Here is a 227,564-nt window from a genome sequence, read left to right as displayed (position 1 = left end):
GCTCGACGACGTGCCGCCCGGCGACTACGAGCTGATCGCGCTGCCGCTGAAGTTCGCGACGCTCGACGCGAGCCCCGTGCGTGCGGTGCTGCGCGCGCTGCCCGGCCGGTCCTCCTGATTCATCCAACCATCGACCCGCGAACCACTCGTCCGCGAACTACTGACCCGACATCATGATCATCAAGACCCGTGAAGACGCGCTCGCCCTCGACCGCGACGACCCGCTCGCCGCGCTGCGCGACCAGTTCGCGCTGCCCGACGGCGTGATCTATCTCGACGGCAACTCGCTCGGCGCGCAGCCGCGCGCATCGGCCTCCCGCGCGCAACAGGTGATCGGCGCCGAATGGGGCGAAGGCCTGATCCGCAGCTGGAACACCGCCGGCTGGTTCGCGCTGCCGCGCCGCCTCGGCGACAAGCTCGCGACGCTGATCGGCGGCGCGCCCGGCGAAACCGTCGTGACCGACACCATCTCGATCAACCTGTTCAAGCTGCTGTCGGCGATGCTGCGCCACCAGGCCGAACGCGCGCCGGAGCGCCGCGTGATCGTGTCGGAGCGCTCGAACTTCCCGACCGACCTGTACATCGCGCAAGGGCTGATCGAACAGCTCGGCGGCGACTACGAGCTGCGCCTGATCGACGATCCGGCGGACCTGCCCGACGCGCTCGGCGCGGACACGGCCGTCGCGATGATCACGCACGTGAACTACCGCACCGGCTACATGCACGACATGCCGGCCGTCACGCAGCTCGTGCACGATTCGGGCGCGCTGATGCTGTGGGATCTCGCGCATTCGGCCGGCGCGGTGCCGGTCGACCTGAACGGCGCGCACGCGGACGGCGCGGTCGGCTGCACGTACAAGTACCTGAACGGCGGCCCCGGTTCGCCGGCCTTCGTGTGGGTGCCGCAGCGCCATCTCGCGCATTTCTCGCAGCCGCTGTCGGGCTGGTGGGGCCACCGCGCACCGTTCGCGATGCAGCCGGGCTTCGCGCCCGATCCGGGCATCGCGCGCTTCCTGTGCGGCACGCAGCCGATCGTGTCGATGTCGATGGTCGAATGCGGGCTCGACGTGTTCCTGCAGACCGACATGCACGCGATCCGCCGCAAGTCGCTCGCGCTGACCGACGCGTTCATCGCGCTCGTCGAAACGCGCTGCGCGGGCCTGTCGCTGAAGCTCGTCACGCCGCGCGCGCATCACCAGCGCGGCTCGCAGGCGAGCTTCGAGCATCCGCACGGCTACGAGGTGATGCAGGCGCTGATCGCGCGCGGCGTGATCGGCGACTACCGCGAGCCTTACGTGCTGCGCTTCGGCTTCACGCCGCTCTATACGCGCTTCGTCGACGTGTGGGATGCCGTCGAGACGCTGCGCGACATCCTCGCCACCGACGCGTGGAAGGCGCCCGAGTTCGCCGAGCGCGGCGCGGTGACCTGACCGCTTCCAGCCCGGCGCGCGCCGCCGCGACGTGCGGATTGCGCGCCGCGCCCCGTCATTCCAATCTGGAGAAAGTCGTGAATTCTGGTCATATTCAGCCACCCGGCGACGATGCGCCGGCGGGCTGCCCGTTCTCGGGCGCACGCGCGGCCCAACCGGCTCATGAAGCGCCGCACGTGCCCGGCGAAGCCACTGCTCAAGCCGGCTGGCACGATGCGCAGCTCGATTTCTCGAAGTCGATGAGCTACGGCGACTACCTGTCGCTGAACGCGATCCTCGACGCGCAGCATCCGCTGTCGCCCGATCACAACGAGATGCTGTTCATCATCCAGCATCAGACGAGCGAGCTGTGGATGAAGCTCGCGCTGTTCGAGCTGCGCGGCGCGCTCGACGCGGTGCGCGGCGACGCGCTGCCGCCCGCGTTCAAGATGCTCGCGCGCGTGTCGCGGATCCTCGAGCAGCTCGTGCAGGCGTGGAACGTGCTGTCGACGATGACGCCGTCCGAGTATTCGGCGATGCGGCCGTATCTCGGCCAGTCGTCGGGCTTCCAGTCGTACCAGTACCGGCAGCTCGAATTCCTGCTCGGCAACAAGAACGTGCAGATGCTGCAGCCGCATGCGCACCGGCCCGACATCCTCGAACAGGTGCGCGCGACGCTCGAGGCGCCGTCGTTCTACGACGAGGTCGTGCGCCTGCTCGCGCGGCGCGGTTTCCCGATCGCGCCGGAACGGCTCGAGCGCGACTGGACGCAGCCGATGCGTCACGACGAAACGGTCGAGGCCGCATGGCTCGAGGTCTATCGTCACCCGCAGCAGCACTGGGAGCTCTACGAGATGGCCGAGGAACTCGTCGATCTCGAGGATGCGTTCCGCCAGTGGCGCTTCCGTCACGTGACGACCGTCGAGCGCATCATCGGCTTCAAGCAGGGCACCGGCGGCACGAGCGGCGCGCCGTATCTGCGCAAGATGCTCGACGTCGTGCTGTTCCCCGAGCTCTGGCACGTGCGCACCACGCTGTAACGCACGCCTCGCGCCCGCGCGTCACGACGACGTGCGGGCCGGCGCCTCCCCTTCGCGCGGCAACGCGCGTTCGTGCGCGAGCCGCGGAATGTGCCGGCGCGGCCGGGATCGCCGGCATATCGCCGTATCGTTGCGGCGCCGCACCATCCGCTGCGCATGCTCACCGCGTTCCGACAGCGCCTCGGCATCCTGTCGGGGCCGGTCGGCAAGCTCGCTGCTCGACGACCTCGTCACATCGATGCGCGACGGACGCTGACGCCTTCCGCCCCCGCCTCCGCCCCGCCCACGCCCCGCCGCAGCGCACCATCGAAATGCCGCGTCCGCGCCTTGACTTTCGTTCGCCCGAATACGATCATTCGCTCACACAAAGAGCAAATGATCGTATTCGACAGGAAAGACTGGCACGAACAGGAGACACCGGATGAGCGAATCGCCCTCCGCCCACGCGCCCGTGCTGCTGCACATCGGCGCAGGCTCGTTCCACCGCGCGCACCAGGCGTGGTATCTGCATCGCGTGAACGCGGCCGTGCCGGCCGACGAACGCTGGTCGCTGACCGTCGGCAACATCCGCGACGACATGCGCGCGACGATGGACGCGCTCGCCGCGCAGCACGGCGCCTACACGCTCGAAACCGTCACGCCGCAGGGCGAGCGCGCGTACGAGACGGTCCGCGCGATCTCGCGCGTGCTGCCGTGGTCGATCGATCTCGCCGCGCTGATCGACGCCGGCGCCGACCCGGCATGCCGGATCGTGTCATTCACAGTCACCGAAGGCGGCTACTACCTCGACGAACACAACCGGCTCGACCTCGCGAACGCCGATCTCGCGGCCGACCTGCAAGGCGCGCGCACGACGCTGTACGGCGCGCTCGCGGCGCTGCTCGCCGAACGCGCGAAACGCGGCGCGGGCCCGCTCACGCTGCAGAGCTGCGACAACCTGCGCAACAACGGCGCGCGCTTTCGCGCGGGCATGCGCGAATTCCTCGAACGCCGCGGCGAGGCCGATCTGCTCGCATGGTTCGATGCGCACGTCGCGACGCCGAGCGCGATGGTCGACCGCATCACGCCGCGTCCGACCGCCGACGTGCGCGAACGGGTGCGCGCGGCAACCGGCGTCGACGACGCGTGTCCGGTGATGGGCGAGTCGTTCATCCAGTGGGTGATCGAGGACCGCTTCGCGGCGGGCCGGCCGCGCTGGGAGCTGGCCGGCGCGGAACTGGTCGACGACGTGCATCCGTACGAGGAAGCGAAGATCCGCATCCTCAACGCGACGCACAGTTGCATCGCGTGGGCCGGCACGCTCGCGGGCCACACGTACATCCACGAAGGCACGCACGACGCGGCGATCCGCCGCTTCGCGCACGACTACGTGACGCAGGACGTGATCCCGTGTCTCAGCCCGAGCCCGCTCGACCTCGAACGCTACCGCGACGTCGTGCTCGAACGGTTCGGCAATCCGTACGTGCTGGACACGAACCAGCGCGTCGCGGCCGACGGCTTCTCGAAGATTCCCGGCTTCATCGCGCCGACGCTCGCCGAATCGCTCGCACGCGGCGCGGCGCCGGTCGCCACCGCGGTGCTGCCGGCGCTGTTCCTGCGCTTTCTCGAACGCTGGGCGCGCGGCTTGCTGCCGTATGCGTACCAGGACGGCGTGATGGACGACGGCGCCGCGCGGGCGATCGTCGAGGCCGACGACCCGGTCGTCGCGTTGTGCGCGAGTCGCGCGCTGTGGGGCTCGCTCGCCGGCAACGCGGCGTTGTTCGACGCGCTGCGCGCCGGGCTCGCACGCGTCGACGCATGGCTCGCGCAGCGCTGACGCACGGCGGCCCGCGGCCTCGCAGCCGGCCGCCCGCGAGCGGCCGCGCATCCGGGCGAACCTGCGTTGGCAGGCGTGCGCGCGTGCGGCTAAAGTAGCGGCTCCTCACTGACGGAACGGATCGCTCATGTATCTCGGCATCGACCTCGGCACCTCGGAAGTGAAGGTGCTGCTGCTTGCTCCGGACGGCACCGTGGTCGGCACCGCCGGCACGCCGTTCAGCGTGTCGCGGCCGCACCCGCGCTGGGCGGAACAGCATCCGGACGACTGGTGGCAAGGCACGCTCGCCGCACTCGCGGCGCTGCGCGAACGGCATCCGCAGGCCTTCGCGCAGGTGCGCGGGATCGGCCTGTCGGGCCAGATGCACGGCGCGGTGCTGCTCGGCCGCGACGACCGCGTGCTGCGCCCCGCGATCCTGTGGAACGACATGCGCAGCGCCGACGAATGCGCGCTGCTCACCGAACGCGCGCCCGATCTCCATGCGCTGGCCGGCAACCTCGCGATGCCCGGCTTCACCGCGCCGAAACTGCTGTGGGTCGCGAAGCACGAGCCCGACGTGTTCGCCGCAACGGCCTGCGTGCTGATGCCGAAGGACTACCTGCGCTTCCGGCTCACCGGCGCGAAGGTGTCCGATCCGTCCGACGCGGCCGGCACGTTGTGGCTCGACGTCGCGCGCCGCGACTGGTCCGACGCGCTGCTCGCCGCGTGCGACATGACGCGCGCCCAGATGCCGCGCATCGTCGAAGGCAATGCGCCGTCCGGCACGCTGCGCGCCGACGTCGCGCGCGAACTCGGGCTGTCGGAGGCCGTCGTGGTGGCGGGCGGCGGCGGCGACAACGCGACGAGCGCGCTCGGCATCGGCGCGATCCACGCGGGCGACGGCTTCGTGTCGCTCGGCACGTCGGGCGTGCTGAGCGTGGTCGGCGACCGCTTCATGCCGAATCCGGCATCGGCCGTGCATGCGTTCTGCCACGCGATTCCCGATCGCTGGCAACTGATGAGCGTCGTGCTGTCGGCCGCGAGCTGCCTGCGCTGGGTCTGCAAGCTGACGGGCACCGACGAGCCGGCGCTGCTCGCCGAAATCGCGGCGCTCGACGCGGACGCACTCGCGACGGCGCCGCTGTTCCTGCCCTACCTGTCCGGCGAACGCACGCCGCACAACGATCCGTATGCGCAGGGCGTGTTCTTCGGGATGACGCATGCGACCGAGCGCGCGCATCTCGGCTACGCGGTGCTCGAAGGCGTGACGCTCGGCCTCGCGGACGGCCTCGACGCGCTGCACGCGGCCGGCGTCGAAACCGACCGGCTGTCGCTGATCGGCGGCGGCGCGCGCAGCGCGTTCTGGGCGCAGCTGATCGCCGACGCGCTGGACGTGCGCACCTGCCAGCACGGCGGCGGCGAAACAGGTGCGGCACTGGGCGCCGCGCGGCTGGGCTGGCTCGCCGTCGGCGGCGATCCGCAAGTCGTGCTGACCAAGCCGCCGGTGCGCGCCGAATACGTGCCCGACGCCGCGCGTCATGCGCTGCTGCGCGAGCGCCTCGACGCGTTCCGCGCGCTGTATCGCCACGTGCGCCCGCTTTACGAACCATCGCGCGCGCGGCTCGCGTAGGCGGCGACGCAGGGGGCCGTCGGCCGCGCGCCGCGCATGCGTTACAGTGGATGCCGTTGCGCCGCCCGACGGCCGGTCCGCGGGCGGCCCCCCAGATCCGAACCGAATCGCTATCGTGTCCAAGTCCTCAGAAAAACTCGATCTCGCCACGCGTGCCGCGTGGCTCTACTACGTCGCGGGCGACACGCAGAACGAAATCGCCGAGAAGCTGCAGGTGTCGCGCCCGGTCGCGCAGCGCCTCGTCGCGTTCGCGGTCGAGAAGAACCTGATCCGCGTGCGCGTCGATCACCAGCTCGCCGACTGCCTCGAGCTCGGCGCGCAGCTGTCGAAACGCTACGGGCTCACGATGTGCGAAGTCGTGCCCGTCGATGCCGATGCGGCCGAAGCGATCGACCGCAAGCTCGCGGTCGCCGGCGCGCAGGTGATGGAGCGCTACCTGAACGAGACGCGCCCGATGGTGATCGCCGTCAGCAGCGGCCGGACGCTGAAGGCGGCGGTCGCGCAGATCGCGCAGATCGAGCGGCCGCAGCACCGGCTCGTGTCGATGGTCGGCGCGATCGCCGCCGACGGCTCGTCGAACCGCTACGACGTCGCGCAGTACATCTCCGAGAAGACCGGCGGCAAGCATTTCCTGCTGCCCGCGCCGCTGTTCGCCGACAGCGACGCCGAGCGCGCGCAATGGTGCAATCACCGGCTGTACCGGATCGTCGACGCGCTGTCGGCGCAGGCCGACGTCGCGTTCGTCGGGATCGGCAACATCGGCCCGCACTGCCCGCTCTATGAAGACGGCTTCATCACCGAACAGGAACGCGACGAGATGACCGCGCTCGGCGCGGTGGCCGAACTGCTCGGCGTGCCGATCGATGCGCAGGGCCGGCTCGTCGACGTGTCGACGAGCGCGCGCGTGACGAGCGTCGCGCTCGACGCGCCGCCGAAGCGCCCGACGATCGCGTTCGCGGGCGGCCCGAAGAAGCGCGACGCGGTGATCGCCGCGCTGCGCGGCGGCTGGCTGTCGGGGCTCGTCACTGACGAAACCTGCGCACGCGCGGCGCTCGACGCGAAGGCGGCCTGACGCCGCCGCACGCTCACGCGGCCGCGCGCGGCGCCGGAAACGCATGCCGGCGCGCGCGCCATGCGCCGAGCCACGCAGCCGCCAGCAGCGCGACCAGCACCCACGGAATCGCGCCCGCGCCCGTCGCGCCGAGCAGCATCCCGCCCGCGATGCCGCCGCCCGCGATCGCGAGGTTCCACACCGTCACGAGCATCGACTGCGCGACGTCGGCCGCATCGCCCGCCGCGTTCGCGGTGGCCGTCTGGAACAGCGTCGGCGCGCCGCCGAACGCGAGCCCCCACAGCGCGACACCCGCATAAACGATTGTCATCCCGGACCCGGCACCGAGCATCGCCGCCGCAAGCGCGAACAACGCGATGCTCGCGAGCGTCAGCCGCCGCTGCGCGGCGCCGATCCATGCGCCCGTCAGCGCGATGCCGACCAGCGACGCGATACCGAACACGAACAGCACCGCATCGACCTGCGCGCCCATCCGCACGCCGGCAAGGAACGGCGCAACGTACGTGTACAGCATGTTGTGCGCGAGCACATAGGCGAACATCACGACCAGCACCGGCCGCACGCCGGGCAGTGCGATCACGCCGAGCACCGGCTCGCGGGCGCCGGCGGGCTGCCCCGGATAGTCGGGCACGCGCAGCCGGATCCAGCCGATCAGCGCGAGCGCCGCGACCGTGATGCCCGCGAACGCGATGCGCCAGCCGAACATCGCGCCGAGCGTGGTGCCGGCCGGGATGCCGATCGACATCGCGACCGGCGCGCCGAGCATCGCGACCGCGATCGCCCGGCCGCGCAGCGATGCGTCGACCATCCGGCTCGCATAGCCGGCCAACAGCGCCCACAACAGCCCGGCCGACATGCCCGCGACGAAGCGCGCGGCGAGCGTGAGCGCGTAATACGGCGACGCGGCCGTCAACGCATTCGACACGACGAACCCGGCAAGCGCCGCGAGCAGCAGCCGGCGCCTGCGCATCGCGCGCGTCGCGGCGACGAGCGGGATCGCCGCGACGATCGAGCCGAGCGCGTAGACGGTCACGAGCTGGCCGATCAACGCCTCGGTCACGCGCAGGTCCATGCTCATCAACGGGAGCAAGCCGGCCGGCAACGCTTCGGTGAGGATCGTGATGAACCCGGCGGTGGCGAGCGCCAGCAGGTTCGCGACCGGCAGGCGTTCGCGCACCGGTGCGGACAGACCGGACGCAGGGTCGGCGACGCGGTCGGAAGCGTGGTCGGAGACGCGGTCGGGAACGGATACGCACTCGCTCATGCCGCGCTCCGGTCGTCGACGCCATACACCGCATCGCGCACGTCGGTGACGATCTGCCCGTGCATCCCTTCGTACAACGTATTGGTCAGCGCGACGACCGTCAGCCCGGCCGCGCGGTCGACGAACCACGCATGCCCGTACGCACCGCCCCAGCGCCACGTGCCGACCGACTCCGGCGACTGCGCGGCCGCCGGATCGCGCAGCACCGAAAAGCCGAGCCCGAAACCGAATCCCGGCGCGTCCGGCAGGTCGTGCGCGCCCGGCTGCACGCGCGACATCTCGTCGATCCAGCGGCGCGCGAGCCAGCCGTCGCGGCCGGTGCGCAACGCATCGAGCAACGTCATGCAGTCGCGCGCGGTGCCCACCATTCCCGCGCCGCCCGACGGCCACGCGGCCGCGTCGAACGCGCGCGCCGGCGCGAAGCGGATGCCGACCGTGCCGTCGTACACCGGCGCGAGATCGTCGTCGGCCATCCGGCGCGGCGCGCCCGGCGTGCTGACGTACGGCGTCGCGAAGCGCGCGGAGTCATTCGAGAAGAACGCGGTGTCGGTCATCCCGAGCGGCGTCGTGACGAGCGCGGCCACGGCTTCGGCGAGCGGCCGGCCGTCGACCGCCTCGATCAGCGCGCCGACCACGTCGGTCGCGAGCGAGTAGTCCCACGACGTGCCGGGCGCGAACCGCAGCGGCACGCCGGCGATGCGCCGCACGTTCTCCGCGAGCGACAGGTCCGCGCGGTCCATCCCGTCGGACACGCCGGCACGCGCATACGGGCCGTCGGCGTCGGCTTCGAGGAAGCGGTAGCCGAGCCCGGCCGTATGCGACAGCAGATGACGCAACGTGATGTCGGCCGGCGTGCCGTCGGGCAGCGTCGGCCGGAACGCGGGCAACCAGCGCGCGACCGGCTCGTCGAGCCCGATGCGCCCCGCCGCGACCAGCCGCATCGCGGCGGCCGTCACGATCGGCTTCGACACCGATGCGAGCCGGAACAGCGTGTCGTCCCGCATCGGCGTGCCGGCCTCGCGATCGGCCAGACCGGCCGCGCGCGCATAGCGAAGTTGGCCGTCGCGGGCGACCAGCACGACCGCGCCGACCACGCGCGCATCGGCCAGCGCGCGATCGAGCGCGGCGTCGAGGCGCTCGGGCAGCGCGGCGTCGGCGTCCGGTTCGGCGCGGTGGGCGGTGACAGGCAGGGATGACATGGCGTGACCTCGAACAGTGAAGGAACGCCCATCGTAGGGAGCCGGCGCGAGAAGAAAAACCGGGTTAGAGTTCCGGACACTCCGGACATCGGTGTCCGCAATCGAGAACCAGCATGGAAAATCTTGGCGGCTTCGTCGTGTTCGTCCAGGTCGCGGAAACGCGCAGTTTCGTCGCGGCCGGCCGCGCGCTCGGGCTGTCGGCGTCGGCGATCGGCAAGCGCATCGCGCGGCTCGAGGCGCGGCTGAACGTGCGCCTCTTTCACCGCAGCACGCGCAGCATCACGCTCACCGCGGAAGGCACGCGCTTCCTGGAGCGGTGCCGGCGCGTGATCGCCGAGATCGACGCGGCCGAGCAGGAACTGACGCACAGCGCCGAAGCGCCGCGCGGGCGCCTGCGCGTGAGCCTGCCGACGATCGGCACGCTGCTGCTGCCGCTGCTCGCCGATTTCATGGCCGCGTATCCGGAGATCGAACTCGATATCGATTTCAGCGACCGCCTCGTCGACGTCGTCGAAGAAGGCTTCGACGCGGTGCTGCGCACCGGCCAGCCGACGGATTCGCGGCTGTCGTCGCGGCTGCTGCGCCATTTCCGCCAGCACCTCGTCGCGTCGCCCGGCTACCTCGCGCGGCACGGCACGCCGCGCACGCCGGCCGATCTCGCGCAGCACCGCTGCCTGCACTACCGCTTTCCGAGCAGCGGCAAGCTCGAGACCTGGCCGCTGCGCGTGGCGCACGCGAGTACGCCGCCCGAGGTGCCGGTCGCGATGGTCAGCAACAGCGCAGAAGCGCGCCTGTGCTTCACGCTGCGCGGGCTCGGCATCGCGTGCCTGCCCGAGTTCTTCGTGCGCGACGCGCTCGACGACGGCACGCTGCGCGCGGTGCTCGACGAACACGTCGCGAGCTGCACGCCGATCTACGTCCTGTGGCCGTCAGGCCGCCATCCGACGCCGAAACTGCGTGCCTTCGTCGATTACATGGCCGAGCACCTGCGGCTCTGACCGGCGCGCGTCCTCACGCCGCCTTCGCGTGCGCGCTCAAGCGCCGGAACGCCTGGCCTTGCTCGTCGAACAGGTGGCAGTGCTCGGCCTGCGCATGCACGTGCAGCGCCTCGCCGGTGCGGTACGTATCGAGCGGCGGAATCCGCGCGATCAGCCCGTCCGGCGCGACGGCCGACTCCGCATACAGGTACGCGGCATCGCCGAGCGATTCGACGGCCATCGTCCGCGCGGCCACGCCGGTCTCCGCCTGCCCCACCATCAGATGCTCGGGCCGCACGCCGACGGTCACCGCCGCGCCGCGCAACAGCCCGGCCGCCTCGACCGCGACGCGCTGCGTCTCGCCGCTGCCGAAGCGCACCAGCACGCCGGCCGCGTCGACCGACTCGACGGTGCCTTTCAGGAAGTTCATCTTCGGCGAGCCGATGAAGCCCGCGACGAACTGGTTGGCCGGCGCGTGGTACAGCGCGTTCGGCGTGCCGACCTGCTGCACCGCGCCGCCCGACAGCACGACGATCTTGTCGGCGAGCGTCATCGCCTCGACCTGGTCGTGCGTCACGTAGATCATCGTGGTCTTCAGCTCGTCGTGCAGCCGCGCGAATTCCAGCCGCATCTTCACGCGCAGCGCCGCGTCGAGGTTCGACAACGGCTCGTCGAACAGGAACACCTTCGGCTTGCGCGTGATCGCGCGGCCGATCGCGACGCGCTGCCGCTGGCCGCCCGACAGCTGCTTCGGCTTGCGATCGAGCAGGTGGTCGATGTGCAGGATCTTCGCGGCCTGCTTCACCGCCTGGTCGATCTCGGGCTTCTTCGCGCCGGCGAGCTTCAGGCCGAACGCCATGTTGTCGTACAGCGTCATGTGCGGGTACAGCGCATACGACTGGAACACCATCGCGATGCCGCGCTTGGCGCTCGGCACGTCGTTGACCTTCGCGCCGTCGATCAGCAGTTCGCCGCTCGAGATGTCCTCGAGCCCGGCGATCATCCGCATCAGCGTGGATTTGCCGCAGCCGCTCGGCCCGACGAACACGACGAATTCGCCGTCGGCGATGTCGAGGTTCACGTTGCGCAGCACTTCGGTGTCGTCGTAGCGCTTCGCGATGTTGCGCAGGAGCACGCTTGCCATGGTCTGTCTCCGTTCGTTCGTGATGCGCCGCGTTGAAAGCGGCGCGCATTCGTTCCTGGTTGCTAGCCCGGCAGCACCGCGCCGGTCGCCTGCCAGCGCGCGACGTAGCCGGGCAGCTCGTGCATGTCGTCGAATACGTGACGCGCGCCGATCCCGCGCAACGCGTCGATCTGCGCGGCCGACGCATGCCCGCCGCCGACGAAGCCGAGCACGGTCATGCCGGCCGCGGCGGCCGCGGTGATGCCGGTCACGCTGTCCTCGACGACGAGGCATTGCGCGGGCACCGCGCCGAGCGCACGCGCGGCCGCGAGATACACGTCGGGCGCCGGCTTCGGCCTCGCCACGGCGTCCGCGCAGAACAGCCGGTCGCCGAAGAAGCGCGCGAGGCCGGTGCGCGCGAGCGCCGCCTCGACGTACGCGCGGTAGCTGTTGCTCGCGCACGCGGTCGTCAGGTTGAGCGCCGCGAGGGCCTTGTCGATGCCGTCGACCATCGGCGCGTTGACGGCCGCCGCCTCGGCCGCACGGCGGATCGCGTCGACGTCGCCGGCCGACAGCGTGCGGCCGACGGCCTCGCCCGCGCCGGCCAGCACGCGCTCGATGCGCAGCCCGAGCAGCGGCATCACCGCCGGCCGCGCGTCGACACCCGGCCAGCGCGCATCGAGCTCGCGCACGATCACGTCGGCGGCGACGGCCTCGCTGTCGATCAGCACGCCGTCGCAGTCGCAGATCAGCACGTTCATCCCGTGACCGAACGCGCGTTCGCCGGTAGCAGCTTCGCCGGTAGCGCTCATTTGACCGCCCCGAACGTGAGCCCGCGCACGAGCTGCTTCTGCGACAGCCAGCCGACGATCAGGATCGGCGCGACCGCGAGCAGGGAAGCCGCGGACAGCTTCGCCCAGAACAGCCCCTCGGGGCTCGAGTACGACGCGATGAACACGGTGAGCGGCGCGGCGTTCGAGCTCGACAGGTTGATGCTCCAGAACGCCTCGTTCCACGACAGGATCACGAGCAGCAGCGCGGTGGACGCGAGCCCCGGCAGCGCCATCGGCATCAGCAGGTAGACGATCTCCTGCCACGTCGACGCGCCGTCGATGCGCCCCGCTTCGAGGATGTCCTTCGGGATCTCGTTGAAGTACGTGAAGGTCATCCACACCGCGATCGGCAGGTTGATCAGCGTGTACACGATCACGAGGCCCGACACGGTATCGAGCAGCCCCGCGTTCTTCCACAGCAGGTAGATCGGCACGAGCACGCCGACCGACGGCATCATCTTGGTCGACAGCATCCACAGCAGCACCTTCTGCGTGCGGTGGTTCGGGAAGAACGCCATCGCGTAGGCCGCGGGCACCGCGAGCAGCAGCGAGATCAGCGTGACGCCCGCCGAAATCAGCACCGAGTTCCACGCGAACGCGAAGTAGTTGCTGCGCGCGAACACCTCGCGGAAGCTGTCGAGCGTCGGCATGAAGAACAGCGTCGACGCGTACGCCTGCTGCTCGGTCTTGAACGCGGTGATCGCCATCCAGAAGATCGGGAAGAACAGCAGCAGCGCGAGCAGCCACGCGAGCGCGCCGGGCAGCGCGCGCCGCACGAGGTCGAATGCAGCCGGCGCACGCCGGCCTTCCAAAGTCAGGTCGCTCATTTCTCGTACTCCCCCTTCAGGTTGCGCGCGAGCATCCGCACCAGGAAGAACGACACGACGTTCGCGACCACGACGGCGATGATCCCGCCCGCGGATGCGAGGCCGACGTCGAACTGCTGCAGGCCGAGCGCGTAGATCAGGTACGACAGGTTGGTCGTCGCATTGCCCGGGCCGCCGCCCGTCGTCGTATAGATCTCCGCGAAGATCGACAGCAGGAAGATCGTCTCCATCATCACGACCACCGCGATCGCGCGCTTCAGGTGCGGCAGTGTGATGTAGAAGAACATCGCGATCGGGCCCGCGCCGTCGATGCGCGCGGCTTCCTTCTGCTCCTGGTCGAGCGACTGGATCGCGGTGAACAGGATCAGGAACGCGAACGGCAGCCACTGCCACGCGACGATGATGATCACGGCGGTGAGCGGGTAATCGGCGAACCAGTCGATCGGCGTCATCCCGAGCGCGCGCATCGCGTTCGCGACGAGCCCGTACACCGGATGCAGGATCATGTTCTTCCAGATCAGCGCGGCGACCGTCGGCATCACGAAGAACGGCGCGATCGCGAGCAGGCGGGCCACGCCTTGCCCGTAGAACTTGCGGTCGAACAGCACGGCCATCAGCACGCCGCCGACCACGGTGATCGCGAGCACCGCGCCGATCAGCACGAGCGTGTGCCAGATCGCGGGCAGGAACGACGGATCGGTCGCGAGGAAGCGGTAGTTGTCGATCCCGGCGAAGCCCTTCACGTCCGGGTTCAGCAGGTTGTAGCGCGAGAACGAATACCAGATCGTCATCGCGAGCGGGATCGACATCCACAGCAGCAGCACCGCGACGGACGGCGACACGAGCCAGCTGGCGCCGCCGCGCGCGCGGCGCGGCGCGCCCGGCGGCGACGATGCGTCGCCGACCGGCGACGCATGGCTCAGGGGAAGACGCAAATGACGCATGATCGGAGTCCCTCCGGTTGAGACGCGGGCACGAACGGCCGGCCCGCCTTTCTGCATCGGCGACGCGCACCGTGCGCGGCAGCGCGCACGGTGCCAGCCGCGTTACTTCTTGTAGCCGGCCTGCCGGACCGCACGGTCGGCCGCCGCCTGCCCGGCGGCGAGCGCCTGGTCGACCGTCATCTGGCCGGCCACCGCACCCGCGATCGCCTGCCCGACCACCGTGCCGAACGACTGGAATTCAGGAATCCCGACGTACTGCACGCCCGTGTACGGCACCTTCTTCAGCGACGGATCGTTCGGGTCGGCCGTCTCGATCGCCTTCAGCACGAAGTCCGAGAACGGCGCGGCGGCCTTGTACTCGGCGCGCTGGTAGGTCGACGTGCGGGTGCCCGGCGGCACCGACGCCCAGCCTTCGTCCTTGCCGACCATCTCGATGTACTGCTTCGACGTCGCCCACGCGATGAACTTGCGCGCGGCGTCCTGCTGCTTCGACGTCTTCGGCACGGCCAGCGCCCACGCCCACAGCCAGTGCGAGCCCTTCGGCGTGGCGGCGACCGGCGCGGCGGCGAAGCCGATCCGGTCGGCGACCTGCGACTGCTGTTTGTTATAGAGCATCCCGGCCGCGACCGTCGCGTCGATCCACATCGCGCACTTGCCCGACGCGGTCAGGGTCAGGTTTTCGTTGAAGCCGTTCGAGCTCGCCCCCGGCGGGCCGTCTTTCTTCAGCAGGTTCACGTAGAAGCCGATCGCCTTCTTCCATTCCGGCGACGTGAGCTGCGCGTTCCAGTTCTCGTCGAACCAGCGCCCGCCGAACGTGTTCACGACCGTCGACACGTACGCCATGTTCTCGCCCCACCCGGCCTTGCCGCGCAAGCAGATCCCGTAGGTGCCCTTCGCCTTGTCGGTGAGCTTGTCCGCGAACTCGGCGATCTGGTCGTAGGTCGGCTGGTCGGGCATCTTGAGCCCCTTCGCCGCGAACAGGTCCTTGCGGTAGAACGTCATCGAGCTCTCGACGTAGAACGGCAGCGCATACAGCTGGCCGTTGTACGACAGGCTGTCGCGCGCGGTCTTCACGATGTCGTTCAGGTCGTAGTCGGCGGGCAGCCCCGTGATCGGCGCGAGCCAGCCGCGCTTGCCCCACTGCGGCGTCTCGTAGGTGCCGATCGCCATCACGTCGAACTGGCCGCTGCCGGTCGTGATGTCGGTGGTCGCGCGCTGGCGCAGCACGTTCTCCTCGAGGATCACCCAGTTCAGCTTGATGTCAGGGTTCGCCTTCTCGAACGCCGGCGACAGCTTCTTCAACTCGATCATGTCCGGGTTGTTCAGCGTCGCGATCGTCAGCGTGCCGGCGGACGCCGCGCACGCGGCCGTCGCGAGCGCGGCCCCGGCGAAGCAGCGTACGGCGGCATCGAGCATCTTTCGTTGCATGGCATGTCTCCTGTGATTGTTCGAACTGTCGTCGGTGTTGCGTATTGCGTATTGCGTATTGCGTATGTCGCGTTGCTGCACTTCCTTCGCGGCCCGTCACGCCGGCCGCTGCATCCCGCACGCGCGCGCATAGTGCGCGATCACGTCGCGTATCCGGTGGCGCACCCATGCGCGCGGCTCCTTCGCGAGGCCGCCCGCGCGGCACGCCGCGTACACGTCCGGCAGCCACTGCGCGACGAGCGTTTCGGGCACCGGCTGCCGCGCGAGGTTGTCGAACAACTGCTCGACCGCCGCCGCGACGGCCGGCTGCAGCCAGTAGTAGCGGATCCGGTCGCTGTAGCTGAACTGGCGCGCGAGCCGCTGCTCGGTCTCGTCGCCGCGGTAGTATGGCGCCCAGTGCTCGGGCTGCGCGCGCATCGCGGCGTCGACCACGTCGCGCAGCTGCGAGCGCTGCGCGCCGTCGCCGATCAGCGCGTCCTCGATGAAGGTGAGCGCGAACAGCGCCTCGCGCAGCGCGAAGGTCAGCGCGGGGCCGACCTTCAGCACCGCGAAGTGGTCGCGCACGAGCGCGGCGAGCGCGCCTTCGGTCTGATAGTCGGTCGAATGCGCTTCGAACACGAGGCGCGGCGTGCGCAGGATGCTTGCACCGAGCGATGCGGCCTTCGCGCTGTCGTAGTCGAGCACGTGGCGATCGTCGAAATCGACGCCCGGTTGCGCGACGATCGCGACCACGCGCGTCCATGCGTCGTCGAGCCCGGCCGCCGCGAATGCGCTGCGATGCGCGTCGAGCGTCGCGGCGATACTGTCGATGCGCGTGACCGCGATCCGCGCGATCGCATCGCCGGCTGCGTCGCCGGCCACTTCGCCGCCCGGCGTCGGCACCTCGGTGCCGATCACGTAGACGGGCGCGACGCCGGCGCGCGCCGCCGCGTCTTCGGCCGCGCGGCACAGCCCGGCCGCGCGCGCGGCGATCGTCCGGTCGTCGAGCCGCGCCGGATCGTCCGCGCACGCCATGCTCGCATCGAGGTGGATCTTCTCGAACCCGGCTTCGACATACGCGGCGACCATCGCCGCCGCTTCGCGCATCGCGTCGGCCGCGCGGCGGTGCCGCCACGGGTTCGGTCCCAGATGGTCGCCGCCGAGCACCAGCGCCGACGGCGCGAGCCCGCAGCGCTGCGCGATCGCATCGACGTCGCGCCGGAAATCGGCGGGCGTCATGCCCGTATAGCCGCCGAGATGGTTCACCTGGTTGCAGGTCGCCTCGATCAGGAGCGGCGAGCCGTCCGCGCGCGCGGCCTCGCACGCGGCCTCCAGCACGAGCCGGTGCGCGCTGCAGACCGAATAGATGCCGCGCTGCGCCTGCGCGCGGTTCGCGTCGAAGATCATTCGCAGCACGGCGCCGGCGTGCGCGCTGCGCGGGCGTTCGGCAGTGGAAGTCAGGCCGGGCATGCGACACCTCGTTCGGTCAGGAAGCGGTCGATCTCGGCCGCGCTGCTGTTGCCCTCCATCGGGCCGCGCCGCGTGACCGCGATCGCGCCGGCCGCGTTCGCGCGGCGCAGTGCGACGTCGATCGGCAGGCCGGTGACGAGACTCGCGACCAGCGTGCCGCCGAAGCAGTCGCCGGCGCCGGTCGGATCGCGTTCGTCGACGGGATAAGCCGGCGCGTCGACGCGGCTCGCACGGTCGAACGCGACGCTGCCGGCCGCGCCGCGCTTGAGCACGACGCGTTCGAGCAGCGGATGCGTCGCGAGCAGCCCGGCGATCGCGCGCTCGGCCGGCTGCGGCCCGCAGAAGAACGGCAGGTCGGCCTCGCTCGGCAGGAACAGGTGACACGCGGCGAGCAGCGTGTCGAGCGCCGCGCGCATCGGGCGGAAGCTCAGCATCTCGGGCCGCACGTTCGGGTCGAACGACACCTTCGCGCCGGCGCGCGCCGCCTCGATCACGCCGCGCTGGACCGCCGCGATCGCCGATTCGCTCGTCAGCGACGAGCCCATCACGTGGAAGTAGCGGCAGCCGTCGAACATCGATGTATCGACGTCGGATGCGTCGACGCACGCGGCAGCGCTGGTCGACAGGCTGAACACGAAGCTGCGCGAACCGTCGTCGCGATACGCGACGAACGCGGTGCCGGTCGGACGTGCGACGCGGCGGATGCGCGCGACGTCGACGCCATCGCGCTCGAGCCGCGCGACGATCGCGTCGCCGAACGCGTCGCGGCCGACGCAGCCCGCATACGCGACGCGCACGCCGAGCCGCGCGGCCTGGTCGGCGAAGATCGCCGGCGCGCCGCTCGGGAACGGGCCCGCGAACAGGCCCGGCACGTCGAAGCCCTGGCCGCGCTCGGCGGCGACGAATTCGGCCAGCAGTTCGCCGGCAACCACGATCTCCGCCATCATGCGTGTCCTCGTGCGGCGGCGGCCGCGCGCGGCACGAACGCCAGGGGTAAGCGTGCGAGCGGCGCCACTTCAGCTCATCCAGTTGCCGCCGTCGACGTTCAGCGTCTGGGCGGTGATGTAGTCGGCGTCGGCCGACGCGAGGAACAGCGCGGCGCCCGTGAGGTCGCCCGGCACGCCCATCCGGCCGAGCGGCACGGCAACGCCGACGAGCCGCTTCTTCTCGCCGAGCGGCCGGTTCTCGTAGCGCGCGAACAGCGCATCGACCTGCTCCCACATCGGCGTGTCGACCACGCCCGGCGCGATGCCGTTCACGTTGATCCGGTGCGGTGCGAGCGCGAGCGCGGCCGACTGCGTATAGCTGATCACCGCGGCCTTGGTCGCGCAGTAGTGCGAAACGAGTGCCTCGCCGCGACGCCCCGCCTGCGACGACATATTGACGATCTTGCCGCCGCGGCCTTGCTCGACCATCCGCTGCGCGACCGCCTGCATCAGGAAGAACAGCCCTTTCACGTTGACCGCGAACAGCCGGTCGAACACGTCCCAGGATTCGTCGAGGAGCGGGCGCATGTCGAACAGCGCCGCGTTGTTGAACAGGATGTCGACGCCGCCGAAGCGCTCGACCGCGGTCGCGACGATGCGCGCGATGTCGTCGCGGCGCGTGACGTCCGCGGTGACGGCCACCGCCCGGCCGGGATTGTCCTCGATCAGCCGCGCAAGCGAGCCGCTCGGCGGCTTCACGTCGACCAGCACGCAGCGCGCGCCCTCGTCCAGATAGCGTTGCGCGACCGCTTCGCCGATGCCGCTTGCCGCGCCCGTCAGGATCGCGACCTTGTCTGCCAGTCTCACTGGTTGTCTCCGGTTCGTTCTGCTGCACGAAGGCCGCGAGGTGAGCGAACGCTCGCCGGCCGATCAATTGCTCTGTTGTTGATCGAATGATCGGATACGCGATTCATGCTGTCAAGGCGACACGGCGGCTTTCGATGATGCGCTGCGGCACGGCCGCGCCGTGCGCCGGCCGGCGACCCGCGCCCGGCAAGGCGCGGCGGGCTGGGTGCGGCGCGGCTGAAACGGCGCTGAAGGGGACGGAGCGCGTGCATCGGCAGGAATTCGGGCTGCACGGCATGGAGATACGTTATATCATCGCGATACTTCGTTTCATTGCCTGCTTCACGCCATGGCCACCTCATCGCCCATCGACGCCCGGCTGTCCCGGGCCGACGCATTCGCCGCCGAGCACGGGCTCGCGTGGACGCCGCTGCGCCGCCAGGTCTACGAACGCGTGCTGGCCGCGCAGCGCCCGATCGGCGCGTACGACCTGCTCGCCGAGCTCGAGCCGCAACGCGGCCGCGTGCCGCCCACGACCGTCTATCGCGCGCTGGATTTCCTCGTCGAGCACGGCTTCATCCACCGGATCGAATCGAAGAACGCGTTCTTCGCGTGCTGCGAGATCGGCGTGCCGCACGAAGGCCAGTTCCTGATCTGCGACTCGTGCGGCGAGACCGTCGAGATCCCGGGCAGCGACCTCGCGAAACAGTTGTCCGCGAGCGAGCCCGCGCACGGGTTCGAAGTCCACCATCAGGTCGTCGAGCTGAACGGCCTGTGCGGGCACTGCAAGGGCAAGCCCGCGCAACGCTGACACCGCACCGCGCGGCGCACCCGCCGCCCCTTCCAACGAGGAGTTTCATGTCCATTGCCCTGAAGCGCGCGCCGCGGCGCGCCCTGCCGCTTGCCCGCCTGCTGGCCGCCGCTGCTGCCGCGCTGTCGATCGCGGCGCCCGCGTTCGCGCAGGCCGCGACCGTCAACGTGGTCGCCGCCGAGAATTTCTATGGCGACGTCGCGTCGCAGATCGGCGGCCGCCATGTCGCGGTAACCAGCATCCTCAGCAGTCCCGACCAGGATCCGCACCTGTTCGAAGCGAGCCCGAAGACCGCGCGCGCGCTGCAGCACGCGCAGGTCGTGATCTACAACGGGGCGAACTACGACCCGTGGATGGCCAAGCTGCTGTCCGCATCGAAGCAGGCGAAGCGCGCGACGATCGTCGTCGCGGATCTCGTCGGCAAGAAGGCCGGCGACAACCCGCACCTGTGGTACGACCCGGCGACCATGCCGGCCGCGGCGCGCGCGATCGCGGCCGAGCTCGGCCGGGCCGACCCGGCGAACAAGGCCGACTACGACGCGAACCTGCAGAAGTTCGTCGCGTCGCTGAAGCCGATCGACGACAAGGTCGCCGCGCTGCGCGCGCAGTACAAGGGCGTGCCGGTGACGGCCACCGAGCCGGTGTTCGGCTACATGTCGGATGCGATCGGCCTCGACATGCGCAACCAGCGCTTCCAGCTCGCGACGATGAACGACACCGAAGCCAGCGCGCAGGACGTCGCCGCGTTCGAGAACGACCTGCGCAAGAAGCAGGTGCGCGTGCTGATCTACAACAGCCAGGCCGAAGCGCCGATGACCAAGCGCCTGCTGAAGGTCGCGCGCGACGGCGGCGTGCCGAGCGTCAGCGTCACCGAGACGCAGCCGGCCGGCAAGACCTTCCAGCAATGGATGGCCGGCCAGCTCGACGCGCTCGCGGGCGCGCTTTCCGCCAGCAAGAAATGATTCACGCTACGACATGACCGCCACTCCCCACGCACTCGCACTCGATCGCGTCACGCTCGAACTGGGCGGACGCACGATCCTGCGCGACGTGAGCTTCTCGATCGAACCCGGCGAATTCGTCGGCGTGCTCGGGCCGAACGGCGCGGGCAAGACGACGCTGATGCGCGCGGTGCTCGGCCTCGTGCCCGTCACGGGCGGCACGCTGTCGGTCGGCGGCGTGCCGGTCGTGCGCGGCAACGCGTCGATCGGCTACATGCCGCAGATCAGAAGCGGCCTCGCGAATCGCCGGATGCGCGGCTACGACTTCGTCGCGATGGCAGCCGACGGCCACCGCTGGGGGCTGCCGCACACGAACGCCGCGACGCGGCGCGACGTCGACCGCGTGCTCGACCTCGTCGGCGGCCCGACGCTTGCGCGCCGGCCGCTGTCGGAACTGTCGGGCGGCGAGCGGCAGCGCCTGCTGCTCGCGCAGTGCCTGCTCGGCAGCCCGAAGCTGCTGCTGCTCGACGAGCCGCTGATCAGCCTCGACCCGAACCACCAGCGCGGCGTCGTCGAACTCGTGCGCAACGTCCAGCGCGAGCTCGGCATCACCGTGCTGTTTTCCGCGCACGAACTGAATCCGCTACTGAACGCGCTCGACCGCGTGCTGTATCTCGGCAACGGCGTCGCGGCGCTCGGCACCGTCGACGAGGTGATCACGAAACCCGTGCTGTCGCGCCTGTACGGCTCGCCGATCGACGTGATGCGCGTGAACGGCAGGATCTTCGTGATGTCGGGCGACGTCGAAATCGAGAAGCACGATCACGAACACGAGGACGACGACGGCCACTCGCACGGCGGCGGTCACGATCACGGTCACCACCACCACGGACACGCTCATCCCGGGCATTCGCACGATGTTTGAATACGACTTCATGATCAACGCGTTCGCCGCGTCGGGGATCGTCGCGGTGCTCGCGGGCATCGTCGGCTACTTCCTGGTGCTGCGCGGACAAACCTTCGCCGGCCACGCGCTGTCGCACGTCGGCTTCACCGGCGCGACCGGCGCGGTGCTGCTCGGCATCTCGCCGATCTGGGGGATGGTCGGCTTCACGCTCGCGGCCGGGATCGGGATGGGCGCGCTCGGCGAACGGCTCGCGGGCCGCGACGTCGCGATCGGCGTAATCCTGTCGGGCGCGCTCGGCTTCGGGCTGCTGTTCCTGCATTTCTACACGTCGTTCGCGACGCAGGTCACCGCGCTGCTGTTCGGCAACGTGCTCGCGGTCAGCCACGATACGCTCGCGGTGCTGGCCGGCATCGGCGCGGTGAGCCTCGTCGCGCTCGCGCTGATCGCGCGGCCGCTGCTGTTCGCGTCGCTGCAGCCCGAGCTGGCCGAAGCCAAGGGCGTGTCGCTGCGCACGGTGTCGATGCTGTTCCTCGCGGTGTGCGCGCTCGCGGTGGCCGCGGCGACGCAGATCGTCGGCGTGCTGCTCGTGTTCACGCTGCTGGTCGGGCCGGCCGCGGCCGCGCAGAACGTGTCGACGCGGCTGTCGACCGGCGTGCTGCTCGCCGCGCTGTTCGCGCTGTTCGAAGCGTGGGCCGGGATCGCGCTTGCGTATCACACCGACTGGCCGACGAGTTTCTGGATCACCGCGCTGTCCGCGCTCGTGTATGGGGCGAGCCTGTTGCGGCGACGCACATGACGTTCAGCGGGCGCTCGACAGGGCGCCGCGCATGTCGCACGCACTCCAAAGGCGTGCATGGAATCAGCGGGGGATGCGTGACCATCGAATCGACGATCGATTACGCGGGACTGAGAAACTTGCTGATCGCGCAGAAGCCGGTTCCGATCCCCGGCTCCTCCGTGCGTGCGTACGGCACGATTACAGTCAAATGAAGCGAGTCGCGTACCGAGCCGCGGTGACCGCGTGGGTACTCGTGGCATCCGTGTCGCTTGCACGGCTGTGCCTCACTCACGAGTCATTCGCACTGCCGATACCCGAGCGCGCGTGGGCTTGGCTCGTCACGCATGTTCCCGGGTTCTGGGATGGCGAGGCGGGCGATGATCTCGTCATCGTCGTGCATTTGCTGATAGCGCTTGCGGTCGTGATACCGGTGACCTGGCTCGCCTTGCGCACGCTGCGAAAGTGGAAGCGCCGCGCCACTCGCTGATGGCGGATGGCGCGGCCGGTTTATCGCACTAACGTGCCAGCACCCGTGCATGATGCGCGACGTGATCGGCGATGAACGTCGAGATGAAGTAATAACCGTGGTCGTAGCCCGCATGGCGGCGCAGCGTCAGCGGCTGGCCGGCCTTCTCGCACGCGGCTTCGAACACGTCGGGGTTCAGCTGGTTCGCGAGGAACTGGTCGGCGAGGCCCTGGTCGACGAGGATGCCATCCGCGAACTTCGGCGCATCCGCACGCGCGACGAGCTCGCTTGCGTCGTGCTGTTTCCACGCTTCGCGATCGTCGCCCAGATAACCCGAGAACGCCTTCTCGCCCCACGGGCAGCGCGTCGGCGCGGCGATCGGCGCGAACGCCGACACCGACCGGTACAGGTCGGGGTGACGCAGCGCGAGCGTCAGCGCGCCGTGCCCGCCCATCGAGTGGCCGAAGATCCCGAGCCGCGCGCCGTCGATCGGCAGCTCGGCCGCGACGAGTTCGCGCAGCTCGCCCGTCACGTAGGACTCCATCCGGTAATGCGTCGACCACGGCGCTTGCGTCGCGTCGACATAGAAACCCGCGCCGACGCCGAAATCCCACGCCTCCGACTCGCCCGCCACACCCGCGCCGCGCGGGCTCGTGTCGGGCATCACGAGCGCGAGGCCGTACTGCGCCGCGTACTGCTGCGCGCCGCCCTTGATCGCGAACGTCTCCTCGGTGCAGGTGAGCCCCGCGAGATAGAACAGCGCCGGCACGCGGCCGTGCGCCGCCTGCGGCGGCAGGTACACCGAGAACTTCATCGGCAGGCCGATCGCCTTCGAATCGTGGCGATAAAAGCGTTGCTCGCCACCGTGGCAAGCATGCGAAGAAACGAGTTCGAGCATGGGGTTCCCTTCCGTTCAATACAGCACGATCGGGCGAATCGATTCGCCCTTCTTCATCGGGTCGACGCCGTCGTCGAGCATCTCGCGCGGCAGCGCGTGCGTGATCAGGTCGCGCCGTGCCGCGCGACACGGCGAAGCCGTATCGCGCCCGGCATGATCGCCGATCCCGCTGCCCGTCGCGCGCGGGAAACGGCCGTCGGCTTGCCGCGAGGCGTCACCGCTGTCGCAACAGGACAATCCAGGACAAGTGCCCGAGTTTAAACGCCGCTCGTGAACCACGCATCCGTTCGCGCATACAGATCGATGAAACGCGCATGACGGGCGGCCAGCGCGCGATCGTCGCGCGGCGCGGCGACGGGCGACGCAGCCGGCGCCAGCGTGCGCAGCGCGTCGTCGCGCCAGTGTCCGATCGCGACGCCGGCGAGCAGCGCGGCACCGCGCGTCGCGGCGTTCGGGCAATCGACCGCGTCCAGCGACGCGCCGAGCGCATCCGCGAGCAACTGGCGCCAGCGCGGATCGACCGAGCCGCCGCCGGCGAGGCGCAGCGCCGTCACCGGATCGGCCGGGTTCGCAGCGCGGATCGCATCGAGCCCCGCGCGCAGCCCGAACGCGACGCCTTCGAATGCGGCGCGCATCATCGCGCCGCGCGTGTCGCCGAGCCCGAGCCCGAGCCAGCCGCCGCGCGCGTCGGGATTCATCCACGGCGAGCGCTCGCCCGTCAGGTACGGCAGAAAGCACAGCCGCTCGGACGCCGACTGCGCGAACGCGTCGTCGTACGCATCCGCCCAGCCCGGATAGCCGAGCCAGCCGCGCACGGCTTCGAGCGCGAGCCCGACGTTCTGCATCGCGGCCATCGTGTAATAACCATCGCCGGCTGCCGCGCGATAGCGGTGCAGCCCACGCCGCGCGGGCGGCAGCGCATCCGCGAGCACGACGATCTGGCCGCCGCTGCCGGTGGTCAGCAGCGCGTCGCCGGCCGCGACGAGCCCGCTGCCGAGCGCCGCGCACGCGGTATCGGCCGCCCCCGTCGCCAGCGGCACGCCGGCCGGCAGCCCGAGTGCCGCCGCGGCCTTCGCATCGAGCACGCCGCAGCGCGCGCCCGACGCCCGCACCGGCGCGAACCGGTCGAGCGGCAGGCCCAGCGACTCGATCAGCGTCGTATCCCATGCGCCGTCCGGTGTCGCGAGCGCGGTCGCGCACGCATCGCTCGGATCGGCCGCGACCTCGCCGCCCAGCGCGACGCGCAGCCAGTCCTTCGGCTGCACGGCCCAGCGTGCGGCCCGCAGCGCCTGCGGTTCGTGTGCGGCCAGCCAGCGCAACAGCGGGCCCGCCATGCCGGGCGCGACGGGATTCGGTGCGACGGGCAAACCGGCGGCGGGCCAATCCGCCGCGTCCGCTTCGCGCACCGCGCGCGTATCGGGCCACAACAGCGCGGGCCGCACCGGCTGCCCGGCCGCGTCGATCAGCACGACGCCATGCATCTGGCCGGAGAAGCCGATCGCGGCGACCTGCGCGCGCTCGCCGGCCGGCAGCCGCGCGGCGGCCCGCACGAGCGCCTGCCACCAGACATCGGGCGCGATTTCGGCCCAGCCGGGCTGCGGCGACGACAACGCATAGGGTTCGCTCGCCACCGCGCGCTCGACGCCATCGGCATCGAGCGTGACGAGTTTGACGGAGCCGGTGCCGAGGTCGATTCCGAGCAGGCGCATGACGGGATGGCGTAGTCGAGTGAACGGATATCGATGATAGCGGGATCGCGCCATGCGCCCCGATTTTTGCGACGCTTTCGGCCGCGCGGCGACGCGAAAACACGGCCGTGCACGACCGGCTTCGCCGGGCTGCACGTTGCCCGCCAAAACAGCCGCTCGCGGGTTAACCCGGCGCGATTTTTCGCCGGTCGTTTTTGCCACTATGCCGCGCTCGCGATACACACCATAAAGCGGCCGATATTTGACACGGGGGTCCGCGCTATTTTGTAGGGCTATAAAACCGGGAAACCTCACTCCAGCGGCAGTTTCCCGATGATCGACACCCTGTTTCATGCCGACCAGGCATATCGAACCAGCAAAGAACGGAATAGAACCCAGCGCTCTTGTTGCGATGTGGCATTCCGCATAACTTCGTACCACCCCGAAAACAAGATCATGGAGTGAGACAGATGCAATCGAACACGGTCCATCCGTGCGATGAGGTGCTGCCGACCGGCAAGCTTGTAACGCTTGGTCTCCAGCACGTCCTCGTCATGTACGCCGGCGCCGTCGCCGTGCCGCTTATCGTCGGCGGCGCGCTGAAGCTGCCGAAAGACCAGATCGCGTTCCTGATCAGCGCCGATCTGTTTTCGTGCGGCATCGCCACGCTGATCCAGACGCTCGGCCTGTGGATCTTCGGGATCCGCCTGCCCGTCATCATGGGCTGCACGTTCGCGGCCGTCGGCCCGATGATCGCGATCGGCACCAACCCCGGCCTCGGCATTCTCGACATCTTCGGCTCGACCATCGCGGCCGGCATCATCGGCATCGTGCTCGCGCCGATGATCGGCAAGCTGTTGCGGTTCTTCCCGCCGGTCGTGGTCGGCACCGTGATCGCGGTGATCGGGCTGTCGCTGATGGAAGTCGGGATCAACTGGGCAGCCGGCGGCGTCGGCAACCCCGAATACGGCAGCCCCGTCTACCTCGGCCTGTCGCTGCTCGTGCTCACGCTGATCCTGCTGATCAACAAGTACGGCCGCGGCTTCCTCGCGAACATCTCGGTGCTGCTCGGCATCGTCGCCGGCTTCGTGATCGCGTTCGCGATCGGCCGCGTGAATACCGACGGCGTCGCGCACGCACCGTGGGTCGGCTTCGTGATGCCGTTCCACTTCGGCCTGCCGCACTTCGACCCGCTGTCGATCGCGACGATGGTCACGGTGATGTTCGTCACGTTCATCGAATCGACCGGCATGTTCCTCGCGGTCGGCGACATGGTCGATCGTCCGGTCAACCAGGACCGCCTCGTGCGCGGCCTGCGCGTCGACGGCCTCGGCACGCTGATCGGCGGCATCTTCAACTCGTTCCCGCATACGTCGTTCTCGCAGAACGTCGGCCTGATCGGCGTGACGGGCGTGAAGAGCCGCTTCGTCTGCGCGACGGGCGGCGTGATCCTGGTGCTGCTCGGCCTGTTCCCGAAGATGGCGCAGGTCGTCGCGTCGGTGCCGCCGTTCGTGCTCGGCGGCGCGGGCATCGTGATGTTCGGGATGGTGGCCGCGAACGGCATCAAGGTGCTGTCGAAGGTCGACTTCGTGAACAACTCGCACAACCTGTTCATCGTCGCCGTGAGCGTCGGCATGGGCCTCGTGCCGGTCGTGTCGCCGCACTTCTTCTCGAAGCTGCCGCCCGCGCTCGCCCCGATCCTGCATAGCGGCATCCTGCTCGCGTCGGCCACCGCCGTGATCCTGAACGTCGTGTTCAACGGCGTGAAGGGCGAGAAAGACGCGCGTTGCGAGATCCGCCGCGCAGGGCATGACTTCGACGGACGCCCGGCCGACGTGCATCACTGATCGGTCCGACCCGGACGCGCCGAAGGACGGCGCGATACGGTAAAGGAAAAACGCCACGGCTTGCCGTGGCGTTTTGCTTTGCGGCGAGTGATTGAGCGACGATAGCGGAGGTGCCGGTGATGACGATCCGCGGTCGCGGCCAACCGAACCGGCCGCACAAAAAAACGCCACGGACCTTCGTCCGTGGCGTTGTCTCATCCCGGGGACCGCGACTTCGGCGAACCGGGCGCGGTCGCCCGCCCCTGCCCGCCATCGTGCTTACCCGTTCGTCGCTGCCGCCGACGCAGCGGCCGGAGCAGCCGCCTTGTCGTAGTCGACCGTCTCGTCCGGTGCGCGCGGCGTCTCGCCCGCGTGCTGGATCCAGCCGCCGCCCAGTGCGCGGTACAGCGTGACGAGGTTCGTCCAGCGTGCCAGGCGCGCGCTGATCAGCGACTGCTGTGCCGAGTACAGGTCGGTTTGCGCGGTCAGCACCGACAGGTAGCTGTCGACACCGTTCTTGTAGCGCAGGTCCGACAGGTCGAAGCGACGCTGCTGCGCGTGCTCGTTGCGCTCGAGCGCGGCGATCTGCTGGTCGTACGTGCCGCGTGCGGCCAGCCCGTCCGACACTTCGCGGAACGCCGACTGGATCGCCTTCTCGTAGTTGGCGATCTCGATGCGCTTCTGCACGTTCGCGAGGTTCAGGTTCGCGATGTTCTGCCCGCCTTCGAAGATCGGCATCGTGATCTGCGGCGCGAACGACCACGCCGCGGTGCCGGCCTTGAACAGGCCGCCGAGCGTCGGGCTGCCGGTGCCGAACGCGCCCGTCAGCGAGATGCGCGGGAAGAACGCCGCACGCGCCGCGCCGATGTTCGCGTTCGCGGCCAGCAGCGTCTGCTCGGCCTGCATCACGTCCGGACGACGCGTCAGCAGGTCGGACGGCAGACCGGCCGGCACGTCCGTCAGCAGGTTCTGCGCGTCGAGCGGCATGCCCGCCGGCAGATCGTCCGGCAGCGGCTCGCCGATCAGCAGCACCAGCGCGTTCAGCGCCTGCGCACGCGCACGCGCCTGCGCCTGCTGGTTCGCGAGCGCCGTCTCGACGACCGTCTGCGCCTGACGCAGCTCGAGCTCGGAGCCCGTGCCGTTGTCGAACTGCAGCTTGGTCAGGTCGTAGGATGCCTGGGCCGACTTCAGCGTGTTTTCCGTGACCTGCAGCAGGTCGTCGGTCGACAGCAGCGTCAGGTACTGATCCGCCACCTGCGACACCAGCGAGATCTCGGCAGCCTGCCGTGCGTACGACGTCGACAGGTACTGCGCGAGCGCCTGGTCCTTCAGGCTCTGCACGCGACCGAACAGGTCGAGTTCCCACGACGCGGAAACGCCGACGTTGTAGGCCCGCGAGATATACGGCGCACCCGTCTGCGACAGGCCCTGCGGCACGCGCTGGATGCTGCCCGTGCCCGTGCCGTCGAGCGTCGGGAACAGGCCCGCGCGCGTGATCTGGTACTGCGCGCGCGCCGCCTCGATGTTCAGCACCGACACGCGCAGGTCGCGGTTGTTCTTCAGCGCGATCTCGATCAGCCGCTGCAGGCGCGGATCGACGAAGAATTCGCGCCAGCCGATGGCGGTCGCCGCCTGGCCGTTCGCGCTGCGCGCGCCGGCAGCGCCCGGCTGCGTCGCATAGACGCCGCCGGCCGGGTACGCCTGCGCGACGGGCGCGTCGGGCCGCGTGTAGTGCGGCGCCATCGTGCAGCCCGTGGCCAGCAGCGCGACCGCGATTGCAGTCAAAGCGTGTTTTTGCATCATCACTGTCCCTTGTTGCCTTCGTCGCCGTTGCCCGGCTTCTCTTCGTGGTGCGAGTGCTCCTGAGCCAGACGCAGCGCCTGGTCGACGTCTTCCTTCTCGCCGCTGAAGATCGCACGGATCTTCACGAAGAACATCGGGATCATGAAGATCGCGAGGAACGTCGCCGTGATCATCCCGCCGATCACGCCGGTACCGATCGCGTGCTGGCTCGCCGAACCCGCGCCGTTGCTGATCGCGAGCGGCATCACGCCGAGAATGAACGCGAGCGACGTCATCAGGATCGGACGCAGCCGCAGGCGCGCCGCTTCCAGCGCAGCCTCGATCGGCCCCATCTTCTCCGTCATCTGCAGTTCGCGCGCGAATTCGACGATCAGGATCGCGTTCTTCGCGGACAAGCCCACCGTGGTCAGCAGGCCGACCTGGAAGAACACGTCGTTCTCGAGGCCGCGCATCGTCGCCGCGAGCAGTGCGCCGACCACGCCGAGCGGCACCACCATGATCACCGAGAACGGGATCGACCAGCTTTCATACAGTGCCGCGAGACACAGGAACACGACGAGGATCGAGATCGCGTACAGGATCGGCGCCTGCGAGCCGGACTGGATTTCCTGGAACGACAGGCCGGTCCACGAATAGCCGATACCGACCGGCAGCTTCTTCGCGAGCCCTTCCATCGCGGTCATCGCCTGACCGGTCGACTTGCCCGGTGCGGCCTGACCCTGGATTTCCATCGCCGACACGCCGTTGTAACGCTCGAGCTTCGGCGAACCGTACGTCCAGTGACCGGTCGCAAACGCGCTGAACGGCACCATCCCGCCCGACCCGTTGCGCACGTACCAGATGTTCATGTCCTCCGGCGTCATCCGGAACGGCGCATCCGACTGCACGTACACCTTCTTGATCCGGCCGTCGGTGTCGAGGAAGTTGTTCACGTACTTCGACGCCCACGCGATCGAGAACGTCTGGTCGATCGCATCCGCCGTCACGCCGAGCGCATTCGCCTTCTCGCGATCGATGTCGACCTTGTACTGCGGCGTGTCGTTCAGCCCGTTCGGACGCACGCCCTGCAGCGTCGGATCCTTCGAGGCCATCCCGAGCAGCTGGTTACGTGCGGCCATCAGCGCGTCGTGGCCGAGACCGGCGTTGTCCGTCAGCTCGAAGTCGAAGCCGGCGGCGGTGCCGAGTTCCGGAATCGACGGCGGGTTGAACGGGATCACGATCGCGTCCTTGTAGCCCGAATAGCGCCCGAACATCCGGCCGATCAGCGCCTGGACCTTCTGGTTCGCGTGCTGGCGCTGCGAGTAGTCCTTCAGGCGCACGAACACGAGACCCGAGTTCTGGCCGCGGCCGGCGAAGCTGAAGCCGTTGACCGTGAACGCCGATTCGACGATTTCCTTCTCGTCCTTCAGCAGGTAGTCGGAAATGTTCGCGAGCGTCTTCGCGGTCGTTTCCTGCGTCGAGCCCGACGGCGTCTGCACGATCACGAACATCAGGCCCTGGTCTTCATCGGGCAGGAACGACTTCGGCAGGCGCACGAACAGCAGGCCGACCGCGACGATCACGACCAGATAGATGATCAGCCAGCGACCCGAGCGCTTGATCACGTGGTGCACGCCGACGTGGTACTTGTCGCGGCTGTTGTTGAACGTGCGGTTGAACCAGCCGAAGAAGCCCTTCTTCTCTTCGTGATGGCCCTGCGGGATCGGCTTGAGGATCGTCGCGCACAGGGCCGGCGTCAGAATCAACGCGACCAGCACCGACAGCACCATCGCCGACACGATCGTCAGCGAGAACTGACGATAGATCGCGCCGACCGACCCGCCGGAGAACGCGACCGGCACGAACACCGCCGACAGCACGAGCGCGACGCCGACGAGTGCGCCGGTGATCTGGCCCATCGCCTTGCGGGTCGCCTCCTTCGGCGACAGCCCCTCTTCCGCCATCACGCGCTCGACGTTCTCGACCACCACGATCGCATCGTCCACCAGCAGGCCGATCGCGAGCACGAGGCCGAACATCGACAGCGTGTTGATCGAGAAGCCCACCAGCGACATGATCGCGAACGTGCCGAGCAGCACGACCGGCACCGCGATCGTCGGGATGATCGTCGCCCGCAGGTTCTGCAGGAACAGATACATCACGAGGAACACGAGCACGATACCTTCGAGCAGCGTCTTGACCACTTCCTCGATCGACAGCTTCACGAACGGCGTCGTGTCGTACGGATACTTCACGACGAGGCCGTGCGGGAAGAACGGTGCGAGCTCGTCGATCTTCGCGCGCACGGCCTTCGCGGTCGCGAGCGCGTTCGCGTTGGTCGCGAGCTGGATACCGAGTGCCGCGGTCGGCTGACCGTTGTACTTCGTGTCGAAGTTGTAGTTTTCGCCGCCGAGGCCGATCTGCGCGACGTCCTTCAGGCGCACCTGCGAGCCGTCCTGGTTGACCTTCAGCAGGATGTTGCCGAACTGCTCGGGCGTCTGCAGCAGCGTCGATTCGGTGATCGTCGCCTGCAGCACGGTGCCCGGCTTGGCCGGCGTGCCGCCGATCTGGCCGCCCGCGATCTGCACGTTCTGCGCGGTGATCGCGCTCGTCACGTCGACCGGCGTGAGGCCGTAGTTCGTCAGGCGGGTCGGGTCGAGCCAGATCCGCATCGCGTACTGCGAGCCGAACAGCGTGACGGTACCGACGCCGTTCAACCGGCTGATCGGATCCTTCACGTGCGACGCCACGAAGTTCGCGAGGTCGTACTTGTTCATGCTGCCGTCTTCGGAGTTGAAGGCGAGCACCAGCAGGAAGCTGCTGCTCGACTTCGTGACCGACAGACCGAGCTGCTGCACGACCTGCGGCAGAACCGGCGTCGCGAGCGACAGCTTGTTCTGCACCTGGACCTGTGCGATGTCGGCGTTGGTGCCCGGCGCGAACGTCAGCGTGATCGTGGCGTTGCCCGAGTCGTCACTCGTCGACGACATGTACAGGAAGTTGTCGAGACCGCTCATCTGCTGCTCGATCACCTGCGTCACCGTGTCTTCCACCGTCTTCGCGGAAGCGCCCGGGTAGTTCGCGGTGATCTGGATCGATGGCGGCGCGATCGTCGGATACTGAGCGATCGGCAGCGTGAAGATCGCCGCAACCCCGGCCAGCATCAGGATGATGGCGATCACCCACGCGAAGATCGGGCGATCGATAAAAAACTTTGCCATGAAACAGGCTCCCTGTTATTGCGCGCTCGAAGCAGCGGCGGCGCTCGCCGGCGCTGCGCCCGATGCGGCGGCGCCGGACGCGGCGGCGGCGCCGGAACCGGCGGCAGCCGGAGCGGCGGTGGCAGCGGCGACACCCGATGCGGCACCGGCCGCCGGTGCGAGTTGTGCCTCCACCGACTTCACGGTCGCGCCCGGACGCACCTTCTCGCCCCCCTGCACGATCACGTGGTCGCCCGCCTGCAGACCGCCTTCGACGATCCAGTCCTGGCCGCGCATGCCCGCCGTCTTCAGCGGACGCGGCTCGACCTTGTTGCTCGCGTTCACCACCATCGCGATCGCCTGGCCCTTCTGGTCATGCGTGACGCCGATCTGCGGCACCAGGAACGCGTTCTCGTTCACGCCTTCCTCGATCCGTGCGCGCACGAACATCCCCGGCAGCAGCACGCGGCCCGGGTTCGGGAAGACCGCGCGGATCGTCACCGAGCCGGTGGCCTGGTCGACCGTCACGTCGGAGAACTGAAGCTTGCCGGCTTCGGAGTACGTCTTGCCGTCTTCCAGGATCAGCGACACCTTCGCCGCGCCCGGGCCGCTCGTCTTCAGGCGGCCGCTCTGCACGTCCTGGCGCAGCTTCAGCCCGTCGAGGCTCGACTGCGTCAGGTCGACATAGACCGGATCGAGCTGCTGCACCGTCGACATCAGCGTCGCCTGGCTCGCCTGCACGTACGCGCCCGGCGTCACCTGCGAAATGCCGACGCGGCCGGTGATCGGCGAGACCACATCCGTGTAGCCGAGATTGATCTGCGCGGTGTCGACCGCCGCCTTGCCGGCCGCGACGTCCGCCGCGGCCTGCCCTTGGGTGGCCACCGCGTTGTCGTAGTCCTGCTTGCTGACCGCGTTCGCGGCCACCAGCACCTTGTAGCGCGCGACCAGCGCGTTCTGCGTGACGAGGTTCGCCTGCGCCTTCGCGAGCGTCGCCTTCGCGCTGTTCAATGCAGCGAGGTACGGCGCCGGATCGATCTTGTACAGACGCTGGCCGGCCTTGACGTCGGTGCCTTCGGTGAATTCACGGCGCAGCACGATGCCGTCGACCCGCGCGCGGACCTGCGCGACGAGGAATGCGCTGGTACGGCCCGGCAGTTCGCTGTAGACCGGCACGGCTTGCGGCTGGACGGTGACGACGCCGACTTCCGGCGTTTGCGGCGGCGGTGCCGATTCTTTTTTTCCGCATGCAGCCAGGAAAACCGCGGCTGCCGCGACAGTGATCAAGCGGTATGGAACCCGTTCGACGCGCATGGAGCGACCTCTGTGTGTAACCAATGGAATGAGTGCGGCGCACGGACGGAGCGCCACACGGATGCGCCTCGCGGCGCAGATCGAACACCTGAATTACTGGACTACTGGATACAGCAAGTCGGCACGAGACCTCCATGCCGACGAGATGCCGCGAACTGCGGACTGGTACTTTGGCGGGAATCAGCAGAGTGGGATATTAACTGATTGCCACTTTGGTCATTCGATCGTAGGGTGGTATTGTATATACATTCACGAATGTATGTAAAAAGCCCGCTCGTCCGTCGCCAACCGCCAAGTCTTACGAATTATTACCAGTCGCAAGCATAGCCCGTCCGCACAGCCGCGACGAGGGTTACGGACCCTATATTCACCTACGATCGATCCATTCAGGCCTGCACATGGTCAGACGCACCAAGGAGGAGGCGCTCGAGACGCGCAACCGCATTCTCGACGCCGCCGAACACGTGTTCTTCGAGAAGGGCGTGTCGCACACGTCGCTCGCGGACATCGCCCATCACGCCGGCGTGACGCGCGGCGCGATCTACTGGCATTTCGCGAACAAGAGCGAGCTGTTCGACGCGATGTTCGACCGCGTGTTCCTGCCGATCGACGAACTCAAGCGGATGCCGCTCGACGCGCCCGGCGGCAATCCGCTGGAGAAGATCCGCAAGATCCTGATCTGGTGCCTGCTCGGCGTGCAGCGCGACTCGCAGTTGCGGCGCGTGTTCAGCATCCTGTTCATGAAGTGCGAGTACGTCGCGGACATGGAACCGCTGCTGCAGCGCAACCGCGCGGGGATGAGCGAGGCGCTGCACGCGATCGATGCCGATCTCGCGGGCGCCGTGCGGCTCAAGCTGCTGCCCGAGCGGCTCGACACGTGGCGCGCGACGCTGATGCTGCACACGCTCGTCAGCGGTTTCGTGCGCGACATGCTGATGCTGCCCGACGAGATCGACGCCGAGCAGCATGCGGAACAGCTCGTCGACGGCTGCTTCGACATGATGCGTTACAGCCCGGCGATGCTGAAGACGGGCGACTGACCGGCTCAGGCCGCCTTCGCGCGTTGCGTGCGGGCCCGCCGGTTCGACGCGGCCACCGAATCGCGCGTCGGCATCGCCGCGCCGCCGAGTCCCGCGATCCATGCGTCGGTCGACATCACGGCCGCGAAATTCGACTGGAACACCACCGTGTACGCGCGGTGAATCTCTTCGGCGCTCGCCGCGCCCGCTTCGTTCGCGTACGGCAACGCGCCGGTCGCGTCCGCCAGGTATTCGACGGCGAGCCCCGCGTGGGCCGCGTGATAGACCGTCGACGCATTGCAGTTGTGCGTCATGTAGCCGGCGACCGCGAGCGTATCGATGCCGTGCGCGTCGAGCCACGCGGCGAGATCGGTGCCGGCGAACGAACTGGCCTGCGCCTTCACGATGAGGTGCGCATACGGCCGGTCGGCGACGACCGGATGCAGCGCGACACCGTCGGTGCCCGGTGCGAAGATCGGCGCGCCCGCCGGCGCGACGTGCTGGACGACGATCACCGGCACGCCGGCCGCGTGCGCGGCGTCGATCGCGCGGCCGATGTTCGCCAGCGACGCGTCGACGGGCGGATATTCGATCGGCAGGTTGCCCGTCACGTATTCGTTCTGGACATCGATCACGATCAGGGCACGGCGGGAAGCGGAAGACGATACGGCGTTCGACATGGCAGGCTCCGGGTTCGGCCGCGCCGCCCCGCTCCGGAACGGGGCGGACAGCAGCGCGATGCGATGCATTGTCGGATTGCATCGCGCCGGCGGACAGTGGCCCGATAGCCATTCTTCGATAGAATCGGGCCATCGCCCCGCCGGAGCCCGTCATGCGCGCCGCTGCGTCGTTCGTTGCCCCCGCCCCGACCGTCGTCGCCGTGATCGCGTACGACGGCATCAGCCCGTTCCACCTGTCGGTGCCGTCCGTCGTGTTCGGCAAGGAGCGCGATGCGGCCGCGATGCCCGCGTTCGAGTGCCGCGTGTGCTCGGCCGAGCGCGGCCCGCTGTCGACGACGGGCGGCTTCACGATCATCGCGCCGTACGGGCTCGACGCGCTCGACGACGCGGACATCGTCATCGTGCCGGCATGGCGCGATCCCGACGAAGCGCCGCCGGACGCGCTGGTCGACGCGGTACGCGCGGCCGCCGCGCGCGGCGCGCAGGTGGTCGGCCTGTGCCTCGGCGCGTACGTGCTCGCCGCGGCCGGGCTGCTCGACGGGCGCCCGGCCACGACGCACTGGGCGTGGGCCGACGACTTCGCGCAGCGCTTTCCGCGCGTGAAGCTCGACCCCGACGTGCTGTACGTCGACGACGGCAACCTGATGACGTCGGCCGGCACGGCCGCGGGGCTCGACTGCTGCCTGCACGTCGTGCGGCGGCGCTTCGGCTCGGACGCCGCGAACCAGATCGCGCGGCGTCTCGTGATCCCGCCGCACCGCCAGGGCGGCCAGGCGCAATACGTGCCGCAGCCGGTCGCCGCGCATCCGCGCGACGCGCGCCTCGCGGGCCTGCTCGACTGGGTGCGCGCGCATCTCGACGTCGCGCACAGTGTGGATTCGCTCGCCGAACGCGTGCTGATGAGCCGGCGCACCTTCACGCGCCACTTCCGCCAGGCGACGGGCACGACCGTCATCGCGTGGCTGCAGGCCGAGCGGCTCACGCGCGCGCAGCATCTGCTGGAAACCACCGGACAATCGATCGACGCGATCGCGCAAGCGGCCGGCTACGGCTCGAGCGTGTCGCTGCGCCAGCATTTCGCGGGCGCGCTCGGCACGTCGCCGTCGGCATATCGGAAGGAATTTCGGGGCGCCGGGCCCGACGCCCGACGCTAGCGGCGGCCGCGCCGCCGACGAACGGCCGGCGACCGGCCGGACAATGAGGCAGCGCGGCGGCGCGCGCAGGCGCTCAGGTGCCGTTGATCCAGCGCGCCGCGTACAGCAGCAGCGCCACGAACACGACGATCGCGGCCCACGCCCAGACGGGCAGCGGACCCGATTCGCGATGATGCACGGCGCTCGCGGCGCGGCCGCCGAGCGCGCCGCCGAGGTGCGGCGGCAGCGGACGCTTCGCCGCGGCCATCAGCGACGCCGGCCGCAGGAACACATGCTGGCGACGCTGCGGGCTCGAGCGCGCGCGGTTCGGCACGAGACCGTGCTTCGCCTGCACGACCGCGCAGAATTCGCGGAAGAAATCGTCCGTCCACTCGTGCAGCGCGTTCTCGATCTGCCGCGCCGGCAGTTCGGCGAGCGGCCCGCTCGCCGTCGCCCACACCACGTATTCGATGCACGTCGCGGCCGTGTCGTCATCGTCCGGCCGCAGCACGAGCTCGACCTGCCCGCGCAGCGCGCCGAGGCCGTCGGCCCGCGCCTTGAAGTTGAGCACGCGGCGCGGCTGCCCTTCCGCGTCGCCCTGCTCGCTCGCCGAATGCGCACGCACGTCGTAGCGCGCGCGCAGCGGGCCGAGCGGCACCGTGATGGTCAGCGCGAACTCGCCGCGCGCGAGCTTCACGAACGATTCGCAATGATCGAAGCTCGCCCGCAGCAGCGCGAGATCCTCGAGCGCCGCCCGCACGACGGCCGGCGCGAGCGGTACGCGTAACGTGTCGTTCAGTTCCATGATGCCTCCCCGATGAACACGCGCCGCATCAGGACGTCTCGACGAGACTGTCGACCCGTGCGACGTCGAAGGCGACGTAGTGCGCAAGCGCGGACGCGGTCGCCCCCGGTTCCTCGTAACTCCATGCGGCGCTCTCGATCACGCCGTCTTCGGTCTGCAGGTCGAAATACACGGCCCGGCCCCTCAGCGGACAGTCCGTCGTGACGCTCGACTTCACGAGCCGGTGCATGTTCACGTCGCCGCGCGGCAGGTAATGGATATCCGGCAGGCCCGTTTCGCGCACGGTCAGCGCGCCGTGCGAATCGGCATACGTGATGCCGCGATGGATCACGCGCACGCGATGGCGGTTCGGCACGATTTCGAGGCGAGGGTCGGCGGCATCGGACATCGTTTCTCCTCCGGGCGGCGGTCCCGGCGCGCAAGCCGCGGGCCGGAAACGAAAAAGCCACGGCACAAGTGCCGTGGCCTTCATTATGGGCGAAACTGGGCCCGATTGTGCGGTCCGGCCGGGCCTGCGCGCGACGCGCTACTGCGCACTCCACTGGAACGCGACCTTCGCGCCGCCCTTCGCGCCGACCGTGACCGCGCGCGATTCGTCGCTGCCCTGGTACGACGCGTGCACGGTGTAGCGCCCCGGTGGCAGCTTCACGAGCATGTAGGGCCCGCGCGCGTCCGTCGCCAGCAGCTCGGTGCCCTTGCCGTCGACGATCCGCACATGGACGTCGGCCAGGTATTCGCCGCCCTTGCCGGTGAACCGCAGCGCCAGCGGCCACGCCGCCTCGTTGCTCTCGAATGCCGTCGATTGATCCTTGCCGATGCCGCCCGACACGTAGCTGACATCGCCCTGCTGGCTCGCCGCGGGCAAGCCGTCCGATTGCGCGTACGCGCCGGGCGCGGCGGCGGCGAAGCCGGCGGCCAGCGCCGCCGCGACGGCAAATCGGGACACGTTGCGTAGATATTGCATGGCTCCCTCCTTTCGGGTCGGAACACAGCACCACGGGCCGAACGCCGGCGACGCCCGTCGGGGCCGGCCAGGCCGGCCCGCAACGGCCGCCGGTCAGCTCAGGTCGACCGGCACGAAGATCTGTGCATTATCCCGCTGGATCAGGAGAGCAAGACTGTTGCCTGCTCCCTTGACCGCGTCGCGCAACTGCTCGGGGCTCGTGACCGGGCGGCCGTTGACCGCGAGGATCACGTCGCCGGGCTGGATGCCCGCGCTGGCTGCCGGGCCGCCGGCCTGCTGCACGATCAGCCCGTGCGACAGGTTGGCGGCACTGCGCTCCTGCGGCGTGAGCGGGCGCACCGCGACGCCGAGGCGCCCCTGCTCGACGGGACCGCCGTCGTTCGATGCCAGCTTCGCGTCGGTCATCGCGCCGAGCGTCACGCTGATCGACTTCGTCGACTTGTCGCGCCACACCTGCAGGTCGGCCTTCGACCCCGGCTTCAGGTTCGCGATCTGCGCGGGCAGCGACGTGGAGTCGGCCACCGGCGAGCCGTTGACCGCGAGGATCACGTCGCCCGGCTGCAGGCCGGCCTTCGCGGCCGGGCCATTCGGGTCGACCGAGCTGACGAGCGCGCCGTCCGGCTTCTGCAGCCCGAACGAGCTCGCGAGCGTCTGGTTGAGCCCCTGCACGGCGACGCCGAGGCGGCCGCGGCTCACGTGGCCGGTCTTCACGAGCTCGTCCTTGACCTTGATCGCCTCGTTGATCGGGATCGCGAACGACAGGCCCTGGAAGCCGCCCGTCTGCGAGTAGATCATCGAGTTGATGCCGATCACCTCGCCCTGCAGGTTGAACAGCGGGCCGCCCGAGTTGCCGGGGTTCACCGGCACGTCGGTCTGGATGAACGGCGTGTAGTTCTCGTCGGGCAGCGCGCGCGATTTCGCGCTGATGATGCCGGACGTGACCGTGTTGTCGAAGCCGTACGGCGAACCGATCGCGACGACCCACTGGCCGACCTTGCTCTGTGCCGGGTCGCCGATCTTCACGGTCGGCAGGCCGCTCGCGTCGATCTTCAGCACCGCCACGTCGGACTGCTTGTCGGCGCCGACGACCTTCGCCTTGTACTCGCGCTTGTCGGTCAGCTTGACCGTGACGACATTCGCGCCGTCGATCACATGCGCATTGGTGAGGATGTACCCGTCCGAGCTGACGATGAATCCCGACCCGAGGCTCGCGCTCGGCTGGTCGTCCGGCTGCGTGTCGCCGCCCATGCCCGGCACCTGGCCGTAGAAGTGCTTGAAGAACTGGTAGAACGGATCGCTCGGATCCATCGGCAGCTGCGGCTGCGGCACGCGCCGCGACACCTGCTTCACGACGTGCTTCGCGCTGATGTTCACGACCGCCGGGCCGTAGGTTTCGACCAGCCCGGAGAAATCGGGAATGCCGGTCTTCGCCGCGGCCTCGGCCGGCATCAGCGCGGCGGCCTGCGCGGGCGTGATGATCTGCGGATCGGCGCGGCGGGTGCCCGCGACATAACCGGCGGACAGGGCGGCCGCCACGGCGACCGCGACGGCGCCGCGCGCAAGGAATCGGGTGTTCATCGTAGGACCTCCTCGTTGTTAGGACGCAGCGTAACGACGCTGACTTAAAGGAGGCTTAATCGACCTTAAGCGGGGCTTAGGCCGCCGCTACCGCGCTGTGTGCCGTTCGTCATACGGATTCGGACGCCTGCGGCGCCGGCTGCGGCAGCGCGGAATCGCGGAACACGACGCTCACGAGCAGGCCGCCCGCGGCCGCGTCGCCGAGCGTCACGGTCGCGCCCTGCTGAGCCGCCACGCGCTTGACGATCGCGAGCCCCAGCCCGCTGCCCGACACGTCGGCCCGCGCCCGCGCGGAGCTGTCGCGGTAGAAGCGGTCGAACACGCGCTCGCGCTCTTCGGCCGGGATGCCGGGGCCGCTGTCGCCGATCTGCACGCACGCGCGGCCTGCCGCGTCGCGCGTCAGCGACACGTCGATGCGGCCGCCGTCCGGCGTGTACTTCACCGCGTTGTCGAGCAGGTTGCCGAACATCACGCGCAGCGCGCCGACGTCCGCGACGACGGTCGCCGCGCGCGTCTCCTCGAAGCCGAGATCGATGCTGTGCCGTTGCGCGAGCGGTGCATGCGCGGCCACGCATTCGACCAGCAGCGCCTGCAGGTCGACCGGCTCGCGCATCGTCGCGCCGTCCGGTTCGGCGCGCGCGAGCGCGAGCAATTGCTCGGCGAGGCGCGTCGCGCGCGTGACGCCGTCCTGCAGATCGGCGAGCGCCTCGCGGCGCGACGTGTCGTCCTTCGCGCGCGCGACGAGCTGCGCCTGGATCTGCACGGCCGCGAGCGGCGTGCGCAGTTCGTGCGCGGCGTCGGCGACGAAGGCCTTCTGCGTGTCGAGCGCGGCCGCGAGCCGCGCGAGCAGCCCGTTCAGCGCGCGCACGAGCGGCTGCACCTCGAGCGGCAGGCGCGCATCGGGCAACGGATCGAGCGCTTCCGGCCGGCGCGCCTCGACCGCGCGCGTGAGGCGCTCGAGCGGCGCGAGCCCTTGCCCGACGATCATCCAGACCGCCGCGCCGAGAAACGGCAGCAGCACGATCAGCGGCCACAGCGTGCGCAGCGCGACGTTCGCCGCGAGCCGGTTGCGCACCGACAGCGGCTGCGCGAGCTGCACGACGTTGTCGCCGACGATCGCGCCGTACACGCGCCATTCGCCGCGATCGGTGCGCTCGGTCGAGAAGCCGAGTTCCGCGCGCGGTGCGATCGGCGCGCGCGGATGCGAGAAGTACATCAGCACGCCGTTGCGGTTCCAGATCTGGATCACGATGCCTTCGTCGCCGTTGGTGCGCGAACCGAACACCTGCGAAAACGGCTCGGACGGCAACGCCGCGGCGATTTCCTGCAGCTGGTAGTCGAACAGCTCGTTCGCTTCGGCGAGCGCCTGCCGGTAGATCAGCCAGCCCGCGGCGCCCACGCCCGCGACGACGATCGCGAGCAGCCAGATCAGTAGTTGATGACGAATCGACCGCACGCGTCAGCTTTCCTTGACGACCATGTAGCCGAGCCCGCGCACGTTGCGGATCAGGTCCGAGCCGAGCTTCTTGCGCAGTGCGTGGATGTAGACCTCGACCGTGTTGCTGCCGATCTCCTCGCCCCAGCCGTACATCTTTTCCTCGAGCTGGCTTTTCGACAGCACCGCGCCGGGCCGCGCGAGCAGCGCCTCGAGCAGCGCGAACTCGCGCGCGGACAGCGCGACGGGCGCGCCGTCGAGCGTCACCTGGTGCGACGCGGGATCGAGCGTCAGCGCGCCGTGGCGGATCAGCGACTCGCTGCGCCCCGCCTGGCGGCGGATCAGCGCGCGCATCCGCGCGCCCAGTTCGTCGAGGTCGAACGGCTTGACGAGGTAGTCGTCGGCGCCCGCGTCGAGCCCCTTCACGCGATCGGCCACCGCATCGCGCGCGGTGACGATCAGCACCGGCAGCGACTGCCCGCGCGCACGCAGCGTGCGCAGCACGTCGATGCCGTCGCGCTTCGGCAGGCCGAGGTCGAGCAGCAGCAGGTCGTACGTCTCGCCGCCGAGCGCCGTGAGCGCGGCGTCGCCGTCCTGCACCCAGTCGACCGCGAAGCCGTCGGCGCGCAACGCCTTGCGTACGCCCTCGGCGATCATTCGATCGTCTTCAACAAGCAGAATCCGCATCGGAACCGGAACCCATCTGACGAGTAAGACATGGCGACCATTGTAGCGCCGCGAATCGCGTGCGCCGCCTGCAATGCAACAGAAAGGCGGATTGCAAGGGGCGTGTGCGCACTTGTCTCTACAATGTGCGCTCCGGCGCCGCGCGCGCCCTGCCCGAGCCCGATGCTTTTCCCGTATTCGCCCATGCCGATTTCCGATTTTTCCGCCCGGTTCGCCCCCCGCGCCCGCCCCTTCCTGCGTGCGGCCGCCGTCGTCGCCACCTGCACGGCCCTTGCGTTCGCACCGTCCGCCCAGGCCCGCAAGAAGTCCCACAAGGAAGCGCGCAAGACCGCCGTGGTGTCGCCCGCCGCGCGGGCGGCCGGCCTGCCGGCGTCCGTGCTCGTCGCACTGCAGCGCGCGAAGGTGCCGGCCTCGGCGATGAGCGTCGTCGTCGAGCGCGTCGGCGATCCCGAGCCGCTGATCGCGTGGAACGCGAGCCGGCCGATGATGCCGGCGTCGACGATGAAGCTCGTCACGACCTTCTCGGGGCTGTCGATCCTCGGCCCCGACTTCCGCTGGCGCACCACCGCGTATGCGGACGGCCCGGTCGATCCGGACGGCACGCTGCAGGGCAACCTCTACATCAAGGGCACCGGCGATCCGAAGCTCGTACCGGAGGAACTGATCGACCTCGTCGACAAGTTGCGCAAGGCCGGCATCAAGCGCGTGGCCGGCGGCCTCGTGCTCGACAAGAGCTATTTCGCCGCGTCGACACGCGACCTGCCGTCGTTCGACGACGACGTGAGCGCGCCGTACAACGTCGGCCCCGATCCGCTGCTGTATGCGTTCAAGGCCGTGTCGTTCACGGTGACGCCGGGCGACGACGGCAAGATTGCCGTCGACGTGCTGCCGCCGCTCGCGAACCTGTCGATCGACAACCAGCTGGTCGAAGGCACCGGGTCGTGCGGCGCGGCGGCCGCGGCCGCGCGTCCGACGTTGTCGGCCGGCGGCGGCGGGATCATGACCGCCTCGTTCGCCGGCGACTATCCGCTGCGCTGCGGCGCGCATACCACGAACCTCGCGATCCTCGATCACACGACGTTCTTCGCACGCGGCTTTCTCGCGCTGTGGCAGCAGGACGGCGGCACGATCGTGGGCCCCGTCAGCGAAGGCAAGGTGCCGACCACCGCACGGCCGCTCGCGGTCCATCACAGCCCCGTGCTCGGCAGCATCGTCTACGACATCAACAAGTTCAGCAACAACGTGATGGCGCGCAACCTGTTCCTGACGATCGGCGCGGTCGCCGGCAAGCCGCCCGCGACGCCCGAGCAGTCGAGCCGCGCGATTCGCGCGTTCCTGCAGAAGAGCGGGATCGCGATGCCCGACCTCGACCTCGAGAACGGCTCGGGCCTGTCGCGCGAAGAACACGTGAGCGCGCAGTCGCTCGCCGCGCTGCTGCAGGCCGCGAACGCGAGCCCCGTCGCGCAGGCGTTCATCGATTCGCTGCCGATCGCCGGCATCGACGGCACGATGAAGAACCGTCTCACCAACGCCGGCGTGCTCGGCAACGCGCACATCAAGACCGGCACGCTGCGCGACGTGCGCGCGATCGCGGGCTATGTCGCGGGCGCCGACGGGCAGAGCTACATCGTCGTCAGCTTCATCAACGACGATCGCGCCGAAGGCGCGCGTGCCGCGCACGACACGCTGCTCGAATGGATCTACGCGGGCGCGCACTGACGACGCACGCGCCGCGAAGCGGCGCGCGCATGCCGCGCTGCCGGCTTGCGTCGATCGCGGGCGGCGCCACATGTCGGGGCGCCCCGCACCCCGGGCGTTCTCGCCGCGCGGTTTGAAACGGTCCCGGCCGCCGGCGCGCCGCGCAGCGCCCGCCAGCCGTGTCCATGAAACGGGGCCGCACCGCGCGGCCCCGTTCCGCATGGCTTCCGTAGAAACCCTGTCCTCAAGAAAACGCCGGGCCGCCCCCAGGTTTTCCGCCCCGCAGGACGCCCCCTCGGCGGCCTGACGCGAAGCGACCGGTTTGGGCCGCTCAGAGGGAACCCTCTACGCTGCCCCCTCGCCTAGCGCGTGCCGATTGCGTAGGCTGTTGGCCTGACCGATATCTACAACGGGCCATACGCCCGGCCTCACGGCTTGCAGGGGAAAGGAGGAGACACGTCCATGCGATTCGACGTCGAATTGCTTCTGCTCGCGCTGGCGCCCGTCTTCCTGCTCTGCATCGCGTGGGAGGCCTGGCACCTCGCCCGCACGCGCGCGCAGGATCATCTCTATGCGTGGCGCGACACGCTGTGCAATGCGGCGCTCGCGCTGATGCACCAGGCCGCCGACAAGCTCGCGTGGCTGTTCGTGATCCCCGTTTATGCGTACTGCTACGCACATTTCCGGCTGTTCACGTGGCACGACGGCTGGCTGTCGTTCGCCGTGCTGTTCGTCGGCCAGGATCTCCTCTACTACGGGTTCCATCGCGCGAGCCATCGCGTGCGCTGGCTGTGGGCCGCGCACGTCGTGCACCACTCGTCCGAGCGGATGAATTTCTCGACCGCGTTCCGGCAGAGCCTGATGTATCCCGTCGCGGGCATGTGGGCGTTCTGGCTGCCGCTCGCGTTCCTCGGCTTTCCGCCGCAGCAGATCGTCGGCGTCGTGCTGATCAACCTCGCGTTCCAGTTCTTCGTGCACACGCAGGCGATCGGCAAGCTCGGCTGGCTCGAATACGTGCTCAACACGCCGTCGATCCATCGCGCGCACCATGCACGCAACCCGCGCTACATCGACCGCAATTACGCAGGTGTGCTCGTGATCTGGGATCGCCTGTTCGGCAGCTACGTCGAGGAGTCGCCCGACGATCCGCCGCAATTCGGAATCGTCGAGCCGCTCGGCTCGAACAACCCGCTCGTCGCGACGTTTCACGAGTGGGTGTCGATGGCGGCCGACGCGTTGCGCGTCCATGGATGGCGCAACAAGCTGCGCGCGATTTTCGGCCCGCCCGAATGGGCGAGCGCTTATCATGCGCAGATCGCCGAGGCCGCAAACCACGATCCGCGCACCACGCCGCTCGCGGCCGTGCGCGACCAATAAACCGCTTCAGCCAACGGCCGCCGCGCAGCCAGTACCGGAGGAGACGCGCGGCAGATGAGAAATACATCGGGCCATATCTACGAGGAGATCGAACGATGCAGTCACAACGACAATTCCCGTCGCGCAACCGTCAACGCCTGCTGCGCACCGCGCAGGTCGCGATCGCGGGCGCCGCGCTCGCCCTGCTCGCCGCATGCGGCGGCGGCGACGACAACAACAGCAGCAGCGCGTCGAACACGCCGCCGTCCGGCGTGAAGATGCAGATCGTGTCGTTCGGCGACAGCCTGTCGGACGCCGGCACCTACTCGCAGATCAAGCTCGGCTTCGGCGGCGGCCGCTTCACGACCAACCCCGGCCAGGTGTGGACCCAGGACGTCGCGCAGTACTACGGCGACACGCTGCAGCCCGCGAACCAGGGCGGCTTCGGCATTCCGCTGCAGGCGACGGGCGGCCTCGGCTATGCACAGGGCGGCTCGCGCGTGACGCTGCAGCCGGGCATCGGCCACGCGGACGCGAGCGTGCCGAACGCCGACTACGCGCAGGCGACCACGACGCCGATCGCCGATCAGGTCAAGCAGTACCTGACGCAGCACGGCAGCTTCAACGCCGGCCAGATCGTGCTGGTCAACGGCGGCGCGAACGACATCTTCTACCAGGCGCAGGTCGCGCAGGCGCAAGGCAACACGCCGGCCGCGCAACTCGCGGCAGCGCAGGCGATCGGCCTGGCCGCGCAGCAGCTCGGCGGGATCGTCCAGCAGATCGTCGCGGCGGGCGCGGCGCACGTGTACGTGTCGAACGTGCCGGACATCGGCGGCACACCGCTCGCGCTGCAGGGCGGCGCGCAGACGCAGGCCGCATTCACGCAACTGTCGGGGCTGTTCAACCAGACGCTCGCCGGCACGCTGGCTGCGCTGAAGGTCGACACGACGAAGGTCGCGTTGCTCGACACGTTCACGTGGCAAGACGGCATCGCGGCCAACTACCAGGCGAACGGCTTCAGCGTGTCGAACACCGATACCGCGTGCAACCTGAAGGCGATGGTCGCGGCCGCGACGCAGTACGGCGTCGCGAACGCGACCGCATTCGGCTCGTCGCTGTTCTGCTCGCCGCAGACCTACACGGTCCCGAACGCGGACCAGACCTACATGTTCGCCGACACGGTCCACCCGACGACGCGCCTGCACGCGCTGTTCGCACAGTTCGTGGAGAAGCAGATCGCGGCTTCGGGCGTCGGCAAATAAGCCGCCCGCCACGCGCGCAAACAAGAACGCCCGACCGGTTCGCCGGTCGGGCGTTATTTCATTCCGGAGCGGACGGCGTCGGAAAGCCGCGTCAGTCGCGCGCTTCGAACGCCGCGGCCGCACGACCGAGACGATCGTTGACCGCGATCCACTCGACGGTCTCGGGCAGCTTCTCGACGAGGATGCGCGCGACCTGCGCACGATCGAGCGCGCGCAGCATCCCGTACAGATCGCGCGCATATGCCTGCGGATCTTCCGGCGCCGCGACGAAATGCACGCCGTCGGCCTGCGCCCAGCGTCCCGCGCGCGACGCGCGCGCGACGAGTGCGACGCGTTCGCCGTCGGTCTGCGCGGCCGCGAGCAGCGGCTCGAGCGCGTCGAACGGCAGCAGCGCGAGCGGCGTGCGCGGCGCGTAATGCGCCTTCAGCGTGCCGGACGCACGCGGCGCGGTCGCATCGCTGCCGTCGGGCAGGCGCGGCGCGCGGCCGAGCACGTCGGCGATCTGCTGCGGCGTCACGTGGCCCGGGCGCAGCAGCGCCGGAAAGCCGCGCGACAGGTCGAGGATCGTCGATTCGATGCCGACTTCCGACGGACCGCCGTCGAGCACGTGCACGGTGTCGCCGAATTCTTCGCGCACATGCTGAGCGGTGGTCGGGCTCACGTGGCCGAAGCGGTTCGCGGACGGTGCGGCGACGCCGCCGTGGCCGCCGCGCCGCGCGCTGAACGCGGCCAGCAGCGCCTGCGCGACCGGATGCGACGGACAGCGCAGGCCGACCGAATCCTGGCCGCCGCTCACGGCATCCGGAATGCGCGCATGACGCTTCAGGATCAGCGTCAGCGGGCCCGGCCAGAATGCATCGATCAGCGCCTGCGCATCGGCCGGCAGGTCGTCGGCCCAGTAGCCCGGGTCGCCGCCGGGCGGCAGATGCACGATCACCGGATGGTTCGCCGGCCGCCCTTTCGCCGCATAGATGCGCGCGACGGCCTCGGGATTCGCCGCGTCGCCGCCGAGCCCGTACACGGTTTCGGTCGGGAATGCGACGAGTTGCCCCGCGTCGAGCAGCGCGGCAGCCGCGTCGATCTGCGCGGGCGTCACGGTGTTCGGGAGATCGATGGACATCGGCCGGTGCCTCAGTCGAGCGGCACGCGCAGCAGCTGCGCGCACGCGGTGGCCGCGGCAACCGCGTCGTCGCGCGTCTCCGCCGTGAAGTTCACGTGACCCATCTTGCGGCCGACGCGCGCTTCTTCCTTGCCGTACAGGTGCAGGTGCGCGGCCGGCATCGCGGCGACCGTGTCCCACGGCGGCGTGACGGCCTCGGCCGCACCGTTCGGGAACCACACGTCGCCGAGGATGTTCAGCATCGCCGCCGGCGAGTGCTGGCGCGGGTTGCCGAGCGGCATGCGCGTCATCGCGCGTACCTGCTGCTCGAACTGGCTCGTTGCGCACGCATCGACCGTGTAGTGGCCGGAGTTGTGCGGGCGCGGCGCCATTTCGTTCGCGACGAACGAGCCGTCTTCCAGCACGAAGAATTCAACGCACAGCACGCCGACGTAGCCGAGCGTATCGGCGATCCGCACGGCTGCCTGCTGCGCCTCCTCGACGCGCGCGGCATCGGCGGCCGGCGCCGGCACGACCGTCAGCGCGAGGATGCCGTTGTGATGCACGTTCTGCGCGAGCGGGAACGCGGCCGAGCGGCCGTCCGCGCCGCGCGCGATCAGCGCGGACACTTCGTATTTCAGCGGCAGGCGCTTCTCGAGCACGCACGGCACGCCGCCGAGCGACGCATGCGCGTCGCGCGCTTCCCGCGCGGTGCTCACGCGCACCTGGCCCTTGCCGTCGTAGCCGAGGCGCGCCGTCTTCAGGATGCCCGGCAGCACCGCGTCGAGCGCGGCATCGTCGAGCGCGGCGAGCGCCGCCGCCGATTCGATCACGACGTGCGGCGCGACCGGCACGCCCGACGCCTCGATGAAACGCTTCTCCGCGATCCGGTCCTGTGCGACCGCGACGCAGCGGCCGGCCGGCGCGACGAACGTCGTGCGCGCGAGGAAATCGAGGCTCGCGGCCGGCACGTTTTCGAATTCCGTCGACACGGCATCGCACAGTTCGGCCAGTTCGGCGAGCGCGGCTTCGTCGTCGTAGGCCGCGCGCAGGTGACGGTCGGCGACCGCGCCGGCGGGGCTCGTCGGATCGGGATCGAGCACGGCGACGCGATAGCCCATCGACTGGGCGGCAAAGCAGAACATGCGGCCGAGCTGGCCGCCGCCGACCATGCCCAGCCACGCGCCGGGCAGGATCGGGGAAACGGAATCAGGAGTTGCGGTCATGTCAGTGGTCGGTCGCGGCGGGCAACGCCCGCCGCAGTGGGGAGGATCAGGCGGCCGCTGGCATGGTAGTGCGGCCGCCGGTGCGCCGTCACGCGAGCGGCGGCAGCACCATCGCGTGCGCGGCTTCGTTCTGGCGCACGCGGAACGCGGCGAGCCGGTTCGCGTAGTCGACCGAGTTGCCGGACAGGATCGACACCGCGAACAGCGCGGCATTCGCGGCGCCGGCCTCGCCGATCGCGAACGTCGCGACCGGCACGCCCTTCGGCATCTGCACGATCGAGTGCAGCGAATCGACGCCCTTCAGGTACTTGCTCGCGACCGGTACGCCGAGCACCGGCACCGTGGTTTTCGCGGCCAGCATGCCGGGCAGGTGCGCGGCACCGCCGGCGCCCGCGATGATCGCGCGCAGCCCGCGCTCGCGCGCCTTTTCCGCGTAGTCGAACATCTCGTCGGGCATCCGGTGCGCGGACACGACCTTCGCTTCGTACGGCACGCCGAATTCCTGCAGGATCGCGACCGCGTTCTTCATCACGTCCCAGTCGGAACTCGAACCCATCAGCACGCCGACGAGCGGCGCGCTGTGCGTGTGGGCAGTCTGGACTTCACTCATTTCGTGCGTTCCTTCGTTCAGGCGAGCGGCTGGCCGGTGATGCGCTCGAGCGCTTCCTGGTACTTCGCGGCCGTCTTCTCGACGACGTCGGCCGGCAGTGCCGGCGCCGGCGCGGTCTTGCCCCACGGCTGCGCCTCGAGCCAGTCGCGCACGAACTGCTTGTCGAACGACGGCGGGTTGGTGCCGACCTGGTACTGGTCGGCCGGCCAGAAGCGCGACGAATCGGCCGTCAGCACTTCGTCCATCAGGTACAGCTTGCCGTGGTTGTCGAGGCCGAATTCGAACTTCGTGTCGGCGATGATGATGCCGCGCGTCGCCGCGTAGTCGGCTGCTTCCTTGTACAGGCGGATCGAGATGTCGCGGATCGTCGCGGCCAGCTCGGTGCCGATGCGGCGCTCGGTTTCCTCGAACGTGATGTTCTCGTCGTGCTCGCCGAGCTCGGCCTTCGCGGCCGGCGTGAAGATCGGCTCGGGCAGCTTCTGCGCGTTCTGCAGGCCTTCCGGCAGCTTGACGCCGCACACGGCGCCCGACGCCTGGTATTCCTTCCAGCCGCTGCCGGCCAGGTAGCCGCGCACGACCGCCTCGATCATGATCGGCTCGAGGCGCTTGACGACCGCGGCGCGGCCCTTGACCTGCTCGACCTCGTCGGCCGCAACGACCGCTTCCGGCGCGTCGCCCGTCAGGTGGTTCGGCACGATGTGCGCGAGCTTGTCGAACCAGAAGTTCGCCATCTGGTTCAGCACGCGGCCCTTGTTCGGAATCGGCTCGCCCATGATCACGTCGAATGCCGACAGGCGGTCGGTCGTGACGATCAGGAGCTTGTCGTTGCCGACCGCGTAGTTGTCGCGGACCTTGCCGCGACCGAGGAGCGGCAGCGAGCGGAGCGTGGATTCGTAAAGGGTAGACATCGTCTTTTCGCAGATAAGGAGCCAAACAAAAAGGGAAACGCCGTTCCCCGCGGCAGGCGGGAACGGCGGTCTTGCAATGCGTCGGCGAACCGCCGGGAGATCACGCCCGTCGGTTGCCGGCCGGCCCTTGTTCGGCCGGACGGAACGGCTGCCGGAGCCGGATCCGATCCGGCCCCAAGGCAGTCAGCCCCGGCCCGGCGCGAAACCGGGCGGGGCAATCGTACTACAGTCTCAGCGCACGACCTGCGCGAGCGCGCCGGACTTGTACTGTTCGGCGATCTTGTCGAGCGACACCGGCTTGATCTTCCCGGCCTGGCCTTCGCAGCCGAACGCGAGGTAGCGGTCGACGCAGACCTGCTTCGCCGCTTCGCGCGCGGGCTTCAGGTAGTCGCGCGGATCGAACTTGCCCGGGTTCTCGAACAGGTAGCGGCGGATCGCGCCGGTGATCGCGAGACGCAGGTCGGTGTCGATGTTGATCTTGCGCACGCCGTGCTTGATGCCTTCCTGGATTTCCTCGACCGGCACGCCGTAGGTTTCCTTCATGTCGCCGCCGAATTCGCGGATCTCGGCCAGCAGTTCCTGCGGCACCGACGACGAACCGTGCATCACGAGGTGCGTGTTCGGGATGCGTGCGTGGATTTCCTTGATGCGCTGGATCGACAGGATGTCGCCCGTCGGCTTCTTCGAGAACTTGTACGCGCCGTGCGAGGTACCGATCGCGATCGCGAGCGCGTCGCACTGCGTGAGCTTCACGAAGTCGGCGGCCTGCTCCGGATCGGTCAGCAGCTGCTCGCGGGTCATCGTGCCTTCCGCGCCGTGGCCGTCTTCCTTGTCGCCCTTCATCGTCTCGAGCGAGCCGAGCACGCCGAGTTCGGCTTCGACCGTCACGCCGATCGAGTGCGCCATCTCGACGACCTTGCGCGACACGTCGACGTTGTATTCGTACGAGGCGACCGTCTTGCCGTCGGCTTCGAGCGAACCGTCCATCATCACGCTGGTGAAACCGCTGCGGATCGCGGCCGTGCAGACCGCCGGCGACTGGCCGTGATCCTGGTGCATCACGACCGGGATGTGCGGATACGACTCGACCGCCGCTTCGATCAGGTGGCGCAGGAACGGCTCGCCCGCGTACTTACGCGCACCGGCCGATGCCTGCATGATCACGGGCGCGCCGACCTGGTCCGCTGCCGCCATGATCGCCTGGACCTGCTCCAGGTTGTTCACGTTGAAGGCCGGCAGGCCGTAACCGTGCTCTGCCGCGTGGTCCAGCAATTGACGCATTGATACGAGAGGCATTGTGGAACTCCTTGGAATGAAAACCGGTGCGCCCTGACGCCGGCGCGGCGCTCTCACCCCGTCGGAACCGGGGCGGCACGGCGCGGCTGAGCGTCGAATAGCCGCATTTTATCGCGAAGCGCCTCCGATTCCGACCGCCCGGTGGCGCGTACTCGCATTTTGTTACCTTCGCACGGCACAATGCGGCCAAAAAACAGAAAAAAAGCCGCGCGGGGCATCGAACCCCGCGCGGCTTTCGTCGAATAAACGGTGCCCGATCAGTTCGGGCGGCCGTCGGACCGGTCGACGGACCGGCCCGGTGCACGCCGGCGCTCAATAATGTTCGCCGACCCGCACGATCTTCAGCGTGTTGGTGCCGCCCGCCTGCCCCATCGGCTCGCCGACGGTCAGCACGACCATGTCGCCGTGCTGCACGTAGCCCTGCTTGACGACGATCTCGAGCGCCGCCTGCAGCGCCGAGTCGCGGTCGCTGTTGAAGTCGACGTGCAGCGGCGTCACGTTGCGGTACAGCGCCATCGTGCGCTCGCTGCCGACGCGCGGCGTCAGCGCGAAGATCGGCACGTGCGTGTAGTGACGCGACATCCACAGCGCGGTCGCGCCCGATTCGGTCAGCGCGACGATCGCCTTCGCACCCAGGTGATAGGCGGTAAACAACGCGCCCATCGCGATCGACTGGTCGATCCGCGTGAACGTGCGGTCGAGGAAATCCTTGTCGAGTTCGACGTGCTCCGACTTTTCCGCCTCGACGCACACGGCCGCCATCGTCTCGATCGTGACGACCGGGTACTTGCCGGCGGCCGTCTCGGCGGACAGCATCACCGCGTCGGTGCCGTCGAGCACCGCGTTCGCGACGTCCGACACTTCCGCGCGGGTCGGCACGGGCGCGTGGATCATCGATTCCATCATCTGCGTCGCGGTGATCACGAGCTTGTTCGACTCGCGCGCCATCCGGATCATGCGCTTCTGCAGCGCCGGCACGGCCGCGTTGCCGACTTCCACCGCGAGGTCGCCGCGCGCGACCATGATGCCGTCGGACGCGTCGAGGATGCTCTGCAGCGCCGGAATCGCCTCCGCGCGCTCGATCTTCGCGATCATCTTCGGCTTGATGCCGTACGGCGCGCCCGCGATGTTCGCGAGCTGGCGCGCCATTTCCATGTCGGTCGCGTTCTTCGGGAACGACACCGCGACGAGATCCGCGCCGAGCGACATCGCCGTGCGGATGTCTTCCATGTCCTTCGCGGTCAGCGCGGGCGCCGACAGGCCGCCGCCCTGGCGGTTGATCCCCTTGTTGTTCGACAGCTCGCCGCCCACCTTGACGATCGTGTGAATCTCGTCGCCGAGCACGCGCTCGACGGTCAGCACGATCAGGCCGTCGTTCAGCAGCAGCAGGTCGCCCGGCTTCAGGTCGCGCGGCAGTTCCTTGTAGTCGAGGCCGACCCGCTCGTCGTTGCCGAGCTCGCAGCCCGCGTCGAGGATGAAGGCCTGGCCCGGCACGAGCGTCGTCTTGCCGTTCTCGAACTTGCCGACGCGGATCTTCGGGCCCTGGAGGTCGGCCATGATCGCGATCTCGCGGCCGACCCTGCGGGCGGCCTCGCGCACCATCTCGGCGCGCTGGCGGTGATCGTCGGCCGTGCCGTGCGAAAAATTGAGCCGCACGACGTCGAGGCCCGCCTGCATCATCTGCAGCAGAATCTCCGGCGAACTGGAAGCCGGGCCGATCGTGGCGACTATCTTGGTGGCGCGCTGCATGAAACTCCTCATCTGGATCAAGGTGGATGCGCTGGGTGAAACGCTGCGAGAGCCGGAATCGGCGAGCCCAGCGGCGGCCGTTCCGGGGGGCGTGCCGGTGCTTGCGCCCGGCATCGCTTTGTTCTGAATCTCGTGGTGCTGCATGGCCGCGTCGCCGGCGGCCGCCGGTGCGCGCGGGGTGGAGTTCGCCCGCGCGGGCGCGCGTTTGCGCTTGCCCGCGCCGGCCGGCTGCTCCGCTTTCGCGGAGCGCGCGGCCTTCGTCACCCCTGCGCGCGCCACCACGCTCAGGCCGCCCGCGTTTCGAGCACTTCCACCGCCGGCAGCTTCTTCCCCTCGAGGAACTCGAGGAAGGCGCCGCCGCCCGTCGAGATGTAGCTGACCTGGTCGTGGATGCCGTACTTCGCGATGGCCGCGAGCGTGTCGCCGCCGCCCGCGATCGAGAACGCGGACGATTTGGCGATCGCTTCGGCGAGCGTCTTGGTGCCGTTGCCGAACTGGTCGAACTCGAACACGCCGACCGGGCCGTTCCACACGATCGTGCCGGCCTTCTCGAGCTGGCTCGCGAGCGCGCGGGCCGTATCCGGGCCGATGTCGAGGATCATGTCGTCCGCTTCGATGTCGGCGACCTGCTTCACCGTGGCTGCTGCCGTCGGCGAGAATTCCTTGGCGGTGACGACGTCGCTCGGGATCGGCACCGACGCGCCGCGCTCGCGCGCCTCGTCGATGATCGCCTTCGCCTCGGCGACGAGATCGGCTTCCGCGAGCGACTTGCCGATCGACAGGCCGGCCGCGAGCATGAACGTGTTCGCGATGCCGCCGCCGACGATCAGCTGGTCGACCTTGCCGGCCAGCGACTTGAGAATGGTCAGCTTGGTCGACACCTTGGAACCGGCGACGATCGCGACCAGCGGACGCGCCGGATTGCCGAGCGCCTTGCCGAGCGCGTCGAGTTCGGCGGCCAGCAGCGGGCCCGCGCACGCGACGGGCGCGTACTTCGCGATCCCGTGGGTGGTCGCTTCCGCGCGGTGCGCGGTGCCGAACGCGTCGTTCACGTACACGTCGCAGAGCTTCGCCATCTTCTGGGCGAGCTCGTCCGAATTCTTCTTCTCGCCCTTGTTCACGCGGCAGTTCTCGAGCAGCACGACCTGGCCCGGCGCGACGTTCACGCCGTTCTCGACCCAGTTCGAGACGAGCGGCACGTCGCGGCCGAGCAGTTCGGCGAGACGCTTCGCGACCGGCGCGAGCGAGTCTTCCGGCTTGAATTCGCCTTCGGTCGGACGACCGAGGTGCGACGTGACCATCACGGCCGCGCCGGCGTCGAGCGCGGCCTGGATGGCCGGCACGGACGCGCGCACGCGCGTGTCTTCGGTGATGTTGCCGTGATCGTCCTGCGGGACGTTCAGGTCGGCGCGGATGAACACCCGCTTGCCGGCGAGCTGGCCGGCGGCGATCAGGTCGGTAAGACGCTTGACTTGGCTCATGTTGAACAGATTGAAGTAGTGGATGGGGAAAGGGGGTTCACGCTGGACGTGCGCGGGCTGCCGCGAAAAGGCGCCGGATGCGGCCGTGGCTGGCGGTTCGCATGACGCGCACGGGTAAAAAATCTCGAACGGGCATTCTAGCCGATCCATCCGGCAGACTGACCCGTGCGGCGGCGAATTCCGCCTATTTGGGATCGCGCGTGGCCATCGACACATTGCCGCAATGCAGCAATGCGCGTGCGCCCGTGGCCGGCCCCCGGCCGGCCGGCATGGCGATTCGTCAGAAGATCAGGCGCAGTACGGTGAAGACGAGCATCCCGACGATGATCGTACCGAGCATGCTGCGCCGCCACAAGAACCAGCCGAGGCCGGCGAGCGCCGCGTAGAACGGATGGTTGGACAGCGCGAACGACAGCCCGGCCGGCGTTTCGAGCACGTCGGGCAGCACGACCGCGACGAGCGCGGCGGCCGGCGCATAGCGCAGCGCGCGCTGGGCGCGCTCGGGCAGCACGGTGCGTTCGCCGCCGAGCAGGAACAGCGCGCGCGTGACGGCCGTGACGACCGTCATCCCGACGATCACGATCCAGATCTCGGTCGCGCTCATTCGATCTCCTTCTCGTGCACGGTTTCGGTACGGATGCGCCGCCAGTCGGCCCGTTCGACGAAGAAATCGGCCATGCTGCCCGCCGCGAGCGCGGCCAGCACCGCGATCGGCAGCGCGAGCCGGTACGGCAGGTCGAACGCGACGAGCGACACGATGCCGGCGACCGCGACGGCCGCGAGCGTCGAGCGGTTCGCGACCGCCGACACCATGATCGGGATCAGCGCGAGCGTGCCGGCCAGCTCCAGCCCCCAGCTCGCGGGAACGAAGCTCGCGAGCAGGATGCCGGCGAGCGACGACGCCTGCCACGACGCCCAGCTCGCGAGCGCCATTCCCCAGAAATACGCCTCCTTGCCCGGCACGTGGCCGTTCGCGAAGCCCTGTTTCTGGAACAGCAGGTAGATCACGTCGCCGTTGAAATAGCCGATCGCGAGGCGCCGCCACAGCGGCAGGTAGGAAAAATGGGGAGCAAGCCCGGCGCTGAAGATCACGAAGCGCAGGTTGACCATCGTGGCCGTGAGCAGGATCGTCCAGATCGGCAGCTTCGCGACGAGGAGCGGCAGCACCGCGAGCTGCGACGAGCCCGCGTAGACGAAGATCGACATCGCGCTCGCCTGCCCGAGCGTCATCACCGACTTGCTCATCGCGACGCCGGTGACGAGCCCCCAGGACAGGATCGCCATCAGGGTCGGGGAATAGTCGCGCGCGCCCTGGATCAGCGCGAAGCGGTCGGTGGCGGACAATCGAGCGAGCATGGGAAGGCGGGCCGCAGCGGGCGGTTCGTCCGGGCTCCGGCGTCTCCCGCCGGCACGGCCCGTCGTCATTGGAATCGGTGCCGGACGATTATAGCCCCGGCCCTCGGCCGACCGACCGGCTCGACGCCAAATGACGCTAAAATATGCGTCTTTCCGGCTCAACGCTGCACACAACCCGCAGCACCTCACCGCTTCCAGGAGAATCCTATGTCAATGGCCGACCGCGACGGCAAGATCTGGATGGACGGCAAGCTGATCGACTGGCGCGACGCCAAGATCCACGTCCTGACCCATACGCTGCACTACGGCATGGGCGTCTTCGAGGGCGTGCGTGCGTACAAGACGGCCGACGGCAGCACCGCGATCTTCCGTCTGCGCGAGCACACCAAACGTCTGCTGAATTCGGCGAAGATTTTCCAGATGGACGTGCCGTTCGACCGGGAAACGCTCGAAGCCGCGCAGCTCGAAGTCGTGCGCGAGAACAAGCTCGAGTCGTGCTACCTGCGCCCGATCATCTGGGTCGGCTCGGAAAAGCTCGGCGTGTCCGCGAAGGGCAACACGATCCACGTCGCGATCGCCGCATGGCCGTGGGGCGCGTACCTCGGCGAGGAAGGCCTCGCGAAGGGCATCCGCGTGAAGACGTCGTCGTTCACGCGCCACCACGTGAACGTGTCGATGGTGCGCGCGAAGGCGTCGGGCTGGTACGTGAACTCGATCCTCGCGAACCAGGAAGCGACCGCCGACGGCTACGACGAAGCGCTCCTGCTCGACGTCGACGGCTACGTGTCGGAAGGCTCCGGCGAGAACTTCTTCCTGGTGAACAACGGCAAGCTTTACACGCCCGACCTGTCGTCGTGCCTCGACGGCATCACGCGCGACACGGTCATCACGCTCGCGAAGGACGCCGGCATCGAGGTGATCGAGAAGCGCATCACGCGCGACGAGGTCTACACGGCCGACGAGGCGTTCTTCACGGGCACGGCCGCCGAAGTCACGCCGATCCGCGAACTCGACAACCGCACGATCGGCAGCGGCGCGCGCGGCCCGGTCACGGAAAAGCTCCAGTCGGCGTTTTTCGATATCGTGTCGGGCAAGAACGCGAAGTACGCGCACTGGCTGACGAAGGTCTGAGTGCGCTGCGCCACCGACCGCCCCACAAAAGAGTGATAAGAGAAAGTCTCATGAGCGAAATCAAGGAAATGCCGCTGGTCGAGCTGACGGCCAAGGATCTCCCCGCCTACTGCCCGAACCCGGCCATGGCGCGCTGGAGCGCGCACCCGCGCGTGTTCATCGACGTCTCGCACGGCGAGGCGCGCTGCCCGTACTGCGGCACGCGCTACAAGCTGCGCGACGGCGAGGTGGTCAAGGGCCACTGAGCCCCGGCCGGCCGGGCCCGCGGGCCCGCCGCACGCAAGGCGGCGCAGCCGGAATCCCGGCGCGCCGCCCTTTTCCTGTTCTGACAACCCGAACGCGGTGCCTGTGCGCCGTGCTTCATTACGACATCGGAAGTCGACCTGATGCGTCGAGCGCTGGTTATCGCACCGAACTGGATCGGTGACGCATTGATGGCGCAGCCGCTTTTTGCGCTGCTGAAGAAGCTCCATCCCCGCATCGCGATCGATGCCGTCGCGCCCACCTGGGTCGCGCCCGTGCTCGAGCGGATGCCCGAGATCCACGATGTCTACGCGACCGACCTCGCGCACGGCAAGCTGCAGCTGCTGCGCCGCTGGCAGCTCGCGAGCGACCTGCGCGACGTCGGCTACGACGCGGCGTACGTGCTGCCGAATTCGCTGAAGTCCGCGGTGATCCCGTGGCTCGCGAACATCCCGCTGCGGATCGGCTACACGGGCGAGCACCGCTACGGCCTGCTGAACGTGCGGCACGCGAACCCGGACAAGTCGGCCGAGCGAGCGCCGATGACGACCCACTACGCGGCGCTCGCGTATGCACCGGGCGCGAAGCTGCCCGAGTCGATGAAGACGCTGCCCGCGCCGCGCCTCGACGCCGACCTGAACGAGACGGCGCGCGTGTCCGCGCGTTTCAATCTCGATACGCGCAAGCCGCTCGTCGTGTTCTGCCCCGGCGCGGAATACGGCCCGGCCAAGCGCTGGCCGCCCGAGCATTTCGCGACGCTCGCGACGATCGTCCACCAGTCGTTCCCGTACACGCAGATCGTCGCGCTCGGCTCGCAGAAGGATGCCGCCGCCGCGCAGGCGATCGCCGACCACGCGCCGAACGTGCGCAACCTGTGCGGGCAGACGTCGCTGTCCGAGGCATGCGCGCTGATCGCGCGCGCGAACGCGGTCGTGACCAACGATTCGGGGCTGATGCACGTCGCGGCCGCCTTGCGCCGGCCGCTCGTCGCGCTGTACGGATCGACCGATCCGCGCCACACTCCTCCGCTGTCTGACCTGGCGAAGGTACAATGGCTGCATCTCGAATGCAGTCCCTGCTTCGAACGCGAGTGCCCGCTCGGCCATCTGAAGTGCCTGCGCGAACTCGGTCCCGAGCAGGTATTCGGCGATTTGCGCGGCATGCTCGTCGGGCAGCGCTGACCCTGGCCGGCAGCGTCGCACGACGCGCCGGGCAATCCGATTCACCGGTGTACGGCGGCTCCATCCGGGCCGCCGTGCTGAATACGGCGCGCGACGCGCGCGAGAGATAACCCCGATGCCACGTTTTGCCCGCCTTTTCGAAGCCGCTGCCGATACGCTGAACGCCTACTACCAGGCCGTCGCCGATGCCAATCTCGACGCGCTGCTGGGGTTGTGGATCGACGAGGACTTCGCCAGCTGCGTCTGGGCCGACGGCGAGCATCTGCACGGCCTCGACCAGATCCGCAGCGGGCTGGCCAACCGGCTCGCGACGCGCCCCGTGACGATCGAACCGCTCGACATCCGCGTATACGACAGCCTCGGCACCGTCGTCTACACGATCGCCGAAGCGCATCAGCAGGCCGACCTGACGGCCGAACCCGACATGGTTTTCGCCACGTACGTGATGATTCACGAACGCGGCGAGTGGCGCATCGCGCATATTCACGCGAGCCCGATTCCCGAACAAGCGGCCGGACAATTCGCCGCGAAGATCCGTCACGGGCAGGGTCCGCTGCACTGACGAAGAACGAAGCAACGCATTAGCGGGGCGATCATGAGTACGGCTTCTCCGCCCACCTCGCCGCTGACCGGGGCCCCGGCCCCCGACGACGATTCACTGCGCTATCGCGCACCGCGCTGGCTGCCGAACAGCCATGCCCAAACCATCGTGCCCGCGCTGTTCGCACGGCGTCCGGCGGTCGCGTACCGACGCGAGCGATGGGAAACCCCCGACCACGACTTCATCGATCTCGACTGGGTCGCGCATCTCGACAGTGCCGCGCCGCCGCCCGACGCGCCGCTGTTCGTGCTGTTCCACGGCCTCGAAGGCAGTTCCGGCTCGCACTACGCGCTGGCAATGATGGCCGCCGCGCGCGCGAAGGGCTGGCACGCGGTCGTCCCGCACTTTCGCAGCTGCAGCGGCGAACTCAACCGGCAGCCGCGCTTCTACCATCTCGCCGACAGCGCCGAGGTCGACTGGATCCTGCGCCGGCTCGCCGCGCGGCATCGCGGGCCGATCGTCGCGGCCGGCGTGTCGCTCGGCGGCAACGTGCTGCTGCGCTGGCTGGGCGAGCACCGCAGCGACACGTCGATCGTGCACGCGGCCGCCGCGATCTCGACGCCGATCGACGTGCACGCGGGCGGCCGCGCGCTGTCGCAGGGCTTCGCGATGGTCTATACGCGCAGCTTCCTGAAGACGCTGAAACGCAAGGCGCTCGCGAAGCTCGACCAGTATCCGGGGCTGTTCGACCGCGACGCGATGCTGCGGGCCGTGACGATGCGCGACTTCGACGAAGTCGTGACCGCACCGCTGCACGGCTTCGCCGACGCCGACGATTACTGGACCCAGGCCACGACGCGCCCGCTGCTGCCCGCGATCGACGTGCCCACCTTGATCCTCAACGCCCGCAACGATCCGTTCCTGCCCGAATCCGCGCTGCCGAGCGCCGCCGACGTGTCGCCGGCCGTCGAGCTCGACCAGCCGGCGGACGGCGGCCATGCGGGATTCATGACCGGGCCGTTCCCCGGCCGCCTCGACTGGCTGTCGGCGCGGGTGTTCGGCTATTGCTCGAAATTCGTCGACCATGGATGACATCGTCAGGCAGGCCCTCGCCAAGTGGCCGAACGTGCCGCACTGCACCGGCTGGCTGCTGCTCGACCGGCGCGGTGAATGGCGGCTGCGCGACGACGCCGCGCAGGCCGCCGGCGAGCTCGGCTCGCCGGTCCGGCATGCGGCGCTGAACGCGTTCATCGGACGCAACTACGAATGCGATGCGCACGGCCAGTGGTTCTTCCAGAACGGGCCGCAACGCGTGTACGTCGAGCTCGCCTATACGCCGTGGGTCGTGCGCCTGGCCGAGCGCGACGGGCAGCTCACGCTGGCCGACCAGACCGGCGCGCCGTTCGAGCCGGACGCCGTATGGCTCGACGATGCGGGCGGCGTGCTGTTGCGCGCGCCCGGCACGCCACCGCGCATCGCGGCGTTGCACGACCACGACCTCGGCCTGTTCGCCGATCACGCGGACTTCGACGCGACGCCGCCCGTGCTGCGCTGGCGCGACGGGCGCACGCTGCCGCTCGGCAGTCTCGCCCGCGCCGACGTGCCGGCGACGTTCGGCTTCGTCGCGAGTCCCGCGCAGCGGGCGCACAGTCCATCGGACGCGTCGGACGATAGTGCCGGCAGCGCCGCAGGCTGACGCGCGCCCACGGCCCTGCCCGCCTGACGGCCGTCATCCGCGGCCGTTCTTCTCGTCCTCGCGCTCTTCCTTGTAGCGCGCCTCGAATTCCAGCAGCCGCGCGCCGATGATCGACTGGTCGTAGAACGACACGTCCTTCGCGTCGCGCGCCTCCTTCAGCTGGCGAATCGCCGACGGCCACGCGCCGTCGAGCGCCAGCTTCTCCGCGAGCGCGCGGCGCCGCGCGAGCACGTCGCCACGGCCGTCGCTCGCCTTCGCGAGGTAATCCCACCAGTCCGGCTGCTCGGGGTCCGCCCGCGTCTGGGTGCGCGCGAGCGCCTGCGCGTCGGCGAAGCGGCGCGCGGCGATCAGCGCCTGCAGGTGCGCGACGATCGCCGCATGCGACGCCGGCCAGCGCCGCTGCGCGAGCGCCGCGAGCCGCACCGCGTCGTCGGTCCGTCCCGCGCGGCGGGCGATGTCGGCCGCAAGCACGTCGAGGCTCGGCGAACTCGTCGCCGGATCGTCCGCGCGCCGCTCGCGCGCGTCGAACGCGGCGCGCGCCGACGCGAGCGCCTTGTCGGCCGCATCGTACTGGCCGAGCAGCGTGTTCGCGAGCGCGATCCCGTACGCGTTCGCCGCTACGTTCGGTGCCGTCCGATCGTCGAGCTCGAGCTGCATCCGGCGCGCCTCGGCCGCGATGTCGTTCGGCGCGCGGTTCTGCAGAATGCGCAAGCGCGCGCGCACGAAGCCATATTCGGCCGACTGGTGCGGCTGCCGATACGGCGCGCGGCGTGCGCGATCCTCCATGTCGGCGATCCGCTCGCCCGTCAGCGGGTGCGTGCGCGCATAGGCCGGCACGCCCGCGTCGCCCATCGACGTGCGCTCGAGCCGTTCGAAGAAGCCCGGCATCCCGTACGGGTCGTAGCCGGCACCGGCGAGCAGCTGGAACCCGACGCGGTCGGCTTCGCGCTCGGCCGACCGCGAGAAGCGCAGCTGGTTGTCGACCGCATAGGCCTGCCCGCCCATCGCGATCGCGCTGCCGAGATCGCCGCTGCGCGCGAGCACGCCTGCCAGCACGCCGAGCAGCATCGTCGCGAGCGCGGTGTAGCCGGTCTTCTCGTTCGCGCCGATCATCCGCGCGATGTGCCGCTGCAGCACGTGGCCCATCTCGTGGCCGACCACCGATGCGAGTTCGGATTCCGTCTGCGTCGTGACGACCAGCCCGCTGTTGATGCCGATGAAGCCGCCCGGCATCGAGAACGCATTGATCTGCGGATCGCGCACCGGGAACAGTTCGAAGTCCGGCATGTAGCCGCCGATGTAGCGCGCCGCCGCAGCCGCCGCGAGCCGCTTCGCGATCGCGTTCAGGTAATCGCGTGCGAGCCAGTCGTCGAGATAGTCCGGATCGCGCCGCACCTCGCGCATCACGCGCTCGCCGAGACGGCGTTCGGCCTGCGGCGTGAGCGAACCGCCGGAGCCGTCGCCGAGGTCGGGCAGCTCCAGCGTGCGCAACGGTGCGCGCAGGCTCGCGCCGGGCGCGGACGCGCCGTCGGTGCCGGCAAACCGGCTTTCCGCGCCGCCGTAGGTGCCGAACACGCCGGTCGCGACGCCCGACGGCACCGTGGAGATCGACGGCGAAGCGCCCGTCGCCGGCTCGAGCGGCAGCGCGGAGGTGCGCTGTGCATGGCCGCTCGGCGGCAGCACGAGCGCCGCCGACAGCAGCACGGCAAGCAACTGTTTGACACGCATGGCAGGATGAAAGCGACGCCGCACCGCGCGCCGGGCGCGCATTGCGGCGTGTGGTCTGAATATTCGGGTCATTGTACCGGCGACATCGCAACTGTCCCGTGCGGCAAGTGCGCCATCTGCGCGCCCGGTGCCGCGAAGGCCACTGCTATGATAGGCGCCCGTTGAAACGTTGGATCGGATCGGGGTGCGGATACGGGATTCGGCACCCCGGCCGGTCACGAAGCAGGATCGGGTGACGTGCTCGCGCACGCACGCCGTTCCAATGGAGCAAGACATGTCAGGACTGACCCATTTCGACGCTGCCGGCCACGCACACATGGTCGACGTCGGCGGCAAGCAGGAAACGCAACGCATCGCGATCGCGCGCGGCACGATCCGGATGCTGCCGGCGACCTTCGCGCTGATCCGCGACGGCAAGGCGAAGAAAGGCGACGTGCTCGGCGTTGCGCGGATCGCCGCGATCCAGGGCGCGAAGCGCACCGCCGACCTCATTCCGCTGTGTCACCCGCTCGCGCTGACGCGCGTGGCCGTCGACTTCGAACTCGACGATGCGCTGCCGGGCGTGCACTGCGTCGCGCAGGTCGAGACGTTCGGGCGGACCGGCGTCGAGATGGAAGCGCTGACGGCCGTGCAGGTCGGGTTGCTCACCGTGTACGACATGTGCAAGGCGGTGGATCGCGGGATGGTGATCACCGAGGTGAGCGTGCGCGAGAAGCGCGGCGGGAAGTCGGGGGACTGGAAGGCGGAGGATGTCGCGGGCTGAGCGGCCCGGGCCTGGTCGATCCGGCCTGAACCACCCACGCCCGACCATTGCCCGACCGGATGGCGTGCACGCCCTGCCCCGTGAGGCCGACGCGCCGACCGCATTTGAAATGTCGTTGAAAGGCAAATTCGAGATAGCTGGCGTTTATCTCATACAATTGGCGGATTCCGCACGGGAGAGCGTGCGACCCAGCACAAAAAAAGCGAGCACGGGTGATGAATTCGCAAGCATTGAGAAACTCACGGCTGGCCGGGCCGATCCAGGACGAACGACTCGTCCAGCTAGAGACGCCGCTCGGCCCTGACGTCCTGCTGCCCCATCGCGTCAAGGGACGCTCCCGGCTCGGGCGTCATTTCGAGTTCACCGTCGACGCCGTGTCGGTGTCCGACGACATCGAGCTCAAGAAGCTGATCGCGCAGCCCGTCACGCTGCGAATCCAGCAGCCCGACAAGTCGTACGCGCCACACCACGGATACGTGCACGCTGCCCGCCGGCTCGGGTCGGACAGCGGCCTCACGCACTACCAGATCGTCTTCGCGTCATTCCTGCACTTCCTGAAGTTCCGCCGCGACCAGCGCATCTGGCAGGACAAACCCGCCGACGAGATCATCGCCGACGTCCTGAACCAGCACCCGCAAGCCAGGGGCTGCTTCGACTTCAGGCTCTACCAGCCGCTGCCGTCCCGCTCGTTCTGCATGCAATACGAGGACGACTGGAACTTCGTGCACCGCCTGCTGGAATCGGAAGGCCTGTACGGTTTCTGGGAGCAGGCGCAAGACGGCAAGTCGCACACGCTCGTCGTCGTCGACCGGATCGACGCGCTGCCCGCGCTGTCGCCGCCGACCGTGCGCTTTCATCACGCCGGCGCACGCGACGAGGCCGACACGCTCGTCCAGTTCTCCGGCACGTGCACGCTGCGCAGCGTCGAGCGTACGACGCGCACGTTCGACTACAAGCAGCCGCCCACCGCGTCGAATCCGAAGGCGACTCATCTGCCGACGATCGCGAACCAGGGCGACCTGCCGCAGCAGCTCGAAGTCTACGAATACACCGGCGCCTACACGTACCCCGAACAGTCTCGCGGCGACCATCTGTCGAAGCTCTGGATGGAACAGCAGGAGTCGCTTGCGAAGCGTTTTCACGGCATCGGCGGCGTCCGGCGCATGGATGCGGGACGCACGTTCGAGCTCGCCGATCACCCCGAACACGACAAGGACGACGCGGGCCAGCGCCGCTTCGCGGTGATCGAGACGGCCTGGCTGATCGCCAACAACCTGCCCGTCGCCGACCGACAGACCGGGTTCCCGCACAGCCTGCAGGCCGACATCGGCGCGCTCGTGCGGGCCGACGTCGCGGACCTGTCGTACGTCCGGCATCCGGACGGCAGCGAGGGCATTTTCCAGGTCAGCATCGAAGCGCAGCGCACGACGGTGCCGTTCCGCAGCCCGTTCGAGCACGCGAAACCGCCGATGCACCTGCAATCCGCGATCGTCGTCGCACCGCAGGGCGAAGAAGTCCACACCGACGCGCTCAACCGGGTCAAGGTTCGATTCCATTGGGACCGCCTGAACGACGGCGACGAGAAGGCGTCGTGCTGGCTGCGTGCCACGGCATCGGATTCCGGAAACGGCTATGGCGCCGTTCATCCGCATCGCAGCGGCGAGGAAGTGCTGGTCGACTTCCTCGGCGGCGACTGCGATCGTCCGATCATCGTCGGCAAGGTCTACAACGGTGCGACGAGCCCGCAATGGCACAGCAACGGCATCCTGTCCGGTTACCGGTCGAAGGAATATGCGGGTGCCGGCTACAACCAGCTGGTGCTCGACGACGCGACGTCGCAGAACCGCGTACACCTGTACAGCAGCCAGGCCAACACGCACCTGCACCTGGGCTACCTGATCGACCACACGGGCAACGATCGCGGCGGCTATCTCGGCAGCGGCTTCGACCTGCGCTCGGATGCATACGGCGCGGTGCGCGCGAGCCGCGGGCTGTACGTCACGACGCACCCGAAGCAGCCGGCAAGCCAGCCGCTCGACGTGAAGGAAACGCAACAGCAGCTCGTCCGCGCGGAAGGCCTGATGGAAACGATGTCGGAGGTCAGCGCGCAGCATCAGGGGGAGTCGCTCGACCCCGGCCACACGGCGCTGAAGCAGTTCAGCGATGCGACGCAGAACAGCGTGAGCGGCAGCACCGCGGGCGGCAGGACCGCCGGCGGCGGCACCGGCACGGCCAACGCGTTCAAGGAGCCCGTGATGCTGTTCGGCAGCCCGGCCGGCATCGCGCTGTCGACGCAGCAGTCCGTGCAGTTCGCCGCGGACCGGCACGTCAACCTCATCAGCGGACAAAGCATGCACGTCGCGGCCGGCAAGTCGCTGATCGCGAGCGTCCTCGACCGGATCAGCCTGTTCGCGCAGAACGCAGGCATGAAGCTGTTCGCCGGCAAGGGCAAGGTGGAAATCCAGGCGCAGGCGGACAACATCGAACTGACCGCGCAGAAGGCGCTGAAACTGGTGGCGGCCACGCAGTCGATCGAAGGCGCGGCAGCGAAAGAAATCCTGCTGACTTCCGGCGGCGCCTACATCCGCATCGCGGACGGCAACATCGAGGTGCACGCGCCCGGCAAGATCGACATCAAGGGTGCGCAGCACCTGTTCAACGGCCCCACGCACCTGTCGCAAACCATGCCGACGCTGCCGAACTCGAGCGGCAACTACGACCAGGCGTTCATCGCGCACTGGGCCGGCACCGACATTCCGGTCGCGAATACGCGATACCAGATGTTCTCGAACGGCACGCTGATCTCGGAAGGCGTCACCAACGCGGCAGGCGAGACCGGGCTCACGCAGAGCCACGTGCCGCACGACGTCGTCGTCAAGTTCTTGGGGAAATCGAATGGCTGACGTGCAACAGAAGGACAACGTGCTGGGTACCGGCGCGGGGATGCTGACGCCGACGGGGTACAAGGATCGGCCGAAGGTGGCGATCAATATCTGCGACAAGCATGTGACGCCGGCACCGAAATGGATCGTCGGCACATGTCCGTTCTACTATCGGCCACTTCACGGGGCCTATATGGAGACGGTCGAGAAGGTCAGCATGTCGAGCATCTGGTCGACCATCAAGGGTTTCGCGCTGTCGTGGGATCCGTGGACCGACTCGAACGTGGCGCACCGACTCCTGCACCGGCGCGAGGAACTGATCAAGATAGACAGCACGAATTCCGACTGGTCTCGTCACGGCAACTTCATGATGCGTCACGTCGGATGCGGACATAAGCCGCCGGATTACTACATCAGCTACGGCTACTACTATTGCTCCGACTATGGCAAGAATCTTTACCCTCGACTCAGCCCCCAGGGAAAAGCGTGGTTGAACAAAGCGCGAAAACTGCTTCAGGTCAACATGGAAGACGGCCTGAATCAAAACATGGTGGGCAACACGATCCAGATGGCCAGCCCGACGCCAGGAAACGGTAGCGTCGATATGACGTGGCCACAGTTCGAGTTGGAAATGGACACCGAAAAGTTCAAGGAATTCGCATTCAAGACGCACCCGATGGCCTACCTCGACGGCGGCTTGGCGGATCTGCCGATCATGGATCTCGTCAGGATCGGAATGCGCCCGAACATTCAGGAATGGGGCGACGGAAGAACGTGGGGACAGGCGCGCGACTCGGCCATCCCCGTTCTGAGGAACAAGGCCGAGGAATGGGACGTCGATGATCCGGTCGGCAAGGCACTCGGAAGACTGCTGGTGAAGTGACATGCGAAAAAGCAAACGATGGCTTTTGATCGCGGGATGCGTTCTTGTTCTGCCGATCGCTATTTACGGATATACGGAAATGACTTCAGGGTGGGAAACGGTATCGACCGAATTCATGCGCAACGACAAGCCGTACGGCGCAGGCGCATTTCGCGTACAGCGCAACGACTTCATGTCGTTGAAGGTTGCAAGACCGGAACTCACGTTCAAGCCGGAAAGCGAGCAGAAGAACCCGGACGTCGCGGAGTTCGCCGAACCGTGGATGGACGATTCAAACGAGCGGCTGAACCGGTCCACCGTCAGTTTCCTGCGCGGCACGCTGGGCGGCAGCGTCGTGCGCCACTTCCAGCAACCGGGCCAGACCGCGTCATGGTGGTACTCGCCCGACTGGCGGGTCCTGTACGTCAGTACCGGCTGGATGGACTACAAGGCACCTCGCCCCGACGACGGCGCGGTCCTTCAGACTACGAGGCTTTGGAAATCGAGCGACGGCGGCCAGCACTGGTCCCAACTCCAATGGCCTGCGGATCACAACATCGGCCGATTGCTGTTCATCGATGCCCAGCGTGGTTACGCGATCGGCTGGGGACCGCGCGTCTGGCGAACGACAGACGGCGGCCAATCGTGGCAGGAAATCAAGGCGCCTCCGGGCGCAATCATCCCAGGCAAGCCGCGCAGATCATTCGATGGAGTCGCCCTCGGCCCGGGCGGTACATTGCGCGTCGCCTATCTGGCCAACGAGCCCGGTTATCCGCAACCGACCAGCATCGTCAGCAGGCTCGACTGGGATCAGCCGGACTTCGCCCATGAAGCCGAGCTACCGGGCCACGTCGTCGGCCTCGAAGCACCGCCGGCACCGTATCGAGACTACCCGCTGTATGTGCTGTCACGCGCGGCCAATGCATCCGGCGAGAACCGCGGCACAGGAGTCATTTCGACCTGGACCAGCGAGCACCCTGATCGCATCCGGCAGTTGCACACGTTCGAGGACCGCTTGACGCTCAACGGGCTGAGTGTCGGGCGCAACGGCGTTCTGCTTGTTCACGCAACCGATCCAAACACCGCAAACGGCGGCGGCTCGCCCATCGACCTGACCATCAGCAGCACCGATGGCGGCAAGACCTGGCAGCAAACCACCGACAAGGCCTCGCAGGGCGGTTACTTCGACCCGGAAACGAATACGCTCTATTCGGTGTTCGCCTACACGCTGCGGAAACGACAATTCTGATCGCCGCCTGGCACGCGTGCCGCGGGCCGCGTCCGCAGAATCGGACAACGCCCGCGGCACAACCGGCCTCATGCCCTCTCCGTCGACTTCAATGCGCAATCGATCCCGGCTGAAGCGGCTGGCCGCCATCACGATCGGCAGCATCGTACTGATTCTGCTGTACGAAAACACCGGCCCCCGATGGCAAACCGTTTCGTCGCAGATCACATGGCCCGACCCGCCGACAGGCATCGGTGATTTCTACATCACCGGCAACGAAATCATGTCGCTCACGGTCGCCGATCCCGTGGTGGCGCTGAAGCCTGCCGACGAGTGGAAGAATCCGACGGTTGCCGAGCCCACCGAAGCATGGATGAACAACGCGGGAGAAACCCTCAATCGGCGGACCGCGAATTTCTTCCGCGGCACGCTCGATCGCGGACTGCAGCGCAGCTTGCAAGCGCCCGGCCAACACATCGCGTGGTGGCATTCGCGAGACGGTCATGTCCACTTGATCAGTGCCGGCTGGATGAGCTACACATCGCCGCGTCGCGCGGACGACCTCAACCCGCAGCAAACCCGTGTCTGGAAATCGCTCGATGGCGGCCGCCGCTGGTCGCAGCTCGAATGGCCCGAGCACGAAGATATCGATCAGCTCCTCTTCATCGACGCGCAGCGCGGCTACGCGATCGGCCGGGGCCCGGCCGTCCGGCGAACATCCGACGGCGGCGACTCCTGGCAGCGGATTGCACTACCGCCGAATGCAGTCGTCCCCGGTCTGCCCCCGCGCAACTTCGAAGCGGTGAACCTCGGCCCCGACGGCACCCTGCGAGTGGCTTACCATGTCGATCGGTCGGCGACGGCCCCCGCTCGCAGCGTCGTATATCGGCTCGCGCCGGATCAGCAGACGTTCGTTCCCGACGCCGTCCTGCCGAACCAGACCGTCACCCGACTCGCGTCAACACCGGCCACGACCGGCGGTTACACGCTTTACGCGCTGTCCCTCCTCGACAACGGGAGCGGTGACGATACCGCGCCGGACGGCGCACACCGGACCGGCGTGCTTTCGACGTGGGCGGCCACGCACCCCGAGCGCGTCCGGCAAGTGACGACGTTTGACAGCAAGCTCATCGTGAGCGACCTCGACGTGGGCCGCGACGGCCTGTTGCTCGTCTATGCGACCGATCCCGGGCAGGCAACCGACGATCCACCGGTCCCCCTGATGGTCAGCAGCATTGACGCAGGCAGGACCTGGAAACAGAAGGTCGACGAGATCGTCCATAACAGCCGGTACTTCGATCAGGATACGAACACGCTCTATTCGCTGCTCGATGAAAGACTGGAGAAGCTGTCGTTCCCTGTCCGAAATGCCACGGCCTCACAGGACTGAATCCCCTCGCTACGCCCGGAGACTCCATTCGATGAACAACTCGATACATCGCGCCGCACTCGCGCTGTGCGTTGTCGTATCGCCCGTCGCCTTCGCCGCCAGCCCCTGCCCCGCCGCCGACACAGCCGCGCGCGCCGCCGTCGACGCGCAACACCGCGTGCAGCAAGTGCGCAATCCGCAAGGCGACGGCGGTGGCACCGTCGACGTGTCGCCGCCCTTGCGCGATGCGCTTCGCGCGTACAAGCAGGCGCTCGTCGGCGCGATCGACGCGCGGCTCGCGTGCAGCGGTGAACTCGTTGAACCGGCGGCGCTGAAACGCGCGCTCGCGGCAACGCTCGGCGTACCCGCCCAACCCGCCCAGCCGAAAACCGGCGAATCGGCGTTCGGCCGCAACGCGGACGTCGACGTCGCGCGCGACGGCACGTCCCGTCCGCTGCTCTTCGTGCGCGCCGGCTTCGACATCGCGTGCGGCGACGATAACCTGCTCACTGCGTACGCGTGGGAAAACGGCGGCTGGCGGCGCGTGCTGCGCTGGCAAGCCGACGACTACAAGGACATCGGCGGCGCCTGCGGCGGCGGTTTCTGGTTCGGTGCGTTGCCCGGCGACCAGGTGGCGATCGTCCATGGCACGCCGTGGTGCTCGTCGCGCTGGAGCCGGTTCGGCGCGGACGTGGTCGCGCCAGCCAACGGCACGGCCGCGCAACGCACGCTGTTCCATACGGATCACGGCTACGTGCTCGACGACGACGCGCTCCGCTTCAAGGTGCGCCCCGACGGCTTCGAAATGCGCACGACGGTCGGCTCGCGCGACAGCGACGTGATGACGCGGCCGGGCATCTTCCGCTACCGCGTCGACGGCGACACCGTGCAGCGCGTGCAGCCCGTCGCGCTCAACGGACGCGATTTCGTCGACGAATGGCTGAACGTGGACGATGCGCTCGCGCGCGAGTGGAGCGAACCGGCGGCCGCTGCGGTGGCGCTGAAGGCCCGGCAAGCGTTCAATGCCGAAAGCAAGGCGCCCGATGTCGGGTTCGCGTACGGTCCGGTACGCGGCTGCTCGGACGGCAAGGATCGCTTCCAGGTCGAACTGGACCTGACCGGCAAGGATGGAAACACGGTGGCGCGGCGCTACGCGCTGATCCGCCAGGAGCGCAACGGGTTCACGATGCTCGGGCTACGCAACGCGGCCGCCCCGGCTTGCCATGGCGTAAACCTGATGCCGCGGCACTGAACCGCAGCGGCATGGCGGCACCGGAGAGGAAACGACGGCACGCGGCTGGCGCGACACGGCATGACCAGCCGCGTCGCCCGCCCATCACTCGCCGCGACGCGGCTCGAACACGAACGGTTGCGTGAGCAGGAACGGATTCGCGGTGGCGCCGGTCTGCGCGCAGCTCGCATGCGTCATCGCGTCGACGGCCGCGCGGTCTGCCGCGGCATTGCGGCTGCTCGTGGTCACGGTGACGTTCTGGGCTTCGCCCGAGGTCGTCATCAGCGCGCGCACGAGCACGGTGACGGGACGCGTGAGCGGCTTCGCGCCATCCGGGTAGACGGCGCGCGGAATGCGGCAGGTCAGCTTGCTTTCCTGCGACGACGACAGCATCGCGCAGCCGGAAAGCAGCACGGCGACGGCAGGCAGGATCAGGATGGTCGAGCGAAGAGCCATGGTCGAATATCGTTCTTGAGTACTGTTGCGGACGAATGCCGCGCCGGCTGACATCGTCCGGCCGCATCGCATGCATCGCCCCGCGCCGCGGCCATCGGACCGGCGCCCCGTTGCGGCCGCACGACCGATGGTTGCCCGGTCGCGATCCTGCTGCGCGGGTTCCCGGAAATCCGGGGGCAGCGTTCGTGCCGGCAGCCCGCTCCGGGCGGCCATGCATGCGAACGCTTTCACGCATTGTGCACGCGCCGCCTCGCGCGTGGCGGCGATTTGACAATGGTTGACGCGAATCGCGCCATATCCGGCGGGCATCCATTCTTCGCGGGAAGCAATCGCCGCACCGTCCCGGGCCGCCATCGCTCCCCTGCTCCACCGCAATCCGACCGACGCCGGGATTCCCCGCCCGGCGCCGCGCGGCGTCACTCCGAATCGTCGTCCGAGTCGTCGTCGTCCGCGTCGGCCGGGACTTCTCCGTACTTCGCGACCACCGCCGCCTTGAACGCCTTCAGCGCCGGCTGCTGGTCGCACAGCTTGTACAGCAACCCAAGCTGCTGCGGCCAATCCTTCAACTCCTTCGCGAACACATGCAGGCGCGCAACCGTATCGAGCGCGTCGGCGTCGCGGCCGGCCAGCGCCTGCAGCGCCGCATAGCGGCGCAGCACCGTCTCGCCGGGCAGCAGCGCGATCGCGCGCTCGTGCGCGACGAGCTTGAGCGGCAGGTTGTCCGGCGAAATCGTCAGCAGCGTGGCCGCGCCGTAATCGCCCCACGCGCCGAACAGCCGCGACGGCGCGTCGCGGTACTGCGCGGCCGGTTCGCTGCCGTAGTACAGCACTTCCGCGCGCTGGTAGTCGCGCAGCACGGGCACTGCCGCCAGCACGCCGCCGACCGACAGCACCGCGAACAGCCCGAACGCCGCGCGGCCCGGCAGGATACGCAGCGGCTTCACGTCGAGCAGGCCGATCACGAACATCGCCGGCAGCAGGAAGAACATGTATTGCTGCGGATATTCGACGAGCGCATGCATCAGCAGGATGCCGATCAGCGCGAGGCCGAACACGCGCGTGCTCGACTGCGGCGCGCGCACCGCGCGCACGAACCATGTGACGAGCGCGACGACGAGCACGCCGAGGCCGACGAGGCCGGACTTCGCGAGCAGGTCGATGAAGATGTCGTGCGAGTTGTTCGCGATCTCGACACCGCCGAGCGTACGCACGAGCGCGAACTGATGCGACGGGAATTCGCCCCAGCCGACGCCGAGCAACGGATGCTCGCGGAACATCGCAAGCCCGTACTTCCACAGCGCGAGGCGCGGCGCGATCTGCCCCGCGTCGCGCATCCGGTCGGCCGCCGACTCGGCGAGCCCCAGGTGGAAGTGCACGTTGGCCCAGCGCACCGCGACGTTCACCGCGACGAAGATCACCGCGAGCGCGACCGGCATCAGCCATGCGCGGCGAATGCCCGGCGCGCGGCGCGACTCGAGCCATGCCATCCAGAAACCCGCGACGACCAGCACCGCGACCTGCAGCCACGGGCCGCGCGACACCGTCAGCGCGAGCCCGACCGACAGCACGACCGACAGCGCGAACCACGCCCACGCCGCGAGCCGGCGCGTCTGCGCCAGATACAGCGCGCCCGCGAGCGCGAACGCGATGTAGGTCGCCAGGTGGTTCGCCTGCGCCATGTTGCCATACGGACGGCGATCGACCGCGATGTTGTACACGACGACGAACGGCGACACCGCGGACTCGAGATGGAACAACTGCACGATCTGGCTCGCGACCGCGAACACCCCGCCGACGAGCAGCGCGCCGGCCATCATTCGCGCGACGGCTTCGGCGAGCCCCTCGCGCGCGAGCGTGTAGCCGGCCTGCATCGCGACCAGCGCGGCGGCCAGATAGCCGACCGCCAGCCAGTTCATCGACGGCACCTTCAGCGGCATCAGCGCGACCTGCGCGATCAGCACCGCCGCGAACCCGAGCGGCGCGACGAACGCGGCCGGCGCGGCGAACGGCTCGGCCGGGCGGCCCGTGCGCGCGAGCAGGACGACGGAGAGCCCCACCAGCAGATACAGCACCAGCGCGGCAAATTCTGAATAGAAGGTTGGAATCGGATACGTGTGATTCGTGATCGAGTACGGCACGATCAGGGCGACAGCCAGCGCAACGAGCGGCAACGAGCGGGAAAAAGTAGAAGGCATGAGCGAACCGGATGTCAGCAACCGGCGCACTATACAAAACTTTCCCCGCTCTGTGCGGGCCCGTCGCACCGTCACCCGACGCGGCGCGACCGCTGCGACCGGCGCAACCCGCCGGCACGGCGGGCGCCGTGCCGTGCGCGCGGCCCGGCACGCGCCGGCATGCCCCCGCCCCTACGCGCGGCATTCCGCCGGCGCATATTTCGCGGGCAACGTCGCGGCCTCCGCCGGTAGCGGGCCCGCGCCCGGCGCGGGGAGCGACGACGCAGCCTTGCCGGCGGCAAAGCACTCCCATGCGATCGCGCCGGCCTGCATCGAGCCCTTTTTCAGCGGTACGCGCGCGGTCGGCGTATCGGCCTTGTCCGGCGCGGACGGCACGAGGACGAGCGTATTCGCGCCGGCCGCGGCGACGCGGGCGGTAAACGCCACCGTGATCTGGCCCGTGTCGCCGTCGATGACGACGGATTCGACGTTGCGGGTGGCGGCCGGCGGGCTGTAGCCGCCGTCGAGGCCCGCGCCGCTCGCGGCATTGTCGGCGACCGCGAGCCGCGCGGACGACGCGAGCGCGAGCCCCTCGCCGACGCGCGACCGCGCGAGGTAATCCTGGTACGCGGGAATCGCATAGGCCGCGATCACGCCAACGATCGCGAGCACGATCATCAGTTCGATCAGCGTGAAGCCGGCCGGCCGCCAGCGCGGCGCCGGCCGGCGCGCGCGCCGCAGATCGGCGGCGATGCGACGGAACAGGGAAACGGAAAAGGCTTCGAACATGACTGGCTCCGGAAACGAAAAACGCCTGCCGGATCAGGCAGGCGTTTCGATCGTAGCCAGCGGGCCGCGGCCCCGGCAGTCGGCCGGACGGCCAACGTCAATGCGCGCGCGGCACGCCGCGGCGGCGCCGGAGCGCGTAACCCGCGGTGACGACGAACAGCGCGCCGGCGATGCTCGCGCCGTAGATCGCGGCCTGCGTATCGAGTACCGGCCAGCGGTCGCCGACCGGGTCGTGCACCATCAGCCCGCCGGCGATCCAGCCCAGCAGCCCGGCGCCCAGCGCGACGACGACCGGAAAGCGGTCGAGCAGCTTCAGCACGAGCGTGCTGCCCCACACGATGATCGGCACGCTGACGACGAGCCCGAAGATCACCAGCGCCAGCCGGTGCGACGGATCGGCCTGCTCGGCCGCGCCGGCGATCGCGATCACGTTGTCGAGGCTCATCACTGCGTCGGCGATCACGATCGTCTTCACCGCGTCCCACAGCCGGTCGGCCGGCTTCACGTTGTCGTGCGCATCGGCGTCCGGCACCATCAGCTTGACGCCGATCCACAGCAGCAGCAGGCCGCCGCCGAACTTCAGGAACGGCACGTCGAGCAGCACGACCGCGAATGCGATCAGCGCGACCCGCAGCAGGATCGCGCCGGCCGTGCCCCACACGACGCCGCGCAGCCGCTGGTTGGCGGGCAGGTTGCGGCATGCGAGCGCGATCACGACCGCGTTGTCGCCGCCGAGGAGAATGTCGATGATGACGATCTGAAACACCGCGCCCCAGTGGAGCGACGTCAGGAATTCAAGCATGAGCAGTATCGGGTGATCGGGTGCGGGGCAACGGCTGTCGAACAGGCGGCCCGGGTCAATGCCGGGACATGCATCGCGCAGCCCCGGGGCTTACAAATTCATTGCGCGAGCATAACAAAAAACGCCGGCGAAGCCGGCGTTTTTTGCAGGACGAACCACGCGGAAATTACAGCGCCTTCTTCAGCAGGCGGCCCATTTCCGACGGGTTGCGCGTGACGGTGATGCCGCACGCTTCCATGATTTCCAGCTTCGCTTCGGCCGTATCCGCACCGCCCGAGATCAGCGCGCCGGCGTGGCCCATGCGCTTGCCCGGAGGCGCCGTGACGCCAGCGATGAAGCCGACGACCGGCTTCTTCATGTTGTCCTTGATCCACTCGGCGGCGTTGGCTTCGTCCGGACCGCCGATTTCGCCGATCATCACGACCGCATCCGTATCCGGATCGTCGTTGAACATCTTCATCACGTCGATGTGCTTCAGACCGTTGATCGGGTCGCCGCCGATACCGACTGCCGACGACTGGCCGAGGCCCAGTGCCGTCAGCTGCGCAACGGCTTCATACGTCAGCGTGCCCGAACGCGACACGACGCCGATACGGCCCTTGCGGTGGATATGACCCGGCATGATGCCGATCTTCAGCTCGTCCGGCGTGATCGTGCCCGGGCAGTTCGGCCCGAGCAGCAGCGTCTTGCGGCCTTCGCGACGCATGCGGTCCTTCACTTCGATCATGTCGCGCACGGGGATGCCTTCCGTGATGCAGATCGCGAGATCGAGGTCGGCTTCGACCGCTTCCCAGATCGCAGCAGCAGCACCTGCCGGCGGAACGTAGATGACCGACACGGTCGCGCCGGTTTCGGCCTTCGCTTCCTTGACGCTCGCGTAGATCGGAATGCCTTCGAAGTCTTCGCCGGCCTTCTTCGGGTTCACGCCCGCGACGAATGCTTCGCGGCCGTTTGCGTATTCACGGCAGGCGCGCGTGTGGAATTGACCGGTCTTGCCGGTAATGCCCTGCGTGATGACCTTCGTGTCCTTGTTGATCAGAATCGACATGTATTTTGACCTCTGTTCGATTGGCGTCGCGTGCAAACCGCGCCGCCATACCTATTCATTGAGCGCGCTTACTTGCCTGCGGCAGCCGCGACAACCTTCTGCGCAGCCTCTTCCATGCTGTCAGCCGAGATGATCGGCAGGCCCGAATCGGCCAGCATCTTCTTGCCGAGGTCTTCGTTCGTGCCCTTCATGCGCACGACGAGCGGCACGTTCAGGTTCACGGCCTTCGAACCGGCGATCACGCCTTCCGCGATCACGTCGCAGCGCATGATGCCGCCGAAGATGTTCACGAGGATCGCCTTCAGGTCCGGGTTCTTCAGCATCAGCTTGAACGCTTCCGTGACCTTCTCGGTCGTCGCGCCACCGCCGACGTCCAGGAAGTTCGCCGGTTCGCCGCCGAACAGCTTGATCGTGTCCATCGTCGCCATCGCGAGGCCTGCGCCGTTCACGAGACAGCCGATGTTGCCGTCGAGCGAGATGTACGCGAGGTCGAACTTCGACGCTTCGATTTCAGCCGGATCTTCTTCGTCCAGGTCGCGGTACGCGACGATTTCCGGGTGACGGAACAGCGCGTTCGAGTCGAAGTTGAACTTCGCGTCGAGTGCGATGACCTTGCCGTCGCCGGAGACGTTCAGCGGGTTGATTTCAGCCAGCGATGCGTCGGTTTCCCAGAATGCCTTGTACAGGCCTTGCAGGATCGCGCGTGCTTGCGGAATCGAAGCGGCCGGCACGCCGATCTTCGCGGCGAGGTCGTCGGCTTGCGCGTCGAGCAGGCCCGTCGACGGCTCGACGATGACCTTGTGGATCAGTTCCGGGTGCTTTTCGGCAACTTCCTCGATGTCCATGCCGCCTTCGCTCGAACCCATCAGCACGATCTTCTGCGAGATGCGGTCGACGACGAGGCTGACATACAGTTCCTGCTTGATGTCCGCGCCTTCTTCGATCATCAGGCGGTTGACCTTCTGGCCTTCCGGACCGGTCTGGTGCGTGACGAGCTGCATGCCGAGGATCTGGTTCGCGTATTCGCGGACCTGCTCGATCGACTTCGCCACCTTCACGCCGCCGCCCTTGCCACGGCCACCCGCGTGAATCTGAGCCTTCACGACCCAAACCGGGCCACCGAGCTCTTCTGCCACCTTGACGGCCTCGTCAACCGAGAACGCCGGCTTGCCGCGCGGTACCGCGACTCCGAATTTCCGCAGGATTTCCTTACCCTGGTACTCGTGAATCTTCATGCGTGATTCCCTTCAGTCTGAGAGTTGGATGAAATGTCGCTTAAGACGCTTCTTCGAATGATTTCCGTTCATTCCTTCGTGCTGCCCTCACCGGGCAGATCCGGCCGAAGCGGGCCGTACCACCGCGGGTAGTACTGCCGCACGACCTCGCCGTCGAACCGCAATGCCCGGCAGCGGCCGAGCTGGAAAGGCGGCTCGACGTGCTCGCCGTCATGGTCCGGCCCTTCGCCGCCCTCTTCGCGCACGTTCCACACGTCACCGGCGAACGCCTGGATCGCTGCCGTCGGCAGCACGGCGCACAGTTCGGTCAGATGGGAACAGCCCGCGACGCCGGCGAGCAGCCGGTTCGCGTTGCGGCGGAAATTGCGGAAGAGGTTGAGCCCGATGAGGGCTCGATAGGCGGGAGGGGCGGATTGACAGTGACCGGGATAGGGAACCCACTCCGAAGACGCTTCGGCGTCGACGACATTGAGGTCACGATCGATGGTCACGCGCAGCCAGAGTTCGTGGATCGGCAGGCCCTGGGGCCGGATGCCCGACGCAAGCGCGACATCGCGCGGCTTGTGGTCGGTCAGGCAGGCTTCGATGTCCCACAAGCCGTCGTCGCGCTCGTAGGCTTCCGCTCGGATTGCGCGTCGATGTCGCAACTGACGGGGCACGGGCTCGGATAGCGGCATGCTGGAGGTTGAGGCCGAAGAGGAAAACCCGTGGATTTTAGCATATTGGGTATTTGAGGCATCCGGCCGCGACGGCGGGTATTCCCGCCTGTCCGGAAACGGTTGCGTTGCAGCAAAATCGCGCGCAGCGCGCGCGACCGAAGCGGTCAGTCGTCGATCGGGAAATCGTCGCCAACCTTCAGCAACTTCACGATGGTCGCGCTCGAAAAGCCGCGCGCGGCAAGGAAGCGCGCCTGCTTCGCGCGCTCGGCGGGCGTTTGCGGCAGTGCACCGAATTTCTTGCGCCAGACGGCCTGCGCGCGCGTCCACTCGGTCTCGCGCAACTGCGCATTCACTTCCTCGACGAGGTTGTCGCCGACCGCATGGCGCTTCAGTTCGCTGACGATGCGTGCGACGCCGACGCGCGATGCGCGGCGATGCACGAGGCTCTCGGCAAAGCGTGCATCGGACAGCCAGCCTTCCTGTTCCAGCGCATCGAGCACCGGCTCGACCGATTCGTCCTCGCCGACGTACGGCGCGAGCTTGCGCGCGAGTTCGGCGCGGCTGTATTCGCGCCGTGACAGATAGCCGAGTGCGCGGCCCTTCAGCGAACGCGGCGGTTTCGACGACTTGCGCCCGGTGGCGCCGGACTCGTCGCCGGAAGCAGCGCTGCCTGAACCGCCGGCCGCACGGCGTGTGCGACGCGGATGCTGGCTGCTGCGCGTATACACATCTTCCTTGACCGACGCCGCCGCATCGGCTGCGCGCTCGCCCGGGAAGCCGACACCGGACACGCGACGGCGCGACCGGTCGTGCGCGTCGAACGATTCGTCGTCGTCGAACGGATCGACCGGTGCGGTGATCTCAAACGAAACGAGGGCATCGTCGGATGCCCTCGTCGCGGTGCGGTGCACGGACTGACTGCCCGCGCCCCGCCGGTCGGCACCCGAGGATGCGGCTCGCCGGCCGGAGCGGCCCGCCGTGTCGGGCGCGTCGCTCGGGTCCGGTTCGCCAGCGTGACCTCGGCGCCCGACCATCACTCTTCTTCGTCCATCGCCTCGGCTTCGTCGACTACGCCATCGGGCATCGCGGCAACGCCGAGCGACTCGCGAATGCGGTTTTCGATCTCGCGGGCGATTTCCGGGTTCTCGCGCAGGAATTCACGCGCGTTGTCCTTGCCCTGGCCGATCTTCTCGCCGTTGTAGCTGTACCAGGCGCCGGCCTTGTCGACGATCTTCGCCTGCACGCCGAGATCGATGATCTCGCCCTGGCGCGAAATGCCTTCGCCGTACAGGATGTCGAAGATCGCTTCGCGGAACGGCGGCGACACCTTGTTCTTGACGACCTTCACGCGGGTTTCGTTGCCGATCACCTCGTCGTTCTTCTTGATCGAGCCGATCCGGCGGATATCCAGACGCACCGACGAGTAGAACTTCAGCGCGTTGCCGCCCGTCGTGGTTTCCGGGTTGCCGAACATCACGCCGATCTTCATCCGGATCTGGTTGATGAAGATCACGAGGCAGTTCGTGCGCTTGATCGTGCCGGTCAGCTTGCGCAGCGCCTGCGACATCAGACGAGCCTGCAGGCCCGGCAGCGAATCGCCCATCTCGCCTTCGATTTCGGCCTTCGGCACGAGCGCCGCGACCGAGTCGATGACGATCATGTCGATCGAGCCCGAGCGCACCAGCGCGTCGGTGATTTCGAGCGCCTGCTCGCCGGTGTCCGGCTGCGAGATCAGCAGCTCCGGCACGTTCACGCCGAGCTTCGCTGCATATTGGACGTCGAGCGCGTGCTCGGCGTCGATGAACGCTGCGGTGCCGCCCAGCTTCTGCAGCTCGGCGATGACCTGCAGCGTGAGCGTGGTTTTACCCGACGATTCCGGACCGTAGATCTCGACCACCCGGCCGCGCGGCAGACCGCCGACGCCGAGCGCGATATCGAGACCCAGCGAGCCCGTGGAGACGACCTGGATGTCTTCGGCCGCTTCGCCGTCGCCCATCCGCATGATCGACCCTTTGCCGAACTGCTTCTCGATCTGCGCGAGTGCGGCCGCCAGCGCCTTGCTCTTCTCGGCGGTCATCCCGGAGCCCTTCTTGCTATCTTCCATGAATCGTCCTTTGCTATGATGAGCAGCGTCTGTCAGAGGCGCGCCCGCTTTCAAGCGCTGCCCACGAATGCAGACACTGTATAAAAAAACAGTGTTTTATGCAAGCCCGCAATGCAGGCTGCGTTGTACACGGATAACTTCGGAGACAGCCGCGCCGGCGCGCACGCCCCGCCGGCCATCGGTCAGCAACATGCGAATTCTCATCGCCGAAGACGACAGCATACTCGCGGACGGCCTCACCCGGTCACTCCGCCAATCGGGCTATGCGGTCGACCACGTGAAGAACGGTATCGAGGCCGATACCGCGCTGTCGATGCAGTCCTTCGACCTGCTGATCCTCGATCTCGGGCTGCCCAGGATGTCCGGGCTCGACGTGCTGAAGCGCCTGCGCGCGCGCAATTCCAACCTCCCCGTGCTGATCCTGACCGCCGCCGACAGCGTCGACGAGCGTGTGAAAGGGCTCGACCTCGGCGCGGACGACTACATGGCCAAGCCGTTCGCGCTCAACGAGCTCGAGGCGCGCGTGCGCGCGCTGACCCGGCGCGGCGCGGGCGGCGGCCCGACCGTCGTGCGCCACGGCTCGCTCGCGTTCGACCAGGTCGGCCGCATCGCGTATGCGAACGAGCGCGTGCTCGATCTGTCCGCGCGCGAGCTCGGGCTGCTCGAAGTGCTGCTGCAGCGCATCGGCCGGCTCGTGTCGAAGGAGCAGCTCGTCGACCATCTGTGCGAATGGGGCGAGGAAGTCAGCAACAACGCGATCGAAGTGTACGTGCACCGGCTGCGCAAGAAGATCGAGCCGAGCGGCGTGCGGATTTCCACCGTGCGCGGCCTCGGCTACTGCCTCGAGAAAGTCGCGCCCGCGGCGCCGGCCGACGCGGCCGCGCCCCAGCCCGCGGCGGCCGGCACGCCGCTGCGCTGAACCCGGCCGTCGCCGCGATGGCCACGCCGGCCCATTCCCGCCATCCGACCGGCGAGCCATCGTCCGCCGCCGACGCCGTGCGCGACGCGCGCTACGAGAACCCGTTCGCGCCGCCCGACGAAACCGATACGCCCGAGGCCGCGCGCCCGCGCTCGCTGTTCGGCGAAATCCTCGACTGGATGCTCGCGCCGCTCCTGCTGCTGTGGCCGATGAGCATCGCCGTCACCTATCTCGTCGCGAAAACGATCGCGAACGGCCCGTTCGACCGCGCGCTCGAGACCAACGCGTACGTGCTCGCGCGGCAGATCCATCCGGTCAACGGCGTCGCCGAGCTGACGCTGCCGCAGCAGACGCGCGACTTCCTGCGCGCGGACAACGTCGACAGCGTTTACTTCCAGGTGCTCGGCACGCGCGGCGAGCTGGTCGCGGGCGAGGCCGACATGCCGCTGCCGCGCGACGAGGACCGCCCGCCGCCGGGCGTCGTCGTGTTCCGCGACGACCTGCTGCGCGGCAACGACGTGCGCGTCGCGTATACGACCGTCGCGCTGCCGGAGTCGAGCAGCACGCAGCCCGTGCTCGTGCAGGTCGGCGAGACGCTCGACAAGCGCAACGCGCTTGCGAACGACATCATCAAGGGCGTGATCCTGCCGCAGTTCGTGATCCTGCCGCTCGCGATCCTGCTCGTCTGGTTCGGGCTGTCGCGCGGGCTCGCGCCGCTCAACGCGCTGCAGGCGCACATCCGCGCGCGGCGGCCCGACGACCTGTCGCCCGTCGAGGCGCAGCGCGCGCCGCCCGAGATCGAGCCGCTCGTCACGTCGTTCAACGACCTGCTCGCGCGCCTCGAACAGAACATGGCGCTGCAGAAGCGCTTCATCGCCGACGCCGCGCACCAGATGAAGACGCCGCTCGCGGGGCTGCGCACGCAGGCCGAGTTCGCGTTGCGCCATCCCGTGCCGCCCGACGTCCAGCGTTCGCTCGAGCAGATCGCGACGAGCTCCGAGCAGGCCGCCCGGCTCGTCACGCAGCTGCTCGCGCTCGCGCGCGCCGAGAACCGCGCGAGCGGGCTGACCTTCGAGCCGGTCGAGATCGGGGCGCTCGCGCGCCGCACGGTGCGCGACTGGGTGCAGGCCGCGCTCGCGAAGCGCATGGACCTCGGCTACGAAGGCCCGGAGGACGATACGCCGCTCGACGTCGACGGCAATCCCGTGATGCTGCGCGAGATGCTCGGCAACCTGGTCGACAACGCGATCCGCTACACGCCCGAAGGCGGCCGCATCACCGTGCGCGTGCGGGCCGAGCCCGCGGCGCGGCGCGTGCATCTCGAAGTGGAGGATACGGGCCCCGGCATCCCGGCCGGCGAACGCGAGCGCGTGGTCGAGCGCTTCTACCGGATCCTCGGCCGCGAAGGCGACGGCAGCGGCCTCGGGCTCGCGATCGTGCGCGAGATCGCCGCGCAGCACGGCGGCACGCTGACGCTCGACGATCACGTCTATCAGAGCGCACCGCGCCTCGCTGGCACGCTCGTGCGCGTCAGCCTGCCGTTGTCGGATACCGCCCCGGATCGATCCTGATACGGGCGGATCCGAACCGCATACCGCCGCATACGCGCCGCGATCGCATCGAAACCGGCGTTTTACCGCCCTGCCGCGACACGATCGGGGCACGAAACGGCCGATTCGGCGCGGGTTAACGTGCAGTCGTTTTGCGCCCGCGAGTCAGTGCGCCGTAAGTTTCCGTGCCAATAATCGTCGACAGGCCCGCCCACCCAAGGCGGCCACACATCTATATCAAGGGACTTGGAGACGATTCATGGCAACGTTAGGCGGGCAAATTTCGCACTCGCCGATGACGGGCGAAGAGAAGAAGGTGATCTTCGCGTCGTCGCTCGGCACCGTGTTCGAGTGGTACGACTTTTACCTGGCCGGCTCACTCGCGGCCTACATCAGCAAGAGCTTCTTCTCCGGAGTCAATCCGACCGCGGCATTCATCTTCACGCTGCTCGGCTTCGCGGCCGGGTTCGCCGTGCGTCCGTTCGGCGCGATCGTGTTCGGCCGGCTCGGCGACCTCGTCGGCCGCAAGCACACGTTCCTCGTGACGATCGTGATCATGGGCATCTCGACCTTCGTGGTCGGCTTCCTGCCCGGCTACGCATCGATCGGCATCGCGGCGCCCGTGATCTTCATCGCGATGCGGCTGCTGCAGGGCCTCGCGCTCGGCGGCGAGTACGGCGGCGCGGCGACCTACGTCGCCGAGCATGCGCCGGCGAACCGCCGCGGCTTCTACACCGCGTGGATCCAGACGACCGCGACGCTCGGCCTGTTCCTGTCGCTGCTCGTGATCCTCGGCGTGCGCACCTTCATCGGCGAGGAAGCGTTCGGCAGCTGGGGCTGGCGCGTGCCGTTCGTCGCATCGATCGCGCTGCTCGCGGTGTCGGTGTGGATCCGGCTGCAGCTGAACGAATCGCCGGTGTTCCTGCGCATCAAGGCGGAAGGCAAGACGTCGAAGGCGCCGCTGACCGAAGCGTTCGGCCAGTGGAAGAACCTGAAGCTCGTGATCCTCGCGCTCGTCGGCCTGACCGCCGGCCAGGCCGTCGTGTGGTACACGGGCCAGTTCTACGCGCTGTTCTTCCTCACGCAGACGCTGAAGGTCGACGGCGCCAGCGCGAACATCCTGATCGCGATCGCCCTCCTGATCGGCACGCCGTTCTTCCTGTTCTTCGGCTCGCTGTCGGACAAGATCGGCCGCAAGCCGATCATCCTCGCGGGCTGCCTGATCGCGGCGCTCACCTACTTCCCGCTGTTCAAGGCGCTTACGCACTACGCGAACCCGCAACTCGAACTCGCGACGCAGAAGGCGCCGATCACGGTCCTCGCCGATCCGGCCGCCTGCTCGTTCCAGTTCAACCCGGTGGGCACGTCGAAGTTCACGAACTCGTGCGACATCGCGAAGAGCGCGCTCGCGAAGGCCGGCCTGAACTACGAGAACGTCGCGGCACCGGCTGGCACGACCGCGCAGATCAAGGTCGGCGATACGGTGATCCCCGCGTATGACGGCAAGGCGGCCGACGCGAAGGCGCAAGGCGCGGCGTTCGACAAGACGCTCGCGTCGACGCTGAAGGCGGCCGGCTACCCGGCCAAGGCCGACCCGGCGCAGCTCAACTGGCCGATGACGATCGTGATCCTGACGATCCTCGTGATCTACGTGACGATGGTCTACGGCCCGATCGCGGCGATGCTGGTCGAGATGTTCCCGACGCGGATCCGCTACACGTCGATGTCGCTGCCGTATCACATCGGCAACGGCTGGTTCGGCGGCTTCCTGCCGGCGACCGCATTCGCGATCGTCGCGGCGAAGGGCAACATCTACTCGGGGCTCTGGTATCCGATCGTGATCGCGCTGGCCACGTTCGTGATCGGTGTGCTGTTCGTCAAGGAGACGAAGGACTCCAATATCTACGCGCAGGATTGAGGTCGCGTAGCGGGCGGCGTCCCCGCCCGCTACACTGCCCGAACGGGCCGCCGGCAACTTTTTTCAGGGAAGATGAAAAAAGGTGTTGACAGCCCGGCGGCACATCAGCATAATTCAAGTCTTCGGCGAATTAGCTCAGTCGGTTAGAGCGACGGAATCATAATCCGCAGGTCCGGGGTTCGAGTCCCTGATTCGCCACCAATTGCGAAAAGCCGCTGCTCCGAAAGGATCAGCGGCTTTTTTCATTGCTCCGCGATCCGCGCGCGGCATCCATCGCCCTCCAGCCGACCACGCGGCGCCACGCACGCGACATCCAGCATCCGGTTCGCCCGAGTCGCGCATAGGCACGAGCGACCTCCGTCCTCCTCCTGCCAACCGAAATCCAGCGCCATTCATCACGCCGGGCCCATCCGTTCGGCCTCGCGAATCATCGTCGTCGACTACGTGCGTTACAGTGCGGTTCGAACGCCGAGCACCGACGGGCTCGCGGCCATCCCGATTTGATTCGAACCGAGGCAATCGGATCCGGTCGGCAACACAGATAACAACAATCCCATGACTGAACACAACGAATCGAAGCACGACCAGTCCGTTCGACGTACGCGAAAACCGTGGCTGGTGGCGGGCGTCGCGATCGCGGTCGCTGCATTTTTCGGCGCGCGCTTCATGACGACGCGAGACGATCTGGACAAGCGCACGATCGACGACATCCTGAAAGTCGCGCTCGCGGACAAGAACACCGCGCCAACGGACGCCTGCGTCGGCCTGGCCGGCGCCGAACTACCCGCGGACGTGAACGCGAAGGAATTGCTGAGAGTCGACGGTGTGGTGAGAAAGGACGTGCAGGCGTTGATCAACCGTGGCCTGATTACCGTGAAATTCAACGCGGGCCGGGGCAAGCCGACGATCAGAAATCCGGACTACGAGCCGCATGACACGAATGTCCCGCTGAGCCATATCGAGCTCACGCCGGCCGGCAAGGCGTTCTATCGGTACAGGGAATTCGAGAGCAAGGACGCGTCCGCTCCCGGCGGGAGTGTCCTGTACATGATCAATTTGTTCTGCGCGCACGTGACCTACGGCGGCGTCGAGAAATTCATCGAGCCGATGAAGAATCCGTTCGACGACAATCCGCACCTGGTTTCGTGGGTCAACTTCCTGTGGAAACCGGATCAGCATGCCACGCCGTGGCTGGCAGACCCGGACCTCATGGACTCCCTGTCGTTCTACCCCGAAAAGGATGGCTGGGCGCACAAGGGGATTCTCATCGAACGGGACGACAACGGACACTGGGCGCTCGGCGACAATCCGTACGCGATCCGCTGGTAGACGCGCCATTGCGCGGCACGGCTCACCAGCCTGACGACCGATGAAGACGAGACGAGGCGTTCACGACCTCACTCATCTTCATCGTCAACGCCCGGCAGCGTACCGCCGCCCTAAGCGACCACCGCCCCGCGCTGGGCGTCGGGTACCTCCGCCCGCACCTTCCCCCGCCAGTTCTCCCCGCCCTCCAGCGCCGGCGTCGACTCGAACAGCTCCGCGATCCAGTCCGCGAACACGCGAACCTTCTGCGACAGATGCCGGTTGTGCGGATACACGATCGAGATCGGCTTGGGCTTCGGATTGCAATCGGGCAGCACCTCGACCAGCGTGCCGTCGCGCAGGTTCGGCAGCACCATGAACAGCGTCGGCTGGATCATCCCGAACCCTTCGAGCCCGCACGTCACGTACGCATCCGAATCGTTCACGGTGACACTGCCGTTCATCCGCACCTCGACCGGCTTGCCCTCGATCATGAACACCCACGGAATCGCCCGCGCGCCGTGACTCGCGCGGAAATTCACCGCATGATGGTCGGCCAGGTCGGCGATCTCCTGCGGCTCGCCGTGACGCGCGAGATAGTCGGGCGACGCGCAGGTCACGCGCTTGAGCATGCCGATCCGCCGCGCGACCATCGACGAATCTTCGAGCGGCCCGACCCGGATCATGCAGTCGATGCCCTCCTCGACCGGATCCACGTAGCGGTCCGCCAGGCCGAGGTCGAGCGTGATGTCCGGATAGCGCTGCCGGAAGATCGACAGCGCCGGCAGCACGACGCGCCGCCCGAGCGAACTCGGCATGTGGACGCGCAGCACGCCGCTCGGCTTGCGGTTGCCGGTCTGGAAACTCGCGTCGGCTTCCGCGATCTCCGAGATGATCTTCACGCAGTGCTCGTAATACGCGGCGCCCTCCGGCGTCAGCGACAGCCGGCGCGTTGTCCGGTGCATCAGGCGCACGCCGAGCAGCGCCTCGAGATTCTGGATGATGGTCGTGACCGACGCGCGCGGCATCGCGAGCGTGTCGGCCGCGCGCGTGAAGCTGTTCGCGTCGACCACGCGGGTGAAAACTTCCATTGCCTGGATGCGGTCCATGCTGCGCCCCCCTTCGAATCGCCAACGGAACAGAATAGAGCGCGCAACGCGCGCGGCACAAGCCCCCGCCCATTGTTCTCCACGCCTGAACAGTCACGGCGTTTCGGATTGGAAAGTGATCGGGATTCGCGCAGTTCCGAACGTCGACGGCTCCGTCCCCGGTTGCCACGCGCGGCATGCTCGCCGCGCACCGGCACGTTACCGCACGAACCGCTCGCGATAGCCCTGCGGCGACACGCCGAGCACGCGCACGAAACTGCGCCGCAGCGTCTCTTCCGAACCGAAGCCGCACCGCGTGGCGATCCGTTTGACGGGCCACGCGGTTTCGCCGAGCAAGCGCTGCGCAGCCTCGACGCGAATCTGTTCGACCGCGCGCGCGGGCGTGCGGCCGGTCCCCGCGCGGTAGTGCCGCACGAAGCTGCGTTCGCTCATGCTGACGCGCTCGGCGAGCGCCGGCACCGACAAGTCGGCCGTCAGGTGCTCGGCGATCCACGCATGCAGTTCGCCGAAACGGTCGTCGGTGCGCTGCATCGACAGCATCGCGCTGAACTGCGCCTGCCCGCCCGGCCGCTTCAGGAACACGACGAGTTCGCGCGCGGCATCGAGCGCGATCGCCCGCCCGAGATCCTCCTCGACCAGCGCGAGCGCGAGATCGATGCCGGCCGTCACGCCGGCCGACGTCCACAGCGCGCCTTCGCGGATGAAGATCGGATCGGGCTCGACGCGCACGTTCGGATAGCGCGCGGCGAATTCGTCGCAGCGCGCCCAGTGCGTGACCGCGCGCCGCCCGTCGAGCAGGCCGGCCTCGGCGAGCAGGAACGCACCGGTGCAGACCGACGCGACACGTCGCGCGCGCTGCGCCTGCTGCCGGACCCAGCGCACCGTGCGCGCATCGCGCGACGCGGCCTGCACGCCCTTGCCGCCGGCCACGATCACCGTGTCGGGCCGCCCGGCCGAGCGCAGCGAATCGGCCATCACGACGAGCCCCGACGACGTCTCGACCGGCCCCGGCTCGGCGGCCACGACGCGCGGCGCATACGGCGCGGGCCGGCCGCGCTCCTGCGCGAGTTCGTTGACGGAGGCGAACACCTGCAGCGGCCCGGTCACGTCGAGCAACTGCGCACGGGGGAACGCGAGGATCAGGATCGAGCGCGGAGCGGCTGGCATGGCGATTGGCTGAAAACGTGGGCGATCTGGCAATTTCGCCAAACACTACGCGCCTAGAATCGATCTGTCCATCGTGCGCCGGCCGCGGCGCCTCCCCTTCCCTTCGGAGTGTTCGCATGACCCTGCATATCGGCTTTCTCGTGTTTCCGGGTGTCCAGCAACTCGATCTCACCGGCCCGCACGACGTGCTCGCATCGCTGCCCGACGCGGCGGTTCATCTGGTCTGGAAATCGCGCGACACCGTCGCGTCGAGCAGCGGCCTCGCGCTCGCGCCGACCTGCACGTTCGACGACTGCCCGCCGCTCGACGTCATCTGCGTGCCCGGCGGAATCGGGATCAACGAACTGCTGCTCGATGCCGAAACGATCGCGTTCGTGCAGCAGCGCGCGGCCGCCGCGCGCTACGTGACGTCGGTCTGCACGGGCGCGCTGCTGCTCGGCGTGGCCGGCCTGCTGCGCGGCCGCCGCGCGACGACGCACTGGGCGTTTCATGCGCTGCTCGCGCCGCTCGGTGCGGTGCCCGTGCGCGAACGCGTGGTGCGCGACGGCAACCTGATCACCGGCGGCGGCGTGACGGCCGGCATCGACTTCGCATTGACGATCGCCGCCGAACTGGTCGGCGACGAAGAGGCGCAGGCGATCCAGCTCGCGCTCGAATATGCGCCCGCGCCGCCGTTCGATGCAGGCTCGCCGGATACCGCGCCGGCATCGGTCCTGAAGCGCGTGACCGAGCGTTCGGCTGCGGGGCTGGAGAAGCGGAAGCAGACGATCGACGCAGCCTTGCGCGCGATGTCGCGCTGATCCCCGGTACACGGAAACCGGCGCGCGGCCGTGCAGCCTGCCCGCGCTCCGCAGCCTTCAAATTCACGGACCGGACCTACCGATGAACATCATCCGCAGCACCGCGTTCACCGCACAGCGCGCATGGGGCGCGCTGGACATCGCGAACCTGAACGGCATCACGGTCCGCCTGCACTGGACCGATCAGCCGTACCGGTGGCACGTGAACGACGGCGAGGAAGTCTTTGCGGTGCTCGACGGCCGCGTCGAGATGCGTTACCGCGAAGCAGGCATCGAGCACGCGACGGTGCTCGAAACGGGAGACGTCTTCCATGCGACGGTCGGCACCGAACATGTCGCGCATCCGCTCGGAGAAGCGCGCATTCTGGTGATCGAGACCGCAGGCAGCGTCTGACGACGGGCGGCGCGCCGCGCGCGTCGCACGGAGTCGACGGGCATCAGCCCGAGATGGTGCCCGTCCCCTGCGACGGGATCAGCTTCGGCTGCGGCGCGCACAGGCACTGGCACAGGTCGTGTTCGAGCGCGACGACCTTGCCCATCACGGTCATCGTCCGCTCGCCGCCATCGGAGACGATCACCCCCTGGGTCTTGCACGCGGCGCAGAACACAGGCGCGCCGAGATAGGCAAGCTCGCGGCCGTCGAACGACGAATTGGCGATCCCGTCGAGCACGACGCCGCCGTGATCGGTCGTGTCGCCCTTCAGAATGAATTTGCGGCTCATGGTTCGGCTCTCCCTCGGAAACGCCGCGCAGCACGGCGTCGGGCCGCGTGCGGGCAGTCGGTATCCGCCCGTCGGTCGCGGGCGTTTCGCGAGGATATCACCGCGCAGCCGCTCGCCGTCGCCCTGATCAGAACTTGTGGCGCATGCCGATCCGCGCCTGGAACTGCCGGTCGTTCGCGGAGGCGCCGGGGCCGTTGATCGCCGCGACCGCCGCATGCCCGGTCGAGTCGGTGCCCGACGCACGCTGGAACACGGCGCTCACGTAGACGTCGGTGCGCTTCGACAGGAAATAGTCGAGCCCCGCGGCAACCTGGTGATACGTCGCGCCGTCGCGACCGTCCACGCCGCCGCCGCGCGTGTAGTCGTACGCCACGCCGCCGAACAGGTAAGGCGTGAACTGATAGCGCACGCTCGCCTCGGCGTTGTTGAACACCGCGTTGCCGGACACTCCACCCGGATTCGGCCCGGACGACAGATCGCCGAGCTGGCGAAACGACGTGTTCGTGTACATCGCGCCGAGCGTCACCGCGCCGATCGCATAGGTGCCGCCGAGCGCCACGACCTGCAACGTGCGCGCCGACGCATAGCCCGAATACGCCGGCGACAGCATGTTGTTGCCCGGCACGCCGCCCACGGTCGGCGCGGGGCTGCCGGTCGTGCCGAAGAACGACACGTTCGGGTTGCGCGCATTCAGGTAGCCGGCCGCCACCGCGAGCGGCCCGCGCGTGTAGCCGGCCGTGGCCGACCACACCTGGTTGCGCGTCGTCGCGCCCGCCACGCCGCCGACCCCGTACATCGCGGCGACGCGCAACCCGCCGTAGTCGTTGCTGGTGAACTTGATCGCGTTGTTGGTCGAGTTCGCGTTGTTCACGTTGTCGAGGTCGCCGGGGTGCGCGACCATGTAGCCGCCGAACAGCGCAGCGGCCTCGAGCGGGCCGAGGAAGTCGACGTTGGTGTCGTACTGCCGCCCGAGCGTGACGGTGCCGAGCGGTCCCGACAGCCCGACGAACGCCTTCTTGCCGAAGATCAGCCCGCCCTGCCCGAGCTTGCCGGTGCTCGGATCGAACCCGTTCTCGAGCGTGAAGACGGCCTTCAGCCCGCCGCCGAGATCCTCGCTGCCACGCAGCCCCCAGCGGCTCGCCTGCTGCACGCCGCCGAGCATCCGCAGCGCGGGCTTGCCGCTTGCCACGCCGTTCGCGCCGGTCACCGCGACGTTGCTCGAGTAAGTCAGCCCTTCATCGATAATGCCGTACAGCGTGACGCTGCTCTGTGCGTGCGCCGCACCCGCGATCAGCGCGACGCCCGCGCCTGCCAACAGCCGTTTTTTCATCGAGAGATCTCCATTGCGCGGGTCGAATGGCCAAACGCAGGCGTGCGCGCCCCCCGCAGGCGCGCGGCCTGCCGGCACGGACCGGAACGGTCCGCTATCAGCCGGGAAAAGTGGTCAGCGCAGCGCGTCGGCGACGACGGGCGGCAGCGTCCGGCAACGGCCGGCCGCGACTTCGTACGCATGGCCGAACTGGAGCACGCCCCAGTCGTCGCGGTAGCGGCCGACGATCTGCATGCCGATCGGCAAGCCGGTCGCGGAGAAACCGCACGGCACGGACAGGATCGGCGCCTCGGTCGACGACAGCAGCCAGCACACGCGCATCCAGTCGATGTAGGTCGTGTTCGCGATGCCGAGCACGTCGGCGGGCACGCGCAGCGCGGCGTCGAACGGCATCACCTGCGTCGTCGGCAGCACGTAGAACGCATAGCGCTGCATGAACGCACGCATCCGGTCGAACAGCCGTGTCTTGCGCACGAACATGCGGCCGAGATCCGCGGCCGAGAGCGACCGATGCAGCCGGTATTCGTCGAGGAGTTCGGGCTTCAGCGCGGCACGCTGCCGTTCGTCGAAGCCGTCGACCAGCGTGCCGATCATCCAGGCACGCTCGATGCGGAATACTTCTTCGGCCTCCGAAAGATCGGGATCGTCGAATTCGACTTCGCAGCCGAGCGACGCGAACACGCGCGCCTGCGCATCGACGGCGCGCCGGATCTCCGGATCGACCGGCACGCCGGGCAAGCCGCGCGACATCGCGATGCGCGTGCCGCGGAAATCGCGTTCGAGCGGCTGCGCGAAGCGCGCGCCCGGCTCCGCGATTTCAGTCGCGGTTTCGCCGCTCGGCCCGGCGATCGCGGACAGCAGCAGCGCGGTGTCGGCGACGTCGCGCGCCATCGGCCCGTCGACGCCGAGCGTCGCCCAGCCGTTCAGGTCCGGCGCGCGCGGCACGCGGCCCGGCGACGGCCGCAGCCCGACCACGCTGTTCCACGCGGCCGGGTTGCGCAGCGAGCCGCCCATGTCGCTGCCGCATGCGAGCGGATTCATCCCGCAGGCGAGCGCCGCGGCAGCGCCGCCGCTGCTGCCGCCCGCGGAACGCGTCAGGTCCCACGGGTTGCGGGTCGCGCCGAACACCTCGTTGAACGTATGCGAGCCGGCGCCGAATTCCGGCGTGTTCGACTTGCCGATCATCAGCGCGCCGGCACTCGCGCAGCGGCGCACGATCAGCGCGTCGTGCTGCGGCACGTGATCGGCGAACAGCGGCGAGCCGAAGGTCGTGCGCACGCCGCGCGTCGCGGTCAGGTCCTTCTGCGACACCGGCAGCCCGTGCAGCGGCCCCACCCATTCGCCGCGCGCCCAGCGTGCGTCGATCTCGCGTGCGCGGGCACGCAGCGCATCGGGATCGACGACGGTGACGAGCGCGTTCACGCGCGGGTTGACCGTCGCGATGCGCGCGAGATGCGCATCGAGCAGGTCGCACGCGCTGATCTGCCGCGCCTTCAGCAGATCGAGCATGGTGCGTGCGGGCAGGTCGCACAGGTCGCCGGCGGCGACGTCGGCCGGCGACGACGAAAACGAAACGGTGGTGGTCATGGGGCGAATGGAAGAAAAGGAAGATCGGTCAGTCATCCTGAGCGCTTCGATCGGACGCAAACGCGAGCGCGACGAGCGACAGCACGCCGCAGACGATCACGTACCACGCCGGCGCGGCCGGATTGCCGGTCGCCCCGATCAGCCAGGTGACGATGAACTGCGCGAAGCCGCCGAAGATCGACACGCCGCCCGCATACGCGATCGACAGCGCGGTCGCCCGCGTGCTCTTCGGAAACAGCTCCGCGAGGATCACGCCGTTCGCGCCGGCATTGATCGAGTGCAGCGCGGCGAGCAGCATCACGACCGCGTACATCGTCGCGATCGACGGCACCGCGCGGATCAGCCAGAAGCCCGGCAGGATCAGCACGGTCAGCGCGACACGCGTCCACAGCGCGACGCGCTTGCTGCCGGTGCGGTCCGACAGCCGTCCGCCGATCGGCGCGGCGACGAACATCACCGCGCCGGACAGGATGCCGCACCACAACGCGGTATCCATCGGCAGGTGCAGCACGCGGATCGCGTACGTCGACATGTAATAGAGGACGATGAAGTGCGCCGCGGTGCCGCCGACCACGAGGCCGAGCGCGGTCAGCACGGCGCCGCCGTCGCGCCGCAGCACGGTGCCGAGTACCGCGGACGGGCGCCGCGCGGCCGCGGCCGGCGCGTGCTGCTCGATCGCATTGAAGCGCGCGCGCAGATACAGGCCGACCGGCGCGATCAGCACGCCGGCGAGGAACGGCACGCGCCAGCCCCACGATTCGAGCGCGGCGGGGGCGAGGAAATGCGACAGCAGGAAGCCGACCAACGAGCCGGCCAGCGCCGCGGCGCCCTGGCTCGCGAACTGCCAGCTCGTGTAGTAGCCGCGCTCGCCGGGCGGCGCGCGTTCGGCGAGCAGCGACGTCGACACGCCGACCTCGCCGCCGGCCGAAAAGCCCTGCAGCAGCCTGGCGAGCACGACCAGCACGGGCGCCGCGATGCCGATCTGCGCATAGGTCGGCAGAATGCCGATCATCCCGGTGCCGAGCGCCATCGTGACGAGCGTGAGGTTCATTGCCGGCACGCGGCCGAAGCGGTCGGCCACGAGCCCGATCACGACGCCGCCGACCGGCCGCGCGATGAAGCCGACGCCGAACGTCGCGACCGACATCAGCAATTGCTGCTGCGCGGACGCGGCCGGAAAGAACAGTTTGCCGAGCAGCACCGCGAAGAAGCTGAACACGGTGAGATCGAAGAATTCGAGGCCGTTGCCGATCGTGATCGCGACGATCAGCTGGCGATTGGACGGGGATGCGGCAACGTCGCCGACATGCCCGCCGAACATGCTGTCCGCTCGGGGCGCCTTCATGAAGATGAGTCTCCGTACTGGTTATGCGGGTCTGGTGCGCGGCCCGTTCGACGGCCTGCGCATGCAGTCTAGGCATTCAAAATACGCAGCCCGGAGCGACATTTTCCGATCGTGATAACGCCCGGTTATCGCGTGCTTTTCGCGCGCCGCCGCGGTGTAGGATGCGAAGGTCGCCACTGCCGCCGCGCCCTGCCACGCCGTGAAACACCACCAGCTCCGGGCGCTTGCCGCCATTGCCGAACACGGCAGCCTGCGCGCCGCCGCGCGCGCGATCCACCTGTCGCAGCCCGCGCTCACGAAAGCGATCCGCGAACTCGAGCAGGACCTCGGCGTGCCGCTCGTCACGCGCAACGCGCGCGGCGCGCAGCTCACGCGCTTCGGGCAGGCCGTCTATGCGCGTGCGCGCCTGATCCTCGCGGAGATGCAGCACGCGCGCGACGACGTGATCCAGCTTTCAGGCGGCAAGGAAGGCGCGCTCGCGTGCGCGCTGACGCCGCTGATGTCGCTCGGCTTCCTGCCGGCCGCGCTCGACGCGTTTCGGCAGCGGATGCCGACGATCCGCCTCGACGTGCGCGAAGGCTTTCTCGACACGGCGCTGCCGCGCCTGCGCGACGGCTCGCTCGACTTCGTGATCGCGATCGTCGATGCGACGCGGCTGTCACCCGAATTCGCGTTCCGGCCGCTGCTCGAATCGGAGCTGATCCTGATGACGCGCGCGAGCAATCCGCTGCGCCACTGCACGTCGCTCGCGCAGCTGCAGGACGCGCAGTGGGTGCTGAACACGTCGCCGGAAAGCATCGGCCGGCTGCTGCAGAACGTGTTCGTCGCGCACGGCTACCGGGCGCCGCAGCCGATCGTCGAATGCACGTCGTTCAGCGCGGCGTTCTCGCTGTCGGTGCACACCGACACCGTGTCGTGCGTGCCGAAGCATTTCATGGAAGTCGACTGGATCCGGGAACGGATGGTCACGATCGACGTGAAGGAGACGATTCCGACCGTGTCGGCCGGCGTGCTGACGCGCCGCGACGCGCTCAACACGGTCGCGTGCGACTACCTGATCCACTGCTTCGTCGAGGCCGTGCGGCGGCACGATCCCGCGAAGCTGCTGTGGCGATAGCGACGCGTCTGATTTGATTCGGCCTGCATTGATCATATCGATCGTTTTATACGAAAACTTTTCACGCATTTTCGTACATTTACTAAATACAGACCGATAAAATAGGTTTATATCGAGCGGAATACGAAAATAATTCCGCCGAACCCGCATCCGCCCAACCGCTTATTCTGAAACCAATCAGGCAGCCGATCAACACACCATTTCATAATACTTATTCGTTAAAACGAGTCGTTCAAGCCAATCCGTCGAAGAATAAAATTCAATAAACCAATTTCTGGTCTTCGATAAAAAAATGGACGAATTCCTCCCAATGCGGCTGTTCATCAAGGTCGCCGAACTCCACAGTTTCGCGCGCGCGGCGACGGAACTGAACATCTCCAACTCGTCGGCCACGCGCCTCGTGATGGGCATCGAGGACCGGCTCGGCGCACGCCTGCTGAACCGCACGACGCGCAGCCTGTCGCTGACCGACGCCGGTCATCTGTACCTCGCCCAGATCCGTCACGTGATCGAGGAAATCGACCGCGTCGAGGAAACGATCGCGTCGATGCACCACGAGCCGATCGGGTCGCTGAAGATCGCCGCGCCGGTGATGTTCGGCATGCACGTGCTCGCCCCTGCGATCGACGTGTTCAAGGCGCGGCATCCGGCCATCGTGCCGGAGGTCACGATGCTGGACCGCCATGTCGACCTCGTGTCGGAGGGCTTCGACGTCGGGCTGCTGCTGTCGCAGCACATCGGCAACAACACGCTGGTGAAACGCCCGCTCACGCGCCTGAAGCGGATCGTCTGCGCGGCGCCGTCGTATATCGAACGGCACGGTGCGCCGGCCCATCCTCACGACCTCGCATCCCACGCGTGCCTCGCGTTCCATGCCGACTTCGCGGGCGAGCACCTGTCGTTCGACCCGGGTTCCGCGTGTGTCACCGTGCGCCCGAACAAGTCCGCGTCGTCGAACAACATCGGGCTGATCCGCAACTGGGCGCTCGCCGGCATGGGCATCGCGGTGCTGCCGGACTTCCTCGCCGCACCGGATCTCGCCGCCGGCCGGCTGCGCGAACTGCTCGCCGACTATCGGCTCGAGGAACTCGAGATGAACGTCGTGTACCCGAGCCGGCGCCATTTTCCTCGCAAGGCGCGGCTTTTCATCGATCACCTGATCGATCATTTCGTCAGGTGAATGAAAGGCTGTAATCACGTGCCATTTTTACCAACGCCGGCGACGCCGTACGACCAGCGCCTCGGTTATTCGACGCTTCCCGCATTCCAGCAGCAGCTGCTCGCGCGCGGCTTCGTCATCGGCAAGCAGGTGCGCGATTCGGTCGTGCGACCAGCTGATCCACTGCTTCGTCGAGACCGCGCGGCGGCACGATCCCGCGAAGCGGCCATCGCGATAGCGACCTGCTCAGACGAACAGCGCGACGCATAGCGCGGCGCCGCACAGATACGTGCCGAGCGCGCCGATGAAACGCAGGGGATTCGGCCTGGCCATGGTCGGCCACGCGAGCAATCCGATCACGAGCAGGCAGCGGCACGCGGTTGCCGCGACGATCAACGAGACGATCGCGCGCGATGGGTCGTGTGCGCCGAAATATAGAAACAGCACCGCGAGAAACGGTGCGTATTCGGCCGTGTTGCCATGCGCGCGCACGATCTTGTGCAATCCGTCGGTCGGATCGGACGCACACCCGGAATTGGTGGTACGCCGGAAGCGCGTGACGGACACGACCAGGCCGAGCCCGAACAGCAGCAACCCCAGGATCGCCGTGCAAACGAGCGCGACGGGATGAATCGACATGGCACCCCCGGCGAAAACGGACATGCGCCGCATATCCGGCGATCGTACCTGCGGCCCGTGCATCCGGCTATCTCGGAAACTCGTAGCTTCGTCGCGCATCGCGCCATGACTTCGGCAATACGATCGGACCCGATTTGTCGCGATTTCGCAATGCACAAGGCCGGTGCGTAAAACGATCGGCGCGATGGCGCGATCGGCGCGGCCACCCTCCATTCCCTTTGACACACGCAGGCACGCGAGCGGACTGCGCAAACGTTACGTCACGGCGACACGCGCCACCGCACCACAGGCCGGTTCCCGCATGTCACAGGCATGCGCGTTGCGCCGACGCATCTCGGTAGTGAACCACCCTTGGCAGCCCGCTGCGGAGGACTACACTAATCCTTAATGGGGTGCGGCCGGAGCCTGCGCCTTCAGGGAGACGCCGCCATGAATCGGCCGCTGAATCGCATCCTGCCGCGCGTGACCGGGAGTGCATCGGTCTGGACGTGGATCAAGTGGTCCTTGCTCGCCGCGCTGGTGATCGCGGTGGCGATCATTGCCCGGCTCGTGATGACCGAGTTCGAGACGTCGCGCCTGCAGGCGCGCTACCTGTCCGAGCTCACCCGCGACATCGGCTATACCGTCGAGGCGGGCGCGAGCGATCACATCCGCTTCCCCGTCAACGGGCCGTACGACCAGCGCCTCGGCTATTCGCTGCTGCCCGCGTTCCAGCAACATCTGCTCGCGCGCGGCTTCGTCGTCGGCAAGCAGGCGCGCGATTCGGAACGGATGCTGTCGCTCGCCGATCGCGGCCTGTTCCTGCCTTACGAAGAGAAAGACCAGGCCGGGCTGATGCTGTTCGACTCGACCGGCTCGCCGCTGTTCGCGACCGTGTTCCCGCAACGCGTGTACGCCGACTTCGACACGGTGCCGCGCGTCGTCGCCGATTCGCTGCTGTTCATCGAGGATCGCTACCTGCTCGACGCGAACCAGCCGAACCGCAACCCGGCGATCGACTGGGGCCGCTTCGGCCGCGCGCTCGCCGACCAGGCGCTGCACGTCGTCAACCGTCATCAGGCACGCCCGGGCGGCAGCACACTCGCGACGCAAATCGAGAAGTTCCGCCATTCGCCGGACGGCCGCACCGCGACGCCGCCGGAGAAGCTGCGCCAGATCGCGTCCGCGTCGATCCTCGCCTACATGAACGGCCCGCAGACGATGCTCGCGCGCCGCGCGATCGTCGTGCGCTACCTGAACTCGGTACCGCTCGCCGCGCGGCCGCACGTGGGTGAAATCACCGGCATCGGCGACGGTCTCGCCGCGTGGTACGGCCGCGACTTCAACGACGTGAACCGCATCCTGTCCGCGCCGACGACCGGCGACAACGTCGACGAACAGGGCAAGACATTCCGCGAAGTGCTGTCGCTGATCATCGCGCAGCGCGCGCCGTCGTACTTCCTGAATCGCGGCTATCCCGCGCTGCAGAAGCTGACCGACAGCTACCTGCGGCTCCTGTCGAACGGCGGCGTGATCTCGCCCGCGCTGCGCGATGCGGCGCTTGCCGCGCAGATCGAGCGCAGCGCGCCGCCGGCCGCCGCGCACGTGCAGTCGTTCGTGTCGCGCAAGGCCGTGTCGTCCGCGCGCGCGTCGCTGCTGTCGGCACTTGGGATCAGCGACCTGTACCAGCTCGACCAGCTCGACCTCGAAGCCACCAGCACGCTCGACAACGGCGTGCAGCAGGCGGTCGCCGAACGGCTCGCGAAGGCGTCGACCCGCGACGGCGCGCAGGCCGCCGGCCTGTACGGCTTCGAGATGCTCGCGCCGAAGGACGACCCGTCGCACCTCACGTACAGCTTCACGCTGTACGAGCATCGCAACGGCGCGAACATGCTGCGCGTGCAGACCGACAGCGTGAACCAGCCGTTCGACGTGAACCGCGGCGGCCGCATCAACCTCGGCTCGACCGCGAAGCTGCGCACGCTGATCACCTACCTGCAGATCGTCTCCGACCTGCATGCGCGCTACGGCAACCTGTCGAACGCGCAACTCGCGAAGGTGAAGCCCGACCCGCTCGACGGGCTGTCGCACTGGGCGCTCGACTACCTGTCGCATACGCGCGACCGCTCGCTCCAGGCGATGCTCGACGCGTCGGTCGAACGCAAGTACTCGGCGAGCCCCGACGTGTTCTACACGGGCGGCGGCGCGCAGGTGTTCTCGAACTTCGAGAAGTCGGACAACGGCCGCATCCTGACGCTGCATACGGCGTTCGAGCACTCGGTCAACCTCGTGTTCGTGCGGCTGATGCGCGACATCGTCCATTACGAGATGCTGCAGGCGGCCGGCCCGTCGTCGTCGTGGCTCGACGATCCGGCGCAGCGCAAGCATTACCTCGAGCAGTTCGTCGACGGCGAAAGCCAGGTCTACCTGAAGCGCTACTACACGCGCTATGCGGGCAAGGCGCCCGACGACGCGCTCGCGCTGCTGCTGCAGAACGTGCGCAAGTCGCCGCCGAAGATCGCGACGGTGCTGCGCAGCGTCGCGCCGAACGAATCGCTCGCGTGGTTCGATGCGCAGATGCGCGCGCAGCTGAAAGGCACGCCGGCCGCGACGCTGTCGGACGACGATCTCGCCGCGCTCTACGCGAAATACGCGATCGACCGCTTCAACCTCAACGATCGCGGCTATATCGCGAGCGTCCACCCGCTCGCGCTGTGGACGCTCAACTACCTGCGCGCCCACCCGAACGCGTCGCTCGCCGAGGTCCGGCGCGACAGCCGCGATGCCCGCTTCTACACGTACTCGTGGCTGTACAAGACGCGCTACCACGCGACCCAGGACCGGCGCATCCGCCGCATGGTCGAGCTGCGCGCGTATGCGGAAATCACGAAGGCGTGGCGCGCGCTCGGCTACCCGTTCGAGGAAGTCACGCCGTCGTACGCGGCCGCGATCGGCGCATCGGGCGACCAGCCCGACGCGCTCGCGAAACTGATCGGCCTGATCGCGACCGGCGGCCGGAAGGCGCCGACCGAGACGATCACGCGCCTCGATTTCGCGAAGGGCACGCCGTACGAGACGCGCTTCGTGCGCGCGGCCGCGCAGCCGCAGCCGATGCTGTCGCCGGAGATCGTCAACGTGGCGCGCACGCTGCTGCGCGACGTCGTGCTGAACGGCACGGCGCGGCGCCTGTCGGGCGGCTTCACGCTGCCCGACGGCAAGACGCTGCAGGTCTACGGCAAGACCGGGACGGGCGACCAGCGCTTCAATGTCTACGCGCGCGGCGCGCGGCTGATCGAGTCGCGCAAGGTCAATCGCAGCGGCACGTTCGTGTTCGTGCTCGGCGACCGCTTCTTCGGCGTGCTGACGGCGACCGCGCACGAACCTTACGCGGCGCGCTACGACTTCACGAGCGCGATGGCCGTGCAGTTGCTGAAGTCGATGGCGCCGGCGCTCGCGCCGCTGATCGAACGCCCGGCCGAGGCCGGCACGCGCACGACGGGCCCCGCGCCGCAGGCGGAAACGCCGGCGCCGCAGGTCGAGCCGTCCTGACGGCGGCCCGTGCGCTCACGCCACGACGCGCCGCTCAGTGCGAGCGGCCGTCGTAGTGCGTGACGGGCAGCGCATCGAAGTCGACATCCTCGAGGCATCGCACGTTGATCGCGGCCATCGCGGTGCCGTCCGGATGGGTCCCCTCGGCGAACGTGTGCCGCAGCGCTTGCAGAAGCGATGGCGGATCACGTGCTTGTTGAACAGGTAGGTGGCGAGATTGTCGTCGGGTGTGAGGAGTGTCATGTGATCGCGCGGCACGAACCACATCAGCGCGCCCTTGCGCCGGCAGATCGAGCAGTTGCAGGCCATCACGCCCTGCAGGTCGCCTTGTGCCTCGAACTTCACGTCGCCGCAATGACAGCTTCCGTGATAAAGCATGGTCGTCTCCCGGGGCGGCCCGTGCGCGTCGGCGGTATCCGGGCGGACACCGTTGGCCAGGCCGGTCCAAACGCGTACAGTAGCGCTCGCATGCGCCGCACGCAACGTCCGGCGGCGCCCGCCCCGACCCTCTGCGACCAAGGAAAACCGTCATGCTCGAACTGCGCCCCGGCTGCGAATGCTGCGACAAGGACCTGCCGCCCGATTCGGCGGAAGCGCGCATCTGTACGTTCGAATGCACGTTCTGCGCGACCTGCGCCGACGACGTGCTGAAGGGCCGCTGCCCGAACTGCGGCGGCGACCTGGTCGCGCGTCCGCGGCGGCCGGCGAGCCTGCTCGCGAAGTACCCGCCATCGACGCAACGCATCGTCAAGCCGGGCGGCTGCGCGAACGCCTGACAGCGCCGCACCGTCCGTCCGTTTCCGTCACGACATCTCGATCCGCGCGCGCGTCACCGCGAGCAGCGACGCCATCGCGCGGCGCGCGCCGTCCTCGTCGCGCACGCGGATCGCATCGCTGACGGCAACGTGCTCGGCGAGCGATGCGTTGTAGACGTGCGCCCGGCGCGCGTTCAGATGCAATTGCGCTTCCAGCGTGCGGTCGATCAGCGCGCCGAGCGGCACCAGCAGTTCGTTGCCGCCGGCCTCCAGCACGCTCAGGTGAAAACGCAGGTCCGCACGCACCCACTCGTCGACGTTGCGCGCGGCGGCCATCGCGCGCGCCGCGCCATCGATCGCATCGAACGCTTCGGGCGTATGCGTGCGAGCAGCCAGCGCGGCCGCATGCGGCTCGATCATCTCGCGCATTTCCTGCAGCTTCAGCGCGAACGCGAGCGGCGGCGCGACGCGCGCGTACCAGTCGAGCAGGTCGGCGTCGAGCAGGTTCCATGCGCGGCGCGGCCGCACGCGCGTGCCGACCTTCGGCCGCGATTCGACCAGTCCCTTCGACGTCAGCGTGCGCAGCGCCTCGCGCAGCACCGTGCGGCTCACCCCGAACATCGCCATCAGGTCCGGCTCGCGCGGCAGCAGCGACTCGGGCGGATAGTCGCCCCGCAGGATCGCCGTCGCCAGCCGGAAGGCCGTCTGTCCATGCAGGTCGCGCTGAATGATCGTTCTCCGGTGATGGGCAACGCCGCGGCTGCCCACTATCTGCACAATAGTGCTATTAATACTATTTTTTAACGGGCTACGCTAGGATCGTCGTCACGTACTCGACCGGCGCCGCGTCCGCACGTCCGCGCCGGTCCACCCTGGAGACAAGCGACATGAAAATCACCCGCCTCGAAACCTTCGTCGTCCCGCCGCGCTGGCTGTTCCTCAAGATCGAGACCGACGAGGGCATCGTCGGCTGGGGCGAGCCGATCGTCGAGGGCCGCGCGCACACGGTCGAGGCCGCGGTGCAGGAACTCGCCGACTACCTGGTCGGCCGCGACCCGCTGCTGATCGAGGATCACTGGCAGGTGATGTACCGCGCCGGCTTCTACCGCGGCGGCCCGATCATGATGAGCGCGATCGCGGGCGTCGACCAGGCGTTGTGGGACATCAAGGGCAAGCATCACGGCGTGCCCGTGCATGCGCTGCTCGGCGGCCAGGTGCGCGAGCGCATCAAGGTGTATTCGTGGATCGGCGGCGACCGGCCGAGCGACGTCGCGAACAATGCACGCGCCGTGGTCGAGCGCGGCTTCAAGGCGGTGAAGATGAACGGCTCCGAAGAGCTGCAGATCGTCGACACCTACGACAAGGTCGAGCAGGTGATCGCGAACGTCGCGGCGGTGCGCGACGCGGTCGGCCCGCACGTCGGGATCGGCGTCGACTTCCACGGCCGCGTGCACAAGCCGATGGCGAAGGTGCTCGCGAAGGAGCTCGATCCGTACAAGCTGATGTTCATCGAGGAGCCGGTGCTGTCGGAGAACGCCGAGGCGCTGCGCGACATCGTCAACCAGACCAACACGCCGATCGCGCTCGGCGAGCGGCTCTACTCGCGCTGGGACTTCAAGCACATCCTCGCGGGCGGCTACGTCGACATCATCCAGCCCGATGCGTCGCACGCGGGCGGCATCACCGAGTGCCGCAAGATCGCGACGCTCGCGGAAAGCTACGACGTCGCGCTCGCGCTGCACTGCCCGCTCGGCCCGATCGCGCTGGCCGCATGCCTGCAGCTCGACGCGGTCAGCTACAACGCGTTCATCCAGGAACAGAGCCTCGGCATCCACTACAACCAGGGCAACGACCTGCTCGACTACCTGCGCAACCCCGAGGTGTTCCGCTACGAGGACGGCTTCGTCGCGATCCCGCAGGGCCCGGGGCTCGGCATCGACGTCAACGAGGAGAAGGTGCGCGAGATGGCGAAGACGGGCCACCGCTGGCGCAACCCGGTGTGGCGCCACGCGGACGGCAGCGTCGCCGAGTGGTGATGCCGAGGTGAGATGAGATGCGATGCGCGGCGGGCATGCCGCGCATCGGCTTCGAGACGGCCGCCCGGCAGGCGGCCGTTCTTGCATCCGCGGCTCGCGGCGCGCGGGCACCCGGCCCTGCGCCGCGGCGAGCCGGCCGTCAGCCGAGCGCCGCGAACCCCGGCACGCAGGACGCCAGCACGGCGGCCGCGACGAACACGCCGATCATCGTCAGCGCCTCGAGGTGAAGGATGTTGCGGAACGTGTGCGCATCCTCGGTCGACGCGGTACGGCGCAGGCGCGGCAGCGCGGAGAAGCGGTTCAACCCGCCGAGCACGAGCGCGAGCGCGACGAGCAGCAGCTTGAGCAACAGCACGCGCCCCCACGTGCTGCCGTCGAGCGGCGCGACCGAGCCGCCGAGCCCGCGCAGTGCATTAAGCACGCCCGTGCCGAGCACGAACACGACCGCGATCACCGACGTACGCGACAGGTGCTGGCCGATCCGGATCAGCGCGCCGCGCGCGACCGACGAGCCGAGCACCGGCAGCACCGCGAGCCCGCCCGCGAGCACGAGGCCGCCCCACACCGCGGTGGCGAGCAGGTGCAGCGTCTGCACGCCGACCGCCGCGGACAGCGGGCCGGTATCGGCCGCATGGCCGAGCGACGCCTTGCCGACCGCGACCACGATCACCGCGAGCCACAGCACCGCGTGCGCGACCGGGCCGTCCGGCTTCGCGAGCGCGACGATCGCGAGCACCACGGCGCCGGCGAACGCGACGCTCCACGCGAAGCCCGCGTGGGTCTGCGTGAGCATGACGGGAATCGCGGCGAACGCACCGCCGAGCCCCGCGCCGCTCATCGCCGCGGCTTCGTACACGAGCCAGCCGAGATCGGCGAGCACGAGCGCGAGCGCCGCCGCGACCAGCGAATGTTGCGCGCGCAGCCATGCGGGATGCGACGGCGCGACGACCGGCCGCGCGCCGTCCTTGCCGAGCCACGCCTTGAGCAGCGCCGAGCCGACCGCCATCGCGAACGTCGCGTCCATCAATGCCGCCAGCGCGACCTGCCCGATCCACAAGCTGTCGATCCTCATCGCGCGCACCCTCCCGGGAACGGCCGGCCGGCGGCGCGGCGGCAAGTGGAACGACAGCGGGAAGACGGCAACGGCACAGTAAGGAACGTCATCGATGAATCCGGAAACGGGAGAAATGACTGGATCTGCGGCGGAGGCGGCGCCGCGCGACCCGCGAGTGTACGGTCTTCGATGGTCAAAGCGCACGCCGGTTCACACGATGCGTGCAGATAGCGCGTCAAATTGTCGCAAGTCGTAAACAGGCAGGAACCGATGACCTTTTGCCAAATAGCCGTCATTACCCATCGATGATAGAATGCCGCGTCGCAGCAGCCCGGCTGTCCTGCCGTCCATGCGCCGAGCCGATCGTAGCCCGGACAGGTCCCCGACGAATAAACATGGAGTCTCGTGTGTCTTCAAGACGCCTCTTCCGTCCGTTGCTTGCCGTTCTCCTGATCGGTGGCGCGGGCCTTATGAGCGCTGCCCAAGCGCAGACCAAGCCCACGGAGCAAGCGCACGCCCAGCAGGCGCCGCTCAAGGCACCCGATACGATGGCCGAGCGTGTGCGCGGCTGTACCGCATGTCACGGCGTTCACGGCCAGGGCACGGACAACGACTATTTCCCGCGTCTTGCCGGCAAGCCGGCGGAGTACCTGTACAACCAGCTCGTCAACTTCCGTGATGGCCGGCGCAAGTACCCGCCGATGAACTATCTGCTGACCTACCTGAACGACGATTACCTGAAGGAAATCGCCGAGCACTTCTCGGCCGAGCGTCCGCCGTACCCGACGCCGGCCAAGCCGACGCTGCCGGCTGCCACGCTCGCGCGCGGCAAGCAGCTCGTCACGCAAGGCGATCCGTCGCGCAAGCTGCCGGCCTGCGTGGCCTGCCACGGCGCAGGGCTGACCGGCATGCAGCCGGCGATCCCGGGCCTCGTCGGCCTGCACGCCGATTACCTGAGCGCACAGCTCGGCGCATGGCGCTCGGGCAACCGCCACGCGAAGGCACCGGATTGCATGCACGACATCGCCGCGAAGCTTTCCGACGAAGACGTGACGGCCGTGACCGCATGGCTCGCCGCGCAACCGGCGCCCGCCAACCCCGTGCCGGCCCCGGCGCGTTCGATGAAGACTCCGCTCGCCTGCGGCAGCGAACCGCAATAAGGCAAGGGAGACAGACACAATGAAACGCAAGTCCCTGTTTGCACTCTCGGCTGTCGCGATCGTCGCGGCCGCCGCCCTCGTGCCGGTCCTGTGGCCGGGCAACGACACGCTGCACGGCGCTGCCGCCGTCGCGGCCACGCCGGCCGACCAGGCCGCGCTGATCAAGAAGGGCGAATACCTCGCGCGCGTCGGCGACTGTATCGCGTGCCACACCGTGCGCGGCGGCAAGTCGTTCGCGGGCGGCCTGCCGATGGCGACGCCGTTCGGCACGATGTACACGCCGAACATCACGCCGGACGACAAGGACGGCATCGGCAAGTGGACGTCGGACGACTTCTACCGCGCGATGCACACCGGCCGTTCGAAGGACGGCAGCCTGCTCTACCCGGGCTTCCCGTTCGCGAGCTACACGAAGGTCACGCGCGCCGACTCGGACGCGATCTACGCGTACCTGCGTTCGGTCCCGCCGGTCTCGGTGCCGAGCCGTCCGCACGAACTGAAGTTCCCGTTCAACAACCGCAACCTGCTGATCGGCTGGCGCACGCTGTTCTTCAAGGAAGGCGAGTACAAGCCGGATCCGACCAAGTCGGTCGAATGGAACCGCGGCGCGTACCTCGTCGAAGGCCTCGGCCACTGCTCGATGTGCCATACGTCGATCAACATGATGGGCGGCCCGGTGAACTCGGCAGCCTTCGCGGGCGGCCTGATCCCGCTGCAGAACTGGTATGCGCCGTCGCTGACGAACGACAAGGAACTCGGCCTCGGCGACTGGCACGTGCAGGAGCTGTCGGACCTGCTGCAGGCCGGCGTGTCGAACAAGGGCGCGGTGTTCGGCCCGATGGCCGACGTCGTGCACAACAGCCTGCAGTACATGAGCGACGAAGATACGCGCGCGATGTCGACGTACCTGAAGTCGATCCCGCAGAAGGCTGAAGCGCCGAAGAACATGCAGTACGAGCCGTCGAAGCAGTTCGGCAACACGCTGTTCGACCAGGGCAAGAAGATCTACGCGGACAACTGCGCGACCTGCCACGCCGAAACCGGCGCGGGCAAGCCGCCGGCGTATCCGCCGCTCGCGGGCAACCATTCGATCGTGATGGAATCGGCGGTCAACCCGATCCGCATGGTGCTGAATGGCGGCTATCCGCCGAGCACGTTCAAGAATCCGCGTCCGTACGGGATGCCGCCGTTCGCACAGTCGCTGTCGAACCAGGAAGTCGCGGCAGTCGTCACGTATATCCGGATGTCGTGGGGCAACAACGGTACGCCGATCTCGCCGCAACAGGTGAGCGACCTGCGTTCCGCGCCGCTTGACTAAATAGCGCGCGACACAAACGGGGGCGCGGCTGCGGGAAACCGCCGCCGCGCCCCTTTGCTTTTTTGCGACGCCGTTCCCCGCGCTGGCCGCGCGAGGCGTCGCCGATCATAAAACTCAAGAGTGGTATCTATGTCTTTCGAATCTCTCGGCCTGGCCGAACCGCTGGTCAAGGCGGTCAACGAGCTCGGCTACACGTCGCCGACGCCCATCCAGCAGCAGGCGATCCCCGCCGTCCTCGGCGGCGGCGACCTGCTCGCCGGCGCGCAGACCGGCACCGGCAAGACCGCCGGCTTCACGTTGCCGATCCTGCAGCGCCTGCACACGTTCTACGCCGAGCATCGCGGCGCGAAGCGCGCGGTGCGCGCGCTGATCCTCACGCCGACGCGCGAACTCGCCGCCCAGGTCGAGGAAAGCGTGCGCGCGTACAGCAAGTACCTGAAGCTGCGCTCGACCGTGATGTTCGGCGGCGTCAGCATCAATCCGCAGATCGATGCGCTCAAGCGCGGCGTCGACATCGTCGTCGCGACGCCGGGGCGTCTGCTCGATCACATGCAGCAGAAGACGATCGACCTGTCGGATCTCGACATCCTCGTGCTCGACGAAGCCGACCGGATGCTCGACATGGGCTTCATCCACGACATCAAGCGCGTGCTCGCGAAGCTGCCGCCGCAGCGCCAGAACCTGCTGTTCTCGGCGACCTTCTCCGACGAGATCAAGTCGCTCGCCGACAACCTGCTCGATTCGCCGGCGCTGATCGAAGTCGCGCGCCGCAACACCACCGCGGAAAGCGTCGCGCAGAAGATCCACCCGGTCGACCGCGATCGCAAGCGCGAGCTGCTCACGCACCTGATCCGCGAACACAACTGGTTCCAGGTGCTCGTGTTCACGCGCACCAAGCACGGCGCGAACCGGCTCGCCGAGCAACTGACGAAGGACGGCATCAGCGCGATGGCGATCCACGGCAACAAGAGCCAGTCGGCCCGCACGCGCGCGCTCGCGGAATTCAAGAACAGCACGCTGCAGGTGCTGGTCGCGACCGACATCGCCGCGCGCGGGATCGACATCGACCAGTTGCCGCACGTCGTCAACTTCGACCTGCCGAACGTGCCGGAAGATTACGTGCACCGGATCGGCCGCACGGGTCGCGCGGGCGCGACCGGCGAAGCCGTGTCGCTCGTGTGCGTCGACGAGAAGCAACTGCTGCGCGACATCGAGCGGCTGATCAAGCGCGAGATTCCGCAGGAAGTGATCGCGGGCTTCGAACCCGATCCGACCGCGAAGCCTGAGCCGATCCAGCAACGCCGCGGCCAGCAGCCGCGCGGCGGCAACGGCAACGGCGGCGGCGGTGGCGGCAATCGCCAGCCGCGTGCCGGCGGCTCGGGCCAGCCGGCCGCGAAGCGCGACGGCAATGCGCAGCCGAAGGCCGCGAAGGCGGCCAAGCCGCGCACGACCGGCGGCGCGACCGGCAACGCCAGCGGTGGCGGCCGCCCGTCAGGCGGCAACGGCGCGCGCCCCGCGAACGGCAACGCCGCGCACGCGAACCGCAACCGTTCGTCGCGCAGCGGCCAGCGCGGTCACTGAAGCCGCGCGGCCGCGCGCCGCAGGTGCTCGACCTGGCGCTGCCAGCGCGCGAGCACCTCGGCGCGCGCCTCCCCTTCCAGCGCAAACGTGACGCCGGTCGCGAGACGCGCATAGCCGACCCGCTGCGCATCGCCGTGCGCGATCGTCGCAGCGAATCCGGCAAGGCCCCCGAAGTCCCCTTCGAGCGGCTCGATCCTCAGTTGTGCCTGAAAGAATGCGCCGTCCGCGACGAGCGTCAACGCGGCCGCGCGCCGTTGCGTCAGCGCGCGCGCCGCGCGCGATTGCGGCCAGAGCGCGAGCAGCAGCGTATGCGCGTCGCGCGCGTGGATCTCGCCGACGCTGAGCAGCGTCGTGCGCAGCTGGCCGTCGTCGGTCGCGACGATCAGCGATGCGGCGAAGTCGGCACGGCGTTCGAGCGCGGTGCCGTCGAACAGCGCAACGACGGCCGGCGGCCACGCGTCGAACGTCCATTGTTCGAGCGCGTGGCGATGGGAATCGGTCATGATGGCGGCCCCGGTGAAAAGCAGATGATGATCTGCGCAGCATACGCGCGCCGGACCGCGCGGTGACGATCAGCGCATGAACACGTGCCGCGTGATCTTCGTCAGCGGATAGTGGACGCTCGGCTGGATCTTCGCGGGCAGGTCGAGCGGCTTGAGCAGCATCTTCACGCACATGTCGGCCGACAGGTTGCGCCGCACGAGCGAGCTGATGCGCGCGGCACGCTCGCGGTTGTATTGACTGTCGCCGACGCGATCCGGGTAGCGGACTGCGAACACGTGGCGCAGCGCGATCTCGGAATCCTCGTTCTTGATTTCCATCACGCGGCGCATCAGCGCGCCGAGCACCGCGAGACGGCCGTTGCCTTCGAGCTTGTTGTACTTCTTGAAGAACTTGAAGAAGTGCTTGTAGTGACGCACTTCGTCCGAGCGGATGTTGTCGGTGATTTCCTTCAGCACCGGCTCGTCCGAGCATTCGTTGATCGCGCGATAGAGCGTGGCCGTGCCCGTCTCGACGACGCAGCGCGCGACCATCTCGAGCGCGCGGGTCTTCTCGAACGCGTCGACCGAGCAGGTCTTCGAATACTCGGCGAAGAAATTCGCGAACGCGGTGTCCCAGTCGAACTCGGGCCACACGTGCGCGATATACGCCTTCAGCGCGCGCCCGTGCTGCAGTTCCTCGTGCTCCCACGCATTGTTGAGCCACGCGGACACTTCCGGATCGTCGTTGAAGAACTCGCTCAGGTTGCTCGTGTAGAGATCCGAGCCGCTTTCGATGAACGACGACGCGCACAGCAACAGCAGCAGATCCTCGTTCGCGGCGGCGCGCTGACGATCGATCCGGTTCAGGTCGATGTCCTCGATACGCCACGGCATGACATGCGTCGTTTCAGTAGGCATGGTGGTGCGCTCCCAGTCGTCGCGCGGCCGGCCGGCCCCTCTCTTCGCACAGGCCCGGCGTGCCCGCAGGCGACGTTTTGCTTGCATTTATTAGTGGATTGGTCCGGCCGAACCATGCTGGCATCTTAGCCGGACTTTTATGTTCGTGCTTCAAAGCACTGACCATGCCCGCCGCGCGCAGTTCCGCCGCGCATGTTGCGGATCGTTAGATGAGGTGTTCGAACCGGTTGCGCGCGCGCGACGGCATGCGCTGCATCCAGGCAAAACGGGCGGCCATCCGGCCGCCCGTCGGGCACCACGCTGGAAGCGTTCCGTCAGAAACCGGCCGCAAGACCGTCGCGACGGCTGTCGCTCGCGGCCACGTAGCCGCGGTCGGGATCGTCGCGATCGAGACGCCACACGAACTGCCCCGAACCGAAATCCATGTAAGGATCGTCGATCGACTTGATCGTATGGCCGCGCGCGGCGAGCCCGTCGACCGTCTCGCGCTTCATCGTCGACTCGACGTCGAGCGTGAAGTCGCGATTGACCTTCCAGCGCGGCGCGTCGCAGGCGGCCTGCGGCTGCTGCCCGTAGCCGAGCATGCGCACGACGGTCTGCAGGTGGCCCTGCGGCTGCATGTCGCCGCCCATCACGCCGAAGCTCATCACGGCCTCGCTGCGGCCGTCGACTTCCTCGGTGACGAACGCGGGGATGATCGTATGGAACGGCCACTTGCCGCCCGCGACGACGTTCGGCGACGCCGGGTCCATCGAGAAGCCGTGCCCGCGGTTCTGCAGGGCAATGCCGGTACCGGGCACGACGAGCCCCGAACCGAAACCCATGTAGTTCGACTGAATGAAGCTCACCATCATCCCGCGTTCGTCCGCCGCGGACAGGTAGATCGTGCCGCCCGAATGCGGGCGGCCGGCAGCGAAGTGCGTCGCGCGCGCGCGATCGATCAGCTTCGCGCGTTCCGCGAGATACGCATCGTCGAGCATCTGCGCGGGCGTCACGTCCATCGCGCGCGGATCGGCGACGTAGCGATAGACGTCCGCGAACGCGAGCTTCATCGCCTCGATCTGCAGGTGCTGCGAGTCGACCGAATCGACCGGCCATTCGCCCAGGCCCGCCCGCTCGGCGATCCCGAGCGCGATCAGCGCGGCGATGCCCTGCCCGTTCGGCGGGATCTCGTGAATGGTATGACGGCCGAAGCGCTTGCCGATCGGCTCGACCCATTCCGGCCGGTACGCGCGCAGGTCGGCTTCGGTCAGCGCGCCGCCGCCTTCGCGCGCGAACGCCGCGAGCTGCGCGGCGAGCGCGCCTTCGTAGAACGCGCGCGGGCCGTCCTTCGCGAGCGTGCGCAGCGTCTGCGCGTGGCCCGGCAGGCAGATGCGCTCGCCGACGTGCGGCGCGCGCCCGCGCGGCATGAAGGTGTCGGCGAAACCCGGCAGTCCCTGCAGCTCGGGCACCGCGGCCGCCCATTTGTGCGCGACGATCGGCGATACCGCATAGCCGCGCTCGGCGATCTCGATCGCCGGCTCGAGCAGGTCCGCGAACGGCAGCGAGCCGAACTTCGCATGCAGCGCTTCCCAGCCCGCGATCACGCCCGGCACCGTGACGGTGTCCCAGCCGCGCGTCGGCTTGTTCGCGATGCCGTGCGCGTCCTCGCCGTGGCGCTTGCGGAAATAGTCGGGACTCCATGCGGCCGGCGCGACGCCCGACGCATTCAGCCCGGACAGCCGCCCGCCGTCCCACACGAGCGCGAACGCATCGCCGCCGAGCCCGCACGACACGGGCTCGACCACCGTGATCGCGGCCGCGGCGGCCAGCGCCGCATCGACGGCATTGCCGCCCTTCCACAGCATCCGCAGCCCGGCCTGCGCGGCGAGTGGGTGCGACGTCGACACGACGTTGCGCGCGAATACCGGGATGCGGGTCGTCGGATACGGGTTGTGCCAGTTGAAGCCAGTCATCGGTTCCACCTCGTCGAAAGCTGAATGAACGCGCCGGACGCACGACCGGCATGCGCGGACAGTCCGCCATTGCAGCGCGATCCGCGCGATCGCACAAATTCATTTGTCACATGAATCCATGTACTTTCCGCATGAATTCCGGGCGGTGATACGCCGCAGGCCGGTCGAACACCCTTCCCGCCCTTACAATACCCGCTCCGCCTCACGATCCGACCGCCGAGCCATGACCCGAGATCCCCGCCTCACCCTCAACGCGCGCCAGCAGGAACTGCTCGAATGGGTGCAGCGCGACGGCTTCGTGACCGTCGACGATCTCGCCGCGCACTTCGCGGTCACGCCGCAGACGATCCGCCGCGACGTGAACTGGCTCGCCGACCTGAACCTGCTGCGCCGCTACCACGGCGGCGCGAGCCTGCCGACCAGCTCGGAGAACGTGTCGTACACCGCGCGCCAGCGGATGTTCCATGACGAGAAGCGGCGCATCGCGGCGCTCGCCGCGTCGCACATCCCCGACCAGGCGTCGCTGTTCATCAATCTCGGCACCACGACCGAGGAAGTTGCGCGCGCACTGAATCGCCATCACGGGCTGCACGTGATCACGAACAACCTGAACGTCGCGTCGATGATGAGCGGCTATCCCGACTGCGAGGTGCTGATCACGGGCGGCATCGTGCGGCCGTGGGACAAGGGCATCGTCGGCGAACTCGCGATCGACTTCATCCGCCAGTTCAAGGTCGACTACGCGATCATCGGCACGTCGGCGATCGAGGCCGACGGCACGCTGCGCGACTTCGACACGCGCGAGGTGCGCGTGGCCGAGGCGATCATGCAGCATGCGCGCACGGTCTACCTCGTCGCCGATCATTCGAAGGTCGGCCGTCCGGCGCTGGTGCGCCAGGGCCACCTGAGCCAGGTTCATGCACTCTTCACCGACAAGCCATTGCCGCCGGAGATGGCCGACGCGGTGGCGAACGCGGGCACCCAGGTGTACGTCGCGGAATGACCCCGCGGAATGACCCGCCCGATGCTGCACCGCACCTGAAACTTCAAGTGAAATCAAGAAGTTGGCGCGCCTGCTGAACCGCTAGCGGTTTGCGTGCCTGTCAAACTGAAAATTAACGGGGCACGATTTGTCGTTGCCCGCGCGCTCGACTAGACTCCAGTTCCCCGGCCCGTTCGCGCGATCCGCCCGTGCCAAGGCGTGTGCGAATCCGAAGGCCGGCGAATACAGCTTTCCCCCCAAGCCATACCCCGCCGGGTATCGCGCAGCGGCGTTTGCGCCGGCTGCGCGGGCAAACCGATTGCCATGGAGAGAACGATGCTGAGTCCGCATGAATTCGCCACGCTACTGCTTGTGAAGGATGCCCCCGATCACGGGGACATGGATCGCGATGAACTCGACGCGCTGCTCGAACAGCAGCTCGTGCGGCTGGAAGGGCTGGGATCGGGACGCAAATACTGCGTGACCGAAACCGGCGACGCCGCGTTGCGATCCATCAAATGCCGCTATTCCTGAAGTCCCGCTGTTCCTGACTTGAGCGCGCCGGCCGGATTTCCGGCCGCGCCGCTTTTCCCACGCTTTTCCCGCCCCGCAGCGCTCCGGCGTCAGCCGCCGCGCAGCGTCGGATCGACCGCGGCCCGCCAGCTGACGGCCTGCGCGCGTGCGCCGTTGAAATACGCGACCCATCCGGCGCGCCCCGCCGCGTCGGGCGCCGCATAGTGCGCCGAAAGTTCGTTTACGAACGCGCAATAGTTCGCCTGCGTCAGCCCGCGATATCGTTTCGCCACATACGCGTCGTACAGCGTCGAATAGACCGGCTGCGCGTCCGCGCCCCAGTCGCGCGCGGTGCCGCCGCACGACGTCTGCAGGTCGACGAACGACGGCGCCCGCCAGTTGCCGGCAAGCGGCGGCGTGCCGGCGCTGCACCCTGCCAGGACGACGGCGCACGCGCCGGCCCACATCCCAATACGCATGATTCACCTCGCGAAACGGTCGATTGCGCCAGTATCGTCCGGGATCGCGCCACGCGCTACTGGCCCCGCTTTTTCGAACTTTACTTTTTCGATTTCGTTCGTTAAATTTCGAATTCGAACATTTCATGTTCGCCCATTTCCATCAGACGATAAGGACAGCAGGTGACCCAACCGAATCGCTACGATCTGCTCGTCGTCGGCGGCGGCATCAACGGCGCCGGCATCGCGCGCGATGCGGCCGGCCGCGGCCTGTCGGTCCTGCTCTGCGAGCAGGACGACCTCGCGTCGCACACGTCGTCGTCCAGCACGAAGCTGATTCACGGCGGCCTGCGCTACCTCGAATACAACGAATTCGGACTCGTCCGCAAAGCGCTGCAGGAGCGTGAGACGCTGCTGCGCGCGGCGCCGCACATCATGTGGCCGCTGCGCTTCGTGATGCCGCACATGCCGAACCTGCGGCCGGCCTGGCTGATCCGCATCGGCCTGTTCCTCTACGATCACCTCGCGAAGCGCGAACTGCTGCCCGGCTCGCGCGGCATCGACATGCGCCGCCATGCGGCCGGCGCGCCGCTGATCGACTCGATCAAGCGCGGCTTCGTCTATTCGGACGGCTGGGTCGACGACGCGCGCCTCGTCGTGCTGAACGCGCTCGATGCGAAGGAGCGCGGCGCCGAGATCCTCACGCGCACGAAACTCGTGTCGGCGGAACGCCGCGGCGACGAATGGGAAGCGCGGCTGCGGCACGCGGACGGCTCGATCCGCGTGGTGCGTGCGCGCGCGGTCGCGAACGCGGCCGGCCCGTGGGTCGGCGAAGTGCTGCACGGCGCGCTCGGTCGCGGCGCGCAGCACAGCGTGCGGCTCGTGAAGGGCAGCCACATCATCACGCGGCGCCTGTTCGATCACGACCACGCATACATCTTCCAGAACCCGGACAAGCGGATCATCTTCGCGATTCCGTACGAGCACGACTTCACGCTGATCGGCACGACCGACGTCGAATACACGAACGATCCCGCGAAGGTCGCGATCGATCGCGACGAGACGCAGTATCTGTGCGATTCGATCAACCGCTACTTCAAGCGCAAGATCTCGCCGGCCGACGTGCACTGGACCTATTCGGGCGTGCGCCCGCTGCTCGAGGACGAAAACGCGGCGAATGCGTCGGCCGTCACGCGCGACTATCGCCTCGAGATGGACGACGGCGCCGGCGCGCCGCTGCTGTCGGTGTTCGGCGGCAAGATCACGACGTTCCGCAAGCTCGCGGAGGAAGCCGCCGACCTGCTGTGTCGCCCGCTCGGCCGCGACGCGAAGACCTGGACGGCCGGCGCGCCGCTGCCGGGCGGCGACATCGCGAACGCGAAGTTCGACGTGTTCGCCGACGCATTCGCGAAACGCCATCCGTGGCTGCCCGCCGCGCTTGCGCGCCGCTATGCGCGCGCGTACGGCACGCGCGCGGAACGCGTGGTCGACGGCGCGACGTCGCTCGCCGACCTCGGCGCCGAGATCGCACCGGGCATCCACGACGCCGAACTGCGCTACCTGCGCGACGTCGAATGGGCGACCTGCGCGCAGGACGTACTGTGGCGCCGCTCGAAGCTCGGCCTGCACGTGGCGCCCGGCACGCTCGACGCGGTGACGGCCGCGGTCGATGCGTGGTTCGCCGCCGCGCACGCGCCGCACGCGTGATCCGTTTGCAGTTGCAGTTGCCTGACCGACGTTGATTCACCGACGCGCCGCGTAACATGCGGCGCGCATCACAACTACGCCAATCCACGGATGGAGATGAGAGACATGCAGGATCAGTACATCCTCGCGCTTGACCAGGGCACGACGAGCTCCCGCGCAATGCTGTTCGATCGCCAGGGCAACATCGTATCGATCGCCCAGAAGGAATTCGAACAGATCTACCCGCAACCCGGCTGGGTCGAGCACGACCCGCAGGAAATCTGGTCGACGCAGGCGGGTGTCGCCGCCGAAGCCGTCACGCGCACCGGCCTGAACGGCACGTCGATCGCCGCGATCGGCATCACCAACCAGCGCGAGACGACGATCGTCTGGGATCGCGAGACGGGCCAGCCCGTCTACAACGCGATCGTGTGGCAGGACCGCCGCACCGCCGACTTCTGCGATTCGCTGAAAGCACAGGGCCTCGAGGCGAAGGTGCGCGCGAAGACCGGTCTGCCGATCGACTCGTACTTCTCCGCGACCAAGATCCGCTGGATCCTCGACAACGTACCGGGCGCGCGCGACAAGGCGCGCCAGGGCAAGCTTGCGTTCGGCACCGTCGACAGCTGGCTCGTGTGGAATTTCACGAAGCACGAGCTGCACGTGACCGACGTGACGAACGCGTCGCGCACGATGCTGTTCAACATCCACACGCGCGAGTGGGACAGCGAGCTGCTCGAGCTGCTCGACATCCCGCGCAGCATGCTGCCGGAAGTGAAGGCGTCGTCGGAAATCTACGGCCATACGAAAACCACGGTGTTCGCGTCGAAGATCCCGCTCGCGGGGATCGCCGGCGACCAGCACGCGGCGCTGTTCGGCCAGATGTGCACGACGTCGGGCATGGTGAAGAACACCTACGGCACCGGCTGCTTCCTGATGATGAATACCGGCGACAAGCCGATCGAGTCGAAGAACAACCTCGTCACGACGATCGCGTGGCAGATCGGCGACGACGTGCAGTACGCGCTCGAAGGCAGCATCTTCATCGCGGGCGCGGTCGTGCAGTGGCTGCGCGACGGTGTCGGCATCATCAAGACGGCCGCCGAGATCGAAGCGCTCGCCGCGAGCGTGCCGCATACCGACGGCGTCTATCTCGTGCCGGCGTTCGCGGGCCTCGGCGCGCCGCACTGGAACGCACGGGCGCGCGGTTCGGTGTTCGGCGTCACGCGCGGCACGACCTCCGCGCACCTCGCGCGCGCGGCGCTCGACGCGATCGCGTACCAGTCGCTCGACGTGCTGGCCGCGATGGAAGCCGACTCGGGCATCAGCATCGGCGAGCTGCGCGTCGACGGCGGCGCGAGCGCGAACGACCTGCTGATGCAGTTCCAGGCCGACCTGCTCGGCGTCGACGCGGTGCGTCCGCAGATCACCGAGACGACCGCGCTCGGCGCGGCCTACCTCGCGGGCCTCGCGATCGGCTACTGGAAGAACCTCGACGAAGTGCGCAGCCAGTGGCAGCTCGATCGCCGCTTCTCGCCGTCGATGCCGAAGGAGCAGGTCGAGCGCTGCATGGCCGGCTGGCAACGCGCGGTGCGCGCCGCGAAGGCGTGGGCCGACGACGCGCAGTAAGCACCGCGGCAGCAATCACAAGAAATCCGAACGAAATACAACAACACCGGCGGACCGCGCAACGCGCGAGTCCGCCGCGACCTACGAGAGACAAACATGTCACCTTATATTGCAGAATTCATCGGCACCGCCATTCTCGTGCTGCTCGGCAACGGCGCGGTCGCCAACGTGCTGCTGGCGAAGACCAAGGGCAAGGGCGCGGACCTGATCGTGATCGTAATGGGCTGGGCGATGGCCGTGTTCGTCGCCGTCTACGTGACCGCATCGTTCAGCGGCGCGCACCTGAACCCGATCGTCACGATCAGCCTCGCGCTCGCGGGCAAGTTCGCGTGGTCGAAGGTCGGCGGCTACATCCTCGCGCAGATGCTCGGCGGGATGGCGGGCGCCTTGCTCGTGTGGCTCGCGTATCGCCAGCACTTCGCGAAGGAAGTCGATGCGGACCTGAAGCTCGCGGTGTTCTGCACGGCGCCCGCGATCCGCAGCACCACGCACAATGTGCTGACCGAAGCGATCTGCACGTTCGTGCTGATCCTCGGCGTGCTGTATCTCGCGTCGCCGCAGGTCGGCCTCGGTGCGCTCGACGCACTGCCGGTCGGCCTGCTCGTGCTCGGCATCGGCATCTCGCTCGGCGGGCCGACCGGTTATGCGATGAGCCCGGCGCGCGACCTGTCGCCGCGCCTGATGCATGCGCTGCTGCCGATCCCCGGCAAGCGCGACAGCGACTGGCGCTATGCGTGGGTGCCGGTGATCGGCCCGCTGCTCGGCGGCGCCGCGGCGGCCGGCCTGTATCTGCGCCTGCACGCGATGGCCTGAGCGCGGGTTTGTTCATTCGGGCTCGGGTTCGAACCCGAGTCCGAGTCCGAGTCCGAGTCCGAGTCCGAGTCCGAGTCCGAGTCCGAACCAGAACCCGAGCCCGAGCGCGCGGCAGTGACTGCCGCGCGCCTCCCCTTCTCCTTCGCCCGGCGCCGCTAGCGTTCGCCTGCGGCCGACACCAGCGACTTCAGCTTCACCCCCGCATCCGCGACCGCTTCCGGCGTCACGCCGATCCCGCGCTCGACCAGCATGCGCGCAACGCGCATCTCCTTAACGAACCCCGACGCACGACCGAAACCGCTCGCCGCGACGAGCCGCTCGCCGACATCGAAGTGGAAATGGATTTCCGCATCGTCGCCGAGCACGCGCGCGACCGTCCGCACACCGAGCGCCGGTTCGCCGGCCACCTGCAGTTGCGCGTCGTATTGATCGGACCAGAACCACGGCATCTCGCGATACGGTTCGTCCGCGCCGAGCATGTTGCGGGCGGCGACGCGCGCCTGCGTTTCCGCGCCGTGCCAGGTTTCCTGACGCACGAGCCGCCCTGACGCCCCGCTCGGAAACACCGCGACATCGCCGGCTGCGTAGATGCCGCGTGCCGAGGTCTCGAGCCGCGCGTTCACGACGATCCCGCGCTCGGTGACGAGCCCCGCGTCGCGCGCCAGTTCGTCGGCCGGCTCGATCCCGATGCCGGCCACCACCGTATCGGCGAGCAGCGTGTCGCCGTCGTCGAGCACGACGGCCAGCGCGCCGTCCGGCGTGCGCTCGATCGCGACGGGCCGTCGGTTCAGGCCGATCGCGACGCCCCGCGCCACATGCAGCGCATGCACGCGTGCCGCGATCGGCTCCGGCACCGCACGCCCGAGCAGGCGCGGTGCCGCGTCGAGCACGGTCACGCGACAGCCGCGCAACCGCGCCGACGCCGCGACCTCGAGACCGATGAAGCCGCCGCCGATCAGCACGACGCGCGCGTCGGGCACGAGCCGCGCACCGAGCGCCGCCGCGTCGTCGAGCGTGCGCAACGGGAATACGCCGGCGAGCTCCGCACCCGGAATCGCGAGGCGGCGCGCACGGCCGCCGGTCGCGAGCAGCAGCGCTTCGCAAGCGAAGTCGCGGCCATCCGACACATGCACCTCGCGCGCCACCGGATCGATCCGCTCGACCATCGCAACGATCGGCTCGATGCCGTCCGCGCGCCACGCATCCGGATCGCGCAGCCCGCATTGCGCGGCGCTGCGCTCGCCGGTCAGCACGCCCTTCGACAGCGGCGGCCGCTCGTACGGCAAGTGCGCCTCCGCGCCGATCAGCACGATGCGCCCGCGCCACCCGCTCGCGCGCAGCGCCTGCGCCGCCCGGCCGCCCGCATGGCCTGCGCCGACGATCGCCATCACCCGGTCGTTCGCCATCGCGTCACACCTCGATCAGGATGCGGCCGTTCTCGATCTTCGCGCGGTAGGTGCGCAGCTTCTCGCACGCGGGCGCCGACAGTGCCCGGCCGTCGCGCACGTCGAAGCGCCCGTTGTGCTTCGGACATTCGATCACGTGATCGATCACGAGCCCGTCCGCGAGATGCACGTGCTCGTGCGTGCACAGCCCGTCGCTCGCATACACGTTCCCGTCGATCCGGTAGATCGCGTATGTGCGGCCGTCGTGGTCGAAGCGCGCGACGTCTTCGTCGTCGATGTCGTCGAGGGCGCCGGTGTCGATCCATTGCGTCATGTTGCGTGTCTCCTTCGTTGGAATGTTCGATGCGCGGTCATGCGCGCGCCGCGTCGGGCACCGGCCGCACGACGTAATGCGACGGGTCGCGCGTCTGCCGGACGAGCGCCGGCACGATCTCCGCATACGCGGCCAGCGTGCTGCGGTAAGGCGGCGGCATGTCAACCTTCACGGCTTCATGCAGTTTCGGCAGCGCGTGGAACGGCACCATCGGGAACATGTGGTGTTCGACGTGATAGTTCATGTTCCAGTACAGGAAGCGGAATACCGGATTCATCCTCACGGTCCGGCAGTTGCGCCGGTGATCGAGCACGTTCTCCGGCATGCCCGCGTGCTGCGTGAGGCCGAAGTACAGGTACAGCCACGCACCGTACAGGCTCGGCAAGCCGATGTAGAGCACCGGCAGGATCGTGTGCCAGTACAACGCCGCACCGATCACGCACGCATAAACGGTCAGATGAATCCGCACCTCGCGCACGGCCTTCGGCCACTCCGATTCGGGCACGTAGGTGCGCTCCTCGGCGTCGAGCCGGCCGGCGAACGCGAGCACGATCATCTTGCGCAGTTCGCTCGCGACGTGCTTCAGCGCCACCACGTTCAGCGCGAGCCCGAGCCAGTCGGTCGGCTTCGGCGCGGCGATTTCCGGATCGCGGCCGACGATCAGCGTGTCGGTGTGATGGCGCGCGTGGCTCCAGCGCCAGACCGTCGCGCGGCGGAACACCTGGAACGACGCGACCTGGTACAGCACGTCGTTCATCCAGCGCGTGCGGAACGCGGTGCCGTGTCCGCACTCGTGCCAGCGCGAGTCGGCCGGGCTGCAGTAGAGCGTGCCGTACACGAAGAACGCGAGGATCGCCCACGCGGAATGCGCACGCCAGGCGAGCCACGCGAGCACGCCGCTCGCGACGATCGCCGCGTACCAGATCAGCGTGTCGCGGATCGCGCGCGCATCGTCGCGCTGCATCAGCTGCTTCATCAGCGGCCGCGGCACCGGGCACCGGTACCACGCGGCATTGACGAGGCCCGCGGCACGCGCACGCTCGCCGGCACCGCCGATCATTCGGTAATCCTGACGGCGTGCCGCCGCGTCGCGGTCGTGCGCCTGATCGTTCGTGTGGGCCACGCGTGTCTCCTGATTGTTCGTTTGCGGGAAGCGCGGCACGCGCTTCGCATGCATTCAAAATTAGGCGACGGCCATGCCCCGCTCAATCGAAACATTGACGAAATTTCGCCATCGCTTTAGCGTTCCGGACAGCGCCACACCCCGCTGGCGACGACAGACGAACACGGAGACGACCATGGCCGACCCGACCGGTCCGCGCTGGCGCAAGCGCACCGCGCGCTTCGACGAGATCGCGGCGCTCGCCGGGGTCAGCACGACCACCGTCGACCGCGTGCTGAACGAGCGCGGCAGCGTGTCCGCGCAGGCACGCGAGCGCGTGGTCGCGGCCGCGCGCCAGCTCGGCGTGCCGCGCCAGTTGCCCGACACGCGGCACGGGCTGCTTCACGTCGACGTGCTGCTGCCCGACACCGATGCACCGTTCTTCCGGCGGCTGCAGCAGGCGGTGCAACGCTCGCTGCAGATGCTCGACCGGCGCGTGGTCGTGCACCGGACCATCCTGCCCGCCGCGGACGACGAGCGCGCGGCCGCGCTGATCGAACGGCCCGCGTACCGGCGCGCGGCGCTGATCGTCACCGCGCGCGACACGCCGCGCGTGCGCGACGCACTGGCCGGCGCGATCGCGCGCGGCGAGACCGTCGTCACGATGGTCACCGACATCGGCGGCGTCGGCCGCGTGCACTACGCGGGCATCGACAACTACCGCGCCGGACGCACGGCCGGCTACTACATCGGCCGCCTCGCCGCGCGCCCCGGCCGCGTGCTGCTGCTCGCCGGACGGATGGGCTACCGCGCGCACGCCGACCGGATGGCCGGCTGCATCGACCAGTTGCGGGAAGCCTTTCCCGACCTCCGCTGCGACGACGCGCCGATCGAAACGCTCGACCAGGACGACCGCTGCTACCGCGCGGTGACGAACGCGCTGCACGCGCACGACGACATCGTCGGGATCTACAACAGCGGCGCGGGCTCGGCCGGCATCGAGGCCGCGCTGCGCAAGGCGGGCGCGTCCGGGCGCGTCGTCTGGATCGGCCACGAGATGATCGACCTGCACCGCACCTACATCGAGGCCGGTTCGATGGACATCGCGATCGACCAGGATCCGGACGGCCAGGCGATTTCCGCGCTGCAGCACGTGCTGCACGCGTGCGGGATCGTCGAACAGCCGCCGCCGGGCGACCCGGTCGAATTCCGCGTGTTCTGCTCGGCCAACGTGCGCACCAGCGCGTACCTGCCGGCCTGACGCCCGCCGCGCATCGCGCGGACGCGCGCCGCAAAAAAAATCGACCGCCGCATGGGCGATTTTTCGTCAACGTTTGTCATGCAGCCCGCTCGGCACGTCCGTACATTTGGCAGCCATCCAGAACCGGAACGGACGGAGACGATGGCTGAAGCGATACTCATCGGCGTGAACCTCGACGGCGTGCTCGAACACGACGGCCTGCCGCTGCCCACGCCTGCCGAGCGGTTCCGGATGATCGCGGACGCCGGCGTGTTCGACTACGTCGAGAAGAACCCGGTGCACGGCGAGGACCTGTCGCCGTACTTCGCGCTCGTCGACCGGCATGCGCTGCCGATCCGCGTGATCGGCGGCATCTGGTGCGCCGGCCGCGACGAAGCGCACGTCGCCGAGATCGTCGACGCCGGCGCGCGGTTCGGCAGCACGGTACTCAACTGCCAGCTGTACGCGCACCATGCGGACGGCCATCCGCTGTCGGACTGCGAAGTCGCCGACTTCTACCTGCGCGCATACGAACGCGGCGAGCCGGTTGGCTGCCTGCCGAGCCTCGAAGTGCACGTCGACATGTGGAGCGAGGATTTCCCGCGGATCGCGCGCGTCGCGCAATGCGTCGAGCAAACAGGCGTGCCGTTCCGGATCACGCTCGATCATTCGCACCTGCTGTTCAAGCTCGGCAATCGCCCCGAACTCGATGCGTCGAGCCTGCGCGAGCCGGTCGAGCGCGTGCGGCAGCTGCTCGACCCGGCCTCGCCGTCGGCCGTCTACGCCGACTGGATCGCACGCGGCTGGGTCCGCCACGCGCATGCGCGCAGCGTGATTCCGAACAACCCGGAGAACCGCTGGATGCGCCGCGCGGACGGACGGCCCGGCCGCGGCATCCAGTACCCGTTCGTCGAACCGGCGCCGGGTGCGTATCACGGCGAATGGCGCGCGGCACCGCTCGACACGTGGAAGACGGCGCTGCGGCGCCTGCTGGAGTGGCAGGTGCATACGCGGCCGACACCGCTCGAGCAGATCAGCTGCGAGTTCATCCCGTTTCCGGACTACGGCGGCGGCGCCCGCTATTCGATCTTCGACAACAACGTCGCGTGCGCGCAATGGCTGCGCGCCACGTGGCACGCGCTCGCCGCGGAACCGGCGGATGTGCCGCCCGGCGCCGGCGCACGCAGCTTCACCTGATTCGCCCCACCCCATTCGACACCTGAGGACCGAACGATGACGCAACCCGCCTTTCACTTTTCGCTGAACCGGATGAGCGCGCCGCGCCTGCCGCTCGACCGCTATGTCGCGCTGTGCCGGCGGCTCGGCATCGACTCGATCGAGATCCGCAACGATCTCGACGGCGTCGAGATCACCGACGGCACGCCGGCTTCGGCCGTGCGCGCGACGGCCGAAGCCGGCGGCGTGACGATCCTGACGATCAACGCGCTGCAGCGCTTCGACCAATGGAACGCCGAGCGCGCGGACGAAGCGACCGTGCTCGCCGACTACGCCGCGCAATGCGGCGCACGCGCGCTGGTGCTGTGCCCGACCAACAATCGCGGCGACACGCGCGAGCCCGCCGCGCGGCACGCCGATCTCGTCAAGGCGCTCAAGGCGCTCGAGCCGATCCTCGACGCACGCGGCCTGCTCGGCTTCATCGAGCCGCTCGGCTTCGAGGAATGCGCGCTGCGCCGCAAGTCGGACGCGGTGAAGGGCATCTACGCCGCGGCCGGCGAGCGGGTATTCCGGCTCGTGCACGACACGTTCCACCATCATCTGTCGGGCGAGGACATCTTCTTCCCGAACCTGACAGGCCTCGTGCACATCTCGGGCGTCGAAGAAGGCGACCTGCCGGTCGACCGGATGCGCGACGGCCATCGCGTGCTGGTCGGCGGCGCCGACCGGCTCGGCAACGTCCGGCAGCTGCGCGAGCTGCTCGCGCGCGGCTATCGCGGCGCATTCTCGTTCGAGCCGTTCGCGAACGAAATCGCGGAAGCGGGTGACATCGAAGACCGGCTGCGCGCCAGCATCGACTACATCCGCGGCGAGCTGACGGCTCGCTGAACATCGCGGCGGCGCACGCCGCCGCGGCAATCGCCGCGCGGCACGTCGCGTCGCGCATCCTGCCGCGCACGAAACGGCATGCGATGCGGCACAAGACGTGACGTACGCGCTAGGCATGCGCGACACGACGCAGGCAAGCAGGCAATCCACAACAAAACGACGACAGGTCTGGAGACGACATGAAACGAGTTTCGCCAACGGCACTCATCTGCTCAGGATTCCTCTGTTATTCGAGTGCTTTCGCGCAAACATCGGTCACGCTATACGGCGTCGCCGACGCCGGCCTCGACTACGTGAGCCAGGTGCAGGCCGGCAACGGCACCACCGCGTCGCGGCTGCGCGCGCAAAGCAGCGACTGGGGCGCGAGCCGGTTCGGGCTGCTCGGCCAGGAAGACATCGGCGGCGGCTATCGCGTGATCTTCAATCTCGAATCGGGCATCAACCTGATGTCGGGCACCGCGGGCGACGGCAACGGCAGCCTGTTCAGCCGCAAGGCGCTCGTCGGCGTGCGCCACGACCGGCTCGGCACGCTGACGTTCGGCCGCAACCTGTTCATCGCGAACGATCAATGGGACATGGATCCGCTGCTGCAGCAAGCCTATTCCGCGACCGCGCTGGTGCGCAGCCGCAACGTGCCGATCACCAGCAACAACGTCGAATACCGGTCGCCATCCTGGGACGGCTTCAGCGTGCACGCGCAGTACGCGCTCGGCAACCAGGCAGGCGGCTTCAATCTCGGCGCGGCGCACGAGTACGGCCGCAGCGACGGCATTCAGCTCACGTACCGCAACGACGTCGTGATGCTGCGCGCGATGTACGACGAGCTGCGCGACGCGAACGGCCGGATGAGCAACGTGTTCGCGAGCTCGCGCGAGGTCTTCGCCGGTGCGAACCTCTATTGGCGCGCGCTGACGTTGCAGGCCGCGTACACGCACCTGAACGCGCCCGACACGCCTGCCGGCCTCGCGCGCAATGCCGATCACTACTGGATCGGCGCGCAGTATCGCGTGACGCCCGCGCTATCGCTCGGCGGCGCCGCGTACTACGTGCACGTCGGTTCGGGGGCCGGCGACGCGACGCACGATCCGTCCGGCCACGCGTCGATGTTCGCGCTCGGCGGCGCGTACAGCCTGTCGAAGCGCACGCTGCTCTACGCGACCGTCGCGCACGTGCGCAACGCGAGCGGCTCGAATTTCTCGGTCGCGAACAACAACCCCGGCACGGACAACGACAACCTCGCGAATCCGCTGCCGGGCCGTTCGCAGACCGGCGTGAACATCGGCATCAATCACTCGTTCTGACGAGCGCGACGGTGCGCGGCCGACGTGAGCCACGCAGCGTCCCACACAACGGAATCACCAGGAGAAAGGAGCACACCATGATCGAATTCGCGTTGTTCGGTGCGGGAAGAATCGGGAAGATCCACGCGGCGAATCTGGCGCGCCACCCGGGCGCGAAACTCAAGTACGTGGTCGACCGCCATGCGCCGTCGGCCGCGGCACTCGCGCAGGCGCACGGCGCGCAGGTCGCCGACCTCGAACGCGCGCTCGGCGACCCGTCCGTGCAGGCCGTCGTGATCGCATCGAGCACCGATACGCACGCGGACCTGATCGTCGCGGCGGCGAACGCGGGCAAGGCCGTGTTCTGCGAGAAGCCGGTCGACCTGAGCGTCGCACGCTCGCGCGAATGCGCGGAGGTCGTGCGCCGCCGCGGCGTCACCTGCATGATCGGCTTCCAGCGCCGCTTCGATCCGACCTTCGCCGCGCTGAAGGCGCGCGTCGAGCGCGGCGAGATCGGCACCCCGGAAATGCTGGTCGTCACGAGCCGCGACCCCGGCGCGCCGCCCGTCGACTACCTCCGCAGCTCGGGCGGCATCTTCAAGGACATGCTGATCCACGACTTCGACGTGTTCCGCTGGATCCTCGGCGACGAAGCGCAGACGCTGCACGCAACCGGCAGTTGCCTGACCGACCCGGCCGTGCGCGACGCCGGCGACATCGATTCGACCGCCGTGACGATCCGCACGCGGCGCGGCCTGCTGTGCCAGATCAACACGTCGCGCCGCGCGGCTTACGGCTACGACCAGCGCTTCGAGCTGCTCGGCAGCAACGGGATGCTGCAGGCCGGCAACGTGCGGCCGACCGAAGTGAGCGCATGGTCGGCGAACGGCATCGCCACCGACGTGCCGGAGCCGTTCTTCCTCGAGCGCTACCGGCACGCGTACGCGGCCGAGATCGCGCACTTCGTCGACGCGCTGCGCGACGGCACGCCGGTCAGGACGACGATCGACGACGGGCTCGCCGCGCTCGAGCTGGCGGAAGCCGCGATGACGTCGTGGCAGACGGGGCGCGTGGTCGAGGTGTGACGCACGCGACGGCGGCCGGCGGCAGCACGCCGCCGCGCGGCGGGTGCCGGGCCGGATCCGCTACGCCGGACCGGCCCGGCCGCAGCGGCAGCGGCAGCGCGCCGAACGGCGCACGGCGCAGCCGTGAAAGCACGTATCATGGCGGCATGATCGGCGTCGCCGACACCCCGCTTCTTCACCATCATGCTCGATCACCTTATCTGCGACTGCGACGGCGTGCTCGTCGACAGCGAAGTCATTGCCGACCGCGTGCTGCTCGAAACGCTGTCCGCCACCTTCCCGCACCTCGATTTCGAAGCCGCCGCGAAGTCTGCGTTCGGCCAGCAGACGTCGCGCTTTCTCGCGGGGCTCGAAGCGCATTTCGGCATCCGGATGCCGGACAACTTCATCGAGACCGTCGAGCGCAACATCGAAACCGGTCTCGCGCAATCGCTCGCGCCGATCACCGGCGTGCGCGACGCGTTGCTGAGGGTCGGCCTGCCGGCCGCGGTGGTGTCGAACAGCCGGCTCGTGCGCGTGCGCAGCTCGCTGAAGCGCGCGTCGCTCACCGAAATCTTCGGCGAGCGCGTGTTCAGCTCCGAGCAGGTCGCGCGGCCGAAGCCCTACCCCGACGTGTACCTGCATGCGGCGCGCACGCTCGGCGTCGCGCCGGCGCGCTGCATCGTCGTCGAGGACAGCGTGTCGGGCCTGAACGCCGCGCGCGCGGCGGGCATGAAGACGATCGCGTTCGTCGGCGCGAGCCACATCCCCGACAACTACGCGGACGCGCTGCGCGCGATGGGCATCACGCGGATCATGCGCAGGATGGATGAACTGCCGGCGCTCGTCGCGGCCGGCCTGCGCGGCGAATTCGGCGACGTGCAGTCCTGACCGACCGCCGCGCCGAAGCGACATCACCGGCGTGCGGCTCGCTGCGCACGCCGTATCGCGGGCGCCACGGTGCGCCCGCCACGCCGGCCGTCAGGCCGGCTCGCAGCAGCGCTCGCGCGCGGCCGCCAGCGCTTCGCGGAATTCGACGAGCTCCGCGATCGTCAGCATCGGCAGCCCGTGCTGCTGCGCGAAACGCTCGACGTCGTCGCCGCGCGTCATCGTGCCGTCGGGATTCATCAGCTCGCACAGCACGCCCGCCGGCTTCAGCCCAGCAAGGATCGACAGGTCGACCGTGCCTTCGGTGTGGCCGCGGCGCGCCAGCACGCCGCCCGGTTGCGCGCGCAACGGAAACACGTGGCCGGGGCGCACGATGTCGTACGGCTTCGCATCGTCGGCGATCGCCGCGCGGATCGTCGTCACGCGGTCGGCCGCGGACACGCCGGTATGCACGCCTTCGCGCGCCTCGATCGACACGGTGAACGCGGTGCCGTTGCGGCTCTCGTTGGTCTGCACCATCGGCGGCAGCTCGAGCGCGCGGACCTTGTCGTCGGTCAGGCACAGGCACACGATGCCGCTGCACTCGCGGATCAGGAGCGCCATCGTCTCGGGCGTGATGCGTTCGGCGGCGACGATCAGGTCGGCCTCGTTTTCACGGTCGTGATCGTCCTGCAACACGACCGCGCGGCCCGCGCGCAACGCGTCGAGCGCGGCGGCGATGCGCGGCGGCACCGGTTCGGAATCCAGCAACGGGAGATCGGCAAAGGCGTCGGCAGGTGCCGACGAAACGGACTTGAAGGACATGTGAAACGCTCCTCGCGATTACGATTTGGGCGAAAAACGTTTCAGGGCATTGCAAACAGACAGAACGACAACCCGCTTCGCACGGACGGCAAAGCGGCCCTGACGGACATGACTATCTGCACATCTTCTCTCATCCGGACTATGACCGTCGGCTCTGGCATTCGACCAGATCTGCTGACCCCGCGCGGATGCGCGGGCGCTCGCGGGCTCGCCGGCTTTCGCCAGCCTACCGCCGGTGGGGAATTTCGCCCCGCCCTGAAGACGCACTGATTACCGGCCCGGGGGTCTCCCCGTGGAACGGCCGGCCAAGCATACATCAGCTGCGCGCACCGCGCAGCGAACCACACCTAAAACCTTACTGACGACGCCGTCTAACGGCATCGTCCGAACGGCCGACACCGGGCCTGCGCGCGTCCCGATGGAACCGGCGCCGGCCCGGCGACCCGCCCGCGCGCTCAGCCGGCCGCGTGCGCGGCGTCGGGCACGAGCCAGCGCGGCGGCACCTCGGGGCTCACCGTCACGCGGAACGCGCGCGCCTCGCTGTCGCCGGGATTGCGCAGGCTGTACGGCTGGTCGGCGTCGAACACGATCGCGTCGCCGGTCGCGAGCAACTGGCGGCGATCGTGCACGCTGACCTCGAGCGTGCCCTCGCTGACGACCAGGTTGACCGTCGTGCCGGGCGCGCGGCGCGTGCCGGGCTCCGTGTGCAGCGGCGCGATCCGCAGCTCGTGGAACTCGGCCGCGGCCGGCTCGCCTTCCGGATACAGCGCGCGCGCCGAGAAGCGGCCGTTCGAGCTGACGACGCGCGCCGCGCGCTCGGCCGCCAGGTGCTCGAAGCCGTTCACCGCGTGACGGCGCAGGAATGCGGCGACCGATACCTTGAGCGCCGCGGCGATCTTGCAGAGCACCTTGATCGACGGCACGCTGCGCGCGGATTCGATCTGCGCGAGCATCGCGCGCGACACGCCGGACAGCCGCGCGAGCGCATCGAGCGACAGCTGCCGCTCGGCGCGCAGGCGCGCGAGGTTCACGCCGACGACCTGCTCGAGGACGTCGAGCGACGCGGACGTCCGCGCGTCGACGGCATTGCCGGATTCGAAGGAAGACACGTCGCGCACCAGCGCAAGGGGTGAAGACATAGCATGGCCTCCGGGCCGCCGCGCGGCCCTGCGAATGGGGTAAGCCTGAATCGGAATCGGGTTGCGCCACGAACGGCGCGTATCGAGACGCTATCACCCGGCCCCGACCCGGCAAACGAAGTTATCTTCACACCGTTATCAGCATCGCGGAGGAATGCGTTTCTCGCGAACCTTTTCCTGTCGCCATAGCGCCGGTGCACCGCCGCCCGATGCACCGTCAATGCGCGGCCGGTGCGGCGCCGCGCGCCGGCGCGCGCGCATCGAGCCGCATCGCGAGCCACGTGACGACGAGCGCCGCGAACGTCACCGCGACGGCGACCCACGGCAGCGCGTCGAGCGCGAAGCCGTGCCCCAGCGCGAGGCCGCCGAGCCACGCGCCGGCCGCATTGCCGACGTTGAACGCGCCGATGTTCAGCGTCGACGCGAGGTGCGGCGCGCTCGCGGCCTTCTCGACGACGCGCGCCTGCAGCGGCGGCACCGTCGCGAACGCGGCGATTCCCCATACGAACACGGTCACCGCGGCCGCGACCGGCAGGTGGCTCGTCTTCGCGAACACGGCCATCACGGCCATCAGCGCGACCAGGATCGCGATCAGCGACGGCATCAGCGCGCGATCGGCGAGCTTGCCGCCGAGCGTGTTGCCGACCGTCAGCCCCGCGCCGAACAGCACGAGGATCAACGCGACCGCGCGCGGCGAATAACCGGTGACGGTTTCGAGGATCGGCGCGATGTACGTGAACACGACGAACACGCCGCCGAAGCCGAGCACGGTCATCAGCAGCGCGAGCCAGACCTGCGGCTCCTTCAGCACGCGCACTTCGTGGCCGAGGCCGACGGGCCCGCTGTCGTGGCGGTTCGGCACCAGCAGCGCGACGCCGCCGAGCGACAGCACGCCGAGCGCGGCGACGATCCAGAACGACGCGCGCCAGCCGAGCAGCTGGCCGACGAACGTGCCGAACGGCACGCCGAGCACGTTCGACAGCGTGAGGCCCGTGAACATCAGCGCGATCGCGCTCGCGCGCTTGTCGGCCGGCACGAGCGACGCGGCGACCACGGCGCCGATCCCGAAGAACGAGCCGTGCGCGAACGACGTGACGACACGCGCGACCATCAGCATCGCGTAGCCGGACGCGGTCGCGCACAGCACGTTGCCGACGATGAAGATCGCCATCAGCAGCTGCAGCGCGGCCTTGCGCGGCATGCGGCTCGTCAGCACCGCGAGCAGCGGCGCGCCGGCCGCGACGCCGAGCGCGTAGCCGGTGACCAGAAGCCCTGCCGACGGCAGCGACACGGCGAGGTCGTGCGCGACTTCGGGCAACAGGCCCATGATGATGAATTCGGTGGTGCCGATGGCGAAGGCGCTGATCGCGAGCGCCAGGAGCGGAATGGGCATGACGTTCTCCGAAAGGGCGGCGGGCGCGGCGGCCGGTCGGTGCCGCACCGCACAAAAGGCGGGATCTGCGCGCATTGTCCCGAATACGCCTATCTTTGATAATTGGCGTGGCATTTGAACCATTTTCAAAAATTTCTGGAAAATCCGATGGATCGACTGGGCGACATCCGGCTGTTCGTCGAGGCGGCCGAACTGGGCAGCCTGTCCGCGGCCGGGCGCAAGCTGAACCTCACGCCGGCCGCCGCGAGCGCGCGCCTCGCGAAGCTCGAGGCGAAGGTCGCGACGCGGCTGTTCGAGCGCTCCACGCGGCAACTGCGGCTCACCGACGAAGGCCGGCTCTACCTGAACTGCTGCCGGCAGGCGCTGCAGGCGCTCGACGACGCGCACGCGCTGCTGCAGGAAGGCCGCAACGTGGTGGCCGGCAAGGTGCGGCTGTCGTCGACGTCCGATTTCGGCCGCAACCAGCTGCTCGACTGGCTCGACGAATTCACCACGCTGCATCCGGGCGTCACGTTCTCGCTGACGGCGTCCGATTCGGCGTCGAACCTGTGGCAGGACGAGATCGACCTCGCGATCCGCTTCGCCGCCCCGCCCGACGGCGCGTTGATCGCGCGCCGGCTCGCCGCGAACCGGCGCGTGCTGTGCGCGGCGCCGTCGTTCGTCGAGCGCCACGGCGTGCCGGCCGACCCGCACGATCTGGCCCGCTTTCCCTGCAACGTGATCACGATCGCGTCGGGCCCGATGAACACGTGGCGCTTCACGCGCGGCGACGAGGTGCAGACCCACACGGTGCCGGTGTCGACCGCGTTCGAGACCAACGACGGCGGCTTGACCCGCGAATGGACGCTGCGCGGCCACGGCATCGCGCTGAAGTCGCTGTGGGACATCGCCGACGACGTGCGCGCCGGCCGGCTGCGCGTGCTGCTGCCCGACTGGCGGCACCAGGACGCGCCGCTGCACGCGATCTATCACAGCAAGCGCTACATGGCGCCGCGCGTGCGCGTGCTGCTCGACTTCCTCGCCGAGCGCTTCGCGCGCGAGGAAGCGGCGCTCGACGACCTGCTGAACGCGTGCCGCTGACGGCTGCCGCGCCGTCATATCAGGGTCGGAATGCAACGAAAGGCGTCGCGCGGCCGCAACCCGCCGCCCGCCCGGGACAGCGCGTAAAGCTATAATGGAAGGCTTTCCCGACGGCTTTTCACGCGTTCATGCGTTGCGCGAGAGGCTCGCCCGACGCGCGCTGCGCGCCCCGGTCCGCCACGCGGCACCGGCACGCGCCGCTGCATCGGCAGCAGCCGTCCCGATTCACCCTTGACGACGCCCCCAGGTCAACCACTGCGAACGGCGAATCCCCATGACCAAGAAAGTTTACGTAAAGACCTTCGGCTGCCAGATGAACGAGTACGACTCGGACAAGATGGTGGACGTGCTCAATGCGGCCGAAGGCCTCGAAAAGACCGATACCCCGGAAGACGCGGACATCATCCTGTTCAACACGTGCTCGGTGCGTGAGAAGGCGCAGGAAAAGGTGTTCTCCGATCTCGGCCGCGTGCGCGAGCTGAAGGAAGCGAAGCCGGGCCTGCTGATCGGCGTCGGCGGCTGCGTCGCCAGCCAGGAAGGCGCATCGATCGTGTCGCGCGCGCCGTACGTCGACCTCGTGTTCGGCCCGCAAACCTTGCACCGCCTGCCTCAGATGATCGACGCGCGCCGCGAGAGCGGCCGCGCGCAGGTCGACATCTCGTTCCCGGAAATCGAGAAGTTCGACCACCTGCCGCCCGCGCGCGTCGAGGGGCCGAGCGCGTTCGTGTCGATCATGGAAGGCTGCTCGAAGTACTGCAGCTACTGCGTCGTGCCGTACACGCGCGGCGATGAAGTGTCGCGCCCGCTCGACGACGTGCTGACCGAAGTGGCCGGCCTCGCCGACCAGGGCGTGCGCGAAGTCACGCTGCTCGGCCAGAACGTGAACGCCTATCGCGGCGCACTGGCGGCCGGCTCGTCCGAAATCGCCGATTTCGCGACGCTGATCGAATACGTCGCCGACATCCCCGGCATCGAGCGAATCCGCTACACGACCTCGCATCCGAAGGAATTCACGCAGCGCCTGATCGACACCTACGCGAAGGTGCCGAAGCTCGTGAGCCACCTGCACCTGCCGGTCCAGCACGGCTCCGACCGCATCCTGATGGCGATGAAGCGCGGCTACACGGTGCTCGAATACAAGTCGGTGATCCGCAAGCTGCGCGCGATCCGCCCGGACCTGTCGCTGTCGACCGACATGATCGTCGGCTTCCCCGGCGAGACCGAAGAGGATTTCGACAAGATGATGGCGCTCGTGCACGAGATGAGCTACGACACCAGCTTCTCGTTCATCTACAGCCCGCGCCCCGGCACGCCGGCCGCGAACCTGCACGACGACACGCCGCGCGAGGTCAAGCTCAAACGCCTGCAACATCTGCAGGCGACCATCGAGGAAAACGTCGCGCGCATCAGCCAGTCGATGGTCGGGAAGGTCGAGCGGATCCTCGTCGAGGGCCCGTCGCGCAAGGACCCGAACGAACTGTCGGGCCGCACCGAGAACAACCGGGTCGTGAATTTCCCGGCGCCGCTCGCGTCGCACCCGCGCCTGATCGGCCAGATGATCGACGTGAAGATCAACCATGCGTACCCGCACTCGCTGCGCGGCGAGCTGCTGCTCGTGAGCGACGACGCGAGCGCGGCCACCCACTGACCGACTGACGTTCCACAGGAGCCCGACGCTACTTTGAAGACCGTCCAAGCACTGGAATTCACCGCGCCGCGCGACGACAACGCGCGCCTCGCCAACCTCTGCGGCCCGCTCGACGAGAACCTGCGGCAGATCGAACAGGCGCTCGACGTCACGCTCGCGCGGCGCGGCCACCGGATCACGATCCGCGGCCGCGGCGCGAAGCTCGCGCTCGCGGCGCTCGAGAACTTCTACAACCGCGCACGCGATCCGCTGTCGGTCGACGATATCCAGCTCGCGCTGGTCGAAGTGCGCCACACGTCCGGCAACGGCCGCCAGGACACGCTCGACGTGCGCTTTCGCGGCGATCCGGACCATCCGTTCGACGAGCCCGTCGTGCAGCTCGACGATGAAATGCCGGACGAAGAACCCGCGCCGAAGCTCTACACGCGGCGCGCCGACCTGCGCGGCCGCACGCCCGCGCAGCGCGAATACCTGAAGCAGATCCTGCAGCACGACGTGACGTTCGGCATCGGGCCGGCCGGCACCGGCAAGACCTACCTCGCGGTCGCGTGCGCGGTCGACGCGCTCGAGCGCGACCAGGTCAAGCGGATCGTGCTGACGCGCCCGGCCGTCGAGGCCGGCGAGCGGCTCGGCTTCCTGCCGGGCGATCTCGCGCAGAAGGTCGACCCGTACCTGCGGCCGCTGTACGACGCGCTGTACGACCTGCTCGGCTTCGACAAGACCGCGAAGATGTTCGAGCGCCAGATGATCGAGATCGCGCCGCTCGCGTACATGCGCGGCCGCACGCTGAACCACGCGTTCATCATCCTCGACGAGGCGCAGAACACGACGCCCGAGCAGATGAAGATGTTCCTCACGCGGATCGGTTTCGGCTCGAAGGCCGTCGTCACCGGCGACACCAGCCAGGTCGACCTGCCGCGCGGGCACAAGAGCGGCCTCGTCGAGGCGCAGCAGGTGCTCGGCGGCGTGCGCGGCATCGCGCTCACGCGCTTCACGAGCGCCGACGTCGTGCGGCATCCGCTCGTCGCGCGCATCGTCGAGGCGTACGACGACTTCCACGCGCAGCACAAGGACGCGTAGGAAGCGGGCGGCGTCCGCGCGGTGCCTGCGCGCCGCACCGGCCACCGGCCCCAGCCCGGCCCGCCCGACGGCGCGCCGGGCATTTTTTCGCCTGCGCGCGGCCGGTTCGAATTCGGGAGCGATCGGCCGTTTGGTGTATCCTCAACGCGTTCCAATCGCCGCACCCGTCATGAAATCTTCCCGTTCTCGCAAGTCCGGGCGCGACCAGTCCGCCGCGCCCGATTCCCCCCGTCTTTCGCTGTTCGATGCGAAGGGCAAGGCCCGGACCGTCAACGCGCAAGGGCTTCGAATCGACTTCCCGGACGGCCGCAGCCTGATGTTCGACCTGTCGGGCAGCTCGGGCGAGGCGGCCGTCGCGATCGTCGCGCAGCACAACGATCCGGCGATGCGCGCGAAGCTCGCGCTGCAGCCCGAGCACTACGACAGCGTGACGCTGCACGTGGGTGCCGAACCCGCGCCGCGCGACGAGGAAATCGCGGAAATGGCGGACGAGCTGCGCGAGCTGGAGCTCGACCTGTCCGTGCAGTACGGTGACGAGATCACCGCCGACATCCGCAAGACGCTGCCGAAGCGCAAGCTGATCGCCGAATGGCTCGAGCCGGCGCTGTTCGCGAACGCGCAGCTCACCGTGCGCTTCGTCGGCGAGGAAGAAGGCCGCACGCTGAACGCCGGCTACCGCCACAAGGACTACCCGACCAACGTGCTGACCTTCGCGTACGACCCGGCGCCCGACGGCACCGTGATCGGCGACCTCGTGCTGTGCTGCCCGGTCGTCGAGAAGGAAGCGCACGAACAGGGCAAGCCGCTCATCGCCCATTACGCGCACCTGCTGGTGCACGGCGCGCTGCACGCGCAGGGCTACGATCACGAGACGAGCGACGAGGACGCCGCCGAAATGGAAGCGCTCGAAGTCGACATCCTCGCGAAGCTGGGCTTCCCGAACCCGTACCAGTAAAAGCCGTCCGCACCATGCACCACGCCGCAATGCTGCCGCCCGCCTACCCGCCGTCGATCGGCGAGGGACGGCTGCTGACGGAAGACGAACTCGCGGCGTCGCTCGCGCACACGATGCGCGACTGGGACGGCCGGCAGGATCTCTGGCTGTTCGGCTATGGCTCGCTGATCTGGAACCCCGGGCTGCCGACCGTCGCCGCCGTGCGCGGCAAGGTGCACGGCTACCATCGCGGGCTCTACCTGTGGTCGCGCGTGAACCGCGGCACGCCCGAACGTCCGGGCCTCGTGCTCGCGCTCGATCGCGGCGGCTCGTGCTCGGGCATCGCGTTCCGGCTGGCGGGCCCGACCGCTCAGCCGCATCTCGAGACGTTGTGGAAACGCGAGATGCCGATGGGGTCGTACCGGCCCGCGTGGCTGCCGTGCACGCTCGAGACCGGCGAACGCGTGAACGCGCTGGCATTCGTGATGCGCCGCGACGTGCCCACCTACACCGGCAAGCTGACCGACCCCGTCGTGAAGGAAGTGTTCAGCTGCGCGGCCGGCCGCTACGGTACGACGCTCGACTACGTGAGCCGCACCGTGGACGCGCTGCGCGCGAGCGGCATCCCCGACCGCGCGCTGGAAGGGCTGCTCGCGCGATGCCGGTGATGCCCGACCGGCCGGCTTGCGCGACACCGGCCGCCGCCCCCGTGCATTCGAAGGAGAATCCGCGCCGATGAACCCGTCACGCAGATCGCGCGTCATGCTGGCCGCGCTGCTCGTCGCCACGAGCGTCGCGCTGTCCGGCTGCGGCATGTTCGGCTGCGGCGGCGCCGCGACCAACGGCGCGGCCGCCGGCGGCTGTTCCGCCGGCATGCGCTTCTGAGGGTCCGGGCGCCCGCCCGGCCCGCCCGGCCCGCGACAAAATGCCGCCGACGCCGACCGGCCGGCCGGTCGCCTACGCTTTTTTTGCCGCCGTGCCCCGCCGCCCCTTTCTGAGATAGGATGGATACACAGGACGGCGTCGCGCCCGGCGCGGCCGTTCCCGAGCGGGGCTCGCGCGCGCCGCCTGCCCCTGGCCGGACGGCCGGTGTGACACGGCCGCGCCATGCCCTTGGTGTATCCTTGCCTACTCCGTGACCGCGCGCCCCGGCATGACCCGGGCGCACCACCATGAACGATTCGTATCCCAGTCGTAAGCTCACCGACAAACCGCAAGAAAAGCGCTCGCTGCTCGAGCGCCTGACCGACTTCATCTCGCCCGAGCCGGAATCCCGGTCCGAGCTGCTGGAAATCCTCCAGGACGCCCACGAACGCAACCTGATCGACGCCGATTCGCTGTCGATGATCGAAGGCGTGTTCCAGGTGTCCGACCTGTGCGCCCGCGACATCATGGTGCCGCGCGCGCAGATGGACGCGATCAACATCGCCGACAAGCCTGAAGACTTCATCCCGTTCGTCCTCGAGAAGGCGCACTCGCGCTACCCCGTGTACGAGGAGAACCGCGACAACGTGATCGGCGTGCTGCTCGCGAAGGACCTGCTGCGCTTCTACGCCGAAGAGGAATTCGACGTGCGCGGGATGCTGCGCCCCGCCGTGTTCATTCCCGAATCGAAGCGCCTGAACGTGCTGCTGCACGACTTCCGCGTAAACCGCAACCACCTCGCGATCGTCGTCGACGAATACGGCGGCGTCGCGGGCCTGATCACGATCGAGGACGTGCTCGAACAGATCGTCGGCGACATCGAGGACGAATACGACTTCGACGAGGAAGCCGGCAACATCATCTCGGGGCCGGACGGCCGCTTCCGCGTGCGCGCGCTCACCGAGATCGAACAGTTCAACGAGGCGTTCGGCACCGACTTCCCCGACGACGAGGTCGACACGATCGGCGGGCTGATCACCCATCATTTCGGCCGCGTGCCGCACCGCGGCGAGAAGCTGCAGCTCGGCAACCTCGTGTTCGAGATCCAGCGCGGCGATGCGCGCCAGGTCCACGTGCTGCTGGTGCGCCGCAACCCCCTCGCGAGCCGCCGCGCCGAAACCTCGCACGAGGACTGACCGTCTCGCGCCGGTCGCGTCTCCTTCAACCGCTCGCCCTCTTTCGCTTCACATGGACGATCCGATCCCGTCCCGCCCGGCTGGCGGTCTTCTCGCGCCGGCGCCCGGCCGCACGCTGCCGCGCTGGCACTATCCGGCCGCGCTGCTCGCCGGCGCGGCCAATACGCTGACCTTCGCACCGACCCCGCACGGCGGCTGGCTGCAGCTCGTCGTATTCGTCTGGTTTTTCGCGCAGCTGACGCGCACGTCGAGCTGGCGCGGCGCCGCGCTCACCGGCGGCGCGTTCGGCTTCGGCAACTTCATCAGCGGCATCTGGTGGCTCTACATCAGCATGCACGTGTACGGCGAGATGGCCGCGCCGCTCGCGGGCGGCGCGCTGGTGCTGTTCTCGCTCTACCTGTCGCTGTACCCGGCATTCTCGGCGGGGCTCTGGTCGTTTTGCGCGGGCCATGCATGGCATCGCCGCGAACCCGATCCGCGGCCGTTCTCGCCGACCTGGCACGGCGCGTTCGCGTTCGCGAGCGCCTGGGCGCTCGGCGAATGGCTGCGCGGCACCGTATTCACCGGCTTCCCGTGGCTCGCGAGCGGCTATCCGCAGGTCGACGGACCGTTCGCGGGCTTCGCGCCGGTCGTCGGCGTGTACGGCATCGCCTGGGTGCTCGCGCTGTTCGCCGCGCTGGTCGTGCAGGCGCTCGTCGCCGCGCGCCGGGCGCCCGCATCCGAACGCGGCGCCGCCGGCAACGCGCGCGTGCGCATCGCCGCGCCGGCCGGCATCGGCGTCGCGCTCGTCGCGGCCGGCATCGCGCTGTCGCAGGCCGCGTGGACCGTGCCCGCGAACGCGCCGCTCACGGTGCGGCTGCTCCAGGGCAACGTGAAGCAGGACATCAAGTTCGAGCAGGAAGGCATCGACGCGGCGATCAAGATGTACACGCAGATGATCGTCGAGAAACCGGCCGACCTGATCGTCACGCCGGAGACCGCGATCGCGGTGATGATCCAGGAGCTGCCCGAACCGTTCGCCGTCGCGATCCGCAAGTTCAGCGACACGACCGGCTCGGCCGTGCTGTTCGGCGCGGTCGGCGCATCGGTCACGCCGGACGGCCACTACGTCGACTACACGAACAGCCTGTACGGCGTGACGCCGCACTCGCGCGACATCTATCACTACGACAAGCACCATCTCGTGCCCTTCGGCGAGTTCATCCCGTGGGGCTTCCGGTGGTTCGTCGACCTGATGAAGATGCCGCTCGGCGACTTCGCGCGCGGCGCGCCGGTGCAGAAGCCGTTCCTCGTGCACAACCAGCCGGTGATGGCCGACATCTGCTACGAGGACTTGTTCGGCGAGGAAATCGCCGCGACGATCCGCGACAATCCGCAGCCGCCCGGCGTGCTCGTCAACGTGACGAACCTCGCGTGGTTCGGCGACACGATCGCGCTCGACCAGCACCTGCAGATCGCGCGGATGCGCGCGCTCGAAACGGGCCGGCCGATGCTGCGCTCGACCAATACCGGGATGACCGCCGCGATCGACGCGCGCGGCCGCGTGCTCGGCCAGCTCAAGCCGTTTACGATCGGCTCGCTCGATGTGCGGATCGAAGGCACGAGCGGCTTCACGCCGTACGTGACGAGCGGCAACAACATCGTGCTCGCGGTGTCGCTGGTGCTGCTCGCGTTCGGCTTCACGTTCGGGCCGGGCCTGCGCCGCCGCAACGGCGCGAAGGCCGGCGGCGACCGGAACGCCTGACGCATCGGGCGGCCGGCGCGCGCGGCGCGGCGCAGCCGCCGCCGTCGATGCGGCATGCGGACCGCCCCGCCCGCCGACGTTCGGCGCACGAGGCCGAGTCCGCACGACACCCCGGCAAGCCGCATGCAGGAAGCAACGACGCGCGACGTCGCGCCGGCCAGCCGTTCAGGCCGGCCGCTGCGCGGCCGCGGCCAGGCCGCGCAGATCCCGCGCGAGCGCTTCCAGCACCGGCGCCCATGCGCCGAACGTCGGCTGCCGGTACAGCGTCGCGGTCGGATACCACGGGCTGTCGGTGCGCTCGAGCAGCCATGGCCAGTGCGGATTCACGTCGAGCAGCACCCAGGTGCGTGCGCCGAGCGCGCCCGACAGGTGCGCGACCGACGTGCACACCGTGATCACCAGATCCAGCGCGCCGATGAACGCGGCCGTATCGTCGAAACTCTCGAGTTCGCCGGTGAAGTCCTCGATCGCGAAACCGGCCGCGCGCGCCGCGGCGACATCCGCGTCCGCGCCCGGCTGCAGCGAGTAAAACGCGACGCCGTCGACACCGCGCAACGCATCGGCATAACGCTCGAGCCCGACGCGCCGCAACGGATTGCGCTGGTGCCCCGCGCTGCCCGTCCATACGAGCCCGACCTTCAGCCGGCCATCGCCCGCGAGCCGCGCTCGCCATGCGTCGCGCGCACGCGGATCGGCATGCAGGTACGGCACCGCCGCGCCGAGCGTCGACGTCTCCATCCCGAGCATCAACGGCAGGCCGATCAGCGGCACTTCGTAGTCGAACGCCGGCAGCGCGTCGACGCCGCCGCCCGCGCTGAACGCATCCGCGTGCGCGCCGAGGCTGCGCCGCATCAGCGTGCCCACCTGCGGAAACGTGTTCCACGCGAGCCGGCCGCCCTCGCGGTGCACGCGCTCGGCGAGCGGCGCGACGAAGCGCGCGAACTGCAGCACGTCGCCGAGCCCCTGCTCGCCCCAGACGAGCAGCGTCTTGCCCGCGAGCGGCTCGCCGTGCCAGCGCGGGCCGGGCAGCACCGGCCGGCGGCCGCGCAGCTCGCCGGCGCCGTCCCAGCGCGCCTCGTGGCCGCGCCAGCCGGCCGCGTAGTCGCCGCGCACGAGCTGGATGATCGCGAGGTTGAAACGGAACGACGCATCGTCGGGCGCGAGCTCGCACGCGCGCGCCGCATGGCGCTCGGCGTCGTCCCAGCGTTGCGCCTCCTTCATCGCCATCGCGATGTTGTTCTGCGCGAGCGCATTGTCGGGCGCGATCTCCGCGAGCCGCGCCGCGCACGCGAGCGCGCCGTCGAGGTCCTGCGTCGCGAGCCGCGCGACGACCAGGTTGGTCCACACCTGCACGTCGTGCGGGTCGGCCGCCACAGCCGCGTCGAGCAGCGCGATTTCTTCGTTGCGGTCGCCGCCCGACAGCCGCAGCGCGATCGCCAGGTTGTTGCGCAGCGACGGCCAGCCCGGATCGAGCGCATAGGCGGCGCGGTACGACGCGACGGCGTCGGCGTGACGGCCGAGCATCTGCAGCGCATAGCCATGATTGAAACTCGCGCCGGCGCCCGGATGCACGCGCAGCGCGCATTCGGCCAGCGCGAGCGCGTCGGCGCCACGCTGCCGTGCGACGAGCGCCGCGGTAAGCTGCGCGAGCGCGGCCATGTCGACGGCGTGCAGATGGCCGGCGGCGGCGAGCCAGAGCGCATGCGCGTCGCGCTCGCCGCGCGCGTGCGCGTCGGCGGCCTGCCCGAGCAGCGCAAGCAGCGGCGGCATCAGCGGAATGAGGAGGTCGTTCGAATCGTCCATGCGGTACGGAGTGGGCAATCGGTCGCGCGGCAGGCGTCGCGCGCGCCGCAATACGCGCATCTTAACGCCCGCGCAAAGCGGCGCGGCAGGCGGAGCGAGCAGCGCATCGCGACACCGCGCGCGAGCGCACCACCCGCACCGACGACCCGCGCACAGGCCGCGCACGGCTCGCCCGAAACACCGCCGACGCCCCCTTCGTCCGCGTTCCGGCCGCATCCGGCCGCCGATCCGGTAAAATTGCACGTTTCAGCACACTAACAAGCCGCGCCGCCGCGCGAGCCGACCCTCCGGGCCCCGCCCGGAGCGCCGCCCGCAACGGAGCGCCAGCGCCACGAAGGCTCTTCATGCTTACGTTTCAGCAAATCATCCTGACGCTGCAGTCCTACTGGGACAAGCAGGGTTGCGCCCTGCTCCAGCCCATCGACATGGAAGTCGGCGCGGGCACGTCGCACGTCCACACGTTCCTGCGCGCGGTCGGCCCCGAGCCGTGGCGCGCCGCCTACGTGCAGCCGTCGCGCCGCCCGAAGGACGGCCGCTACGGCGAGAACCCGAACCGCCTGCAGCATTACTACCAGTACCAGGTCGTGCTCAAGCCGGCGCCGGAAAACATCCTCGATCTCTACCTCGGTTCGCTGGAAGCGCTCGGCTTCGACCTGAAGCAGAACGACGTGCGCTTCGTGGAAGACGACTGGGAGAACCCGACGCTCGGCGCGTGGGGCCTCGGCTGGGAAGTGTGGCTGAACGGCATGGAAGTCACGCAGTTCACGTATTTCCAGGAAGTCGGCGGCCTCGAATGCAAGCCGGTGCTCGGCGAGATCACGTACGGCCTCGAGCGCCTCGCGATGTACCTGCAGAAGGTCGAGAACGTGTACGACCTCGTGTGGACCGAATGGGAAGAGCAAGGCCCGAACGGCCCCGAGCTGCGCCGCCTGTCGTACGGCGACGTCTACCACCAGAACGAGGTCGAGCAGTCGACCTACAACTTCGAGCACGCGAACGTCGACCTGCTGTTCACGTTCTTCAACAGCTACGAAGCGGAAGCGAAGAAGATGATCGACGCGCAGCTCGCGCTGCCCGCGTATGAACTCGTGCTGAAAGCCGGCCACACGTTCAACCTGCTCGACGCGCGCGGCGCGATCTCGGTCACGGAACGCGCGGCGTACATCGGCCGCATCCGCGCGCTGTCGCGTCTCGTCGCGCAGGCTTACTACGACTCGCGCGAGAAGCTCGGCTTCCCGATGCTCGGCAACCCGCCGGGCGTGCCGGGCCTCACCACCGACGCCCAGGACGCCGCCCAGCCGGCATGGGCGCCGCCGCTCAAGGTCGAACGCAAGATCGATCAGGACTGACGAGACGAGATTCAATCCACACATGACGCACAATCATCCCGCCCCCCTGCTCGTCGAACTGCTGACCGAAGAGCTGCCGCCGAAGGCCCTCGCGCGCCTCGGCGACGCATTCGCCGAAGGCCTCGCGCAACGCCTCGCGGCGCGCGACCTGATCGAAGGCGAACTCGTATTCGAACGCTACGCCACGCCGCGCCGCCTCGCGGTCGTCGTGCAGAACGTGCGCGCCGTCGCGCCTGAAAAGCAGGTCCGCGAAAAGGTCCTGCCCGTTTCTGTCGCGCTCGACGCGGAAGGCCGGCCGACCGCCCCGCTCGCGAAGAAGCTCGCGGCGCTCGGCCATCCGAACCTGTCGATCGCCGATCTCGAGCGCGCGCAGGACGGCAAGGCCGAAGCGTTCTTCGTCAACTACTCGGCTGCCGGCGCGACGCTCGCCGACGGGCTGCAGGCCGCGCTCGACGAAGCGCTCGCGAAGCTGCCGATCCCGAAGTTCATGACCTACCAGCGCCCGGACGGCTCCGACGTGAAGTTCGTGCGTCCGGTGCACCGCCTGACCGTGCTGCACGACGACCGCATCGTGCCCGTCACCGCGTTCGGCGTCGATGCCGGCGACACCACGCTCGGCCACCGCTTCCTGTCCGACGGCCTCGTCGCGATCCAGCATGCGCGCGCGTATGCCGACACGCTGCGCGACAAGGGCCGCGTGATCGCGCACTTCGCGGATCGCCGCGAAACGATCCGCACGCAGCTGAACGAACACGCGAACGGCGACACGGTCGTGATGCCCGAGTCGCTGCTCGACGAAGTGACGTCGCTGGTCGAATGGCCGGTCGTCTATCCGTGCCGCTTCGAGGACGAATTCCTGCAGGTTCCGCAGGAATGCCTGATCCTCACGATGCAGACGAACCAGAAATATTTCGCGCTGACCGACGTCGCCGGCAAGCTGCGCTCGCGCTTCCTGATCGTGTCGAACATCGAGACGAAGACGCCGGGCGAGATCATCGAAGGCAACGAGCGCGTCGTGCGCCCGCGCCTCGCCGACGCGAAGTTCTTCTTCGAGCAGGACAAGAAGAAGCCGCTCGCGGACCGCGTGCCGCTGCTCGCGAACGTCGTCTATCACAACAAGCTCGGCTCGGCGCTCGCGCGCGTCGAGCGCCTCGAGGCGCTCGCCGGCGAGATCGCGCCCGCGATCGGTGCCGACGCCGCGCACGCGAAGCGCGCCGCGCGCCTCGCGAAGGCCGACCTGCTGACCGACATGGTCGGCGAGTTCCCGGAACTGCAGGGCACGATGGGCACGTACTACGCGCGCCACGACGGTGAGCCCGACGACGTCGCGCTCGCCTGCGCCGAGCATTACCAGCCGCGCTTCTCCGGCGACGCGCTGCCGACCACGCCGGTGTCCACCGCCGTCGCGCTGGCCGACAAGCTCGAGACGATTGTCGGCATCTGGGGCATCGGCCTCGCGCCGACCGGCGAGAAGGATCCGTTCGCGCTGCGCCGTCACGCGCTCGGCGTGCTGCGCCTGCTGCTCGAGAAACAGCTGCCGCTCGATCTCGTGTCGCTGCTGCGCACGGCCCATGCGCGCTTCGAAGGCGTGCCGGGCGTCGCCGAATCGACCGACGCGATCTTCGCGTTCTTCATCGACCGCCTGCGCGGCCTGTTGCGCGAGCGCGGCTACTCGGCCGGCGAAGTCGACGCGGTGCTGAGCCTGAACCCGACGCGCGTCGACGATCTCGTCGCGCGCCTCGACGCGGTGCGCGAATTCACGCGCCTCGCGGAAGCCGAAGCGCTCGCGGCCGCGAACAAGCGGATCTCGAACATCCTGAAGAAGTCGGAAGGCGGCGCGAACGGCACGGTGCAGCCGACGCTGCTCGTCGAGGCCGCCGAGAAGGCGCTGCACGAGCAGCTCGCGGCCGTGACGCCGCACGTGCAGTCGCAGCTCGAGGCGCGTGCGTACACGGGCGCGCTGTCGGCGCTCGCCGCGCTGCGCGCGCCGGTCGACACGTTCTTCAACGACGTGATGGTCAACGCCGAGGATCCCGCGCTGCGCGCGAACCGTCTCGCGCTGCTGTCGGCGCTGCATCAGCAGATGAACTGCGTCGCCGACATCTCGAAGCTCGCCGCGTAAAGGCCGAACGATGCCGACCAGCCCCAACCGCAAGCTCGTCGTCCTCGACCGGGACGGCGTGATCAACGTCGATTCGGACGCGTTCATCAAGACGCCCGACGAGTGGATCGCGCTGCCCGGCAGCCTCGAGGCGATCGCACGACTCAACCACGCCGGCTATCGCGTGGTCGTCGCGACCAACCAGTCCGGCATCGGTCGCGGGCTGTTCGACATGGCCACGCTCAACGCGATGCATCTGAAGATGCATCGCGCGGCGGCCGCGGTCGGCGCGCGCATCGACGCGGTGTTCTTCTGCCCGCATACGTCGGAAGACCACTGCGACTGCCGCAAGCCGAAACCCGGCATGATGCAGATGATCGCCGAGCGCTTCGAGATCGATCCCGGTCACACGCCGGCCGTCGGCGATTCGCTGCGCGACCTGCAGGCCGGCGTCGCGGTCGGCTTCCGGCCGCACCTCGTGCTGACCGGCAAGGGCAAGAAGACGCTCGCCGCGGGCAACCTGCCGGACGGCACGCAGGTCCATGACGACCTGCGCGCGTTCGCACTCGACTTCCTTTCACACGAACACGAGTGATGCGGCCGCCGCGCGCATCCTCCCTACTGTCAGACCCACGCCGATGCGCTTCGTCCGCTCCCTGCTGCTGCTGATCTATTTCATCCTGTACACGGTGCCGTACGCCACCGCGTGCTTCATCGCCTTTCCGTTCATGCGCCCCGACGCGCGCTACTGGATGGCGGCCGGCTGGTGCAAGTCGACGCTGTGGGTCGTGCGCTGGCTGAACGGCATCCGCTACCGGATCGAAGGCTACGAGAACCTGCCCGACGGCCCGGCCGTGCTGCTGTCGAAGCACCAGTCCGCGTGGGAGACGCTCGCGTTTCCGGCGCTGATGCCGAAGCCGCTCTGCTACGTGTTCAAGCGCGAGCTGCTGTACGTGCCGTTCTTCGGCTGGGCGCTCGGGCTGCTGCACATGGTCAACATCAACCGCAAGGAAGGCAAGAATGCCTTCGTGTCGGTGATCCGCCAGGGCAAGAAGCGCCTGTCGGAAGGCGCGTGGATGATCATGTTCCCGGAAGGCACGCGCACGCCGGTCGGCAAGCAGGGCAAGTACAAGACGGGCGGCGCGCGCTTCGCGATCGAAACCGGCGCGCCGGTCGTGCCGATCGCGCACAATGCAGGTCGGGTGTGGCCGCGCAATTCGTTCACGAAGTTCCCGGGCGTCGTCACCGTGTCGATCGGCAAGCCGATTCCGGTCGAAGGCAAGACACCCGACGTATTGAACTCGCAGGTCGAAGCATGGATCGAAGCGGAAATGCGCCGCATCGATCCCGATGCGTATCGCCAGCCGGGCAATGCCGGCACGCGCGATGCCGCACGCGTCTGAATCACCCGGATTGCAGCCGTTGCGTACGACGAAACGAAGCGAACTGATGAAAAAGCGTCCGCGGCCACGGCCTGCCATCGTGGCACTCGATCATCGCCAGATGGACCTGCCGCTCTTCGACGGGCCGGCAGCATCGCCGCCACCGTCGGCGCCCGCCGCGCTGCCGTCGCCGCCTGAAGCGGCTGTGGCTCCCGCGGTGCCGCTCGATCCGGGTCCCGCACCCGATCGCTCCCGCGTCCGCACGTTCGCACTCGACAGCCGCGTGCTCGAATATCGGTTGAAGCGCTCCGCGCGCCGCACGATCGGCTTCACGATCGACGGCAGCGGGCTGTCGATCACCGCGCCGCGCTGGGTCACGCTCGCCGACATCGAAGCGGCGATCGCCGAGAAGCAGCGCTGGATCTTCGCGAAGCTCGCGGAGTGGAAGACCCGCACCGAGCAGCGCGCGCTGCCGCAGATCGACTGGCGCGACGGCGCGCAACTCCCGTATCTCGGCAAGACGATCACGGTCGCGCTCGGCGCGGGCGCCGTCGCATTCGACGCCGATGCGCAACGGCTGTCGCTGCCGCTGCCCGCGCAGGCCGACATGCAGCAGATCAAGGATCGCGTGCAGGGCTGGCTGCAGGGCGAAGCGAAGCGGATCTTCGGCGAACGCCTGGCGGTCTACGCGGAACGGCTCGGCGTCACGTATTCGATGTATGCGCTGTCGTCGGCGGCGACGCGCTGGGGCAGCTGCTCGAGCGACGGCAAGATCCGGCTGAACTGGCGGCTGATCCACTTCCCGATGTCGATCGTCGACTACGTCGTCGCGCACGAGCTGTCGCACCTGCGCGAGATGAACCACAGTCCGGCCTTCTGGCAGACCGTCGAATCGATCTTCCCGGAATTCCGCGAAGCGCGGCACACGCTCAAGCATCACCCGCCCGAACTGCTGCCGGCGCTTTGACGCGATCGGCCGCACCAAAATACAAACGGGCGATGCGGATTCCTCCACATCGCCCGTTTTTCCTGCCCGCGACGCACATCGTGCGCCGCGCGCCCGGCGCTCAGTGCGCCTTCTTCTGAATGAACTCGATCTTGTAGCCGTCCGGATCCTCGACGAACGCGATCACGGTCGTGCCGTGCTTCATCGGGCCGGCTTCGCGGGTCACCTTGCCGCCTTGCGCCTTGATCTTGTCGCAGGCCGCGTACGCGTCGTCGACTTCCACCGCCAGATGGCCGAAGCCGTTGCCGAGATCGTAGGACGGCGTATCCCAGTTGTGGGTCAGCTCGAGCACGGTGCCCGCGCTTTCCGCTTCGTAGCCGACGAACGCGAGCGTGAACTTGCCTTCCGGATAATCCTCGCGACGCAGCAGCTTCATGCCGAGCAATTCGGCGTAGAACTTGATCGAGCGGTCGAGATCGCCGACTCGCAGCATCGTATGCAGCAAACGCATGTGTTGTACTCCTGTGGGGACTTTCCAGAAGCGGAAATTCTACCGGAGTCGGGTCAATCCCGCCGCCGGCGCCCCGTGCGTCACCGGCCGATACCCAAGCATCCGCACGGCGAGCGCGAAGCCCGTGCGGCGGTGGAGATCACCGCGCCCGACGGCCCCGGCAAGTCCATCGATCGGGTAACATCCTCCCACTTCGCACCAAAAACGGGCATGCCGCCCGCAGCCAGAACGCGACCACCGCCTCATTCCAGCCACACAGCCTGCCGTGAGAAATCGCCGATTCGAGCGCGCCGGACGCGCCGTCCGTCCGCCGCTGACCATGTCTTTGCCCAAGTCTCTGCCCATGCCCCAGCCCGCTTCCCGCCGCATCGGCGAGGTGCGCCGATGACCGCGCTCGCCAGCACGCCGGTGCGACGCGCGCTCGACATGCGCGCCGTCGGCGTGATGCTGCTGCTGTGCGCGATCTGGGGCTTCCAGCAGGTCGCGATCAAGAGCACCAACGCGGCGATCCCGCCGATGTTCCAGGCCGGGCTGCGCTCGGTAATCGCCGCGCTCCTGCTGTGGGGCTGGGCACGCTCACGCGGCACGCCGCTGTTCCGCGCGGACGGCACGCTCGGCGCGGGCATCGCGGCCGGTGCGCTGTTCGCCGGCGAGTTCATCTGCGTGTTCTTCGGGCTCACGCTGACGAGCGCGTCGCACATGGCGATCTTCCTGTACACGGCACCGTGCTTCACGGCGCTCGGCCTGCACCTGTTCGCGCCGGGCGAACGGCTGCAGCGCGTCCAGTGGGCCGGCGTCGGCCTCGCGTTCGCCGGCATCGCGCTCGCGTTCGCGGACGGCTTCCTGACGCCGCGCGCGCCCGGCGCATCGGTGCTGGCCGGGCTCGCCGGCGACGCGCTCGGGATCCTCGGCGGCGCGATGTGGGCCGCGACGACGGTCGTCGTGCGCTCGACGTCGCTCGCGCGCGCCAGCGCGAGCAAGACGCTGTTCTACCAGCTCGCGGTCTCGGCCGTCGTGCTGGTCGCGCTCGCCGCGCTGCTCGGCCAGACGTCGTTCGCGCGGGTCACGCCGATCGCGCTCGCGAGCCTCGCGTACCAGTCGGTGATCGTCGCGTTCGTCAGCTATCTGTCGTGGTTCTGGCTGCTGACGCGCTACAGCGCGTCGCGGCTGTCGGTGTTCACGTTCCTGTCGCCGCTGTTCGGCGTCGCGTTCGGCGTGCTGCTGCTCGGCGAATCGGTCGGCTGGCGCTTCATGTCCGCCGCCGCGCTGGTGCTGACGGGAATCGCGCTCGTCAACGCGCCGCCGCGCCGGCGCGCGTAGCGCGATGCGGACGCGGTCCGGCAGCGACGAACGCCGTGCGAAAAAAAGCTGCCCGCTCAGGGCAGCCTCGTCGATCGCGCTCGAGCAGGCGCCAGGTGCGACGCCCGCATGCCGCTACTCCGCGGCCTTGCGCACCGCTGCAAGCGCCTGCGCGACGCCGACATATTCGGCCACGCTGACATCCTCCGCGCGTCGCGCGAGATCGAAGCCGAGCCCGTCGAAATCGATCGTCTCGCGGTAGTCGCCGAGCGTATTGCGCAGCATCTTGCGGCGCTGCGAGAACGCGGCGGTGACGACTTCGCCGAGCAGCACGGGATCGACGTCCGGCAGTTCGTGCGGCTCGTACGGAATCATCCGGACGATCGCCGAATCGACCTTCGGCGGCGGCTGGAACGATTCCGGCGGCACGTCGAGCATCTTCTCCATCACATAGCGGTACTGCAGCATCACCGACAGTCGCGAGAACGCCTTCGTGCCGGGCTCCGCGACCATCCGTTCGACCACTTCGTTCTGCAGCATGAAATGCTGGTCGATGACCGCGTCGGCGAACGTCATCAGGTGAAACAGCAGCGGGCTGGAAATGTTGTACGGCAGGTTGCCGACGATCCGCAGCGACGGCTTGTCGCCGGGTGCCGCGAGCGAGCGGAAGTCGAACGCGAGCGCGTCGCCCGCATGCAGCTCCAGCAGCGCGCCGAAGCGCTGCTGCAGGCGCCCGATCAGGTCGCGGTCGAGCTCGACCGCATGCAGCGGCGACTCGGGCGTCGCGAGACGCGCGATCAGCGGCTCGGTCAGCGCGCCGAGGCCGGGGCCGATCTCGACCATCCGCTGGCCGCGCGCGGGGCCGATCGTCGCGACGATCGAGTCGATCACGCCGTGATCGACGAGGAAGTTCTGCCCGAAGCGCTTGCGCGCGAAGTGGCCTTGGTGCTGTCTGCTGTTCGACATCGACTGAGAAAAACGAAAAATACGACGAATGAGGTCAGGCTCGTGCGTGTCAGGACGCGCGGCGATGGCGCGCCATCGTGACGGCCGTGTCGAGCGCGGCGACCATGCTGCCCGGATCCGCGCGGCCCGTGCCGGCCAGATCCAGCGCGGTGCCGTGATCGACCGACGTGCGGATGATCGGCAGCCCGAGCGTGACGTTGATGCCCTCGCCGAAGGTCGCATACTTCAGCACGGGCAAGCCCTGATCGTGGAACATCGCGAGCACGCAATCGGCGCCCTCGAGATGGCGCGGCTGGAACAGCGTGTCGGCCGGATACGGGCCGCGCGCGTCGATGCCCTGCGCTTGCGTGCGTGCGAGCGCCGGCGAGATCACGTCGATCTCCTCGCGCCCGAGATAGCCGTTCTCGCCCGCGTGCGGGTTCAGCCCCGTCACGAGGATGCGCGGCGCCGCGAGACCGAAGTCGCGCCGCAGGTCGCGATCGACGATCGCCAGCGTCTCGACGAGCCCGTCGATCGTCAGCGCGGCCGACACGTCCTTCAGCGGCAGGTGCGTGGTCGCGAGCGCGACGCGCAGCGGCCGCTCGCCCGTGCCTGCCAGCATCATCACGACGCGCTGCGTGTGCGTGCGTTCCGCAAGGTATTCGGTATGGCCGGTAAACGGCACGCCGGCATCGTTGATCGTGCTCTTCTGCAGCGGTGCGGTGACGATCGCGTCGAACCGGCCCGCCACCGCGCCGTCGATCGCGGCATCGAGCAGCCCGAGCACGTAGCGGCCGTTGGCCGCGTCGAGCTTGCCCGCCTGCGCGGGCACGGCGAGCGGATGATGCTCGACCGACACCGGCCCGCCGCCGGCGAGCACCGCCCGGTCGGCGCCGACGGCCGCCGCGCGTGCGTCGAGCAGCGCGGCGTCGCCGAGCACGGTGAAATGCGCGCCGGGCCAGCGCCGCGCGGCATCCTGCAATGCCTGCACGGTCAGCTCCGGGCCGACACCCGCGGGTTCGCCGGTCGTGATCGCGATCTGCAGCGCGGATGCCGTCATGCGAAGCTCGCTCAGTTCGCCGGGCCGACGCCGCCGATCTTGTACTGCACGTACGACGAATCGCGCAGTTCACGCAGCCAGTCGGCGTACGCCTGCTCGGCCTTGCGCTGGCCGATCGCCTGGCGCGCGATATCCATCTGCTGCTGCACCGAGCCTTCCGCCTCGCGGCGCTCGACCACCTGGATCAGGTGGTAGCCGTACTCGGTACGAATCGGCTGGCTGATCTGGCCGGCCTGCAGGTTGTTCATCGCGCGCTCGAATTCCGGCACGGTCTCGCCCGGGCTGATCCAGCCGAGATCGCCGCCCTGCGACGCCGAACCGTCCTGCGAGTAGGTGCGCGCGAACTTCTCGAAATCGCCGCCGGCCTCGACCTGCTTGCGGATGTCCTGCAGTTGCTGGCGTGCCTGGCCTTCCGACTTGCCTTCGCCGACGCGCAACAGGATGTGGCGCACGTGCGTCTGGACGATCTTCGGTGCCGCGGCGGTCGCGCCCTGGCTCTGGCGGCGGTCGACGAGACGCACGATCTCGAAGCCGTCCGGCACCCGGATCAGCGTCGGGTTGACCTGGCCGGGGCGGAGCTTCGACGCGGCTTCGACGACGTCGGCCGGCAGCGCGGACGGCGCCTTGAAGCCGAGGTCGCCGCCCTTCTTCGCGTCGTTCGCTTCCGAGTTGTTCTTCGCGAGCTTCTCGAAATCGGCGCCCGACGTGGCCTGCTGCAGCAGCGCGTCGGCCTTCTTCTGCGCGGCTTCGATGTCGGCTTGCGGCGCGTTGGTCGGCGCCTTGATGAAGATGTGCTGGAAGCGCAGGTCCTGCTGCTGCGATGCGCTCGGCCCGCGCTGGCTCGCGATGTAGTTCGCGACCTCGGCGTCCGACACGGTGATCTTGCCGTCGACCTCGCGCTCGCGCAGCTTCGACAGCATCAGCTCGGTGCGGGCGTCGCTCGTGAACACGCTCCAGGGCACGCCTTGCGCGACGATGCGCGCGCGGTACTGCTCGAGCGTCATCCCGTTCGCCTGCGCGAGGCGCTGCAGCGTGGACTGCACGGTGGCATCGTCGATGCGGATCCCGTCGTCCTTGGCCTTCTGCACCTGGATGCGTTCGAGCACCATCTGGTTCAGCACCTGCGCGCGCAACTGGTCGGCCGGCGGCACGGGCGCGTTCTGCTGCTGCAGCCGGCGCGAGATCAGGCCGACGCGCTGGTCGAGTTCGCGACCCGTGATCACGTCGTTGTTGACGACCGCGACGACTTCGTCGGCAAGCTGCGCGCCATGCGAACCAAGCGCCTGCGCCGCGGCCGGCGCAGCGGCGAGCAGCGCGGCGGCGGCGGCGAGGCTGGACACGACTGCCGCGAAACGAAGGGTTTTCTTCATTGCCACTGATACTCCATTGAAATCGTGCTGACCGGTGCAGACAAGCCGGCGTTACTCGTAGTTGCTGAAGCGGGACATCGGCGGCGGCGCGGACGGCAGCGGCGTGTAGCCCGGCACCCCGGCGCGGAACGCGGCCACGAGACCGTTGTCGACGCTCGACAGCCCCTTCAACGTCAGCTGCATCATGAAGCGCGTCGACGAATTCTGCTGCCCCGACGTGTTCACGCCGTTCGCGTACCGCTGGACCCCGACTCCGAGCGCCCAGCAATCCGCGTCGTATTGTAAGCCGAGCAGACCGTCGACGACCCGGTCGGCGGCCAGGTCGTAGTTGAAGCGGCCGATCGCATACAGGCGGCGCGTGAGCGGCCACTGCGCGGACACCAGGAACTGGTTGATCGGCTGGTTGTCGAGCGTCGTGTTCGCACGCGTATAGCGGTAGCCGACGTTGATCACGCGGCGCTCGCCCGGGCTGAAACCGAAACCGATGCTCGACTTCACGAGCTGGTTGTTGTTCTGGTTGTACTGGAACGCCGTCTCCGACATGAAGCCTGAGCCGAGTTTCAGCGCGGCGCCGACGATCAGGTCGGAGTGGCGCGCCAGCACGGCGCTCTGGCCGGAGTTCAGCGTGACGCGCTGGTCGGCGAAATAGTACTGCTGCGCGACCACGAAGCGCGCGCGCTCGTCGCCGGTGCGCGGATCGATGAAACGCGACGTCAGGCCGGCCGTGATCCGGTTCGCATCGGCGATCCGGTCGTTGCCGACGAACGTGTTCGGCTGGTAGATCTCCGCGAGGCCGAAGTCCGATTCCGCGGTGTCGAACAGCGGCGCGTTCGACTGGTCGCGATACGGCGTGTACACGTAGTACAGGCGCGGCTCGAGGGTCTGGATGAAGTCCTGGCCGAACAGGCGCACCGAGCGGTCGAAGATCAGGCCCGAGTCGAAGCTCACGGTCGGGATCGACTCGGTGAAGTGCTTCGGGCTGTTCGGCGTGCTCGACGACAGGTGGTTCAGGTCGTACGACGCGAAGTGGTACTGGACCTTCGGCACGGCGAAGTAGCCGGGGCCGTACACACCGTACGCGATATACGGGTTGAAGACGATCCGGTCGCCTTCGGTCATGTCGGCGGTCGTGATGCGGAACCGCGAATAGTCGGCTTCCGCGCCGAAGTCGAAGCCGCCGACGTTGTACTTCGTGTACTTCACGTTCAACTGCGGCTCGCGGCTGTACGGCGCGATCGACGGTGGCAGCGTCTGCCAGTGCTGGTAGCGCGCGAGCACCGACCACGGGCCGTTGTTGTACGTGAGGCCGGCTTCCTGCTGGTACAGCGTCTGCGTCCCGTTGATGAACTGGTTCATCGACCCAAGGTCTTCGGGATACGTGTTGTCCGAGACCTTGTTGTAGTAGACGTAGCCGCCGAAACCGCCGCCGAAGTTCTGCTGGTGCTGCCAGTAGATCGCGTAGCGGTTGCGGTGCGCGAGCCGGTCGTCCGGCAGGTAATTGGCCGTAAACGTGCCCGAATACGACGGCGACAGGTAGCGGAACGTCGCTTCGGTCTGCACGCCGCGCCGCGAGATGATGCGCGGCGTGATCGTCAGGTCGCGGTTCGGCGCGATGTTGAAGTAGTACGGCAGCGACAGCTCGAACCCGTTGTTCGAGTTCATCGAGAACGTCGGCGGCAAGAGGCCGCTGCGCCGCTCGCCCGACAGCGGGAACGTCATCCACGGGCTCGCGAAGATCGGCACGCCCTGGAAGAACAGCACGCCGTTGCGCGCGGTGCCTTCGTCGGCGCCGGTATCGAAGTCGAAGCGGCTGCCCTTGATGTACCACGCGGGGTTCGTCGAGCACTGGCACGCGGTGTAGGTGCCGTTGACGAACACCGAGCGCTCGCTGTCGAGCAGGTCGACGCGCTCCGCGCTGCCGGAGCCGCCCGTCACGTTGAAGTGGTACTTCGGCGCCGTCATGAAGCCCTGGTTCGCCTCGACCTTCAGATGCGCCTCGGGGCCCGCGAACGACGTGCCGCCGTTGACCACCTTGACCTGGCCGTACGCGTCGGCCATGTCGGTATCCTGATCGTAGTGGAGCGCGTCGGCCTTCACGACCGCGTCGCCGCGGCGCAGCTCGGCCGAGCCCTTCGCGGCGAGGTCCTGATCGGCCGTGCCGCTCGTATGGTCGGCAATCACGAAGGTGGCCGGCTTCGCGCCGTCCTTCAGCGGATGATCCTCGAGCTGCGGGGCGAGACGCAAGTCCCACGGCGAGTCGAGCGGCTGCGGCTGCGCGGCCGCGCCCGACAGCTGCGCGTGCGACACGGCCGGCACGAGGCCGGGCACGGCCAGGAGCGCGAGCGCGAGCCGCCGTTTGCGCGGCGCCCCGTCACCGGGGAAGACATTCGGGAATAGCGGTTTGGGCGGCATCTATCGTTTGGCGAATCGCCCCTTGTCAACCGCAGCTGCACGGCACATTCGCGCGCGGCGGGCCGCACCGTCGCACCGCGACTGCGGCTGAGCGCAAACCGGGGAGGCGATCGGGCGGACGGCGCGACAGGCGGCGGGCCTGCACGGCGGAAGCTGACGCGGGGCGCGTCAAAAAAGTCGTGGGGTATTATATGGCAAGACGTTCCCCCCTCCGCCGAGTTTCATGACGCCCCCATCCGCCGCATCCCAGCCCGACGCCCGCCTCGAAGCCCTGACCGCGTGGCTGCGCCCGCTCGCCGAGCGCTTCGCCCTCGACCTGACGACCGTCGCGCCCGCGTCGTCGGACGCCAGTTTCCGCCGCTATTTCCGTGTCGCGTCGGCCACGAGCCCCGGCGGCACGCTGGTCGCGGTCGACGCGCCGCCGCCCGAGAAGTGCCGCGAATTCGTCCAGGTCGCGCAGCTGCTCGCCGCGGCCGGCGACCATGTGCCGGACGTGCTGGCCCACGATTTCGACGCCGGCTTCATGCTCGTGACCGACCTCGGCCGCACGTCGTACATCTCGGTGCTCGATCCGGCCGACCCGGTCGCCGCGCGGCCGCTGATGCGCGACGCGCTCGACGCGCTGATCCGCTTCCAGCTCAGCTCGAAGCCGGACGTGCTGCCGCCGTTCGACGAGGCGTTCCTGCGCCGCGAGATGGAGCTGCTGCCCGAGTGGTTCGTCGGCCGCCATCTCGGCAAGCCGGTCACCGATGCGATGCGCGGCACGCTCGACCGTACCTTCGCGCTGCTGGTCGCGAGCGCCCATGCGCAGCCGCAGGGCTTCATGCTGCGCGATTTCATGCCGCGCAACCTGATGGTGTGCGAGCCGAACCCGGGCGTGCTCGACTTCCAGGACGCCGTGTACGGGCCGCTGACGTACGACGTCGTGTCGCTGTTGCGCGACGCGTTCATCAGCTGGGACGAGGAGTTCGAGCTCGACTGCTTCGCGTACTACTGGGAAAAGGCGAAGAAGGCCGGCCTGCCGGTCGATCCGGACTTCGGCGAGTTCTACCGCCAGCTCGAATGGATGGGGCTGCAGCGCCACATCAAGATCCTGGGGCTGTTCGCGCGCATCAACTACCGCGACGGCAAGCCGCACTACCTGAACGACCTGCCGCGCTTCCTGAATTACGCGCGCAAGGTCGCGCTGCGCTACCGCCCGCTCGTGCCGTTCGCGAAGCTGCTCGACGAACTCGAGGGCAAGGGCGCGGCCGACGTCGGCTATACGTTCTGACCGCCCTCACCGTCCTTCCCCTCAGCCGAACATGAGCTCTACCCTGACCACGGCGATGATCTTCGCCGCCGGGCGCGGCGACCGGATGCGCCCGCTGACCGATACCCGCCCGAAACCGCTGCTCGAAGCCGGCGGCAAGCCGCTGATCGTCTGGCAGATCGAGGCGCTCGCGCGTGCGGGCATCGAGACGATCGTGATCAACCACGCGTGGCTCGGCGAACAGCTCGAGGCAACGCTCGGCGACGGTTCGCGCTGGGGCGTGCGGCTCGCGTACTCGGCCGAAGGCGACGCGCTGGAAACCGCCGGCGGGATCGCGCAGGCGCTGCCGCTCATCGAGCGCGATGGCCGGCCGACGGTGTTCGCGGCGGTCGCGGGCGACGTGTACTGTGCGTTCGACTACCGGACGCTCGCGCCGCGCGCCGCGCAGATGGCCGCGCTCGACGCGCCCGCGATGCATCTCGTGATGGTGCCGAACCCGCCGTTCCATCCGGACGGCGATTTCGTGCTCCGCGACGACGGCCGGCTGGCGCTCGCCGGCGCCCCGCGCGTCACGTTCGGCAGCATCGGCGTGTACGACACGCGGATGTTCCGCGACATCGTGCCCGGCACGCACCGGCCGCTCACGCCCTACTTCAAGGCGACCATCGAGGCCGGCCGCGCGAGCGGCGAATTGTATGAAGGAATCTGGGAGAACGTCGGCACGCCCGCCCAGCTCGGCGAACTCGACGCGCGGCTGCGCGCCGCCGCGGGCTGATCGTTTCGCGGCTGACCGCGCCCGGGCCACCCGGCGCGGCAGCCACGCTCACGCGGCCTCGGCCGCTTCCCCGCCCGCCGCCGCGCGCTGCTGCTGCAGCGCCCACATCTGCGCATACAACCCGTCCGCGCGCACGAGTTCGTCGTGCGTGCCGCGCTCGACGATCCGCCCGTGGTCCATCACGAGAATCTGCTGCGCGTGCACGACCGTCGACAGCCGGTGCGCGATCACGAGCGTCGTGCGATGCCGCGCGATCTGGTCGAGCTCGTGCTGGATCGCGCGCTCCGAGCGCGAATCGAGCGCCGACGTCGCCTCGTCGAACAGCAACACCGGCGGATCCTTCAGCAGCGTGCGCGCGATCGCGACGCGCTGCTTCTCGCCGCCCGACAGTTTCAGCCCGCGCTCGCCGACCGGCGTGTCATAGCCCTTCGGCAAGGTCTCGATGAAGTCGTGGATGTGCGCGGCGCGCGCGGCCGCGATCACTTCGTCGCGGCTCGCGGTCGGCCGGCCGTACGCGATGTTGTAGTAGATCGAGTCGTTGAACAGCACGGTGTCCTGCGGCACGATCCCGATCGACGCGCGCAGCGAGTCCTGCGTGACGTCGCGAATGTCCTGGCCGTCGATCCGGATCGCGCCGCCCGCCTGCCGGTCGAGATCGTAGAAGCGGAACAGCAGCCGCGACAGCGTCGACTTGCCGGACCCGCTGTGGCCGACCACCGCGGTCGTCGTGCCCGCGTCGATCGTAAACGTCACGTCGTGCAGGATCTGCCGCGACGCTTCGTACGAGAAGTTCACGTGCTCGAAGCGCACCTGCGCGCCGGCCACCGCAAGCGGCCGCGCGTCGGGCGCATCCGCGACTTCCTTCGCCGCCGACAGCAACCCGAACATCCGGTCCATGTCGGTGAGGCTCTGCTTCAGCTCGCGATACACGACGCCGAGAAAATTCAGCGGAATGTAGAGCTGCAGCATGAACGTGTTGATCAGCACGAGATCGCCGAGCGTCAGCTTGCCGGCCAGCACGCCCTGCGTCGCGCGCCACAGGATGAACACGAGCCCGGTGCCGATGATCGCCTGCTGGCCGAAGTTCAGCACCGACAGCGAGTTCTGCGAACGGATCGCCGCCTTGCGATAACGCTTCAGGTTCTCGTCGTAGCGCCGCGCCTCCCACTCCTCGTTGCCGAAGTACTTCACCGTCTCGTAGTTGATCAGCGAATCGATCGCCCGCGAGTTCGCGCGCGAATCGAGCTCGTTCATCGTGCGGCGAAAGTGCGTGCGCCAGTTGGTGACCTTCACGGTGAACACGATGTACGTGACCAGCGCCGCGAACGTCACGTACGCGTAGTACGCCTCGTACTTGACCACGAAGAAGCCGAGCACGAGCCCGACCTCGACGAGCGTCGGCAGGATGCTGTACAGCGAATAGGAAATCAGTTGCTGGATGCCGCGCGTGCCGCGCTCGATGTCGCGCGACATGCCGCCCGTCTGGCGTTCGAGATGGAAGCGCAGCGACAGCCCGTGCAGATGCCGGAACACCTGCAGCGCGAGCTGGCGCACCGCGCTCTCGGTGACCTTCGAGAACAGGATCTCGCGCAGCTCGGTGAACAGCGACGTCGACAGCCGCACGAGCGCATAGGCGACCACCAGCAAACCGACGCCGCCCGCGAGCACGATGCCGGCCGACTGCTCCGCACGGCCGAGCGCGGTGAGCTGCTGCACGGCGGACAGGTGATCGACGATGCGCTTCATCACGACCGGCACGCCGAGGTTCGCGACCTTCGCGCCGATCAGGCAGCCGAGCGCGAGCGCGACGCGCCATTTGTAGGTGGCCAGGTACGGCAGCAGCGACCGGATGGTCTGCCAGTCGTTGCGGGGCCCGGTCGGAGCCGGCGCGGGCTCGCCGGAAGCGGAATATCGGCGCATGGGGATCAGGATCGGCGGCGGTGCCGGACGCGTGCCACGGCGGCCGACTCGCCCGCTTTCTCGTACAATTTGCGAACGTTGTATTGTCGCAGAAGCCGCTACGCGCCGCTGCCGGCGCCCTCGCCGGCCGGCCTGCGCGCGGCGGCGCATTTATTACAGGATGAAAGCCCCCCGCCATGACCGATTCGACCCTCGAACTCCCGCAAAAGCAGCCCGCGCTGCGCGTCGTCCCGCAACCGCACGACGCGAACGTCCACGGCGACGTGTTCGGCGGCTGGATCATGTCGCAGGTCGACATCGCCGGCTCGATCCCCGCGAGCCAGCGCGCGAACGGCCGCGTCGCGACGGTCGCGGTCAATTCGTTCGTATTCAAGCAGCCGGTGTTCGTCGGCGACCTGCTGAGCTTCTACGCGACCATCATGCGCACCGGCAACACGTCGATCACGGTCGACGTCGAGGTCTACGCGCAGCGCATGCGCCTGATGGGCGAAATCGTGAAGGTCACCGAAGCGACGCTCACCTACGTCGCGACCGGCCCCGACCGCAAGCCGCGCCAGCTGCCGCCGCTGTAACGACGCATGCGCGCCGCGCGGCGGCGCCGCATGCGGCCCGTCAGTGCGTGGCCGTCAGCCCGAACTCCCGCATCGCGGGCACGAAGTCGTGATTGAGCTTCGGCTTGCGCGACAGCTTCACCAGCACGTAGCGCTGGAACGGCGCGAGCCGCTGCCACTGCGCGAGCGCGGGCGCCGGCAGCCCGGCCAGCGCGCTCTGCTGCACGAGCGCGTCCGGCACCGAGTCGGTCGCGCGCCAGCTCGGCTGCTCGTCCGGCTGAAACCACGACGGTTCGAGGTCGGCATGCGTGCGCAGCATTTCGAACAGCGCGTGATCGAAATTGGGCTCGATCGCGGTGTCGTCGTCGGCCGGAAAGCGCGCGAGCAGCTTGCGGTCCTCGAGCGGCAGCAGTTGCCACTGCTCCAGCGAAATCCGCAGACCGAAACGGTCGAGATTGAAACGCACGATCATCGGGATGTACGTGAGGTTTTCCGACGAATCGTGTTCGAAATTGAATAGCAGCGGAGCGTCGCTGAGTCCCATGGTCGTTACCTGAGTGGCGGATGCCGGCGCGGCCGGCCTGCCTGAGGTATTTTAGAACCTCTGCGCGCGAGCGGCGGACCCGATCGCCGCCGCCCCTGCCTCGAATCAACGGGAGTGCTCGTGAATCCGACCGAAACAGAAGAGCCGCGCGGCGCGATCGAGCTGTCCGTGCGCCGCACGCGCGGCGGCGCCGTCGAAACCGCGCACGACTACGTCGGCCAGGAATGGCCGGTCGCGCTGGTCTTCAACGGCATCTCGCACGCGGTGATGATGTGCACGCCGCGCGACCTCGAGGCGTTCGCGGTCGGCTTCGCGATCTCGGAAGGGATCGTCGAGCGCGGCAGCGACATCAAGGACATCGACGTGATCCTGCACGCCGACGCGCCGCTGCCGCACGCGGAGGTGCATCTGGAAGTCGTCCAGCAGGCGTTCGCCGCGCTGAAGGACCGGCGCCGCGCGCTCGCGGGACGTACCGGCTGCGGCGTGTGCGGCATCGAAAGCATCGACCTGCTCGACCTCGCGCCCGAACGCGTACCCGACACCGGTTTTCTCGCGCGCCTCGCGCCCGACGCGCTCGCGCGCGCGGCCCATGGGCTGCCGGCGCACCAGGCGCTCACGCAGCTCACCGGCGGCCTGCATGCGGCCGCGTGGTGCGACGCAACAGGCGCGATCCGGATGGCGTTCGAGGACGTCGGCCGCCACAACGCGCTCGACAAGCTGATCGGCGCGCTCGTGCTGGCACGCGCCGACGCGACCGACGGTTTCGTGTTCCTGTCGAGCCGCGCGAGCTACGAGCTCGTGCGCAAGTCGGCGCGGGTCGGCATTCCGATGGTCGCGACGATCTCCGCGCCGTCGTCGCTCGCGATCGAGATCGCGAAGGCGGCCGGCCTGCGGCTCGTCAGCTTCTGCCGCGAAACCGGCCACGTCGATTACGGCACCGCCTGAGCGGTCGCGGCGGGCGCGTTGCCCGCGGCTTCGGGAACCGCCCCCTGCCGCGCGCCCGCTGCGGCCGGCGCGCGCACCTCGGGTGCCGCCTCGCTCGTCACGTTTCCGCGATAGTCCGTCCAGAGCTTGCGGTCGGTGTCGTAGAGCTTGCAGCGGCGGGCCGTGTCGAAGTACCAGCGCCAGCCGAAGCGCTGCACGACGATCCGCCCGGGCAGCATGTCCTCGAGCTTCGCCTGCGCCGGCTTGAGCCGATACAGCGGCACGCTCATGTCGACGTGATGCGCCGTGTGCTCCATGATGTGGTGCAGCAGGCCGCCGATACCGAACGGAAACGTCAGGTGCAGCGTGGTCGACACGAACGGTGCGGCATTCGACCATTCGGCGCGGTTCGCGTGCCATGCGATGCGCGGGTCGGTATGGTGGACATACACGACGAAGCCGATCATCGAGCACCAGAACAGGAACGGCACGAGCACGCCGGTCGCGAGCAGCAGCGCGACGGATTGCTGCGTCTCGATCGCCACCCCGACGACGGCGGCGATCCACACGGCCGCGAAGCCCGTCACCAGCAGGCAGTCGCGCCGGAACACCGGCCGCGACGCACCGATATAGCCCCGGGTCGGGAAATACATCCGCAGCCACCAGATCTCGACGAGATAGTAGAGGCCCGGCGCCCATCCGCTCCGGTAGACGCGATCCAGCCACCGCCGCGCCAGCGACAGCGCGGCGAATTCCGCCGGCGTATGCGGCGCCCACACGAAATCGAAGCCCTTCAGGTTCGTATAGCCGTGATGCACGACGTTGTGCCCGACTTCCCACAGGCTGTAAGGCGTCAGCGACGGCAGGAAGGCGATGCGGCCGAGCCAGCGGTTCAGCCGGCGGTCGGGCGTCAGGCTCTGATGGCACGCGTCGTGCCCGATGATGAACAGTCGTCCGGTGATGAACCCGGCGGCCATCCCGCAGGCGATCTTGCCGACCGTCGACGGAATCAGCAGCGCGCCGGCGAACGCCGCGAACAGCAACAGGTAGTCGAGCACGAGCAGCAGGATCGGGCGCACGATCTCGCGCGTGGCGAACGGCACGAGCCATGCGCGGATGACCTTGCGGTGCGGGATCGGCTCGTCGGCGCGAACCGGTGTCTGGGAATCGTTGTTGACCATGATGCAGAAAGGCATGCGATTCGCACGCCCGAAAGAAAAGGAGCCGTGCGGCACGCACGGCGCAGCGGGACGGGACGGACCGCGCCCCGGGCCGGTTATCGCGACATCATGTTCATGCTGACGTTGTGCATCACCCACAGCGTCCCGACGATCAGGATCAGCGCGGTCAGCACCGTATAGCTGAACGCCATCACGTTCCAGCGCTGGCTGGACGACGCGTTCATGTGCAGGAAGCAGACGAGATGCACGACGATCTGCACGAATGCGAGCCCCGCGAGCGCGATGATCGCCGCCTTCGGCGCCAGCATGCCGCCCATCACGAGGCCGAACGACGCGGCCGTCAGCAGCACCGACAGCACGAAACCGACGAGATAGCCGCCGGCCGTGCCGTGCGCGTCATCGTGGTGGATGAGTTCCGAATGGGCCATTTAGATCACGCTCGCGAGATAGACGAAGGAGAACACGCAGATCCAGACGATGTCGAGGAAGTGCCAGAAGAGGCTCAGGCAGGTGAGGCGCCGGAAGTCGCGCTCCGTCATGCCGGGGCCGCGGGCGATCTGCACGACGAGCACGACCATCCACAAGAGGCCGACCGCCACGTGCAGCCCGTGCGTGCCGACGAGCGCGAAGAACGCCGACAGGAATGCGCTGCGCTGCGGACCCGCGCCCTCCGCGATCAGGTGCGAGAACTCCCGCAGCTCCATCGCGAGGAACGCGGCGCCCAGCACGAACGTCACCGCGAGCCACACGAACACCGTGCCGCGCCGGCGGCGCTGCGCGCCGAGCATCGCGAACCCGTACGTGATGCTCGACAGCAGCAGCGCCGCCGTCTCGAGCGCGACACCCGGAATGTCGAACAGGTCCTTCGCGGTCGGACCGCCGGCGAACTGGTTGCCGAGCACCGCGAACGTCGCGAACAGCGACGCGAAGATCACGCAGTCGGTCATCAGGTACAGCCAGAAGCCGAATACCGAATGCGACGGCGGATGGTGGTGCGCGCCCGGATGACGGGCGGCGCCCGCGAGAGATTGATACGACATCAGTTCGTCTCCAGTTCGACTTCCGGCGCCGGCGTGCCGATCCGCACGCCCGCGCGTTGTTCCTCGATCTTGCGGACGGTATCCGCCGGAATGTAATAGCCGTCGTTGTCCTGTGCGCTGTACAGCACCACCGTCGCGACGATGCCGACGAGCGCGGCGATCGCGAGCCACCAGATGTGCCAGACGAGCGCGAAGCCGAGCAGCAGGCTGAAGATGCCGACGAAGAAGCCCGCGCTCGTGTTCGACGGCATGTGGATGTCTTCGTACCTGACGTTCTTGCCGAGGCCGAGCCCGAGGCCCTTCGCCTTGCGATAAGCGAGTTCGTCGAGTTCGTGCACGTTCGGGAGCACCGCGAAGTTGTAGACGGCGGGCGGCGACGACGTCGCCCATTCGAGCGTGCGGCCGTTCCACGGGTCGCCCGTCGCGTCGCGATACTGCGGCTGGTTGCGATTGCGCCAGCCGACCCACACCGATGCGACCTGGCACAGCACGCCGATCGCGATCAGCGCGACGCCGCACGCGGCGGCCACCAGCCACGGATGCCATGCCGGGTTGTCGTAGTGGTTCAGGCGGCGCGTCATGCCCATGAAGCCGAGCACGTACAGCGGCACGAACGACGCGTAGAAGCCGAGGAACCAGCACCAGAACGCGCGCTTGCCGAACTTCTCGTCGAGCCGGAAGCCGAACACCTTCGGGAACCAGTAGTGAACGCCCGCGAAGTAGCCGAACACGACGCCGCCGATGATCGCGTTGTGGAAGTGCGCGATCAGGAACAGGCTGTTGTGCAGCACGAAATCCGCGCCCGGAATCGCCATCATCACGCCGGTCATCCCACCGAGCGTGAACGTGACCATGAAACCGATCGTCCACAGCACCGGCGCCGTGAATTCGATGCGGCCGCGATACATCGTGAACAGCCAGTTGAAGATCTTCACGCCGGTCGGGATCGCGATGACCATCGTCATGATCCCGAAAAACGCGTTGACGTCGGCCCCCGAGCCCATCGTGAAGAAGTGATGCAGCCACACGAGGAACGCGAGCACCATGATCACGCACGATGCATAGACCATCGTCCGGTAGCCGAACAGCGGCTTCTTCGCGAACGTCGCGATGACTTCCGAATAGATGCCGAACGCGGGCAGCACAAGGATGTATACCTCCGGATGCCCCCACGCCCAGATCAGGTTCAGGTACAGCATCGCGTTGCCGCCGGCTTCGTTGGTGAAGAAATGCATGTCGAGGTAGCGATCGAGGCCGAGCAGCGCGAGCGCGACGGTCAGGATCGGGAACGTCGCCATGATCAGCACGTTCGAGCAGAGCGCGGTCCACGTGAACACCGGCATCTTCATCAGCGTCATGCCCGGCGCGCGCATCTTGATGATCGTCACGAAGAAGTTGATCGACGTGATCAGCGTCCCGACGCCCGAGATCTGCAGCGCCCACAGGTAGTAGTCGACCCCGACGCCCGGGCTGAACTGCAGCTCCGACAGCGGCGGATACGCGAGCCAGCCCGTCTGCGCGAATTCGCCGATCACGAGCGAAACGTTCATCAGGATCGCGGCGACCGCCGTCATCCAGAAGGAGAGCGAGTTCAGGAACGGAAACGCGACGTCGCGCGCGCCGATCTGCAGCGGCACGATCAGGTTGAAGAACGCGACCAGCAGCGCCATCGCCATGAAGAAGATCATGATCACGCCGTGCGCGGTGAAGACCTGGTCGTAGTGATGCGGCGGCAGGTAGCCGGGGCCGTTGTACGCGAGCGCGAGCTGCAGGCGCATCATCACGGCGTCCGCGAAGCCGCGCAGCAGCATCAGCACCGCGACGACCAGGTACATCACGCCGATCTTCTTGTGATCGACGGACGTCAGCCATTCGCTCCACAGCCATTTCCACCTGCCCGCGACCGTCAGCGCGGCGACGATGCCCAGCACGACGAGCCCCATGAAGGCGCTCGCCCCCATGATGATGGGCTGATCGAACGGGATCGCCGAAAGAGTCAGTTTTCCGAACATGCGTTACCCCTTCGTCGTGCAGGCGGCGTCCTTCGGGTCGAGGACGTGGCCGTTGTTGTATTTCGCGATGATGTTGTGGAACAGCTTCGGGTCGACCGACGAGAAATAGCGCACGGGCGCCTTCTCGCCCGGCTGCGCGACCGTGCCGTACGCGGTCATGTCGAGCCGGTCGGACGACGCCTTCACCTTCCGCACCCACGCGTCGAACTGCTCGCGCGGCTCGGCGAGCGTGCGGAACTTCATGTCGGAGAAGCCGCGGCCGCTGTAGTTGGCGGACACGCCTGCGTAGTCGCCCGCCTCGTCGGCGATCAGGTGCAGGCGCGTCTGCATGCCGGCCATCGCATAGACCTGGCTGCCAAGCTGCGGGATGAAGAACGAGTTCATCACCGAGTCGGACGTGATGCGGAAATTCACCGGCGTGCCGACCGGAATCGCGAGCTGGTTCACCGACGCGATGCCGAGTTCCGGATAGATAAACAGCCACTTCCAGTCGAGCGCGACGACCTCGACATTGATCGGCTTGACCGACGATTCGATCGGCTTGTACGGGTCGAGCTCGTGCGTCGTCCGCCACGTGAGCACGCCGAGGAACAGGATGATCAGCGTCGGCACCGTCCAGATCACGACCTCGATCGCGGTCGAGTGCGACCAGTCCGGCGCGTAGGCGGCGTTGCGGTTCGATGCGCGGTAGCGCCATGCGAACCACAGCGTGAGCAGAATCACCGGAATGACGACGATCAGCATTGCCCACGTCGCTGTCGCGATCAGCGATTTTTCCGCGACGCCCACCGCGCCCTTTGGATCGAGCACGTGAAGGTCGCTGCATCCGGCGAGTCCAGCCAGCAGCCCGATGACGGGTGCCGCACGCGCCCCGCCGGTGATTCGTCCGATCATTGTTCGTTCGCCTGATTGTCGTTGAGAAGAACCGCTGGCCGCACGCCGCCATCGCGCGACGCATCCGGCCGCGGCGACCTGTGCGCGAACTGTACGGAAAATTGCCGCAGTGCAACTTGACGGGGGACAAGGTTTGCCGAGGTGAGTCGGAACTGCCCTGAGGGGGTGGGCGCTGGGGCTAGGCTGGGCTAGGCTGGGCTAGGCTAGGCTAGGCTGGGCTAGGCTAGGCTAGGCTAGGCTGGGCTGGGCTGGGCCAGGCTGAGGCTGAGGCTGAGGCTGAGGCTGAGGCTGAGGCTGAGGCTGGGGCTGGCCTGCGGCAAAACGGCCACCGGGCCTTCGCTCAGGCGTCGCGGATAGCAGGCACTAACGGGCCGGAAAGCGGGACGGCGCTGCGCCGCAACATGAGGAGCGCCTGCGCGAATTGCGCGGCTGTCTCGGCGGCGGATGCGGGGAACGCGGAACACCACGCGAACGCATGGCAATTCAGAATCGAGCCGACCCGCCGATTGATGCGTCGGCCACGAGGGCCAAACGCACGCCACGCGACGAGCGACGGGCGACGAGCAGCGCGCGGACGCAAGCGTTGCCGCACCGGACGGCCAAGGCGTCCGGCGCGACGAAGCGCCCCTGCGCCCCGTATCAGTCGAACTGACGGAAATCCGGCTTGCGCTTCTCGAAGAACGCCGTCATCGCCTCGCGCGCTTCCGGCGCGCGCAGCATCGCGGAGAAATGGCCGGCTTCCTCGCTCATCCGCGCGGCCACGGCCACCCCGCCCGTCTCCTTCAGCAGCGCCTTCGTCACGCGCAGCGACGACGCCGGCAGTGCCGCGAGCTTCGCGGCCTGCTTCGCCGCGAATGCGTCGAGTTCGGCGGCCGGCAGCACGCGATTGACGATGCCGATGCGATGCGCTTCCAGCGCGTCGAACGCTTCGCCGAGCAGCAGCTTTTCAGCGGCGACCTGATGGCCGGCCAGCCGCGGCAGCAGCACGCTCGATGCGGCTTCCGGGCACAGCCCGAGCTGCGCGAACGGCAGCGAGAACGTCGCGGTGTCGGCCGCGTAGACGAGATCGCAGTGCAGCAGCATCGTCACGCCGACGCCGACCGCGACGCCCGGCACCGCGGCCACGATCGGCTTGGTCGCGCCGCTGATCCGCGCGAGGAACTGGAATACCGAAGCGTTCTCGTCCTTCGGCGGCGTCTTCAGGAAATCCTCGAGATCGTTCCCCGCGCTGAAGTTGCCGTCGCTGCCGCGCAGCAGGATCACGCGGATCGCCTTGTCTTCCTGCGCGTCGGCGAGCGCATCGGCCATCGTCTGGTACATCGCCGCCGTCAGCGCGTTCTTCTTCGCCGGGCGCGCGATCGTGATCGTCAGCACGCCGTCGGCGCGTTCCACTTGAATTTCGGCCACAACCGTCTCCTTTGACTTTCCTCTTCCGGAATGAAAAACGGTGCGCAAGCTCGTGGCTCGCGCACCGTGATCGCTACTGTCCCGCTCCGCTTACAGGCGTTCGATGATGCCCGCCGCACCCATGCCGGTGCCGACGCACATCGTGACCATCCCGTACTTCAGGTTGCGGCGGCGCAGGCCGTGCACGACGGTCGCCGCGCGGATCGCGCCGGTCGCGCCGAGCGGGTGGCCGAGCGCGATCGCGCCGCCGACCGGGTTGACCTTCGACGGGTCGAGGCCGAGATCGCGGATCACCGCCAGCGACTGCGCGGCGAATGCCTCGTTCAGCTCGATCCAGTCGAGATCGTCCTGCTTCAGGCCGGCAGCCTTCAGCGCGGCCGGAATCGCTTCCTTCGGCCCGATGCCCATGATTTCCGGCGGCACGCCGCGCACCGCGAAGCTCACGAAGCGCGCGAGCGGCGTCAGGTTGAATTCCTTGAGCACCTTCTCCGACACGACCAGCAGCGCGCCCGCGCCGTCCGACGTCTGCGAGCTGTTGCCGGCCGTGACCGAGCCCTTGTTCGCGAACACCGTGCGCAGCTTCGCGAGGCCTTCGAGCGTCGTATCCGCGCGCGGACCTTCGTCGAGCTTGATCTCGCGCGTCTTCACGTCGATTTCGCCCGTCGCGAGGTTCGGGAAACGCTCGGTGATCGTGTACGCGGCGATTTCGTCGCCGAACTCGCCGGCCTGCTGAGCGGCGAGCGCCTTGCGGTGCGATTCGACCGAGAACGCGTCCTGGTCTTCGCGGCTCACCTTCCACTGCTCGGCGACGCGCTCGGCGGTCAGGCCCATCCCGTACGCAATGCCGAAGTCTTCGCTGCGATCGAAGATGTGCGGCGACATCGACGGCTTGTTGCCCATCATCGGCACCATGCTCATCGATTCGCAGCCACCCGCGAAGATCGCGTCCGATTCGCCGACGCGGATGCGGTCCGCCGCCATCGCCAGCGCCGTGATGCCCGACGCGCAGAAGCGGTTGACCGTCACGCCGCCGACCGTCTGCGGCAGGCCGGCGAGCAGCGCGCCCATGCGGGCGACGTTCAGGCCCTGCTCGGCTTCCGGGATCGCGCAGCCGATGATCGCGTCCTCGATCACTTTCGTGTCGAGGCCGGGCACCTGCGCGACTGCCGACTTGATCGCGTGAACCAGCAGCTCGTCGGGGCGCGTGTTCTTGAAGACACCGCGCGGGGCCTTGCCGATCGGGGTGCGGCTGGCGGCGACGATGTATGCGTCTTGCAGTTGTTTGCTCATTTCAGACTCCTTGTCGTCTGCTCGCTCAGTTACGCACCGGCTTGCCGGTCTGCAACATGCCCATGATCCGTTCCTGCGTCTTCTGCGTGCCGAGCAGCTCGACGAACGCGCGGCGCTCGAGCGCGAGCAGCCATTCTTCGTCGACGAGGCTGCCGGCTTCGACGTCGCCGCCGCACACGGCTTCGGCGATGCGGCTCGCGATCAGGTAGTCGTGGTCGCTGATGAAGCGGCCGTCACGCATGTTGACGAGCGATGCCTTGATCGTCGCGATCGCCGAGCGGCCTGCGACCGGCACGTCCTTCGCGCGCAGCGGCGCGCGGTAGCCGACGGCGGCCAGCGCACGCGCTTCCTTCTTCGCGGTGTCGAGCAGTTCGAACACGTTGAAGACGATCGTGTCGGACGGCTTCAGGTAGCCCATCGCACGCGCATCGTGCGCCGACGACGACACCTTCGCCATCGCCGCGTTCTCGAACGACTTCGTGACGAACTTCAGGATGTCGGTGGTCGCGTTCGCGGCCGTGGCCGCCTCCGCCGCACGCAGCGCCGCTTCCTTCAGGCCGCCGCCCGCCGGCACGAGGCCGACGCCCACTTCGACGAGACCGATGTAGCTCTCGACGTGCACGACGCGCTTCGCGCTGTGCAGCATCAGCTCGCAGCCGCCGCCGAGCGCGATGCCCGATACGGCCGCGACGACCGGCACGTTCGCGTACTTCACGCGCAGCATGCCTTCCTGGAACTTCTTCACGAACGGCTCGATGCCCTTCGCGCCGCCCATCATGAACGCGGGCATCGCCTCTTCGAGGTTCGCGCCGGCCGAGAACGGGCCGCCCGGCGTGCCGAGCTTCAGCGACGTCGGCTGCCAGATCACCACGCCCTTGTAGTCCTTCTCCGCGAGTTCGATCGCCTGCACGAGGCCGTCGATCACGCTCGGTCCGATCGTGTTCATCTTCGACTTGAACGACACGATCACGACGTCGTCTTCACCGGCACGATCATCGACCCATGCGCGCACCGTGTCGGTTTCGAACAGCGTCTTGCCGTACGTCTTCGGATCGGCGCCGGCTTCGCCGACGAGCGGCGCGCGGAACACCTGCTTGCCGTAGACGGCCAGGTCCGAGCGCGGCACGAAGCGCTTCGACGCCGGCGCCCACGAGCCTTCGGCCGTGTGCACGCCGCCCTTCTCTGCAACCGCGCCTTCGAGGACCCACGACGGCAGCGGCACGTTTGCGAGCGCCTTGCCGGCCGCGATGTCTTCCTGCACCCACTCGGCGACCTGCTTCCAGCCGGCGGCCTGCCAGCCTTCGAACGGGCCTTCGTTCCAGCCGAAGCCCCAGCGGATCGCGAGGTCGACGTCGCGCGCGTTGTCGGCGATCGACTCGAGATGCACGCCGATGTAGTGGAACACGTCGCGGAAGATCGACCACAGGAACTGCGCATGCGGATGGTCCGTCTCGCGCAGCAGCTTCAGGCGTTCCGCCGGCGGGCGCTTCAGGATGCGGCCGACGGTTTCGTCCGCCTTCGCGCCCGAATCCACGTAGGTGCCCGTCTTCGCGTCGAGCACCTTGATCGCCTTGCCTTCCTTCTTGTAGAAGCCGCCGCCCGTCTTCTGGCCGAGCGCGCCCTGCTTCACCAGTTCGGCGAGCACGGCGGGCGTCTGGTAGACCGGGAAGAACGGATCGTCGGCGAGGTTGTCCTGCATCGTCTTGATCACGTGCGCCATCGTGTCGAGGCCGACCACGTCCGCGGTGCGGAACGTCGCCGACTTCGCGCGGCCGAGGCGGCTGCCCGTCAGGTCGTCGACTTCGTCGAAACGCAGGCCGAACTTCGCGGCCTCGGTGATCACCGCGAGGATCGAGAAGATGCCGACGCGGTTCGCGATGAAGTTCGGCGTGTCCTTCGCGCGCACGACGCCCTTGCCGACGATGCTCGTCAGGAAGGTTTCGAGCTGGTCGAGGATCTCCGGACGCGTATGCGCGGTCGGGATCAGCTCGACGAGGTGCATGTAGCGCGGCGGGTTGAAGAAGTGCACGCCGCAGAAGCGCGACTTCAGCTCGTCCGAAAAACCTTCCGACAGCTTGGTGATCGACAGGCCCGACGTGTTGGTCGCGAAGATCGCGTTCGGCGCGATGTGCGGCGCGACCTTCTTGTACAGGTCGTGCTTCCAGTCCATCCGCTCGGCGATCGCTTCGATCACGACGTCGCACTCGGCGAGCTTCGCGATGTCATCCTCGTAGTTCGCGGCTTCGAGGTATTTCGCGTCGTCCTTCACGCCGAACGGCGCGGGCGACAGCTTCTTCAGGTTCTCGATCGCCTTCAGCGCGATCGCGTTTTTCGGGCCTTCCTTGGCCGGCAGGTCGAACAGCAGCACCGGCACGCGCGCGTTGACGAGGTGCGCGGCGATCTGCGCGCCCATCACGCCGGCGCCCAGCACGGCGACCTTGCGAATCAGGAAATTGCTCACGGGATGTCTCCGGATAGTGTCGTGCAGCGCGGAGGTTGGAGGCTGCACGGCGAAGTGAGTACCAGGAACCGTTGGGTTCGGGCGGCGCGCGGCGCGCACCGCCCGGACTCGCGTCAGAACAGCGATTCGTCGACTTCCATCAGCGTCTTCGAACCGGCGCGCGCGGCGCGGATCGTCGCGGCCGTTTCGGGCAGCAGACGCGCGAAATAGAAGCGGGCCGTCGCGAGCTTCGACTTGTAGAACGGGTCGCCCGACGCTTCCTTGTCGAGCGCGAGACGCGCCATGCGCGCCCAGAAGTACGAGAACACCAGGTGGCCGACGGTGCGCAGGTACGGCACGGCGGCGGCGCCGACTTCGTCCGGGTTCTGCATCGCCTTCATGCCGATTTCCATCGTCAGCTTCTGCACCTTGTCGCCGATGTCGGCGAGCGGGTTGATGAACTCGGCCATCTCCGGCTTCACGCCTTCGGCTTCCGCGAATTCAGTGACGAGCTTGCCGAACTTCTTCAGCTTCGCGCCCATGTCGCCGAGCACCTTGCGGCCCAGCAGGTCGAGCGACTGGATCGAGTTCGTGCCTTCGTAGATCATGTTGATCCGCGCGTCGCGCACGTACTGCTCCATGCCCCACTCGGAGATGAAGCCGTGGCCGCCGTAGATCTGCATCGCGTGGTTGGTCGACTCGAACGCGTTGTCGGTCAGGAACGCCTTGATGATCGGCGTGAGCAGCGCGACGAGGTCGGCCGCTTCCTTGCGCACCGCTTCGTCACCGTGCGACAGCTCCTTGTCGATCTGCAGCGCGGACCAGTACGTGAACGCGCGCGCGCCTTCCGCGTAGGCCTTCTGCGTGAGCAGCATGCGGCGCACGTCCGGGTGCACGATGATCGGATCGGCCGGCTTGTCCGGTGCCTTCGGGCCCGTCAGCGAGCGCATCTGCAGGCGTTCCTTCGCGTACGTCAGCGAGTTCTGGTACGCGACCTCCGTGAGGCCCAGGCCCTGCATGCCGACGCCCAGACGCGCGGCGTTCATCATCACGAACATCGCGTTCAAGCCCTTGTTCGGCTCGCCGACCATCCAGCCCTTCGCGTTGTCGAGGTTCATCACGCACGTCGAGTTGCCGTGGATGCCCATCTTGTGTTCGATCGAGCCGCACTTGATGCCGTTGCGCTCGCCCGGCTCGCCCGCGGCGTCCGGAATGAACTTCGGCACGATGAACAGCGAGATCCCCTTCGTGCCTTGCGGCGCGTCCGGCAGGCGCGCGAGCACGAGGTGGACGATGTTCTTCGACATGTCGTGCTCGCCGCTCGAGATGAAGATCTTCGTGCCGCTGATCGAGTACGAGCCGTCGCCGTTCGGTTCGGCCTTGGTGCGCAGGATGCCGAGGTCGGTGCCGCAGTGCGGCTCGGTCAGGCACATCGTGCCCGTCCATTCACCCGACACGAGCTTCGGCAGATACTGTTTCTGGAGCTCCGGCGCGCCGTGCGCGTGCAGGCATTCGTACGCGCCGTGCGACAGGCCCGGATACATCGTCCATGCCTGGTTCGCCGAGTTCAGCATTTCGTAGAGCGCGTTGTTCACGAACGCGGGCAGGCCCTGGCCGCCGTAGTCCGGATCGCAGCCGAGCGCCGGCCAGCCGGCCTCGACGTACTGCCGATACGCTTCCTTGAAGCCGGTCGGGGTCTTCACGACGCCGTCGCCTTCATACGTGCAGCCTTCGCGGTCGCCGACCTGGTTCAGCGGGAACAGTACCTCGGAGCAGAACTTGCCCGCCTCCTCGAGGACCTGGTTGATCGTGTCGGCGTCGAGGTCCGCATGCCGCGGCATTTGCTTGACCTCGGCCTCGACATTCAGAAGCTCGTGCAACACGAATTGCATGTCGCGCAGCGGCGCGGCGTACTGTCCCATGACTCTCTCCAAAGGTGGGCAAACGGCTCGAGCTCCTGGCGGGCGGATCACGCGCCGCTAACGGCTCTCGCTCTGATACGAAACGATCGTCTTTTCCAGCGCGGCCCACGTGAGGCGCACGGCATCCGGCGAATGCAGGAATCGTGCGTCGTGATGCAGGCCGAGCGTGAAGCTGTACAACTCGAAGAGCATCAGGTCCGGATCGGTATCCGCACGCAGATGGCCTTCTTCCTTCGCCTGCGAAATGGCACGCAGCATCGCGGCACGCCAGGCCGTCACGCTCGCGATCAACTGCTCGCGCACCGGGCTGTCAGGCCGGTCGTCGTACTCGACCGCACCGCTGATGTAGATGCATCCGGTCGTCACCTCCTGGATGCGCTTCTCCGTCCAGCGGGCCAGCATCGCCCGAAGGCGCGGCAAGCCTCGCGGCTCGCGCAGGCTCGGAAAGAACACCTCGTTCTCGAAACGATGGTGATACTCGCGGACGACCTCGACCTGCAGGTCCTCGCGCGATCCGAAGTGCGCGAACACACCGCTCTTGCTCATCTGCATGCGCTCGGCCAGCAGGCCGATCGTCAGCCCCTCCAGCCCGTCACGGCTGGCGAGGTCCAAAGCAGCTTCGAGTATCGCGGCACGCGTCTGTTCGCCTTTTCGCATAGCTATTTCTGTAACCGTTCGGGGGTTCGAATAAAATCGAACGGCCGTACTATTATTGAGTGCGGCCGCTCGCGAAAACAAGGAAATTATTAGAAACCGGTGTCTAACCGAGCCGCTATTTTGCGCGATTCCGGAGGACCGGAGCGGCTTTTCCGCACGAACGTGCGGACAGATTGATGAAGCGGATGCTGAATCCGTGTCAGTCGTAACCGCCGACCGTCAGCGCCTTCATCACGAGGCGGTACGTGTTGTATGCGAGCCAGTTCAGCATACGCTCGATGCGCGGCCGTGCGGCGTACCGGGCGGCATCGATTTCGCGGCCTTCGGAGAAGGCGGCCGCGATCGCGTCGCGCAGCTGGTTCGTGACCGCATCGTAGCGCACGAGCACGACGTTCGCCTCATTGTTCAGCATCAGGCTCAGCGCGTCCAGGTTCGACGAGCCGACGGTCGCCCAGTTGTCGTCGATCACGGCCACCTTGCCGTGCAGCATCGTCTTGTCGTATTCCGCCACGCGCACGCCCGCGCGCAGCAGTGCGTGATACAGGAACGGCACGGCCGTATCGAGCGCCGCGAATTCCTTGCGGCCGATCAGGATCCGCACGTCGACGCCGCGACGTGCCGCGCCGGTCAGCGCGCGGCGCAGCTTGCGGCCCGGCATGAAGTACGGATTCGCGAGCAGGATCCGCTGGCGCGCCTGGCCGATCGCGGCGAGATACGCCTTCTCGATCGCGCGGCGGTTGACGACGTTGTCGCGCGCGACGAACGCGACGCTCGGCTCGGTCACGACCCGCAGCGCACCGGCCTTGATCCAGCGGTGGCTGCGCATCCAGCGCCGGAACATGTCCGGAAACGCCTCGCCGCCGTGCAGCCCCGCCGCGTACTGCGCGTACGGCTTGTGGCCGAACTGGATCCGGTGCCACTGCAGCTCGAACGCGGCGCGCACGTCCGACACCGCCGGCCCCGCCATCTCGACCGCGAAATCCCAGCGCGGAAACGGCAGCGTCGCGCTGCCCTGCGTGAAGTCGTCGACGATGTTGATGCCGCCGCAGAACGCGACCGCATGATCGATCACCGCGAGCTTGCGGTGCGTGCGCGAGAAGCCGAAGCGGCCGAACAGGTAGCGGTTGTAGATGCAGTGCTCGATGCCGGCGTCGGCCCACGTGTCGAACAGCGGCAGGCGCGCGGTGCCGATGCCGTCGGTGATCACGCGCACGCGCACGCCGCGCTGCGCCGCGCGGATCAGCGCATCCGACACCGGGCGGCCGGCCGCATCGTCGCAGAAGATGTAGGTTTCGAGCATCACCTGCTCGCGCGCCGCATCGATCCGTTCGATCAGCGCGAGGAAGAATTCGTTGCCGGTTTCGCAGAGCCGTACCGTGTTGCCGGCCGTGAACGCGAGCCGCGACGCGGAGCCGCGCTCCTGCAGGAACATCTGCCGCAATTGCGCGAAGCGCTTGCGGGTTTCCGCATTCATGCGGACGAGCCGTGCGGTGCCCGCGCGAGCGACACGCGCACGGGCAATTGCAGGATCGCTTCGGCATTCGACGGCGAGAAGCAGCGCGCGGCCGCTTCGCGGAACGGCAGCCACGCGTAGTCGACGTGCTCGCGCGGCGACAGCGTCACGTCGACGCGATGCGGCACGCACAGGCCGAACCAGTGCTCGACGTTGCGCGTGACGCCCGGCGCATAGCGATGCAGGTATTGCGGATAGATCGCGTATTCGATCCGGTGGTGCCAGTCGACCAGCGCGGTGGCCGGCACGTCGTGCGACCCGACCGCGATGCCGGTTTCCTCGGCGACTTCGCGTGCGGCCGTGAGCGCGAGCGGCTCGTCGGGCGCGTCCTTCGACCCGGTCACCGATTGCCAGAAATCGGGCTGGTCGGCACGCTTGATCACCAGCACGTCGAGTTCGGGCGTGTAGATCACGACGAGAACGGATTCGGGAATTTTCGGCGGCTTCGTCATCTTGGTTTCATGCGGCACAGGGCCGTGCGCCGGGCCTGTGCCCGAACGTGCGGCAAGTGCTGCGACTGTACCGCAAAAAACGAAAAAGGCGCACCAGGCGCCTTCTTCGTTGGGCGTCGTGCGCGCGTCGCCGCGCACACGATCGTTGACAAGCGTTACGCCTTCGGCTGTTCCGGCTGACGCAGACGGATGTGCAGTTCGCGCAGCTGACGCTCGTCGACCGGGCTCGGCGCCTGCGTGAGCAGATCCTGCGCACGCTGCGTCTTCGGGAACGCGATCACGTCGCGGATCGAGTCGGCACCGGCCATCATCGTGACGATGCGGTCGAGACCGAACGCGATACCGCCGTGCGGCGGCGCGCCGTACTGCAGCGCGTCGAGCAGGAAGCCGAACTTCAGTTGCGCTTCTTCCGCGCCGATCTTCAGCGCGCGGAACACCTTGCTCTGCACTTCCTCGCGGTGGATACGCACCGAGCCGCCGCCGATTTCCCAGCCGTTCAGCACCATGTCGTAGGCCTTCGCGAGGCAACGGCCCGGGTCGGTCTCGAGGTACTCGAGGTGCTCGTCCTTCGGGCTGGTGAACGGGTGGTGTGCCGCGACGTAGCGCGCGTCTTCGTCGTCGTATTCGAACATCGGGAAGTCGACGACCCACAGCGGCTTCCAGCCGGCCTGGACGAGACCGTTCGCCTTGCCGAATTCCGAATGGCCGATCTTCAGGCGCAGCGCGCCGAGGCTGTCGTTGACGACCTTCGCGCGGTCGGCCGCGAAGAAGATGATGTCGCCGTCTTCAGCGCCGGTGCGCTCGAGGATCGCCGCGATCGATGCGTCGTGCAGGTTCTTGACGATCGGGCTTTGCAGGCCGTCGCGGCCCTTCGCCTTCTCGTTGACCTTGATCCACGCGAGGCCCTTCGCGCCGTAGATGCGCACGAATTCCGTGTAGCCGTCGATGTCGCCGCGCGACAGCTCGCCGCCCTTCGGAACGCGCAGCGCCGCGACACGGCCGTCCTTCGCGTTGGCCGGCGTGCTGAACACCTTGAAGTCGACGTCCTTCATCGCGTCGGTCAGCTCGGTGAATTCGAGCTGCACGCGCAGGTCCGGCTTGTCCGAGCCGAAACGCGCCATCGCTTCCGAGTACGGCATCACCGGGAATTTCGCGTCGAGTTCGACGTCGATCGTCGTCTTGAAGATGTGACGGATCATGTCTTCGAACAGGTCACGGATTTCCTGCTCGCCGAGGAACGACGTTTCGCAGTCGATCTGCGTGAATTCCGGCTGACGATCGGCGCGGAGGTCTTCGTCGCGGAAGCACTTGGTGATCTGGTAGTAACGGTCGAAGTTCGCGACCATCAGCAGCTGCTTGAACAGCTGCGGCGACTGCGGCAGCGCGAAGAACTGGCCCGCGTTCACGCGCGACGGCACGAGGTAGTCGCGCGCGCCTTCCGGCGTGCTCTTCGTCAGCATCGGCGTTTCGATGTCGATGAAGCCCTGCTCGTCGAGGTACTTGCGCGCTTCGATCGCGACACGGTAGCGCAGGCGCAGGTTGTGCTGCATCTGCGGACGGCGCAGGTCGAGCACGCGGTGCGTGAGGCGCGTCGTTTCCGACAGGTTGTCGTCGTCGAGCTGGAACGGCGGCGTGACCGACGCGTTGAGCACGATCAGCTCGTGGCACAGCACTTCGATCTTGCCGCTCTTCAGGCCGGCGTTGACCGTGCCTTCCGGACGGTTGCGCACGAGACCCTTGATCTGCACGCAGAACTCGTTGCGCACGCCTTCGGCGGTCGCGAACATTTCCGCGCGATCGGGGTCGCACACCACCTGCACGAGGCCTTCACGATCGCGCAGGTCGATGAAGATCACACCGCCGTGATCGCGGCGGCGCTGCACCCAGCCGCACAGCGACACGGTTTGGCCCAGCAGGTGTTCGGTCACGAGACCGCAGTATTCAGTACGCATCGACATGATGTTTGCTTTCGTTCGGTTTGATCAACGGGCGCCGCAACGCGCGGCCCGGGCGATGATTCTTTACTTACAGCGGCGGCTCGACGGGACGGCGGGCGGGCGCCGGAGCCGGCGCCGAAGGCGCCACGACGCCCATCGAGACGATGTACTTGAGCGCGGCATCGACCGACATGTCGAGTTCGATGACTTCGCTCTTCGGCAGCATCAGGAAGAAGCCCGACGTCGGGTTCGGCGTCGTGGGCACGTACACGCTCACGTACTCTTCCGTCAGATGGTTGACCACGTCGCCGCCGGGCGCGCCGGTCAGAAACGCGATCGTATACGAGCCGCGGCGCGGGTATTCGATCAGGAGCGCCTTGCGGAACGCATTGCCGCTGCTCGACAGCAGCGTGTCCGACACCTGCTTGACGCTCGTGTAGATCGGCCCGACGACCGGGATGTGACGCACGACCGCGTTCCACCACGTGACGAGCTTCTGGCCGATGAAGTTCTGCGTGGCCAGCCCGACGACGAAGATGAACGCGAGCGTCAGCACCGCGCCGATCCCCGGCAGATGGAAGCCGAGCATCCGCTCCGGCTGCCACGATTCGGGCAGGAGCAGCAGCGTCTGATCCATCGTACCGATGATGAGGCCGAGCACCCACAGCGTGATCGCGAGCGGGACGAGAACCAGCAGGCCGGTCAGAAACACCGTTTTCAGGGTCGTCTTTTTCATCATCTGCCGTCAATGAACCGCGCCGGAAGCGCGGGTTGGTCGCGACCCGGCCGGGCCGCGACGGTCAACTGCCGGCGGCGGGCGCTGCGGCCGGGGCCGGCGCGGCGCTCGTCGTCGTACTTTCGGAACCCGACGCAGCGGGCGCGGCTGCCGCCGGCGCCGCGGCGGCCGGTGCTGCCGTGCCCGTGTCGCCGGACGCCGTCGCCGGCGCGCTGGTGCCGCCCGAGCCACCGCGGAAATCGGTGACATACCAGCCGGAGCCCTTCAGCTGGAAGCCGGCGGCGGTGACCTGCTTGCGAAAAGCATCCTTCCCGCATTCGGGGCACTGCGACAGCGGCGCGTCGCTCATCTTCTGGAGCACGTCCTTCGCGAAACCGCACGCTTCGCATCGATAGGCGTAGATCGGCATGATATTTTTCCCGCAGAAACTGGAAACGGCTTGCAAAACCTTGAATTATATCCGAAACCCCGGCGCACTCCGGCAATGGCCGCGACGTGCGGGCTTCAGCGACGGCGCCATGTGAGCCAGCGCTCGTTTCCGTCGAACACGGCCAGCGAATCGGTCACCGGCAGATCTTCGATCAGCTCGAAGTGCGGCGCGAGCAGCGCATCGAGTTCGGCGCGCTCGACGCCGAACGGCGGCCCCTTCGGTTTCTTCGTCACGAAGAAATACCCGGCCAGCAGCGCACCGGCGGGCAGCAGTTCGGCCATCCGCGTCGCGTAACGGGCGCGCAGGCTCGGCGGCAGCGCGCACAGGAACGCGCGCTCGTACACCCACTGCACGTCGAACGGCGGCCGGTACGTGAAGAAATCGGCCTGCTCGACGACGTCCGCGTGCGCGCCGAGCTGCGCCTTCGCAGCCGCCACCGCCTGCGCGGCGAAATCGATCGCGCGCACGGGCCAGCCGGCCTGCGCGAGCCAGCCGGCTTCCTGCGCACTGCCGCAGCCGGGGATCAGCACCGCGCACGGCTCCTGCCGCTGCGCAAACGCGCGAAACCCGTCCGGCACACCGCCGAATTCCCACGGTGTCACGCCGCGTGCGAAACGCTCGTCCCAGAACGCGGCATTGCCGGGGTCGCGCGTCGCGAAATCGGCGGCGCTCGGCGCGGACGGTTGTTTCGGTTCGGACATCGCTCCGTCCCCTGCGGTCACGCGCCGTACGCGAGCGCGAGCAGCACGCGCGCGACGAGCGCCCCGACGCCGACGGCAAGACCGAAGATCAGCAATGCCTGCATCAGCCGGTTGGTCCGTTTCTGCTCGATGAGGATCTGGCGCATCAGGTCCTCGCTCGCCGCGCGCGGCGCATCGTGGCGCGCCGCCATCGCGTGGTGGATCAGCCGCGGCAGTTGCGGCAGCGTCTTGCTCCACTGCGGCGCCTCGACCTTGAAGCGCTCGTACCAGCCGCGCAGGCCGATCTGCTCGGTCATCCAGCGCTCGAGATACGGCTTCGCGGTCTTCCACAGGTCGAGTTCGGGATCGAGCGAACGGCCGAGCCCTTCGACATTCAGCATCGTCTTCTGCAGCAGCACGAGCTGCGGCTGGATCTCGACGTTGAAGCGGCGCGACGTCGAGAACAGGCGCATCAGCACCTGGCCGAGCGAGATGTCCTTCAGCGCGCGGTCGAAATACGGCTCGCACACCGCACGGATCGCGCTCTCGAGCTCCTCGACGCGCGTCTCGGGCGGCACCCAGCCCGATTCGAGGTGCAGCGTCGCGACGCGGTGGTAATCGCGCTTGAAGAACGCGAGGAAGTTCTGCGCGAGGTAGTTCTTGTCGAAATCGGACAACGCGCCGACGATCCCGAAATCGAGCGCGATATAGCGGCCGAACGTGTTCGGATCGAGGCTCACCTGGATGTTGCCCGGGTGCATGTCCGCGTGAAAGAAACCGTCGCGAAACACCTGCGTGAAGAAGATCTCGACGCCTTCGCGCGCGAGCTTCTTGATGTCGACGCCGGCCGCGCGCAGCGTCTCGACCTGGCTGATCGGCACGCCGGTCATGCGCTCCATCACGAGCACCTGCGACGTCGAGAAATCCCAGAACATCTCGGGCACGAGCAGCAGGTCGAGGCCCGCGAAGTTGCGGCGCAGCTGGCTGCCGTTCGCGGCCTCGCGCATCAGGTCGAGCTCGTCGTGCAGGTACTTGTCGAATTCGGCGACGACTTCGCGCGGCTTCAGGCGCCGGCCGTCGGCCCACATGCGCTCCGTCCACGTCGCGATGTCGCGCATCAGCGCGAGGTCGGAATCGATCACCGGCAGCATGTTCGGGCGCAGCACCTTGACGGCGACGGCCTTGCCCGCGTGCACGCCCTGCTTCAGCTTCGCGAAGTGCACCTGCGCGATCGACGCGCTCGCGACCGGCTCGCGCTCGAATTCGTCGAACAGCTCGTCGACCGGCGCGCCGAGCGACTTCTCGATGATCGCGATCGCCACCGCGGAATCGAACGGCGGCACCTGGTCCTGCAGCTTCGCGAGTTCGTTCGCGAAATCGACCGACAGCAAGTCGCGGCGCGTCGACAGCACCTGGCCGAACTTCACGAAGATCGGGCCGAGGCTTTCGAGCGCGTGACGCAGCCGTACGGCGGGCGGATCGGAAAAGCGGCGGCCGATCGTCGTGATCCGCAGCAGCAGCTTCACGCGCCGGTCGTCGATCCGGGACAGCATCACTTCGTCGAGGCCAAAGCGGATGACGGTGTAGACAATCTTGATGAAACGGAAAATGCGCATGCCCTGCGGCCCTCAGTGCGCGCCGCGCGGGCCGGAGCCCGTGCGCGCGCCGATTTTTTGTTCGAGTCGCTCGACCCGCTTTTCGACCCGCGCGAGCGCATCGCGCGCCCGCGCCAGTTCGGCGTCGAAGCCGCCGAGCACCGTGCGCCGGACGACTTGCGGATTCTCGTCGAGCAAGTACTCGGCGACGGAATCGAGCACGTTGCGGCCGGTGCGGCGCGCGCGCGCGCCGGCGTCGCGCACGACCGTCGCGATCCGGTACGCCGCCGCGTCGCCGACCAGCTTCGCGAGATCTTCCTCAGGTTCCCAGCGCAGGTGCTCGGCCAGCTTCGCGATCTGGGTCGCGAACTCGGCGTCGCCCTCGATCTTCACGTGCTTCATCACGGCCGCCTGGCCGCCCTGCAGGAATGCGGCGACCGTATCACCCGCGAGCGCGATCGACACGTCGACGTGTTGCGCATCGTGCGCTTCCACCGCGGACAGGTAGCCGTCGGGCTGCACGAGCAGCGTGAGCGTGACGGGCGGCACGTCGAGCCGGGCAGTCTTGCCCGCGTAGGGGATCAGGCGATCGCGCGCCCACGATTCGCGCGCGAGCAGGTGATTGACAGCAGCAGCAAAAGGCTTGGCGGCAAAGGTCATCGGGCTGGGAAAGAAAAAACCCGCGCAGGCCGGGCGCCCACGCGGGTTTCTATTGTAACGTCGGATCGTCGGCAGCCCGCGGCCAACCGCACACCCGGGCGGCAAGCGGTCGCAGTGCGGCGGCCGTCGCCCGGGCAGCCGGCAAGCCGGCCGCCGGTCACGCTCAGTGCGTGTTGATCTGCTGGATACCCGCGAGCAGCCAGCCCTGGCCGCCCGACTTCGACAGGTTCCACACCTCGTCGAACGGCGCCGCCGACGCATTCGCCGATTCGCGGATCAGCCCGTGGAAGCGCACGCTGGCCGACTGCTCGATGCCGCGATCCTCGATCGCGACCAGTTCCGCGTCGAGCTGGACGACATCGGTCTGGTTCGCCTCGTTGCCGCGCGAATCGAGGTCGATCTTGATCTCGGCGAACATTTCCGGCGTCGTGAACTCGCGGATGTCGGCCAGGTTGCCCTGGTCCCACGCGGCCTGCAGGCGCACGAAGTAGACCTTCGCGCTGCGCAGGAACGCTTCGGTGTCGAAGCCGGCCGGCACCTGCAGCGGTGCGGCCGCCATCGCGCCCGCCGCGCCCGCGGCCGCTGCGCCGCCGCCGAACACGCCCTGCGCTTCGTTCGCATAGCTGCTGCCGCTGCCGGCATAGTTGCCGCCGGTGCTGCCTTGCTGGAACGACGGGCTCTGCGAGTAGCCGCCCGACGACGAGGCCGAGCCGCCCACCGAGTACGCCGGTTCCTGCGGACGGCGACGGTTCATGAACTTGCGGATCAGCCAGATGCCGACCATCGCCAGCAGCGCGATCACGATGACGTTCGCCATCATGCTCGCGAACGCGCCGCCGAGGCCGAAGTGCGACAGCAGCGCCGCAATGCCGAGGCCGGCCGCAAGGCCGGCGATCGGCCCGAGCCAGCGCGAGCGGTTCGGCTGCGCGGCCGGTGCCGGTGCGGCCGGGTTCGCGCGCTGCGCCTGCGCCGGCGCGGCCTGCTGCATCGGCTGCTGCGCGGGCGGCGTGGCCTGGCGCTGCGTGACGGTGGAGCTCTGGCGGCCGATGCTGCGCCCGCCGCCCATACGCCTGGCTTCGGCGTCGAGCGATGCGAACGTGCCGGCCGTGAGCAGGCCGACCATCAGCAGCGTGCCGACCCGTCGAGCCCACGGCTTCGACGGCTTGCTACGGTTGAACAACGAACGCGATTCGGACATCAGCTTCTCCAGATGTAAGGCGAATGTATGGGAAGAACCCCTTAGTACTTGGTTCCTAGGTGTAAAGCTACCACGCCACCTGACAAATTGTAATATTTGACGGCGTCGAGGCCCGCTTGTTCCATCATCGTCTTCAGCGTGTCCTGATCGGGGTGCATCCGGATAGATTCAGCAAGATACCGATAACTTTCAGCATCTTTCGCGAACTTGTCGCCAAGCCACGGTAATACTTTGAAAGAATACAGATCGTACGCTTTTTTCAGCGGATCCCAGACTTTCGAGAATTCCAGCACCATCACGCGGCCGCCCGGCTTCGCCACGCGGCGCATCTCGGCCAGCGCCGCATCCTTGTGCGTCATGTTGCGCAGCCCGAACGCGACCGTGACCACATCGAAGTAGTTGTCCGGAAAGGGGATTTTCTCGGCATCGCACAGCAGCGACGGCGTCACGATGCCCTTGTCGAGCAGCCGGTCGCGGCCCACGCGCAGCATCGATTCGTTGATGTCGGTGTGCCAGACTTCGCCGGTCGGCCCGGCCGCCTTCGCGAACGCCTTGGTCAGGTCGCCGGTGCCGGCCGCGATGTCGAGCACCTTGAAGCCGGGGCGCACGTTCGCCTGCGCGATCGTGAACGCCTTCCACGCGCGGTGCATGCCGGCCGACATCAGGTCGTTCATCAGATCGTAGTTGCTCGCGACCGAATGGAACACGCCCGCCACTTTCTTCGCTTTTTCGGTTTCCTCGACGCTCTCGAAGCCGAAGTGGGTTTTGCTCATCGCGTTGATCCTCAGTAAATGGCAAGACGGCGCCGAGCGGGCGCCGTCGATTTCAGTGGCAGTGGCCGTGCGGCGCGGGGGCCGCCGGCATCGGCGCGTCGCGCTCGACGCCCGCCGCCTGCAGTTTGTCGAAATAGTCGCGCCACAGCGCGTCCTGCTGCGTCGCCAGTTCGTACAGCAGATCCCACGAGTAGATGCCGGTCGAATGACCATCCGAGAACGTCGGCTGCAGCGCGTAGTTGCCCACGCCCTCGAGCGCGGTGATCGTCACCTCGCGCTTGCCGGTCTGCAGCGTCTCCTGACCCGGCCCGTGGCCGCGCACCTCGGCCGACGGCGAATAGACGCGCATCAGCTCGAACGGAATCCGGTAATTTTCGCCGTTCGGGTACTGCAATTCGAGCACGCGCGACACCGCGTGCACGACGACGCCGGACGGAATCGGCGTCGTGGAAGTCAAACCGCTCATGGCTGCCTCGAATCGGTCATGCGTTGAATTTCCTCGCGCACCGCATTGTGCAGCAGCGAGGCCTGCGCCGCGCGCGTGCGCAGCAGCGCCTCGGACACGCCGCGCTGGCGCGGCGCCCAGACGGGCTGCGGAAAATGGGCGTCGTTGGAGAAGCGCGGGATCACGTGCCAGTGCACGTGCGGCACCATGTTGCCGAGGCTCGCGAGATTCACCTTGTTCGGCTGCATCACGCGGCGCACGGCGCGCTCCACCGCGTACACCACGCGCATCAGATGTGCCCGCTCGGGCTCGCCGAGATCGGAAAACTCGGCCACGTGCGTGCCCCAGATCACCCGGCAGAAGCCAGGGTAATCGTGCTCGCCCGTCGCGAGCACGACGCGCAGCGCATCGTCCTGCCAGAGCACCTCGCCGCCGTCTTCACGGCAAAACACGCATTCCATCGTCGCTCCCATGTGGACGGGCGCCGGCGCATCTGCGCCGGCGCCCGCTCATTCCTGGCCCGCCCGGGCGGTCGTCATGCCCGCATTAGACCAGCACGCGCTCGATCCCGCCATTGTTCGCGTGTGCGACATAGTCGGCCATCCAGTTCTCGCCGAGCACCTGGCGCGCGATCTCGACCACGATGTAGTCGGCCTCGAGGTTCGCATCCTCGTTGTAGCGCGACAGGCCCTGCAGGCACGACGGGCAGCTCGTCAGGATCTTCACGTCCGGGCCGTTCGCGCTCGCGGCGGCCGGCGCCGGCGCGTTGCCGGCCACGACCGGGATGCTGCGCAGCTTCGCGGCGCCCTTGCGGATTTCCTCTTCCTTGCGGAAGCGGACCTGCGTGGAGATGTCCGGACGCGTGACCGCCAGCGTGCCCGACTCACCGCAGCAGCGCTCGTTCTTCTCGATCTTGTAGCCGTCCTTCTCCGCCCCCATCAGCTCGTTGACGAGCTTCACCGGGTCCATCGTCTTGATCGGCGTGTGGCACGGGTCGTGATACATGTAGCGCGTGCCCGTCACGCCGTCGAGCTTCATCCCCTTCTCGAGCAGGAACTCGTGGATGTCGATGATCCGGCAGCCCGGGAAGATCTTGTCGAATTCGTAGCCTGCGAGCTGGTCGTAGCAGGTGCCGCACGACACGACCACCGTCTTGATGTCGAGGTAGTTCAGCGTGTTCGCGACCCGGTGGAACAGCACGCGGTTGTCGGTGACGATCTTCTCGGCCTTGTCGTACTGGCCCGAGCCGCGCTGCGGATAGCCGCAGCACAGGTAGCCCGGCGGCAGCACGGTCTGCACGCCCGCTTCCCACAGCATCGCCTGCGTCGCGAGGCCGACCTGCGAGAACAGGCGCTCGGAGCCGCAGCCCGGGAAGTAGAACACCGCTTCCGAATCGACGGTCGTCGACTTCGGGTTGCGGATGATCGGCACGATCTTGTTGTCCTCGATGTCGAGCAGCGCGCGCGCCGTCTTCTTCGGCAGGTTGCCCGGCATCTTCTTGTTGACGAAGTGGATCACCTGCTCGACCACGGGCGGCTTGCCGACCGTCGCCGGCGGGTGCTGCGTCTGCTTCGTCACGACCTTCTTCAGCATGTCGTTCGCGAAGCGCTGCACCTTGTAGCCGACGCCCATCATCACGCCGCGCGCGGCGTTGATCGTCTGCGGATTGGTCGCGTTCAGGAAGAACATGCCCGCCGCATTGCCGGCGTTGAACTTCTTCTTGCCCATCTTGCGCAACAGGTTGCGCATGTTCATCGTGACGTCGCCGAAGTCGATCTTCACCGGGCACGGCGTCGCGCACTTGTGGCACACCGTGCAGTGGTCGGCCACGTCGTTGAACTCGTCCCAGTGCTTGATCGACACGCCGCGGCGCGTCTGCTCCTCGTACAGGAACGCCTCGACCAGCAGCGAGGTCGCGAGGATCTTGTTGCGCGGGCTGTACAGCAGGTTCGCGCGCGGCACGTGGGTCGCGCACACCGGCTTGCACTTGCCGCAGCGCAGGCAGTCCTTCACCGAATCGGCGATCGCGCCGATGTCGGACTGCTGCATGATCAGCGACTCGTAGCCCATCAGCCCGAAGCTCGGCGTGTACGCGTTGCGCAGGTCGGCGCCGTCGAGCAGCTTGCCCTTGTTGAAGCGGCCGTTCGGGTCGACGCGTTGCTTGTACGCGCGGAATTCGGCGATCTCGTCGTCGGTCAGGAACTCGAGCTTCGTGATGCCGATCCCGTGTTCGCCGGAGATCACGCCGTCGAGCGAGCGCGCAAGCGTCATGATGCGCGCGACCGCCGCGTGCGCGTCCTGCAGCATCTCGTAGTTGTCGGAGTTGACCGGGATGTTGGTGTGGACGTTCCCGTCGCCCGCGTGCATGTGCAGCGCGACGAACACGCGACCGCGCAGCACCTGCTTGTGGATCGCCTGCGCCTCATCGAGGATCTGCTTGAACGCGCCGCCGTTGAAGATCGCGCGCAGCTCCGCGCGGATCTCCTGCTTCCACGAGATGCGGACCGTGCGGTCCTGCGTGACGTGGAACACGGTCGCGCCCGGCTGCTCGTCCGCGCGATCGGCGAACTTCTCGGCAAGCGCCTCGTAGCCGAGCTGCACGAGGTAGTGCTGCGCCTCGCGCAGCGGCTGGTCGAGCCGGTCGCGCACGAATTCCCAGCGTGCGCGCACGCGCTTGAGCAGCTCCAGCGCCTGCTGCACGCGATCCTCGAGCAGCTCGGCGCTCGGGATCTCGTTCGCGTCGTCGGTCTTGCCGAGCGGCAGGTTGCCGGCGCGGAAGAACGCTTCGAGCGCGTCGACCAGCTGCAGCTTGTTCTTCAGCGACAGCTCGATGTTGATCCGCTCGATGCCGTCGGTGTACTCACCCATCCGGTTCAGCGGGATCACGACGTCTTCGTTGATCTTGAACGCGTTGGTGTGCTTCGCGATCGCGGCCGTGCGGCTGCGGTCGAGCCAGAAGCGCTTGCGGGCCTCCGCGCTGATCGCGACGAAGCCTTCGCCGCTCTTGCCGTTCGCCATCCGGATCACTTCGGACGTCGCGTGCGCGACCGCGTCGGCGTCATCGCCGACGATGTCGCCGATCAGCACCATCTTGGGGAATGCGTTGCGCTTGCTCTTGGTCGCATAGCCGACCGCGCGCAGGTAGCGCTCGTCGAGGTGCTCGAGGCCAGCGAGGATCGCGCCACCCTGCTTCGACGTCTCGAACAGGTAGTCCTTGATCTCGACGATGCTCGGGATCGCCTCGCGCGCCTGGCCGAAGAATTCGAGACAGACGGTGCGCGTGTGCGCGGGCATCTTGTGCAGCACCCAGCGCGCGGACGTGATCAGCCCGTCGCAGCCTTCCTTCTGCACGCCCGGCAGGCCGGCGAGGAACTTGTCGGTCACGTCCTTGCCGAGGCCTTCCTTGCGGAACCGGCGGCCTTCGATCTCGAGCATCTCGGTCTTCAGCAGCTTCTCGCCCGGCGCGTACGCGCCGTCGAACCACTTCAGCTCGAACCGCGCGACCGCGATGTCGTGGATCTTGCCCTGGTTGTGCTCGTGGCGCGTGACTTCGAGCCAGTTGCCGTCCGGGTCGACCATCCGCCACCAGGCCAGGTTGTCGAGCGCGGTGCCCCACAGCACGGCCTTCTTGCCGCCGGCGTTCATCGCGACGTTGCCGCCGATGCACGATGCGTCGAGCGAGGTCGGGTCGACCGCGAACACGTAGCCGGCCGCTTCGGCCGCTTCCGTCACGCGGCGCGTGACGACGCCCGCGCCGGAGAAGATCGTCGGCACCTTGTGCGCGACGCCCGGCAGTTCGGTGAGTTCGACCGCGCCGAGCTGTTCGAGCTTCTCGGTGTTGATCACCGCGGAGAACGGCGTGAGCGGCACCGCGCCGCCCGTGTAGCCGGTGCCGCCGCCACGCGGGATCACGGTCAGGCCAAGCTCGAAGCAGGCCTTGATCAGGCCCGCGATCTCGGCTTCGGTATCGGGGGTCAGCACGACGAACGGGTATTCGACGCGCCAGTCGGTCGCGTCGGTCACGTGCGACACGCGCGACAGCCCGTCGAAACGAATGTTGTCCTTCTGCGTGCAGCGGCCGAGCGCCTTGGTCGCGCGGCGGCGCAGGTCGGCCATCTTGTCGAATTCGTCGGCGAACTCGTCGACCGCGCGCTGCGCGGCGGCCTCGAGCATCTCGACGCGCTCGGCGCGTTCGCGGCCCGCGTCGTCGTGGTGCGCGGTCAGGTCGGCGCGGCGGCGCTTGCCGATCTCGGTCAGGCGGTGGTTCAGCGCCTCGATCAGCAGCGCGCGGCGCTTCGGGTTGTCGAGCAGGTCGTCCTGCAGGTACGGGTTGCGGCGCACGACCCAGATATCGCCGAGCACCTCATACAGCATCCGTGCCGAGCGGCCCGTGCGGCGTTCGGCGCGCAGTTCGTCGAGCACCGACCACGCCTCCGCGCCGAGCAGGCGGATCACGATCTCGCGGTCGGAGAAGGACGTGTAGTTGTAGGGAATCTCGCGCAGACGGGGCGCGGGGTCGGCGGCGACGGCGGCGGCCGCGCCATGCGGATCGAAAACTTGTGGTGCGTTCATGTTCGGACGACTCGGAGGGCCGATACACCGTGCAGGGGCGTCGGCAAGCGCGTGGGCGCAATCTTGGGGAAATCTGTTCTGTTGCCAGGCGTGCGACTAACTCGCATGGGGCCGGAACGGGACTGAACTCACCGTTCCCGACGGGTGGGGCCTGGCGGCACTCGGAGCCATCAGCACGATCGCGCGCGGCGCGCATGCCGCTCCGCCGCGGGGCTGGCTGCGCGCGGCGTCGGCTTCAACGGGGCGATCCGAGGGTGCCTCTGCATCTTCCGATCCTTGATTCAAAACGGAATTCTAACCCATGATCGGGCCACGCGTGACACGCCGGACAGGTCGTGGGGCTATCGCCGCAAGCCGCGCCGGGCTTGGCTCGGCACGTTTTCGCGTCGAAATTCGCCGTCCGTCCGGTCGGTAACCATGCGGTTAAACCGGTAAAAAGGGACGCCTCATGCGGCCAACACGCCCGCCGGCGCGGTTCCGCGACCGTGCGCCCGGCATGCCGCTTGCGTGCGGACCGACCCTTGGCGCTATCATTGATCCTTTACCGTCTGCTTCCGCACTGCACGCGAGCGCCCATGGCATCCCACGATTACCTGAAGAAAATCCTCACCGCGCGCGTCTACGACGTCGCGCTCGAGACGGAACTCGAACCTGCCCGCAACCTGTCGGCCCGGCTGCACAACCCCGTTTACCTGAAGCGCGAGGACAACCAGCCGGTGTTCTCGTTCAAGCTGCGCGGCGCGTACAACAAGATGGCGCACATTCCGGCCGACGCGCTCGCGCGCGGCGTGATCACGGCATCGGCCGGCAATCATGCGCAGGGCGTCGCGTTCTCGGCGGCCCGAATGGGCGTGAAGGCCGTGATCGTCGTGCCGGTCACGACGCCGCAGGTGAAAGTCGATGCGGTACGCGCGCACGGCGGCCCGAGCGTCGAGGTGATCCAGGCGGGCGAGTCGTACAGCGATGCATACGCGCACGCGGTCAAGGTTCAGGCTGAACGCGACCTCACGTTCGTCCACCCGTTCGACGATCCGTACGTGATCGCCGGCCAGGGCACGATCGCGATGGAAATCCTGCGTCAGCACCAGGGTCCGATTCACGCGATCTTCGTGCCGATCGGCGGCGGCGGGCTCGCGTCCGGCGTGGCGGCTTACGTCAAGGCGGTGCGGCCGGAGATCAAGGTGTTCGGCGTGCAGGCCGAGGATTCGTGCGCGATGGCGCAGTCGCTGCAGAAGGGCGAGCGCGTCGAACTGAGCGAGGTCGGCCTGTTCGCGGACGGCACCGCGGTAAAGCTCGTCGGCGAGGAAACCTTCCGGCTGTGCCGCGAATTCCTCGACGGCGTGCTGACGGTCGACACCGACGCGCTGTGCGCGGCGATCAAGGACGTATTCCAGGATACGCGCAGCGTGCTCGAGCCGTCCGGCGCGCTCGCGGTCGCGGGCGCGAAACAGTATGCGGAGCGCGAAGGCATCGAGAACCAGACGCTCGTCGCGGTCACGTCCGGCGCGAACATGAACTTCGACCGGATGCGCTTCGTCGCCGAACGCGCGGAAGTGGGCGAGGCGCGCGAAGCCGTGTTCGCCGTCACGATCCCCGAGGAGCGCGGCAGCTTCAAGCGCTTCTGCTCGCTCGTCGGCGATCGCAACGTGACCGAGTTCAACTACCGGATCGCCGATGCGCAGTCCGCGCACATCTTCGTCGGCGTGCAGATCAAGCGGCGCGGCGAGTCGGAGGAGATCGCCGCGAACTTCGAGTCGCACGGCTTCAAGACCGTCGACCTCACGCACGACGAGCTGTCGAAGGAACATATCCGCTACATGGTGGGCGGCCGCTCGCCGCTCGCGCTTGAAGAGCGCCTGTTCCGCTTCGAATTCCCGGAACGGCCGGGCGCGCTGATGAAGTTCCTGTCGTCGATGGCGCCGGACTGGAACATCAGCCTGTTCCACTACCGCAACCAGGGCGCGGACTACAGCTCGATCCTCGTCGGGCTGCAGGTGCCGCAGGCCGATCGCGCCGAGTTCGAACGCTTCCTCGCGGCCCTCGGCTATCCGTATGTCGAGGAGAGCGCCAATCCGGCGTACCGCCTCTTCCTGTCGTAAAGGCTTCGTGCAATGAATCCCGAACATTCCCCGCTCGGCAAGGCGACCGTCTACGCAGCGCAGTACGACGCGTCGCTGCTGTTCCCGATCCCGCGCGCCGGGGCGCGCGAGCAGCTCGGCATCACGTCCGCGCTGCCGTTCTTCGGCACCGATATCTGGAACGCGTACGAACTGTCGTGGCTCAACGCGCGCGGCAAGCCGCAGCTCGCGGTCGCGACGTTCTACGTGCCGGCCGAATCGCCGAACATCGTCGAATCGAAGTCGTTCAAGCTGTATCTCGGCTCGTTCGCGCAATCGAAGTTCGACTCGCTCGACGCGGTGCGCGACGTGCTGAAGCGCGACGTGTCGGCCGCGTGCGGCGCGAGCGTGTCGGTGCAGCTGGTGTCGCCGCACGATTTCGGCAAGCTCGAGATGGAGGAGCTCGACGGACTGTCGCTCGACCGGCTCGACCTCGACACCGACGTGTACGAACCCGATCCGTCGCTGCTGTCGGCCGCCGACGCCGAGGACGAAGCGCCGGTCGAGGAAACGCTCGTGTCCGACCTGCTGCGCTCGAACTGCCCGGTCACCGGCCAGCCCGACTGGGGCAGCGTGCAGATTCACTACGTCGGGCCGCAGATCGATCACGCAGGGCTGCTGCGCTACATCATCTCGTTCCGCAATCACACGGGCTTTCACGAGCAGTGCGTCGAGCGGATCTTCCTCGACATCCTGCATGCGTGCAAACCGGTGAAGCTCGCGGTGTATGCGCGCTACACGCGGCGCGGCGGGCTCGACATCAATCCGTTCCGCACGAATTACAACCAGCCGATGCCGGACAACGCGCGGACGGCGCGGCAGTAATAGCGGCCCGCCTGTCACGAAACAGCCCCGCCGGCTCGCGCCGACGGGGCTGTTTCACTGTGCGCAGGGGATGCCCGCCCGCATTACTTCACCGGCGGCTTGTAAGCGATGCAATCGACCTCGACCTTGCAATCGATGACCATGCTCGACTGCACGCACGCGCGTGCCGGCGGATGCTCGCCGAAGTACGACACGAACACCTTGTTGAACGACGCGAAATCGCGTGCGTCGCCGATGCCACACGCCGCAGTGCACGACAAGCTCGAGGCTGTAGCCTGCTCTCTTCAGGAGGTGAGGGGGTACTAGCAGGCGTTTTGGGCCTGCCATCGATCCTGATCCCATTCTTTGAAATCCGGTCCGACACGCGTGGAGACCCGGCCTTTCACTGCATTGCGGCCAATCGCGCAGCGTTCCATTTTCTTTCTACGGCTGCACGATGCAGCATCGCGAGCGTAATCGATTCCCGCTTGAAGTCGTGGGGCTTTCGTCGCACCCACCGCTGGAATAGCGAATAGAGCAATCCCTCGCCTTCCATCAAAAAATACCGGTGGAAATCGAAATCGCCGGTGTCGACGGCAAATCGCTCAAAAAAATGCCCCATGAAGTCGTTGGCTTCGTCACCGGTCTGCCCAAGGTCTTCCCAGAGCCGAGTGCCGGCGGAGAGCGGCTTCGATGGACCGAGCCCGACCTCTGACCTGACAAAGGCTTCGATCTCGTCCCAACGCACGTTTTCCATCAGAACACCTTATCGTCAGGTTTGACGAGGCTGTTGTACCTTGAGACCGTGCCATGAACGATCCCGAACACGTCGCGCGCCAGCAGCGCCCAACCCACGCCCGGAACGGCGCGCCCGACGAATACGCTGAGCTTCCGGGTCAGGATGATCCGAAATGACTTGATGCTTTGAAGCGTGACGGTTGGCAAAACCTTCCTGTTCAGCTGGTAGCGAAAAATCGAACGCGCCATCACGGATGCGACGGACGTTCCTTTCGTCGCACCGCCGAATTTTTGCCGCGTCGGCAAAACGGGCCAGCCAGCTAGAATCAGGACCACCGCTTCGACATCGTCGATCCCGACCCGTGCGCACGTCTCTTCCACGGCAACGAAAAAGAAAAGTTCGGCGGGCGTGAGATCCGAATGAACGCCATAGCGGTATGTAGTGCTCGTCATGATTCGATTTCACGAAATCGTTGATTGGAATGACGACCATACCCAGCGATCCACCCAATTTGCTCTATCGAGATTCATCGACGCCGCTGGCGTATTGCGCGTCCATTACCGGAGCCGCCCGCCAGACGCGGCATATCGAGTCACGCTCGAGTCACAAGGATTTCATTCAGAGTGTAAAAATTCGGCGCTACTCAGGTCACTCATGATTGCGTTCCCCACCGGATTATTGCGCTTGCCAGAAGACAAGTGCTCCCGATACCAACCGCCCGCGACACTTCTATTCCGCCAAAACGCAACGAGGCCGGCGCATGTTACTGCGCCGGCCCTGTGACACGACAATTCGCCCGCCCGCGTTACTTCACCGGCGGCTTGTAAGCGATGCAATCGACCTCGACCTTGCAATCGATGACCATGCTCGACTGCACGCACGCGCGTGCCGGCGGATGCTCGCCGAAGTACGACACGAACACCTTGTTGAACGACGCGAAATCGCGTGCGTCGTCGAGCCACACGCCGCAACGCACGACGTGTTCCAGGCCGTAGCCGGCTTCCTTCAGGATCGCGATCACGTTCTCGATCGTCTGCTTCGACTGCGTGACGATCCCGCCTTCGACGACCTCGCCGTTCACCATCGGCGTCTGGCCCGACACGTACAGCCAGCCGTCGGCCTCGACCGCGCGTGCAAACGGCATCACCTGCCCGCCGGTACCCTTCGCTTCGCCTACGCCATATCGCTTCATCGTTTCACTCCTTGTTGGTCGGCCGGAGCCGGCGCATCGGCGCCTGCTCCCGCCCCATGCAACGCACGGTTGCGGATGCGCGCGCCGGCATGGCGCACGCGGCAAATCGGATCAGGACCGCGTTCAGAACGCGGCGTCGGCACTCGCCGGCACGCGCTCGCCGCGCGCGACGAAACCGCCGGCGCGCTCGCCGGTCGGCTGGCCGTTCTCGTAGGTCAGCACGCCGTTCACCCACACCGCGTCGATCCCGTGCGCGGGCTGTTGCGGCTTCTCGAACGTCGCGGCATCGATCACGCGCGCGGGATCGAACAGCACGAGATCCGCGTGGTAGCCGACGTGCACTTCGCCGCGCCGCGCGATCCCGTAGCGGCGCGCGGACAGCGACGTCATCTTGCGGATCGCCTCCTCGAGCGGCAGCAGGTTCGTGTCGCGCACGTAATGGCCGAGCACGCGCGGGAACGCGCCCCACAGCCGCGGATGCGGCAGCGGATCGTTCGGCAGGCCGTCCGAGCCGACCATCGTCGCCGGATGCGACAGGATGCGGCGCACGTCGTCCTCGGACATGTTGTGATACACGGCGCCGGCCGGGCGGATCCGCTGCGCGGCTTCCTGCTCGGTCACGCCCCAGTCGGCCGCGATCGCCTTCAGCAGCTTGCCGGCGACTTCCGGATGCGGCTCCGACCACGTGATCGTGATGTCGATGTCGCCCGTCACCTGCTTCAGGTCGAGCGTCGACGAGCTGCGGCTGTACGGATAGCAGTCGCAGCCGACCGGCTGGTAGCGGCGCGCGCCTTCGAGCGACGCGAGCACCTCGGTGCTGCGCCCCCAGTTCGACGGGCCCGCGCACTTCAGGTGCGAGATCACGACCGGCACCTGCGCGTGGCGGCCGACGCGGTACGCCTCGTCCATCGCGTCGAGGATCGCGTCGAATTCGGTGCGCATGTGCGTCGTGTAGAGCGCGCCCGCGTTCGCGAGCGGCTCGGCAAGCGCCATCACTTCCTCGGCCGGCGCCGCGAACGCGGAGCCGTACGCAAGGCCCGACGACAGCCCGAGCGCGCCGTTCGCGAGCGCTTCCTCGAGTTGCGTGCGCATCCCGGCGATTTCGCCGTCGGTCGCCGCGCGGTCGAGGCGGTCCATCTGGTTGTTGCGCAGCGCGGTGTGCCCGACGAGCGCCGCGACGTTCACGGCCGGACGCGCGTCGTTCACCGCCGCGACGTAGGCAGCGAAGGTCGGATAGCGGAACGCGTCGCGATCGCCGAGCAGGTTCATCGGGTCGGGCGGATCGCCCGCGAGCGTCACCGGCGACGCGCTGATCCCGCAGTTGCCGACGATCACGGTCGTCACGCCTTGCGAGATCTTCGGCAGCATCTGCGGCGCGCGGATCACGTGCGTGTCGTCGTGCGTGTGGACGTCGACGAAGCCCGGCGCGAGCGCGCGGCCGTTCGCATCGACGACGGTCTCGGCAAGCCAGTTCGACAGGTTGCCGATCGCCGCGATCACGCCGTTGCGGATCGCGACGTCGCGCGTGACGGGCGGTGCGCCCGTGCCGTCGTACAGCTGCGCGCCGACGATCAGCGTATCGGCGGCTTCGGGATGCGAATGCATGGTCAGTCTCCTACCGGTTGACGGTCTCCGCCGCCGCGGTGCGCATCGAGCGCATGCTTGATGCGGCGCAGCGATTCTCGGCCCGCATCGCCGAGCCGCAGCGCGACTCCGGTGACGAGCACGTCGATCGCCATCATCATCGCGTAGCGCGATGTCGAAGGCTTGTAGATGAAATCGGTTTCGAACGCGACGACCGGGATCAGGTGGTCGGCGAGCTTCGCGAGCGGCGAAGCCGGCGCGGTGATCGCGATCAGCTTCGCGCCGTAGCGCTTCGCGAGGCGGCAGCTCTCGAGCAGTTCGGGCACGCGCCCGCTCACCGACAGCGCGACGACCACGGTGTCGCGCGACAGCGTCGCCGATACCATCCGCTGCAGCAGGCTGTCCTGGTAGCTCGCGACCGGCCGGCCGAAGCGCACGAGCCGGAAGCGCAGTTCATCGGCGAGCGCGGTCGAGCCGCCGCCCTGCCCGTACACGTAGACCATCTTCGCGCCGGCGAGGAGATCGGCCGCGGCATCGAACGACGTGTTGCGCAGCAGCTGGTGGTTGTGCGCGAGCGCGACGCGGATCTCGTCGTAGACGACCGATGCCGGGCTCGCGTCCACTTCCGCAGGCTCGCCGGACGGCACGAGAAAGCGCTGGCCGACCGCCGCCGCCTGCGCGACGAGCACTTTCAGTTCGCGCACGTCGCGGCAGCCGACGGCCTTCGCGAACCGCGTGACCGTCGCGACGCTGACCTCCGCGTCGCGCGCGAGCGCGCCGATGCTCGCATGCGCGGCGCGCGCGAGATCGGCGAGGATGAAGGCCGCGACCTTGCGTTCGGCCTCGCGCAGCTCGGGCGCGCATTCGGCGATCCGCGCGACGATGTCGAGGACCGGCTGGGCAACCGGTTGCTCGGCGGTGAACGGAACGGACGGGGTGGCGGACGAATTCATCTGCTGAAAAGGGTGTGGCGCTTTATGTTACTAAATAACATCACCGCGCCGATGCTACTTTCTGTACCATCTGCATGTCAACTTCAGTGCAATGCATAGTGATGATGGAGCGGGATGACATGAAAGTTACAAACTATCAGGAACCGACAATCAATCCGTTGGGCAAGGGCCTCGGCAACCTGCCGAGCGCGAGCGTGCCGCTCGACGACGCAGGCCGCCTCGAGTGGAACCTGCTCGCGGAAGACGTCAGCCTGCCGGCAGCGGTGCTGTACGAGGATCGCATCGAACACAATCTGAACTGGATGCAGGCGTTCGTCCAGCAGTACGGCGCGCAGTTCGCGCCGCACGGCAAGACGACGATGGCGCCGCAACTGTTCCGCCGCCAGCTCGCCGCCGGCGCGTGGGGCATCACGCTCGCGACCGCGCACCAGACGCAGGCCGCGTATCACGGCGGCGTGCGCCGCGTGCTGCTCGCGAACCAGCTGGTCGGCCGCCAGAACATGACGATCATCGCGGGGCTGCTGTCCGATCCCGACTTCGAATTCTTCTGCCTCGTCGATTCGGCCGACAGCGTCGACCAGCTCGGCCGCTTCTTCGGCGACGCGAAGAAAACGCTGAACGTGCTGATCGAACTCGGCGTGCCGGGCGGCCGCGCGGGCGTGCGCGACGCCGCGCAGCGCACCGCCGTGCTCGACGCGATCGCGCGCTATCCGGACACGCTGAAGCTGGCCGGCATCGAACTCTACGAAGGCGTGCTGAAGGAGGAAGGCGAGATCCGCGCGTTCCTGCAGGACGCGGTCGCGTTCACGCGCGAGCTGGCCGAAGCCGGCCGCTTCGCGCGCACGCCGGCGATCCTGTCGGGTGCCGGCTCGGCGTGGTACGACGTGGTCGCGGAGGAATTCGCGAAGGCGTCCGATGACGGTTTCGCGGAAGTCGTGCTGCGTCCGGGCTGCTACCTGACGCACGATGTCGGCATCTACAAGAAGGCACAGACCGACGTGTTCGCGCGCAACCCGATCGCCCGCAGGATGGGCGAAGGGCTGCTGCCGGCGCTGCAGCTGTGGGCGTACGTGCAGTCGGTGCCGGAAGCCGACCGCGCGATCATCGCGCTCGGCAAGCGCGACGCGGCGTTCGACGCGGGCCTGCCCGAGCCGGCGCGCCACTTCCGCCCGGGTCGCGACAGCGCGCCGCGCGATGTCGCCGCGAGCGAAGGCTGGGCCGTCACCGGGATGATGGACCAGCACGCGTACCTGCAGATCCCGCCGGGCGCGGACGTGAAGGTCGGCGACATGGTCGCGTTCGATATCTCGCATCCGTGCCTGACGTTCGACAAGTGGCGCCAGCTGCTCGTGCTCGATCCGCAGTTCCGCGTGACGGAAGTCGTCGAAACCTTCTTCTGACGCCTGGCGCGCCATCGCGCCGCCTCGCCGCCCCACCGCCGCGCGGGGCGGCCGTCACGCGCGCTTCAATCTGCCGGAGTACACTGCGCTTTCGTCCTCGGGGCTGCTTCGCCGCCGCAGCGCATGCCTGCCGCGCCCGGCGCGAACGGCCCCTCAACGCTGTTCAATGGAGAAAGCCATGGCCGCGAAGAAGATCCTGTTCCTGACCGGTGATTTCGCCGAAGACTACGAAACGATGGTGCCGTTCCAGGCGCTGCAGGCCGTCGGCCATCACGTCGATGCAGTCTGCCCGGGCAAGCGCGCGGGCGACAAGGTCAAGACCGCGATCCACGATTTCGAGGGCGACCAGACCTACACCGAGAAGCCCGGCCACAACTTCACGCTGAACGCGACGTTCGACGACGTCGATGCGGCGGGCTACGACGCGCTCGCGATCGCGGGCGGCCGCGCGCCGGAATACCTGCGTCTCGACGCGAAGGTGATCGCGCTGGTGCGCGCGTTCGCGGAAGCCGGCAAGCCGATCGCCGCGATCTGCCATGCGGCGCAGCTGCTCGCGGCCGCCGACGTGATCCGCGGCAAGCGCATCTCGGCCTACCCGGCCTGCGCGCCCGAAGTGAAGCTCGCGGGCGGCGAATATGCGGACATCCCGGTCGACGCGGCCGTGACCGACGCGCCGTTCGTCACCGCGCCCGCGTGGCCCGCGCATCCGGCCTGGCTCGCGCAGTTCCTCGCGCTGCTCGGCACGCGCATCGAGCTGTGAACGAAGTGGAATGAATTGAAGTGAAATGCCGGCCGGCGGCGGGTTCGCGCAGCCCGCATGCCGTGCCGATCAAGACCGGCCGACGGGGCGCATCCCGTCGCGCCGCTTCCGCCCCGCCCTTCAGCGCGATGCCGGCGTCGAGCCGACATCCGCAATCCGCGACTCCAGCATCGCCAGCGCGCCCGACAGGGCGGTCAGCACGTCGTCCGGCAGTTGCGCCATCGTCTGGTCGAGGAACGCCTTGCGGCGCGGCAGGCACGCGTCGAACGCGGCGCGGCCCTCGGCGGTCAGCGTGACGTTGGTCACGCGGTTGTCGCGCGCATCGGACGCGCGCTCGATCCAGCCGAGCGCGTCGAGCGACTTCAACTGGCGCGTGAGCGCGCCCGGATCGATGCGCAGCACCTCGACGAGCTTCTTCTGCGACGAATGCCCGTCCATCGTGTGCAGCGCGACCATGATGCGCCAGCGCGGCATCGGCTGCCCGACGTGCGTTTCGAACGCGGTCATGAACGCGCGATACGTGCGTCCGAATTGCTGCAAGATCGCGACGCGGTCCTGTTCTTCCATGCGCTGAGGCCTACTCGTTCAATCGGTGAATCGTTCAATCGGCCGCGACATGCGGCTCGATCTTGTGCCGCAGCGCGATCGGCGGCACGCGGCGGGACTGCCACACCGACACCACGGCGACGACGGCCGCCATCGCGACACCCAGGTGAATCGCGCCGACCAGCGATTCGCGGGCCGTTTCCAGCAGCAGCGCGCCATTATGCCCGGCGCGGGTCAGCTCCGCGACCAGACCGCCTTGTGCGGCGCGGTCGATCAGGATCTGCGGATCGGCGAGCTGCGCGCGCCACTGCAGCGCGTGCTCGCCCGACAGCGCGTCGCGCACGCCGCTCGAATACATCTGGTTGACCAGCGTGCCCGTGAGCGCGGTGCCGATCATCCCGCCGACCATTCGCAGCGACTGCAGCAGCGCGGTCGCGATGCCGAGGTGCTCGCGGCCGGCCGTCTGCTGCGCGAACACGGTGAGGTTCGGCAGCACGAAGCCAAGGCCGATGCCGCCCGCGACCATCAGCGCCATCAGCATCCAGGTCGGCGTCGTGTGCGTCGACACGACGATGCCCGCGCACGCGATCGCGAACAGCACGAAACCGACGTGCAGCATCGCGTTCGGATTGCGGATGCGCGTGACGACGCGGCCGTTCATGATGCTGCCGATCGTGATGAACACGACGAGCGGCGTGATCACGAGCCCCGCCGCCTTCGGCGACATCCCGAAGCCGCCCTGGAACAGCAGCGGCGCGTAGAACAGCAGCGAGAACATCGAGAAGCCGGCGAGGATCGCGAGCACGAACAGCGCCGACAGCGCGCGGTTGCCGAACATGTCGAACGGCAGAATCGGCTGCGCGCAGCGCTTTTCCCAATGCCACAAGCCGATGCCGGCGCCGACCGCGACGACCAGCAGCAGCGAGGCCCAGCTCATCACGCCGTACTTCGGCATCCATTCGACGAACAGCTGCAGCGCGCCGAGCGACAGCGCGATCAGGAGCGCGCCGGGCCAGTCGAGCCGCATCTTGCGGTCGTGCTCGACGTGCCGCAGGTGCGGCAGGTAGCGCCACACGAAGAACAGCGACAGCAGGCCGACCGGCAGGTTGACGTAGAACACCGAGCGCCAGCCGAACGACTGGGTCAGGATCCCGCCGAGCGACGGCCCGACCGCGTTCGCGATGCCGAACGCGGAGCTCATCAGCACCTGCCAGCGCAACCGCACGACGGAATCGGGGAACAGGTCGGGAATGCACGCGAACGCAGTACCGACCAGCATCCCGCCGCCGATCCCCTGCAGGCCGCGCGCGAGCACCAGGAACAGCATGTCGTTGGCCATCCCGCACAGCACCGACGCGCCGGTGAACACGACGATCGACGCGATCACGAACGGCTTGCGGCCGTAGTAGTCGCCAAGGCGGCCGAAGATCGGCACGGTGATCACGGAACTGAGCAGGTACGAGGTCGCGACCCACGCGTACAGGTCGAAGCCCCTCAACTCGGCGACGATGGTCGGCAACGCGGTGCCGACGACCGTCTGGTCGAGCGCGACGAGCATGGTGACGAACGAGATCCCGATCATCGCCAGCAGCGATTCGCGGAACGGCAGGACTTGCCCGCTCGAATGGTGGGCGGCAGTATGGACGGCCATTTTTTGTTGATGCAACTTTTGACGAGTCAAACAATCTCAAAATTCTAGCACGCCGGAGTAATCTAGGCTGGCGAGGGTGCGGGGCCTGTTCCCCACCGCCAAGGAGAAAGATGGAACCGATTTCAATCACGCCTGCCGCGACGCTGTCGCCGGAAGACCAGGACGCGCTGCGACGCGCGAAACAGGTGCTGGAAAGCCCGTCGCTGACGATGAAGCTGACGGGCGTGCTGGGCGCGCCGGTCGAGAAGATGATCGCGCGGCTGCCGGACTTCGCGACCGGCAAGATCAACGACGCGACGCAGCTCGCGCTGCGCAAGTGCCTGAACATCGCGCTGCGCACCCTCGGCAAGCCGCAGACACCCGATGCCGAGCCGGACAAGCCGAGCAACCTGCTGCACAAGCTCGCGGTCGCGACCACCGGCGCGGCGGGCGGCGCGTTCGGCTTCCTCGCGCTGCCGGTCGAGCTGCCGGTCACGACCACGCTGATCTTCCGCTCGGTATGCGACATCGCGCGCAGCGAGGGCGAGGACCTGGGCTCGGTGGATACGCAGCTGCAGTGCCTGGCCGTGCTCGGCATGGGCGGCAACCCGGACAAGCAGGAAGAGGACGCCGATCTCGGCTATTTCGTGCTGCGCGGCGCGCTCGCGCAGGCGATTTCGAAGGCATCGTCGGACATCACGACGAAAGGGATCGCCGCGCACAGCTCGGCGGCGGTGTTCAAGCTCGTGCAGACGGTGGCATCACGCTTCTCGGTGCAGGTCACCGAGCAGATGGCCGCGAAGTCGATCCCGGCGATCGGCGCGGTGCTCGGCGCGACCGTCAACACGCTGTTCATCGACCACTTCCAGCAGATGGCGCACGGCCATTTCACCGTGCGCCGGCTCGAGCGCAAGTACGGCTCGGTGGCGGTGCAGGCCGCGTATCAGGCGATCGACGGCTCGCCCGCGCGCTGAACCGCCCGCTCGACCGCGACGCGGCGCAGGAATGCGGCCGCGCGGTCGAGCGCGTCGCGCGACTCCGGCACCATCGGCGTGTACAGCTGCCACACGTGCGGCATGTCGGGCCACACCTCGATCTCCACCGGCACGCCGGCCGCTTTCGCGCTGTCGGCGACGCGGCGCGCGTCGTCGAGCAGCACCTCGGTGCTGCCGGCCTGGATGAAGAGCGGCGGCAGCCCGGTCAAGTCCGCATAGAGCGGCGACGCGTACGGATGCGTCGCCGATGCGTCGCCCAGATACAGCTTCGCCGCCTTCGGCAGCGCCGCGGCCGCGAACATCGGGTCGAGGCCGTCGTTGCTGCGCATCGTGGCGCCGGTGCCGGCCAGGTCGGTCCACGGCGAGAACAGGATCGCGCCGGCCGGCAACGGTTCGCCGCGATCGCGCAGCGCGACGAGCGTCGCGAGCGCGAGGCCGCCGCCCGCCGAATCGCCGCCGAACACGATCGACTCGGGCGGCGTGCCGAGCGCGAGCAATTGCCGGTACGCGGCCAGCGCGTCGTCGAGCGCAGCCGGGAAGCGGTTCTCGGGTGCGAGCCGGTAATCGAGCGAGAACGAGCGCACGCCCGCGCGCTTGGTGAGGCCGAACACGAGCGGCCGATGGGTTTTCGTCGAACAGAAGTAGTAGCCGCCGCCGTGGAAGTACAGCAGCGTGCGGCCGGGCCCGCGCGCGCCGACCGCATCGGTGCGTTCGAGCCATTCGCCGCGCAGCGGCGCGTCGCCGGGACGGTAGCATTCGCGCAGCCGGTAGCCCGACGGCGCGCGACGCGGCACGACCATTCTCAGGTCGGTGAAGCGCCGCGCACGGGCGGGGTCGAGCACCGGGCGCGCGGTCTCGGGACGAAACTGCCAACGCAGCAGCCAGCACGCGAACTTGCTTTGCCAACTCATCGAACAGACTCCGTCATCGCAGTGTCACGATGGTACGTGCGATCGTTGCCGCGCCGCTCGACGGGAGCCTCTACATCAAACGCCGGGGCCGGTTTGCCGGCCGCGGTTTGCCGGCCTCAGTTCGTCGGCATCACCTGGCCGCGGATCTCGCCGGCCGGATGCTCCTTCGTGTGCACGTTGAAGTACCACTTGCCGCCCATCAGGTCGGTCACCTGCGCGTCGGTGAGCGCCTTCGATCCCTTGATCGGGCTTGCGAGCTCGTCCTTCGGGATCGGCACCTGCACGCCGGCGTTCTGGCCGACCGGCGCGGGCCCGTGGAAGTGCGCGGCGGTCGCCGGCCCCGTGAGGTGTTCGTAAGTCACCGTCCACTGCAGCAGGTGGCTGGCCGTGTCGTAGGTCGCATCGACGGCGCCGGCGCCCTTGGTCGCGGTGGGCGGCACTTCGCTCGACGGCTGCAGGTTGGCGGACAGGCGCACCGTTTCGGCAGCGGCGCTGCCGGCGGCCAGCACGCCCGCGAGCAACGCCACCTGGAGCAAACGCAGCTTCGGCATGAATTCTCCTTGCACGACGTGGTACGCCACCCGGCCGGGGACGCTCCATGATGGTAGTCGATCGCCGCCGATCCGGCACCCCGTGCGTCGCGCGCCAGCCTGACGGAACCTGGAAGAGACCTTTGCAGCGGGCGCCCTGAATCCGCGCGCGGCCTTTCGCTACACTTCGTCTCACAGTTGCTTGTTTCCTTCGTCCGAAGGAGTCTGCGAGTATTCACGCGGCCATCCGGCCGCGTTTTTTTTGCCCGTGCCGCACGGCATAAGGGCATCGTCCGGCACATTCCGCTGCGCTCACCATCAGGCATCACGAATCGATCTCGCCGCGGCGGTCGAGCCCGGCATCGCGCCGGCACCGCGCCTCACGCGCGATAGCCGGGATCGATGCGATCGACGATGCGCTGCAACGCGTCGAACGCGTCCTGCCCCGCGCCGTGCCTCGGATCGAAATTCAGCGAATCGCGCACGCAGCCCTCGAGCACCGGCGGCGCGATCGGCAGTGCATCGCCGATCGCATGGGTCGCGACCTGCACCTCGCACGCGCGATTGAGCAGCCACATCAACGAGAAGGTCTGCGCGAGCGTCGCGCCGATCGTCACGGGCCCGTGGTTGCGCAGCAGCAGCACGGGCCGCCCGCCGGCGCTCTCGACGATGCGCCGCCCTTCCTCGAGATGCACGGTGATGCCCTCGAAATCGTGATACGCGATCTTCCCGTACAGCTGCGCCGAATAGAAGTTCGAGAACGACAGCCCGTCGCGCGAGCAGCACACGGCCATCGTGGGCGTCGTATGCACGTGCATCACGCAGTGCGCGTCGGGCAGCGCCGCATGGATCGCGCTGTGGAAGGTGAAGCCGGCCGGATTGATCGGCCAGTCGGAATGGCCGATCACGTTGCCGTCGAGGTCGATCTTCACGAGGTTCGACGCGCACACCTCGCGGTAATGGAGCCCGAACGGATTGATCAGGAAATGACCGTCCTCGCCCGGCACGCGCAGCGAGATATGGTTGTAGATCAGCTCGGTCCAGCCGAGATGGTCGAAGATCCGGTAGGCGGCCGCGAGCTGCACGCGCGCCTGCCACTCGGCTTCGGAAAAACGGGCGGGACGCGTGAACGGCTGGTTGGGTACACGTTGCATGGGGCACTCCGGTTGCGGGCTTGCGCGGCCGCGCGGGCGGCGCGCGTATCGTCCTTCGTCTCCTGGCGGCGCACGCGGCGTGCTTGGCGCACATGGCGCGTGCGGCGCGTCGTTCGGTACCGCTGCGGCCCGCATTGCGCGAGCCGTCCGGCGGCACCCTTCACGATACGCATATCGTTGCGCGCACAACCATATCACCTTTCCCCGCGCACCGGTATCGCGGGTTTGGCCCGAGCCGTTCCGGCCCTTACAACTGGTCGTCGACCGGCAGCAGCATGAAAAGGCCGGTCATCACGTTGCGCAGCAGCCCAGCATGCGGATCGACGTGATAGAGGGTCGACTGGCCGCCGTCGACGCCCGTCCATTCGAGTGCCGGCGGCCCGCCGTCCATTTGCTTCACGAGCGTGACGCGATAGCTTTCATCAGGCTGCGTCACCCGTGCGAAGATCTCCGCGGCCTGCTGCGCGAGCACCGGGCTGTGGATCACGAGCGCGAGCTCGGTGTTCAGGTGCGCCGAGCGCGGGTCGAGATTCAGCGAGCCGATCACCAGGATGTGCCGGTCGATCACGTACGCCTTCGCATGCAGGCTCGCACGCGAGCGCGAGCCGAACAGGCGCGTGGGCTGCTGGCCCGGCTGTGCCTTGAACTCGTACAACTCGACGCCGCGCTCGAGCAACGGCACGCGGTACGGCGCGTAGCCGGCCTGCACCGCGACCGCATCGGTCGCCGCGAGCGAATTCGTGACGATCGCGACGCGCACGCCGCGCCCGACCGTGTCGCCGAGGATCTTCACGCCGGCATCGTGCGGCACGAAGTACGGCGAAAACGCGAGGAATTCCTTCTGCGCGCCGCGCATCAGTTCGACGAGGCGCTGCATCGGCGGGCTCACGTATGCGTCGGTCGGCTGCGCGACCTTGGTCGGCGCATCGACCTTGAATTCGGCCGGCGCCCACACGAGCGCGAGCTCGTCGCGCGTGATCTGCTGCGCGAGCGGTGTCGCGTTCAGCGGCTTCGCGTTGTACGGGTCGGCATTCTTGCGCCAGTGGTCGCGCAGCTCGTCGCGCATCGCGTCGAGATCCTTCGGAGCGAACGTCTGATGATTCAGCACGCGCAACGGATAGCTGCTCGCGCTCGCCCAGTAGCCGTCGAAGCTCTTCGAGACATCGTTCGTCACGGGGCCTGCGGCGAGCACGTCGAGATCGCGAAACTGCAACGTCGGGCTCGCACTGAAGTATTCGTCGCCGAGATTGCGGCCGCCGACGATCGCGAGCTGGTTGTCCGCGATCATCGCCTTGTTGTGCATCCGCCGCGTGAAGCTGTCGATCCGCGTGAAGTAGTTGGCCGTGCGCTCGACCATCCCGTATTGCGACGCGCCGAACGGATTGAACACGCGAATCTCGATGTTCGTGTGCGTGTTCAGCGCGGCCATGACGCGATCGATGTCGTGGAAGTTCAGGTCGTCGACCAGCATCCGCACGCGCACGCCGCGATCGGCCGCATACAGCGCCGCGCCCAGCAGCAGCTTGCCGGTCGTGTCCTCGGTCGCGATGTAGTACTGCATGTCGAGCGTCTTCGTCGCCGCGCGCGCGAGCGCGATGCGCATCTGCAGCGCGGTCGCGCCGTCGGGCAGCAGCCGGAAGCCCGACTGCCCCGGATGCGCGGCTTCCGGCGCGGCCAGCGCGGCGCGCAGCGGCGTCGCGGTATCGGTCGGCAACGCGTGCGAGACGGGACGATCGAGCGTGGTGGCGGGCGGATGCGTCGCGCAGGCGGTGGCCAGCGACAGCAGCGCGCACACGGCGAGCGCGCAGGCCGGGCGGCCGACGGCGCGCCACGACAGCGCGGCCGGCGCGCACCGGATCAAGGACGTGAGCACGGAAACTCCCTCGACAGGCGGATCAACGGGTCCGCAATCGCCGCGGCGCGCGGCTGACGGGCGGGTTCAATCGATTCTAGGGGGCGCCCGATGAACCGGTCAATCGCGCGCCCGGCGCATGCGGCGCCGAGCCGCCACGCGCGCCGCGCGCGGCCGCGGCCCTGCGCGGCCCGGGACCGCGGCCGGCGGGCGTCCTCGGATTCAACCGCCAGGCGGACCCGCCGCGCCCATGGTCCAACCAATTTCACGGCGCGTCGTCGCTTCGCTCGAAGTGGCTGCGCACGTAGTCGATATGGGTCTGCATCGCCGTGCGCGCCTCCTCGGGCCGGTGCGCGCAGATCGCGTCGCAGACCACCCGGTGCTGCTGCAGCAGCAACTCCGATGCCTGCTCGTCGTGCGTGGTCATCCCCGCGACGTTGATCGAGATGTGCTCGCGCAGCATCCCGAGCACGCTCGTGTGCAGGTGCAGGAACATCGTGTTGTGCGACGCGAGCGCGATCGCCTCGTGCAGCTTCGCGTCGGCCGACGCCTCGAGGGCCGCGTCGTCGTTCGCGTGCGCGGTCTCGAGCTCGCGCAGCAGCGCGCGGATCCGGCGCCGGTCGTGCGCGTCGGCGCGCAGCGCGGCGAAATACGCGGTCGCGCCTTCGAGCACGCGGCGAAACTCGAGTATGTCGTCGCGCAGCGCCGGATGGTCGGCAACCAGTTGGCCCCACGGCGACGCGATGCCCGCGCGCAACTGGTCCGTCACGTAGACGCCCGCGCCGCGCCGGCTCTGCAGCAGCCCGCGCGCGACGAGCCGCTGGGTCGCCTCGCGCACCGTATTGCGCGCGACGCCGTACTGTTGCGCGAGCACGCGCTCGGCCGGCAGCCGCGCGCCGGCCGGCCACGTGCCGTCGAGCAGCGCCGTCTCGATCTTGCGCATCACCACTTCGGTCCGGCCCCGTGCCGTCATCGCCGCCATCGCCGTCTCCCCATCCGGAATACCCGTCACGCCGATTGGCCCAACCAATTTGAGCTGCGGCGCCGTCGCGGGAATTATGCAGCGAAATCGTCGTCCCGCATTCGCATGCCGGGCCGGCACCCCTGGAGCGAGACATGAACGAAAGGCACTACCCCGCCGCCGCCGCCGCGCACGTCTATCTGTTCGCGACCTGCCTGGTCGACCTGTTCGTCCCCGAAGCCGGGCTCGACGCGGTCCGCCTGCTGGAACGCGAAGGCCTGACCGTCCACTATCCGCGCGGCCAGAGCTGCTGCGGGCAGCCGGCCTACAGCAGCGGCAATCCGGACGAAGCGCGCCGCGTCGCGGCCGCGCAGCTCGACCTGTTCGCCGAGCCGTGGCCCGTGATCGTGCCGTCCGGCTCGTGCGCGGGCATGATCCGGCACCATTGGCCCGCCCTGTTCGCCGACGATCCCGTGCACGGCCCGAAGGCTCGCGCAATCGCTGAGCGCACCTACGAACTCGCCGAATTCCTCGTCCATGTGCTCGACGTGCGGCTCGACGCCGTCACCGCCAACGCCGGCCCGGACGAGCGCGTCGTGCTGCACACGTCGTGCGCGGCCCGCCGCGAGATGGGCACGCGCGTGCATGGCGTCGCGCTCGTCGACGCGCTGCCGGGCGTCACCCGCATCGAACATGAACGCGAATCGGAATGCTGCGGCTTCGGCGGCACGTTCTCGCTGAAGCATCCCGACATCTCCGGCGCGATGGTGCGCGACAAGGTCGCATCGGCCTGCGCGACGGGCTGCGACCGGCTCGTGTCGGCGGACTGCGGCTGCCTGCTGAACATCGGCCACGCTGCGGCCAAAGCCGGCGCGGCGCTGCCCGTCGAGCATCTCGCGAGCTTCCTGTGGCGCCGCACGGCCGGTGCCGGCTCGCTGCGCGGAGACACGCAATGAGCGCGCGCGACGCCATCCTCGCGCGCCTGCGCGCCGCCGCCCCCGGCGTCGCCGTGAACGCCGCGCCCGCGCTCGACGCGCGCATCGACATGCATTACGCGGCGCGGCGCGCGGCAGTCGCGCCCGATCCGGATGCCCTCGCGCAGACGATGCAGGCCGCGCTCGCCGCGTCGCACGCCGAAGTCTGGTGCGCCACCGCCGACGCATGGCCCGCGCAGCTGGCCGCGCGCCTGGCCGAGGCCGGCGTGCGCCGCCTGCTGCTCGCCCCGGCCCGCCCCGAAGCCGCGGCCCTCGCGCGTGCGCTGCCCGACGCGGTCGCGCCGGTGCCGTTCGACCGGCCGATCGACGCATGGAAAGCCGAGCTGTTCGACACGATCGACGCGGGCTTCACGGTCGCGCGCTCGGGCATCGCGGCGACCGGCACGGTCGTGCTCGCGCCCGATCCCGGCACGCCGCGCACGGTGTCGCTGGTGCCGCCGCTGCACGTCGCGCTCGTGCATGCGAACACGCTGCACGCGGACCTTCACGCGGCCGCGCACGCGGAGCGCTGGCACGCCGGCATGCCGACCAACGTCGTGCTGGTGTCGGGCCCGTCGAAGACCTCCGACATCCAGCAGACCCTCGCGTATGGCGCACACGGCCCACGCAACCTCTGGGTCGTGATCGTCACCGAACCGACCGCAACCGCCTGCCAGGACCTGCCGCGATGAGCGACCAACCGCTGCAATTCGTCGCCCCCGGCGACTTCAAGGCCCGCGCGCGCGCCGCGCTCGGCGATCCCGCGCTGCGCCGCAGCTTCCGCGGCGCGATGGACTTCCTGCAAGGCAAGCGCGCGACCCAGTTCCCCGACGACACCGAGCTGCAGCAGCTGCGCGATCTCGGCGAAGCGGTGCGCCAGCACGCGCTCGCGCAACTGCCCGCGCTGCTCGAGCGGCTGGAGGCGAAGCTCACCGCGGCCGGCGTGCACGTGCACTGGGCCGAGACGGCCGCCGACGCGAACGCGATCGTGCTCGGCATCGCGCAGGCGAAGAAGGCGCGCCGCGTGATCAAGGGCAAGTCGATGGCGAGCGAGGAAATCGAGCTGAACCATTACCTCGCGGATCACGGCGTCGACTGCATCGAGTCCGACATGGGCGAGTTCATCGTGCAGCTCGCGGGCGAAAAGCCGTCGCACATCGTGATGCCGGCGATCCACAAGACGCGCGGCGACATCGCCGAGCTGTTCGAGGAACACATCCCGGGCACGCGTTACACGGAGGACGTCGACGAGCTGATCCAGACCGGCCGGCGCGCGCTGCGCCGCGCGTTCGCGGAAGCCGACATCGGCCTGTCCGGCGTGAACTTCGCGGCGGCCGACACGGGCACGCTGTGGCTCGTCGAGAACGAGGGCAACGGCCGGCTGTCGACCACCGTGCCCGACACGCACGTCGCGATCATGGGGATCGAGAAGGTCGTCGAGAAACTCGAGCACATCGTGCCGCTGTCGAGCCTGCTCACACGCTCGGCCACCGGCCAGCCGATCACGACCTACTTCAACCTGATCTCGGGCCCGCGCCGCGACGGCGAACGCGACGGCCCGCGCGAGCTGCATCTCGTGCTGCTCGACAACGGCCGCACGCAGGCCTACGCCGACGAGCAGCTGCGCGCGACGCTGCAGTGCATCCGCTGCGGCGCGTGCATGAACCACTGCCCCGTCTATACGCGGATCGGCGGCCACGCATACGGCACGACCTACCCGGGCCCGATCGGCAAGATCATCTCGCCGCACCTGCTCGGCCTCGACGCCACGGCCGACCTGCCGACCGCATCGACGCTGTGCGGCGCGTGCGGCGAGGTGTGCCCGGTCCGGATTCCGATCCCGCAATTGCTGGTGCGGCTGCGCACCGAGGCGAACCGCAAGCCCGACGAACCCGTCGCGCATCCGCTGCGCGGCCAGGGCGCGAACTACAACCGCGCGGAAGACCTCGTGTGGCGCTTCTGGTCCGGCGCGTTCGCGCATCCGCGCGCGTATCGCGCGTTCCGCTGGAGCGCGACGCGGCTGCGCGCGCTGACGCCCGCGAAGCAGATGGGCTGGACCCAGCATCGCACGCCGCTCGAGCCGGCGCCGCGCAGCCTGTCCGACCTGCTGCGCGCACGCGGCCAGCCCGAATAGACCACCCCGCTTTCAAACCCGTACCGATAGAAATCCATGGAGGAGACAACCATGCAGGTTTGGCATCAGATCTACACCCCGCTCGGCAGCCTCGGGCTGTCGGCGTTCGTCGCCGCGATCCCGATCATCTTCTTTTTCGTCGCGCTCGCCGCACTGCGGATGAAGGGGCACGTCGCCGCCGCGATCACGCTGCTGCTGGCGCTCGGCGTCGCGATCCTCGCGTACGGCATGCCCGTGCCGCAGGCGCTCGCCGCAGCCGGCTTCGGCTTCGCGTACGGCCTGTGGCCGATCGCGTGGATCATCGTCGCGGCGGTGTTCCTGTACAAGATCGTCGTGAAGACCGGCCAGTTCGAGATCATCCGCGCGTCGGTGCTGTCGATCACCGACGACCAGCGGCTGCAGATGCTGCTGATCGGCTTCTCGTTCGGCGCGTTCCTCGAAGGCGCCGCCGGCTTCGGCGCGCCCGTCGCGATCACGGCCGCGCTGCTCGTCGGCCTCGGCTTCAAGCCGCTGCACGCGGCAGGATTGTGTCTGATTGCAAACACCGCGCCGGTCGCGTTCGGCGCGATGGGCATCCCGATCATCGTCGCCGGACAGGTGACCGGCATCGACGCGTTCCACATCGGCGCGATGGCCGGCCGCCAGCTGCCGCTGCTGTCGCTCGCGGTGCCGTTCTGGCTCGTGTTCATGATGGACGGGCTGCGCGGCGTACGGCAGACCTGGCCGGCCGCGCTCGTCGCCGGCGGCAGCTTCGCGATCACGCAGTACTTCACGTCGAACCATATCGGGCCCGAGCTGCCGGACATCACGTCGTCGCTCGTCAGCCTCGTGTCGCTCGCCGCGTTCCTGAAGGTCTGGCAACCGAGCAGCGCGAAGCAGACAGCCGGCGGCCTCGTCGCGTCGGGCGGCGGCGCGGCGCTCGCGGGGTTCGGGGCGGGCGGCAACGGTGCGGGAGCGAGCCGCCAGGCGTCGCCGTACACGCTCGCGCAGACCGTGCGCGCGTGGTCGCCGTTCCTGATCCTGACGGCCGTCGTCACCGTGTGGAGCATCGCGCCGTTCAAGGCGCTGTTCGCCGCGCACGGCGCGCTCGCGTCGACCGTCCTCAAGTTCCACGTAGCCGGGCTCGACCAGCTCGTCGTGAAGACCGCGCCGATCGCCGCGACGCCGAAGGCGCTCGACGCGGTGCTGAAGCTCGATCTCGTGTCGGCGGTGGGCAGCGCGATCCTCGTGACCGCGCTGATCTCGATGGCGCTGCTGCGGATGAAACCGCGCGACGCGCTCGTCACGTTCGGCGAAACGCTGAAGGAGCTCACGCGCCCGATCCTGTCGATCGGCCTCGTGCTCGCGTTCGCGTTCGTCGCGAACTACTCGGGGATGTCGTCGACGCTCGCGCTGATGCTGGCCGCGACCGGCGCCGCGTTTCCGTTCTTCTCGCCGTTCCTCGGCTGGCTCGGCGTGTTCCTGACCGGCTCGGACACGTCGTCGAACGCGCTGTTCTGCTCGCTGCAGCAAGCGACCGCGCACCAGCTCGGCGTGCCCGAGACGCTCGCGGTCGCCGCGAACACGACGGGCGGCGTGACCGCGAAGATGATCTCGCCGCAGTCGATCGCGGTGGCATGCGCGGCAACGGGGCTGGTCGGCAAGGAATCGGAGCTGTTCCGCTTCACCGTGCGCCACAGCCTGCTGTTCGCGGTGATCGTCGGCCTGATCACGCTCGTGCAGGCGTACGTGCTGCCGGGGATGGTGCCGTAAGCACGCGGCGCGGCCGCTTTCCGGCGGATTTCCGGCCCCTTTCCGCTTCCCCGGAAAACAAAAACCCCACGCCCGCAAGAGCGTGGGGTTTCGTTCATCCCGGGCGCCGGACGAGACCGGCGCCATCAGGCGGCGCTCAGCTGCCCTTCGCGATGCGATCCTGGATGTGCTGCGCCCGGCTCGTCGACGACGGGTGCGAGCTCATCATCGAGCTCTTGCCGCCATCGAGCTGCGCGAGCTTCTGGAACGCGGTGACGAGGCCCTTCTGGTTCATGTTCTTCTGCTTCATCAGGTCGAACGAGTAGTCGTCGGCCGCGCTTTCCTGCGTCTGCGAGAACTGCGCGTTGATGAACTTCTCGGTGATGTCGCCGAGCTGCGAGCTCGTCAGGGCCGCGACGCCCGGCGATGCCGCGCCGGCCGCCGTGCGTGCCGCGCTGACCGCGTAGGCAGTCTGCATCGCCTTCTTCGAGTGACCCAGCGCGACGTGGCCCATTTCATGGCCGATCACGCCGCGCAGCTCGTCGTCGTTCATCATGTCCATCAGGCCGCTGTACACGCGCACGCAGCCGTTGCCCATCGCCCACGCGTTGACGTCCTTGGTCATGTAGACCTTGTAGTTGATCTTCTGGCCGTTCAGCGTCATGTCGCCGAAGCCCTTCATCACCTTCGTCAGGCGCTTCGCGTACGCGCTGTTCGGCGCGGCGATCTTCGATTCGGCGTCGCTCGCCTTGCACGAGTCGTTCGACAGTGCCGCGATGTCGCTGTCCGACAGCGTCGCCGCCTTGACCAGGTTGGTCCCCGCCGACGTCAGGCTGTTCGCGTCGAGACTCTGCACGCCGCCGCATGCGCTCAACAGGAAAACCATGCCGCACGCGGCCGCCGCTTTCTTGATATGCATCCCGGATCCCTCGGTAGTTGTATTTGGGAGCGGCGATTTTGCATAATCCGGCAGAAAATTACCAGATGTTTACATCGAATGACAGCTTGATTACTGACAAATACGGAATGAACGGCGCGATTGCTCAGTCGATTGATGACAATCGGGCCATCAATCGCCGCGGCCGGACGACCGGCCGAACGCGGAACGCGACCGGCGCGTCAGCCGCCGCGCGATCAGCATCGGCAGCCGCACCACGAAACCGGCGAACAGCCTCAGGTGCATCCACGCGAGCAGCGCGTTGTCGCGGCCGTAGTGGAAATGCGACACGCCGCCCTCGTGCGCGCCGAAGTAGCGCACCGGCGCTTCGATGCGAATCGGCCGCACCCCGGCCCAGCACAGCCGCACGGCGGCTTCCGGATCGAAGTCGAAGCCGCGCATCCACGGCTGGCGATGCATGATCGCGGCGAGCGGCGCGACCGGGTACACGCGAAAGCCGTACAGCGAATCGCCGATCCCGGCCCACAGCGTCTCGAGGTCGGCCCATCCGTTCGACAGCCGCCGGCCCTGCACGCGCAGCTGCGGCGCGCTCGCGTCGAACTTCGGCAGGCCCAGCACCATCGCATCCGGCGCCGCCTGCGACGCGGCCATGAATTCGGGAATCAGGTCGGCCGGATGCTGGCCGTCGGAATCCATCGTCAGCACGTGCGTGAAGCCGCTCGCGGCCGCCGCGTCGAGCCCGGCCAGCACCGCGGCGCCCTTGCCGCGGTTCGCCGGCAGCACGATCACGCGCAGCCCGGGGTCGCGCCCGGCCATCGCCTGCAGGCGCTCGGCGCTGCCGTCGGTGCTGCCGTCGACGACGACCCACACCGGATTCCACTGCGCGCGGGCGTTGCGCACGGTCGTGTCGACCTTGACGCCCGGGTTGTAGCTCGGAATCAGTACGAGATGGGTGGACGAGGCCTGCAGCGTGGACATGGGAACGGCCGATTGCGAAGACGAGGATCCTGACAAAAGTTTATGACCTGCAGGCGACGGCCGACAGGCTTCGTCGACGCCGCCCGCGTGCGGCGACGGTTCGCGCAGCGACAGGCCCGCGCGCTTCACGACAGGTGCTCCAGCGGATGGCCGGCGCTCGCCTCGATCTCGACCAGCAGATCGTCGCGGCACACGTCCGCATGGACGAACAGCGGCCGCACGCCGGGGCCGGCCGCATCGCGCAACGCGCGTTCGATCGCGGCGAGCGCCGCGGCATCGCCGGCGTCGCGCACGTAGACGCGGTAGCTCAGGTCGGCGAGCGTGAACGGGCCGTGCCCCTGCCGCGCGGCCTGCTCGAGCACGGCGGCCAGGTTCGCGAGCGTCTCGCGCGTTTGCGCGACGACGTCGCCGTGATGCACGGTGCGATGCCCGACGATGCTGGCGGTGCCCGACACGAACAGCAGCGGCGCGGCAGCGGCGCCGGGCCATGCGGCCGCGCGCGCGAACGTCGGCGCACGCGGGCCGTACTCGGCCGGGTAGTGATACGCGCTGACCTGGCGCGGGTTCTCGACCGGATCGGCCGGCGCACGGCTCGCGATGAAATGGATCGCGAGCGGCGCGGCCGGCGGCGTATCACCCGCGACCGGCACGACCGATCCGAGCGCGCAGGCGGCCGGCACGCCGCCCGTCAGCGCGCGGCGGCACGCGTCGAACGCGCGCTGCCTGCCGATATTGAACTGACGATAGCGTTCGATCCCGAACTGCTGCACGTTGATCGCCGGCACGGTGTTCCAGATCCGCAGCGGATGCGGGATGCCGAGCGTATCGAGCACGTCGAACAGCGCGCGGTACGCGTCGTAGGTCGCGCGCTCGAGCGGCGTGCCGCCGTCGCGATCCGCATCGGCCGATTCCCGAGCTTCATGCGCTGCCTGCGCTTCCTGCACGACGATGCTGCCGAACACGAGCCCCGCCGTTGCGCTGTAGCGGTACTGCAGCGCGCCGCGTCGCTCGCTGCGGAGGTCGCGCGCGTCGCACTGCCAGATTTCGCAGACCGCATCGGCGCGTGCGTGGCTCCCGGCATCGAGCAGCGCCATCTGCACCGGTGCGAGCGGCAGGTCGGGCGCAGCAGCGGCGAGCATGCGGGCCATCGCATCGGCCGGCGACCCGGCCGCACCGATGCAGACCGCGCCCAGCGCACCGGGAAACACGCGGTCGAATGCGTCGCCCCGCTGCTGCGCATCGTGCAGCAGCGCAGCCAGCCGTGCCTGATCGATCTGGACGAGCCGCAACGCACGATTGCCGCCGTTCGCGGTGGACGCGGCCGCCACGGGTCCGTGTGCGACCGCGCGCGTGGCGGACGACGGGGAACACGCTCGCCGTTCGGCGTCGACTGGATGCACTGACACTTCGATTTCCTCACTATGCGGCGCGGGCTCGCGGCATCGTGGCCACGCGCCGCGTTGCGCGCCGTTGCTACGCGTCAAGCCGACGCCGCGCGCGTCGTCATGCGAGGCCGCCGTTGACGGACAGCACTTGCCCCGTCACATAGGCAGCCGCATCGGATACCAGATACGCGACCATCGCCGCGACTTCGTCGGGCCGGCCGGCGCGCTGCGCGGGCACGAGCTGCTTGATCCGTTCGGCGGGAAACGCATGTTCCGCCATCGGCGACTCGATGATGCCGGGCGCGACCGCGTTCACGGTAATGCCGCGCGACGCGAGCTCCAGCGACAGCGACTTCGTCGCGCCGATCAGCCCCGCCTTCGCGGCCGCGTAGTTGACCTGTCCGCGGTTGCCGGTCACGCCGGCGACCGACGCGATGTTGACGATCCGGCCGCGCCGCGTGCGGATCATCGGCAGCAGGAGCGGTTGCGTCACGTTGAAAAAACCGTTGAGCGTCACGTCGATCACGCTGTGCCATTGCCGGCGCGACATGCCGGCCATCGGCGCGTCGTCGTGAATGCCCGCGTTGTTGACGAGGATCTGCACCGGCGCGTCGTCGACGAACGGTGCGAGCGCGGCGAGCGTCGCATCCGCGTCGGTCACGTCGAATGCGATCGCATGCGCGATGCCGCCGGCCGCGACGATCTGCTGCGCGACGGCTTGCGCCTGCGCGAGATTCCGGTTCGCGTGTACCCAGACTTCGTGGCCGGCCTGCGCGAGCGTCGTGCAGATCGCCTGCCCAAGTGCGCCGCTGCCGCCCGTTACGAGCGCCCGCATCGAATTGCTCCGTTCATCGCGTTCCTCCTCGATCGACGCGGCGGCGGTGCATCCAGCCACCGCCGCCGCGTGCCGTCATCCTCTGCGTGCCGCGTCGCGCCCGCGCGCGCCGCCGTCACTTCGTGCGATGCGCGGCGACATACGCGGCAAGCGCGCCGAGCGTCGCGAAGATCTTCTGGTTGTCCGGATTGTCCGAGCGCAGCTCGAAGCCGTACTTCTTCGAGATCAGCAGCGCGATTTCCAGGATGTCGATGGAGTCGAGCCCGAAGCCCTCGCCGTACAGCGGGGTCCCGGCCGTCACCGTTTCGAGCGGGACGTCTTCGAGATTCAGTTCGCCGATGATCAGCGTGGCGAGCTCTTGTTCCAGTGCGTTCATCATGCTTGCGGGCAGGCGGCCCATGGCAGCGGGAGGCGCCCGGAAAACGGCAACCGTCGTGCACGCCCGGCGCGGTGCGAGGCGCGCGAATCTCCGTCCCTCCGGCGTCTGCCGGCTTCCCCGCCTGCGTTATTGGGGATCGTTTGTAAAAGTTACGCGGATTCTAGACGATGGGTATCGGCACGTATACGGGGAATGGTTACAGACTGAAGGGCTCCCGCCGCGGCCGGTTTCGGGACCCGATCGCAGCAGACGCTTGAGCCGCTTCGGATGGAAATGGATCGTCGCCGCAAAAGCTTCAGTGCGCTGCCATACATTCGGTTACAAAACCCGGCTGCACCTGCCTCGAACCGCCGCGCCGCGGCCCTAAAATGTGCGTGCACGACAGCCGGCCCGGACTAGCGTCCCGGCCGCCATTCATATGATGTTTGACGGCCCGACGCACGCGTCCGGCCCCGATCCGCCCGATGTTTCCAGCAACCATGCCGCGCCCGTCCGCTCCCCTCGCTCCGGTTTGTCCGCTAGTTTGTCCGTCCGTTTGCCGCCGTGCCGCGGCAGCCGGCGGCAACGCGCACCCGCGCCGCGCGCCCGGAGCGCCGCGATGAGCACGCCGCTCGGGATCGCACGCGGCGCCGGCGCGGTCGCCGCGGTGGCGGCGTACCAGATCGGCGCGCACTACGCGGCCGCGACGCCCGGCGCGCACGGCTTCGGCCTCGCGATGGCGCTCGTGCCGCCACTGCTGCTCGCGCTCGGCGCGGCACTGCGCTCGCCGCGGCGCGCCTGGCTCGTGCCGGCGTGGCTGCTGGCCGCCGTCGCGCTGTGGGCCGTGCGCATCCCGCTCGCGCGCCATTTCGAATGGGGCCTGTATCTGGAGCACGCGAGCTTCAACCTCGCGATGGCGCTGCTGTTCGGCCGCACCCTCGCGGCCGGCCAGGTGCCGCTGTGCACGCGCTTCGCGACGCTGATCCACGACTCGATCACGCCGGCCGTCGCGCGCTACACGCGGCACATCACGCTCGCATGGACGCTGTTCTTCGTTGCGATCGCCGCCGTGTCGACGCTGCTGTTCGCGACCGCGCCGATCGTCGCGTGGTCGACATTCGCGAACTACCTGTCGCTGCCGCTCGTCGCCGTGATGTTCGCCGCCGAGCATGCGTGCCGGCGCTTCGCGCTGCCGCACGACGCGCGGCCGCGGATGGTCGACGCGGTGCGCGCGTACCGCGCGTCGACGCAGCCGTCACGATGAATTCATGGCCGGCGCGGCGCCGCATCGCGGCCGCGCCGGTGACTGCCTTCCGCTTTGACCGATTTATGCCGACTCACCCGCTGGTATTCCATTCCTCGCCGGACCAGACGATCGCCTGGCGCGACGGCACGCCCGTCACCGTCCGCACGTTCGTCGCCGACGTCGCGCGCGTGGCCGCCGCACTGCCCGCCGGCCGCCACGTGTTCAACGTGTGCCGCGACCGCTACCGCTTCGCGGTCAGCCTGTGCGCGGCGCTCGTCACCGGCAGGATCAGCCTGCTGCCGTCGACGCACACGCCGGAGATGGTGCGCCAGCTCGCGTCGTTCGCACCGGACGCGTTCTGCCTGCACGACGCGCCGGACTGCACGATCGACCTGCCGCGCTTCGCGTATCCGGACGCCGCACCCGGCGAACTCCCCGACGACGCACCGTGCGTGGTGCCGCAGATCGACGCGTCGCGGATCATGGCGTACGTGTTCACGTCCGGCTCGACCGGCGCGCCGGTGCCGCACCGCAAGACCTGGGGCTTCCTGGTCGGCTGCGTGCGCGCGGCGGCCGAGCGCCTCGGCCTGCTCGACGGCCGCGCGGCCACGCTGATCGGCACCGTGCCCGCGCAGCACATGTACGGCTTCGAATCGACGGTGCTGCTCGCGCTGATCGGCGGCCTCGCGTTCAGCAACCGCCAGCCGTTCTACCCGGTCGACATTCGCGACGAACTCGCCGCGATCCCGCAGCCGCGCGTGCTCGTCACGTCGCCGATCCACCTGCGCGCGCTGCTGTCGGCCGGCGATGCGCTGCCGCAGGCCGCGCTCGTGCTGTCGGCCACCGCGCCGCTGTCGGAAAAACTCGCGTGCGAAGCCGAAGCCGCGCTCGAGGCGCCGCTCGTCGAGATCTACGGCAGCACCGAAACCGGCCAGATCGCGACGCGCCGCACGTCGCAGGGCGCCGCGTGGCAACCGTTCCCGGACATCCGGCTCGACGCGCGCGCCGCGCACGATGTGTCGGACCACGACGCCGCCGGCGACGACAGCGGCCCGACCGTGTGGGTGTCGGGCGGACACGTCGAAACCCCGGTGCCGATGGGCGACGCGCTCGAGCTACTCGGCGACGGCCGGTTCCTGCTGCACGGCCGCAAGGCGGACCTCGTCAACATCGCCGGCAAGCGCACGTCGCTCGCCTACCTGAACCATCAGCTGAACGCGATTGCCGACGTCGTCGACGGCGTGTTCTTCATGCCGGACGACATCGCGCCGGCCGACGCCGATGCGACCCGCGAACCGGTCACGCGCCTCGTCGCGCTCGTGGTCGCGCCGACGCTCGCCGCGGCCGACCTGCAGCGCGCGCTGCGCGAACGGATCGATCCGGCGTTCATGCCGCGCCCGCTCGTGTTCGTCGACGCATTGCCGCGCAACGAAACGGGCAAGCTGCCGCGCGACGTGCTCGCCGCGCTCGTCGCACGGCACACGCGCGCCGCCGGGGCCGACGTGCGCGAGCGCGCCGCGACGGACGCGCCCGACGCGCCGCTCGCGTTCACGATTCCCGCCGATCATCCGGCGCTGCCCGGCCATTTCCCCGGTCGTCCGATCGTGCCGGGCGTCGTGCTGCTCGATCACGCGATCGCCGCACTCGGCGCATCGCTGAATCGCCCGCTCGATACGTGGCGGCTGGCTTCCGCGAAATTCCTGAGCCCGGTCGCGCCGGGCGAGGCGCTCGATCTCGCGTTCGATGCTGCGGCCGGCGGCGCGATCCGCTTCACGCTGCGCGCGGGTGCGCGCGACGTCGCGACCGGCGTGCTGTCCGCGCCGCCGGCCGCGCAGGACGGCGCGCAGCCATGAAGCGCACCGCATGGGCCGAGCGCCAGGAACGCAGCAACGCCGGGTTGCTGCGCGCGATGACCTGGATCTCGCTGCGTTTCGGCCGGCGGCCGTCGCGCATCGTGCTGCATGCCGTCGCGACTTATTTCGTGCTGTTCTCGCCGGTCGCGTGCGCCGCGTCGCGCGACTACCTGCGCCGCGTGCTCGGCCGTCCCGCGCGCTGGCGCGACGTGTACCGGCACGTGTTCACGTTCGCGGCGACGATCCACGACCGCATCTACCTGATGAACGGCCGCTTCGACCTGTTCGACATACGGCTGCACGGCGAAACGCGGGTCGACGCCGCGCTCGCCGGCGGGCGCGGCGCATTCCTGATGGGCGCGCATCTCGGCAGCTTCGAAGTCGTGCGCGCGATCGGCCGCACGCGCCCGGACCTGCGCGTCGTCGTCACGATGTTCGAAGAGAACGCGCGCAAGATCAACGCGACGCTCGCCGCCGTCAACCCGGCCGCGAAGCCGGAAGTGATTCCGCTCGGGCAGGTCGACTCGATGCTGAAGGTGCGCGAACGCCTCGACGCGAACTGCATGGTCGGGATGCTCGCCGACCGCACGCTGCTCGACGACGCGACCGCGTCGCTGCGGTGGCTGCCGCTGCTCGGCGCGCCGGCGGCATTCCCGCTCGGGCCGCTGTACATGGCCGCGATGCTGCGGCGTCCGGTGCTGTTCATGACGGGCCTCTATCGCGACGGCAACCGCTACGATGTGCACTTCGAGACGCTCGCCGATTTTTCCGACGTGCGCCGCGACACACGCGCGGCGGCCGTCGACGCGGCGCTCGCGCGCTACGTCGCGCTGCTCGACCAGTACTGTCGCGCGGCGCCGTACAACTGGTTCAACTATTTCGATTTCTGGCAGACCGGCACGGCCGCCGCGCGCCGCGACGCGGCGCACGCGTGCGCCGGCCTGTCCGCCACGAGGGATTCCGACGCATGACCGCCGTTCGCCGCTTTCCGCCGATGTCGCTGCCGATGTTCCCGCTGCCGCACCGCGCGCTGCGCCGAGCAGCACGCACGTTCGCCGTCACGGCCGCCGTCGCGCTCGCCCTGCCCGCGCACGCGGCCGACACCGGTTCGGCATGGACCCTCGACCGGCTGATGTCGACGCTCGCGCAGCACAAGTCGGGGCGCGCGACGTTCACCGAGACGAAGACGCTGTCGATCACCACGCAGCCGCTCGAATCGTCGGGCGAGCTCGTGTTCGTCGCACCCGACCATCTCGAGAAGCACACGCTGAACCCGAAGCCCGAACATCTCGTGGTCGACGGCGACATGCTCACCGTCGAGCGCAACAACCGCAAGTACACGCTCGCGCTCGCGCGCTATCCGGAGCTCGGCGCGTTCATCGACAGCATCCGCGCGACGCTCGCCGGCAACCGCTATGCGCTCGAGCAGGTCTACAAGGTCGCGCTCGCCGGTCGCGGCGACGACTGGACGCTGACGCTCACGCCGCTCGACTCGCGGATGCTGAAGGTCGTCAGCACGATCACGCTCGAAGGCTCGCGCGACGTGTTGCGCAGCGTCGCGATCCGGCAGGCCGACGGCGACCGTTCGACGATGCGCCTGCAACCCGTCCCGGCGAACTGATGGACGATCGCACCCGGCCGCCCGCCCCCGTCACGCACCGCCTGCCCGCGTGGCGGCAACGCGCGGTGCTCGTGTGGCTGCTCGCGCTCGTCGCATGCGGAATCGCGATCGCCCGCGCGAACTTCACGGCCGACCTGTCCGCATTCCTGCCGCGCGCACCGAGTGCGGGGCAGCGCGTGCTCGTCGATCAACTGCGCGACGGCATCGTGTCGCGGCTGATCCTCGTCGCGATCGACGGCGGCGATGCGGCCACGCGTGCCGCGCTGTCGCGGCGCGTCGCCGGCACGCTGCGCGCCGACCGGCAATTCTCCTCGATCAACAACGGCGAAGCCGTCGACGACACACACGACCGGCAGTTCGTGTTCGACCATCGCTACCTGCTGAGCCCGGCCGTCGCGCCGCAGCGCTTCAGCGCGGACGGCCTGCACCAGGCGCTCGGCGACAGCCTCGACCTGTTGAGTTCGTCGGCGGGGCTCGTCGCGAAGGCGCTGCTGCCGCGCGACCCGACCGGCGAAGTGACGGCGCTCGTCGATCAGCTCGACAGCGGCGCGCAGCCCGCCAGTCGCGACGGTGTATGGGCGTCGCGCGACGGCACGCGCGCGGTGCTCGTCGTGCAGACGGCCGCGCCCGGCTCCGACACCGATGCGCAGGCACGCGCGATCGACGCGGTGCGCCGCGCGTTCTCCGCCGCGACGCAGGCGCTGCCGAACCCGGCCGCGTACACGCTCGCGATGACCGGCCCAGGCGTGTTCTCGGTCGACACGCGCGACACGATCCGGCACGACGTCGAGCGGCTGTCGACGGCGAGCGTCGTGCTGATCGTCGCGCTGCTGCTGACGCTGTACCGCTCGCCGCGCACGCTCGCGCTGGGGCTGCTGCCGGTGCTGACGGGCATCGCCGCCGGCGTCGCGACGGTCGGCATCGCGTTCGGCACGGTCCACGGGCTGACGCTCGGCTTCGGCACGACGCTGATCGGCGAAGCCGTCGACTATTCGATCTACCTGTTCGTGCAATCGGCGCAGGCCGGCGCGCGCGGCGCCACGCGGCCCGCCGACGCGACGCGGGCATGGATCGCCGCTTATTGGCCGACGATCCGGCTCGGCGTGCTGACATCCGTGTGCGGCTTCGCGTCGATGCTGTTCTCCGGCTTTCCGGGCCTCGTGCAGCTTGGGCTCTACTCGATCGCCGGGCTGACGGCCGCCGCGCTCGTCACGCGCTTCATGCTGCCGCACCTGCGCGGCGAGCACGTCGCGATTCGCGACGTGTCGCGCGTCGGCGCGGTGCTCGCGCGGGCGGCCGCTGCCGCGCCGCGGCTGCGCTGGCCGCTCGCCGCGCTCGTGCTCGCCGCGTGCGGGACGCTCACGCTGCATCGCGACGGCCTGTGGAGCCGCGAACTCGCGGCACTGAGCCCCGTGCCCGCTCGCGCGCAGGCACTCGACGCACGCCTGCGCGCCGATCTCGGCGCGCCGGACGTGCGCTATCTCGTCGTGATTTCCGCGCCGACCGAACAGGCCGCGCTCGAACGCGCGGAACGGGTCGCCGCGCAATTGCAGCCGCTCGTCGAGCGCGGCGCGCTCGCGGGCTTCGAAAGTCCCGCGCGCTACCTGCCGAGCGACGCCGCGCAGCGCGCGCGCCAGGCGAGCCTGCCGGACGCGGACACGCTTGCCGCACGCATGCGCGCGGCCGTCGCGAACCAGCCGATCCCGGTCAGGCCCGAGCTGTTCGCCCCGTTCATCGCCGATGTCGAGGCCGCACGCCACGCGCCGCTGCTCACGCGCGCGGACCTGCGCGGCACGTCGATGGCGCTCGCCGTCGACGCGCTGCTGACCGAGCGCGCGGGCCGCTGGCGCGCGATGCTGCCGCTGCGCGCGCCGGACGTCGCACGCACCGGTCCGGCCGCTCCGGCGCTCGATGCCGCGCCGATTCGCGCGGCCGTCGCGCGCGCCGGCGTGCCCGACGCGCTGTTCGTCGACATGAAGGCCGAGGCCGACCGCCTGTACGTGAACTACGTGCACGAGGACATCCGGCTGTCGCTCGCGGGTTTCGCGGCGATCGCCGTGCTGCTGCTGATCGCGCTGCGCTCGCCGCGCCGCGTCGTACGCGCGCTCGCGCCGCTGGTCGCGGCCGTGCTGGTGGTGACGGCCGGCTTCGCACTCGCCGGCGTGCCGCTGACGATCCTGCACCTCGTCGGGATGCTGCTGATCGTCGCGGTCGGCTCGAACTATGCGCTGTTCTTCTGCAAGCGCGACGACGCGCAACCGGTCACGCCGCACACGCTCGTGTCGCTGCTGATCGCGAACCTCGCGACGGTCGCCGGCTTCGGCCTGCTCGCGCTGTCGCGGGTGCCGCTGCTCGAAACCTTCGGGTTGACCGTCGGCCCCGGCGCGATGCTCGCGCTCGCGTTCGCCGCGATTCTCGCGCCGCGCGCGGCGGCGGCGGCCGCGGGCAGCCTTGATCGTGAGCCGACAGGAGGTCACGCATGAACGCGCCGTCGTCCGTTCCGCCTCGCCAGCCCGGCGATGCGCGCCGCTGGAAACCGACGCCGCTGATCGCGGGCACGGCCGCGCTGCACGCGGGCGCGCTCGCGGCCGTCGTCGTGCAACCGGCCGCATGGCCGTGGGCCGCCGGTGGCGTGGTCGCGTCGCATCTCGCGCTGACCGCCGCCGGCCTGTGGCCGCGCAGCGCGCTGCTCGGGCCGAACTGGACGCGCCTGCCGGCCGGCGCCGGCCGCCGGATCGCGCTGACGATCGACGACGGCCCGGACCCCGACGTCACGCCGCGCGTGCTCGACCTGCTCGATCGCCACGACGCGCGCGCGACGTTCTTCTGCATCGGCGATCTCGCGCGCCGCCATCCGCAGTGGATCGAAGCGATCGTCGCGCGCGGCCACGCGGTCGAGAACCACAGCCAACGGCACCGGCATACGTTCTCGCTGTCGGGCCCCGCCGCGCTGCGCCGTGAAATCGCGGCCGCGCAGCAGACGCTGACCGAGATCGCCGGCACGCGCCCGCGCTTCTTCCGCGCGCCGGCCGGCCTGCGCAATCCGTTTCTCGAGCCGGTGCTGTGCGAGTTCGGCCTGCAGCTCGCCAGCTGGACGCGCCGCGGCTTCGACACCCGCGCGCGCGATGCGGATACCGTCACGCACCGCCTGCTGAACGGCCTGGCTGCACGCGACATCCTGCTCGTGCACGACGGCCACGCGGCGCGCGACACGCGTGGCGAACCGGTCGTGCTCGACGTGCTGCCCGCGCTGCTGCACGCGGCCGCCGATGCGCAGTTGCACTGGACCACGCTGCGCGCCGCGCTCGCCCCCGAACCGTCCGATCCGCCCGCCGGGCCGGGCACGCCGGCCCCCCCGTTTGATAAAATCTGACCACGCCCGGCGCGCCCGCCAGCCCCGCTGCGGCGCCCGTTCCGGCCACCGGATACGACCCTCGTGAAACCTCTCCTGCTCTCGCACTTCACCGCCACCAGCTGCATCGGCCGCGGCCTCGACGCGACCGTCGACGCGCTGCGCCACGCGCGCGGCGGGCTCACGCCGTGCGACTTCGAACGCGCCGATCTCGACACCTGGATCGGCGCCGTGGACGGCGTCGATGCGCAGCCCGTGCGCGCGGATCTCGCCGAATTCGACTGCCGCAACAACCGCCTCGCGCAACTCGGCCTCGTCCAGGACGGCTTCGACGCGCGCGTCGCGGCGGCCGTGTCGCGCCATGGCGCCGCGCGCGTCGGCGTGTTCGTCGGCACGAGCACGTCCGGCATCCTCGAGACCGAGCGCGCGTACGAGCAGCGCGATCCGGCCAGCGGCGCACTGCCCGCCGGATTCCGCTACGCGCACACGCACAACCCGTATTCGCCGGCTGCGTTCGTGCGCGCGTATTTCGCGCTGCGCGGACCGGCAATGGCGATCTCGTCCGCGTGCTCGTCCGGCGCGAAGGTGTTCGGCTCCGCGCGCCGGATGATCGAAGCGGGGCTGATCGATGCGGCCGTCGTCGGCGGCGTCGATTCGCTGTGCCTGACGACGCTGTACGGCTTCAATTCGCTCGAACTGCTGTCGCGCCGGCCGTGCCGCCCGTTCGACGTCGCGCGCGACGGCATCTCGATCGGCGAAGCGGCGGCGTTCGCGCTGCTCGAACGCGTGCCCGATGCGCCCGCCACGCTCGACGGCGACGCGATCCTGCTGCTCGGCATCGGCGAATCGAGCGATGCGCATCACATGTCGTCGCCGCATCCGGAAGGGCTCGGTGCGCGCATCGCGATCGAACAGGCGCTCGCGTCGGCCGGCCTCGCTGCAAGCGACATCGACTACGTGAACCTGCACGGCACCGCGACGCCCAGCAACGATGCCGCCGAAAGCCGCGCGGTGGGCGCGCTGCTCGCGCGCACGCCGTGCAGTTCGACGAAGGGCGCGACCGGTCACACGCTCGGGGCGGCCGGCGCCCTCGAAGCGGTCGTTGCCGCGCTGGCGCTGCGCGAACAGTTCGTGCCGGCCGGCGTCAACACGACGCAACCCGACCCGGCGCTGGCCGCCGACTACGTGCTCGCGAGCCGCGATGCGCGCGTGCGTGCGGTCCTGTCGAATTCGTTCGGCTTCGGCGGCACGAACTGCAGCCTGATCCTCGGCCGCGCCGGGCATGCGAGCCGCCGGGAGCCGACATGACCGTCACCGCCTTCATCGAAAGTGTCGGCCTCGTCGGGCCGGGACTGAACGACTGGCCGCACGCGGCCGACGTGCTCGCGGGCCGCGCGGCCTATGCGAGCGCGCGCACCGTGCTGCCGCCGCCTGCCGGCCTGCCGCCGGCGGAGCGCCGCCGCACCGGCCCCGTCGTGCGCGTCGCGCTCGCGGTCGGCCTCGAAGCGGCAGCCGCGAGCGGGCGCGATGCGGCCACGCTCGCGACCGTGTTCAGCGCGTCCGGCGGCGACGGCCAGAACTGCCACGCGATCTGCGAGACCCTCACCGGCGACGATCGCCACCTGTCGCCCACGCGCTTTCACAACTCCGTGCACAACGCGCCGGCCGGCTACTGGAGCATCGCGACCCGCGCGATGGCGACGTCGAACGTGCTGTGCGCGCACGACGGCAGCTTCGCCGCGGGCCTGCTCGAAAGCGTGTGCCAGGTCATGGTCGATCGCGTGCCGAGCCTGCTGATCGCCTACGACACCGACTATCCGGAGCCGCTGCACGCGGTGCGGCCGATCGTCGACGCATTCGGCGTCGCGCTCGTGCTCGCGCCCGACGCGAGCGAACGCACGCTCGCGCGCATCGACGTGCGGCTCACCGACGCGCCGGCGACGACGCTCGCGAACCCCGAACTCGACGCGCTGCGCACCGGCAATCCGGCCGCGCGCGCGCTGCCGCTGCTCGACGCGCTCGCGGCGCGGCGCACGGCAAGCGTCGTGCTCGACTATCTGGAAGATACGCGCGTGCAGGTCGATATCGCACTGCCGAGCGCCGCGGCGGGGCACGCGCGATGACGACGCCCGTTTCGACGCCGATGCCTGCGCCGGCGCCGGCCACGCTCGATCGCGCATGGATCGCCGCGCACATTCCGCACGACGGCGCGATGTGCTTGCTCGATCGGGTCGAAGCGTGGGACGCCGCGCGCATCCGCTGCAGCGCGACGAGCCACCGCGACCCGCACAACCCGCTGCGCTCGCGCGGCCGGCTCGCGTCGGTCTGCGGGATCGAATATGCGGCACAGGCAATGGCCGTGCACGGCGCGCTGCTCAGTGCGCAGCAGGCGCAGGCGGAACCCGCGCGGCCGCGCGCCGGCTATCTCGCGAGCGTGCGCAACGTCGACGCGTTCGTCGACCGGCTCGACACGTTCGACCTGCCGCTGATCGTCGATGCCGAACGCATCGGCGGCGACGACCGCTCCGTGCTGTACGGCTTCACGCTGCGCTGCGGGGAGCGCGTGTTGCTCGGCGGCCGCGCCGCGGTGATGCTCGATGCATCGGCAGCCGGCATACGTGTTGCGCCGCCCGCGGGCCGCGCGGACCCTAGATGAACCAGCCCCAAGGAAACCAGGCCGTGAAAGCACGTCAGTTCATTTGCACCGCGTTCGTTCTCGCGCTGATCAGCCCGATCGCGCACGCGGACATGTCGGAAGTGAAGCAGGACATCAAGCGCGATTCGAAGGAAGCCGCGCACAAGACCGGCGAGGCCGCGCGCAGTTTCGGCCACGCGACCGCGAGCGCCGCGAAGACGGTCGGCCACGGCATCGCGCACGCGTCGCGCGAAGGCTGGGATGCGACCAAGCGCACGACGAAGCGGATCTTCCACAAGAACAATTCAGGCGAAGGCGCGCGAACGAGCGATTGAGTGCGAACGTCCCGCGCACCGCAGACGGATGCGCGGGACGCGGCACGACGCGTGAACGCGGCGGTGCCGCACCGCCGCCGTCAGCGCGCGCCGCCGCGCGTGCGACGCGCCGGCCCGCGCGCGAAGCACTTGCCGTACGCGACCAGCCAGCAATCGCGATGATCGAAGTTGCGCAGCAGCCGCGCGCGGCGCCGCTCGAGCCAGTGAAGCGCGATCGCCATCGTCAGCGCGACGGCCAGCGCGAAGCCGCCGATCGCGAGTCCCATCCAGGTGTCACCCATGCCTCCTCCGGAATGCGAGGCCGGTGCGGCGTGCGTGCCGTGACGCGGTAGCCGGCGCGGGCGCACCCGGCCCGCCGCATGCGCGGCGAACCTGCGTCCGTGTTCCGTCACCGCGCGCGTGCGCGCCGCCCCGGCGCTGGATACAGCGGGAGCACGGCCCGGACACGCGCGCGAACGCCGCCCGGGCCGCCGCGCGTCAATGCATGTGCTGGCCGCCGTTGATCGCGATGTTCGAGCCCGTTACGAAACCGGCCTCTTCCGAGCACAGATAGGCGACCAGCGCCGCGACTTCCTCGGGTTTCCCGAGCCGTCCCGCCGGAATCTGCGGAAGGATCTTGGTATCGAGGATGTCCTGCGGGATCGCCGTCACCATCTTCGTCGCGAGGTAGCCCGGCGACACCGTGTTCACCGTCACGCCCTTGCGCGCGGTCTCGAGCGCGAGCGATTTCGTGAAACCGTGCATGCCGGCCTTCGCGGCCGCGTAGTTGGTCTGGCCGACCGAGCCCTTCGAGCCGTTGACCGACGCGATGTTGACGATGCGTCCCCAGCCGCGCTCGACCATCCCGTCGCAGACCGGCTTCGTCATGTTGAACACGGAATCGAGGTTGGTGCGGATCACCGCATCCCAGTTGACCTTGTCGAGCTTGCGCAGCGTCATGTCGCGCGTGATGCCCGCGTTGTTCACCAGGATGTCGACCGGGCCGACGTCCCGGACGATTTTCTCGACGCATTGCTGGCACGAATCGTAATCGGCCACGTCCACCGGATACGCGTGGAATTCGCGACCGGCCGCGTGCATCTCGGTCAGCCAGCGATCGGCGCCGGTGTTGTTCGGCGAATACGTGACGACGACCTGGTAGCCCGCATCGTTCAACCGGATGCTGATCGCTTCACCGAGACCGCCCATCCCACCCGTCACAACTGCAATTCGCTTAGTCATCCTATGAGTTACCGACAAGAAAAGTAGTCAAAGGTGCGGGGCGACGGCATGGCACATGCTGCCGCCCCGCCGCTGCGATGCGCTGGCGCCCGCAGGGCGGACGTGGCGCGCACCGGAACATCACGCTTGTTATTGGCAGCTTGTTGCGCGCGAAGTTTGCTGCATCTGTGTGCGGCGCTGGCCGGCGCCGCACGCGTGCACTATCGTCAGACCGTGTTCAACCGCGCTCGACCGCGAGCGCAACACCCATCCCGCCGCCGATGCACAGCGACGCCAGCCCGCGCTTCGCAC

205 protein-coding genes, 1 tRNA gene, 3 pseudogenes and 1 riboswitch (1 of these 210 running past the window's edge) are annotated in these 227,564 nt (G+C 68.5%); of the genes and pseudogenes, 96 read left to right on the top strand and 113 right to left on the bottom strand.

Translation table 11 applies throughout. The features are described from left to right. The 6 genes from kynB to U4Z31_RS02975 all read left to right on the top strand — a co-directional run. Positions 1-118 carry the 3' end of an arylformamidase gene (gene kynB, locus U4Z31_RS03000; RefSeq protein ID WP_321799151.1) on the top strand. Its footprint begins 524 nt before the window's first position, so only the last 118 of its 642 coding nucleotides appear in the window; its start codon lies beyond the left edge, outside the window; its stop codon occupies positions 116-118. 55 nt (positions 119-173) lie between these two features. Beyond that, positions 174-1,430 (top strand): kynureninase, encoded by a 1,257-nt coding sequence (kynU, locus tag U4Z31_RS02995; protein WP_415750259.1) that lies wholly within the window; start codon positions 174-176, stop codon positions 1,428-1,430. A gap of 92 nt (positions 1,431-1,522) precedes the next feature. Continuing rightward, a complete protein-coding gene (kynA, locus tag U4Z31_RS02990; protein ID WP_044844544.1) occupies positions 1,523-2,449 on the top strand; it encodes a tryptophan 2,3-dioxygenase in 927 nt (308 codons plus the stop codon). 421 nt (positions 2,450-2,870) lie between these two features. After that, positions 2,871-4,265 carry a D-arabinitol 4-dehydrogenase gene (gene dalD / locus U4Z31_RS02985; RefSeq protein ID WP_321809387.1) on the top strand — a complete coding sequence of 465 codons (1,395 nt, stop codon included), beginning with the start codon at positions 2,871-2,873 and terminating at the stop codon, positions 4,263-4,265. 127 nt (positions 4,266-4,392) lie between these two features. Continuing rightward, entirely contained in the window at positions 4,393-5,874 is a 1,482-nt protein-coding gene (gene xylB, locus U4Z31_RS02980) for a xylulokinase (protein WP_044844465.1), read from the top strand. 115 nt (positions 5,875-5,989) lie between these two features. Further along, positions 5,990-6,946: a sugar-binding transcriptional regulator gene (locus U4Z31_RS02975; protein WP_044844466.1), complete on the top strand. Its 957-nt coding sequence runs from the start codon at positions 5,990-5,992 to the stop codon at positions 6,944-6,946. A gap of 13 nt (positions 6,947-6,959) precedes the next feature. On the opposite strand, the gene U4Z31_RS02970 is transcribed toward U4Z31_RS02975, so the two are convergent. Together U4Z31_RS02970 and U4Z31_RS02965 are read right to left on the bottom strand one after the other, a co-directional pair. After that, positions 6,960-8,210: an MFS transporter gene (locus tag U4Z31_RS02970; RefSeq protein WP_321809386.1), complete on the bottom strand. Its 1,251-nt coding sequence runs from the start codon at positions 8,208-8,210 to the stop codon at positions 6,960-6,962. Then, the gene (locus U4Z31_RS02965) at positions 8,207-9,409 is read right to left on the bottom strand and encodes a serine hydrolase domain-containing protein (protein WP_321809385.1); all 1,203 of its coding nucleotides are present in this window, start codon (positions 9,407-9,409) and stop codon (positions 8,207-8,209) included. The genes U4Z31_RS02970 and U4Z31_RS02965 overlap by 4 nt, the downstream gene beginning before the upstream one ends. Positions 9,410-9,522: 113 nt before the next feature. Here U4Z31_RS02965 and U4Z31_RS02960 point away from each other — a divergent pair, with 113 nt between their 5' ends. Further along, on the top strand, positions 9,523-10,407 hold the full coding sequence (locus U4Z31_RS02960; RefSeq protein ID WP_321809384.1) for a LysR family transcriptional regulator: 885 nt from the start codon (positions 9,523-9,525) through the stop codon (positions 10,405-10,407). Positions 10,408-10,420: 13 nt separating this feature from the next. Here the strand turns inward: U4Z31_RS02960 and U4Z31_RS02955 are convergent, their stop codons facing one another. The 8 genes from U4Z31_RS02955 to U4Z31_RS02920 form a co-directional block, all read right to left on the bottom strand. After that, the gene (locus tag U4Z31_RS02955) at positions 10,421-11,530 is read right to left on the bottom strand and encodes an ABC transporter ATP-binding protein (protein ID WP_124570672.1); all 1,110 of its coding nucleotides are present in this window, start codon (positions 11,528-11,530) and stop codon (positions 10,421-10,423) included. A 62-nt stretch (positions 11,531-11,592) separates the two neighbouring features. Further along, positions 11,593-12,321: an HAD family phosphatase gene (locus U4Z31_RS02950; protein WP_321809383.1), complete on the bottom strand. Its 729-nt coding sequence runs from the start codon at positions 12,319-12,321 to the stop codon at positions 11,593-11,595. Further along, the gene (locus U4Z31_RS02945; RefSeq protein ID WP_321809382.1) at positions 12,318-13,169 is read right to left on the bottom strand and encodes a carbohydrate ABC transporter permease; all 852 of its coding nucleotides are present in this window, start codon (positions 13,167-13,169) and stop codon (positions 12,318-12,320) included. The genes U4Z31_RS02950 and U4Z31_RS02945 overlap by 4 nt, the downstream gene beginning before the upstream one ends. Next, entirely contained in the window at positions 13,166-14,113 is a 948-nt protein-coding gene (locus U4Z31_RS02940; RefSeq protein WP_321809381.1) for a sugar ABC transporter permease, read from the bottom strand. Before U4Z31_RS02940 ends, U4Z31_RS02945 begins: the two co-directional genes overlap by 4 nt. Before the next feature lie 102 nt (positions 14,114-14,215). Then, complete coding sequence (locus tag U4Z31_RS02935) at positions 14,216-15,541, bottom strand: ABC transporter substrate-binding protein (RefSeq protein WP_044844474.1); 1,326 nt, start codon at positions 15,539-15,541, stop codon at positions 14,216-14,218. A gap of 96 nt (positions 15,542-15,637) precedes the next feature. Continuing rightward, positions 15,638-16,990: a D-tagatose-bisphosphate aldolase, class II, non-catalytic subunit gene (locus tag U4Z31_RS02930; RefSeq protein WP_321809380.1), complete on the bottom strand. Its 1,353-nt coding sequence runs from the start codon at positions 16,988-16,990 to the stop codon at positions 15,638-15,640. After that, positions 16,978-17,934 carry a sugar kinase gene (locus U4Z31_RS02925; protein ID WP_321809417.1) on the bottom strand — a complete coding sequence of 319 codons (957 nt, stop codon included), beginning with the start codon at positions 17,932-17,934 and terminating at the stop codon, positions 16,978-16,980. Before U4Z31_RS02925 ends, U4Z31_RS02930 begins: the two co-directional genes overlap by 13 nt. A 72-nt stretch (positions 17,935-18,006) precedes the next feature. Beyond that, positions 18,007-18,783, bottom strand: a complete 777-nt coding sequence (locus U4Z31_RS02920; protein ID WP_321809379.1) for an L-iditol 2-dehydrogenase — start codon at positions 18,781-18,783, stop codon at positions 18,007-18,009. 328 nt (positions 18,784-19,111) lie between these two features. Between U4Z31_RS02920 and U4Z31_RS02915 the strand changes: the two genes are divergently transcribed. The 5 genes from U4Z31_RS02915 (at position 19,112) to U4Z31_RS02895 (ending at position 22,686) form a co-directional block, all read left to right on the top strand. Beyond that, positions 19,112-19,573: a Fur family transcriptional regulator gene (locus U4Z31_RS02915; protein ID WP_014896195.1), complete on the top strand. Its 462-nt coding sequence runs from the start codon at positions 19,112-19,114 to the stop codon at positions 19,571-19,573. Between the two features lie 47 nt (positions 19,574-19,620). Beyond that, the gene (locus U4Z31_RS02910) at positions 19,621-20,535 is read left to right on the top strand and encodes a metal ABC transporter solute-binding protein, Zn/Mn family (protein ID WP_321809378.1); all 915 of its coding nucleotides are present in this window, start codon (positions 19,621-19,623) and stop codon (positions 20,533-20,535) included. 13 nt (positions 20,536-20,548) lie between these two features. Further along, positions 20,549-21,439: an ABC transporter ATP-binding protein gene (locus tag U4Z31_RS02905; RefSeq protein ID WP_321809377.1), complete on the top strand. Its 891-nt coding sequence runs from the start codon at positions 20,549-20,551 to the stop codon at positions 21,437-21,439. After that, positions 21,432-22,217, top strand: coding sequence for a metal ABC transporter permease (locus U4Z31_RS02900; RefSeq protein ID WP_044844479.1), 786 nt, complete (start codon positions 21,432-21,434; stop codon positions 22,215-22,217). Before U4Z31_RS02905 ends, U4Z31_RS02900 begins: the two co-directional genes overlap by 8 nt. Positions 22,218-22,407: 190 nt before the next feature. Then, positions 22,408-22,686, top strand: a complete 279-nt coding sequence (locus tag U4Z31_RS02895; RefSeq protein WP_321809376.1) for a hypothetical protein — start codon at positions 22,408-22,410, stop codon at positions 22,684-22,686. 28 nt (positions 22,687-22,714) lie between these two features. Here the strand turns inward: U4Z31_RS02895 and fghA are convergent, their stop codons facing one another. Genes fghA through U4Z31_RS02880 form a run of 3 tightly spaced genes read right to left on the bottom strand, consistent with a single transcriptional unit; the run spans position 22,715 to position 25,272 of the window. After that, entirely contained in the window at positions 22,715-23,563 is an 849-nt protein-coding gene (gene fghA, locus U4Z31_RS02890) for an S-formylglutathione hydrolase (protein ID WP_321809375.1), read from the bottom strand. A gap of 15 nt (positions 23,564-23,578) precedes the next feature. Next, complete coding sequence (locus tag U4Z31_RS37135) at positions 23,579-23,800, bottom strand: hypothetical protein (RefSeq protein WP_415750258.1); 222 nt, start codon at positions 23,798-23,800, stop codon at positions 23,579-23,581. A gap of 20 nt (positions 23,801-23,820) precedes the next feature. Next, on the bottom strand, positions 23,821-25,272 hold the full coding sequence (locus tag U4Z31_RS02880; protein WP_321809374.1) for a xylulokinase: 1,452 nt from the start codon (positions 25,270-25,272) through the stop codon (positions 23,821-23,823). A gap of 449 nt (positions 25,273-25,721) precedes the next feature. On the opposite strand from U4Z31_RS02880, the gene U4Z31_RS02875 reads away from it, so the two are divergent. Then, positions 25,722-27,098 (top strand): nucleobase:cation symporter-2 family protein, encoded by a 1,377-nt coding sequence (locus tag U4Z31_RS02875; protein ID WP_185640842.1) that lies wholly within the window; start codon positions 25,722-25,724, stop codon positions 27,096-27,098. Positions 27,099-27,356: 258 nt separating this feature from the next. Here U4Z31_RS02875 and U4Z31_RS02870 read toward each other — a convergent pair whose 3' ends face one another. From U4Z31_RS02870 to U4Z31_RS02860, 3 genes are read right to left on the bottom strand one after another with little or no spacing between them, the layout of a single operon-like run. Further along, complete coding sequence (locus tag U4Z31_RS02870) at positions 27,357-28,880, bottom strand: efflux transporter outer membrane subunit (RefSeq protein WP_044844485.1); 1,524 nt, start codon at positions 28,878-28,880, stop codon at positions 27,357-27,359. Beyond that, positions 28,880-32,080: an efflux RND transporter permease BpeB gene (gene bpeB, locus U4Z31_RS02865; protein ID WP_044844486.1), complete on the bottom strand. Its 3,201-nt coding sequence runs from the start codon at positions 32,078-32,080 to the stop codon at positions 28,880-28,882. The genes U4Z31_RS02870 and bpeB overlap by 1 nt, the downstream gene beginning before the upstream one ends. A 15-nt stretch (positions 32,081-32,095) precedes the next feature. Continuing rightward, on the bottom strand, positions 32,096-33,373 hold the full coding sequence (locus tag U4Z31_RS02860; RefSeq protein ID WP_124486935.1) for an efflux RND transporter periplasmic adaptor subunit: 1,278 nt from the start codon (positions 33,371-33,373) through the stop codon (positions 32,096-32,098). A 398-nt stretch (positions 33,374-33,771) separates the two neighbouring features. On the opposite strand from U4Z31_RS02860, the gene U4Z31_RS02855 reads away from it, so the two are divergent. Continuing rightward, on the top strand, positions 33,772-34,413 hold the full coding sequence (locus U4Z31_RS02855) for a TetR family transcriptional regulator (RefSeq protein ID WP_124486934.1): 642 nt from the start codon (positions 33,772-33,774) through the stop codon (positions 34,411-34,413). Between the two features lie 5 nt (positions 34,414-34,418). Here U4Z31_RS02855 and U4Z31_RS02850 read toward each other — a convergent pair whose 3' ends face one another. Continuing rightward, positions 34,419-35,072: a cysteine hydrolase family protein gene (locus tag U4Z31_RS02850; protein ID WP_321809373.1), complete on the bottom strand. Its 654-nt coding sequence runs from the start codon at positions 35,070-35,072 to the stop codon at positions 34,419-34,421. A gap of 152 nt (positions 35,073-35,224) precedes the next feature. Here U4Z31_RS02850 and U4Z31_RS02845 point away from each other — a divergent pair, with 152 nt between their 5' ends. Beyond that, positions 35,225-36,226 (top strand): helix-turn-helix domain-containing protein, encoded by a 1,002-nt coding sequence (locus U4Z31_RS02845; protein ID WP_321809372.1) that lies wholly within the window; start codon positions 35,225-35,227, stop codon positions 36,224-36,226. Positions 36,227-36,299: 73 nt separating this feature from the next. On the opposite strand, the gene U4Z31_RS02840 is transcribed toward U4Z31_RS02845, so the two are convergent. The 6 genes from U4Z31_RS02840 to U4Z31_RS02815 form a co-directional block, all read right to left on the bottom strand. Next, positions 36,300-37,010, bottom strand: a complete 711-nt coding sequence (locus U4Z31_RS02840) for a CoxG family protein (protein ID WP_124570684.1) — start codon at positions 37,008-37,010, stop codon at positions 36,300-36,302. Positions 37,011-37,038: 28 nt separating this feature from the next. Then, positions 37,039-37,398, bottom strand: a complete 360-nt coding sequence (locus U4Z31_RS02835; RefSeq protein ID WP_321809371.1) for a DUF427 domain-containing protein — start codon at positions 37,396-37,398, stop codon at positions 37,039-37,041. A 138-nt stretch (positions 37,399-37,536) separates the two neighbouring features. Then, the gene (locus tag U4Z31_RS02830; protein WP_124570685.1) at positions 37,537-37,974 is read right to left on the bottom strand and encodes a carboxypeptidase-like regulatory domain-containing protein; all 438 of its coding nucleotides are present in this window, start codon (positions 37,972-37,974) and stop codon (positions 37,537-37,539) included. A 93-nt stretch (positions 37,975-38,067) separates the two neighbouring features. Beyond that, positions 38,068-39,552, bottom strand: a complete 1,485-nt coding sequence (locus tag U4Z31_RS02825) for a DegQ family serine endoprotease (RefSeq protein WP_044844493.1) — start codon at positions 39,550-39,552, stop codon at positions 38,068-38,070. A 109-nt stretch (positions 39,553-39,661) separates the two neighbouring features. Further along, positions 39,662-41,008, bottom strand: coding sequence for an ATP-binding protein (locus U4Z31_RS02820; RefSeq protein WP_321809370.1), 1,347 nt, complete (start codon positions 41,006-41,008; stop codon positions 39,662-39,664). Between the two features lie 3 nt (positions 41,009-41,011). Further along, on the bottom strand, positions 41,012-41,674 hold the full coding sequence (locus U4Z31_RS02815) for a response regulator (protein WP_044844495.1): 663 nt from the start codon (positions 41,672-41,674) through the stop codon (positions 41,012-41,014). Between the two features lie 183 nt (positions 41,675-41,857). Here U4Z31_RS02815 and dacB point away from each other — a divergent pair, with 183 nt between their 5' ends. From dacB to U4Z31_RS02800, 3 genes are all read left to right on the top strand, one after another. Next, the gene (dacB, locus tag U4Z31_RS02810; protein ID WP_321809369.1) at positions 41,858-43,393 is read left to right on the top strand and encodes a D-alanyl-D-alanine carboxypeptidase/D-alanyl-D-alanine-endopeptidase; all 1,536 of its coding nucleotides are present in this window, start codon (positions 41,858-41,860) and stop codon (positions 43,391-43,393) included. A gap of 441 nt (positions 43,394-43,834) precedes the next feature. Beyond that, positions 43,835-44,749 (top strand): sterol desaturase family protein, encoded by a 915-nt coding sequence (locus tag U4Z31_RS02805; protein ID WP_321809368.1) that lies wholly within the window; start codon positions 43,835-43,837, stop codon positions 44,747-44,749. Between the two features lie 95 nt (positions 44,750-44,844). Continuing rightward, a complete protein-coding gene (locus U4Z31_RS02800; protein ID WP_321799209.1) occupies positions 44,845-45,990 on the top strand; it encodes an SGNH/GDSL hydrolase family protein in 1,146 nt (381 codons plus the stop codon). Between the two features lie 91 nt (positions 45,991-46,081). Here U4Z31_RS02800 and U4Z31_RS02795 read toward each other — a convergent pair whose 3' ends face one another. From U4Z31_RS02795 to pyk, 6 genes are all read right to left on the bottom strand, one after another. Then, the gene (locus U4Z31_RS02795) at positions 46,082-47,110 is read right to left on the bottom strand and encodes an L-threonylcarbamoyladenylate synthase (RefSeq protein WP_044844499.1); all 1,029 of its coding nucleotides are present in this window, start codon (positions 47,108-47,110) and stop codon (positions 46,082-46,084) included. Between the two features lie 11 nt (positions 47,111-47,121). Continuing rightward, entirely contained in the window at positions 47,122-48,315 is a 1,194-nt protein-coding gene (locus U4Z31_RS02790) for a 5-(carboxyamino)imidazole ribonucleotide synthase (protein ID WP_044844500.1), read from the bottom strand. An 88-nt stretch (positions 48,316-48,403) separates the two neighbouring features. Beyond that, entirely contained in the window at positions 48,404-48,925 is a 522-nt protein-coding gene (gene purE, locus U4Z31_RS02785; protein ID WP_044844501.1) for a 5-(carboxyamino)imidazole ribonucleotide mutase, read from the bottom strand. Positions 48,926-48,942: 17 nt separating this feature from the next. After that, positions 48,943-49,833 carry a phosphoribosylaminoimidazolesuccinocarboxamide synthase gene (locus tag U4Z31_RS02780; RefSeq protein ID WP_321799213.1) on the bottom strand — a complete coding sequence of 297 codons (891 nt, stop codon included), beginning with the start codon at positions 49,831-49,833 and terminating at the stop codon, positions 48,943-48,945. A 231-nt stretch (positions 49,834-50,064) separates the two neighbouring features. Further along, positions 50,065-51,129, bottom strand: coding sequence for a class II fructose-bisphosphate aldolase (fba, locus tag U4Z31_RS02775; RefSeq protein ID WP_050014549.1), 1,065 nt, complete (start codon positions 51,127-51,129; stop codon positions 50,065-50,067). 312 nt (positions 51,130-51,441) lie between these two features. Then, the gene (gene pyk, locus U4Z31_RS02770; protein WP_044844504.1) at positions 51,442-52,878 is read right to left on the bottom strand and encodes a pyruvate kinase; all 1,437 of its coding nucleotides are present in this window, start codon (positions 52,876-52,878) and stop codon (positions 51,442-51,444) included. Between pyk and U4Z31_RS02765 the strand changes: the two genes are divergently transcribed. Next, entirely contained in the window at positions 52,877-53,005 is a 129-nt protein-coding gene (locus U4Z31_RS02765; protein ID WP_257773798.1) for a hypothetical protein, read from the top strand. The two genes, pyk and U4Z31_RS02765, sit on opposite strands and share 2 nt — an antisense overlap. A 157-nt stretch (positions 53,006-53,162) precedes the next feature. Here the strand turns inward: U4Z31_RS02765 and U4Z31_RS02760 are convergent, their stop codons facing one another. From U4Z31_RS02760 to U4Z31_RS02750, 3 genes are all read right to left on the bottom strand, one after another. Then, positions 53,163-54,359: a phosphoglycerate kinase gene (locus tag U4Z31_RS02760; RefSeq protein WP_044844505.1), complete on the bottom strand. Its 1,197-nt coding sequence runs from the start codon at positions 54,357-54,359 to the stop codon at positions 53,163-53,165. A 280-nt stretch (positions 54,360-54,639) separates the two neighbouring features. Next, positions 54,640-54,963 (bottom strand): AzlD domain-containing protein, encoded by a 324-nt coding sequence (locus tag U4Z31_RS02755; RefSeq protein WP_044844506.1) that lies wholly within the window; start codon positions 54,961-54,963, stop codon positions 54,640-54,642. Then, positions 54,960-55,715, bottom strand: a complete 756-nt coding sequence (locus U4Z31_RS02750; protein ID WP_124486923.1) for an AzlC family ABC transporter permease — start codon at positions 55,713-55,715, stop codon at positions 54,960-54,962. Before U4Z31_RS02750 ends, U4Z31_RS02755 begins: the two co-directional genes overlap by 4 nt. A 207-nt stretch (positions 55,716-55,922) precedes the next feature. Here U4Z31_RS02750 and U4Z31_RS02745 point away from each other — a divergent pair, with 207 nt between their 5' ends. The 6 genes from U4Z31_RS02745 (at position 55,923) to U4Z31_RS02720 (ending at position 60,507) form a co-directional block, all read left to right on the top strand. Next, positions 55,923-56,846, top strand: coding sequence for a branched-chain amino acid transaminase (locus U4Z31_RS02745; protein WP_047898927.1), 924 nt, complete (start codon positions 55,923-55,925; stop codon positions 56,844-56,846). Between the two features lie 50 nt (positions 56,847-56,896). After that, on the top strand, positions 56,897-57,091 hold the full coding sequence (locus U4Z31_RS02740) for a zinc-finger domain-containing protein (RefSeq protein ID WP_006749970.1): 195 nt from the start codon (positions 56,897-56,899) through the stop codon (positions 57,089-57,091). Positions 57,092-57,232: 141 nt separating this feature from the next. Continuing rightward, positions 57,233-58,270 (top strand): lipopolysaccharide heptosyltransferase II, encoded by a 1,038-nt coding sequence (waaF, locus tag U4Z31_RS02735; RefSeq protein WP_044844509.1) that lies wholly within the window; start codon positions 57,233-57,235, stop codon positions 58,268-58,270. Between the two features lie 115 nt (positions 58,271-58,385). Beyond that, the gene (locus tag U4Z31_RS02730) at positions 58,386-58,832 is read left to right on the top strand and encodes a nuclear transport factor 2 family protein (protein WP_006749968.1); all 447 of its coding nucleotides are present in this window, start codon (positions 58,386-58,388) and stop codon (positions 58,830-58,832) included. A 33-nt stretch (positions 58,833-58,865) separates the two neighbouring features. Next, positions 58,866-59,903: a hydrolase gene (locus U4Z31_RS02725; RefSeq protein WP_044844510.1), complete on the top strand. Its 1,038-nt coding sequence runs from the start codon at positions 58,866-58,868 to the stop codon at positions 59,901-59,903. Then, positions 59,896-60,507 carry a DUF2946 family protein gene (locus tag U4Z31_RS02720; RefSeq protein ID WP_321809367.1) on the top strand — a complete coding sequence of 204 codons (612 nt, stop codon included), beginning with the start codon at positions 59,896-59,898 and terminating at the stop codon, positions 60,505-60,507. Before U4Z31_RS02725 ends, U4Z31_RS02720 begins: the two co-directional genes overlap by 8 nt. Before the next feature lie 33 nt (positions 60,508-60,540). Here the strand turns inward: U4Z31_RS02720 and U4Z31_RS02715 are convergent, their stop codons facing one another. Further along, on the bottom strand, positions 60,541-62,235 hold the full coding sequence (locus tag U4Z31_RS02715; RefSeq protein ID WP_321809366.1) for a M48 family metalloprotease: 1,695 nt from the start codon (positions 62,233-62,235) through the stop codon (positions 60,541-60,543). A 274-nt stretch (positions 62,236-62,509) separates the two neighbouring features. On the opposite strand from U4Z31_RS02715, the gene moaC reads away from it, so the two are divergent. The 6 genes from moaC (at position 62,510) to U4Z31_RS02685 (ending at position 70,591) form a co-directional block, all read left to right on the top strand. Beyond that, entirely contained in the window at positions 62,510-62,998 is a 489-nt protein-coding gene (gene moaC, locus U4Z31_RS02710) for a cyclic pyranopterin monophosphate synthase MoaC (protein ID WP_044844513.1), read from the top strand. Positions 62,999-63,213: 215 nt separating this feature from the next. Then, the gene (locus U4Z31_RS02705) at positions 63,214-65,901 is read left to right on the top strand and encodes a type VI secretion system Vgr family protein (protein WP_321809365.1); all 2,688 of its coding nucleotides are present in this window, start codon (positions 63,214-63,216) and stop codon (positions 65,899-65,901) included. Further along, the gene (locus U4Z31_RS02700; protein ID WP_124521085.1) at positions 65,894-66,763 is read left to right on the top strand and encodes a hypothetical protein; all 870 of its coding nucleotides are present in this window, start codon (positions 65,894-65,896) and stop codon (positions 66,761-66,763) included. The genes U4Z31_RS02705 and U4Z31_RS02700 overlap by 8 nt, the downstream gene beginning before the upstream one ends. A 79-nt stretch (positions 66,764-66,842) precedes the next feature. Beyond that, positions 66,843-67,991 carry a glycosyl hydrolase gene (locus tag U4Z31_RS02695; RefSeq protein ID WP_321809416.1) on the top strand — a complete coding sequence of 383 codons (1,149 nt, stop codon included), beginning with the start codon at positions 66,843-66,845 and terminating at the stop codon, positions 67,989-67,991. A gap of 70 nt (positions 67,992-68,061) precedes the next feature. Continuing rightward, positions 68,062-69,360 (top strand): glycosyl hydrolase, encoded by a 1,299-nt coding sequence (locus U4Z31_RS02690; protein WP_321809364.1) that lies wholly within the window; start codon positions 68,062-68,064, stop codon positions 69,358-69,360. Between the two features lie 31 nt (positions 69,361-69,391). Next, a complete protein-coding gene (locus U4Z31_RS02685; protein WP_321809363.1) occupies positions 69,392-70,591 on the top strand; it encodes a hypothetical protein in 1,200 nt (399 codons plus the stop codon). Positions 70,592-70,675: 84 nt separating this feature from the next. On the opposite strand, the gene U4Z31_RS02680 is transcribed toward U4Z31_RS02685, so the two are convergent. The 9 genes from U4Z31_RS02680 to recA all read right to left on the bottom strand — a co-directional run bounded on the left by U4Z31_RS02680 (position 70,676) and on the right by recA (position 79,837). Further along, positions 70,676-71,026 (bottom strand): TonB family protein, encoded by a 351-nt coding sequence (locus U4Z31_RS02680; RefSeq protein WP_321809362.1) that lies wholly within the window; start codon positions 71,024-71,026, stop codon positions 70,676-70,678. Positions 71,027-71,442: 416 nt separating this feature from the next. Further along, positions 71,443-73,221 (bottom strand): Wzy polymerase domain-containing protein, encoded by a 1,779-nt coding sequence (locus U4Z31_RS02675; RefSeq protein WP_321809361.1) that lies wholly within the window; start codon positions 73,219-73,221, stop codon positions 71,443-71,445. Positions 73,222-73,392: 171 nt separating this feature from the next. Further along, positions 73,393-73,989 (bottom strand): pilin, encoded by a 597-nt coding sequence (locus U4Z31_RS02670; RefSeq protein ID WP_321809360.1) that lies wholly within the window; start codon positions 73,987-73,989, stop codon positions 73,393-73,395. A gap of 97 nt (positions 73,990-74,086) precedes the next feature. Further along, entirely contained in the window at positions 74,087-74,791 is a 705-nt protein-coding gene (locus tag U4Z31_RS02665) for a TerC family protein (RefSeq protein ID WP_321809359.1), read from the bottom strand. Positions 74,792-74,957: 166 nt separating this feature from the next. Next, on the bottom strand, positions 74,958-75,839 hold the full coding sequence (gene sucD / locus U4Z31_RS02660) for a succinate--CoA ligase subunit alpha (RefSeq protein WP_006477916.1): 882 nt from the start codon (positions 75,837-75,839) through the stop codon (positions 74,958-74,960). A 68-nt stretch (positions 75,840-75,907) separates the two neighbouring features. Beyond that, positions 75,908-77,074, bottom strand: coding sequence for an ADP-forming succinate--CoA ligase subunit beta (gene sucC, locus U4Z31_RS02655; RefSeq protein ID WP_006755512.1), 1,167 nt, complete (start codon positions 77,072-77,074; stop codon positions 75,908-75,910). Positions 77,075-77,142: 68 nt separating this feature from the next. Beyond that, positions 77,143-77,751 carry a DUF2889 domain-containing protein gene (locus U4Z31_RS02650; RefSeq protein WP_044844521.1) on the bottom strand — a complete coding sequence of 203 codons (609 nt, stop codon included), beginning with the start codon at positions 77,749-77,751 and terminating at the stop codon, positions 77,143-77,145. Between the two features lie 146 nt (positions 77,752-77,897). Then, a complete protein-coding gene (recX, locus tag U4Z31_RS02645; RefSeq protein ID WP_321809358.1) occupies positions 77,898-78,767 on the bottom strand; it encodes a recombination regulator RecX in 870 nt (289 codons plus the stop codon). Beyond that, on the bottom strand, positions 78,767-79,837 hold the full coding sequence (gene recA / locus U4Z31_RS02640; protein WP_044844523.1) for a recombinase RecA: 1,071 nt from the start codon (positions 79,835-79,837) through the stop codon (positions 78,767-78,769). Before recA ends, recX begins: the two co-directional genes overlap by 1 nt. A gap of 190 nt (positions 79,838-80,027) precedes the next feature. On the opposite strand from recA, the gene U4Z31_RS02635 reads away from it, so the two are divergent. The 5 genes from U4Z31_RS02635 (at position 80,028) to U4Z31_RS02615 (ending at position 85,553) form a co-directional block, all read left to right on the top strand. Continuing rightward, entirely contained in the window at positions 80,028-80,756 is a 729-nt protein-coding gene (locus U4Z31_RS02635; protein WP_321809357.1) for a response regulator transcription factor, read from the top strand. 17 nt (positions 80,757-80,773) lie between these two features. Beyond that, positions 80,774-82,327: a sensor histidine kinase gene (locus tag U4Z31_RS02630; protein WP_321809356.1), complete on the top strand. Its 1,554-nt coding sequence runs from the start codon at positions 80,774-80,776 to the stop codon at positions 82,325-82,327. 238 nt (positions 82,328-82,565) lie between these two features. Beyond that, on the top strand, positions 82,566-84,224 hold the full coding sequence (locus U4Z31_RS02625) for an MFS transporter (RefSeq protein WP_124486914.1): 1,659 nt from the start codon (positions 82,566-82,568) through the stop codon (positions 84,222-84,224). A 124-nt stretch (positions 84,225-84,348) separates the two neighbouring features. Further along, positions 84,349-84,425 (top strand) — tRNA-Met (locus tag U4Z31_RS02620). 417 nt (positions 84,426-84,842) lie between these two features. After that, entirely contained in the window at positions 84,843-85,553 is a 711-nt protein-coding gene (locus U4Z31_RS02615) for a hypothetical protein (protein ID WP_124522792.1), read from the top strand. 110 nt (positions 85,554-85,663) lie between these two features. Here U4Z31_RS02615 and U4Z31_RS02610 read toward each other — a convergent pair whose 3' ends face one another. Both U4Z31_RS02610 and U4Z31_RS02605 read right to left on the bottom strand, forming a co-directional pair. Then, the gene (locus tag U4Z31_RS02610) at positions 85,664-86,638 is read right to left on the bottom strand and encodes a LysR family transcriptional regulator (protein WP_321809355.1); all 975 of its coding nucleotides are present in this window, start codon (positions 86,636-86,638) and stop codon (positions 85,664-85,666) included. Positions 86,639-86,836: 198 nt separating this feature from the next. Next, on the bottom strand, positions 86,837-87,805 hold the full coding sequence (locus tag U4Z31_RS02605; RefSeq protein ID WP_321809354.1) for a GlxA family transcriptional regulator: 969 nt from the start codon (positions 87,803-87,805) through the stop codon (positions 86,837-86,839). Positions 87,806-87,921: 116 nt separating this feature from the next. Here U4Z31_RS02605 and U4Z31_RS02600 point away from each other — a divergent pair, with 116 nt between their 5' ends. Beyond that, positions 87,922-88,605 carry a DJ-1/PfpI family protein gene (locus U4Z31_RS02600; protein WP_044844529.1) on the top strand — a complete coding sequence of 228 codons (684 nt, stop codon included), beginning with the start codon at positions 87,922-87,924 and terminating at the stop codon, positions 88,603-88,605. A gap of 82 nt (positions 88,606-88,687) precedes the next feature. Continuing rightward, on the top strand, positions 88,688-88,999 hold the full coding sequence (locus U4Z31_RS02595; protein ID WP_124486910.1) for a cupin: 312 nt from the start codon (positions 88,688-88,690) through the stop codon (positions 88,997-88,999). 43 nt (positions 89,000-89,042) lie between these two features. Here U4Z31_RS02595 and U4Z31_RS02590 read toward each other — a convergent pair whose 3' ends face one another. From U4Z31_RS02590 to U4Z31_RS02575, 4 genes are all read right to left on the bottom strand, one after another. Continuing rightward, on the bottom strand, positions 89,043-89,327 hold the full coding sequence (locus U4Z31_RS02590; protein WP_044844531.1) for a PAAR domain-containing protein: 285 nt from the start codon (positions 89,325-89,327) through the stop codon (positions 89,043-89,045). A 127-nt stretch (positions 89,328-89,454) separates the two neighbouring features. Continuing rightward, positions 89,455-90,657 carry a porin gene (locus U4Z31_RS02585; RefSeq protein WP_321809353.1) on the bottom strand — a complete coding sequence of 401 codons (1,203 nt, stop codon included), beginning with the start codon at positions 90,655-90,657 and terminating at the stop codon, positions 89,455-89,457. 114 nt (positions 90,658-90,771) lie between these two features. Further along, on the bottom strand, positions 90,772-92,244 hold the full coding sequence (locus U4Z31_RS02580; protein WP_321809352.1) for an amidase: 1,473 nt from the start codon (positions 92,242-92,244) through the stop codon (positions 90,772-90,774). A gap of 28 nt (positions 92,245-92,272) precedes the next feature. Further along, positions 92,273-93,589, bottom strand: a complete 1,317-nt coding sequence (locus U4Z31_RS02575; protein ID WP_321809351.1) for an MFS transporter — start codon at positions 93,587-93,589, stop codon at positions 92,273-92,275. A gap of 199 nt (positions 93,590-93,788) precedes the next feature. Here U4Z31_RS02575 and U4Z31_RS02570 point away from each other — a divergent pair, with 199 nt between their 5' ends. After that, entirely contained in the window at positions 93,789-94,706 is a 918-nt protein-coding gene (locus U4Z31_RS02570; protein WP_321809350.1) for a LysR substrate-binding domain-containing protein, read from the top strand. A gap of 292 nt (positions 94,707-94,998) precedes the next feature. Beyond that, positions 94,999-95,886, top strand: coding sequence for a LysR family transcriptional regulator (locus tag U4Z31_RS02565; RefSeq protein WP_321809349.1), 888 nt, complete (start codon positions 94,999-95,001; stop codon positions 95,884-95,886). Between the two features lie 225 nt (positions 95,887-96,111). On the opposite strand, the gene U4Z31_RS02560 is transcribed toward U4Z31_RS02565, so the two are convergent. Continuing rightward, positions 96,112-96,504 (bottom strand): MAPEG family protein, encoded by a 393-nt coding sequence (locus U4Z31_RS02560; protein ID WP_321809415.1) that lies wholly within the window; start codon positions 96,502-96,504, stop codon positions 96,112-96,114. Between the two features lie 429 nt (positions 96,505-96,933). On the opposite strand from U4Z31_RS02560, the gene U4Z31_RS02555 reads away from it, so the two are divergent. Further along, positions 96,934-100,032, top strand: coding sequence for a transglycosylase domain-containing protein (locus tag U4Z31_RS02555; protein WP_321809348.1), 3,099 nt, complete (start codon positions 96,934-96,936; stop codon positions 100,030-100,032). 34 nt (positions 100,033-100,066) lie between these two features. On the opposite strand, the pseudogene U4Z31_RS02550 reads toward U4Z31_RS02555, so the two are convergent. Next, a pseudogene (locus U4Z31_RS02550) lies at positions 100,067-100,410 on the bottom strand (GFA family protein). A gap of 152 nt (positions 100,411-100,562) precedes the next feature. Between U4Z31_RS02550 and U4Z31_RS02545 the strand changes: the two are divergent. After that, entirely contained in the window at positions 100,563-100,808 is a 246-nt protein-coding gene (locus U4Z31_RS02545) for a DUF1272 domain-containing protein (RefSeq protein WP_044844539.1), read from the top strand. 27 nt (positions 100,809-100,835) lie between these two features. Here the strand turns inward: U4Z31_RS02545 and U4Z31_RS02540 are convergent, their stop codons facing one another. Next, entirely contained in the window at positions 100,836-101,555 is a 720-nt protein-coding gene (locus U4Z31_RS02540) for a FadR/GntR family transcriptional regulator (protein ID WP_321809347.1), read from the bottom strand. Positions 101,556-101,674: 119 nt separating this feature from the next. On the opposite strand from U4Z31_RS02540, the gene dgoD reads away from it, so the two are divergent. After that, on the top strand, positions 101,675-102,823 hold the full coding sequence (gene dgoD, locus U4Z31_RS02535) for a galactonate dehydratase (RefSeq protein WP_321809346.1): 1,149 nt from the start codon (positions 101,675-101,677) through the stop codon (positions 102,821-102,823). A gap of 139 nt (positions 102,824-102,962) precedes the next feature. Here the strand turns inward: dgoD and U4Z31_RS02530 are convergent, their stop codons facing one another. Continuing rightward, the gene (locus U4Z31_RS02530; RefSeq protein ID WP_321809345.1) at positions 102,963-103,895 is read right to left on the bottom strand and encodes a CopD family protein; all 933 of its coding nucleotides are present in this window, start codon (positions 103,893-103,895) and stop codon (positions 102,963-102,965) included. A 377-nt stretch (positions 103,896-104,272) separates the two neighbouring features. Here U4Z31_RS02530 and U4Z31_RS02525 point away from each other — a divergent pair, with 377 nt between their 5' ends. From U4Z31_RS02525 to U4Z31_RS02515, 3 genes are all read left to right on the top strand, one after another. Beyond that, positions 104,273-105,037, top strand: a complete 765-nt coding sequence (locus U4Z31_RS02525) for a c-type cytochrome (protein WP_044844542.1) — start codon at positions 104,273-104,275, stop codon at positions 105,035-105,037. Positions 105,038-105,056: 19 nt separating this feature from the next. Then, entirely contained in the window at positions 105,057-106,355 is a 1,299-nt protein-coding gene (locus U4Z31_RS02520; RefSeq protein WP_044844543.1) for a c-type cytochrome, read from the top strand. A gap of 129 nt (positions 106,356-106,484) precedes the next feature. After that, positions 106,485-107,936 carry a DEAD/DEAH box helicase gene (locus U4Z31_RS02515; protein ID WP_321809344.1) on the top strand — a complete coding sequence of 484 codons (1,452 nt, stop codon included), beginning with the start codon at positions 106,485-106,487 and terminating at the stop codon, positions 107,934-107,936. On the opposite strand, the gene U4Z31_RS02510 is transcribed toward U4Z31_RS02515, so the two are convergent. From U4Z31_RS02510 to U4Z31_RS02500, 3 genes are all read right to left on the bottom strand, one after another. Then, a complete protein-coding gene (locus U4Z31_RS02510; protein WP_321809343.1) occupies positions 107,930-108,439 on the bottom strand; it encodes a hypothetical protein in 510 nt (169 codons plus the stop codon). The two genes, U4Z31_RS02515 and U4Z31_RS02510, sit on opposite strands and share 7 nt — an antisense overlap. 69 nt (positions 108,440-108,508) lie before the next feature. After that, the gene (locus U4Z31_RS02505) at positions 108,509-109,336 is read right to left on the bottom strand and encodes a ferritin-like domain-containing protein (RefSeq protein ID WP_044846781.1); all 828 of its coding nucleotides are present in this window, start codon (positions 109,334-109,336) and stop codon (positions 108,509-108,511) included. A gap of 314 nt (positions 109,337-109,650) precedes the next feature. After that, on the bottom strand, positions 109,651-111,291 hold the full coding sequence (locus U4Z31_RS02500) for a gamma-glutamyltransferase family protein (RefSeq protein ID WP_321809342.1): 1,641 nt from the start codon (positions 111,289-111,291) through the stop codon (positions 109,651-109,653). 223 nt (positions 111,292-111,514) lie between these two features. Here U4Z31_RS02500 and U4Z31_RS02495 point away from each other — a divergent pair, with 223 nt between their 5' ends. Next, the gene (locus U4Z31_RS02495; RefSeq protein WP_044846783.1) at positions 111,515-112,294 is read left to right on the top strand and encodes a DeoR/GlpR family DNA-binding transcription regulator; all 780 of its coding nucleotides are present in this window, start codon (positions 111,515-111,517) and stop codon (positions 112,292-112,294) included. 315 nt (positions 112,295-112,609) lie between these two features. Then, positions 112,610-112,807: a hypothetical protein gene (locus U4Z31_RS02490; protein WP_044846784.1), complete on the top strand. Its 198-nt coding sequence runs from the start codon at positions 112,610-112,612 to the stop codon at positions 112,805-112,807. Positions 112,808-112,896: 89 nt separating this feature from the next. Here the strand turns inward: U4Z31_RS02490 and U4Z31_RS02485 are convergent, their stop codons facing one another. After that, positions 112,897-113,265 (bottom strand): hypothetical protein, encoded by a 369-nt coding sequence (locus tag U4Z31_RS02485; protein ID WP_044846785.1) that lies wholly within the window; start codon positions 113,263-113,265, stop codon positions 112,897-112,899. A 162-nt stretch (positions 113,266-113,427) separates the two neighbouring features. On the opposite strand from U4Z31_RS02485, the gene glpD reads away from it, so the two are divergent. The 3 genes from glpD to U4Z31_RS02470 all read left to right on the top strand — a co-directional run bounded on the left by glpD (position 113,428) and on the right by U4Z31_RS02470 (position 117,372). Continuing rightward, the gene (glpD, locus tag U4Z31_RS02480; RefSeq protein WP_321809341.1) at positions 113,428-114,951 is read left to right on the top strand and encodes a glycerol-3-phosphate dehydrogenase; all 1,524 of its coding nucleotides are present in this window, start codon (positions 113,428-113,430) and stop codon (positions 114,949-114,951) included. 105 nt (positions 114,952-115,056) lie between these two features. After that, positions 115,057-116,559, top strand: coding sequence for a glycerol kinase GlpK (gene glpK, locus U4Z31_RS02475; RefSeq protein ID WP_044846787.1), 1,503 nt, complete (start codon positions 115,057-115,059; stop codon positions 116,557-116,559). A 96-nt stretch (positions 116,560-116,655) separates the two neighbouring features. Then, on the top strand, positions 116,656-117,372 hold the full coding sequence (locus U4Z31_RS02470) for an MIP/aquaporin family protein (protein ID WP_044846788.1): 717 nt from the start codon (positions 116,656-116,658) through the stop codon (positions 117,370-117,372). A gap of 155 nt (positions 117,373-117,527) precedes the next feature. On the opposite strand, the gene U4Z31_RS02465 is transcribed toward U4Z31_RS02470, so the two are convergent. The 3 genes from U4Z31_RS02465 to U4Z31_RS02455 are packed head-to-tail and all read right to left on the bottom strand — an operon-like array spanning position 117,528 to position 120,268. Then, positions 117,528-118,778, bottom strand: a complete 1,251-nt coding sequence (locus U4Z31_RS02465) for an NAD(P)/FAD-dependent oxidoreductase (protein WP_321809340.1) — start codon at positions 118,776-118,778, stop codon at positions 117,528-117,530. Positions 118,779-118,782: 4 nt separating this feature from the next. Further along, positions 118,783-119,091 (bottom strand): non-heme iron oxygenase ferredoxin subunit, encoded by a 309-nt coding sequence (locus U4Z31_RS02460; protein ID WP_044846790.1) that lies wholly within the window; start codon positions 119,089-119,091, stop codon positions 118,783-118,785. A gap of 37 nt (positions 119,092-119,128) precedes the next feature. Continuing rightward, positions 119,129-120,268, bottom strand: a complete 1,140-nt coding sequence (locus tag U4Z31_RS02455; protein WP_321809339.1) for a fatty acid desaturase family protein — start codon at positions 120,266-120,268, stop codon at positions 119,129-119,131. Positions 120,269-120,389: 121 nt separating this feature from the next. Between U4Z31_RS02455 and U4Z31_RS02450 the strand changes: the two genes are divergently transcribed. The 6 genes from U4Z31_RS02450 (at position 120,390) to U4Z31_RS02425 (ending at position 126,732) form a co-directional block, all read left to right on the top strand. Beyond that, a complete protein-coding gene (locus U4Z31_RS02450; RefSeq protein WP_321809338.1) occupies positions 120,390-121,454 on the top strand; it encodes a LacI family DNA-binding transcriptional regulator in 1,065 nt (354 codons plus the stop codon). Positions 121,455-121,595: 141 nt separating this feature from the next. Further along, on the top strand, positions 121,596-122,630 hold the full coding sequence (locus tag U4Z31_RS02445) for a xylose isomerase (RefSeq protein ID WP_321809337.1): 1,035 nt from the start codon (positions 121,596-121,598) through the stop codon (positions 122,628-122,630). A 36-nt stretch (positions 122,631-122,666) separates the two neighbouring features. Next, entirely contained in the window at positions 122,667-123,497 is an 831-nt protein-coding gene (locus U4Z31_RS02440; protein WP_321809336.1) for a TIM barrel protein, read from the top strand. Between the two features lie 179 nt (positions 123,498-123,676). Continuing rightward, positions 123,677-124,798 carry a porin gene (locus tag U4Z31_RS02435; protein WP_321809335.1) on the top strand — a complete coding sequence of 374 codons (1,122 nt, stop codon included), beginning with the start codon at positions 123,677-123,679 and terminating at the stop codon, positions 124,796-124,798. A gap of 77 nt (positions 124,799-124,875) precedes the next feature. Then, positions 124,876-125,862, top strand: coding sequence for an inositol 2-dehydrogenase (iolG, locus tag U4Z31_RS02430; RefSeq protein WP_321809334.1), 987 nt, complete (start codon positions 124,876-124,878; stop codon positions 125,860-125,862). A 183-nt stretch (positions 125,863-126,045) separates the two neighbouring features. After that, positions 126,046-126,732 carry an HAD family hydrolase gene (locus U4Z31_RS02425; RefSeq protein ID WP_044846797.1) on the top strand — a complete coding sequence of 229 codons (687 nt, stop codon included), beginning with the start codon at positions 126,046-126,048 and terminating at the stop codon, positions 126,730-126,732. Positions 126,733-126,822: 90 nt separating this feature from the next. On the opposite strand, the gene ribB is transcribed toward U4Z31_RS02425, so the two are convergent. The 3 genes from ribB to U4Z31_RS02410 all read right to left on the bottom strand — a co-directional run bounded on the left by ribB (position 126,823) and on the right by U4Z31_RS02410 (position 130,065). Then, a complete protein-coding gene (gene ribB / locus U4Z31_RS02420; RefSeq protein WP_124488632.1) occupies positions 126,823-127,533 on the bottom strand; it encodes a 3,4-dihydroxy-2-butanone-4-phosphate synthase in 711 nt (236 codons plus the stop codon). A 118-nt stretch (positions 127,534-127,651) separates the two neighbouring features. Further along, positions 127,652-127,800: riboswitch (FMN riboswitch) on the bottom strand. A gap of 188 nt (positions 127,801-127,988) precedes the next feature. Next, the gene (locus U4Z31_RS02415) at positions 127,989-128,672 is read right to left on the bottom strand and encodes a helix-turn-helix domain-containing protein (protein WP_044846799.1); all 684 of its coding nucleotides are present in this window, start codon (positions 128,670-128,672) and stop codon (positions 127,989-127,991) included. Positions 128,673-128,889: 217 nt separating this feature from the next. Further along, a complete protein-coding gene (locus U4Z31_RS02410) occupies positions 128,890-130,065 on the bottom strand; it encodes an MFS transporter (RefSeq protein WP_124488631.1) in 1,176 nt (391 codons plus the stop codon). A 147-nt stretch (positions 130,066-130,212) separates the two neighbouring features. On the opposite strand from U4Z31_RS02410, the gene U4Z31_RS02405 reads away from it, so the two are divergent. From U4Z31_RS02405 to lnt, 8 genes are all read left to right on the top strand, one after another. Next, the gene (locus U4Z31_RS02405) at positions 130,213-131,145 is read left to right on the top strand and encodes a LysR family transcriptional regulator (RefSeq protein WP_044846801.1); all 933 of its coding nucleotides are present in this window, start codon (positions 130,213-130,215) and stop codon (positions 131,143-131,145) included. A 274-nt stretch (positions 131,146-131,419) separates the two neighbouring features. After that, positions 131,420-132,793: a tRNA (N6-isopentenyl adenosine(37)-C2)-methylthiotransferase MiaB gene (miaB, locus tag U4Z31_RS02400; protein WP_044846802.1), complete on the top strand. Its 1,374-nt coding sequence runs from the start codon at positions 131,420-131,422 to the stop codon at positions 132,791-132,793. Between the two features lie 33 nt (positions 132,794-132,826). Continuing rightward, on the top strand, positions 132,827-133,873 hold the full coding sequence (locus U4Z31_RS02395; RefSeq protein ID WP_044846803.1) for a PhoH family protein: 1,047 nt from the start codon (positions 132,827-132,829) through the stop codon (positions 133,871-133,873). 169 nt (positions 133,874-134,042) lie between these two features. Then, the gene (gene ybeY, locus U4Z31_RS02390; RefSeq protein ID WP_124488628.1) at positions 134,043-134,828 is read left to right on the top strand and encodes an rRNA maturation RNase YbeY; all 786 of its coding nucleotides are present in this window, start codon (positions 134,043-134,045) and stop codon (positions 134,826-134,828) included. Between the two features lie 14 nt (positions 134,829-134,842). Then, positions 134,843-135,475 carry a gamma-glutamylcyclotransferase gene (locus tag U4Z31_RS02385; protein ID WP_044846805.1) on the top strand — a complete coding sequence of 211 codons (633 nt, stop codon included), beginning with the start codon at positions 134,843-134,845 and terminating at the stop codon, positions 135,473-135,475. Positions 135,476-135,542: 67 nt separating this feature from the next. Next, the gene (locus tag U4Z31_RS02380; protein ID WP_185500336.1) at positions 135,543-135,692 is read left to right on the top strand and encodes a hypothetical protein; all 150 of its coding nucleotides are present in this window, start codon (positions 135,543-135,545) and stop codon (positions 135,690-135,692) included. A gap of 287 nt (positions 135,693-135,979) precedes the next feature. Beyond that, positions 135,980-136,867 carry an HlyC/CorC family transporter gene (locus U4Z31_RS02375; protein WP_044846806.1) on the top strand — a complete coding sequence of 296 codons (888 nt, stop codon included), beginning with the start codon at positions 135,980-135,982 and terminating at the stop codon, positions 136,865-136,867. A gap of 52 nt (positions 136,868-136,919) precedes the next feature. Further along, the gene (gene lnt, locus U4Z31_RS02370) at positions 136,920-138,611 is read left to right on the top strand and encodes an apolipoprotein N-acyltransferase (RefSeq protein WP_321809333.1); all 1,692 of its coding nucleotides are present in this window, start codon (positions 136,920-136,922) and stop codon (positions 138,609-138,611) included. Positions 138,612-138,776: 165 nt separating this feature from the next. Here the strand turns inward: lnt and U4Z31_RS02365 are convergent, their stop codons facing one another. Further along, positions 138,777-140,414, bottom strand: a complete 1,638-nt coding sequence (locus U4Z31_RS02365) for a tetratricopeptide repeat protein (RefSeq protein ID WP_321809332.1) — start codon at positions 140,412-140,414, stop codon at positions 138,777-138,779. Between the two features lie 344 nt (positions 140,415-140,758). Between U4Z31_RS02365 and glyQ the strand changes: the two genes are divergently transcribed. From glyQ to U4Z31_RS02340, 5 genes are read left to right on the top strand one after another with little or no spacing between them, the layout of a single operon-like run. Next, positions 140,759-141,763 carry a glycine--tRNA ligase subunit alpha gene (glyQ, locus tag U4Z31_RS02360; protein WP_006477868.1) on the top strand — a complete coding sequence of 335 codons (1,005 nt, stop codon included), beginning with the start codon at positions 140,759-140,761 and terminating at the stop codon, positions 141,761-141,763. Positions 141,764-141,785: 22 nt separating this feature from the next. Continuing rightward, positions 141,786-143,885 carry a glycine--tRNA ligase subunit beta gene (gene glyS / locus U4Z31_RS02355; protein ID WP_321809331.1) on the top strand — a complete coding sequence of 700 codons (2,100 nt, stop codon included), beginning with the start codon at positions 141,786-141,788 and terminating at the stop codon, positions 143,883-143,885. Between the two features lie 10 nt (positions 143,886-143,895). Beyond that, positions 143,896-144,459, top strand: a complete 564-nt coding sequence (gene gmhB / locus U4Z31_RS02350) for a D-glycero-beta-D-manno-heptose 1,7-bisphosphate 7-phosphatase (RefSeq protein WP_124488623.1) — start codon at positions 143,896-143,898, stop codon at positions 144,457-144,459. 43 nt (positions 144,460-144,502) lie between these two features. Then, positions 144,503-145,267, top strand: a complete 765-nt coding sequence (locus tag U4Z31_RS02345; protein WP_044846811.1) for a lysophospholipid acyltransferase family protein — start codon at positions 144,503-144,505, stop codon at positions 145,265-145,267. A gap of 46 nt (positions 145,268-145,313) precedes the next feature. Next, positions 145,314-146,213, top strand: coding sequence for a SprT family zinc-dependent metalloprotease (locus tag U4Z31_RS02340; RefSeq protein WP_321809330.1), 900 nt, complete (start codon positions 145,314-145,316; stop codon positions 146,211-146,213). A gap of 100 nt (positions 146,214-146,313) precedes the next feature. On the opposite strand, the gene gloA is transcribed toward U4Z31_RS02340, so the two are convergent. Beyond that, the gene (gene gloA / locus U4Z31_RS02335) at positions 146,314-146,703 is read right to left on the bottom strand and encodes a lactoylglutathione lyase (RefSeq protein ID WP_321809329.1); all 390 of its coding nucleotides are present in this window, start codon (positions 146,701-146,703) and stop codon (positions 146,314-146,316) included. 384 nt (positions 146,704-147,087) lie between these two features. On the opposite strand from gloA, the gene U4Z31_RS02330 reads away from it, so the two are divergent. Next, the gene (locus U4Z31_RS02330; RefSeq protein ID WP_321809328.1) at positions 147,088-148,023 is read left to right on the top strand and encodes a DMT family transporter; all 936 of its coding nucleotides are present in this window, start codon (positions 147,088-147,090) and stop codon (positions 148,021-148,023) included. A gap of 114 nt (positions 148,024-148,137) precedes the next feature. Here U4Z31_RS02330 and rsmA read toward each other — a convergent pair whose 3' ends face one another. The 4 genes from rsmA to U4Z31_RS02310 are packed head-to-tail and all read right to left on the bottom strand — an operon-like array spanning position 148,138 to position 153,789. Next, positions 148,138-148,968 carry a 16S rRNA (adenine(1518)-N(6)/adenine(1519)-N(6))-dimethyltransferase RsmA gene (gene rsmA / locus U4Z31_RS02325; protein WP_044846814.1) on the bottom strand — a complete coding sequence of 277 codons (831 nt, stop codon included), beginning with the start codon at positions 148,966-148,968 and terminating at the stop codon, positions 148,138-148,140. Positions 148,969-149,017: 49 nt separating this feature from the next. Beyond that, on the bottom strand, positions 149,018-150,007 hold the full coding sequence (gene pdxA / locus U4Z31_RS02320) for a 4-hydroxythreonine-4-phosphate dehydrogenase PdxA (protein ID WP_321809327.1): 990 nt from the start codon (positions 150,005-150,007) through the stop codon (positions 149,018-149,020). Positions 150,008-150,018: 11 nt separating this feature from the next. Continuing rightward, complete coding sequence (locus U4Z31_RS02315; protein WP_124488618.1) at positions 150,019-151,377, bottom strand: peptidylprolyl isomerase; 1,359 nt, start codon at positions 151,375-151,377, stop codon at positions 150,019-150,021. A gap of 51 nt (positions 151,378-151,428) precedes the next feature. Then, positions 151,429-153,789, bottom strand: coding sequence for an LPS-assembly protein LptD (locus U4Z31_RS02310; RefSeq protein ID WP_124570707.1), 2,361 nt, complete (start codon positions 153,787-153,789; stop codon positions 151,429-151,431). A 223-nt stretch (positions 153,790-154,012) separates the two neighbouring features. On the opposite strand from U4Z31_RS02310, the gene U4Z31_RS02305 reads away from it, so the two are divergent. After that, positions 154,013-155,062, top strand: coding sequence for an aminoglycoside phosphotransferase family protein (locus tag U4Z31_RS02305; protein ID WP_044846818.1), 1,050 nt, complete (start codon positions 154,013-154,015; stop codon positions 155,060-155,062). A 31-nt stretch (positions 155,063-155,093) separates the two neighbouring features. Next, positions 155,094-155,816, top strand: coding sequence for an N-acetylmuramate alpha-1-phosphate uridylyltransferase MurU (murU, locus tag U4Z31_RS02300; protein WP_321799331.1), 723 nt, complete (start codon positions 155,094-155,096; stop codon positions 155,814-155,816). Positions 155,817-155,864: 48 nt separating this feature from the next. Here murU and U4Z31_RS02295 read toward each other — a convergent pair whose 3' ends face one another. Next, on the bottom strand, positions 155,865-157,736 hold the full coding sequence (locus tag U4Z31_RS02295; protein ID WP_321809326.1) for an ABC transporter ATP-binding protein/permease: 1,872 nt from the start codon (positions 157,734-157,736) through the stop codon (positions 155,865-155,867). A gap of 176 nt (positions 157,737-157,912) precedes the next feature. Here U4Z31_RS02295 and U4Z31_RS02290 point away from each other — a divergent pair, with 176 nt between their 5' ends. Then, positions 157,913-158,308: an acyl-CoA thioesterase gene (locus U4Z31_RS02290; RefSeq protein WP_027789162.1), complete on the top strand. Its 396-nt coding sequence runs from the start codon at positions 157,913-157,915 to the stop codon at positions 158,306-158,308. A 40-nt stretch (positions 158,309-158,348) separates the two neighbouring features. Here the strand turns inward: U4Z31_RS02290 and U4Z31_RS02285 are convergent, their stop codons facing one another. Then, the gene (locus U4Z31_RS02285) at positions 158,349-158,831 is read right to left on the bottom strand and encodes a nitrate reductase associated protein (protein WP_044846821.1); all 483 of its coding nucleotides are present in this window, start codon (positions 158,829-158,831) and stop codon (positions 158,349-158,351) included. A gap of 114 nt (positions 158,832-158,945) precedes the next feature. Between U4Z31_RS02285 and fdhD the strand changes: the two genes are divergently transcribed. Further along, the gene (gene fdhD, locus U4Z31_RS02280) at positions 158,946-159,776 is read left to right on the top strand and encodes a formate dehydrogenase accessory sulfurtransferase FdhD (protein WP_135801060.1); all 831 of its coding nucleotides are present in this window, start codon (positions 158,946-158,948) and stop codon (positions 159,774-159,776) included. Here the strand turns inward: fdhD and U4Z31_RS02275 are convergent. The 23 genes from U4Z31_RS02275 to U4Z31_RS02165 all read right to left on the bottom strand — a co-directional run bounded on the left by U4Z31_RS02275 (position 159,761) and on the right by U4Z31_RS02165 (position 187,589). Continuing rightward, positions 159,761-160,936: a fatty acid desaturase gene (locus tag U4Z31_RS02275; RefSeq protein ID WP_415750261.1), complete on the bottom strand. Its 1,176-nt coding sequence runs from the start codon at positions 160,934-160,936 to the stop codon at positions 159,761-159,763. The genes fdhD and U4Z31_RS02275 overlap by 16 nt on opposite strands. A 95-nt stretch (positions 160,937-161,031) precedes the next feature. Next, on the bottom strand, positions 161,032-161,364 hold the full coding sequence (cyoD, locus tag U4Z31_RS02270) for a cytochrome o ubiquinol oxidase subunit IV (protein ID WP_124488612.1): 333 nt from the start codon (positions 161,362-161,364) through the stop codon (positions 161,032-161,034). Then, complete coding sequence (gene cyoC / locus U4Z31_RS02265; RefSeq protein ID WP_321809324.1) at positions 161,365-161,976, bottom strand: cytochrome o ubiquinol oxidase subunit III; 612 nt, start codon at positions 161,974-161,976, stop codon at positions 161,365-161,367. Further along, positions 161,976-163,988 carry a cytochrome o ubiquinol oxidase subunit I gene (gene cyoB / locus U4Z31_RS02260; RefSeq protein ID WP_321809323.1) on the bottom strand — a complete coding sequence of 671 codons (2,013 nt, stop codon included), beginning with the start codon at positions 163,986-163,988 and terminating at the stop codon, positions 161,976-161,978. The genes cyoC and cyoB overlap by 1 nt, the downstream gene beginning before the upstream one ends. Before the next feature lie 3 nt (positions 163,989-163,991). After that, positions 163,992-164,882, bottom strand: coding sequence for a ubiquinol oxidase subunit II (cyoA, locus tag U4Z31_RS02255; RefSeq protein ID WP_321809322.1), 891 nt, complete (start codon positions 164,880-164,882; stop codon positions 163,992-163,994). 639 nt (positions 164,883-165,521) lie between these two features. Beyond that, positions 165,522-166,289 (bottom strand): enoyl-CoA hydratase, encoded by a 768-nt coding sequence (locus U4Z31_RS02250; protein ID WP_044846827.1) that lies wholly within the window; start codon positions 166,287-166,289, stop codon positions 165,522-165,524. Between the two features lie 90 nt (positions 166,290-166,379). Continuing rightward, positions 166,380-167,579 (bottom strand): acetyl-CoA C-acyltransferase, encoded by a 1,200-nt coding sequence (locus U4Z31_RS02245; RefSeq protein ID WP_044846828.1) that lies wholly within the window; start codon positions 167,577-167,579, stop codon positions 166,380-166,382. A gap of 25 nt (positions 167,580-167,604) precedes the next feature. Further along, a complete protein-coding gene (locus U4Z31_RS02240; protein ID WP_321799350.1) occupies positions 167,605-170,040 on the bottom strand; it encodes a 3-hydroxyacyl-CoA dehydrogenase/enoyl-CoA hydratase family protein in 2,436 nt (811 codons plus the stop codon). Between the two features lie 113 nt (positions 170,041-170,153). Next, entirely contained in the window at positions 170,154-171,941 is a 1,788-nt protein-coding gene (locus U4Z31_RS02235) for an acyl-CoA dehydrogenase C-terminal domain-containing protein (RefSeq protein ID WP_044846830.1), read from the bottom strand. Between the two features lie 57 nt (positions 171,942-171,998). Beyond that, positions 171,999-172,598, bottom strand: coding sequence for a TetR/AcrR family transcriptional regulator (locus U4Z31_RS02230; RefSeq protein WP_006751498.1), 600 nt, complete (start codon positions 172,596-172,598; stop codon positions 171,999-172,001). Positions 172,599-172,797: 199 nt separating this feature from the next. After that, positions 172,798-174,072 (bottom strand): cardiolipin synthase ClsB, encoded by a 1,275-nt coding sequence (clsB, locus tag U4Z31_RS02225; protein ID WP_321809321.1) that lies wholly within the window; start codon positions 174,070-174,072, stop codon positions 172,798-172,800. Beyond that, positions 174,069-174,563: a dihydroneopterin triphosphate diphosphatase gene (gene nudB / locus U4Z31_RS02220; protein WP_044846843.1), complete on the bottom strand. Its 495-nt coding sequence runs from the start codon at positions 174,561-174,563 to the stop codon at positions 174,069-174,071. The genes clsB and nudB overlap by 4 nt, the downstream gene beginning before the upstream one ends. Positions 174,564-174,718: 155 nt before the next feature. Further along, on the bottom strand, positions 174,719-176,521 hold the full coding sequence (gene aspS / locus U4Z31_RS02215) for an aspartate--tRNA ligase (protein ID WP_044846832.1): 1,803 nt from the start codon (positions 176,519-176,521) through the stop codon (positions 174,719-174,721). Between the two features lie 67 nt (positions 176,522-176,588). Further along, positions 176,589-177,239 (bottom strand): DUF502 domain-containing protein, encoded by a 651-nt coding sequence (locus U4Z31_RS02210; RefSeq protein WP_027785397.1) that lies wholly within the window; start codon positions 177,237-177,239, stop codon positions 176,589-176,591. 61 nt (positions 177,240-177,300) lie between these two features. Then, positions 177,301-177,645 carry an FmdB family zinc ribbon protein gene (locus U4Z31_RS02205; RefSeq protein ID WP_044846833.1) on the bottom strand — a complete coding sequence of 115 codons (345 nt, stop codon included), beginning with the start codon at positions 177,643-177,645 and terminating at the stop codon, positions 177,301-177,303. 95 nt (positions 177,646-177,740) lie between these two features. After that, a complete protein-coding gene (locus U4Z31_RS02200) occupies positions 177,741-178,367 on the bottom strand; it encodes an SAM-dependent methyltransferase (protein WP_321809320.1) in 627 nt (208 codons plus the stop codon). A gap of 17 nt (positions 178,368-178,384) precedes the next feature. Beyond that, positions 178,385-179,962 (bottom strand): ubiquinone biosynthesis regulatory protein kinase UbiB, encoded by a 1,578-nt coding sequence (gene ubiB, locus U4Z31_RS02195; RefSeq protein ID WP_044846835.1) that lies wholly within the window; start codon positions 179,960-179,962, stop codon positions 178,385-178,387. Between the two features lie 12 nt (positions 179,963-179,974). Continuing rightward, entirely contained in the window at positions 179,975-180,601 is a 627-nt protein-coding gene (locus U4Z31_RS02190) for an SCP2 domain-containing protein (RefSeq protein ID WP_044846836.1), read from the bottom strand. 163 nt (positions 180,602-180,764) lie between these two features. Then, positions 180,765-181,799: a Tim44 domain-containing protein gene (locus U4Z31_RS02185; protein ID WP_044846837.1), complete on the bottom strand. Its 1,035-nt coding sequence runs from the start codon at positions 181,797-181,799 to the stop codon at positions 180,765-180,767. A gap of 41 nt (positions 181,800-181,840) precedes the next feature. Continuing rightward, a complete protein-coding gene (ubiE, locus tag U4Z31_RS02180) occupies positions 181,841-182,572 on the bottom strand; it encodes a bifunctional demethylmenaquinone methyltransferase/2-methoxy-6-polyprenyl-1,4-benzoquinol methylase UbiE (RefSeq protein ID WP_044846838.1) in 732 nt (243 codons plus the stop codon). A 52-nt stretch (positions 182,573-182,624) separates the two neighbouring features. Continuing rightward, positions 182,625-183,038 (bottom strand): gamma-butyrobetaine hydroxylase-like domain-containing protein, encoded by a 414-nt coding sequence (locus U4Z31_RS02175; RefSeq protein ID WP_124488601.1) that lies wholly within the window; start codon positions 183,036-183,038, stop codon positions 182,625-182,627. Further along, positions 183,035-183,478, bottom strand: coding sequence for an HIT family protein (locus U4Z31_RS02170; RefSeq protein WP_321809319.1), 444 nt, complete (start codon positions 183,476-183,478; stop codon positions 183,035-183,037). The genes U4Z31_RS02175 and U4Z31_RS02170 overlap by 4 nt, the downstream gene beginning before the upstream one ends. A gap of 85 nt (positions 183,479-183,563) precedes the next feature. Then, the gene (locus tag U4Z31_RS02165; RefSeq protein WP_124488600.1) at positions 183,564-187,589 is read right to left on the bottom strand and encodes a DUF3683 domain-containing protein; all 4,026 of its coding nucleotides are present in this window, start codon (positions 187,587-187,589) and stop codon (positions 183,564-183,566) included. Here U4Z31_RS02165 and U4Z31_RS37130 point away from each other — a divergent pair. From U4Z31_RS37130 to queF, 3 genes and pseudogenes are all read left to right on the top strand, one after another. Next, positions 187,575-188,024: pseudogene (locus tag U4Z31_RS37130) on the top strand (hypothetical protein). The gene U4Z31_RS02165 and the pseudogene U4Z31_RS37130 sit on opposite strands and share 15 nt — an antisense overlap. A gap of 140 nt (positions 188,025-188,164) precedes the next feature. Then, positions 188,165-189,688, top strand: coding sequence for a threonine ammonia-lyase, biosynthetic (ilvA, locus tag U4Z31_RS02160; RefSeq protein WP_044848605.1), 1,524 nt, complete (start codon positions 188,165-188,167; stop codon positions 189,686-189,688). A 12-nt stretch (positions 189,689-189,700) separates the two neighbouring features. Next, positions 189,701-190,531 carry an NADPH-dependent 7-cyano-7-deazaguanine reductase QueF gene (gene queF, locus U4Z31_RS02155; RefSeq protein WP_044848604.1) on the top strand — a complete coding sequence of 277 codons (831 nt, stop codon included), beginning with the start codon at positions 189,701-189,703 and terminating at the stop codon, positions 190,529-190,531. An 83-nt stretch (positions 190,532-190,614) separates the two neighbouring features. Here the strand turns inward: queF and U4Z31_RS02150 are convergent. The 6 genes and pseudogenes from U4Z31_RS02150 to U4Z31_RS02125 form a co-directional block, all read right to left on the bottom strand. Next, positions 190,615-190,822: pseudogene (locus U4Z31_RS02150) on the bottom strand (RidA family protein); the annotation flags it as partial. Between the two features lie 91 nt (positions 190,823-190,913). Next, positions 190,914-191,267, bottom strand: coding sequence for a DUF1493 family protein (locus U4Z31_RS02145; RefSeq protein ID WP_124488599.1), 354 nt, complete (start codon positions 191,265-191,267; stop codon positions 190,914-190,916). Then, positions 191,267-191,701 (bottom strand): STM2901 family protein, encoded by a 435-nt coding sequence (locus tag U4Z31_RS02140; RefSeq protein WP_321809318.1) that lies wholly within the window; start codon positions 191,699-191,701, stop codon positions 191,267-191,269. The genes U4Z31_RS02145 and U4Z31_RS02140 overlap by 1 nt, the downstream gene beginning before the upstream one ends. A gap of 353 nt (positions 191,702-192,054) precedes the next feature. Continuing rightward, positions 192,055-192,441: a RidA family protein gene (locus tag U4Z31_RS02135; RefSeq protein WP_006477830.1), complete on the bottom strand. Its 387-nt coding sequence runs from the start codon at positions 192,439-192,441 to the stop codon at positions 192,055-192,057. Positions 192,442-192,564: 123 nt separating this feature from the next. Next, a complete protein-coding gene (locus tag U4Z31_RS02130) occupies positions 192,565-194,046 on the bottom strand; it encodes a D-aminoacylase (protein WP_321809317.1) in 1,482 nt (493 codons plus the stop codon). 2 nt (positions 194,047-194,048) lie between these two features. Next, on the bottom strand, positions 194,049-194,978 hold the full coding sequence (locus U4Z31_RS02125; protein WP_321809316.1) for a MurR/RpiR family transcriptional regulator: 930 nt from the start codon (positions 194,976-194,978) through the stop codon (positions 194,049-194,051). A 119-nt stretch (positions 194,979-195,097) separates the two neighbouring features. On the opposite strand from U4Z31_RS02125, the gene U4Z31_RS02120 reads away from it, so the two are divergent. Both U4Z31_RS02120 and U4Z31_RS02115 read left to right on the top strand, forming a co-directional pair. Continuing rightward, positions 195,098-196,378, top strand: coding sequence for an amino acid deaminase (locus U4Z31_RS02120; RefSeq protein ID WP_124666078.1), 1,281 nt, complete (start codon positions 195,098-195,100; stop codon positions 196,376-196,378). A gap of 178 nt (positions 196,379-196,556) precedes the next feature. After that, positions 196,557-197,138 (top strand): DJ-1/PfpI family protein, encoded by a 582-nt coding sequence (locus U4Z31_RS02115; RefSeq protein ID WP_044848600.1) that lies wholly within the window; start codon positions 196,557-196,559, stop codon positions 197,136-197,138. Between the two features lie 120 nt (positions 197,139-197,258). On the opposite strand, the gene U4Z31_RS02110 is transcribed toward U4Z31_RS02115, so the two are convergent. Both U4Z31_RS02110 and U4Z31_RS02105 read right to left on the bottom strand, forming a co-directional pair. Next, on the bottom strand, positions 197,259-197,705 hold the full coding sequence (locus U4Z31_RS02110; protein ID WP_044848599.1) for a MarR family winged helix-turn-helix transcriptional regulator: 447 nt from the start codon (positions 197,703-197,705) through the stop codon (positions 197,259-197,261). 34 nt (positions 197,706-197,739) lie between these two features. Beyond that, positions 197,740-199,335, bottom strand: coding sequence for an MDR family MFS transporter (locus U4Z31_RS02105; protein WP_321809315.1), 1,596 nt, complete (start codon positions 199,333-199,335; stop codon positions 197,740-197,742). A 110-nt stretch (positions 199,336-199,445) separates the two neighbouring features. Here U4Z31_RS02105 and U4Z31_RS02100 point away from each other — a divergent pair, with 110 nt between their 5' ends. Next, positions 199,446-200,288 carry an EcsC family protein gene (locus tag U4Z31_RS02100; RefSeq protein WP_321809314.1) on the top strand — a complete coding sequence of 281 codons (843 nt, stop codon included), beginning with the start codon at positions 199,446-199,448 and terminating at the stop codon, positions 200,286-200,288. Here U4Z31_RS02100 and U4Z31_RS02095 read toward each other — a convergent pair. The 5 genes from U4Z31_RS02095 to U4Z31_RS02075 all read right to left on the bottom strand — a co-directional run bounded on the left by U4Z31_RS02095 (position 200,258) and on the right by U4Z31_RS02075 (position 205,738). Beyond that, positions 200,258-201,220: an alpha/beta hydrolase gene (locus U4Z31_RS02095; protein WP_321809313.1), complete on the bottom strand. Its 963-nt coding sequence runs from the start codon at positions 201,218-201,220 to the stop codon at positions 200,258-200,260. The two genes, U4Z31_RS02100 and U4Z31_RS02095, sit on opposite strands and share 31 nt — an antisense overlap. A 116-nt stretch (positions 201,221-201,336) precedes the next feature. Then, positions 201,337-201,771: a CHRD domain-containing protein gene (locus tag U4Z31_RS02090; RefSeq protein WP_321809312.1), complete on the bottom strand. Its 435-nt coding sequence runs from the start codon at positions 201,769-201,771 to the stop codon at positions 201,337-201,339. A 359-nt stretch (positions 201,772-202,130) separates the two neighbouring features. Then, positions 202,131-202,904 (bottom strand): class II aldolase/adducin family protein, encoded by a 774-nt coding sequence (locus U4Z31_RS02085; protein WP_321799378.1) that lies wholly within the window; start codon positions 202,902-202,904, stop codon positions 202,131-202,133. Between the two features lie 247 nt (positions 202,905-203,151). Then, a complete protein-coding gene (locus U4Z31_RS02080) occupies positions 203,152-204,777 on the bottom strand; it encodes a phospholipase D family protein (RefSeq protein ID WP_321809311.1) in 1,626 nt (541 codons plus the stop codon). A gap of 244 nt (positions 204,778-205,021) precedes the next feature. Continuing rightward, complete coding sequence (locus U4Z31_RS02075) at positions 205,022-205,738, bottom strand: FadR/GntR family transcriptional regulator (protein WP_124488590.1); 717 nt, start codon at positions 205,736-205,738, stop codon at positions 205,022-205,024. 134 nt (positions 205,739-205,872) lie between these two features. On the opposite strand from U4Z31_RS02075, the gene U4Z31_RS02070 reads away from it, so the two are divergent. Genes U4Z31_RS02070 through U4Z31_RS02055 form a run of 4 tightly spaced genes read left to right on the top strand, consistent with a single transcriptional unit; the run spans position 205,873 to position 210,577 of the window. After that, positions 205,873-206,673, top strand: a complete 801-nt coding sequence (locus U4Z31_RS02070) for a (Fe-S)-binding protein (protein ID WP_124572099.1) — start codon at positions 205,873-205,875, stop codon at positions 206,671-206,673. Further along, complete coding sequence (locus tag U4Z31_RS02065) at positions 206,670-207,383, top strand: LutC/YkgG family protein (protein ID WP_321809310.1); 714 nt, start codon at positions 206,670-206,672, stop codon at positions 207,381-207,383. The genes U4Z31_RS02070 and U4Z31_RS02065 overlap by 4 nt, the downstream gene beginning before the upstream one ends. Then, positions 207,380-208,825: a LutB/LldF family L-lactate oxidation iron-sulfur protein gene (locus U4Z31_RS02060; protein WP_321809309.1), complete on the top strand. Its 1,446-nt coding sequence runs from the start codon at positions 207,380-207,382 to the stop codon at positions 208,823-208,825. The genes U4Z31_RS02065 and U4Z31_RS02060 overlap by 4 nt, the downstream gene beginning before the upstream one ends. 51 nt (positions 208,826-208,876) lie before the next feature. Further along, positions 208,877-210,577, top strand: coding sequence for a lactate permease LctP family transporter (locus U4Z31_RS02055; protein ID WP_321809308.1), 1,701 nt, complete (start codon positions 208,877-208,879; stop codon positions 210,575-210,577). A gap of 136 nt (positions 210,578-210,713) precedes the next feature. On the opposite strand, the gene U4Z31_RS02050 is transcribed toward U4Z31_RS02055, so the two are convergent. The 5 genes from U4Z31_RS02050 to U4Z31_RS02030 form a co-directional block, all read right to left on the bottom strand. Continuing rightward, positions 210,714-211,475, bottom strand: coding sequence for a M48 family metalloprotease (locus tag U4Z31_RS02050; protein ID WP_321809307.1), 762 nt, complete (start codon positions 211,473-211,475; stop codon positions 210,714-210,716). A 150-nt stretch (positions 211,476-211,625) separates the two neighbouring features. Further along, entirely contained in the window at positions 211,626-212,432 is an 807-nt protein-coding gene (locus tag U4Z31_RS02045) for a glycosyltransferase family 2 protein (RefSeq protein ID WP_321809306.1), read from the bottom strand. A gap of 125 nt (positions 212,433-212,557) precedes the next feature. Continuing rightward, on the bottom strand, positions 212,558-213,838 hold the full coding sequence (locus tag U4Z31_RS02040) for an endoribonuclease L-PSP (protein WP_321809305.1): 1,281 nt from the start codon (positions 213,836-213,838) through the stop codon (positions 212,558-212,560). Between the two features lie 97 nt (positions 213,839-213,935). Then, positions 213,936-214,652, bottom strand: a complete 717-nt coding sequence (fabG, locus tag U4Z31_RS02035; RefSeq protein WP_044848585.1) for a 3-oxoacyl-ACP reductase FabG — start codon at positions 214,650-214,652, stop codon at positions 213,936-213,938. 115 nt (positions 214,653-214,767) lie between these two features. Further along, the gene (locus U4Z31_RS02030; RefSeq protein WP_014896047.1) at positions 214,768-215,052 is read right to left on the bottom strand and encodes a phosphopantetheine-binding protein; all 285 of its coding nucleotides are present in this window, start codon (positions 215,050-215,052) and stop codon (positions 214,768-214,770) included. Positions 215,053-215,629: 577 nt separating this feature from the next. On the opposite strand from U4Z31_RS02030, the gene U4Z31_RS02025 reads away from it, so the two are divergent. The 10 genes from U4Z31_RS02025 (at position 215,630) to U4Z31_RS01980 (ending at position 226,052) form a co-directional block, all read left to right on the top strand. Next, positions 215,630-216,274: a hypothetical protein gene (locus U4Z31_RS02025; protein WP_321809304.1), complete on the top strand. Its 645-nt coding sequence runs from the start codon at positions 215,630-215,632 to the stop codon at positions 216,272-216,274. Positions 216,275-216,339: 65 nt separating this feature from the next. Continuing rightward, positions 216,340-218,109 carry an AMP-binding protein gene (locus U4Z31_RS02020; RefSeq protein ID WP_321809303.1) on the top strand — a complete coding sequence of 590 codons (1,770 nt, stop codon included), beginning with the start codon at positions 216,340-216,342 and terminating at the stop codon, positions 218,107-218,109. Continuing rightward, positions 218,106-219,080 carry an acyl-CoA synthetase gene (locus U4Z31_RS02015; protein ID WP_321809302.1) on the top strand — a complete coding sequence of 325 codons (975 nt, stop codon included), beginning with the start codon at positions 218,106-218,108 and terminating at the stop codon, positions 219,078-219,080. The genes U4Z31_RS02020 and U4Z31_RS02015 overlap by 4 nt, the downstream gene beginning before the upstream one ends. After that, positions 219,077-219,730 carry an outer membrane lipoprotein carrier protein LolA gene (locus tag U4Z31_RS02010; RefSeq protein ID WP_321809301.1) on the top strand — a complete coding sequence of 218 codons (654 nt, stop codon included), beginning with the start codon at positions 219,077-219,079 and terminating at the stop codon, positions 219,728-219,730. Before U4Z31_RS02015 ends, U4Z31_RS02010 begins: the two co-directional genes overlap by 4 nt. Continuing rightward, positions 219,730-222,213: an MMPL family transporter gene (locus tag U4Z31_RS02005; protein WP_321809300.1), complete on the top strand. Its 2,484-nt coding sequence runs from the start codon at positions 219,730-219,732 to the stop codon at positions 222,211-222,213. The genes U4Z31_RS02010 and U4Z31_RS02005 overlap by 1 nt, the downstream gene beginning before the upstream one ends. Next, positions 222,210-223,103 carry a polysaccharide deacetylase family protein gene (locus tag U4Z31_RS02000; RefSeq protein ID WP_321809299.1) on the top strand — a complete coding sequence of 298 codons (894 nt, stop codon included), beginning with the start codon at positions 222,210-222,212 and terminating at the stop codon, positions 223,101-223,103. Before U4Z31_RS02005 ends, U4Z31_RS02000 begins: the two co-directional genes overlap by 4 nt. Positions 223,104-223,166: 63 nt before the next feature. Then, entirely contained in the window at positions 223,167-224,390 is a 1,224-nt protein-coding gene (locus U4Z31_RS01995; protein ID WP_321809298.1) for a beta-ketoacyl-[acyl-carrier-protein] synthase family protein, read from the top strand. Beyond that, on the top strand, positions 224,387-225,205 hold the full coding sequence (locus U4Z31_RS01990) for a beta-ketoacyl synthase chain length factor (RefSeq protein WP_321809297.1): 819 nt from the start codon (positions 224,387-224,389) through the stop codon (positions 225,203-225,205). The genes U4Z31_RS01995 and U4Z31_RS01990 overlap by 4 nt, the downstream gene beginning before the upstream one ends. Continuing rightward, positions 225,202-225,738, top strand: coding sequence for a hotdog family protein (locus tag U4Z31_RS01985; RefSeq protein WP_321809296.1), 537 nt, complete (start codon positions 225,202-225,204; stop codon positions 225,736-225,738). The genes U4Z31_RS01990 and U4Z31_RS01985 overlap by 4 nt, the downstream gene beginning before the upstream one ends. Further along, positions 225,735-226,052: a hypothetical protein gene (locus U4Z31_RS01980; protein WP_321809295.1), complete on the top strand. Its 318-nt coding sequence runs from the start codon at positions 225,735-225,737 to the stop codon at positions 226,050-226,052. Before U4Z31_RS01985 ends, U4Z31_RS01980 begins: the two co-directional genes overlap by 4 nt. An 80-nt stretch (positions 226,053-226,132) precedes the next feature. Here the strand turns inward: U4Z31_RS01980 and U4Z31_RS01975 are convergent, their stop codons facing one another. Both U4Z31_RS01975 and phbB read right to left on the bottom strand, forming a co-directional pair. After that, positions 226,133-226,333 (bottom strand): hypothetical protein, encoded by a 201-nt coding sequence (locus U4Z31_RS01975; RefSeq protein WP_321809294.1) that lies wholly within the window; start codon positions 226,331-226,333, stop codon positions 226,133-226,135. A gap of 196 nt (positions 226,334-226,529) precedes the next feature. Then, on the bottom strand, positions 226,530-227,273 hold the full coding sequence (phbB, locus tag U4Z31_RS01970; protein ID WP_044847445.1) for an acetoacetyl-CoA reductase: 744 nt from the start codon (positions 227,271-227,273) through the stop codon (positions 226,530-226,532). Between the two features lie 55 nt (positions 227,274-227,328). Here phbB and U4Z31_RS01965 point away from each other — a divergent pair. After that, on the top strand, positions 227,329-227,564 hold a 236-nt coding region (locus U4Z31_RS01965), incomplete at its 3' end, for a hypothetical protein (RefSeq protein ID WP_321809293.1).

It is taken from the genome of Burkholderia sp. BCC1985 (genome assembly GCF_905339915.1).
Lineage (GTDB): Bacteria > Pseudomonadota > Gammaproteobacteria > Burkholderiales > Burkholderiaceae > Burkholderia.
This window is presented reverse-complemented; position numbering and strand designations above follow the sequence as displayed.

Bases quoted from the DNA above. Each gene is read 5' to 3' on its own strand.
- kynU (WP_415750259.1), top strand. From the start codon at position 174: ATGATCATCAAGACCCGTGAAGACGCGCTCGCCCTCGACCGCGACGAC.
- dalD (WP_321809387.1), top strand. From the start codon at position 2,871: ATGAGCGAATCGCCCTCCGCCCACGCGCCCGTGCTGCTGCACATCGGC.
- xylB (WP_044844465.1), top strand. From the start codon at position 4,393: ATGTATCTCGGCATCGACCTCGGCACCTCGGAAGTGAAGGTGCTGCTG.
- U4Z31_RS02970 (WP_321809386.1), bottom strand. From the start codon at position 8,210: ATGAGCGAGTGCGTATCCGTTCCCGACCGCGTCTCCGACCACGCTTCC.
- U4Z31_RS02965 (WP_321809385.1), bottom strand. From the start codon at position 9,409: ATGTCATCCCTGCCTGTCACCGCCCACCGCGCCGAACCGGACGCCGAC.
- U4Z31_RS02960 (WP_321809384.1), top strand. From the start codon at position 9,523: ATGGAAAATCTTGGCGGCTTCGTCGTGTTCGTCCAGGTCGCGGAAACG.
- U4Z31_RS02955 (WP_124570672.1), bottom strand. From the start codon at position 11,530: ATGGCAAGCGTGCTCCTGCGCAACATCGCGAAGCGCTACGACGACACC.
- U4Z31_RS02950 (WP_321809383.1), bottom strand. From the start codon at position 12,321: ATGAGCGCTACCGGCGAAGCTGCTACCGGCGAACGCGCGTTCGGTCAC.
- U4Z31_RS02945 (WP_321809382.1), bottom strand. From the start codon at position 13,169: ATGAGCGACCTGACTTTGGAAGGCCGGCGTGCGCCGGCTGCATTCGAC.
- U4Z31_RS02940 (WP_321809381.1), bottom strand. From the start codon at position 14,113: ATGCGTCATTTGCGTCTTCCCCTGAGCCATGCGTCGCCGGTCGGCGAC.
- U4Z31_RS02935 (WP_044844474.1), bottom strand. From the start codon at position 15,541: ATGCAACGAAAGATGCTCGATGCCGCCGTACGCTGCTTCGCCGGGGCC.
- U4Z31_RS02930 (WP_321809380.1), bottom strand. From the start codon at position 16,990: ATGCCCGGCCTGACTTCCACTGCCGAACGCCCGCGCAGCGCGCACGCC.
- U4Z31_RS02925 (WP_321809417.1), bottom strand. From the start codon at position 17,934: ATGGCGGAGATCGTGGTTGCCGGCGAACTGCTGGCCGAATTCGTCGCC.
- U4Z31_RS02915 (WP_014896195.1), top strand. From the start codon at position 19,112: ATGGCCACCTCATCGCCCATCGACGCCCGGCTGTCCCGGGCCGACGCA.
- U4Z31_RS02910 (WP_321809378.1), top strand. From the start codon at position 19,621: ATGTCCATTGCCCTGAAGCGCGCGCCGCGGCGCGCCCTGCCGCTTGCC.
- U4Z31_RS02905 (WP_321809377.1), top strand. From the start codon at position 20,549: ATGACCGCCACTCCCCACGCACTCGCACTCGATCGCGTCACGCTCGAA.
- U4Z31_RS02900 (WP_044844479.1), top strand. From the start codon at position 21,432: ATGTTTGAATACGACTTCATGATCAACGCGTTCGCCGCGTCGGGGATC.
- U4Z31_RS02895 (WP_321809376.1), top strand. From the start codon at position 22,408: ATGAAGCGAGTCGCGTACCGAGCCGCGGTGACCGCGTGGGTACTCGTG.
- fghA (WP_321809375.1), bottom strand. From the start codon at position 23,563: ATGCTCGAACTCGTTTCTTCGCATGCTTGCCACGGTGGCGAGCAACGC.
- U4Z31_RS02880 (WP_321809374.1), bottom strand. From the start codon at position 25,272: ATGCGCCTGCTCGGAATCGACCTCGGCACCGGCTCCGTCAAACTCGTC.
- U4Z31_RS02875 (WP_185640842.1), top strand. From the start codon at position 25,722: ATGCAATCGAACACGGTCCATCCGTGCGATGAGGTGCTGCCGACCGGC.
- U4Z31_RS02870 (WP_044844485.1), bottom strand. From the start codon at position 28,880: ATGATGCAAAAACACGCTTTGACTGCAATCGCGGTCGCGCTGCTGGCC.
- bpeB (WP_044844486.1), bottom strand. From the start codon at position 32,080: ATGGCAAAGTTTTTTATCGATCGCCCGATCTTCGCGTGGGTGATCGCC.
- U4Z31_RS02860 (WP_124486935.1), bottom strand. From the start codon at position 33,373: ATGCGCGTCGAACGGGTTCCATACCGCTTGATCACTGTCGCGGCAGCC.
- U4Z31_RS02855 (WP_124486934.1), top strand. From the start codon at position 33,772: ATGGTCAGACGCACCAAGGAGGAGGCGCTCGAGACGCGCAACCGCATT.
- U4Z31_RS02850 (WP_321809373.1), bottom strand. From the start codon at position 35,072: ATGTCGAACGCCGTATCGTCTTCCGCTTCCCGCCGTGCCCTGATCGTG.
- U4Z31_RS02845 (WP_321809372.1), top strand. From the start codon at position 35,225: ATGCGCGCCGCTGCGTCGTTCGTTGCCCCCGCCCCGACCGTCGTCGCC.
- U4Z31_RS02840 (WP_124570684.1), bottom strand. From the start codon at position 37,010: ATGGAACTGAACGACACGTTACGCGTACCGCTCGCGCCGGCCGTCGTG.
- U4Z31_RS02835 (WP_321809371.1), bottom strand. From the start codon at position 37,398: ATGTCCGATGCCGCCGACCCTCGCCTCGAAATCGTGCCGAACCGCCAT.
- U4Z31_RS02830 (WP_124570685.1), bottom strand. From the start codon at position 37,974: ATGCAATATCTACGCAACGTGTCCCGATTTGCCGTCGCGGCGGCGCTG.
- U4Z31_RS02825 (WP_044844493.1), bottom strand. From the start codon at position 39,552: ATGAACACCCGATTCCTTGCGCGCGGCGCCGTCGCGGTCGCCGTGGCG.
- U4Z31_RS02815 (WP_044844495.1), bottom strand. From the start codon at position 41,674: ATGCGGATTCTGCTTGTTGAAGACGATCGAATGATCGCCGAGGGCGTA.
- dacB (WP_321809369.1), top strand. From the start codon at position 41,858: ATGCCGATTTCCGATTTTTCCGCCCGGTTCGCCCCCCGCGCCCGCCCC.
- U4Z31_RS02805 (WP_321809368.1), top strand. From the start codon at position 43,835: ATGCGATTCGACGTCGAATTGCTTCTGCTCGCGCTGGCGCCCGTCTTC.
- U4Z31_RS02800 (WP_321799209.1), top strand. From the start codon at position 44,845: ATGCAGTCACAACGACAATTCCCGTCGCGCAACCGTCAACGCCTGCTG.
- U4Z31_RS02795 (WP_044844499.1), bottom strand. From the start codon at position 47,110: ATGTCCATCGATCTCCCGAACACCGTGACGCCCGCGCAGATCGACGCG.
- U4Z31_RS02790 (WP_044844500.1), bottom strand. From the start codon at position 48,315: ATGACCGCAACTCCTGATTCCGTTTCCCCGATCCTGCCCGGCGCGTGG.
- purE (WP_044844501.1), bottom strand. From the start codon at position 48,925: ATGAGTGAAGTCCAGACTGCCCACACGCACAGCGCGCCGCTCGTCGGC.
- U4Z31_RS02780 (WP_321799213.1), bottom strand. From the start codon at position 49,833: ATGTCTACCCTTTACGAATCCACGCTCCGCTCGCTGCCGCTCCTCGGT.
- fba (WP_050014549.1), bottom strand. From the start codon at position 51,129: ATGCCTCTCGTATCAATGCGTCAATTGCTGGACCACGCGGCAGAGCAC.
- U4Z31_RS02765 (WP_257773798.1), top strand. From the start codon at position 52,877: ATGAAACTCCTCATCTGGATCAAGGTGGATGCGCTGGGTGAAACGCTG.
- pyk (WP_044844504.1), bottom strand. From the start codon at position 52,878: ATGCAGCGCGCCACCAAGATAGTCGCCACGATCGGCCCGGCTTCCAGT.
- U4Z31_RS02760 (WP_044844505.1), bottom strand. From the start codon at position 54,359: ATGAGCCAAGTCAAGCGTCTTACCGACCTGATCGCCGCCGGCCAGCTC.
- U4Z31_RS02755 (WP_044844506.1), bottom strand. From the start codon at position 54,963: ATGAGCGCGACCGAGATCTGGATCGTGATCGTCGGGATGACGGTCGTC.
- U4Z31_RS02750 (WP_124486923.1), bottom strand. From the start codon at position 55,715: ATGCTCGCTCGATTGTCCGCCACCGACCGCTTCGCGCTGATCCAGGGC.
- U4Z31_RS02745 (WP_047898927.1), top strand. From the start codon at position 55,923: ATGTCAATGGCCGACCGCGACGGCAAGATCTGGATGGACGGCAAGCTG.
- U4Z31_RS02740 (WP_006749970.1), top strand. From the start codon at position 56,897: ATGAGCGAAATCAAGGAAATGCCGCTGGTCGAGCTGACGGCCAAGGAT.
- waaF (WP_044844509.1), top strand. From the start codon at position 57,233: ATGCGTCGAGCGCTGGTTATCGCACCGAACTGGATCGGTGACGCATTG.
- U4Z31_RS02730 (WP_006749968.1), top strand. From the start codon at position 58,386: ATGCCACGTTTTGCCCGCCTTTTCGAAGCCGCTGCCGATACGCTGAAC.
- U4Z31_RS02725 (WP_044844510.1), top strand. From the start codon at position 58,866: ATGAGTACGGCTTCTCCGCCCACCTCGCCGCTGACCGGGGCCCCGGCC.
- U4Z31_RS02720 (WP_321809367.1), top strand. From the start codon at position 59,896: ATGGATGACATCGTCAGGCAGGCCCTCGCCAAGTGGCCGAACGTGCCG.
- U4Z31_RS02715 (WP_321809366.1), bottom strand. From the start codon at position 62,235: ATGCGTGTCAAACAGTTGCTTGCCGTGCTGCTGTCGGCGGCGCTCGTG.
- moaC (WP_044844513.1), top strand. From the start codon at position 62,510: ATGTCAGGACTGACCCATTTCGACGCTGCCGGCCACGCACACATGGTC.
- U4Z31_RS02705 (WP_321809365.1), top strand. From the start codon at position 63,214: ATGAATTCGCAAGCATTGAGAAACTCACGGCTGGCCGGGCCGATCCAG.
- U4Z31_RS02700 (WP_124521085.1), top strand. From the start codon at position 65,894: ATGGCTGACGTGCAACAGAAGGACAACGTGCTGGGTACCGGCGCGGGG.
- U4Z31_RS02695 (WP_321809416.1), top strand. From the start codon at position 66,843: ATGACTTCAGGGTGGGAAACGGTATCGACCGAATTCATGCGCAACGAC.
- U4Z31_RS02690 (WP_321809364.1), top strand. From the start codon at position 68,062: ATGCCCTCTCCGTCGACTTCAATGCGCAATCGATCCCGGCTGAAGCGG.
- U4Z31_RS02685 (WP_321809363.1), top strand. From the start codon at position 69,392: ATGAACAACTCGATACATCGCGCCGCACTCGCGCTGTGCGTTGTCGTA.
- U4Z31_RS02680 (WP_321809362.1), bottom strand. From the start codon at position 71,026: ATGGCTCTTCGCTCGACCATCCTGATCCTGCCTGCCGTCGCCGTGCTG.
- U4Z31_RS02675 (WP_321809361.1), bottom strand. From the start codon at position 73,221: ATGCCTTCTACTTTTTCCCGCTCGTTGCCGCTCGTTGCGCTGGCTGTC.
- U4Z31_RS02670 (WP_321809360.1), bottom strand. From the start codon at position 73,989: ATGTTCGAAGCCTTTTCCGTTTCCCTGTTCCGTCGCATCGCCGCCGAT.
- U4Z31_RS02665 (WP_321809359.1), bottom strand. From the start codon at position 74,791: ATGCTTGAATTCCTGACGTCGCTCCACTGGGGCGCGGTGTTTCAGATC.
- sucD (WP_006477916.1), bottom strand. From the start codon at position 75,839: ATGTCGATTCTGATCAACAAGGACACGAAGGTCATCACGCAGGGCATT.
- sucC (WP_006755512.1), bottom strand. From the start codon at position 77,074: ATGAAGATTCACGAGTACCAGGGTAAGGAAATCCTGCGGAAATTCGGA.
- U4Z31_RS02650 (WP_044844521.1), bottom strand. From the start codon at position 77,751: ATGCCGCTATCCGAGCCCGTGCCCCGTCAGTTGCGACATCGACGCGCA.
- recX (WP_321809358.1), bottom strand. From the start codon at position 78,767: ATGGTCGGGCGCCGAGGTCACGCTGGCGAACCGGACCCGAGCGACGCG.
- recA (WP_044844523.1), bottom strand. From the start codon at position 79,837: ATGGAAGATAGCAAGAAGGGCTCCGGGATGACCGCCGAGAAGAGCAAG.
- U4Z31_RS02635 (WP_321809357.1), top strand. From the start codon at position 80,028: ATGCGAATTCTCATCGCCGAAGACGACAGCATACTCGCGGACGGCCTC.
- U4Z31_RS02630 (WP_321809356.1), top strand. From the start codon at position 80,774: ATGGCCACGCCGGCCCATTCCCGCCATCCGACCGGCGAGCCATCGTCC.
- U4Z31_RS02625 (WP_124486914.1), top strand. From the start codon at position 82,566: ATGGCAACGTTAGGCGGGCAAATTTCGCACTCGCCGATGACGGGCGAA.
- U4Z31_RS02610 (WP_321809355.1), bottom strand. From the start codon at position 86,638: ATGGACCGCATCCAGGCAATGGAAGTTTTCACCCGCGTGGTCGACGCG.
- U4Z31_RS02605 (WP_321809354.1), bottom strand. From the start codon at position 87,805: ATGCCAGCCGCTCCGCGCTCGATCCTGATCCTCGCGTTCCCCCGTGCG.
- U4Z31_RS02600 (WP_044844529.1), top strand. From the start codon at position 87,922: ATGACCCTGCATATCGGCTTTCTCGTGTTTCCGGGTGTCCAGCAACTC.
- U4Z31_RS02595 (WP_124486910.1), top strand. From the start codon at position 88,688: ATGAACATCATCCGCAGCACCGCGTTCACCGCACAGCGCGCATGGGGC.
- U4Z31_RS02590 (WP_044844531.1), bottom strand. From the start codon at position 89,327: ATGAGCCGCAAATTCATTCTGAAGGGCGACACGACCGATCACGGCGGC.
- U4Z31_RS02585 (WP_321809353.1), bottom strand. From the start codon at position 90,657: ATGAAAAAACGGCTGTTGGCAGGCGCGGGCGTCGCGCTGATCGCGGGT.
- U4Z31_RS02580 (WP_321809352.1), bottom strand. From the start codon at position 92,244: ATGACCACCACCGTTTCGTTTTCGTCGTCGCCGGCCGACGTCGCCGCC.
- U4Z31_RS02575 (WP_321809351.1), bottom strand. From the start codon at position 93,589: ATGAAGGCGCCCCGAGCGGACAGCATGTTCGGCGGGCATGTCGGCGAC.
- U4Z31_RS02565 (WP_321809349.1), top strand. From the start codon at position 94,999: ATGGACGAATTCCTCCCAATGCGGCTGTTCATCAAGGTCGCCGAACTC.
- U4Z31_RS02560 (WP_321809415.1), bottom strand. From the start codon at position 96,504: ATGTCGATTCATCCCGTCGCGCTCGTTTGCACGGCGATCCTGGGGTTG.
- U4Z31_RS02555 (WP_321809348.1), top strand. From the start codon at position 96,934: ATGAATCGGCCGCTGAATCGCATCCTGCCGCGCGTGACCGGGAGTGCA.
- U4Z31_RS02545 (WP_044844539.1), top strand. From the start codon at position 100,563: ATGCTCGAACTGCGCCCCGGCTGCGAATGCTGCGACAAGGACCTGCCG.
- dgoD (WP_321809346.1), top strand. From the start codon at position 101,675: ATGAAAATCACCCGCCTCGAAACCTTCGTCGTCCCGCCGCGCTGGCTG.
- U4Z31_RS02530 (WP_321809345.1), bottom strand. From the start codon at position 103,895: ATGAGGATCGACAGCTTGTGGATCGGGCAGGTCGCGCTGGCGGCATTG.
- U4Z31_RS02525 (WP_044844542.1), top strand. From the start codon at position 104,273: ATGGAGTCTCGTGTGTCTTCAAGACGCCTCTTCCGTCCGTTGCTTGCC.
- U4Z31_RS02520 (WP_044844543.1), top strand. From the start codon at position 105,057: ATGAAACGCAAGTCCCTGTTTGCACTCTCGGCTGTCGCGATCGTCGCG.
- U4Z31_RS02515 (WP_321809344.1), top strand. From the start codon at position 106,485: ATGTCTTTCGAATCTCTCGGCCTGGCCGAACCGCTGGTCAAGGCGGTC.
- U4Z31_RS02510 (WP_321809343.1), bottom strand. From the start codon at position 108,439: ATGACCGATTCCCATCGCCACGCGCTCGAACAATGGACGTTCGACGCG.
- U4Z31_RS02505 (WP_044846781.1), bottom strand. From the start codon at position 109,336: ATGCCTACTGAAACGACGCATGTCATGCCGTGGCGTATCGAGGACATC.
- U4Z31_RS02500 (WP_321809342.1), bottom strand. From the start codon at position 111,291: ATGACTGGCTTCAACTGGCACAACCCGTATCCGACGACCCGCATCCCG.
- U4Z31_RS02495 (WP_044846783.1), top strand. From the start codon at position 111,515: ATGACCCGAGATCCCCGCCTCACCCTCAACGCGCGCCAGCAGGAACTG.
- U4Z31_RS02490 (WP_044846784.1), top strand. From the start codon at position 112,610: ATGCTGAGTCCGCATGAATTCGCCACGCTACTGCTTGTGAAGGATGCC.
- U4Z31_RS02485 (WP_044846785.1), bottom strand. From the start codon at position 113,265: ATGCGTATTGGGATGTGGGCCGGCGCGTGCGCCGTCGTCCTGGCAGGG.
- glpK (WP_044846787.1), top strand. From the start codon at position 115,057: ATGCAGGATCAGTACATCCTCGCGCTTGACCAGGGCACGACGAGCTCC.
- U4Z31_RS02470 (WP_044846788.1), top strand. From the start codon at position 116,656: ATGTCACCTTATATTGCAGAATTCATCGGCACCGCCATTCTCGTGCTG.
- U4Z31_RS02465 (WP_321809340.1), bottom strand. From the start codon at position 118,778: ATGGCGAACGACCGGGTGATGGCGATCGTCGGCGCAGGCCATGCGGGC.
- U4Z31_RS02460 (WP_044846790.1), bottom strand. From the start codon at position 119,091: ATGACGCAATGGATCGACACCGGCGCCCTCGACGACATCGACGACGAA.
- U4Z31_RS02455 (WP_321809339.1), bottom strand. From the start codon at position 120,268: ATGCATGCGAAGCGCGTGCCGCGCTTCCCGCAAACGAACAATCAGGAG.
- U4Z31_RS02450 (WP_321809338.1), top strand. From the start codon at position 120,390: ATGGCCGACCCGACCGGTCCGCGCTGGCGCAAGCGCACCGCGCGCTTC.
- U4Z31_RS02445 (WP_321809337.1), top strand. From the start codon at position 121,596: ATGGCTGAAGCGATACTCATCGGCGTGAACCTCGACGGCGTGCTCGAA.
- U4Z31_RS02440 (WP_321809336.1), top strand. From the start codon at position 122,667: ATGACGCAACCCGCCTTTCACTTTTCGCTGAACCGGATGAGCGCGCCG.
- U4Z31_RS02435 (WP_321809335.1), top strand. From the start codon at position 123,677: ATGAAACGAGTTTCGCCAACGGCACTCATCTGCTCAGGATTCCTCTGT.
- iolG (WP_321809334.1), top strand. From the start codon at position 124,876: ATGATCGAATTCGCGTTGTTCGGTGCGGGAAGAATCGGGAAGATCCAC.
- U4Z31_RS02425 (WP_044846797.1), top strand. From the start codon at position 126,046: ATGCTCGATCACCTTATCTGCGACTGCGACGGCGTGCTCGTCGACAGC.
- ribB (WP_124488632.1), bottom strand. From the start codon at position 127,533: ATGTCCTTCAAGTCCGTTTCGTCGGCACCTGCCGACGCCTTTGCCGAT.
- U4Z31_RS02415 (WP_044846799.1), bottom strand. From the start codon at position 128,672: ATGTCTTCACCCCTTGCGCTGGTGCGCGACGTGTCTTCCTTCGAATCC.
- U4Z31_RS02410 (WP_124488631.1), bottom strand. From the start codon at position 130,065: ATGCCCATTCCGCTCCTGGCGCTCGCGATCAGCGCCTTCGCCATCGGC.
- U4Z31_RS02405 (WP_044846801.1), top strand. From the start codon at position 130,213: ATGGATCGACTGGGCGACATCCGGCTGTTCGTCGAGGCGGCCGAACTG.
- miaB (WP_044846802.1), top strand. From the start codon at position 131,420: ATGACCAAGAAAGTTTACGTAAAGACCTTCGGCTGCCAGATGAACGAG.
- ybeY (WP_124488628.1), top strand. From the start codon at position 134,043: ATGAAATCTTCCCGTTCTCGCAAGTCCGGGCGCGACCAGTCCGCCGCG.
- U4Z31_RS02385 (WP_044846805.1), top strand. From the start codon at position 134,843: ATGCACCACGCCGCAATGCTGCCGCCCGCCTACCCGCCGTCGATCGGC.
- U4Z31_RS02380 (WP_185500336.1), top strand. From the start codon at position 135,543: ATGAACCCGTCACGCAGATCGCGCGTCATGCTGGCCGCGCTGCTCGTC.
- U4Z31_RS02375 (WP_044846806.1), top strand. From the start codon at position 135,980: ATGAACGATTCGTATCCCAGTCGTAAGCTCACCGACAAACCGCAAGAA.
- lnt (WP_321809333.1), top strand. From the start codon at position 136,920: ATGGACGATCCGATCCCGTCCCGCCCGGCTGGCGGTCTTCTCGCGCCG.
- U4Z31_RS02365 (WP_321809332.1), bottom strand. From the start codon at position 140,414: ATGGACGATTCGAACGACCTCCTCATTCCGCTGATGCCGCCGCTGCTT.
- glyQ (WP_006477868.1), top strand. From the start codon at position 140,759: ATGCTTACGTTTCAGCAAATCATCCTGACGCTGCAGTCCTACTGGGAC.
- glyS (WP_321809331.1), top strand. From the start codon at position 141,786: ATGACGCACAATCATCCCGCCCCCCTGCTCGTCGAACTGCTGACCGAA.
- gmhB (WP_124488623.1), top strand. From the start codon at position 143,896: ATGCCGACCAGCCCCAACCGCAAGCTCGTCGTCCTCGACCGGGACGGC.
- U4Z31_RS02345 (WP_044846811.1), top strand. From the start codon at position 144,503: ATGCGCTTCGTCCGCTCCCTGCTGCTGCTGATCTATTTCATCCTGTAC.
- U4Z31_RS02340 (WP_321809330.1), top strand. From the start codon at position 145,314: ATGAAAAAGCGTCCGCGGCCACGGCCTGCCATCGTGGCACTCGATCAT.
- gloA (WP_321809329.1), bottom strand. From the start codon at position 146,703: ATGCGTTTGCTGCATACGATGCTGCGAGTCGGCGATCTCGACCGCTCG.
- U4Z31_RS02330 (WP_321809328.1), top strand. From the start codon at position 147,088: ATGACCGCGCTCGCCAGCACGCCGGTGCGACGCGCGCTCGACATGCGC.
- rsmA (WP_044846814.1), bottom strand. From the start codon at position 148,968: ATGTCGAACAGCAGACAGCACCAAGGCCACTTCGCGCGCAAGCGCTTC.
- pdxA (WP_321809327.1), bottom strand. From the start codon at position 150,007: ATGACGGCATCCGCGCTGCAGATCGCGATCACGACCGGCGAACCCGCG.
- U4Z31_RS02315 (WP_124488618.1), bottom strand. From the start codon at position 151,377: ATGAAGAAAACCCTTCGTTTCGCGGCAGTCGTGTCCAGCCTCGCCGCC.
- U4Z31_RS02310 (WP_124570707.1), bottom strand. From the start codon at position 153,789: ATGCCGCCCAAACCGCTATTCCCGAATGTCTTCCCCGGTGACGGGGCG.
- U4Z31_RS02305 (WP_044846818.1), top strand. From the start codon at position 154,013: ATGACGCCCCCATCCGCCGCATCCCAGCCCGACGCCCGCCTCGAAGCC.
- murU (WP_321799331.1), top strand. From the start codon at position 155,094: ATGAGCTCTACCCTGACCACGGCGATGATCTTCGCCGCCGGGCGCGGC.
- U4Z31_RS02295 (WP_321809326.1), bottom strand. From the start codon at position 157,736: ATGCGCCGATATTCCGCTTCCGGCGAGCCCGCGCCGGCTCCGACCGGG.
- U4Z31_RS02290 (WP_027789162.1), top strand. From the start codon at position 157,913: ATGACCGATTCGACCCTCGAACTCCCGCAAAAGCAGCCCGCGCTGCGC.
- U4Z31_RS02285 (WP_044846821.1), bottom strand. From the start codon at position 158,831: ATGGGACTCAGCGACGCTCCGCTGCTATTCAATTTCGAACACGATTCG.
- U4Z31_RS02275 (WP_415750261.1), bottom strand. From the start codon at position 160,936: ATGGTCAACAACGATTCCCAGACACCGGTTCGCGCCGACGAGCCGATC.
- cyoD (WP_124488612.1), bottom strand. From the start codon at position 161,364: ATGGCCCATTCGGAACTCATCCACCACGATGACGCGCACGGCACGGCC.
- cyoC (WP_321809324.1), bottom strand. From the start codon at position 161,976: ATGTCGTATCAATCTCTCGCGGGCGCCGCCCGTCATCCGGGCGCGCAC.
- cyoB (WP_321809323.1), bottom strand. From the start codon at position 163,988: ATGTTCGGAAAACTGACTCTTTCGGCGATCCCGTTCGATCAGCCCATC.
- cyoA (WP_321809322.1), bottom strand. From the start codon at position 164,882: ATGATCGGACGAATCACCGGCGGGGCGCGTGCGGCACCCGTCATCGGG.
- U4Z31_RS02245 (WP_044846828.1), bottom strand. From the start codon at position 167,579: ATGAGCAAACAACTGCAAGACGCATACATCGTCGCCGCCAGCCGCACC.
- U4Z31_RS02235 (WP_044846830.1), bottom strand. From the start codon at position 171,941: ATGGGACAGTACGCCGCGCCGCTGCGCGACATGCAATTCGTGTTGCAC.
- U4Z31_RS02230 (WP_006751498.1), bottom strand. From the start codon at position 172,598: ATGCGAAAAGGCGAACAGACGCGTGCCGCGATACTCGAAGCTGCTTTG.
- clsB (WP_321809321.1), bottom strand. From the start codon at position 174,072: ATGAATGCGGAAACCCGCAAGCGCTTCGCGCAATTGCGGCAGATGTTC.
- nudB (WP_044846843.1), bottom strand. From the start codon at position 174,563: ATGACGAAGCCGCCGAAAATTCCCGAATCCGTTCTCGTCGTGATCTAC.
- aspS (WP_044846832.1), bottom strand. From the start codon at position 176,521: ATGTCGATGCGTACTGAATACTGCGGTCTCGTGACCGAACACCTGCTG.
- U4Z31_RS02210 (WP_027785397.1), bottom strand. From the start codon at position 177,239: ATGATGAAAAAGACGACCCTGAAAACGGTGTTTCTGACCGGCCTGCTG.
- U4Z31_RS02205 (WP_044846833.1), bottom strand. From the start codon at position 177,645: ATGCCGATCTACGCCTATCGATGCGAAGCGTGCGGTTTCGCGAAGGAC.
- U4Z31_RS02200 (WP_321809320.1), bottom strand. From the start codon at position 178,367: ATGTCCGAACCGAAACAACCGTCCGCGCCGAGCGCCGCCGATTTCGCG.
- ubiB (WP_044846835.1), bottom strand. From the start codon at position 179,962: ATGCGCATTTTCCGTTTCATCAAGATTGTCTACACCGTCATCCGCTTT.
- U4Z31_RS02190 (WP_044846836.1), bottom strand. From the start codon at position 180,601: ATGACCTTTGCCGCCAAGCCTTTTGCTGCTGCTGTCAATCACCTGCTC.
- U4Z31_RS02185 (WP_044846837.1), bottom strand. From the start codon at position 181,799: ATGTCCGAATCGCGTTCGTTGTTCAACCGTAGCAAGCCGTCGAAGCCG.
- ubiE (WP_044846838.1), bottom strand. From the start codon at position 182,572: ATGAGCAAAACCCACTTCGGCTTCGAGAGCGTCGAGGAAACCGAAAAA.
- U4Z31_RS02175 (WP_124488601.1), bottom strand. From the start codon at position 183,038: ATGAGCGGTTTGACTTCCACGACGCCGATTCCGTCCGGCGTCGTCGTG.
- U4Z31_RS02170 (WP_321809319.1), bottom strand. From the start codon at position 183,478: ATGGAATGCGTGTTTTGCCGTGAAGACGGCGGCGAGGTGCTCTGGCAG.
- U4Z31_RS02165 (WP_124488600.1), bottom strand. From the start codon at position 187,589: ATGAACGCACCACAAGTTTTCGATCCGCATGGCGCGGCCGCCGCCGTC.
- ilvA (WP_044848605.1), top strand. From the start codon at position 188,165: ATGGCATCCCACGATTACCTGAAGAAAATCCTCACCGCGCGCGTCTAC.
- queF (WP_044848604.1), top strand. From the start codon at position 189,701: ATGAATCCCGAACATTCCCCGCTCGGCAAGGCGACCGTCTACGCAGCG.
- U4Z31_RS02145 (WP_124488599.1), bottom strand. From the start codon at position 191,267: ATGGAAAACGTGCGTTGGGACGAGATCGAAGCCTTTGTCAGGTCAGAG.
- U4Z31_RS02140 (WP_321809318.1), bottom strand. From the start codon at position 191,701: ATGACGAGCACTACATACCGCTATGGCGTTCATTCGGATCTCACGCCC.
- U4Z31_RS02135 (WP_006477830.1), bottom strand. From the start codon at position 192,441: ATGAAGCGATATGGCGTAGGCGAAGCGAAGGGTACCGGCGGGCAGGTG.
- U4Z31_RS02130 (WP_321809317.1), bottom strand. From the start codon at position 194,046: ATGCATTCGCATCCCGAAGCCGCCGATACGCTGATCGTCGGCGCGCAG.
- U4Z31_RS02125 (WP_321809316.1), bottom strand. From the start codon at position 194,978: ATGAATTCGTCCGCCACCCCGTCCGTTCCGTTCACCGCCGAGCAACCG.
- U4Z31_RS02120 (WP_124666078.1), top strand. From the start codon at position 195,098: ATGAAAGTTACAAACTATCAGGAACCGACAATCAATCCGTTGGGCAAG.
- U4Z31_RS02115 (WP_044848600.1), top strand. From the start codon at position 196,557: ATGGCCGCGAAGAAGATCCTGTTCCTGACCGGTGATTTCGCCGAAGAC.
- U4Z31_RS02110 (WP_044848599.1), bottom strand. From the start codon at position 197,705: ATGGAAGAACAGGACCGCGTCGCGATCTTGCAGCAATTCGGACGCACG.
- U4Z31_RS02105 (WP_321809315.1), bottom strand. From the start codon at position 199,335: ATGGCCGTCCATACTGCCGCCCACCATTCGAGCGGGCAAGTCCTGCCG.
- U4Z31_RS02100 (WP_321809314.1), top strand. From the start codon at position 199,446: ATGGAACCGATTTCAATCACGCCTGCCGCGACGCTGTCGCCGGAAGAC.
- U4Z31_RS02095 (WP_321809313.1), bottom strand. From the start codon at position 201,220: ATGAGTTGGCAAAGCAAGTTCGCGTGCTGGCTGCTGCGTTGGCAGTTT.
- U4Z31_RS02090 (WP_321809312.1), bottom strand. From the start codon at position 201,771: ATGCCGAAGCTGCGTTTGCTCCAGGTGGCGTTGCTCGCGGGCGTGCTG.
- U4Z31_RS02085 (WP_321799378.1), bottom strand. From the start codon at position 202,904: ATGCAACGTGTACCCAACCAGCCGTTCACGCGTCCCGCCCGTTTTTCC.
- U4Z31_RS02075 (WP_124488590.1), bottom strand. From the start codon at position 205,738: ATGGCGGCGATGACGGCACGGGGCCGGACCGAAGTGGTGATGCGCAAG.
- U4Z31_RS02070 (WP_124572099.1), top strand. From the start codon at position 205,873: ATGAACGAAAGGCACTACCCCGCCGCCGCCGCCGCGCACGTCTATCTG.
- U4Z31_RS02065 (WP_321809310.1), top strand. From the start codon at position 206,670: ATGAGCGCGCGCGACGCCATCCTCGCGCGCCTGCGCGCCGCCGCCCCC.
- U4Z31_RS02060 (WP_321809309.1), top strand. From the start codon at position 207,380: ATGAGCGACCAACCGCTGCAATTCGTCGCCCCCGGCGACTTCAAGGCC.
- U4Z31_RS02055 (WP_321809308.1), top strand. From the start codon at position 208,877: ATGCAGGTTTGGCATCAGATCTACACCCCGCTCGGCAGCCTCGGGCTG.
- U4Z31_RS02050 (WP_321809307.1), bottom strand. From the start codon at position 211,475: ATGCATATCAAGAAAGCGGCGGCCGCGTGCGGCATGGTTTTCCTGTTG.
- U4Z31_RS02045 (WP_321809306.1), bottom strand. From the start codon at position 212,432: ATGTCCACGCTGCAGGCCTCGTCCACCCATCTCGTACTGATTCCGAGC.
- fabG (WP_044848585.1), bottom strand. From the start codon at position 214,652: ATGCGGGCGCTCGTAACGGGCGGCAGCGGCGCACTTGGGCAGGCGATC.
- U4Z31_RS02030 (WP_014896047.1), bottom strand. From the start codon at position 215,052: ATGGGCCGCCTGCCCGCAAGCATGATGAACGCACTGGAACAAGAGCTC.
- U4Z31_RS02025 (WP_321809304.1), top strand. From the start codon at position 215,630: ATGAGCACGCCGCTCGGGATCGCACGCGGCGCCGGCGCGGTCGCCGCG.
- U4Z31_RS02020 (WP_321809303.1), top strand. From the start codon at position 216,340: ATGCCGACTCACCCGCTGGTATTCCATTCCTCGCCGGACCAGACGATC.
- U4Z31_RS02015 (WP_321809302.1), top strand. From the start codon at position 218,106: ATGAAGCGCACCGCATGGGCCGAGCGCCAGGAACGCAGCAACGCCGGG.
- U4Z31_RS02010 (WP_321809301.1), top strand. From the start codon at position 219,077: ATGACCGCCGTTCGCCGCTTTCCGCCGATGTCGCTGCCGATGTTCCCG.
- U4Z31_RS02005 (WP_321809300.1), top strand. From the start codon at position 219,730: ATGGACGATCGCACCCGGCCGCCCGCCCCCGTCACGCACCGCCTGCCC.
- U4Z31_RS02000 (WP_321809299.1), top strand. From the start codon at position 222,210: ATGAACGCGCCGTCGTCCGTTCCGCCTCGCCAGCCCGGCGATGCGCGC.
- U4Z31_RS01990 (WP_321809297.1), top strand. From the start codon at position 224,387: ATGACCGTCACCGCCTTCATCGAAAGTGTCGGCCTCGTCGGGCCGGGA.
- U4Z31_RS01985 (WP_321809296.1), top strand. From the start codon at position 225,202: ATGACGACGCCCGTTTCGACGCCGATGCCTGCGCCGGCGCCGGCCACG.
- U4Z31_RS01980 (WP_321809295.1), top strand. From the start codon at position 225,735: ATGAACCAGCCCCAAGGAAACCAGGCCGTGAAAGCACGTCAGTTCATT.
- U4Z31_RS01975 (WP_321809294.1), bottom strand. From the start codon at position 226,333: ATGGGTGACACCTGGATGGGACTCGCGATCGGCGGCTTCGCGCTGGCC.
- phbB (WP_044847445.1), bottom strand. From the start codon at position 227,273: ATGACTAAGCGAATTGCAGTTGTGACGGGTGGGATGGGCGGTCTCGGT.